Below are 196486 nucleotides of genomic sequence, written 5' to 3'. Positions count from 1 at the left end.
TTATCGTATCGTTGCCATCACCGCCGTCAATCCTATTCTTGCCAAATCCAAATCCGCCAACAAGGCTATCGTCGCCCAATCCGCCGTTAATCGTATTGTTGCCCCTACCCCCGTTTATCGTATCGTTGCCCGCTCCGCCGTCAATGTTGCCACCGCCGTCAATCTGATCGTTGCCCAATCCGCCGTTAATCGTATTGTCGCCACTACCGCCGTTTATCGTATCGTTGCCATCACCGCCGTCAATCCTATTCTTGCCAAATCCAAATCCGCCAACAAGGCTATCGTCGCCCAATCCGCCGTTAATCGTATTGTTGCCCCTACCCCCGTTTATCGTATCGTTGCCATCAAATCCGTTGATGATAATATCACCATCACGAAAATTGAAATTAGAAAAACTAAAACCAAGATTGTCGGGGCCATTAGTACCGTTAATGGTTGCCATAGTGAGTTTCTCCTAAACTTAGAGGGTAAAAAAATTACCTCATCACTTCACCATCAGGAAACGGTATTGCTGATTAAGAGTATGAATTTGGTTTCCCCAAAGGCGCAAAGGAAACAGTTGAAAACATGACATTTTTGAATTTCAAACTTTTATTCAGTAACACCGAGAAAACAAGGTGGAGAAATAATAAGTGGGAAGAGATAACTGAACCACGCCTGATTGGAACAGGTCTTTGCTGTTAAGTCTGAAGATTTGAGAAGATTTGAGAAGCACTGGATATATTGATGATGTTGGCATCAAAATTGTGCCAAGAGTCATGTTATATAGCAGTTTGCAGTTGAGTCCAATACAGACCTAACCCCCAACCCCTTCCCTACGAGGAAAGGGGAGTAAGACTCAAAGCCTCTCTCCTTGTAGGAGAGAGGTCAAAACTGTACTGCACCCAATTCAGAATAATAAGAGTATAATACTACCCTAAAGCGTACTTTTTTTCTATCTATAATAAAAAATAATTAACCCTCTTTTTTACTATCGACAGAACCTATCTGAAACCTTTGTTCAGATAGGGTTGGTTTTGCCTATTGAGATTTGTTTGGTGGTTTCTGTTGTTATGTATAACGAAGTAATTGCCAATAAGTTAAAAGCCTTGTTGATCAGTGCGTAGGCGTAGCCCGCCGTAGGCATCGCTGCACCGTTGCGTTACAATTTATTTAGCTTCATCAAATTCTCCGACATTTTTTTACTTCCGTGGCATCATCGCCAGTGTTGCGATTCTATTATTTGATTTTCTCATGCATAGCCGATGCGATCAAACCTTAGAAAGCATTGGTAATTCTCTATTTGTCAGATGTGCTTCTGTTACTAATTAAAGAGATTAGCAATCTTAATCTTAGAGGATGTTTTAAAAGTCCTATTGTAGGTATCAAAACGTTCTAGATCCTCCTAAATCCCCCGATAAATTGGGGGACTTTGATTCCGGTTCCCCCCAATTTATCGGGGGGTTAGGGGGGATCAATAAGTGCAAAGATACAGCCAAATACTTTTAAAACATCCTCTTAAGGGTGAAGCCAATATGAGCTACTTTTTTAGTACCTTTCTTGGTATTTAACTGTGCTTAATTAGAGCAATACCATCCTAGACAACTTAAAGACGAGTGCATTTTGTCAATTCGCCTAAATATAGAAATCAATTTGCGTAATAACTATAAAAGGAAGAGGCAAGTTAATTACCTCTCCCCGCGACTGTTAAATTATTAGAATTCTGCCTCGTGCCTTATTTTCAAGGCAGGTCTATTAAATTAAACGATAATGTCGCTTGCGACTAGTTGTGGTGCTCCTGCCAGGCGAATCTCAAACTCAGCCGATAGATCCCCATCATTGCTAGCTTGAAGAATACCTCCTGAATAACGAACCTGACCAGCTGCGGTGAATGCGCCAGATCCAATGAAAGTGAAGGCTTGGTTGCCCCCTATAGTGGAGTTGGCGTCGATGTTAGATATATCGATTATGTCACCTAGCAAGTTACCGTTTCCAAAAAAGTCAGTGATAACATCCCGTGAAAGACCAGCAGGACTATCTGAAACTAAGATGAACTGGAAAGTATCGTTACCTGATCCTCCAATGAGAGTATCAGTCCCACTACCGCCAACGAGGCGATCGTTGCCACTACCGCCAACGAGGCGATCGTTGCCATTACCACCGCGAAGGACATCGTTGCCATCACCACCGCCAATGACATCGTTACCATTACCGCCAAGGAGGCTATCGTTGCCACTCTCACCGAGCAGGGTATCGTTGCCATCACCACCGGCAAGGGTATCGTTGCCATTACCACCAATGAGGCGATCTTCGGCACCAGCACCAGTAAGGACATCGTTGCCAGCACCGCCAACGATACTATCCCTACCAGCACCACCGGTAACGACATCGTTGCCAGCACCACCGATAAGGGTATTGTTGCCAGCACCACCGGTAATGACATCGTTGCCAGCACCGCCATCGATGCGATCGCTGCCACTACCACCGAGAAGGACATCAGTGCCACTAGTGCCGTTAATGACTCTGTTACCACTACCGCTGCTGGCTTGGATAGTGTTGTTAGGAAGACCGACGAGAATGTCACTGCCGATAATGTTAGTGATATCGAGAATGGTTGCCATAAATTAGCTTCTCCTGAGTTTAGAGGGTAAAAATTACCTCGTCACTTCACCATCAAAAAACGGTGTTACTGATTAAGAGTATGAATTTCCTTTACCCCAAAGGCGCAAAGGAAACAGTTTCAAACATTAAATTTTTGAATTTCACACTTTTATTTAGCAATGCCGAGAAAAGAAGGTGGAGAAATAACGAGTGGTAAGAGATAAATGAACTACACCTGATTGGAACAGGTCTTTACTGTTAAGTCCAAAGATTTGAAAAGCACTGCATATATTGATGATTTTGGCATCAAAATCGTGCCAAGAATCATTTCTATATCCTTATGCTTTATGTATTCATTGGTTACAGTACTAGGCTGCTAGGGAACAAGCAGATTTTCTAGTACAGAATCGCATAGCTTTTACGATGTTTTTACTGTATTCACAATCACAAGATTATAATATTACCCTGAAGGGTACTTTTTTCTATCTATAAGAAATAATAATTAATCCTCTTTTATTTATTTCGCCATAAAAAAATCTGAAACCTTTGCTCAGACGGGGTTTTTTAATTTATATCGGAATAATAAGGTCATGATAGTGCCCTGGGGCTAGTTTGTTTTATTTATAAAAAAAAGTGGCATTAATTACCACTTTTTTTTATAAATTTCTGATGAATTTTAACGAGGTAAAGGTGACCCTGTAACGGCCACTGCTCCAGCGATCGCACTGGCTGCAAGGGAAGTTAATGCTGTCCCAAATAACCACCACGCAGCGTTTGCAACGGTTTTTTTGGTTTCTTGGGCTTGCTTTTTAGTTTGCTCTTGGATCGCTTTTAGGCGTTTTTTTGTTTCTTGTTGAATGCGTTCGGCTCGTTGTAGTACGCCATCTCGCGCCGCTTCTATTTGGTCGATGATTCTATTAGCATCCTGTTGAGAAATATCTTCACGAGAACTTAATACAGCAATTAAAGTATCACGATCAAATTGACTGAGCCGATCGCGCAATGCTTCAAATCCAGCTTGCGGATCGTCGAACACTTTCGCAAAGTCTTGCTTAATTCCTTCATAGTTAAGTTCGGAACGATCAAGCGAGTTGAGATAGTTGCGAACTCTAGCAAAAACTCCATCAAGCACTGATTGTACCCTTTGCTGGATCTGCTGGAATTGTTCGACAATGGAGGTGCGAACAGACTCAATTTGATCCACAATCCGGTTCGCTTCCTCTTCTGAGATATCTTCCCGTTGGGATAACAGCGCCACAATTGTCGAACGATCAAATTTGGAGGCGCGATCGCTTAAACTCCCAATTCCAGCGCGGGGAGAAGACAACAGCAATTGCAAATCGCGTTTAATTGCTTCTGGGTTGAGTTCTTCTTTGTTAGTGTTACGTAGGTAATCTTCGAGATTGGCTTCAAAATCTAAAGCTTGTTGAGCAGTACGCTTGGCTAAACGTCGTGGCGCTCTCACAATACTAGCGATCGCATCTTGTGCCTGATCAATGATCTGATTAACTTCCTCTTGGCTCAAGTCTCCCCGTTGACTCACGAGTTTAACCAAGGTTTCTCGATCAACATTAGACAAGCGATCGCGCAGTGCTAAGGCTCCTGCTTTGGGATCATCGAGTAATTTTTCTAAATCCCTCCTGATACCTTCGGGATCAAGTTCTTCTAAGTTGGTATTGCGGAGATATTCGGCGATCGCTTTTGTAGTTTTTTCATACTGTTCTTTCGCCTGCTGCGGTACTTGCAAAATATTATCTCGGACTGCTTCAATCTGATCGAGAGTTTGATTTATCTGTTCTTCGCTCAAATCCTGACGCTGACTGAGCAATTGTACTAGTGTATCCCGGTCAAATTGCGATAAGCGCGAAGTCAATTGGCTAATTCCAGCTTGCGGATCGTCTAGTAAAATTTGAAACTCACGTTTGATACTTTCGGGATTGAGTTCGTCTTTATTAGTATTCCGCAGATAATCTTCAACTCTTTGGCGCAGTTCATCGGCTCTGGCTTTTGCTTGTTCTTGCAGAACTCTTGCACGATTTAAGAAATTATCGCGGTTGCTTTCGAGTTGACTAACAATATTATTAGCTTCCTCTTCGCTAATATCTTGACGCTGTTGGAGCAATTGTACAAAAGTGTCGCGGTCAAATTGCCCGAAGCGGCTACTTAAATCTTCAAACCCAGCTTCTGGATCTTCCACCAATTTGGCAAAGTCACGTTCAATACCTTCAGGGTTGAGTTCTTCCTTCCCCGTCGAACCCAGATAATCTTCAATGCGGGTGCGGAAATCTTGCCCTTTTTCTCGCGCTTGGGCCTGTTTTACAGTTTCTAAAACTTCCGAGCGATCGCTTTCCATTTGTTCGGAAATTTCTTTCACCCTAGCTTCACTGATATCACCTCGCTGCTTCAGCAAGTTGGCGAAATATTCAAGATTGAGTTCTTCCAACTCCCGTCTTACAGTTGTCGGATCTGCATTAACATCATAGATGAGTTCTTTAAATTCATCTCTTAGGGTAATGCGGTTAAAATGCCAAGGGAACGAATTCAATATGTAGTCTTCTACATCCGCCTTAATTGTATTTTCGGGTGATATTGGCAACCTTGCAGATACTTGTTCAGTTGCTTCATCTCTGAACTTTTGGAGTTGTTCTGTGATTTGATTGACATCGACATCTTGAACTTTTTCTTTCAGTTTTTGCAACTGATTAGTAATTTTGTTGATATCAATATTGGAAAGGTTGGTCTGATCCAGCACTGCTGGTACAGCCGCACTCAAGCCATATCGAATAGCTTGCTTGATTACACCATTGGTTTGCTTGCCATTCCCACCTCCGACTCTAACCAGTTCTTGAAGGCGTTCACCTAATTGCTCTGAATTCAATTCTTCGGGAGTTGCAGATTTAAGCAAATTAATTACTTGTTCTGTGGGATTGCTACGATTCAAAGCTTGTTGCCAAGCACCTTGAAATTGGTCGGCAATGCGATTGATATCTTCTTGAGATAAATCTGTGCGACTGCTAATTAAATCAACAAATGTTTGACGATTGATATTTTGCAATAGGTCGCTGTTAGCAACAGATTGCAAATCTGTATCTTTCAGAAGCTGGTCAAATTGGTTACGAATTTCTGTGATATCAAGCTTTGGTAATTGCAGAGAACCTAAAGAACTTTGGAGTGTATTTCTAATCTCTTCAGGATTAAAATCTGAAGTTAATTCTCGCCGGACTGCGGCTGTAATATCTTCAGCAGTAGAAACTAACTGTTTTTTCGCAGTATTAGCACTGATGCCAGCAGTTGCTGTACCCATCAGAGTTTGAAAACCAGAAGTGACAGTACTAGCGATAGAACCAATAAAAGAACCTACTGCTGATGAACCGAACCAAATTACCAGTGAGAAATAGGTAGCCCAGATGACTACACCGATGATTGCACCTAGAGATTCACTTTCGATTAAGCTAAGTTTTACCGCCAGAAAAGAAGCAATAAATAATGCAATACTAACGGTTAGTAACGCCCAAGCACCAATTTTAGTCTGAACTGAACGAATTTTACTACCCAAACTTTCTGAATCATCATCAGAATCTGAGTCAATTTCCCAAGATGAAATTCCGACAGCGACTGAAAAATTAGTCAATAATAATTGAAAGGCAAATGCCATTAAGACTCCAGCCAGCAATGCTACCAAGAATTTAGGCCCAGAAAAAAGAACTGATGCTTCTTCTGGAGTTAGTGCTTCCTCAGCTATTATTGGCGCTAATCCAAAAGATAGCCAGTTCGATGCCCAAATAGTTAAAACACCTTGAAACATAGTATTTTCCCACTTGCAGTCAATTAAATTACCATTGATAAAATGGCTTATTTATCAATCTACTTGCCTGTTAGATAAGCTGACACTTTCTTAGGTAAGAAGTTTGCTTGTCAAAAGTCGTATTTTACAAAAAAAAATTTTTTTCTAAATAAAATAATGTAAAATTTGGTGATTTTCTATTAACTTTTTTGATAAATTTCAATCTGCTTGGTATTAGTAAAATTTCCACCGAAAATTTAAACTAATACATATCCATATATTTTTATTATAAATTACATTTAATAGATAGGTTTATAACAGAAATGTAGCTAGTTTCAAAAATAATATTTTAGAGATTGTTTTGATAAATAAAATTATCAACATCTAATTTTTATTAAATATAATTTATTTAATTATGAAAATTTGGTGCTATCTTTAGATAAAGCCACGTATATCTAACGATAGAGAGAAAATTTCTTCCAAGCGATTGATGAAATGTAAACACAAACATGTATTAATAAGGTCATTAGGAGCTATAAATTAGTGAATAATTGATTTTTGCTGAGGAGAAAGAATAATGGTTGTAGGTGTACATAAACGTGGTGTAGGTGTATTTTCTCATCGTCGAGATGTTGAACATGCCCTACATGAATTAAAAAAAGTTGGTTTTGACATGAACAGAGTCTCTGTCATCACCCAGGATGGAGACAAAGATGATATTTCTGGGGCTGAAGTACACGATCGCGTTGGTGATAAATCTGACGAAGGCGCTAAAGTCGGAGCAGTTACAGGCACTGCTTTGGGCGGATTGACTGGTTTATTAGTCGGTCTTGGTACTTTGGCAATTCCTGGAATCGGGCCAATTATGCTGGCTGGAGCCGCAGCAACTACCCTAGCTACCACCCTGACTGGCGCTGGTATTGGTGCAGTAGCTGGTAGTTTGCTTGGTGCATTAGTTGGTTTAGGAATTCCCGAAGAACGAGCCAGAGTTTACGACGAACGCGTGAGACGGGGACACTATTTAGTCATCATAGATGGCACAGATACAGAAATCGTCAGAGCAGAAGCAATTCTACATCAGGGTGGTGTGGAAGAGTTTGGCATTTATGAGAATCCAGATGCTAAAAATGCAACTGCGGATTATGTCGCTCCAACATCTAATGTTGCTGATAGTGGTGTTGCCAAACGCGCGATTGGAGTCTTTTCTCATCGCCGAGATGCAGAGGCAGCAATTACAGAATTAGGAGATGCAGGTTTTCCCTTAAGTAGAGTCTCCATCATAGCCAAGGATACAAACGGTCATGGGATCGCTGGTGTAGATGCAGATAAAAATGTCGGCACAGGTAATAAAGCAGACGAAGGTGTAAAAGCTGGAGCAGCTACAGGCGGAATTGTAGGCGGCTTGACTGGCTTATTAGTTGGTCTTGGAACTTTAGCAATTCCTGGAATCGGGCCTGTAATTGCAGGTGGCGCAGCAGCGACGGCTTTAGCATCAACAGTAGCTGGCGGTGCGATCGGTGCAGCAGCTGGCGGTATTGTTGGCGGACTCGTGGGCTTGGGAATTCCTGAAGACAAGGCGCGAGTATATAGCGATCGCTTCCAAAGAGGCGACTACTTAGTAATTATCGATGGTACCGAAGCTGAAATCCGCGAAGCTGAAGCGATTCTCAGACGTAGAGGCATTGAAGAATTTGCTATTTATGATGGCACTGATTTAGGCGAACATCGCTCAGGTTTAGACCGAGGAACGCATCACGACACAGGAGTTGTGAATAGCGATCGCACCAATTATTCAACAGGTGTTCATGGAGACGAGCCTCCTGTAGTCATTGTTGACCGTCGTGATGAAACACTTTAACCTAAGGTAGTTGTCACTCACACTAATTCTCCAAAATTGCAGGAGCAAGAACATAAAAACTTTGCTCCTAACTTAAGAAACTTGCTCCTCACTTCTGCCGTAAATATCCACAAACTCGACAAGTTTCACTTTCCGATTCCGAATTAAACCTATGCAAAAGCTAACTCCCTTCTTAATTAGTTCACTTTTAATTTTTGGTGTTGCTGCTTGTGATAACGCTTCTAAAACAACTGTGTCTGCACCCGATCCTAATGAAGCACCAACCGCACCAAGTGTAGAAACAACACAAGCTGCTCAACAAGACGCTCAAAGTGAAGTTCGCAGAAGACAACTTAATTCTGATATCCGTGCCCGTGAACAGCGCAATAATACAACTGGTGGCGATACACAAAGAGCTACAGATGATCTAGCAAGTGAAGTTCGCTCCAAGCTGGAGGCAAACATACCCAAGGGTCAACTAACAGTTAAAGCAGCAGAAGATGGAACTGTCACTGTCGCCGGAACTGTGAACAATCAGCAGGAATTGGCTAAAATTGAACGTTTAGCTAAGGAAATTAAAGGTGTCAAAGCTGTAGTTGTTACAGCAACAGTTGCTCCACCAACCAGGTAAGATAGCTAACATTAATCCAAGTGAGTAGGTAGGCATAAATAAATTTAGATGCCCCTGCTCAGTCTTAGGGGTCAGTTATATTTATTACTGACCATTAATAATTGACAACTGACGGTCTTAATAATTATATTTATTGACGCTATGTCAGTTATAGAAACTCTTGTACTTGCCGAAAATAAAAACTATGGAAACTGAACAACAGCAACGTGAATCCATCAATGCCTCCTTATCACAAGGCACGCTAGCGCTTGAAGGTACAGATACTGCAAACTTGCCAAAGTTACCACCAGCACCTGAACCAGAATCTCAATGGCAGCAAATTAGCAGACAATTTTCTCAATTTTTGGAGCAATTGCCCGAATACTTAGGTAGCTTTTTTAATAACTACAAGCAGCCTTTAACAACAGTTGGTTTGATTTTGGCGGCGATTGTTACAGCTAAGATAGTACTAGCAGTACTGGCTGCAATCAATGATATTCCATTACTATCACCGACTTTTGAGTTAATTGGAATTGGTTATGCCACTTGGTTTACTTCCCGTTATCTACTAAAGGCTTCAACCCGGCAAGAATTAGCCGATGAAATTCAATCACTGAAAAACCAATTTGTAGGCGAATAAATTTACTAACCATTAAACTAGTACACTGTGGTGTAAGTTTATCTGCCTTTAACAATTTGCTTAAGCCAACCTTTACTAGCTTTAGCAGACTAGTCTGTATCTTCGCTAATTAAATATATACTATCTAAATGTTCACATTCCCGACTTCTTAGACAAGCCGGGAATTTTGTAACTATCCTTTTTCGGATACAAAACGCAGTAGAGGCACAATAATGTTCATTGCTATCAGTGTCAACTTCAGCTAAAACCCTTGTTTTACACCATGAACGTAAATTACAAGTATTTAGCCGGACTTCAGATTAGTCTTTTGGATACATCAAAAGATAGAGAGCATGGCATTATATTTAAATTTAAATCACTTCTAAAGATAGTAGATCGAAGATGAAAAACAGCCTAATCTAGGCTTTGAAGTTATTTAATAGATTCTTTAACGAGGACATAAATTATGGCTAATGAAGCAGTTAATAAAGGTATAGATTCATCTGATAGAGCTGAAGTAGATACATACGATCGCGGCATTATCCCAGCTGAAACAGCTGCTCGGATGGAAAGAGAGGGAAATCTGTACAAAACACTCCCTACAGAAGAAAGGGAGGCAGATGCACCTACCGATGACCAAACCGATCCAGACAGTATACGCACCACTGACGGATATACCGTGGACAAAGAAGGTTTGTTAAACAACTATGCTGTTGAACCGGAAATATACTACGAAGAACCGGGTGATGCACGCAAAGCAGCAGCAGAAGATACAGCCCAACGTGTTGAAGAACTTGCAGAAGTTAATCAGGACGAGGAAGGCAAGTTGACCGAAAAGGGTGATGCACGCGGTAGAGGCCCAGGAATAGTTTAATTACAACCATCCTTTTTGCTGGGTGCAATTACACGTAAGAAGGCTAAATAAGCACTTTGTAGAGACGCAATCATTGCGTCTCTACTTATATGTATGGGCTAATAGTATCGAGAAGTATGTCAATAGACCTCTAAAGTCCTTAACACCCCAATACTGCTCGCTTAAGCCTCTTTTGGACATTATAGACAACGATATTTCAAGGGTTTGAGCCTACTTTCTTTCCTTAACCGAGCAGTATTGCTTAACACCCCACCCCGCAAGCAGGAGGGGAGCGTTTGCTTTACTCAAATGCGGGGTGGGGTTCTTTATTTTTGATTTATGCAAGAGGTCTAATAGATAATTAGCGGCTCAAGCTTACGATTATGCCATTGCCGCTGATGCCATTCGGCAACCAAGGGACGGACAATGAACTTGGGATGGCGTTTGCCCTTGGCGTTGGCAAAGCCATCGCCTTTAACGTCAATGCGTAAACCTGAGTAAGGTCGTCGCTTTTGAGAACCTTCACCGTTGCGACCAATGAAGAGATGCGATCGCGCCACTAATTTATTTTCATTTCCAAAAGTCTCCATCAAATCTGCTCCCTCAATTCGCTGGCGTCGCAAACTAAACCCGCTACCGCCACAAACAATCCAGTGGATATGAGAATCAGCGTGTCCTGTATCCATTGTCTCCAGGTGTTCCAAACAGTGGGCGTGACCGTTTAATACTAAATCAACCAAAGGACGCCCCTGAGTTAAGGAACCTATTTCTTTAGCTACCGCATCCAGCACACCACGAAGGCGATCGCGAATTATCAGAGTTTGTGCTTGCTGCCACTTTGTCGCTTCAGTTACATAAGGTGGATGATGGAAATAAATCACCCTTCCCCGAACTTCAGAGTTATTCCAAGATTCAATTAATTTTTGCTTAAGCCAGTTTAGTTGTTCAGTGTCAGTCAGCGTTGTTTTATCAGCAGCTAATTGCTTGTCGATATCGACAATAATTTCTTCAATTTGTGACACCTTGGCGTGGTAGTCGTCTAATTGGTCGGCTTCGCTGGGGTTTTCTGGACGAAGCTTGGCTGAGGTTTCAATGATTTGCTGCTTTTCTTGCTCTAAATCTTCACGCCGTTTCTCTAAAATTCTGCGATCGGCATCGCCTTGTTTGGTTTTAGGTAGGGGCGGTGGATCGTTAAATGTATTTGAATCCAAGGCAAAGAAATCAATCCCGCCATAGCGAAAAGTGTAGTAGCGATTGGGAAGGCGAGTAAAGTGCCCAGGTTCATAGCTGAGACAATAACCTGTATCTGTCTTGGCTGTGTAATACTGATTTAAATGATTATTTAACTCTCCTGGAAGCTGAAACGCCTGAAGATAGTCCATAAATGCCCGTGCGTAGGCTTCACCCGTTCCAGAACCATGCAAGCCTACATCTAGGTCTAACCGCGATTGCAACAGGCGGCGAATGGGTAATGTTGTCAGAGAGGCCAAGCTCAATAGAATCGGCAAGTTATAGTAATCGTGATTACCCGGTACAGGTAAAATGGGCAGCTTAAAAATCATCTGGTCATAAGCAATCCGTTGGGGATGCTCTCCCCCCAAGATAAACTCTCGGTAAGGCTGGATGAAGTTCTGCTGATAGTATTCACTCGACCCTACTAAATAGATCACATCCCCGGTATGCAGCATAAAACGGGATTCGCTGTGATGGGGCAACATAAGTTCAGCCACCTTTCGCTGGGGGTTGTGTCCCCGGTGCTTGCCGGAACCACTATCACCTACAACTAAAAATGAGAACTCAGAATTGTCTGTTTGGCCATCCTCCAACACCAGCCGAGTTTGGTCGATGTTCCGTTCCACAATTAACGGATCTTGCCACCGTACCCGTTGATTCATTTTACGAATTTTGTTAGCGATCGCTGGATCAGATACAAGTTTCAATGCAACCTACTCCTGAATTTTCAATTAGGAATCGAAGAAGAGGAAAGGGGGCAGTTCTTGCTGGGGGCAGGGGGCAAGGAACAGAGGGGAGAACCCCATAAATAAATTTAAATTTAGGGCTACTGAAAGGTTGGACGCATTATTTCTTGTGTTACTTGAAGCTCAAAATAAACATAAAACATTGAGCATAAATAAATTTGCTCTGAAACCCAAGGGGGGGAATTCCAACATCTTTCTCTCTTGCTCCCTGCTCCCTGCCCCCTGCCCTCACTCCTCCACTGTGTCTTTCATCTCAATAGTCAGATTAGGAAGTCCCTCTAGTTTTTCGGTAGGCTCAACTTCTTCTACTAATGGCACAAAAATGTTCAAACCTGCTGGTACACACTTAATTTCTACTGGTGTTGTGCCCATTATTTCACCATCTAGAACAACCTTTTGCGGTGGGTTAGTTGTAATTTTAAATTGTTTGGCTCGTAGAAAGCCAATATCATTCCGATCTACGGCGTTACCTGTAGAAGCCGTTTGGAATAGATGAAATGTAGCTGCGATCGCTCCTGCTTTGTTAGCTGGAGCTACAATCGTTAAATCTAGTAACCCATCATCATAAATCAAACCTGCTGGGCCTTGGGCTAAGACTGAAGTGGGAGGCGCGGCATTTGCTACTGTAACTGCACAGGCACTAGTTTTAATTATCCGGTCTTCTGTTTCAATTTCAACATCAAAGTTTTTTAAGTTTCTCAGTTGCTGAATTCCTGCCAAAACGTAGGCCATCATCCCAAAGCGATTCTTGGCGTCTCGGTCTGCCAATTGTACAGTTTCAGCTTCAAAGCCAATACCTGCCAAGAGTACCATTGGCTTATCATTGCAATAGGCTACGTCTACATGGCGGGTTCCTCCCTGCAAAATTGTCTGACAGGCATCTGCGATCGTGTCAGGAATTCCTAAAGCTGTGGCAAAAGCGTTTGCTGTTCCTCTAGAAATGATCCCAAATGGAATATCAGTACCCACTAAAGCCGTTGCCGCCGCCGAGAGAGTGCCATCTCCCCCCGAAGCAATGATTGCATCTACTCCCCTCGCTACAGCTGCTAAAGCCAGTTCGTCAGCGTCGATTTCTTCAGTTGTGAGATAAATATCTAGGTCAATTTCTGGCTCTAATATTCCCCGAATTTCTGCCAGTTCTATATCTGGGTCACCCTGACCCGCAACTGGATTGAAAATGAGGCAGGCGGAACGATTCATAAAATATAAAGGCTAAACTTAGATCACTAAAATACCAAATTCTTTTTAGCATTCTTGTGAGCTTTCGGCTTCCTTCTGGCGGCTGGTTTACCTTTTGTAAGAAGTTTAGAAGTCTTCTGCGTGGAACATACCAATGCTGACGCGTATTTTGGTATCTTTTGTCTATACCTAAACAATAATAATTTTGCCATGCGTCAATTATTACTAGTTTTGGCAAGTATTCTAACTCTCAGTAGTTTAAATACCCCCACCATGACAATAGCAGGCACAACGCCTGATTTACCAATGCGCTTAGTTCAAAAGCTTAACTGCAATAATGCTCAAACTCAAGCAGCAATTAATGAATGCACGAAGTTATCTTATCAAAATGTAGATAAAAAGCTGAATCGAGTTTATCAACAATTGCTATCTACGTTAGAAAGCTCTAGGAAACAGAAATTGATTGCTGCACAAGTAGCATGGATCAAGTTTCGAGATACCAATTGTGAGTTTGAGAGAAGCAGGTATGAGGGAGGAAGTATTGCCCCAACCATTTATTTTGGTTGTCTAGAAAATTCCACCAAATTGCGTACTCAACAATTACAGGAATATCTCAAAGCCGATCCTTAATTCGATAAAAATTGTTAATTTTTTTGATATTTACCAATTTTTCTGCATCCATTATGATGTGAGGTAAAATATGATAAAAAAGTGTTTCTATGACCGTAACTACAGCGAAGTGGACAATAGATGAATATCACCGCATGATCGCGGCAGGTATCCTAGATGATCGGCGTATGGAACTTCTAAAGGGAGAAATAGTAGAAATCTTCGCAGAAGGAGAACCTCATGCCTACTTTAGCAGTGAAGCCGGGGAGTACCTGATTCAACTTTTAGGCAATCGCGCCACGGTTCGCCCCAGTAAACCGATTACGCTTCCTAACAACTCTGAACCTGAGCCTGATATTGCTATTGTGAACTACCTACACTTAAGAGACGGGTAAGTGTAGGCTTCCCAATTCATTGAGAACAGCCATTTATTACTCCATAGCTTTATTGGTCTTACATTCCCTCCTCTTGTCAGGAGTCCTGGTTCCCAAGACCCAAATCAAAATCTTGCAACATATACCTTTTAGCTTGGTTTTCGCTTATGGCATTGATGGTCAAGTTGATTGTATTTTACCATACTTTGCTCGTTTCGTCGTTGTAGTCTTTCCGGTTTTCGCTACGCGAGAAATTTGGTGAGTCAGCGCGGTCTTGGGGGTTTCCCCCATGAGCGACTGACGAACCTCGAAGAGGTCAGACTACACTCCTCACCTCACGCGCAATTCATCTCACTCTTCCGATCAAGCGGTAAGATGTGAGCCTTATTGCTGTTAAAGGTAAAAAGATTGGGACGTGAATATTTAGAACATCATCCCTACCCTGAAAATATCTTCTGGTTGATCGAATATTCTGATTCTAGCTTATATAAGGACTTACAAATAAAAACTAAAGTCTATGCTGAAGTAGATATTCCTGAATATTGGGTAGTTAATCTTAGAAAGCGACAAGTTGTAGTATTTCGAGATCCTCAAGATGGAGAGTATGCCTCAAAAACAACATTAACTACAGGTACAATTTACCCACAAGCATTTCCAGATTTGGCTATATCAGTAAGTTCGATTGTTAACATTTAGAAATAGAAACTAAAAAATCTATTAATCCGATGATTTACAAAGAATTTTAACATGGCTTACTCACTCGGCTTTCATCTTTAACCAGCCAAATACCTGTTCTACTGTCAGTTCTAAATCAATACCATCTAGAACAGCCAACCTATCTGCTTTATGACAAAATTCTGGTTGTTGATGTGGTTGAAAAACAAGAACTGAGCGGTCATCGGTATCAATCAACCATCCAAGCTGACAACCATATTTTAGGCAGTGCAAGATATTGCTTGTAACGCGATTGGAACTCTGATCTGGAGAGAGAATTTCAATTGTCCAGTTGGGAGCAATTAGCACATCATCTACAGGTTCTCCGTTATCGTTAAACTCAATTTGTTGCCAACGAATAACCGCCACATCTGGAACAATTGACCGACCACCAAAAGTACAACGTAACTCTGGAAAAGCATAAGCGATTTGCCTCTCCTCTGTGACTTCATTAATCCCATTAATCAACTTAGCCTGAAGTCGGGAGTGGCGGGTTTTCGGCATTGGTTTCTGGCTAATTTCACCATCAATATAAATACTTGCAGGCTTTGTTTCTGGTAACTTCAGAAACTCCTCTAGGGTTAGGGATGCGGATTTTGCAACACTCATGACTTCTGCTATTTGGAAAGTCCTATATCCAATTTATCAACATTCGTCACTGGCTGGATACAAGAAGGCGATCGCCTGCCTATACATAGCACTAACTCAAAAGCACTCTACCAATAACTTCAAAGTACTTAGGACTTACGCAAGAGTTACGGAATAACGAACCACAGAGGCGCAGAGTACACGGAGAAATCAGAGTTTGAGAGATATTTTGCGTAAGTCCTAGTACTGCTTTTGCAACAACTCCGCAGTAACTTGATCTTGAACACATTGATCTACTGTCTCTAACGATAAATGCAATGACCTGACGATGAAGTTGAGTGATGCCAGTAAGCTTTGAATGCCCTACCAAGATATTGCGACCATCCGCTACATTTGATTTATCGAGTCGCCCTTCATCAAACATCTAAAATTCTCGCTTGATTATTTGAGACAGTAAGAATAGCTCCTCTAACCTTCTGCTGCATTCCAAGTGAATCAACTGACCAAGCCAAACCGTAAATCATATCGCCATTGACCTTTGGAACAGCTATTTGAAAGTGAGGATCACCAATTGTAAATCTGACTCCTTGCCAAATAGGCATAGCTCCAGGTATTGAATAGTTATTAGAATACGAATTTACAATAAATGCCATATCACCTATCTGTAAAGTTTGCTCTGAGTTGAATCTAAAACCACCGCTGTTGATAACTGTAAGCTGTTTATCAAAAAATAAACGCACTATGTAGTACATCGCTGGAGCTATAGATTCATTTGTTATGGCTGCATACAAGGTAATTGGCTTTGAGAATTCTTCATCTTCTTGAAATTCAATATCAACTACATTACTTTCAAAGAAAAATTGAAGTGATAAGTCAGGAGCATCAGCACGATTCCCAATATCTCGAACTTCATACTCCTCCATTGGAGTTGACTATCAGTACGATCGCACCCGTATATGGAAATCTGGGGAAATTCAGTTGATGAACCAACTTGCAACCCAAGTTGCGATCGCCATCCAACAATCAGAACTTTACAAACAGCTACAAACACTCAACGCTGAATTAGAACACCACGTTCAACAGCAAACTCAAGAGTTCGTTTTTAATGTCAGCAGACGCATTGGCATTGTCAGCAGATGCATTGGCATTGTCAGCAGATGCATTGGCATTGTCAGCAGATGCATTGGCATTGTCAGCAGACGCGTTGGCATTGTCAACGGACGCGTTGGCATTGTCAACGGACGCATTGGCATTGTCAGCAGACGCATTGGCATTGGAGGGTATTGCCAAATTTAATTCGCTACAAATTTAACGAAATGCTGTACCAAGTAGTATTGTTCGAGATTCCTCAAACCAGCTTTTGGTAAAGAATTGTAATCCAAAATCCAAAATCCAAAACCCAAAATTAGTATGAGTCCCTGACTACGGTAGTCTAGATGAGAGTGAATTTATCGCCTAGTTTGATATATTGTTTTATGACTTCAGTTGTTTCTAGTCCCCCACGCACTATTCGGATCGGTTCACGCAAAAGCCAACTTGCTCTGGTTCAAACCTACTGGGTACAAGAGCAACTCCAGAAAGCCTTTCCTGATATCACTTTTGAAGTCCACACCATGTCTACCCAAGGCGATAAAATCTTGGATGTAGCATTAGCTAAGATTGGCGATAAAGGACTTTTTACTAAAGAACTTGAACTCGGAATGCTCAATCAGGAGATTGACTTTGCGGTTCATTCTCTCAAGGATCTGCCGACTCACTTACCTGAAGGGTTAACACTGGCAGCAATTACTGAAAGGGAAAATCCAGCAGATGCATTAGTGGTGCATGAAAAGCACAAAGATAAACAAATTGATACATTGCCAGAAGGTGCAGTAATTGGTACATCTTCGCTGCGGCGGTTAGCACAGTTACGCCACCACTTCCCGCACTTTACCTTTAAGGATGTCCGGGGAAATTTGATTACACGGTTGGCAAAACTGGACGCAGGCGAATACGATGCCCTAATTTTGGCAGCAGCAGGGTTAGAGAGATTGGGAATGGGCGATCGCGTTCATCAAATTCTCCCCTCATATATCTCCCTCCACGCTGTTGGACAAGGAGCTTTGGGGATAGAATGCCGTGCTGATGATAGTGAAGTGCTATCTCTACTCAAAGCGATCGAACATCCCGAAACACGCGATCGCTGTCTCGCTGAACGATCATTTTTACGCTCTCTAGAAGGCGGCTGTCAAGTACCTATTGGTGTAAATACAGAAATATCTGGTGATAATTTGACCTTAACTGGGATAGTCGCTAGTGTAGATGGTCAAAAGTTCGTAAAAGATACCGTCACAGGCATTGCCAACAATGCCGAAGCGCTAGGCATAGAACTAGCAGAAAAGTTGCGGCAACAGGGAGCGCAAGAAATTTTGTCAGAAATTTTTGCAGTGATTCAGCGCGGTTCCTAAGCAATTGGGCAAGCCGATGTGATTAGATAAGAATTGATCGCCGTTGCACTCTCATACGTGCCAGACGCGACATATCGCGTTGGTCAGGATCATAGAGTTAATTTGACAATCTCAGGGAAGCAAAAATTACCATGCGGATTCTATTTGTTGCAGCAGAGGCAGCACCCATTGCCAAAGTAGGAGGAATGGGTGATGTTGTTGGGGCATTACCCAAATTTCTGAGAGAAATGGGGCATGATGTGCGGATATTCTTGCCTTACTACGGCTTCCTGCCAGACAAAATGGAAATTCCCTATGAACCCATCTGGTGGGGAGATGCGATGTTCCAGCACTTTGCAGTATACGAAAGTGTTCTGCCTGGTACTGATGTTCCCTTGTACTTATTCGGACATCCCGCCTTCATGCCCCGCCGCATTTATTCTGGAGAAGATGAAGATTGGCGGTTCACTTTGTTTGCTAATGGTGCAGCCGAGTTTGCCTGGAATTACTGGAAGCCAGAAATTATCCATTGCCACGATTGGCATACGGGGATGATTCCTGTGTGGATGCACCAAGATCCTGATATCAGCACAGTGTTTACCATTCATAATCTGGCTTATCAAGGGCCGTGGCGTTGGTATTTAGAAAAAATTACTTGGTGTCCCTGGTATATGCAAGGACACAACACAATGGCAGCGGCGGTGCAATTTGCCAATAAGGTAAATACAGTTTCGCCCACTTATGCCGAGCAAATCAAAACACCGACTTACGGTGAAACATTAGAAGGTTTGCTGTCCTTTATTAGCGGGAAATTATCTGGGATTATCAACGGTATTGATACCGAAGTTTATAACCCAGAAAATGACAAATACATTACTCAAACCTTCACTGCTGATACTTTAGATAAACGCAAGGCCAACAAAATTGCTTTGCAAGAAGAACTAGGGTTAGAAGTCAACTCCAAAGCCTTTTTCATTGGAATTGTGACGCGATTAGTGGAACAAAAAGGCATTGACTTGATATTGCAAATCCTCGATCGCTTCCTTTCTTATACAGATGCACAGTTTGTACTGTTAGGGACAGGCGATCGCTACTATGAAACTCAGATGTGGCAATTAGCATCCCGCTTTCCCGGACGCATGGCAACTTACTTACTGTATAACGATGCCCTGTCTCGCCGCATCTATGCTGGTACTGATGCTTTCTTGATGCCTAGTCGTTTTGAACCATGCGGTATCAGCCAAATGATGTCTTTACGCTACGGTTCTGTGCCCATTGTCCGCCGCACAGGTGGATTAGTTGACACCGTAAGCCATCACGACCCCGAAAATGCAGCAGGCACCGGTTATTGCTTTGACCGCTATGAAGCGCTAGACCTTTTCACCTGTATGATCCGGGCTTGGGAAGGCTTCCGTTTCAAACCGCAATGGCAAGAACTACAAAAGCGGGGCATGAGTCAAGACTTTAGTTGGTATCAATCCGCCAAAGAGTACGTGAAGTTGTACAGGTCAATTTACGGTTTGCCAGAAGAAGAGGAGACACCACAACCAGAGTTAGTTTTAAACGAAGCGATCGCTAATAGCAAGTCATAAACCTCTGTACGGGTGTACAGATGTATGAACCTAATTTTTGGGACTCATGATAGCATTGTTCAGATTAACATGATATCTGAAGATGCTAATCATGAGTTTTTTTTGTTTTTGAAAAAATTTTTTCTTTGTAAGTATCTAACACTGCTTTATTACTGTCACCAGATAAAAATCAGAAACCTTTGTTGTGATTAGTTTTTATACATGTAGGGTAGGGGTAGCTTGACTTCAGCAAAGCGCAACCCAACAAAGCCACGGAAATGTTGGGTTACCCTGCACAAAGCCTCTTTGAGTCTGCGTTCCTCGACCCAACCTACACAGTTTAAGATTTTTGGCGCTAGCTGAACCGTATTGGGTAGCCCGTGAGATTCCTGAGCTTTGCTTAAGGTATCTCATCTTTCTTATTTGAGTTTGATGAAGATCCTATAAACTTTTAAAAAAACTTTTTGTAAACTTGTAAGTATTCATATATAGATAATTGTATATTATTTGTTGTATTGAGCTAACAATTGTCCTTTTTATATTCTCCCTTGTTTTAAAGCTTTAACTAGGGAAATATTTTTCTATATAGCTCAGTTAATAACTCTAGAATATGAATTAATTTTGGCTTCTTTTGATGTCTTTGCACGTCTCTATATATACTTTTACAGTGGCACAGTTCGCCATTATAAGTGAGACATAAGACGTTGCATAATTTTGATTAATGATCCTCTATTATAACAATTTAGTGTTTGTTATATAACCAAAATGCAAGTAGAAAAAACTCAGACGCAGCCTATTTATAATATTTCTTCAATCAGGAATTTTCGATGGTCAATTCATCTTGATTTATTAAGAGGGCTAGCTTCTTTATTAGTTTTTCTTGGTCATATGAGACTTTTATTATTTATAGAATATTCAGAAATTAGTAATCCTAGTTTTTTGATAAAAAGGTTAAATTCATTAACAGTATTGGGTCATCAATCTGTAATGATTTTTTTTGTGCTAAGTGGATTTTTTATTTCATCTAGTGTAATAAGGAGAATTCAGCAAAAGCAATGGTCTTGGGTTAATTATTTAGTCGAGCGTTTAACACGCTTATATATAGTATTAATTCCTGCTTTATTGCTGTCTTCTTTTTGGGATTCTCTGGGTATAAAAATATTTGGTACTGGACAAGACAGCTTTTACGGAGAAAAGTTTCACAACGGTCATTTAGCCACTTATAAAATTTTGGAAAATTTCACATTTCAAAATGCTTTGGGAACTCTAGCTTTTGTGCAAACAATTTTTGTAGATTTATTTGGCTCAAATAAGGCAGTTTGGAGTTTAGCCTATGAATTTTGGTACTATATACTTTTTCCTTCAATCATCCTATTCTTTTGTATTAAATCCTTAAAAGCGCGTGTTTTCCACGCTTTTTTGGCTTCAGGTATATTATTAATGATTGGTTCGGAAATTAGAATTTATTTTCTGGTTTGGCTGATGGGAGCGTTAGTTAGTATATGTCATCCTTCTAAATATCTTAAGAACAAGAATATCCTAAATTTACTCATCATTTTGTCTATCCTAATCCTGTGCATTGCCTTAATAAGTGAACGTTTTATATCTAGCCCAAAGATAGCAGATTTTTTAATAGGAATTTCTACTGCTGTTATGATATATCTTTTAGTTAATAGTCGTAGTCAGATAACACAAGAGGGAGCATACGAAAAATTTTCTAAAGGTTTAGCAGGATGTTCATACACTCTTTATCTTGTCCACATGCCGATACTGTGCTTTATCAGAGCATGTGTAATTGGCGATCACCCTTGGGAGCCAGATATTTTGCACTTATTATTGGCACTTATTATAGTTTTATTTGTATTTTTATATGCGGTTGTAATCGCACATTTTACTGAGGCAAAAACAGACAAGTTTAGAAAACTAATCATGTCTTGGATAAACAATAGACGTTTAAATCAGGCTTAACTGTATTAATCCCAATCCCTGTAGAGATACGATGAATCGCGTCTCTACTCCTATTAATTACTCGTAGCTTTTGCCTTAATTAACCAGTCACCGAAGAGGCAGGGGGGAAGGGAGCAGTTCTTGCTGGGGGAGCAAGCCCTTACCTTGAGCGTGGAGCAAAGCGAAACACAGGTACGTTCGCAAAGCGTCTCGTTGGCGCAGCCTAAGAAGAGAAGCCCCGTCCTTCTTTGTCCGCTTGAACGCAAGCCGCGAGTACAAGCTCTGTCTCAGTTTTTCCCCTAAGCTTTGCGCCCCCTGCTCCCTTGCCTCTTTTGACCATCGTTAACACATTACCGACCAGACTGCTCTTTTAAGCAGTCTAGCGCTACTAATAAACTTGGATGAGCGTCCAGTAATTGCTCTAAGTAAGGTTGAATTTCTATAGAGATAATTTCACCACTGGGGAGGCCAGCATCTAAAAGCATAGGTAATCATCGCAACCGAAACACCAGAGATACAGGACAACGGGCATTTTCTGGGATTGCTTTGTAGTAGCGTGAATGAATCAGGTCTTGAAGCTGACCACTAATCGCTGTAATGTTTAGAATGTTTATATACCAAAAACTTAAAACAAAAGCTCGTAAAACATCATCCGCAGGGGTAATAAGTAGGAGTCAGAAGATTGATAAACGCAATGGACTTTTTTCAGCAAAGTGCTGGTAAGTGGCGATCGCAACGTGCAACTCATCACCTGCCCTTTAAGCGCTCAGAAACAGGAGAATCGGATATACAGGTAGAGACTCTGGATGCCAATCATCCAGAAATCATTGAACTGTGCCAGTATCATCAGATTGACCCCAGCCTGTCAGTAGGTGGGTCACGGGTGCGTTGGCTAGGCACAATGGCTTGGGATAGAGAAAATGACGAGAACCATCAAGGGAAAACCATATTTGCGATCGTGCCTGATGGCGATAACCCCAGAGCTGGTAAATTACTCCGTGAAAGAGGCTACGCCGAAATTATGCCTGTAGTCGGTCTTTTTCACATGGATGATGAAGATGGGCTAGTGTTGACAACTGAATATGAAACAATGAGTTCCATTGAGAGATTCTGGTTTGCCAGCCCAAATATGCGACTGCGAACCAGTACAGTGAAACGGTTTGGCGGCTTCAGCACTGCATCATTTTGTACTGAAACCCGCATTGAAACTTCTGTTGAGGTTTCCAAACCAGAAGAAGCTACAGAAAGACAAGGGCCTGATGTTCTGGAAAAAAGACAGTTTTATTCAGTTTTGGGCTGGTGAATGATTCTTAAGCAGATCGATGCTTTTACTCGTGGCCAAGATTATCTGCATCGGGTACGGGGGTTTGCCCTAGAACCGGGTATGGTGGATGTGTTCGATAACGTGCGCGATCGCATCCCCATTTGTACTTGGATTGGCGATAATATTAACACCGTTAACGCTCAGATCAACACTTATCTAAACCTTTGTCATGAGTGCTTTCATCCTCAAGAGCGTCGCCCCATCCAAATTTTTGCAGTCCCCATAGCTCAATCCTTCGGCATCGACGGGCTATGCAACATTCTCACAAACCCAATCACTATTTTGGTAGATGTTGGTCGAGTTGCACCTAGAGACTGGTTTGGTGTAGTCATCCATGAATACGCCCATGCCCATCTAGGAGACTTTGGTCATAATCAGCAGTTTGCTAGCATCCTATGTCATTTATGTTTAGGACTGGGATTGGAATCTCCCAATTGGGAGGCAGGGATGGAAGCAACTTTGCGTAGCTGGCCTTACTGTAAGTCAACCATAGATCCCCTTGAATTTTGGATAGGTCAAGGGAGTAGGGAGTAGGGAGTAGGGGAGACAAGGTGACAAGGTGACAAGGTGACAACAGGTGAGAACTTGCAACAAGTCTTTCCCCTTGTCCCTAATTCCCCATTCCCCATTAATTTCTTTTGCTACATGTTAAAAAATATTGCTTTATTTCAAAAAGGTGAAACTAAATCTTCTAATCTGAAGTATGTGAACAAAGTTTTTTAGGTAGTTATTAGGCTGAAAGCCGCACTCCCTTTATAGATTAGCTATGGGTTGAGTCCAACAAGCTAATCCTTGTTTTTCGGAATAGTTAAATTCCCCTTAGTTAAGTTTCGTGAAATTTTATCAGAATCTGAAGTTCTGATACAACTACTCCCTTAATATGTGATCTAAAGTTGTTAACTTTAATTAAGAACATGGAGGCTTTAGAGTGACAATTCCTCTGTTAACATACGACCCTTCAAGTCAAAACCAGCGTGTAGCTGCATACGAAGTACCGGGTGATGAACAGCCCAGGATTTTTTCTACAGACAATTTGCTTTCTCCGTCAGATTTAGATGTTCTGATCGAAGCAGCATATCGTCAACTTTTCTTTTATGCCTTTACTGCCGATCGCGAAACATTTTTAGAGTCGCAACTCCGTAATGGACAGATTACAGTGCGGGACTTTATTCGTGGGTTGGTACTTTCCAATACCTTTAAGAAAAGCTTCTACGACCTCAACAATAATTATCGCTTTGTTGAGCAAGTAATCCAGCGCGTTCTAGGACGCGACCCATACAGTGAGCGGGAAAAAATTGCCTGGTCAATTGTAGTCGCAACCAAAGGTATTAGAGGCTTTGTTGATGAAGTCCTCAACACTGAAGAGTACCTGAGCAATTTTGGAGACTCCACAGTGCCTTATCAGCGCCGTCGCATACTGCCATCCCGCGCTGAGGGTGAGTTGCCATTCAACATCAAATCTCCACGATACGAAGCTTACCACCGTGCCAAACTGGGTTTCCCCCAAATCATTTGGCAGGTCGAAGTACGCAGATTCCTTCCACAAGAGCAAAAGCCCAAGGCAGGCGATCCATCTCTATTCTTGTCTATGGCACAAAGTGTCAATGCGACTGGCAATACTCCACAAAGGATCTCGTCATTCAATATCGATATCGAAAAGTCTGTACCTTATCGGCAACTGGCAGGAATTAAATAACGATTTTTGTTCGACGGCTGTCTAGTACATCCATTTGATCATTTTATAGCGTGCATAAGTCTTGGGTTAGTTAGGAGTTTCATTTAGGTATAACTAGTGGAACAGACTCTATCCCATGTCTGATGCACGCTAGTTGTTTAAGGTGGATTGGGAATTGGGCATGGGGGATTGGGCTTAAAGTGCAATTCGTCTTTTTAACATCTCCAAGAGTTTTGTAAAATGGCTGGGAGGGTTTGCTGTCACCTCAATCAACTCTTCAGATATGGGATGCTGCAATTTTAGTCGCCAAGCGTGCAGTGCTTGACCGGGCAGATTTACCCTTACTGAATGACCAGAACTATAAACTGGGTCGCCAACAATAGGATGACCCATTTTGGCGCTGTGGACGCGAATTTGATGGGTGCGTCCAGTTTCCAGTTGGAAGTGGATTAACGTGAAGTTACCGAGGCGTTCTAGTACTTGCCAATGAGTGACGGCGGCTCGTCCGCCTTGTTCAACAGGCATAATAGCCATTTTCTTGCGGTCTTGTGGATGGCGGCCAATGGGTAAGTCAATTGTGCCACTTTCAACTTTTGGCGCACCGTAAACCACGCCCAAGTATTCTCTGCGTGCGGTTTTAGCTTTGAGTTGTGCTTGTAGGTGATGATGGGCAACTTCTGTTTTAGCGATCGCGATCGCCCCCGTTGTATCCTTATCCAATCGATGGACAATTCCCGGACGTTGGACTCCGCCAATTCCTGGTAAATTGGGGCAATGTGCCAATAGAGCATTTACCAAAGTGCCATCTGGATGACCGGGTGCAGGATGGACAACTAAGCCTGCGGGTTTGTTGAGAATGAGTAGCTGGTCGTCTTCGTAGAGGATATCTAAGGGAATATCTTCTGCAAGGAGTTCTAAAGGTTGCGCTTCTGGTATTTTGACAGTGATGCGATCGCCTAACTTGACATTGATCTTCTTAGATGTGCAAACTTTGTTGTTAAGTTGGACGTTACCCTGTTCGATTAACTGTTGGATGCGGGAACGGGATAAGTCTGGTAATTCTTGGGAAAGGTAACGGTCAAGGCGATCATTGCCTTTAGTGTTGACGCAGTGTATCGTATCCCTGAAGGGAAGTAAGCTAGACGCTGCATCCTCTAGCGGAGTTGACAAGCGTTCGCTATTTTCTTGGATTTGTAAATTAAATTCGGTCACAATTGCTCTGGATTATTAATTCCCCTTTCTTTAAGTAAAGCGCGGAATCATTTTAGTTGGGCTTCTGAACTTGCCTAAGTCAATTAATACACCATAATTCAGCAGCAAAATAGGCTTTATATCTTACTTTGGAACCTAGCTTGTGTACTGAACCAAGCTTAAATCTGCTGTAAACTTCACCAGAATATTCGCGCCGTTCGCGTAGCGTTAGCAAATCCTTGAGTGTATGACTCGCTAACAATGCTCTGTCTCTCTTAGGGTCGCTCTTTGGGCGTACCTTTAGAGGGAAGCAAGCTACGTCTAGCGTGGCGGAAAGTATTAATATAGATTTAATGTAGATTTAATGTAGTAAACTAGCAATTCCATTCACAAATCTAAGTTTTTCTTAGTGAAAGTTCTGTAACATTTTGCTCATATCATTTACGGGTATGAGATAGTTTTTCATTAATTGTTTTACACAAAGTAAATTACTCAATATTAGTATGCGGCAAGTATCAAGCTCTAGTGTAGAGTTACCAATTCATCTCTGTGCTAAAACAATTGCTCAACGTTTAATACTCACAGTTATCAGCCTGACCTTCGCAGGCGTTTTAAGTGGCTATTTTTGGCTCTCAGAGTTTCCCTTACCAGCTAGCAAATGGTTTTACGAACTATTTAGCCTTGATAGAGAATTGAATATTCCTGCTTGGTATTCCGCATTTTCTCTATTATTTTGTTCGGGATTACTTAAAGTAATTACTGTTATTAATAGGAAAGACCGTCATTTCTCTTACTGGAAAACCCTATATTTTATATTTGTATATTTGAGTTTGGATGAAGCATTTAGTTTTCACGAGATTTTTATCATTCCATCACTACGACAAGCCCTTAATCTCAATCCTATATTTTTCCAAACCTGGGTTATTCCTGGTGCGATTTTAGTAGCATTTTTTGCATTTAAATATCTAAAATTTTGGCTCGATTTACCTCCAAAAACTCGGTATTTATTTTTGATTGCCGCAGTTGTTTATGTGAGTGGAACATTAGGTATGGAAATGATAGGTGGACTTTTGATAGAATATTTTAATCGCCGCAGTTTCATAACGGTAATTGGTATAGTTATTGAAGAGTTTTTGGAAATGACAGGAATTGTGATTTTTATTTATGCACTGATAACTTACCTTAGCAGCTTGAAAGAAAGTATCAGACTGAAAATCTATATCTCTGATAAATAAATTCATCCTTGGGGGTAAGGCTCAGATGATTTTAATAAGCTCGCAGGTTCGCTAACGCAGTCAAAAAATATGGGTAATCAGAAAAATATTTTTGATTAGGAAAATAGTTATTAGCAACTTTAACTATTTGCGTTAATTTAGAACAGTGAATAAAGCCTTTAGTATCGAGTAAATCAGCGCGATCGCGGTGCAAATCTTTTGCTTATTCCCATTGTGGGCGTTTGGTAATGTGGAGGATAGTATTCATGTTTTTTTATCAAGGTTATTTTATCTCAATAGGTTCATCTGGATGAAATTCAAGACATACATTATTTGGTTTATGACTATTAGGATATATAAATATTTTAATTTCTAATTTGCCTTTCTGCCAACCTTTACCATCAACTTTAAGAACCTGACAATCTTTGACAGCATTTAGTTTAATTTCACTAAAGGGTATGGACTCGTCTCCAGCAGAGATACTGCCAAACAAACTACCAACTGAATCATTATTAATTTGAGTTTTATATGTACAAATTTCCTGACGCCATTTTTTTATAAATTGTCGTATAACTAACTCTCTTAGTTTACTTACTTTATAAGTATCATTCTCAAACAAAATGACATCATCTCCACAGTCTAGAGGAATGAATTTATTTTTCATACCAATATCTATACTGACAATTCAAAGTTGCCAGTCTATACTTACTACTAAATTATATTGGGGTTTTATTAACAGGAATTTAGTATAAATACTGAATAATGAACTGTAAAGAAACAATCTGAGCAGGATCAAGCGATCGCTCAATAACATTATTCTTTAAAATCTCACCCAAAGACGCAGAGTTTTTCTTTGCATTTTTGCACCTTAGCATAAGATTATCATTTTATAAATTCGGCGGAATACATACATCTGGCGCACACAACCCAGTAAATTGCAGTGTTGTCACCTCAAAGGTATCCAAATCTACGCAACGAATAGCATGGTTATTAGTATCAGCAATATATAAATGTGAACTCAAAACACTCAATCCCGAAGGTTCAAAAAACCGAGTGTTTTTACCCTGGCCATCTTGTAAGCCAGTAGTACCATCTCCTAAAACTGTTTGACAATTCCTTGTACTGGTACTCACTAATTTAATTTTGTGATTGTAAGTATCTGCTACCCACAGAAAATTTTCAGCGTATTCCACTCCTAAACAGTGCTGCAAACGAACATCTTCACCTTGTCCATCTACATCGCCAAAACCAAATAAACCCCCACTACCGCAAACAGTTCGCACTTGATACGGTTCTACAATTCCAACACTACGAATTGAACTAACTTCACTGTCAGCAATATATAATTCATTCCCATCTGTGCTAATACCGCTAGGTTGAGCAAAGGCAGATTCAGTAAGTGAACCATCAACGCAAGCTTCTACACCAATACCAGCATAAGTTTTCACAATGCTAGTTTCTAAATCCATTTCCCAAATTTGATGAGGCCCAGCCATTGCAATAAACAAGGTATTTCCCACTTTGACTAAATCCCAAGGAGAATTTAGCGCAGTTTCTAAACCAGCACCACCATGAGGACGGATATTGCGGCTTTGTTCACCAGTTCCTGTGATCGCTTCGACTACTTGGCGCTTCAAATCAACTCGCCGTAGGGTATGATTTTCTGTATCAGCAACATAAAGAATTTGATTTTCGGCATCATAAGCCATTCCCTGTGGTGCAAAAAACTGCGCTTCGTTAAAAGCACCATCAGTTAAGCCAGATTTTCCAGTACCAATCAACTGTAAAATTTCCCCATCAAAGCTACTCATAATTAGGCGATGATGTCCAGAGTCAGCGATGAATAAACCCGTTGGAGTAGCTAAAACTTTACCAGGAAAAGCTAAGGGTGTGATTAATGGTTGGCGCTGTTTTTCTAAAGTCAAGCTGACTTCTTGAAAATTAATTGTGCCTTTGTCTTGATGTTGCTGAATTACCTTTTGAATCAACTCGTCTAAAGTGTCACGATTTCTTTCACCAGAAATCTGGCCAATCACGTAACCTTCTGGATCAATAATTATTAACGTAGGCCAAGCACGCACAGCATACTCTTCCCAAACTCGAAAATTGCTGTCAACTACAACTGGATGTTCAATGTCGTAGCGCAGGATAGCTTGACGAATGTTTTCTGTTTCTTTTTCGTTGTCAAATTTGGCAGAGTGAATACCGATAACAGTAAGGCTATCTTTATATTTCTGTTCTAAATATTTCAGGTTTGGCAGAATATGCAGACAATTGATACAACAGTATGTCCAAAAGTCTAAAATTACTACTCTACCCTTGAGTTGTTTGAGAGACAAAGGTTTCTCGGTGTTGAGCCAAGAGTAATTTTGTGGTAATTCTGGCGCTCTGACACGGGGAATCATAAAGTATACTTTGCTCTTAAGGATGTTTATACCAATTTTCTGAAATAGATCGATGAAAAATAATGATATAACGCGATGTGCAACTTATTCTTAAAAGCCCTCTCCAAACCTCTCCCCGAAGCGCAGAGAGGCTTTAAGTCCAATACAGTTCAGTTAAGCATTTCTTCCTTCTCTCTGTGTTCTCTGCGCCTCTGCGGTTCGTTAAAAAAATTGACTTTCACAAAGAGTTTTAGCCTTAACTGAACCGTATTGGCTTTAAGTCTTGCTCCCCTTCCCTCTTAGGGAAGGGGTTGGGGGTTAGGTTTGAGAGAAAGTTGCACACCGCGCGATATATTCCCGTGTGTTGCTACTAGAGACTTAAACAAAACTAAACCGAAGTTTAATTCCAGGAGAATTAGATATTTAACCAGTAAATATGAAGTCAGAAACACGAAATGTATTATTACAAGCTTACGCACAATTACAAGAAATCATTGATAAATTGTACGAAGCTCATGACAGAGCAATAGCAAACAATGATTTTGATGATGCTAGCTTGCTGGCTAGTAGAGCAGATAGACTTTATGAAGAAGCAGAAAATTTGGAAATTGTGATTTCAGAACAGGAGCAAAGATGAAAACAATTGAAGAATTAAAGACTCGTATTAAGGAACTCAGTAAACAAGCTGTTGAACTCAGGCAAAAAGCATCTGAAGTGTATTTAACTAACCAAGAGCAAGCCAAACAGTTTAGGCAACAGGCAAGAGAAGCTAGCAAGCGCTGCCAAGTATTGATACAAGAGTTAAAACGCCAACAAGTTTAAAGTTAAAAACTGGCACTTTTCAAAGCTAGCCAGTTTTTAACTTTACATATAGAATGTTCTCGCTGATGGGGGTATTTTTGATTTTACCTGTACTTTGATGTTACCAAAAATACTTTTAAAACATCCTCTTAGATAAGAACTTCTCCGAGCGAAGAGGCTATGCGTAGCTTGCTTCCTGGTAGAGGTACGGTAAATACGCAGAGATTTAATAAGTAGTAATATTTTCCCTACAAATTTACGAAATCATCTACCTTAGCTCTGGGCGACTCATCCGGTTTAACTCAAGCAGTATTCTTAAAACCTTGGTTCCCATCGCCACCTCTGATCTGATCTGGCACCGGAACCGATGAATCCAGATAGTTCGCAATCAAAAAGTGCCAATAGCGCACCATTAACTGTGCCAGGATCTCCAGCTACATCAATGCATTTGTTGGATAATTTATTTCTGAGAAATCCTCCACGAATAAATTCCCATTTCTGATCTGTGGTACTACCGGAACCGGTAAATCCAGATAGTTCGCAATCAAAAAGTGCCAATGGCGCACCATTAGCTGTGCCAGGATCTCCAGCTACATCAATGCACTTGTTGGATAGTTCGTTTATTATAAAGAATCCCCCTACTTGTGCAATAGCATTTTGATTTTCTAGAATGCAAGTTGCTCCCCATAACAGCGACCCAACGAATCCAACTGCGATCGCTGTATGCTTTTTTAAATTAAGTTTCACAAATTTTTTCTCCTTGATCTCGTCTTTCTACGGTATTACAAAGCCTTGATCAGGTTCAGAGTATACTGTTAGTTACTATCTAATAAATGTACTTTTAGAAAATTTACACTTTGAAAGGACTTGACAAACTAACTACTACGGATTTATCAACCTGGGTGCAACTAGCTAAAATTAGGGCTAAACAGGGACAAGTTGCCGATCGCATTCCGCAATTAGCTAAAGCTAATCCTGGTTGGTTTGCAGTTCACATCTGCTGTAAATCGGGAAAAACTATCAGCTTCGGGCATACAGCTTGTGTTTTCCCGCTAATGAGCGTTATTAAGACCTTTTCCTTACTTTATCTGCTAGAACACTTTGGTGCAGAAACGGTTTTTGGGTGGGTTGGGGTGGAACCATCCGATGCACCCTTCAATTCTTTAGAGCAGTTGGTTGCCGATCGCGGCCATCCCCGTAACCCGATGATTAATAGTGGAGCAATTACTGTCGCTGATAAATTACCAGGAAAGGATGCTACCCAACGCACTTTTTTATTTTGTCAATGGCTCAACCAATTAGCAGGTTGCCAACTCAGCTTAGATGAGGTAATGCTGGCTTCAGTGCGATTAACCCGCTCAAAAGCCAATGAAGCGATCGCAAACTATCTTGCCGAAACAAGTCATCTAGAAAATTTGGAGACAGCACTTGACACTTATGAGCAAATATGCTGTATATCTGGTCGAGTTGAAGATTTAGCCCTGTTAGGAAAACTCTTAGCTTGTGAAAATGGCTATTTATCATCACAAAATCGCCGGATTGTCAATGCTGTGATGTTAACTTGTGGCTTATATGAAGCTTCTGCCCAGTTTGCAGTCAGAGTTGGTTTACCGATGAAATCAGGGATTGGTGGTGGACTTGTAGCAATAGTACCAGGTGAGGGAGCGATCGCTTGCTACAGTCCCACCTTGGATACGGTAGGAAATCCGGTAGCAGGGCTTGCCTTTGTTGAGGCTTTATCGCAAAAGTTAGAGTTGAGCATTTTCGGGTAAATGCTGCTTTTGAATGGGAAGAGAAATGATGAACTCAGTACCACTACCCACCTCAGATTTACACATTAGTTGTCCTCCGTGTTTCTCGACTACAATCTGATGGCTAATCGAAAGTCCCATACCAGTGCCAACACCTCTGGCTTTAGTAGTGAAGAACGTCTCAAAAATTCTTTCTTGAACATCAGGGGGAATCCCAGAACCATTATCAGCAATGCGAACAACTACCCAGTTTTTATCTTGAAGTTCAGTAGCGATCGCAATTCGTGGCTTGTCTTGAAGATTGTGCTGTTCCTCCAATGCATCAAGCGCATTATTGATAATATTCATGAACACTTGATAAAGCGAACTAGAAAAACCTTCAATGCTAGGAATCTCGCCGTACAAGCGCTCAATCGTAACGCCTTTTTTGATCCGATTATTGAGGATGAGTAGCGTACTATCTAGGCATTCATGTAGATTGACTGGATGTGCATTTACTTCATCCAGGCGAGAGAAGTTTTTCAAGCTTAAGACAATTTGTTGCACGCGAGCGGCACCAAACTTCATCGACTGCAAAAGTTTGGGTAAATCTTCTTCTAGAAATTCTGCATCAATTTCGGTGGCGTAAGCTTGCACCGCTAGAGGTGAATTAGGCACTTCTTGGCGATAGGTTTGTAGCAATGCTAATAAATCGTCTACATATTGAATAGCAGGATCTAAATTCCCATAGATAAAATTCACCGGATTATTAATCTCATGGGCAATACCAGCTACCATTCGTCCTAAGCTAGACATTTTCTCACTTTGAAGCAATTGGGCTTCTTGCATTTGCTGCTGACGAAAAGCTGCTGCTTGCTGTTCTTCCAGGAGACATTTAACTCTATGTAAAACTTGGTTAAATGCAATAGCAAGTATCCCAATTTCATCTGTGGTGATGACAGGTGCTTGCAGGTCAAAGTTAGATTCTTTAGTGACTCGCTGCGCCATATTCGTCAGTACTTCGATCGGATGAGTAATAGTTCGACTTGTTAATAAAGCTAAAAGAGTAGCAACTACCACTGACAACAGTATACTAGCAGCAATAATATAAATCCGTATTTGTGCTGCTGTCTTGAACGCAGTCGTCGCTGCTATTGATTCCTCATAGGAAGCCTTAATGATAGTAACCAATTCATCAGATATCCCGTCAAACTTGAGTGCTAATTCACTGTTGGTAAACTTCAACAGTCGTTTTTGGGCGATCGCAATTTTCTTTTCAGTTAAAGGCGATAGATCAAGTTGCTGAAATAATTTGTCAAGTTGCCGAATATAAGTTTGTGGTAGACCATCATAGGTTCGCAGAAGCAGAGGAATATTCTCAGTGTGGTTTCCGCCCGCATAATCAGCACTTTTTGCATATTTTTGGAGTTCAGACCAGACTTGCTCAATTTCCGGTGCATGTATATTAGTAATATGGGCGTATTCCTCTGTATACAAGTTTGGATATGGCACTAATGGAATGAGTTGCTGTTGGTGCGTCCGTGTCTGGAGAATACCTGTCTGGAGGCGATCAAGCAAATTGAGTTCCTTAAAAGCGTTTTGTTGCTCCTGCAACGCCTTTTCTTGATAGTGGTCTCCGAGGATTAATCCAATCGTGGTTCCTAAAATTCCAACACTGAGGGCAAGAGCATAGCCGCATTTAATTTTGTTACTAACACTTAGACCATTTGTAAGTCGTGAAAACAACCCTTTCGGGTTCGATTGTAGAGCAGCAACATCACCGGAAACTGCCTGAAAATTTGAACCTTGAGTCTGGGAAGCCATAGTAATCCTAAGTAAGCAATAATAAAAGCCAATCCTTACTTAGAATTCCCTAGTTGTTCTGCAAAATTAGAAATTTTACAACTTTATTGCTCCCGACAGTAAACGAGTTATTTAACTTCTACTTTTTCGGGTAACGGCGTTGATTCAGGAGTTGGCGTTACCTCTGGCTGTGGTTCTGGTGTTGGCGTAATTATTTCAGGTGCAGGAGACTCAATAATCTCTGGTAGCGTGGGTGGCAAACTAGGAGATGTCTCAACTGGTGCTTGTGGGGTGGAGAATTTGCCCGTCCGACGGTTGAAAAATCCGCCAAATCTAGGTTTTGTTGGCTGAGGTGCAACTTTTTCGGGTAACGGCGTTGATTCAGGAGTTGGCGTTACCTCTGGCTGTGGTTCTGGTGTTGGCGTAATTATTTCTGATGTAGGAGACTCGATAATCTCTGGTAGTGTAGGTGGCAAACTAGGAGAGGGCACAACTGGTGCTTGTGAGGTGGGGACTTTACCAGCCCGCCGGTTGAAAAATCCACCAAATCTAGGTTTTGTTGTTTGAGGCACAACTTTTTCAGGTAACGCACTTGATTCAGGTGTTGGTGTTACCTCTGGCTGTGGTTCTGGTATCGGGGACAAGGTGGGAGATGGTACAGCCGTTGGAACTTCCAATTTTGGTTGTTCTGGCTTGGTTGGCTCTGTTTCAGATTTTTTGGGAATTTCAGTTTCGGGAATCGGCTGTTTCTCTACCTTCGGTTGTATTTCGGGTGTTTTTTCAACAGAAGGCGTAGGTGTAAGTTTATAATTCGGGTCTACAATAGGGCGCACCTCATCTGCTGTGAGTTCTCCTCTGGTAATTCTCGACAAAGTGTCTTTACCCTTTGGCTGGTAGTCAATTAATCTAACTGTGGTATTAAAGGCATTTTTGAGAGGATTTCCTTGGTTATCGAGAAATTCTAGTTTTACCCAGTTTTTTCCGGGACGGAAGCCTTTAAGATAAACTGCTTGCCAGCGATCAAAAATAAAGCTTTCACCATTAATTGTGGAGCGAATGCGCCAATCACTGAATTCGTCGTTAGGGTTTTCCTTGCCGATGAGGTGCAGAGGAGCGTTAGTTAGGTAAAAGTCCAGTAAGATTGGTTCTGCTCCGTAGCTGCTTTGAGGACGGCTATAAGTTAGCAAAGGTAACTTGGGATCTGGATTGTTGTCGTCGGTTTTGGTGAGGACGTGAAATGTTGTTTGGGCATAAGCGCCTTCATTCTTAAAGCTTTCATGCCAAGGACGCGAGGCAAAGACGCGCAGGGTATGAGTACCTGGAGACAAGTCTGGCAAAACCAAGGGCTGATTCAGGTCGTAAACAGGAATATAAGGTTGGTTATCTAGAATTATGTGTAGATGGGGCCCTAGTTGTAATTGTGAATCCTTAAATATTGGTAGATCCTTAACCTGAAAACTGGCTGTGGCTTTGTTGTCTTGGAGAACTTCATCAGCTCGTGGAGTAACAATTGTCACTTGTGGCTGATAAACTTCCAAAATTGTCCGCAGTTCTTGGATAACAGATGGTGGGGAAACTTCCGAAAATTGCTTTGAAATTTGAGAAATCTGTGGAGGGTTTTCTCTATAGTCAGTAGATACTTTCTGGCTACTCACTTTATCGCCACAACTGGTCAAGCTTAATACCAGCACCAATGTTATTACCCACCTGAAAATCAGGAACCTCTCAGGGAGGAGCTTCTCTAACACCTTTTTCTGCCACGAGTTCATGCGTTGCACCCAGTGATAGTTCTTCGACAATTTACAGATTATTTTGGCTCAAACTGTCCATCTGGAACTATAGCCCAAAAGGTGAAATCTGCCTCAAATCCCATAATTTTTCTTGTGTATCTCCGGAAATTCTAAAATAAGTCATATTCTTTACAGCTTTTTACTTACAACAATGGAAATATGACACAAATGTTCATGAGTAATAGCAGCAAAAGCTGGAACATCGGCTTATACAGCCAAACTATAAAATTTGCAAATTGTTATTCTTTGTAAATTAAATCGATAATCTATTGACTTTTGGACAAAGGCTTTAAAGTTAAAAGGCAGTTAAGGCAGGAATTCCAGCAAGATTTCACCAAGTTTGAATTATTGTTAAAATATCTCCAACTATCTCCAACAAAGTACAAGTGAAGACTCTATAATTCAACGAGAAACAACAATCCACATAGGTCTTCATCGCGGCTTCAGCAAAATGGAATTTGCGGTAATGGTTAACTTTGTGGTATTCATGATTCCTCATTCCTTATCAAGAGAGGAGGTCGAATGACAATAAGTCCTCCGGAGCGAGAGGAAAAAAAGGCAAGAGTAATCGTCGATAATGACCCAGTTCCAACCTCATTCGAGAGATGGGCGCAACCTGGACACTTTGACAGATCCTTAGCCAGAGGTCCCAAAACCACCACATGGATTTGGAACCTGCACGCACTCGCCCATGATTTTGATACACATACAAGCGATTTAGAAGACATCTCCCGCAAGATATTCTCAGCCCACTTCGGCCACTTAGCCGTTGTGACCATTTGGTTGAGCGGGATGATTTTCCACGGCGCGAAGTTTTCTAACTACGAAGCTTGGTTAAGCGACCCGTTGCACGTTAGACCAAGTGCTCAGGTCGTTTGGCCCATTGTGGGACAAGACATTTTAAACGGTGATGTTGGCGGTGGTTTCCACGGTATTCAAATCACCTCCGGTTTGTTCCAAGTATGGCGTGGCTGGGGTATCACAAACTCCTTCCAGCTTTACTGCACAGCGATCGGTGGCTTGGTATTAGCAGGCTTATTCTTATTTGCCGGCTGGTTCCATTACCACAAACGCGCTCCCAAACTGGAATGGTTCCAGAATGTGGAGTCGATGCTGAATCACCACTTGCAAGTATTGCTAGGTTGTGGTTCCTTGGGATGGGCAGGTCACTTAATCCACGTGTCCGCACCGACCAACAAGCTTTTGGATGCAGGCGTTGCTCTCAAAGACATACCCTTGCCCCACGAGTTCATCTTGAACAAAGACTTGTTGACCGAGCTGTATCCCGGCTTTGCTGCTGGTTTAGCACCTTTCTTCACCTTGAACTGGGGTCAGTATGCTGACTTCCTCACCTTCAAGGGCGGTCTGAACCCAGTAACAGGCGGCTTGTGGTTAACTGATATTTCACATCACCACTTAGCGATCGCAGTTCTCTTTATCGTTGCTGGTCACCAGTACCGTACCAACTGGGGTATTGGTCACAGCATTAAAGAGATCCTAGAAAACCATAAAGGTCCTTTCACCGGTGAAGGTCACAAAGGTCTCTACGAAAACCTGACCACATCTTGGCACGCTCAGTTGGCTACTAACCTGGCCTTCTTGGGTTCGCTGACCATCATCATCGCACATCACATGTACGCGATGCCCCCCTATCCATATTTGGCAACTGACTACGCTACCCAGTTGTGCATATTCACTCACCATATTTGGATCGGTGGCTTCTTGATCGTTGGTGGAGCGGCTCACGCTGCGATCTTCATGGTGCGGGATTACGATCCAGTTGTTAACCAAAACAACTTGCTAGATCGGGTGATTCGTCACCGTGACGCGATTATTTCTCACCTGAACTGGGTGTCTATTTTCCTCGGCTTCCACAGCTTTGGACTTTACATCCACAACGACACAATGCGTGCATTGGGTCGTCCTCAAGACTTGTTCTCTGATACGGGGATTCAATTGCAGCCAGTATTTGCCCAGTGGATACAAAATATCCACGCCTTGGCTCCTGGTGGCACTGCTCCCAACGCCCTAGAACCAGTTAGCTATGTCTTTGGCGGGGGTATTTTGGCTGTTGGCGGAAAAGTGGCAGCTGCACCCATTGCTTTGGGCACAGCAGACTTCCTAATTCACCACATTCACGCTTTCACCATTCACGTCACCGTCCTAATTCTGCTCAAAGGTGTGCTGTTTGCCCGTAGCTCTCGTCTGATTCCAGACAAAGCAAACCTGGGCTTCCGCTTCCCCTGCGACGGCCCCGGTCGTGGCGGTACCTGTCAAGTGTCTGGCTGGGATCACGTATTCCTCGGACTTTTCTGGATGTACAACTCTTTGTCTATTGTAATTTTCCACTTCAGTTGGAAGATGCAATCAGATGTCTGGGGAACGGTAGATGCAGATGGTGTTGTGACTCACATCACTGGTGGTAACTTTGCCCAAAGCGCCATTACCATCAACGGTTGGTTGCGTGACTTCTTGTGGGCACAAGCAACACAAGTCATCAATTCCTATGGCAGCGCGCTATCTGCCTATGGTCTACTGTTCTTAGGCGCTCACTTTGTCTGGGCATTCAGCTTGATGTTCCTGTTCAGTGGTCGTGGCTACTGGCAAGAACTGATTGAGTCCATTGTTTGGGCGCATAACAAACTGAAGGTAGCACCAGCAATTCAGCCTCGCGCTCTGAGCATTATTCAGGGTCGGGCTGTAGGGGTAGCTCACTACCTCTTGGGAGGAATTGCCACAACTTGGGCGTTCTTCCATGCACACATCCTTTCAGTAGGGTAGCAATCAGCTTTCTACAAGTTAGGAGTTAAAAGTTAGGAGTTAGGAATGAAGTTAGGAGTTAGAAGTTAGGAGTTAGAAATAAAAATTGAAAACTCATAACTGACAACTCATAATTCTCAACTCATAACTCACAACTCATAACTCCTAACTATCCCAGCTGGTACTTGATGGCTAAAGGTCAGAGGATTTATTAAACCTATGGCGACAAAATTTCCGAAATTTAGCCAGGATCTCGCACAGGACCCGACGACTCGTCGGATATGGTATGCGATCGCTACAGGCAACGATTTTGAAACCCATGATGGCATGACGGAAGAAAATCTTTACCAAAAGATTTTCGCAACTCACTTCGGTCACTTGGCAATCATCTTCCTGTGGGCATCCAGCCTCCTGTTCCACGTAGCCTGGCAAGGTAACTTTGAACAGTGGATTAAAGATCCCCTTCACATCCGTCCCATCGCCCACGCGATTTGGGACCCCCACTTTGGTAAACCAGCGATCGAAGCTTTTACCCAAGCGGGCGCTAGTAATCCGGTAAACATTACCTACTCTGGTCTCTACCATTGGTGGTATACCATCGGTATGCGGAATAACGGCGAACTGTACAACGGTTCAGTGTTCTTGCTATTATTCGCTGCTGTATTACTGTTTGCTGGTTGGCTGCACTTGCAACCCAAGTACCGTCCTAGCTTGGCATGGTTTAAGAGTGCTGAACACCGCCTAAACCACCACTTAGCAGGTTTGTTTGGTGTTAGTTCTTTGGCTTGGGCTGGTCACTTAATTCACGTTGCTGTCCCCGAAGCTCGCGGTCAGCACGTAGGTTGGGATAACTTCCTATCCACCCCACCCCACCCAGCAGGTTTGACACCATTCTTTACAGGCAACTGGGGTGTTTACTCTCAAAACCCTGACACTCCTGGACATATATTCGGGACATCGCAAGGTGCAGGAACTGCAATTCTGAGTTTCTTGGGTGGTTTCCATCCCCAGACAGAAGCTTTGTGGCTGACTGACATAGCTCATCACCACTTGGCGATCGCAGTCCTATTCATCGTCGCTGGTCACATGTACCGGACAAACTTTGGGATTGGTCACAGTCTCAAAGAAGCCTTGAATGCCAAGAACTTCTTTGGTATTCCTGTTGAAGGGCCGTTCAACCTACCTCACCAAGGTATCTACGACACCTACAACAACTCCCTGCACTTCCAATTGGGATGGCACTTAGCAGCGTTAGGTGTTGTCACTTCCTGGGTAGCGCAGCACATGTACTCCATGCCTTCCTACGCATTTATTGCGAAGGACTACACAACCCAGGCAGCGTTGTACACGCATCACCAGTATATTGCTGGATTCCTGATGCTTGGTGCTTTTGCCCACGGAGCAATATTCTGGGTACGTGATTACGACCCAGAACAAAACAAAGGCAACGTCCTTGAGCGCGTGTTGAAGCACAAAGAAGCGATTATCTCCCACCTTAGCTGGGTATCCCTTTTCTTAGGCTTCCACACCCTCAGCTTGTACGTCCACAACGATGTAGTGGTTGCTTTCGGTACTCCTGAAAAGCAAATCCTGATTGAGCCAGTGTTTGCCCAGTTCGTCCAAGCTGCTAACGGTAAAGTACTGTACGGTTTAGATACCTTGCTATCTAACCCAGATAGTATTGCTTACACAGCATGGCCCAACTACGCTAACGTCTGGTTACCAGGCTGGTTAGATGCCATCAATGCTGGTACTAACTCCTTGTTCTTGACAATTGGCCCTGGCGACTTCTTGGTACACCATGCGATCGCTTTGGGTCTGCACACCACTACCTTGATCTTGGTCAAAGGTGCTTTGGATGCCCGTGGTTCTAAGCTGATGCCCGATAAAAAGGACTTCGGCTATGCCTTCCCTTGCGACGGTCCCGGTCGTGGCGGTACTTGCGACATCTCAGCTTGGGATTCCTTCTACCTCGCTACATTCTGGATGCTCAATACCCTTGGTTGGGTTACCTTCTACTGGCATTGGAAGCATCTAGGTATTTGGCAAGGCAACGTAGCTCAGTTCAATGAGAACTCTACATATCTCATGGGCTGGTTCCGCGATTACCTCTGGGCTAACTCTGCTCAGTTGATTAACGGTTACAACCCGTATGGCGTGAATAACCTGTCTGTCTGGGCTTGGATGTTCTTGTTCGGACACCTAGTTTGGGCTACTGGCTTCATGTTCTTAATCTCCTGGAGAGGTTACTGGCAAGAGTTGATTGAAACCCTTGTTTGGGCACACGAACGCACTCCTCTAGCTAACCTAGTTCGCTGGAAAGATAAGCCCGTTGCTCTATCTATTGTTCAAGCTCGTGTAGTTGGTCTAGCTCACTTCACTGTTGGCTATGTCTTGACTTACGCTGCATTCTTGATTGCTTCTACTGCTGGTAAGTTCGGTTAATTCGGCTGCTAGTTTTGTAAGTAAGTAATAAAAATCCTCTGCCGCAAGGTGGGGGATTTTTTTTGGGTTTTGGGTGAGGAGGACGGGAAAAATAAAGAAGGGGGCGGGCAAGATGCCCACCCCACAAGAAAAGTTACAGAAAAATTACAAGTAGTTTTCTATTCTGAATGCAAGAACCAAAGTTGAAAATTTTTCGGAGAAGATTACCTCATTGGGAGTTAGATGGGGCAGTTTATTTCATTACTTTTAATACTTGGGAAAAGTTAGAACTTAGCCTAGAAGCTAGAGAAATAGTTTTTAATTCATGTTTGTTTTTTGATAATCAAAGATATAAAATATTTGTCTTTGTAGTCATGACAAACCATGTGCATCTGCTCATTCAGCCATTACTCAAGTCGGAAAATGAGTTTTGGTCATTGAGTAGCATTATGAAAAGTATTAAAGGTTATAGTGCTAAACAAATTCCCAAGGTGATGAAACATATAGGAACAGTTTGGCAAGATGAAAGATATGACCGTATTGTTAGGAATGACCAAGAGTTTCAACAATATTGGGAATATATCAGACAAAATCCTGTGAAAGCAGGGCTATCATCAAGCCCAGAAGATTACCCCTTCTTTTGGCAACTCCCTGAATAATCTCAATCATCACATTCTCTCTTCTGTTGTGAAGTGACATTCTTGTAGGTTGACACTCTCTCTTGTGGGGTGGGCATCTTGCCCGCCCCTTTCTAGCCTTAAATGCCAGTCTAGAATTAACTATACAATTTAATTCTCTTTATTGCCTCTGAATATTTTTTTGTATCCCCTTGTTTTAAATAAAGGTTAGCAGCTTGCTGCCAATCTTTAATTGCAGCTTGCTTATCTCCTAAATCATAGCGAAGAAAAGCTCGATTATTGTAGGTAGTAGCATTTTTTGCATTTAACTGAATTGCTTTATTATAGTCTTGTAAAGCTCCCTGTTTATCACCTAAATTGGAGCGAACATTACCTCGATTGTTATAACAAACATCAAAATTAGGTGCAAGCTTAATTGCTATGTTGTAGTCTTGTAATGCTCCTTGATTATCGCCTAAGTCACTACGAAGATCAGCTCGCCCTTTATAAATAATGAATGGAGGAGTTAATTGTTTATTACCAATAGCTAACATTGAGTTTGAACGTCTAAGCTGAATTGCTGTATTGTAATCTTGTAAAGCTCCCTGTTTATCACCATATTTACTGCGAAGAAACCCTCTAGTACTATAGGTATCACCATCTTGAGGTGGATAAAGTTTATAATACTGGTTAATGTCTTGTAAAGCACCTTGGTTATCGCCGATCTCATGGCGCAATTCTGCACGTTCAGTCACCATTGAAATATTTTTAGAGTCAATTTTAAGTCTTTGGTCATAGTCTTGCAAAGCACCCTGTTTATCCCCTAATTCACTCCTAAATTTAGCGCGATCGCCGTAAGCCGCTCCATTTTTCGGCTCAAGCTCAATTGCTTTACTATAGTCTTGCAAAGCACCTTGTTTGTCACCTATGTCACGACGAAATCTAGCGCGATAGCTGTAAACGAAGCTATTTTTCGGGTCAAGCTCAATTGCTTTACTATAGTCTTGTAAAGCACCCTGTTTGTTACCCAATTTACTTCGCAATCGGGCGCGATTTGTGTAGTTATTGCGGATTTCATAGCGCAGGTTTGCCCGTTCAAACTGCATTAAAATATTTTTAGAGTCAATTTTAAGTCCTTGGTCATAGTCTTGCAAAGCACCCTGTTTATCCCCTAATTTACTCCGGTATTTAGCACGATCGCTGTAAGCGAAATAATTTTTCGGGTCAACTTCAATTGCTTTATTGTAGTCTTGCAAAGCACCCTGTTTATCACCAAATTCACTTTTAAATTCAGCAGTCCCTGATTGAATCTCTAGTTCAAGTAATATTATCTCTCTCTGATGAGGAGCGATCGCTATTGGAAGAAAAACTATTTTTCGATTCATCAGAGCCTTCAACCCATGACTTAATGCAACTTGCTCAGACTGGTGGAGCCTTTAAATTTCTTGAAAATGAACCAGACATATACTCACTAAAAGATGGAGAATCTATCTAAAAAGAAAGCGATCGCCTAATCATGACAAACTGGCAAGAACGCATTACTCAAAACCCAAATATATGTCACGGGAAACCGTGCATCAAAGGAACACGCATTATGGTATTAGTCATCCTTGATAACCTGGCCGAGGGATTGACATTTGAGGAAATTGTTCAAGATTATCCACCGCTAACTTTAGAAGATATCAGAGCAGCTATTGCTTATGCAGCCCAATTAACCAGGGAAGAGGAATTGTTGCCACTGCGATGAATAAAATGACAGTAAAACTCGACGAGAACATGGCACAAACCCATGTCGAGTTTTTACAGCAAGCTGGTTACAACGCTGACCGTATGACTGATGAAGGATTGTCTGGTGCTGATGATGAAACTGTTTGGGAGCAAGTTTGTGCTGAGGAACGATTTTTCATCACCCTTGATTTAGACTTCTCTGATGTTCGTCGCTTTCCACCAGGCACTCATCCTGGTATTCTACTATTACGTTAGCAAAGCGTGCCGTAGGCATTCGCGTAACCGCAGCCGTCAAACAGTGCTAGAAATTTTGTCTCGTGTTATACGTGAGCAACCTTTAGAAAATCTGAAAGGTTGTCTTGTAGTTGCAGACGAAATCCAAACGCGAATCCGGCGTCCGCAATGATCACTTTTATAGGAAATCAATAATACAGTTAGCTTTTGAATAAATATACATCCTCTGCGTTACTTTGCGCTTCCCTCTGTGTCCCTCTGCGTTAAAAAAATAACTTTTAAAATTAAATACTTAGATAATACAAAAATAAGTTATAACTATAAAAAACGAGATAATCTTATAACTCTTGCAAGAAGAATCAGTAACACCAAATACTGAATCGAATAGTGCTTATTTACGACGCTGTAAAGCAGCAGAAATTAGACCCCATCCAGCACGTTTTCCTCAAGGGTTTGCCGAGTTCTTCATCAAATTCTTAACTGATGAAGGTGATATGGTTTTAGATCCATTTGCAGGTTCTAACACAAGTGGGTTTGTGGCACAGACTCTGCAACGCCGATGGATATCTTTTGAAATTAACGAGGATTATGTAATGGGAAGTCGTTATCGTTTTACTCAATAATCAAATTAAGTAAAGAGTCAGGACTGAGGAGTTAAAATCTATAACTCATAACTCCTTACTCATAACTACTCACTTAAATTTCTCCATTCACCTGCATTTGATGAACTTGATCCGCTAATTCTTGACGACCTTGATCATCTAGTTTGTCAATTGCTAACATCCCCATCAGAATAACTTCTTTCAGGGTCAAACGTGTCGAATGTGCCTGTTTTTGCACAATCTCTTTAATAATGGGACTTACACCAATCGCTGTACTAGCTCTAGCCACGGAATAAAAGGAAAACACTAATGATTAAGCCTAAATCTTAGCACCTCACATGAAGTTATTTTCTATAGTTAAAACTTAATTTAAATGTGTTTCAACTCATACTTCAATAAGTAAACATTAATTTTAAATTAGGTATGTAGAGAATAACCTTCTAGGTGTAGGGCACTGTCCGACAACTGGAAAATTTATATCAAAACCTCAATTATTGCATCAAAGGTAAGAACCTACTTTTGGATGAAAATAAATTTAACTTTTATTATCCCAGAATAACGGGTATAGTGTCTAACAGCGCTATAGATAGATCCCTCTAGAGTTATCCCAAACCTTTTTGATTCAGGCTCTAACCTCTTTTCTTTATCAAATGGTTATTTATTAGATTAGCAACGGCAAAAGCAAAAACCTCTGTCCTGAGATACTCAAAAATCACCTACGAATTGCCGAGTTCGTACACACTTGCAATATTTGTGGCAACTGAGTTATAAAAAGTAGTCGGTTTGTGAAAAGAAGGCTTTCAGTACAACTATCTTCACAAATAAGACTTATATACCACCGGGAAAACCGTAATTTAAAGAGATCGTGAATTGTCAAATATAATCTTGTTAACACGCTTTACAGAACTATACAGTTTAAATAAGAATAATAACTTAACCCAAGTAAAATTTTCCTGAATACAGGCAACTAATGCTGTCATAGGGAAAAGCAGTGAGTAGAGGAGAGACAAAGCGATGAGGGACCCTTATCTGTTGGCAGCAGGCTTGTTAACAGGATTAGCAATACCAGCATCGGCTCTTCCACATTTGTCGATTGTCCTGCCAGAAAATTCTAGATTCCTGTGGGATTTAAAACAAGGTTCGCAGACAATAGTAAGTAGACAAATCATCCCCAGTGTTGATCTTTCCTTACCAGAACTCAGCAGCCAAGCGTTCCAACCCCTAAAAAGTTCGCAGCCAACAGCAGGTGATAGAAATATCAACAGCGTTGATCTCTCCTTAGCAGAAGTCAGTAGTCAGGGATTACCAGCCCCAACAGAGTCATCACTCAACCCCAGCGCCCAACCAACTGGTCTTTCACTGACATCTGGGAATCAACTTTATTACCAAAGATTGGCAGCTCTAAAAACAGGTCAGATTTATACACGCGTAAATAGTGATAATTTGCAATCATTGTGGGAGTCGATCAAGAAGCGTCAATTAACTTATGATGACTGGAAAAGTTTACTAGCTTTAGAAGCTAGAGCGATCGCTCAAGGTCAAGGTGCAAATCATCTAAGTATCTTAGTTGGCGATTCTTTGAGCATGTGGTTTCCTAGAGAAAAACTACCTGCTGGTAAATTATGGCTGAATCAAGGCATATCTGGAGATACTTCTAGTGGCGTTTTAAAAAGATTGGGGGCATTTTCGGCAACGCGGCCGGATGTCATTTACGTCATGGCTGGGATTAACGACTTACGAAAAGGCGATAGCGATCAAACAATTTTGCGTAATTATCGCCGGATTATCCGTCGTTTACGGCAGACTCACCCAAAAGCTCAAATCATTGTCCAATCAATTTTGCCTACTCGCCTAGCAAAACTTTCCAATAGCCGGATTCGTCACATCAACATACAATTAACCCAGATTGCCAAACAAGAAGGCGCTAATTATCTAAATATTTATAGCTGGTTTACCGATATGGAAGGTAATTTGCGCCCAGAGTTGACCACAGATGGGTTGCACCTGTCTCAAGAGGGTTATGATGTGTGGCGATCGGCACTACAGCAGATAGAATACAAGCTGACTCAAGGTGGAAATTGAGCGATCGCTACGCCAACGCCGACGTTTGGGGCGATCGCATCACCATAAGTTAGAAAATTGCGTAGACAGGCTGCCAAATAGTGTCTGTAAATATAAATATTTGTAATTTCAATAGTAAATTTGCGTAAGTTCTTCAGAGGGGAATGAAATTAAACGTGTGCAGATCGCTCACAAAAATCAGCGATGTCTACGACGGGCTATGCCTATGCACTTAGTGTAAAAACAAAGGAGAATATCATGGAAAACCGTCTGGAAGGGCAAGACATTCAAGGCGACGAATTGTTTATGGATCTAACTCCAGAAGAACTACAAGAACTAGAACAGGTGAAAGGAGGATTCAGTTTCCCACGAGGCAATGATCCTCTTCCTAATGGGATTCCCGCCTTTGACATCCCCGATATCAAGGAGCTAGATACCCCTCTAATCCCTGTTAAGCCTTTTCCTAATGGGATTCCCGCCTTCAATCCTAACAGGCTAGATATCTCTAAAGATATCTCTAAGCAGGGTTGAAATTCTAAGACTTCTTCCAGAAGTTTGGGAAGAGCGGTGGCGATGGAATTTTCCTTTTTATCGTTACCCTTTAACACTTCCCTTAAGCATTGCAAAGCTTCATAGAGTTTTAGATCACAAAGAGTAATTGGAGTTAGTAATTAGTAAGCATATGGCACCTACTGGAAATTTTAACCGCATCCTACAAATCCACCCGTCCAGACGGTGCAATCTGCGCTGTCTCCATTGTTACTCTTCTTCTGGCCCAGAGGAGCGTGACCAACTCAGTGTCCCGCTCCTTTTACGAGCAATTACGGATGCAAGTGTACAAGGATATACCATTGCCAGCTTTTCAGGAGGAGAACCTCTTGTCTACAAACCTTTGCCCGAACTGCTAAAACAGGCTCATCAATACCAGATGCATACGACGGTTACTTCCAACGGCATACTCTTGGACGAGCGACACATTGAGCAGCTGACTGGAGCGGTTGATCTACTTGCCATTAGTCTTGATGGAATGCCAGCCTCTCATAACCGTATGCGTTCTTCAGAGCAAGCTTTTGAAAAAATGGCGGCTCGACTCGAAGGGATTCGCCAATCTGGTATCCCATTCGGGTTTATTTTTACACTCACAAAACAAAATTTTCGAGAGTTAGACTGGGTTGCGAACTTCGCCTTAGAGCAAGGAGCGAAATTATTGCAGATTCATCCACTTGCGGAAGTTGGACATGCTACCCAAAGCCTCGTCGGATATAGACCTAATCCCAGCATCTTATCCTATGCTTACCTAAAAGCCACGCGTCTGCGAGAAGCCCTTGGTGACAAGCTGTTTGTTCAAATTGATTTAACTCACCAAGATTTACTGCGTTCAAATCCCGGTAGCTTTTTTGCAGAGGAATCGCTAATAAATCAAGAAGACTACAGCTTTGCTGAACTCATATCGCCCCTAATTATCGAAGCAGATGGGACAGTTGTGCCAATGCAACATGGTTTTGATCGCAATTATGCTCTAGGGAATCTTAATGAGGCATCTCTGGGCGAACTCACTAAGCATTGGCGTCAAGAGCGCTACCGGGCTTTTCGAGAACTCTGCCAACACGTTTATCAAGAGCTAATAGCACCTGCCAATCTGCCGATTACGGATTGGTATGAGACACTGATGCAGTTGGCAAAAACAAGTGAGGTAGGTGAAAACAGCACAACTGTGTCTACAGTCCAGGAAAATGCTATAGTTTAACCCCCAAGGCTTCCCGATTCAAAACCTGATTCAACTTCCCACTGCGATAACCTTCTAAATCTAAGGTTACGTAAAGAAATCCGAAATCCTGAAATGCAGAAACTACTTTGTGTAAATCCGTAGTTAACACAAACTCTTTAATTTGTTCTGGTGGTAATTCAATGCGTGCTGTATCTCCTTGTGATCGCACACGCAAATTCTGCCAACCCAGCTTTCGCAGGAAAATTTCTCCTCTACCAACTCGTTGTAACTTAGCTACAGTAATCTCTTCACCATAAGGAAACCGCGAACTGAGGCAAGGTTGAGCAGGTTTATCCCACCAAGGTAAACCGAGTTGTTGCGAAAGTTGGCGAACTTCAACTTTAGTGACACCCACTTCTGCTAAAGGCGATCGCGCCCCTCTCTCTTTCGCCGCCTGAATTCCTGGGCGATAATCATGCAAATCATCGGCATTTACCCCATCCACTACGTAGGGATAACCCAACTCTAAAGCTAAAGGTTTGAGAGTATCGTGCAATTCACTTTTGCAAAAATAACAGCGATTAACAGGGTTAGAGGTGTAATTGGGATTTTCCATCTCGTGAGTCTGGACGATTTTATGCCCAATCCCAATAGTTGCAGCTTGAATTTTAGCATCTTCCAACTCTTCTGGTAACAGCGAAGGAGAAACAGCTGTTACAGCCAAAGCGCGATCGCCCAACACATCATAAGCAATTTTGGCAACCAAAGTGCTATCAACGCCCCCAGAGTAGGCAATCAACGCCTGCTCCATTTCTGTAAATAAGGCTTTTAATTGCTCAAATTTTTCTGTCAGCATAATTTCCTAATCCTGCCCAAACCTTATAGCACCCTGCAAATTCTATTCTAGTAAAACAGCAGCAGTGACAAGAGAAAAACTCAGCAGAAAGTCAATCAACAGCCGCAAAATCAAGTAACATCGTCTTCTAGGAAAGAAACATCGGCTTTTCAACCAAAAATTTCTGACAGAGATTTACCATTTCTACTCATTAGACATAGGAGTGAAAATAAATGTAGAGACGTAGCACTGCTACGTCTCTACAAGGGTTTCAGACAACGAATATTTAATTTCTACAGATGTCTATTCGGGCAACAACGCCACTCCTCAGAGATTTATTGCTTTTTCAATGTAAATGTATCTCGGTTATTCTCAACATCTATGAAAAACCCAGTAATCGTTTGAGGGTCATTTAGTCTACCGACAAGAGCGGCATTATAAGTAATTGGCGTTCCTGGCTGTGCAGTCTGAACAATAGTGATGACTGGCTTCCCGCGATTAGGGGTCGAATAAACGTCAATCAGAAATAGGGAAGTATTGCCACGGGGTAAAATATATTTACCTGCATTGCCTGTAATCTGGATTGTGCAACCACCTTGTACATAGCAAGAACTTCCTGGAAGGCTGACTGTATAGTCCCATATCCCATCCAAATTGGCAGGTAAAGGAGCAGTAGCAATTGACTCAGATGCATCCTTAGCATAGATGATGCTGGAAGCTAACAAAGTCATTGTGGTAACGGCCAAGAATTTACGTAACAACATAAACACCACCTTCTTGAAAAAAGTAGTTCGTAGCAGATTATTAAATGTATTCCTGCTGGCTGATTGAAAGGATAATATAGTCTGCCTATGTTGTTCTTTAAAAGTAACGATATTATACATACTGTTAGACACTCCGCCGACTGAACAAATTTCGGTTTAGGTTGGCGGTTTGCTGTATTTAGCCACCAGACTGGCTAAAAGTGGTAAATCAATTGGTTTAGAAATATAGTCATTTACTCCAGCTTCTAGACAAGTTTCGCGATCGCCTTTCATTGCCATTGCTGTTTGAACAATTACCGGAATCGTCTGATATTGCCGATTTTCTCGCAGCTGCTGTACCAACTTAAGACCATTTCCATCTGGCAGATGAACATCCATCAAAATCACCACTGGGTCTAACTGTGCTAAAGCTTCCCACATCTCGGCAGCATTCTTAACCCAAGTCACCTGATATCCCAATTTACGTAGATAAATTTGCATCAAATTAGCGTTGGGTAAGTCATTTTCTACCAGCAAAATATCTACAGAAGAACTGGGGGTGAAAGGCAAAGGAGGTGAGGAGGATTGTTCTTCCCCTCCTTCCCCTGCTCCCCCTCCTTCCCCTGCTCCCCCTGCTCCCCCTACTCCCTCTGCTCTCTCTGCTCCTTCTGCTTCCTCATCTCCCCCCACTCCCACTTCTTGCTTAAAGGGAAGTACAAGGGTAAAACGGGAACCGCAATTTACTTCAGATTCCACGTTCACTGAACCACCGTGAATTTGGGCGAGTTTCCGAGTCACTGCTAAACCCAAACCAGTACCTTCACCACCAGCGACAGCCTTGGCAATTTGGAAATAGGGTTCAAACAGTTGAGCCTGGTCTTCTTGGGAAATGCCAGTGCCAGTATCCCAAACTGTAAAATCCACAAATAGACCTTTGGAAGCAACCTCTAAGCCAACACTTCCTTTGCTGGTGAACTTTAGGGCATTGAAGAGTAAATTCAACAGCATTTGCTTGAGTCGCAAGGGGTCAGCTACTAGGGTTGTGATATCGGGGTCAAGTTTTAGACGGAGTTTCAAACCCTTATTAGCGGCTTTCTCTTTCACCAGTGCGAAAACATTGCTACATAGCATTGGCACATCAATTGTTTCCCACTGCACCTCCAGCTGATTTGCTTCAATTTTAGAGAGATCCAAAATATCATTAATCAGACCTAGCAAGTGCTTGCCGCTAGATTGAATGATATTTAAATACTCTTGCTGGCGTTCTTTAGTTGGTTCGTACCCTTGGGCTAAAAGCAGGTGAGTAAACCCAATAATAGAACTAAGCGGTGTGCGAATTTCGTGGCTGGTGTTTGCCAAAAACTGATTTTTCAGTTGATTGGTGCGCTCCAATTCTTGATTAAAGTTACTTAAATGTTGATACTGTTGCTGCCAATATAGGATGTTTCTAAGTTGTACCAAGGCTGTACTACAATGCTTGGCAGACCTTGCCATCAATTGTGATTTGAGTTGAGCAAGTGATTCTATGAGCGACTCACGATCAGAGCTTAGGGGCGCTGTGGCGATAATTAGCCAGCCCATGACATTGCCAAAATCATCAGCTAACCGCCAAGCGCTCGGTGGTTGTTGATTCTCAAGCTGCTGCAAATCTTCGAGTTCTATGACCTCTTGCAATCTCAACAGCAGCTTTTTTTCTGCTGTCAGCAATTCTAGAAATAAAGGTTGTGAGTTTGAAGATAGAGAACACGAAACATAGCAAACTGTGGCAACAGTTTCTTGTGGTTCAAACAAAGCGATGCCTACGGCACAATCTGTAAGCGCCAAATTACTGCTGTTGACAGCACTGTTAATCTCGTTGACCACAGTTTGGAGAATTTCTGCTTCTGCGGCTCCTGCCTGTAGGACAGTTTTACAAGCAGAAAGCAGGCAATCATTAAGGCGACTTTGCAACTGGTTCAAGCTGCTCTCCAGCCACAACTTGGCGCGAAGTTGCTGAATTGTTGTCAAAGGTTTTGGCCTTGCATCTATCTGTGAGTTCTGGTCTGGTAAGCTTGAGTACTGCTGCATGGTCAACTAGACCGCTGAACTAGTTTAGCTACGCATAAAAATCCGCAAAGGATTCTATGTATATTAACGGACAATTCTTTTTTATTTATAAACCATAACTTATGTTGTTATAAACCATAACTTATGATGTCAAATTTAGCTGCTATTCCAAAAAAATTATTATATGAACCATTGACCTAAAATTTTTTAAAGCAACTGAAGGCCTATGGATACACAATTCGCTCAACTAATCGTGAATGGGATTGCGGTGGGGAGCATTATTGCTCTAGCGGCAGTCGGACTCACTCTTACCTACGGAATTTTACGGCTATCTAACTTTGCTCATGGTGATTTTCTAACTCTAGGAGCCTATCTAACCTGGCTGATAAACACTATTGGAGTTAATATTTGGCTGTCGATGATCCTGGCGGCAGGAGGAACAGTAGCAGCAATGCTGTTATCGGAAAAGTTACTGTGGTCAAAGATGCGCTCTATTCGTGCTACTTCCACTACGCTGATTATTATTTCTATCGGACTTGCCTTATTTCTTCGCAACGGCATTATTCTTATCTGGGGTGGCAAGAACCAAAATTATAATTTACCTGTTACGCCAGCTTTAGACATCTTTGGCTTAAAGGTGCCGCAAAATCAATTATTGGTATTGGGGTTGGCGGTGCTAGCAATTTTGGCACTGCATTACCTGCTGCAAAATACCAAAATTGGTAAGGCGATGCGAGCAGTTGCTGACGATCTGGACTTAGCCAGGGTTTCAGGTATCAATGTTGACCGAGTGATTTTATGGACTTGGGTAATTGCTGGCAGTCTTACATCCTTGGGCGGCAGTATGTATGGGTTGATTACAGCCGTGCGACCGAATATGGGATGGTTTTTAATTTTACCATTGTTTGCCTCAGTAATTCTTGGTGGGATTGGCAACCCTTACGGTGCGATCGCAGCAGCTTTTATTATTGGCATCGTCCAAGAAGTCAGCACTCCTTGGTTAGGTTCACAGTACAAACAAGGTGTAGCACTGTTAATCATGATTTTGGTGCTGCTCATTCGTCCCAAAGGTTTATTCAAAGGAACGATTTGAGCAGCACCACTCCACTTCTAACTACTCAATAATGTGGAAATAGTAGGCTGCTACCAGAAAATTGATAGCTAACAAGAACAGTGCCCAGCCTGTGCGAAAGGCGTAGGGAGGTTTAGCTCCACTGTCGGCAACTGGGGAATTGTTCGTTTTAGAAGTCATAATGCGATTCTCCTAATGTCAGGACTTTTTAAGAAATACCAAACTGGTGTACCAAATACTCAAATTCTTCAAGAATATTTGTGTGAAGTTAAGAATTGGGGAATGGGGAATGGGATTAGGGGAGAGGTTACAGGTGACAGGTGATAGGGAATAATCTGTACCCTGTAAGCTGTACCCTATTCCCTTCTTCATTCCCCACTCCCCACTCCCTCCTCACCAGCATGATAGGAACTGCGAACCAGAGGCCCAGAACGAACATGGTTGAATCCCATTTCCCATGCTAATCTGCCGAGTTGATCGAATTCCTCTGGAGTCCAATATTTTTGTACTGGCAGATGTTCTAGAGAAGGACGCATATACTGTCCGATAGTCAAGCGATCGCACCCTACAGCCCTTAGATCAGCCATTGTTTCAACGACTTCATCAAGTGTTTCTCCGTGTCCCAGCATCAAACCTGATTTGGTGGGAATTGTCGGATCGATTTCTTTGACCATAACCAGTACCGAGAGGGAGCGATCGTACTTGGCTCCTCGCCGCACTGGCCCAGTTAACCGTTTCACTGTCTCGATATTGTGATTGAAACAAGCTGGTTTGGCTTTTACAATCATGGCTATTCGCTGGCGTTGACCTTCTTCCCCAACACCAGCACCACCCCAAAAATCAGGGGTCAGCACTTCAATTTGAGTCTCTGGGTTCAATTGGCGGATAGTCGCGATCGTCTCTACAAAGTGCCCTGCGCCCTGATCGGGCAAGTCATCACGGGCTACAGAAGTCAGCACCACATAACGCAATCCCAAAAGCTGCACCGCTTGGGCTACCTTTTGGGGTTCCTCTAAATCAAGAGGCATTGGTGCATGACCTTTATCTACTTGACAGAAAGCACAAGAGCGTGTACAAGTAGGCCCCATTAGTAAGAAAGTTGCAGTTTTTTGGGCGTAGCACTCTCCCCGGTTGGGACAGCGCCCTTCTTCGCAAATCGTGTGAATTTGGCGTTGCTTAATAATGCGTTGTACGGTAGAGATTTCACTGGCTTTGCCAATAGGACGACGTAACCAGTTAGGCATTGCCATAATTTCAGACTTTAGTTCGGCTTGTTGTGACGAAATCATAGACATCTAAGCAAGATACGGATATAGAGTAATTGTCTGTTAATTAACAAATGATAGATAAGAATAGACGCGGGGATGCTCTCACCGATGCACCATGTCTCGGTGTCACCATGTCCCTTATGCCCTAGAACAAAGCTAAAGCCTTAAATATCACCATGACACAAATTGAAAACAGCACAAGCAAAAGTTTTGCAAAACACCTCTAGCAATGTCATTTATACCGAAATATACTATCCCCCAATTGCTAAAAATTTTGTATATAGTGGGGGAATTCTCAATGACAATCGGCAAAGCCGCTATTTACACTTAAAGTTTCTGTTAGAGCAAACAGTCGTGGCAAGCAACAAAATTTTAGTTATCGATGACACTACAGTTGTCAGGGTAAAAGTACGAGAAATGTTGCCTCCGGGCAATTTTGAGGTGCTGGAAGCAAAAGACGGTTTGGAAGGACTAAATTTCATTCTTCAGGAAAAACTCAGCCTGATTATGCTGGATTTCCTGTTGCCTAAAATGAGTGGCTGGGAGGTTTTCCAGAAAGTTCAAGCCGATCCGGAATTAAGGAAAATTCCTTTGGTGATCATGTCTGGTCGCAAGGAAGAGGTGACTGAGAAAATCACAGAACCCTTTGAATACTTTGAATTTCTGGGTAAGCCTTTTGATCAGAAGCAACTAATTAACGCAATTAAGTTAGCTATGACCAAGGCGAAACAGCCACGCCCAGAGCTAGTGCCAGTAGGAGCAGCAGCAAGTGTCAAAAATAGCACATTTGCGACTTCTAGTGTAGCCACTGCTACGGTAGCAACTCCTAGTGCTGCAAGTACTGCGATGCCTACGGCGGCAAGCAACGCAACTCCTAGTGCTGCAAATACTGCGATGCCTACGGCGGCAAGCAACGCAACTCCTAGTGCCGGGGAAGCCTCTAACGCAGAAATTAATGCATTAAATGAGAAAATTGTCAAAATGGAAGCTGAAATCGATGGCTTGAAGAAACAGCTAACTCAGGTTGTGACCTTTATTAAACAAAAAATCAAGTAGCATTTGTACTCATTATTATTATCGCAGCCAAAAATACCCCGTTTCTAATAACGGGTGTCCGATTAAAAGCGGGTAAAAATAGTTAGTACAAAAATACTTATGTTGACAAATCATCGTTGAAAACAAAATTCAAAAGCAGGAAAAAATAACTAGCAATTATCTGCACCTCTATAAATTTTGAATTTTGAATTCCCCGAACGCGAATTTATGTTGAGCGGAGTCGAAACACAGCGTCTTCGTAAAAGAAGAGGTTGACAGTCTAGCAAAGTAGCCCAATACCCACGAAACCTGCCGCAGTTTGCTCTTAATCGAAGGAGAACGGCAGGCTTTTTTCTTAATTATCCTGCGATCGGAAATAGACCATACCAAAATACTGTAGTGATCGCTCCCGTGGTCGCAATACGGTTCGGTTAAGAATATTTGTAGGTTGGGTTGAACATTCGTGTTACCCAACAAACCCTGCAATATGTTGGGTTTCGTTCCTCAACCCAACCTACACATTTTTATTTTTTGGGCTTAACCGAACCGTATTGCCCGTGGTCGCATAGAGCAATTTAGTCTGAGAATGTTGCTGTTCTCAGAGTTTTTGGGAACTATAGGATTGTTAGGCTATAAATTTATCAATCAGCCCGCCAATAAAACAAAGGTGACTTAGCTGCGATCGCAGAACCAATAGTGAATAAGTAGCAAGGAGTTAAATTAATTTAAATAATGAATTACAAGACAGATATAAAAACGCTTAATTTACCAGGAAATAGTTTAATTTTAGTGGTAGATGATACTACTACAAATTTAGAAATTGTCTTTAACATATTAACTAATATAGGTTTTGACGTTATTACAGATAATAATGGAAAAAGTGCAATTAAGCAAGTTGAATCTAGACCACCCGATTTGATTCTATTAGATGTAATGATGCCGGGTATAGATGGGTTTGAAACCTGCAAAAGACTGAAAGATAACTCAGCTACTTGTGATATTCCAGTAATTTTTATGACGGCAGATTCTGATACTGACAGTAAGGTAAAAGGTCTAAATATAGGGGCAGTTGATTACATCACTAAGCCCTTTCATGAAGAAGAATTATTAGCTAGAATTAAAACCCATCTTCAATTACGAAATCTCACAAAAAATTTAGAAAAACGAGTTACAGAAAGGACAGCAGCGTTGTCTAGGGCATTAAAAGACTTACAAGAGTCTCAACTTCAGCTTGTACAGACAGAAAAAATGTCTGCCCTTGGTGAATTAGTAGCAGGAGTTGCTCATGAAATTAATAATCCAGTTGGTTTTATTCATGGTAATCTCCAACATGCTTCAGTATATTTCCAAGACATGATTAATATCATTAACCTCTATCAGCAGTATTATCCTAATCCGGTTCCAGAAATTAAAGAGGAAATTGCAGCGATAGATTTGAAGTATATGCTTGCCGATCTACCTAACTTAATTTCCTCAATGAAAGAGGGTGTTCAGCGCATTCGTGACATTAGTATCAGTCTAAGAACCTTTTCTCGAGCAGATAGCGATCGCAAAGTTTCTTGCAACATTCATGATGGCATTGACAGCACAATCATGATTCTCAAACATCGCTTAAAAGCATCTGAGGATCATCCCGAGATTCAGGTAATTAGAGATTATGATAATTTGCCAGAAATAGAATGCTTTATCGGACAACTAAATCAGGTATTTATGAATTTATTAGCTAATGCTATTGATGCTTTAGAGGAGTCTAATGTAGGGCGCACCTATATTGAAATTGAAGCAAATCCCAATCAAGTTTTGATTCAGACTAGCCTCACTGAAAACAAAAAACATATTTTGGTTCGGATTAAAGATAATGGCGTAGGAATGTCACCTGATGTCGAGCAAAAAATCTTTGACCATTTATTCACCACTAAGCCTGTGGGTCAAGGTACAGGATTAGGGTTATCAATTGCTCGTCAAATTGTTGTCGAGAAACATGGAGGAACTCTGGAAGTAAATTCAGCGCCAGAACAAGGTTCAGAGTTCATAATTAAGCTTCCCGTTTGAAAATCATAGTAAAAATAATTCTCCATATAGATAAATTTATGTTTAAGGCAGTAGTCGGTCACAGTAACGATCCAGATTCTCTATCAGCAGTTGAAGAAGTTATTCAGCAATGTGTCAGTTTTCTTACAGGAGATATACCAAAAGCTGGGATTCTTTTTGCTGCAATTGACTTTGAACAAGGTTAAAAACCATATCTTTCGTAAGGGCTAAGCAATGCTTAGCCCCTACAGCATGGTCTATTTACGATCGCAAGATAATTAAGAAAAGCCTGAAAACTTCCTCAAGATAGGTAATGCACATCACGATGCATTTGTACAGTGCGTAAGTCCTATTTACGTACATTAATCAGAGAATTATCTGGTACTTTGCAGGACGTAGTTGGCTATATTATTTATATATAAAGCCTGTTTTGCTTATGTTAGCGCAGCGGGGCGTAGCCCATTCTGACGCCTCGGCGGAGCATCTCCGGCTCCGCTCCTGAATTCTGAATTCTGCTATAAATTGTAAATTTGATTTTATGTTAAAAAATATCAGAAACGCCTGTCTGCTCATTAGCAAACAGGCGTATCTTTAAGTACAAAATTTGGTTGAGACTCGGTTAAATCTTAGCGGTAGAATCAACTGAGGGTTGAGACTGACTAACCGAATCTAACTTTGGTAAAAGCAGTGGATTTTCTGCTTTTACATTAGTGTTGATTGTTGCTTGCAAAATTGGGGTATTGGAGATGGAATTGTTCGCCAATGTAAACAGTGGATTTGACAAAATCCCTGCTATGGAAGTGGCAATTAATGTTACCACCAACCCGACCTGCAAAGGTCTTAGCCCAGGCAAATCCCAACGCACTTGTGGATAATTCTTCACCGAGTCGGACATTTCATGGGGTTCTTTGACTACCATCATTTTGACTACACGAATGTAGTAGTAGATGGAGACAACGGTGGTAACTAAGCCCAGCAAGACTAACCAATAAAGACCTGCTTGCCAACCAGCCCAGAATAAGTAAATCTTGCCGAAAAACCCAGCCAATGGTGGAATACCACCCAAGGAAAGCAGGGAGATACTCAACCCCAGTGTTAAGAGTGGGTCTTTTTGATATAAACCAGAGTATTCGGCAATCTGGTCAGTTCCCGTCCGCAGTGAGAACAGGATGATGCAGGTAAAGCCGCACAGGTTCATGAACAGGTAAACCAGTAGGTAGAATATCATACTGGCATAGCCCGCTTGTGTACCAGCAATCAAGCCAATCATCACAAACCCAGCTTGGGCAATCGATGAATAAGCTAGCATCCGTTTCATGCTGGTTTGGGCTAGGGCGACTACGTTACCCAAGATCATACTCAGAACGGCCAGAGCAGTGAAGACAAACCTCCACTCTTCAGCAACAAGGGGGAAGGCTGTTGTCAGCAAGCGGATGGCTAGGGCAAACCCAGCTGCTTTGGAACCGACAGATAAAAAGGCGATGACTGGGGTGGGAGCGCCTTCGTAAACGTCTGGTGTCCACTGGTGGAAGGGTGCTGCGGAGATTTTGAAGCCAATACCTGCGATCGCAAAAACCAGCGCAATCACTAAACCTAAAGATTGACCGACTTTAGCTGTGGCAATGCCATTAGCGATCGCACTTAGTTCAGTTTGTCCTCCAGATAGTCCATACAGCAGTGATACACCGTACAAAAATACTGCCGTGCTGGAAGCTCCAATTAACAAGTATTTCAGCGCTGCTTCATTGGAGCGGGGATCGCGCTTGGTATAACCTGTTAACAGATAAGAGGAAATACTCAGGGTTTCTAGGGAGATGAAAATCATCACCAACTCACTAGCCCCGGATAAAAACATCCCTCCCAAAGTAGCACTCAGCAAAATAGCGAGAAATTCTGCTAAAGCGGTGCCGCTCTGCTCAACGTAGCGAATTGACATCAGTATAGTGGCGATCACAGACAAGGCAATAATACCGCGAAAGACTATACTCAGGTCATCACCGTTAAAGCTACCGGTAAAACCGATGGGATTAGGAGTATCCCATTGAAAATATAGGGCGACAATCGAAGCAAATAAACCTGCGATCGCTAGATATCCAATCCAGCGTGCGGATGTACGCCCCAAAATCAAATCAACAATCAAAACCCCCAAGAGGGTGAGAATAACAATCCCCTCTGGCAAAATCGTTCCAGCGTTTAGCTGGGATGCAATATTAGCAAAATCCATGAGATGTATAGGTTTTGGGGATTAGACATTAAGGCTAACTCTGTTCACTCTAGCAAGTTTTCTAATCCCCGGACTAGCTCTTTTAACAAGAGCTTAACAGCTTTGGCATAGATCCGCATAATTCGTAATTCGTAATGACGCTCGTTCCTCGCTACCGCTACGCTAACGTAATTCGTAATTCAAAATAATACAAGTTCTCACTGATTGTAATTAAGAATTATAAATTATCAATTACGAAAATAATTATGCTGCAACCAGTGTGATCGCCAACAGCGTGCCGTAGGCGATCGCCACGTACAAAAAGCTCATAAAATTAATAAGGGCACAGCATTGCTGTGCCCCTACAATATTCATAACTCCTAAATTTATTAAAAACCGACCGATGGCAGCTTGCCTTGTAGCGACTGAAATTTAGACTGAATACAGTTGGCACAATTGCAACCAAGTTGATCAATAATCGGATTCGATGTTTGAATCAAGTGTGGTGTTGCAAAATCAGGAATTTGTTGTGTAGATACTACCGTCATAATTTGGGTAGCATATATAGATTTCAGGCTGGATGCGTGTGCTGGATTGAGTACCAGCAGCATGGATACTAGAAATGCGGGACAGGCAAGTAAAATCAGTTTGATTATGTTCATAATTTACACAAAGATACCTTTGCTGATACAGCATAGCCAAGAAATTGCCGAAGTTCAACTTTAATAATTCCTAATTCGTAATTTTTGGATTTAATTACCCTTCTCCCAAAGGGAGAGCTAACGCCAATATCTATACGTGTCGTCCCTTCATATCTGTGTATAAATACCTTGATGTAACAGTCTTTAATTACGAATTACTGTCTTCGCAGCGTTAGCGAGTCCTCGAGCGTCATTACGAATTACGAATTATTTTAACTACGCCCAAAGCCTTGACCCCGCAAAACCTTTGACCATACAAGTAATTCCCCTTGTTCACCGCCTGCGGCCAGTAACTTGCCTTGGGGATGCCAAGCTAGGGTGGAAAAGCCTCCTGAGACACCTGTGATAATTTGGGATACTTCCTTAGCTTTGTTCCACAAACACAACCAGCCATCAGTAGCAGCAGAAGCGAGAAGGAAGCTTTTAGGTGCAAAGGCGATCGCATTGATCACACCCACATGATTAGTTAATACTCGTGCTTCCCAACCTAATGAATCATCCTCTAGTTTTTCCCAGACCACAATACCTTCAACGCTAGAAGATGCCAGTATTGGCGCACCCATCGTGGTAGCTTCTGACCATGCCAATTGGCGAATTTTACCAGGGAACCCACGCATCACCCAAGGGTCGGGATTGTTCCATTCTAAAACGGTGACACTACGATCCATGTTGCCAGAAGCCAGGAATTTGCCATCGGGCGACCAAGCCATAGCTACACTGACACTAGGCATATCCAAGATGTATGGTTCTTCATCCCAGTTTTGACTATGCCAAATCTTGATACCCTGATAACCGCTAATGGCTAGGTATTGCCCATCAATGCGCCAATCAATGCCCAAGACTGACGAGTTTTTGAAATTCAGCGTTACGACAATTTCACGAGTATCTGCATCCCAAACTTGGACGTAACGCCCCAAACTAAAAGCCAGTTGGTTACTGGTGTAATTCCAAGCTAGCTTGTCAACCCATGCGGGGGCATTTTCCAAGGTGGCGATTAATTCAGTATCGCGCCAAATTTTCACCTGTCCATCTTGTCCACCAACGGCTAAAAATTTTCCATCGGTTGAAAAAGCTAGACAGTCTACTGATTTACCGTTACCAGTTTGTAAGGTTGTGAGTTCGCCATCATTCCACAAAACTACTTCACCGGCGGCGGAAGTTGCTGCTAAAGTTTTACCTTGTGGCGACCAAGCGATCGCAGTTACATAATCTGAAAGTGTTCCCGAATAGTGTTGTTCAAATTCCTTAGATTTGGTTGTGGAGTTCATATTTGTAAAGGGGGAGTGGGGAGTGGGGAATGGGGAATGGGGAATGGGGAATTCCCTACTCCCTACTCCCTACTCCCCACTCCCTAAATTAAGCTAGACAAGCGAGAAAATCTTGCTTGAGTTGGGCTGCATCAAGATTGCGACCGATGAAGACTAGTTCGTTTTTGGGGGTTTCGCTGGGTTTCCAGGGGCGATCAGGTTTGCCATCAAATATCATGTGTACTCCCTGGAATACAAATCGATTATCTTCTCCAGCAATATTTAAAATGCCTTTCATGCGAAAAATATCTGGGCCTTGGGTACGCAGTAACTCCGAAAGCCAAGTGTTTAATTTTTCTCCATCGACTGCACCTGCTTCTACTAAAGCCACAGAAAAAACAGTTTCATCGTGTACGTGGGCATCTTCGCCTAAGAAATCTGGATCAATTTCTAATGCGCGATCTAAATCAAAGGCTTTTACACCTAATAAAGCATCCATTCCTAGTTCAGAATTTTGGGTACGGTAGATTTTTGCGATCGCATTCATCGCCCGAATCCGTTTTTCTAATTCATCCAACTCTTCCGGCGCTACCAAATCTGTTTTATTAAGTAAAATTACATCGGCAAAGGCAATCTGTTCTTGGGCTTCATCTGCGTCCCAGTGCTGCGAGATATGCTTGGCATCTACGACTGTTACCACCGCATCTAGAGAAAGTTGGCTTTGCAAATCTTCATCAACAAAAAATGTCTGAATCACTGGTGCAGGATCGGCTAATCCAGTTGTTTCAATTACTAAATGGTCAAATTTATCGCGCCGCTTCATCAAATTGCCAATGATCCGAATTAAATCGCCGCGCACTGTACAACAGATACAGCCATTGTTCATTTCAAAAATTTCTTCATCTGCATCGATAATCAATTGATTATCAATACCCACTTCCCCAAATTCATTGACAATCACAGCAACTTTTTTGCCATGTTCGTAGGTGAGGATGTGATTGAGTAGAGTCGTTTTACCTGCTCCCAAATAGCCAGTCAGAACAGTAACGGGAACTGAATTGTTGATTACGTCAGCCACCATACTCTAAATTCCTCTTGTCTCACCTTATGGATAATCATTATCACATATCATAAATCTTTTTATATTTTTGTGCGAACTTGCTGTTATTTGGGGTTTCAGAAAAATAATCACATAATTTAATCACCAAACATTTTATTTTTATGCATCTGTAATAAGTAGTAAATATTCACAAGTTGGCGTAGCTGATAGGAACATTGCATATAAGCCGACCTACCCTGTGGGAATTTGCAAGCTAGTACCTTGACATTCCTACGGAACCCATGATAATCATTATCACATAGAAAAATTATACATTGATGGAGAAGTGTGGTGGTTTCAAGAAACACTACCTGCTTGAAAAAGCAAGTAACTCAAACAGGTCAAGCATCTGCGTCTCTTGCAGTCAGCTTTTTAGTCGTTGCACCACTGGTTTTATCTACCACTTTTGCACCCGCACAAGCAGATGATACTCATAATCATTCGGAAGAAACGGGCTTTTACATTGGGTTAGATGGTTTGGAGGCTCTCTCTACAGGGACATACGCAGGATTGGAAAACCCCAACTACAATCGTTTGACCTTTCTCTTTGCACACAGGAATGAAGACACGCCGGAATCAAGCCATTTCCACGGGATTGGTGCTTATAGCTACTCAGGCCCATTAGATAACCCAACCATTAACCCAACCAATACAAATAACCGAATTCCTGAGTCTTACTCAGAACAACCGCCGCTAACATTATTACCTGGCACAGGGTTTTATACTGGTCGCTTGATTAGTACTGCAACAGATAAGGAATATAGCAATCTCACAATAGAACCTATAGCGTCTCTAAAAACTTCAAAAGAATTAGATAACCAGTATTTGTTCAATAGCTCTAATGGTCGTTGGCAGCGATCGCTTGAGGGTGCAAATATTGGTTTACAATTAGCCTCAATTAGTAGTGGATTGAATATTGGTGATTCAGCAGGCGTTGATATTGTCAAGTCGGTCGGTGATATCTACACAATCGGCAATGGTGATAATTTTTCGTTCACCCCTACCTTTTGGACTGATGCTGCTGCACCACTGGGAACTTACTCTGCATCATTCAAACTGGTGGATTTAGGCACTGGTAGTAACCCCATTCCTTTTAAGGAGTCTGGCACTTTCAGTTTTGATTTTGAAGTCAAGACAGTACCTGAGTCATCAACTGTTCTTGGTCTTGGTATAGTCGGTCTACTAGCGCTTTCTCTTTCTCGCTTGCAAAAACTTACTCGCAGTAGCTTGAACTAATCTTAATCTCGCACCAAGGTGCAAAATTATTCTTTGCCTCTTGGTGCGAGAATTTAATTTTTTCGAGAGAACAAAAAATCTTGAACTGCTTCTAAAACAACTGCTGGGTATTCTTCATGTAGTCCCAGAGAACCAGGAATGACAACACTTCTCACTCCTGGTAAGGCTACCAAAGCGTTCATTTCTTCTCGTGATTTAGGGGGGCTGGATTCTCCAATTACTACCATGAGCGGTACAGTTAAAGACTGCACAAGTCCCAGAAAATCAGATTGTTCGTGTACAGCATCAAGATTACCAGTTACAAAGGCAGCAGAAGCAAATCGCGCTCCTGGTTGTTGAGTCGTGTGCCACTTCTTCTCAATGAAACTGGGTGTAATTTTAGCCGCGTCAGTAAAGACATGACGGCGGTACATAAAACTTAAGAAAGATTGGCTAGTGTTAAGTTTGTAGAGAGCTTGACCAAGTATAGGCGATCGCACCAATTCTCTCACCATGCCAGCTATCTGCTGACTTGCCCCCATTGTCGGCAAAGGCCCACGCCAAGTAGGAGCTAACAACAAAATTCGTGAGAAAGTAGCAGGTTGTTTGACAGCTAATTGTAAAACATAACTAGCACCATGACCAGCCGCTACCACAGTAATGGGAGTATTAAAAATAGCTTTGACAAAATCTTCCAGAAATTGCTGATATATTTCTGGTCGGTAATTCAAGCTAGGGCGAGAAGATTCACCAAAACCTGGCCAGTCTACGGCTACAACTTGAAAATTGGGAGCTAGTAACCTGGCAAGTTCGCCTACTTCCAAACGCGTCGAAACACTGCTGAAAGATGGTAGCAGCAATAGCGGTGAACCTTTACCGAGGGTTTCATAAACAACCCGCAATTGCTGATTTTCAAAATTCCAGAGATATTCTTGAACTACTCCACCAAAGTCAATAGCAGCAGAGGTAGATAATAAATTGGTTGACATGAGACTAAATTTTGGTAGTTGTACCTTATTTGTCATTTGTCAGTTGTCCTTTGTCATTAGTCATTTGTCCTTTGCTAATGACCAATGACTAATGACTAATGACCAATTTTAGATTCCAATGCTTTTTTTTGCATGGTTTTAAAAATATTGTAAAACCCATTAGCACGGGAAGGTGTCAGGCTAACATTTAAACCTGTTTCTTGAATAAAATCTGGAGTCAGCTGGACAATCTCAGTTGGCGTTAATCCATGTAATCCTTCAACCAGAAGCCCTACTAATCCTTTGGTTAACTGAGAATCGGAATCGCCCTGAAACACAACCTTACCGTCATCCAAGGCTGCGGTGATATAAACTTGAGACACGCAACCAGGAACTTTATTTTCGGATAATTTATCAGCTTCTGGGAACTCATTGAGCTTCTGAGCATACCAGATTAGCTGTTCGTAGCGTCGCTTCGGTTCGGAAGCGCGTTGAAAGCGCTGGACAATTTTAGCGAGCGCAGGTGGCAAAGAATCTAGAGTTGAGGACATAACAGAAGCTGCAAACGATCGGTATCACCTTGAGTGTAGATTATCTTTAGAGCGATGCCTACGGTGGTCACTGAGCTTTGTCGAAGTGAGGGCTGCGCCTACGCGCCTCCGGTTCACCTTGGCATATCAGCTAGCTATAACCTGTCAAATCTAGACAATTATTGCGATCGCATTCATTTTCAGTCAGGTTTTTGAATGCGCCTAATCACAAAAACTTAATTTTTTTATAAGCAAGCTCTAACAGTAACTCTATGGAAGGTATTGTTGTATCAGTATAGACTTACTATTACGTAAGGATGTGGAATGCGTGAAATTTATGTGTCGCTTGATTTTACTAGGAGTTACGCACTGTACAAATGCATCGTGATGTGCATTACCTAAAATAGGAAGTTTTCAGGCTTTTCTTAATTATTCTGCGATCGTAAATAGACCATGTTGTAGGGGCACAGCAATGCTGTGCCCTTACGAAAGATATAGTTTTTAACGTTGCTCCATATTTAATACTTCTTGTCAATGCGTAAGTCCTATTTACTATGCGATACCTAGGTTAGGCTGCGCCTACCCACTTACCAAATTAGCTGCAATTAGCTTTTAACTAAGCAGCTAGGTAATAATCAACAATTAAAAATTAAAAATCAAAAAAAATTCTGATTTTTAATTTTTAATTTCTCTCCCTTAGGGATTAATTCGTAGTTTGTGCAGCTAACATCTGCTTCAGCTTTTCTAATTCCGAAGCCCAACGAGGATCTGGACGAATAGCATCTGAATCGGTGGTTGTGGTGCTGTTTTCACGAGAACCTCCGCCACCGCCGCCGCCACGACGAGGCTTCTTAGAGCTTTTTTCGCGGCGGCTACCTTCTCTATTAGGGTTAGGAGTGGGGGTACTACTAGCAGCAAGAGTAACTGGTTTTGGAGGTTGCTCCTCACCCTCATCACCTTTTGTCCGAGGTAATGCCTTCTCTAGCTTAATGGGAGTGTCTTTGAACATCTGACCATTATATTTTTCAATAATTTCGTCAGCTTGTTCGTCGTTGTTGACTGTAAGAAAACCGAAACCACGGCATTTGCCAGTTTTACGGTCTTTAATTAATTTAGTAGTTACAGCATCACCTTCTGCTGCAAAAACTGCTTGCAGATCCTGACGATCTATTTCTTCTTTAGGCAAATTACCTATATATAGGCGAATGGACATGAACTATACCTCCAGAGTTGAATGAACATGGCAAGGCAAGAAAACAATCACTTGGCTTTGGCTTTTAAATAGATGCTATTGACCAAGACTGCCATAAACCAATTTTTTTGCTCGAAACTGTCAACCTATACAACAATACAGTTTTTCGTCGGGATCAAGCTTGTTTAATCCAAAAGCCCACACTATGTATGGTGAGCTAATAACACCTTAATTCTAAGAATTGTAAATTTAATAGTCTATTGCCTGCTAAAGTACACGCTTTCTTCCATGCCTTTTTCGCAGAATCAAATACCATTCCTTACATTACCACGGTATTTTCTACGTAGCTAGTTTAGCGCATACATTTCTGACGTTAGTATTACTGCATCGTAACATAAAACACATTTTTTATTCAACCAAGCATATTTTGAAACAAAAACCAGCCAGTGGCTGGTTAATTTCCTGCTGTGTTGGGAGGATAAAAAGTATGGAGCGGGGGAAAAGCATCCGAATTCATAACTAAGCTGTAGTGCTGAGTTATGTCGTTTGCTATTGTTTGTGTAAATAAATGTAACACTTTGAAAAAAAACCTGCAACTTTTGTTTACATTCCGATTTGTCCTTTGTCCTTTGTCCTTTGTCCTTTGTTAATGACCAATGACCAATGACTAATGACTAACCAGTGAGAAAAACGTATGCGCCCCAAGCCTGTGCTGCAACTGCTAAAAAAGTAGACCAAATGGGATGAGGGCTATGAATGGTTTTACCACTTTGAGTTTCCAGGGTTTGGATATCGATCCAAGGTGTTGCTCCTCGGCGGAACCAACCTGTGACAATAATTTGCCTACCAATGAGATCCTGGTGATTGACTGGCTGTCCTAGCCAAGAAACGTGGTGTAATTTCACTAAACCTGCGCTGGATTGAAGGATTAAATCTTGCGCTAGGGAGTTGCTAGTGCCTTGACGACCTAATAATTTACCCACAAGACGCACGCTGATGCTATCAATTGGTAAGGCAGAAGGGTCAGCTAACAGGTTGGGTAGGTAATCGTCATTTTGCACAGTGGCAGGTTTAATATCGGGGAAGAAAGAATTAATCCGCATCACTGTACCGATGCTAAAGCCAATCAGAAGGCAGCCTGTAATGAAAGACCAATCTTCATATATCCACTTTAGATTTAAAAACTTGAGTGCGAATGCTAGTTGCCAGGTTAGCCAGACGAAACCTGCAAACAGAACCCCTAGAGGAATTCCCAACCAGGGAGCGATTTGTAATAAGAAAGACTGACGCTTAACTTTTGATGGAACGCTAGCAAAATGTAATTCGGTGTCTAGATGCCAGTGACGGGCTATTTGGCAGAGGCGTTCGATGCGATCGCCCATCAGGGGATGACTATTATTAATCGTAAACCATCGGCGATAGGGATTGGCAGTATCCCACTTCAAAAATGATTCAAAAGATAGATTGCTGGCAATAGTGCCCAAAGAAAGGCTCTGTTGCTGGCTGACTGGTGTCAAGAGATTTAAGCTTTCTAGTTGCCAACTTGTTTCTTCTTCTTTTTGGATATCAGCTGCAATGCCAATGGCAATTTTGAGTAAAGCGCGAATCAGGGCATTGGGATTACCAGTAATTTCAGAGGCGACGCGATCGCTATAATAAAGCCGCAACCGCGACAACCATAATGCAGTCCCAGTCAGCAAACACCAAACTCCATAAACGATACTAGCTAGAATTGTCACCGGCGATCGCCAAATTTTCCCTGATATTTTGTCTCCCCAGTTCGACACTTGCTGATATAGCTGATGAATTGGTAGTGTCACCAGCAGCAACAAAGACATCACAGCAAAATCCCAGTGAGCAATATGCCCTAGCTGCGTGGCGTAGATAATGGCGATTTCATCATCAGCTAGTTGCTCTAATAGCCCCTGACTTACAACAATCCTGGCATTACGTGGTAAACTACCATAGGTCAGGATAATTGGTGCAGCCATTGGTAAAATCCGCAGTTTGGGTAACGGCCAGTGCCTCTGTTGGCAACAACGTTGTAGCACCCGAACAGCTTCGCGGCTATGGGCATTCAATACATCTTTGGAAAATTCTCGCTGACCATACAAGTTTGCCAGTAGCAGATCCAACAACCAAGGTGATACTCCAATCAAAATCACCAATACTATTAGCAACAATTTAGTAGGGTCGCGGTATAAAAGCTGCAATGGCTCTAGATAAGGTAGTTTGACTAGAGTCTGGTTGATGAATCCCATTGCGAACTTGAGCATTTCTCGGATCACCCAAAACAGAGCAATGAATGTTCCTGCTGTTAGCAACCGTAAAGGGATTAATTTTGGTTTACGTAGGGGTTGCCATGCTCTGGCGCGTTGTGCTTGTCGCCAATAAATAACGCCGAATAATTTAGCTTGGGTGCGGGTAACAGAACCCATGAAGCCGCTTAAGGGTACAGATCCTGCTGCTGGCAATGGTGTCGCTACTGTAGCTTTGAGTTTAGCTAGTGGCACCATCGACGGGGTATCATTGCTCTTGCTTTCTATTACTTGATCTTTTGGTTCCTCTAATGTAGAAGTTTCCGGAGGAGTAACTGGGGTTGAATCTGGCGTTGAATCTGGGGTTGAATTATCAAAAGCAACAAATCCAGTTTCGATATTTTTTGATTCTCGATCGCGTTTTTGACGTTTTGTCAGGTGTTCGAGAGCGCGTGTTGCCCACTCTTGAACTTGCGGATTGTTACTCTCAATGAGATTCTGAGAAATAGCGATCGCTTTGGAGGCTTCTCCAATCCGTGCATAAGCCATCACTAAACCAACCTGGGCTTGTAAGCTAGCAGTACCATTACTTTGGCTGCTAGCAATAGGTTCTAGTTGAGCGATCGCTGTTTGGTAATTTCCCTGCTTGAGGGCAACTAAACCAGCCTCCAAAGACGGTTTGGCATGTGAAGGCATACAAATTCTGGCACTCCAATCTCTTCTAAATGATCCACGTTTGTGCAAAAGCGCGAACCTCGGATGCCGTGGAAATCAACCGCGCTCAAGTTTTGCTTGTCAAATGAAAAATCAAGAAAGAATAAAGGCGTCAGTCGTCAGAATTCAGTTGGCTCTTTTGTAGGACTAATTCTGAATTCTGGATTCTGAATTCTGTATTCTTCTTCATTCCTCCACTGGTTGTTGACTAGAAAAAACTGGGGCAATCGCGCTTAATTTTAACTCTGGATGGTCGCCCAGTAATTGTTGACAATTCCATTCATTGCGGAATAGCAACACTGGTCGTCCCATACTGTCTTTAACTGTAGTGGTATTGAATATTCGTCCCACTTTTTCTAATGCTTCCCAACCACCCTCAACCCAACGGGCGACACTGTAGGGCAATAAGTCTAATATGGTTTCTACACCATACTCATTTTGTAAGCGAAACTGCACCACCTCAAATTGCAACTGACCCACCGCCGCCAAAATTGGATCGCGCTTGGCTTCATCAGTTGAATACATAATTTGCACAGCACCTTCTTCGCGCAATTCCGCAACGCCTTTTTGGAATTGTTTAGACTTCGAGGGGTTGGGATTCCTCAGAGATGCAAACAGTTCCGGCGAGAAATACGGAATCCCCTCATATTCGAGCTTTTGTCCCGTGTAAATTGTATCCCCGATCGCAAAAACACCAGGATTGTTCAAACCGATCACATCGCCAGGATAAGCCACATCAATCGATTCTCGCTCTTGGGCAAAGAGTTTTTGCGGGCGAGACAGACGGATGATTTTACCAATGCGGGCGTGATTCACCATCATATCTTTTTCAAACTTACCAGTGCAGACCCGGATAAATGCGACGCGATCGCGATGTTTCGGGTCCATATTCGCTTGCAGTTTGAAGACAAACCCCGAAAATTCCGGGTATGTAGGGGGAACTTCGCCAACACTGCTGTAGTGAGATCCGGGTTTGAGGGCATAGTCGAGGAAATACTTGAGGAACAACTCTACGCCAAAGTTAGTCATGGCGCTACCAAAAAACACAGGAGTCATTTTGCCTTCGTGTACCAACTGCAAATCTAACTCTGGCCCAACTCCATCTAACAGTTCCAGATCATTTTTCAGTTGGTAGTACAGGCTTTGTTCTAGCTGCTCTTCTATTCTCGGATCGCCTAATTCCACTATCGTATCACGGGCTTCTCGGCTGCCGTGGGCGCTGCGTTCAAACAGGTGAATTTGTTGCTTGTGTCGGTCAAAAACACCTTTAAAGCGATCGCCCATACCAATCGGCCAGTTTACCGCATAGGTTTGCAATCCCAGTTCTTGCTCAATTTCATCCAACAATTCCAGAGGTTCTCTTCCTGGGCGATCGAGCTTGTTGATAAATGTAAAAATTGGGATACCCCGTAACTTACACACTTCAAATAATTTGCGGGTTTGGGGTTCCAAACCTTTTGCCGCATCAATTAACATCACTGCATTATCGGCGGCGGCAAGGGTGCGATACGTATCTTCACTGAAGTCTTGGTGTCCGGGAGTGTCTAATAAATTTATCTGGCAGTCCCGGTATTCAAATTGCAACACCGTGGAAGTAATAGAAATACCCCGTTGTTGTTCCATCGCCATCCAGTCAGAGGTCGCCTTACGCTGTGCCCGTCGCGCCTTAACCGCCCCAGCTTCGTGAATTGCACCTCCGTATAAGAGTAGTTTTTCTGTTAGTGTAGTTTTACCTGCATCAGGGTGAGAAATAATCGCAAAGTTGCGGCGAAGTTCAACTGCTTGAATAAGTTCAGACTGAAGTTCAGTAGACATAAGTGTATTTGTTTGTTAGCTAGCTTAATTTTTTTTTGACTCTAGTAAGTCTTTTAATCTTAAGACAACGATGCTCGTGATAGGGTCGTAATATAACCAACAATCTGACCAAATAGGAGAAAGCAATGTACGACACAGATAAGCGAAAGCTTTTATCCGCCTTGTCTCATGGAGCCATTTTTCTCAGCACGACATTGGTATCTGTAGGTATACCTATTGCCATACTGTTCGTATCTGATGATCCTGTTGTTAAAGAAAACGCCAAAGAATCCATTAATTTCCACTTCAACGTCTGGCTTTATGGAGGAATTCTGGGAGCGCTGTTTTTTCTATTCGGTTGGTTAGTGTTACCTCTATTATTGCTGGGGCCATTAGCCGGTCTGGGATATCTATTACACTGGGGATTAACAATTTGGGCACTTATCGGAGTTTTCAGCAATCCTGATATACCCTTCCGTTATCCCTATATTTTCCGAGTTTTTTAATACAAATTATCATAGGGCATGGGGCATAAGGTCATTGGTAATTGTCATTTATTTGCTACCAAGTACAACATTTCATTAATTCGTAGCGAATTCTCTGCATCCCTTTGCGTTTACCTCTGCGCCACTACCCTGCGGGAAGGCAAAGCGCCTATGCGTTTAAATTTCAACCCTCAATTCCCCACGATTTTGCCAACAGACAGTCTTATCATTTTGAATGCGTGAATTTTGAATTGCTTACTATGTTGTTTTTTTTCCAGCCCGTCGGATAGATGCAACCAAGCTGTAGAATACAAAATTGCCCCACAACTTGATTAAGAGTAGGGCAAAGGACAGTTAAGCACTGTTTGTAGTCTGTCTGACGGCAGGAAAATTTTAGCCTGCTTTTGTGACGGTTTGTTTTGTGTCCATTTGCGTTGTTTTTCTTCATAAAATTTTATGTTTCCTATACATCGCCCCCGTCGTCTGCGTACTCATCCTCAATTGCGCCGGATGGTTCGTGAAACTGTTTTGACAACAAGCGATTTAATTTACCCACTATTTGCTGTACCGGGTGAGGGAATCGCTAACGAAGTAAAATCGATGCCCGGAGTCTACCAACTTTCGGTAGATAAAATTGTCGAAGAGGCAAAAGAAGTTTACGACTTAGGAATTCCTTCTATTATTCTATTTGGGATTCCGGCTGATAAAGATGTGGATGCTACTGGCGCTTGGCATGATTGCGGTATCGTCCAAAAAGCAGCGACGGCGGTAAAAGCAGCAGTGCCAGATTTGATTGTAATTGCCGATACTTGTTTATGTGAGTACACTAGTCACGGTCATTGTGGTTATTTAGAAGTTGGTGATTTAACAGGACGAGTTTTAAATGACCCTACTCTGGAATTGTTGAAAAAAACAGCAGTTTCTCAAGCAAAAGCTGGTGCCGATATCATCGCGCCTTCTGGGATGATGGATGGCTTTGTCCAGGCAATTCGTGTGGGTTTGGATGAAGCCGGATTTCAAGATACACCGATTTTGTCTTATGCTGCTAAGTATGCTTCGGGTTATTATGGCCCGTTTCGGGATGCAGCAGACTCGACACCGCAATTTGGGGACAGAAGAACTTACCAAATGGACCCAGGTAACGCCAAGGAAGCGATTAAAGAGATTGAATTGGATATCGCTGAAGGTGCGGATATGCTCATGGTTAAGCCAGCCTTGGCATACATGGACATTATCTGGCGGGTGAAGGAAGCGAGTAACTTACCAGTTGCGGCTTACAATGTTTCTGGTGAGTATGCGATGGTGAAAGCTGCGGCTCTCAATGGTTGGATTGATGAAGAGCGAGTGGTTTTGGAAACTTTAACTGGGTTTAAACGGGCTGGTGCAGATTTGATTTTGACTTATCATGCCAAAGATGCGGCGCGATGGTTAAAGTAGGCTAGGCATATTGAATACTAATTTAGTGGTAGTGGGAAATCTCACGCAGAAGCGCAAAAACGCAGAGTAGTGTTTTGGTGTTTGGGCGTGAGATTATTTGTATTTTGGGTTTGGCTGGTGCGAAATTCAAACAAAATTTAACTAATCCGCGTTATACTTGTCATACGTGTATTGCAAGTATGATAAAAGTTATGCTCAGTGTCAGGCTGGATGAAGAAACAGAACGGCAGCTAGCCGATATTTTAGCTCACGAGCAAACGGAAAAGAGTGAATTGATCCGACGCTTGATTGCTGAACGCTGGCTAACCTTACAAGCGGGTAAAACTTTGGTAGAGAGGCGGGGTGGACACCCTGAACATCTGCTACAAGATGCACCAACGGATTTATCGGAACGCTCAAACCGTAAAAAAGCGATCGCTCAATATCTGAACAAGCGCCACCCATGACCTACTACCCGCTCATACTCGCGGATAGCGGGTTTTTGTTTGCGTACTACAGCGCCAGAGATCAGTATCACCAACAGGTGCGTCGCTTCTTTGAAAACTGTACTTCCAGGCTGGTAACTACGCCTATTTGTATTGCAGAAGTGGTGTGGTTGCTGAACTTTGATTGGCGCACACAAAACGACTTTCTTCTAGATGTTGCCAAACAACTCTATGAGTGTGAGCAACTATTGCCGCAAGATTTTTCGCGCATTGCTGAGTTGAATACTCAGTACAGAGATTTACCAGGGGATTTTGCAGATTTATCTTTGATTGTCATTTCAGAGCGTTTAGATATTGCTGCGATCGCTACTTTGGACAGTGATTTTGATATTTATCGGCGTTATCGGAAAAAACCTTTTGAGCGGGTGTTTTAGGGATGCGATCGCTACTTCATTATAATTTTTTTAGCGGACACCACTAGCTAAGATCCCTAAAATTTTATTGACATCTTTAAGATAATATTCACTTAAATCAATCTGGATAGATTGACCTTCTAATTTTAAAAATTGCCAAATACTTCCAGTTGTGACAGTTCCATAAATTATCAAATTTTCATTACCTGCTCGTTCGTTAAATATTCTTGCTGCTAACATTTCGGCTACACATTGTCCTAAACCAGCAGTAATGTTTTCTTTTTTAGCTTCTACAATAATAATAACTGGTGCAGTGATAATTAGTCTTTCTAGAGAACGGGTAATTATAAAATCACAGATTCCATTTAAACCTTGTGCCGGATCAACATTGAATTCAACACCAGAAAACAAATTTATCTGGTCATTTAATTGTCGTCTCAAATCTAGTAAAATCGGAGAAATAATCATCTCAGAGCGAGCTTTTTCACTATTGCTAGCAATAGCTATAGGTAAATTATATTGAAGAATTTCTTTTAATAAATCACTGGATTCTATCTCAGATATATTAGCAAAAATATTAGTTTGCTCAATAGTATTTATTTGAAAATTCTGTTTAATTTTCTCTAAAGTAAAATCACTATATGACATATCAGGAGACACCTTCAGACAACAACGCTAAAACTTAATCTAAGAAATAACGACTTAAAAAATCTTGCGGAGTTAAAATTGGAATTCCGTTAAATTCTATCAACACCAATAAATCTAAATCACCAGTAACAATTGCTTCAGCATTTGCCGCAACAGCCGCAGCCAAAACTAAATTATCTTTTGTATCGCGTAATTGAGGAGCATCTACAGAGACAGTTGGACAATCATTTAATAAACCCTTGACTACAGAAATCAAATCCTCAATCGTATAACCTCTTTGTTGTAGTCGTAGTTGAAATTTATCACGTTTTAAAGTTGTTTCTAGTTCTAATAATAAAAATTCAGAAGCAAATATATTAATTTGTTGATTTCTTGCTAAACGCAAGGTTTTACCAGGAACACCTCCCCACAACAAGGCTGAAATCCAAACATTTACATCAAGGATAACTCTCATGGATTAGACCATAACTCCTGTCTGACATCCTTAACAATTTCACTAATTTCTTCTAGCGTGGGTTGATTTGGATCGGGTTCTAATTGTTCAATACTTTGTAAAAAATCATCTAAATCTACATTTTGCTGAGTAATTTTTTCTAAAACAATACAATTTTCCTTTAGAATTACTCTGTATTCATCACCAGGTATCAGTTGAGATTCAATTTCTGCTGGGAGATTTATTTGCTTTTCATCAGTGACTCTGATAATTGGATCTGTCTGCATAAGTTTACTCCTTTATCGCATTATAATGAATACCTAATATATCAGTCCAAAGTTCTTGTCTAACTTATTTAACTATTTGGCTGATTTCTTCAAGCTTTGCTTGATTTATATCTGAACCAGCCTCTTTCACTCGTTTTCTTAATTTTTTTAGTGTTAATCGGTTATAAGTTTTTTTGAAAACTATCTCATCTTCTATAACTGAGACTTCATACTCAGTACAGGGCTGAAGCTGTGCTAACACTTCTGGAGGAATTTCTAGCTTTCCATCAGCCGTTACTTTGGCAATAATAGCTGTGTTCTTAATTTTCATATTTGAGTCTAATTCGATTTTATCCTTTTATTTATGCCATTTAGCTGGGACGTAGACAAGAATTGCTTGTAATTAGGCAATATATACTTTTTCTCCTGACTTATCTTCTGGGAGGAAGCGTGAGAACGATAAAATGAGGGTTTGCCGAGGGAGTTCGTTGCAAAAACAGAAACCAGAACCGTAAACTTTGACCGCACCCATAAAATCAATATAAAGTTTCAGCAATATCCCTGAGGACAATTAAATAATTTACTAATATGCGGGATTGGTTCCGGCAGGAATAAGGCTGTCAATAATCACTGATTGAGGCTAAAAATGATGAGGAGTGCAAAGTCTCAGAGGATTTTCTGGTGCTTGCTACCAAGATTTACCCGCTACAGTTTAACTTTATTGCTGAGTGCGGTAATGCTTGCTGATGCTGTGGGGGCGACACCGAGAAACCGAGGGTTGCAGATAGCACAGCAACCAGGAACCACTCAACAAAATGCCACTCGCGCTGCTGCAGAACGGGTTTTTCAAGAGGGGAGGCGATCGCTCATAAAGCTCATAAAACCTCTAAAATCTAAATAAAGTAGCTGTTGATATAGTTATGGCAATTACTCGCTCTATGCTTGGGGCGGTTCGTTTAAAAAACCCAATCTCTAACTAGTGCGATCGCTCACCGTATTTGCGACAGCAGCACGATAAAATTCTAAAACTATAATCGTACTAAAAGGTCTAAATGGCAGAAACATTATTCTTCAACGCCTTACGGGAAGCCATTGATGAAGAAATGGCGCGTGATTCCAGTGTATTTGTTCTCGGTGAAGATGTCGGACACTACGGCGGTTCCTATAAAGTTACCAAAGACCTGTACCAGAAATATGGTGAACTCCGCATTCTAGACACCCCCATTGCCGAAAATAGCTTTACTGGGATGGCAGTGGGAGCAGCGATGACAGGGTTGCGTCCCATAATTGAAGGCATGAATATGGGCTTTTTACTGCTCGCCTTCAACCAAATATCCAACAACGCTGGGATGCTGCGCTATACTTCTGGCGGTAACTTTAAAATTCCGATGGTAATTCGCGGCCCTGGCGGTGTGGGACGGCAGCTAGGCGCAGAACATTCCCAGCGACTAGAAACTTACTTCCAAGCTGTGCCAGGGTTGAAAATTGTTGCCTGCTCCACACCAAGAAACGCTAAAGGACTACTGAAATCCGCTATCCGCGATGATAACCCCGTGTTGTTCTTTGAACACGTTCTGCTTTACAACTTGAAAGAAGATTTACCAGAAGAAGAATACTTGCTACCTCTGGATAAAGCAGAAATGGTGCGTGAGGGGAAAGATGTCACAATTATTACTTATTCAAGGATGCGGCATCATGTGCTACAAGCAGTAAAAACTCTTGAAAAACAAGGATATGATCCAGAAGTTATCGATTTAATATCTCTCAAGCCATTAGATTTTGATACTATTGGTGCATCAGTACGTAAAACCCATAAAGTCATTGTTGTAGAAGAATCGATGCGAACTGCGGGTATTGGAGCAGAAGTTATTGCCTCAATAAACGATCGCTTATTTGATGAATTGGATGCACCAGTACTGCGCCTTTCTTCCCAAGATATCCCCACGCCTTACAACGGCAACCTGGAGCGATTAACAATCATCCAACCAGAGCAAATAGTGGAAGCTGTGGAAAAAATGGTAGCTTTGCGAGTTTAAAAGTTAGGAGTTAAAAGTTAGGAGTGAGGAGTTAAGAATTTAATCTTGAATTTACAACTCCTAACTCCTAATTCACAAAACTCCTAACTCTCAACAAATTAGCAACCAAAGCCCAAACATTTACATTTTTGTTCACAACTCCTAATTCACAACTCCTAACTCATAACTCCTAACTCATAACTCCTCAAAAGAGCGCTATTATAGCCTTTGTCAGTTGCGAGTTATGGTATGCAAAGACAGCGATCGCTATTAATTTTGATTTTAGTCCTGATAATCGCCGCTATTACGGTGATTGCTACAATTCCGATACCTCTTGGGCTGGACTTGCGCGGAGGCTCACAGCTCACAATTCAGGTGAAACCATCAGCGGATATTCCCCAAATCACCGAACGAGAATTGGAAGGTGTAAAGAAAGTTGTCGAAGGTCGGATTAATGGTCTGGGTGTTTCTGAGCCATTGATCCAAACAGTGGGCGCAGATAAAATATTGGTGCAACTACCAGGAGTTAATGACCCAGAGCAAGCCGAACGGGTGCTAGGCGGTACGGCGCAGTTAGAATTTCGCACCCAAAAGCCGAATACAGAAACCCAACTGTTTGCTTTTCAAACATCTAGAGCCGAATTGAAAGTCAAACAAGAAGAGTTGAGAAAGAGTACTGACAAAACAGCAATTGTCAAGAATCAAGAAGATTTGCTTTCAAATAATCAAGTGATCGCAGAATTGTTTGAAAGCACCAATCCACCGCTAATTGGCAAATACCTCAAGGATGCCTATGGTGAACCCAGTCAAGGTGACAACTGGCATGTTGCCATTCGCTTCGACCAACAGGGTGGTCAACTGTTTGCCAATTTGACAAAAAATCTTGCTGGTACTGGGCGTAGCATTGGTGTTTTTCTAGACAATGAACTGATCAGCGCTCCTACCGTGGGCATAGAATTTGCCACCGCAGGTATTAGTGGTGGCTCTGCCATAATTACAGGACGGTTTACCGCACAACAAGCCAATGATTTAGGCGTGCAGCTACGTGGTGGTGCATTACCCGTACCAGTAGAAATTGCAGAAAGGCGGACAGTAGGGGCAACTTTGGGTAAAGATAGTATTCAAAGCAGTATTTATGCTGGGGTCGGTGGTTTAACTTTAGTATTAATATTCATGGTGTTTTATTATCGATTACCAGGACTGATTGCGGATGTGTCACTAGTGATCTACTCCCTCTTAACTTGGTCAACCTTTGCTTTATTGGGTGTCACCCTAACTTTGCCGGGAATTGCCGGTTTTATCCTCAGTATTGGGATGGCGGTTGATGCCAACGTGCTAATTTTTGAACGGACGCGGGAAGAATTGCGGGCTGGTAAATCTTTGTATCGTTCTGTGGAATCTGGTTTTTACCGAGCATTTTCTAGTATTTTAGATAGCAATGTCACTACATGGATTGCTTGTGCTGCCCTGTTTTGGCTGGGGTCTGGTTTAGTCAAAGGCTTTGCACTGACCTTAGCTTTGGGAGTGGGTGTGAGTATGTTTAGCGCAATTACCTGTAGTCGGACATTGCTGTTTTTGGCAATTTCAATTCCTTCTTTGCGGAAGACAGAACTTTTCTGTCCAAACCTGCCAGTGTCGAAGAAGGCAGAGGTGGCTCAATGAAACTGAGTATAAACAAATCGCGATCGCTTTGGTGGGCTATTTCTGCTGCTATTATTCTTGCCGGTATCATCTCAATGGTGATTTCTTGGCAACAACCCAATATTCGCTCCCCCCTACGTCCCGGTTTAGACTTTATCGGTGGTACACGGTTGCAGTTTGTCCGAGATTGCACCAAACCCGGTAACTGCGACAAACCAATTGATATCAACGCTGTTCGGGAAGTCGCAAAAGCACAGGGACTTGGTGATAGCAGCATCCAACTTGTCTCGGAAAATGGGGCAGAAAATGGTGTATTAATTCGGTCAAAAGATTTAAGTGTCGATCAGCGCACCAACTTGCAAAATGCTTTAAGCGAACAAATTGGTGTTTTTGATCCGCAAAAAAACCAAATTGACTCCGTTGGCCCCACCTTGGGAAAAGAACTGTTTAGATCCGGGGTATTGGCTCTGATAGTTTCCTTCATCGGTATTACTATCTATATGACCTTCCGCTTCCAGTTGGATTATGCGGTGTTTGCGATCGTTGCCCTATTGCACGATATCTTGATCACGGTAGGGGCTTTTTCAATTTTGGGTTTGGTGGCGGGTATCGAAGTAGATAGCCTTTTTATCGTCGCCTTACTTACCATCACAGGTTTCTCAGTCAACGACACAGTGGTGATTTACGATCGCATTCGGGAAACCATTAAAATCAATCCTGAACAGCCAATTGCCGAAATTGTAGATGATGCGGTTAACCAAACCCTGACAAGATCAATCAATACGACCTTAACCGTGTTGCTAACATTATCTGCGATCTTTCTATTTGGCGGAGAAACACTGAGAAACTTTTCTTTAGCTTTGATTATTGGTTTCACGATGGGAGCTTATTCAAGTATTTTCATCGCCAGTACTCTCCTTACTTGGTGGCGAGAAAGGGGTCAATCTCAAGTGGTAGACAGCTTAGAGCCGATTGATACATCTACCAGTTCCCAGGATAGTTAAACTTGTGTGCATTTCACAATTGGTTTACTGATTTTGAATTGCTCACCTATGCTTTGGAATTTTATTCCCCTATGGATCAACCGGAAGAACCATTGATTACTGGCCCAGACTTGGAAAAATCTGACCCATCGTTTGCTCAACAAGTACAAAGGCTACACCAGCTGACAATATATGGCAGGTGGCTGTTTGTCGGCTTTTTGTGGCTCACCATTGCGCCTGTTAGCTTGTGGGGTCTACGTGCAGAAATTTCTCTGTGGCAACAATATTTTACCTGGGTAGCGGTGCGATATGGACTCTTCTACCATCCACTGTCTACCTTCGGTTTAGCCTTTTGTATTGGAATGACTGCTGCTGTTTTAGTTTGGCAAAGTCGAAATATCTTACTCGGACTACCACAGCAGGAAAAACAACGTTTAGAAACACAAGTTTATCGGATACGTCAGCAGGGGCCAACTCATCCTCTATGGAAGTGGGTTTGTCATTAAACTTCAATACGGTTCAGTTAAGGCTAAAACCTTTTGGCAAAGTCAAGTTTTTTAACGAACCTTATTAGGCGCAGAGAAGCCAGTGCGCCCTTGCGGTTAAGAGACTTGAAGCAACTGGCGCGGCACTGAGAGAAGAAATAAATGCTTAACTGAACTGTATTGCATTAAACTTTCTTTCTCGTTGAATATATTTTCTTGCAAAATATGACTTAACCATACAAAGGTATTGCCAAAACTGGATGCCATACATGAACGAGTCTCAGATTCAATTTAGCGAACGCAAGTCTGAAATTGACCTTTACCAACTCCAAGAACTGTTAAACGTTTCAGCTTTCTGGGCAAAAGGTCGCAGTATTGAAGATTTAGGTATAGCCATTGCCAACAGTGAGCCAGTGATTTCCGTTTGCCTTCGCGATCGACTCATTGGCTTTGCTAGAGCAACATCTGATGGCATCTATCGCGCCACAATTTGGGATGTTGTGATTCATCCAGAGTATCAAAGTAGTGGGCTGGGAAGTAAATTAGTAGAAACCGTTTTGAGTCATCCCCGCATGAAGTGGGTTGAGCGCGTTTACCTGATGACTACTCACCAGCAGGGTTTCTACGAAAAGATTGGTTTTCAACCCAACACCACGACTACGATGGTGTTATGCAACCAACCTAACCTTGCTTTCGTTCCTCCTACAAAAGTTCAGCTTCAGGAATCACTAGGGGGATAGAGATTTGTAATCTGCTAATCTCTTGATGTGATTCCTTCGCAATCGTCGAGGGCAGGATTTCTAACTTTCCTCCCATAACTTCCACCAGAGTCTGATTGATTAATAGCTTCATTCCTGGGGAAAGAGCAGCGTTTCCTTGGTCAATCTGGATCGGCTGATCTTCAGATTTAATCAAATCAATCGCTTCGCTCCAAGGTATGGCATGGGTTGGTACATCCAACCAAATGTGTACACAATTACTTGTAGGTACTGTGCTGCTAGAAATACAGATGCTGCCTTCCTCCATTTGAGTAATGGCAGTATCTATTAAACTTATCAATATTTGGCGGAGCCAGAGGTAATCTGTCAAAACATAAATTTCTGGGTCGGCGGGTAACAATTCCAAGGGAAAATTGCGATTGGCCGCCAGCATATAAGTTAATTTATGAACATCTTCCAAAACTTGTGCTAACGGTCTGGGCTGAATATCTAATTTATTAGTACCGTGTTCAGTTCTGGCAACGCTGAGAATTTCATCCATCAGCTTGAGTAGCTTCAGGGTTCGCTCGTAAGCTTGGGCAATAAATTCTCGCTCTTCAGCCGGATCTTCACACAGATCCGACAAAATTAACTGATGCAAGCCTATCAGACCACTGAGGGGCGATCGCAATTCATGGGTAGTCCGCGCCAAAAAACCAGCTTTAAACTGGCTCATTTCCCTTGCCATAAGGTATGCCAGCTGCGTTTGCTGTAGCTGTTGCGATATTGGTAGCATATCTTCTTGATCTAATGGCGCTACTGGAGATGAGCTAGATGAAACATTAGGCGATGCCTGCTCTGGGCGTAGCCATCGCGCAAATAACTGACGGAAAATCATACCTAGTGCTATTCCTGCTCCTAGATATATCCAGTTGCTCCAATTCATAATTTGGCAATTATTAACTTGTTAATTGACCACAACAGCGCAAACTAAAGTTCCAGATTTCTCTGTTGCTAAAACCAGGAAGACAACATTATAGCGACCTATATTTGGTTATCACTCGAAATATCTAACTTTATCGCACCTTGCCGCAAAATCTGCCAATTTATTCCTGTCCATTTAGCAACGGTGGAAGGTACACCCACCCCTGATATTTCACTCTGGTAATCTAAAGTCAGAACCTTGGGAAACTGAACCTCAATTTCTGCCATCGTTTGCAAAGGCGGCTGACCAGAAAAATTGGCGCTAGTAGTAGCAAGTGGGCCTGTTTGCGCCAAAATAGTTTGGGCGATCGCACTGTTTGGGACTCGAATCCCAATTGTCGTATGATCAATAGGGTTCATAACTTTTGGTAGGCGATCGCTCGCTGGCAACACTAATGTCAGCCCTCCTGGCCAATATCTGTCTGCTACTTCTTGCCAAACTTTATACTCGTCCTCACTACCTTTGATATACAGCCACAAATCTTTAGCACTAGCAGCCATCAAAATCAAAGGTTTGTCTTGACTGCGTTGCTTCACCGCAAAAATTAATCCTGCTTTTTCTGGTATCGCTGCAAGTGCAGGAACAGTATCGGTGGGAAAGCTCACCAACAAGCCAGCGCGTGCGCCAGCTATTAGATTTGTTAAAGAAACTTGTGTCATGTTTACAAATTTAAGAGTAGAGACGCGATTAATCGCGTCTGTACAGAAGTTACGAGTGAGGAATTGTCATAACTCATAACTCATAACTCATCACTCCTAACTTTTATAAGCTACGGCAAAGCGTTCAATTCCAGCTAAATCAGCGTGAATTTGAATTTTACAATAGCTACCTTGATTTTGTAAAAGTTCTCGCACTGCATCCGCCTGTCCTGCCATCATCTCAATTAACCACACGCCACCAGGTTGCAAATAGCTGGAAGAAATTTCTATCAAATGGCGAATGCAATTTAAGCCATCAGTGCCACCATCCAAAGCTAGATGTGGTTCATGGTTAACTACTTCTGGTTGCAGGGTAGGTAAGGTACTGGTGGGTATATAAGGGGGGTTCGACACCATACCACTGAACTGACCTTTTAAGAATGTCAGTGGCTCCCACCAGGAACCTTGATAAAATTTAATCCGGTCAGCAAAACCTAAATTACGAGCGTTGGTTTGGGCGATCGCCAGAGCTTCTAAACTGTAATCAACAGCATGAATTGTTGCTGGCAAGACATCTGCTAATCCCAGTGCGATCGCTCCACTCCCAGTGCCTAAATCAGCCCAGTGTCCTGAGCCATTACTAGCAGATGCTAAAGCTAAATCAATTAAGCATTCTGTCTCTGGTCTGGGAATCAAAACCGCACTTGACACTGCAATTTGAAAGTTACGCCAAGGTGTAACTCCGGCAATATACTGCACTGGTAAGCGGTCATTTAATCGCCTTTGCCACAAACGATCTAACTCTTCTAGAGGCAATTGCAGGTGAATTTGGGGCCAGTTTTTAAAAGACTCCAAACGCAGTGCCAAGCGGTCTAACCCAGCAACTTCTAGGAGCAGCCAATCTACCTCGGCTGGTGGGACATCAGTGGCGATCGCTGCTTGGTGAGCAGTATTGCGCCACTGCCATAGTTGTAAACCAGAAACTACCCTTGGCTGTTTATCCGCCATGTGGTAATGCTAGGGATGCTTATTTTTTGGGTGCGGCCGGAGGACGTGAATTGTTGCGATTGGTTGCGGGGGTCTTGGGTGCGTTATTAGGTTGCGTCCTGATGATATACTCTCTTGACTCTTGGGAAGGCACTAGAACCACTTGTTTGAGCCATTCATCGTTTTTCTTTTGTAAAGCATCGATAACTCCATCTACTTCTAGTACCTGAATGTCAGCCTTGGGATTTTTTTGCTTAACTTGGCTCAATAAACCTTGTGCGTCTTGCTTACTCAAAAATAGAGGAATAAGCCGCTGATTATTAGCTGTCAGGTTAACTGATACATATCCTTTATCTGGTGCAAATCGGACAGCAAAAACAGGTACGCTCTTAAACTGCTCTACCTTCTGACCGCTTTGGCGCAGCAAGTCCATTGCCCCCCGAATGTCTTGATCTCCAGGTTTAAAGGCAAATACAAGACGGTTGGGCTGATTTTTTGTTTGTTGCAGTTGCTGATAAATGACTCCTAAAGGCAGTGCTGTCACCTGTACGCTTTTCACCAATTCTTCCATCTTTGGATCTTTGCCTTTAACATTCCGCAACTCGGTAATAAAGGCTTGAGCCTCTTGGTGACTTAGATAAACATCTGTTACCGAAGCACCCCCTTTTTGACCATTTTGACCTTCTGACAGGGTACGACTCAGTGGTATACCTTTATCATTTGTAATCAAATATACTGGTACAGCATCCAATTTTTCTTTTATTTGTTGTTCTGGCAATGCCAGCACTGGAACATTTCCCAGAAAAACAGTCCCCAGCAGGGTACTCCCTACTAAACCCAATGTTGCGCCCAAGCGAATAAATGATTTCATGACTGCTCCTCGCATTAATAGTCCAATTAAATTAAACAAATGGTTGGATGTTGCACAGCACCAACTAGCTTTAGTTATATAGCAATCTATTTAAATTGTGAAAAATTCATTGTGCGCGTTGAGGTTGGGTGTTAACCGTCAACGGTCAAAATCCAATATTCCGCAACTATTTAGGGTTGCTATAGTAGCATTTTGAAAAATCGACTGTGCTAAATTTGTGTTTTTATCGATTTCGTTTTGTTATTCACTACGAAATCCTGTAGATGCCTATTATTATGTCTTTTCAAACCGTCAAAAGTCTCTCTGTCTCTTGACATTGGAGATGATAAATGCCATTTTATCGGCTTTCTCTAATATCGGGTGACGCTATTACTTAATCAATCGTTCCATCGCGCTTGCTTTAATATTTTCTCAAATCTACACAAAGCTTAGTGTCAGGAATATCTTACTGCATAAAGACGAAATTTGCCTGTTAGGCTTCAACAGCCAAATTAACACTATAACAGGCAATTTGTTATTATCCGTAAAAATGTACAAATTAATTGCACATCTTAGCAACAGAGCCTTAGCCAATCGGCCTTAGCTGTTAAGCATATTAATTATTTAAAAAATCGGGATGACAGGATTTGAACCTGCGGCATCCTGCTCCCAAAGCAGGCGCGCTACCAAGCTGCGCTACATCCCGTTTCGACTTATCTGCTTTTTGTGGTTTGGTTTTATCCCATCAAAGCGATCGCGCCTTACCAAAAGCATTAAGGTAACTATATCACATTAGACCGTTTATGCTAATCTTTTTTATCCTTTGCCAAAGACAAGATAGATTACATTGTTTCACTGATAGGACTTACGCATGAGTTACGGAATAACGTAGACGCAAAGCGGTGAAGCAGCGCGGTCTTCTCACATTGGGAGAGGCTAACGCCAACGCGTAGCGTCTCGTAGAGAAGGGGGTTTCCCCCATGAGCGACTGCTGTTAGGGCAGCGAAAGCGTTCGCGAGTGCGTCTCGTAGAGAGGTACGAGCGTCACCCGGAGGGCTTGCCCTCCGGCTACCGCTCCAGGCACAGAGGGCACGGAGAAATCAGAGTTTGAGAAATATTTTGCGTAAGTCTTAACTGATAAAGGTTTTTTGCCGACTTAGTTTTACAAAATAGATACTTGCGCCTTCATCGGCAGAAAAAAAGCAAAACCACATCAAAATCATAGATTTTCACTATTTAACCTGATTTTATTGCGTAAATCGGGTTTTATTTTGATTAAGCGCTAGTGAGGATACCAGAACATGCCTTTAATGCCTTCCGGATCAGCCATAAACCCCATAGTTCGGTAGAAATCTACAACATGGGGGTCGGCGAAGAGAGTGACATTACTAATTTCTTCACTCCTAAGTTTTTTGAGAACGTATTTCATCAGTGCCTTGCCCAGTCCTTGACTTTGAAAGTCTGGGTGAACCACCACATCCCAAATAGTGGCATTAAACGCGTGATCTGAGGTAGCACGGGCAAAACCAATGAGCCGCTTTTGGTTTCCTCTTACCTGCCACATTGAGGCGACAAGAAAACTATGCTCAATAGCTTTTTTCACTTTTCTTAGAGGACGACGCGACCAACCAACTGCATCACAGAGTTCTTCTAGCTCATACAGGTCAATGTCTCGTTCCGTACTGAAGACGATGCGAGTCTCCTTTGAAGAAGCTTCGCTCAGACTGCTGGAGTTGGAGTTGCCCGCAGCATCGGCTCTATATTCTTCAAAGGGGTTTGTCCTACTAGGCGCTACAGATTCAGGAGTACTAAACCAAGTTTTCCAAAAACCCATGCCAACGTGGTTCGGGTAGTATAACTGAATTGGTTTCCACTCTCAGGAGTGTTGATTCACGTCTAACATAGCTACCCCCATCTACTACCCTTTTACACTCAAATTTTTTCGGTTGTTTTCGGGATTTGCAATGGTAACAGCTAGTTAGGGCGTGTTTCACACCAATCATTTTCAACTTTAGCATTTTGTTGTAGAGGCTAGGAGAAATTCACCAAAAGGGTAAGGATATAAATACAGCAGTTTTCTTTTGCATGAAGTAGAAAGCTGCGGGTTTTGAGGCAGTCTGAATATCTGAGGCGTGAGTCTTGCATTTTGTACCTCGCTTAAAAAGCAAACTGCTGTAATTCAAAATTCAAAATGGAAAAACCTAATCCTGGCAATTGCTCGTATAGAGCTAAATGCACGTTAGCTTAGGAGTGAATTGTATACAAGACATTGAGTATTTGAGAAAATTCTCCCCAGTCTCTAGTCCCCAAGTGATGAAAGCAAGCGAGTCTTACCCTTAACAATGGCTTCTGGTTTAAAATCTTCGACACTGGAACTCCTAAAACGCTTTAACCGAGCGTTTCCCCAGTTTTATGAGCAATTCGTCAGCAGTGAGATTCAACTGCAAAATTTGCGGCTAGCCTACCGTCTCTATAAAACTAGACGTGCTGTTATTGAGTTAAAACCTGAAGGTAGCAAAAGTGCCCTGCATTTTGCTTACCGCAACCAGTCTTTTCTTCTCAGCGATATTTTTGGTGTACTAGCAGCTTATGGGTTGACTATTCACGGTCTGAGTCTATACGGTCAGATCCGTCCGCCAATGTTAGTTTTTATTAAACTGTTGGTATCTCGTGGTAGTAAAGCCTTGACCGAGAAAACCGCAGAAAATGTCTGTCGTGCTATTCGCGAAGCTTTAGGAGGTCGGTTTGAGGTAGAAGAGATGCTGGCAGTAGAATTCAATCTTGATACTGGCTTAGAGCAGGTACAAACTGAGTTCTATGTAGATCCGGTCTTTCATCTCCCTGCCCTAATGATTGAAGCCGATAATCAACCAGGATTATTTTACAAAGTGATGTACGCCATCTGGCAGGAAGACCTGCTGGTAGTCAATGCAAATTTACTGGTTTGGCGCGGACGTACACGGCTAATTCTCTACTTGTTGGGGCCCAATGAAAGTCTTATTCCTGAATATCTGGGTCACAAAATTGCTGATGGGGTGCGACAGAGGTTGCTGGATAAATGAAAAAAGTTAGGAGTTAGGAGTTATGAGTTAAAAATTAACAACTCCTGTACAGACGCGATTAATCGCGTCTGTACTCCTAACTCTTCGCACTCCGTATTTAGTCGCACCCGCCCTTAGGGGTACGATATAAGTATGGCAACTATCGAAATCTTGGGCGTTCCACACGCATACGAGCTAACGGCTCCCACTTCCTGCCCCCATGCTTTAGTATTTATCCACGGTTGGCTTAATAGCCGTGGATATTGGCAACCTGTGATTTCCCGTCTATCAGATGATTTGCAGTGCCTTTCTTATGATTTGCGGGGTTTTGGTGAATCCCAGTCTCAGGTAAAAACCGATTTTAGTCGGGCAGAAACGTCTTTGAGCCTGACGCCCATTTCCAGTAGTGCGCTTGGCTCAACAATCGATTCTCTTTATACTCCTGCTGCGTATGCTCAGGATTTAGCAATTCTCCTGAAACAGCTGAATATTAACAGTGCTTGGCTCATTGGTCACTCCTTGGGTGGGACGATCGCTCTTTGGGGAGCAGATCAAATACCTGAGTGTGTTAAGGGAGTCATCTGTATCAACGCTGGCGGTGGCATTTACCTCAAAGAAGCCTTTGAGCAGTTTCGCTCGGCGGGTCAGAAATTTTTGCAAGTCCGCCCGCGCTGGCTATCCCAAGTACCTTTGATTGATTTGCTGTTTACCAGAGCCAGTGTCGCTCGTCCTTTGGGACGCTATTGGGCACGTCAACGGGTAATAGATTTTGTTGTGGCTGACCCAGAAGCGGCTCTGGGAAGTCTGTTAGACTCCACAACTGAAGAAGAAATCAATCGTTTACCTGAACTAGTATCCCAATTGAAGCAACCAGTTTATTTTTTGGCTGGTGTCGAAGATAAGGTTATGGAACCCAAGTATGTGCGCCATTTAGCTAGCTTTCACAGACTGTTCCAATATTGTGGTGACAATGTTCTGGAAATTCCTAATTGCGGACACCTGGCTATGTTAGAACAGCCGGATGCAGTGGCTGATCACATTCGGTCAATAGTTATAGGGCATAGGGCATAGGGCATAGGGCATTGGGCATTGGGCATTGGGCATTGGAGCAAACAGAAAGTTTTTCTCTCCTGACAAATGACAAATGACAAATGACAAATGACCAATGACAAATGACTAATGACAAATGACTACTCAACAGGTTGATACAACTTCATCACCTGGGTAAGGGCTAACCTAGACTCAACGCTTAGTGTGAGGGGGGATGTATGACCACGAGATAGATGTTCGGCGGCGGCACAGCCGATCATGGCGGCATTATCGGTACAGAATTTTAGAGGTGGGAATAGGACGCGTAGGTTATGTTCAACGGCGGCGGCTTGGAGGTTTTTTCTCAAGCCGCTATTCGCTGCTACACCGCCACCAATTGCAATTGTGTCTAGACCATAGTCTAGGGCACAGGCGATCGCTCTTTTTGTTAGCGATCGCGCGACGGTTTCCTGAAAGCTAGCTGCTATATCTGCCACTGGTACTTGTCCACCATCTTTCTCTAACTGCTGCACTAAACGCAATACAGCCGTTTTTAATCCACTAAAACTTGCATCATAACGATGGAACCCCCCACCAGGTAAAGAAACTTTTCCTTCTGGTAAAGCAAAGGCTTGGGGATTTCCCTGTTGTGCTAACTTGTCAATTATTGGGCCACCCGGATAACCCAGCTTTAATAATCGTGCCACTTTATCAAAGGCTTCACCCGCAGCATCATCACGAGTTTGTCCTAGCGTTTCGTAATTACCACAATCTTTGACATAAATCAAGCTTGTATGTCCGCCAGAAACTAATAAACTCAAGAAAGGGGGATTTAAACTTGGTTCGCTCAAATAAGTTGCGTAAATGTGACCTTCAAGGTGATGAACTCCCAAAAATGGTTTGTTGTGTACCATTGCCAGGGTTTTGGCAGCAGTTAACCCCACCAACAGCGCTCCTACAAGTCCAGGAGCAGAAGTGGCGGCAATTGCGTCAATTTTCTCCCAGTCTAGTTGGGCTTGCTCTAAGGCTTGAGCGATCGCAACATTTATCGTTTCCAAGTGTTCACGAGAGGCGACTTCTGGCACTACCCCGCCATACTGCTGATGGACTGGAATTTGCGAGGCTACAATACTGCTACAAACTTTACGATTGTTAACAATTGCGACTGCTGTTTCATCACAACTGGTTTCTATTGCTAAAACGGTTGTCATTGGGAGTGGGGAGTGGGGAGTAGGAGAGACGCGATTAATCGCGTCTGTACTGGGGAGTAGGGAGTTCCGAGTTATGAGTCCTGAGTTTTGAGTAGCACAAACAAAATCTTGCTTGTTTACTACCGGACAATGAAAATTCTTATACTCAGCACTCCATAACTACCCTACTACAACAATTATTATCCTCAGCACTGCCCATTTTCCATTCCCCACTCCCCACTCATCTTAGTTGAGAAGCTTTAACTTTTATTTACTTAAACTTTACTCGGTTCCCACCCAAGAGTATGATGACTTCCTAGTTATGCAAATAAACATTGTACAAGCCGCTTCGTTTTGTACATAAAACTTTTTGTTTTGTAGTAAAAGGAAACAACTCTATGCGACGATTGTTTGCTTTGATTTTAGCGATTTGTCTTTGGTTCAATTTTGCCTCCCCAGCAAAAGCTTTAGGGGCTAATTTGACACCGTGCAAGGATAATCCCGCTTTTCAACAGCTAGCTGCTAATGCCCGTAATACCACCGCTGATCCTGAATCTGGGAGAAAGCGGTTTGAGCGTTATTCTCAAGAGCTATGCGGCCCTGAGGGTTACCCTCACTTGATTGTTGATGGCCGTCTAGATCATGCTGGTGACTTTTTGATCCCCAGCATTCTGTTTCTATATATTGCTGGTTGGATTGGCTGGGTAGGTCGTGCCTATCTGCAAGCGGTCAAAAAAGATCCGAACACTGAACAAAAAGAAATCCAAATCGATCTTGGTTTGGCATTACCCATAATAGCGTCAGGCTTTACTTGGCCAGTAGCAGCACTCCAAGAGTTGTTGTCTGGAAAATTAACAGCCAAGGATACAGAAATTCCCATTTCCCCACGCTAAATCAGCTTAACTAATTGTTTTGGAGACTAAATTCATGGCAGACAAAGAGAACCAATCATCCTATTTGGTTAAGTTTATTACTACAGCGCCAGTGGCAACTACGATATGGCTGTTCATCACAGCCGGTATCTTGATTGAGTTCAATCGCTTTTTCCCCGATCTACTTTTCCACCCACTGCCATAAGTGGAAAATGGGATTTAGGACAGTTGAATGAATGTCTTGTTTTTTGCCTAATATTGTGTAGTTGATATATTCAGCTTATTTAGGCAGAATTATCACTAAAATACGCAGCAAAAATAGTTTTTTGAAACTCGTGATACTGTTTACAGATCGCGAGTTTCACTGTTTTTAAAGTAGCTAAATTAATTTTTCTAAACTTATTAAGCAAAAGCCATCTTTAGCTACAATTATTATTAATATAAAAATGCCACCATTTTAATTTAGAGGCGAACATAAAATATGGCACAAGCAGTAGATGCATCAAAGAATCTTCCCAGCGATCCCAGAAATCGGGAAGTTGTTTTTCCCGCATTTCGCGATCCGCAGAAGGGTAATCTAGAAACCCCGATTAATGCTTCTCCTTTGAGCAAGTGGTTCATTAATAACTTGCCAGCTTATCGTCCTGGTATAACTCCTGCCAGACGCGGGCTAGAAGTTGGTATGGCTCATGGTTACTGGATATTTGGCCCCTTTGCCAAATTGGGGCCACTGCGGGATACAGATAATGCAAACTTAGCTGGGTTATTGGCAGCCATTGGCTTGGTTGTTGTTCTTACGGCGGGACTATCTCTGTATGCCAGTAGCAATCCACCCAAAGCACTTCCTAGCGTTACCGTACCCAACCCTCCGGTAGATGCTTTTAACTCTAAAGAAAGCTGGAACAACTTTGCCAGTTCTTTCTTAATTGGTGGTATTGGTGGTGCAGTAGTTGCTTACTTTTTGACTAGTAACCTGGGAGTAATTCAGGGTTTATTTGGTTAATTTAGAAATGAGGAGTAGCAGTACAGACGCGATTAATCGCGTCTGTACAGGAGTTAGGAGTTTAAATTCATAACTTCTAACTCTTAACTCCTAACTTATTTAAACAAAACCGTTTCAATGTCATTTAAAGCAGTTTCAAAATCGTCATTAACGATTTGAATATCAAATTCATTTGCGGCTTTAATTTCTTCTTGGGCGCGGAGTAGACGACGGGCGATCGCTTCTTCAGAGTCTTGGGCGCGATCGCGTATCCGTTTCTCTAATTCATCAAAAGAAGGCGGTAAAATAAAAATGCTGAAGGCACTGGGGAAGGAAGCACGAATTTGTCTTGCTCCTTCTAACTCAATTTCTAGCACTACCAACTTGCCAAAATGAATTTGGTTAATTACAGCTTCACGGGGAGTGCCATAATAGTTCCCAGCAAATTCTGCCCATTCTAAAAATTCACCTTCAGCAAGTAATTGTTCAAACTTACTGCGGCTGATAAAGTAATAATCTTTGCCATCGATTTCTCCCGGACGGGGAGAACGAGTCGTCACGGATACGGAATAATACAGTTCTGGATGACGTTTTAGGAGCGATCGCATTAAAGTGCCTTTACCGACCCCACTGGGGCCAGTTAAGACAATCAACCTGCCTAAATGTAAGCGTTCTTCGGTAGTAGCAATACTCTGGATGGGTAAAACTGGCATCATCCCCTCAATCTGTGAATCAATCAATAGATATTATTCATTAGTCTTGTGTTCCTGGCCAAGTCCACTAGTACCGCTTTGCGTAATTCGTAATTCGTAATTCGTAATTCGTAATTCGTAATTACTGTTCCGTAAGGGTTTTAGACATTTCAAATGGGTGGCTTATTTACGCCGCGCTGTACTAGTGACTAAAGAATTTGTAGCAAGGGTGACAGAAAACTTGTCTAATTCACATAGTACTGCTGATGTGGTGCAAATAGAAGTGAAATTGTTAATCCACTCTTAATCAATTATCTACAGTTTGATGATCGCGGGAAATCACAAAGCGATTCGCTACCGTTTCCGGCTGAATCGCTGACAGAATTACGTGGCTGGAATCGGTGATAATTACGGCCCTAGTCCGCCGACCGTAAGTTGCATCAATCAGTTGACCCCTGTCCCGTGCATCGGTAATAATCCGCTTAATCGGGGCAGACTCTGGACTGACAATGGCAACTACTCGATTGGCAGACACAATGTTACCAAAACCGATATTGATTAACTGAATCTCCATAAAAAAATGACGCCAAACGCGGTTTGAGAAGCTTGAAGTAAACTTATTTACATGTTATCGCCAAAAAACGGGAGTCACAACGATTAAATTCAAGCCAGCCTTCGTTTTTAAATAATGTCTGCTTTTTTTTCGCTATTTATCAGCTATTTATCCTCAAAATCTTCCCATAGATATAGGCGCAATTACACTGATACAAGCTAGTACCGCAAGGCAGAAGTTAAAAATCACGCATTCACACATTCACGCATTCACGCATAATTGTATTCCGAGCTTCTTGCGCCATTTAAAATGGTATGTTTATTTCCGCGCCCGTTGTACTAGTCCACTGTGCTGGAAGTTTGCCTACCTTTAAGGGCTATACCGCGCAAGAGGATTTCAAAGTAATAAATAGCTCTTAAATAATTCGTAATTCGTAATTCGTAATTCGTAATTCGTAATTCATAATTCGTAATGGGCTTCGCCCCGCAACGCTTTCGTAAATTTTGTTTTGTAATGGGGATTTAACCCCAACACAAAACAAAATTTTTATTGAACCGGGGGACTTAAACCCACGGAACTAGTTAAAGCTCTTATCAATAGAGTTTTTGAGTTTATTCATCAAAAATTTTTTTACTTATCGAACAGAATTCAGGAGTCAGGAGTCAGAATTCAGTTGGGTATTCTGTATGACTGGCGGATGAATAATCGGCGTTTTTGCACCCCCACCAAATTGAAAATTTGGTGGTGCAACAATTCAGTCGCGGGTCTGAATCCCCGACTGATAGCGCAGCGTTAGCGAGTCCGCGAGCGTCTTGATTCTGACTCCTGAATTCTGACTTCTGAATTCTTCTTCAATTTTCTTACTTATACACCTTATCAATAAATAAATGGTGGTAAATAATCCACATCTAAAATTTGCTCAATGCTATAAGGGCAAGTTTGTGGAAAACAATTCAATCCACTTTTCTTTTTTGCTTGTCGTAGCGCATCAATGTAGACTTCTTCAAGTACCGTGAGCAGATAGTTGTAGAGGTTTTTAGATTTGGTTAATTTCCTAAATTCCACCCGAAAATTATCAATTTCCACTTCCCAATGATTTTTACATTCAGGAAGACTCCAATGTTGATACAAAAGCAAATGTTTGAGAAGTTGCAGTAGATAACTTTCAAGCTTGTGTTTCTGTTCATTACCCAATCTTTCAATCTCCTCAATCAAATGATCCCAATCAAGATGCTCTAAATCTCGTTCTTGCAACTGTTTCAACGTAGTTTCTAGCCACAAGTGATAATCCTGTTCATAAATAATTTGAGTAAGTATTTTAGACATTATTTAATATTCTCCTAATTTACGAAGATTTAGAATTAGGTTTTATTGACCGAATAATTCGTAATTCGTAGTTCGTAATTCGTAATTAATAAATTCACTTGTTTCAAGCCCTCCGAAGTTTGGAGCCGAGGAAACCTGCTATCCAACTTCTCTCCGACTTTAGTTATGTGGTAATTACGAATTACGAATTATTAATTACGAATTATTATGACGTACACTTCCAGCTTGACAATCGCGTAACCAGGTTTTAACTCCTTGGGCAACAGTGCCGTTACTACTATCGCGTGGCGGAGATACTGGCTGCTGTCCTGAATAAGAACCAATTTGAGAAAACATCATCACTAAACGCCAACCAGTTTTAGTTTTAGTCAACAATATCCAGTGGAATTCCTGCAATTCTACCGCTTTCTTTCCTATGTATTGCCGCTCCAAGGTAGTAAAGAAAACTTGCTCAACTCCCAATGCAGAACTTTTAGACGCGTCTGCACTATATTCTTCAAGGTTAAGGGGCAAAGGAGTAAACTCAGGTCTTCCTGCCATTAGCATATAACTGTAAACATCACTGCTTCTTCTGAGGCGGCGGGCGCGTTGACTAGCGCGATTAGTATAACTAGGCAAATCTTGCAGTAGCTGTATAGTTAATGTTTCTAAATTTTGCTCAGAACACAAAGACTTCACCCCACCGTTGACATTCTCTTTTTCTGCTAGCGCAGAGAGGTTACGGGTGAGGTTTATCGAGAACGCTGGGTAAGCAAGGCTATTTGATACTAAAACCCAGAAGCCACAAGCTAAAAGCCAACTATAATTTTTCTTTTTGAGCGAAGAGGTAAGATTGTTCTCCCCTACACCCTGCATCCTATCCCCCAGCTTCTTACTGACTTTTAGCTTCATGCCACCGTGGTTAACTCCTCAGAAATCCTTTTCCAGGCTAACTCCGGCTCAGTAGCAGTAGTAATGGGACGCCCAATCACGAGATAATCTGCACCAGCAATAATTGCTTGTGCTGGAGTGAGCGATCGCTGTTGATCGCCTTTGTCTGCCCAAGTTGGTCTAACCCCTGGACAAACAAGCAAAAAGTCATCTCCACAAGTTTGTCGCAACTGTGCTACCTCTTGAGGTGAACAAACTACCCCATCCATACCAGATTCTTGAGCCAGCAGGGCCATTTCTAGAGCATATTCTGGCAATTCCAGAGGTATTTTTAAATCAAATGCCAACTGCCTAGCAGAAATGCTCGTTAGCAAAGTAATCGCAATTAACTTTGGTGGTTGTACACCTGCTTTTGCAGCCCCTTCCTGTGCCGCCTCAGTTGCGGCTTTCAGGGCATCTCTACCAGCAGTAGCATGAATTGTCAGTAAGTCCACCCCGTATCTAGCTGCACTCCGGCAAGCACCAGCAACGGTATTGGGGATATCATCAAACTTTAAATCCAAGAAAATGCGCTTTTGCCGGGACTTTAGTTCTTCTAGGATTTTCGGGCCAGTGCTGGTAAACAACTCTAAACCGACTTTCCAGAAATTAACTTGCGGAAGTTGATCTATAAGAGCGATCGCACTTTGTTCATCTGGCACATCCAATGCCACAATAACTCGTTGTTCTGCCTGTTCACTATTCCCCATTCCCTACTCCCCATTCCCCATTTAAGGCACTAAACGGACAAACTTATTTTTCCCAACTTGTAAAACCTTACCTTGTAACTGGGCAAGATCAGCAAAAGTAGTATCAACATCAGTAATGCGATCGCCATCTAAGCGCACTCCACCTTCTTGAATTTTCCGCTTTCCTTCCCCTGTACTTTTGCACAAGCCAGTGGCATTGAGAATATACGCTAACTTAACCGGAAACTGCGATACCTCAGCTAGAGAGAATTCTGGAACTGCACCTTCCTTACCGCCACTTTGCGCTGCTTCTTTCCCCTCTTGGGCTGCTGTTTCGCCGTGGTACTGTTTGACAACTTCCCATGCTAAAAGTGTCTGGCGATCGCGGGGATTTTCTGGCAGATTATCCAAAGGTAAATCCGTTAGCAGTTCAAAATACTCCTCCAGCAGATTATCTGGAACACCTTGTAACTTCTGATATTTTTGCCCCGGATGTTCCGACAACCCAATATAATTACCTAAAGACTTGGACATTTTTTGCACCCCATCCGTGCCAATCAAAATTGGCAGCAGCATCCCAAACTGTGGCTTTTGACCAAAATGGCGCTGCAAATCTCTGCCCACAGCAATGTTAAATTTTTGATCAGTCCCTCCCAATTCCACATCTGCTTCAACGGCAACGGAATCAAAACCTTGCATTAACGGGTACAGGAACTCATGGATAAAAATTGGATTCTCTTTTCTATAGCGATCGGCAAATCCTTCTTTCGCTAACATCTGCCCCACCGTCATCGTGGAGAGTAACTCCAAAATTTTCTCTAAGTTTAGCCCAGAGAGCCATTCGGAGTTATAACGCACTTCTAACCTTCCTGCTGTGTCAAAATCCAAGATAGGACGTACTTGGTCAAGATAAGTCTGAGCATTTTGGGCTACATCTGCTTCTGTAAGCTGACGACGCACCTCAGATTTACCTGTTGGATCGCCAATGCGTGCTGTAAAATCGCCAATAATCAGAACTGCTATATGGCCTGCATCTTGAAACGCTCGCAGTTTCCGTACTGGTATGCTATGACCAAGATGAATATCAGTACCTGTAGGATCAATGCCCAATTTGATCCTCAAAGGTTGGTTTGTAGTTAACAAGCGCTTTTCTAGACTTTCACTGTTAACATCAGTTGGTTGTGGGAAAACTTCTACCACACCACGACGCAGCCAAGCAAAATCTTGCGTCATACTAGAAAATCCACTGTTAGCTATGTTTTGCACACTAGAAGTTAAGTTGGTTATAAACACTTGCAATTTATCCGCTTTCTCATCTGCCAAACTACTATAATTGCAAAAAATTAACCGCCTTGCTTCACCCAATCAATTACAGTTAAATTTACAAGTGAGGAAGTGAAATAGCCGTGTCGTCGTCTAGGACTTTTGAAGATAAACAGCCACAGCGTCGGGCTTCATCAGGTTTTGAGTTTTTGAAAGGAGTCGGTCAGGTAACTGGCGGTACTCTCCTCTCAATCACCATGCTGGCAAGTTCCATTGTAGCCGGAGGACTGGTTGGTTTAGCCATCAGTTTCCGTAATTTGCCAGATGTAAGACAGCTACGTAACTTCTTTCCCTCAGAAACGACTTACATTTATGACGTTAAGGGCAAACTCTTAACCAGTATTCACGGGGAAGCCAACCGGGAAGTCGTACCCCTAGATAGAATTTCCCCGAATTTAAAACGGGCGGTATTAGCAAGTGAAGATAGCCACTTCTACGATCACCACGGTATTAACCCCACTGGTGTTGGCCGTGCTGTAGTAGTTAACGCTGTAGCAGGTGGAGTCAAAGAGGGTGGCTCTACTGTTACTATGCAATTGGTAAAAAACCTATTTTTGTCTCGCAAGCGTGCCTTTACCCGCAAGTTAGCGGAGGGCGTGCTGGCAATTCGGTTAGAACAAATTCTCACTAAAGACCAAATTTTAGAAATGTACCTCAATCAAGTTTATTGGGGTCATAACAATTATGGTGTACAAACGGCAGCCCGCAGTTACTTTAATAAGTCAGCAGAATATTTAAGCTTAGGTGAGTCAGCAATGATGGCGGGTTTGATCCAAGCACCAGAAGAATTCAGCCCGTTTGCGAGTATGAAGCTGGCAAAACAGACACAAAAAGAAGTATTGGGACGGATGCTGAAATTGAACTGGATTAACCAGTCAGAGTACGACAATGCCCTCAAGCAAGAAATCAAACTTGGTAGAATCAAATCCTTTCAAGGTAGTGCCCTACCTTATATAACCAATACTGTAGCGCAGGAGTTGGCTAAAAAGTTTGGGCGTGAGACACTACTCAAAGGCGGGATGCGGGTGCAAACTACAGTTGATGCCAAGTTCCAAATCATGGCAGAGGAAACTGTCGTTAAGTGGCATAAATCACTCCTTGGGCAAGGATTATCTAAGAATCAAATCGCCTTGGTAGCAATTGATCCGCGCACGCATTTTATTAAAGCCCTCGTGGGCGGTGTAGATCCTAAGACCAGTGAATTCAATCGTGCAACTCAATCTCAACGTCAGCCTGGATCTTCTTTTAAACCGTTTGTATATTATACTGCTTTTGCTACTGGTAAGTATGGGCCAGACTCAACAGTGGTAGATTCCCCAGTCAGCTATCGAGATGGTGACGGTTGGTACTTTCCCAGAAATTATGATGGGGGTTTTAGCGGAGCTATGCCAATCCGCACAGCTTTAGCCCAGTCACGTAACATTCCTGTGATCAAGATTGGTAAGGCTGTGGGGATGAATAGAGTCATAGAAACCTGCCGCACCTTGGGCATTATGAGTCCGATGGAACCTGTTACCTCCCTGCCTCTGGGTGCAATTGGTGTTACTCCCTTGGAAATGGCTAGTGCCTATGCTACCTTTGCTAATTATGGCTGGCAATCTCCACCCACTGTAATTGCCCGTGTCACCGATAGTAGTGGTAACGTGTTATTAGATAACACTCCTAAACCCCAGCGAGTTCTCGATCCTTGGGCATCGGCAGCAATTATCGATGTGATGCGAACGGTAGTTACTAGTGGTACTGGTAAAGGTGCTGCAATAGCTCGTCCAAGTGCTGGTAAGACAGGTACAACTTCCTCAGAAAAGGATATTTGGTATGTTGGCACTGTGCCACAGCTAACGACTGCTGTTTGGGTAGGGAGGGACGACAACAGACAATTAGCTAGCCGTGCTACGGGTGGCGGTATGGTTGCTCCCATCTGGAAAGATTTTATGGAGAAGGCACTTAAGAACGTACCAGTAGAAAACTTCAAGCCACCTTCTCAGTTTTCTCGGCCCAAGTCAAATTAAAGTTAGGAGTGATAAGTTATGAGTTATGAGTTTATTGAGAACTCCTAACTCCTAACTCCTAACTTTTGTTAGGCTTGTTTTTCTAGCTCGGCTTTCATCCGTTCTAAAGTGAGGTGCATTTGGTCAAACATTTGTTGCGGGGTGACACCGAACTGACCTAATTGTGTTTTCAGTTGTTCTACTGTCATTTGTGCCATGAAGTCTTCTGATAGCTCGAAGCGCTTCATAAAGATGCGATACCGATCCATCATGGCTTCCATTTTATCAATAAATAGCTTTTTGCCATCGCGGTCAAATTTGCCGTAGTTATTACCAAGCTTGATTAGTGCTTGATAATCCTCAAACAGCTGTTTTGCTTCTTGCTGAATTATCTCAGAATCGAAGAATCCCATATTGCTTATATTAAACTGAGTGTCCAGACTCAGTAGCTTAATAGTTTTACTTCTATTATTATTTTAGTCTAGGAGAGTAATCTAGTGACGAAGCTTCGGTTTTAGTACGGTTTGTTACCGAAATTTCACCACTTGACTTGAGAACCTTTCCCCTGAGTAAACCGACTTAATAAAGCCGCAATACTCATAGCTTTAGCCATTGATTTAGGATTGGTATTTTCACCAGATTGAATTTTCACTTCGGGAGCGTATTTCAAAGCTAGTGAATTTTGCGGGTTCAGTTTTAATGCTTGACGCATGTAAACCCTGGCCATCCCGATAAATTTCTGTCGGAGATGTACCAAACCTAATAAGGCATAATAGTCGCTGTTATTTGGCTCTAATTTGATGGCATCGCGCAATTCTTGCACGGCTAGGGGCCACTTGGCTAGCCTGACATACTCAATAGCTCGTTGGTAGTGACGTTGAGCGTAGTTTGTCAAAACTGGTTTGACATCAATTTTTTCATCTGATGTCAATTCACCTGGCTTAACTTCTACCTCCGGGAGGATGCTAACAGCTTTTTGCGTTAATAGGAGGTCTGGTTTATGCAACCGTAAGTATACTAAATTCAGTGTACTAATTTGTTGCGTCACCTGATAAAACTGCTCTAATGATTTGTATTGATCTTCTGCATAGCAGGCGATCGTTTCTTCGTAAAACAATTCTGCTTGGGGTGTAGACATTTCCATAATTTTCTGAGCTATGGCACTTTGAGAAGACAAAGGCTTCTGCTCCAAAGCAAATGCAAGCGATCGCAGCATAGCGATGGCAATCAAGCGCTTCTGTTGATGTTTCAGTTGTTCATAAGCTGGATTGATTAAATGGCTAAATATTGCCGTTGCTAATTCTGGGTTTGGATTGCAGCTTTTGGCATGGCGATCGGGATGTAGCAGCTTCGCTAAAGTGTGATAGCGTTTTAAAATCTGGCGATCGTCAGCAATTACAGAAATTCCTAGCACAGCGTAAGGATCACAAAGCTGTTGAAGCCATTTTGGCGGTAGGAAGGTCTGTGACATAGTAGTAATAAAGCTGTTAAAAACTTAAAATTAGCATCAAAGCTCAATGCACAGTCATGTGAAACTTACTCAAATTTCTTCAAATACTAAATTGTGTGTGGCAATTCCCATCTAAAAGTCCTAAGGGCAAGGCAGGGTAGTTGACTGTCTGATTGTAGAAACTATGTATTGGTATATTTATTAGAAATATGTTGACTAAACGCAAAAGCCGAAGTGTTGCCGCTATTTTAGCTTTTTCTGGCACGCTGACAATTTCAGGATTACATAAATTCTATCTGGGACAGCCGTTGTGGGGTGTTTTGTATGTGTTGCTTTCCTGGACGCCGATCCCCAAAGTAGCTAGTGCCATCGAGGGAGTTTGGTATTTAGCCCAAGACGAAGAAGCTTTTGATCGTAATTTTAATCTGGGCAAGTCAGCAACAAGGAATTCCCAAAGGGTGAGTAATCAGGTAGGAGCGATCGCTGAGTCTTTGCGTGAATTGGATGCTTTGCGCCAGGATGGGCTAATTTCAGAGTATGAATTTGAGCAAAAGCGCCGCCAATTGCTAGACCAGATTTCTTGAGGTAAGCGACAACATGAATAACTGGCTACCTTTGAACCCCAGGCTGCAAAAACTCCGGGACAAGCTCCTCAACGATCCTTACTATCGCCTACAATCTGGAGAAGAAATTCAGATAGCCGCTAAATTAGGTATTCGCATTGATGCTAATCAAGCGACTGTAGATGATTGGTTACGCTTACCAGGTTTGTCAATTCACCAAGCGCGATCGCTTGTAGAACTTTCGCATTCGGGTGTTAAATTTTACTGTATTGAAGATATCGCTGCGGCTTTGGCTATACCAGCACCGCGCCTGGAACCATTAAAGCCTCTGCTGAATTTTATTTACTATGATCACGAATCTCTAGAAAGTCCGATCCATTTAGTCAATCCAAATACAGCAACAGTTGAAAATTTAGCACAAATTCCATTTATAAATTTGTCTCTAGCGCAAGCAGTGGTGCAAAATCGGCAATCAGCCGGGCCTTACCGTAACCTGGCTGATTTCCAACGGCGGTTGGAGTTAACTGGTGATGCGATCGCTCAACTGATGTATTATTTAAGGTTTTAAGTTAAAAGTTTTAAAATATAGGGTTTTTCGTTTGTATGCAATATATTTTCACCTCTGTCCAACGCTAGTAGGGAAGGGGTTGGGGTTAGGTCTATATAACTCCAAACTCCAAACTCCAAACTCCTAACTATTTAAATAAACCCAATACGATCAAGAGGCCAAAAGCGAAACGCTGCTCGACCAATGACATTTTCTTTGGGTAAAAAGCCCCAATAACGAGAGTCATTACTATCGTTGCGGTTATCTCCCATGACAAAAAACTCATCTTCTGGAACTTTCACTGGTCGATATGGCTGATTTGGGGGTTCAGCGATGTAGTCTTCTGCCAAGGGTTGACCGTTGAGGTAGACTTTGCCAGAAGCAACACTAATTACCTCACCAGGCTGGCCAATAACCCGCTTGATGAAAGCTTGGTCTTTGGGATATCCTCGACGTTGTAGTTCTGCGGGTGGCTGAAAAACAATAATATCCCCAGTTATGGGAGGGTGAAAATGGTAAGAGATTTTTTCAACTACCAAGCGATCGCCAGTATATAAGGTGGGCAACATCGAATCAGAAGGTATATAGCGGGGTTCGGCGATAAAAGTCCGGATCAAGAATGCCAAACACAATGCGATCGCAATTAAAATCAGATTTTCTTGCCAACCACGCCATATTTTTAACGACGCACGCTCTTCTTTTGCATCACTTTCGTGAGGAACCATAAAAGTTTCTAGCCAGTTTAAGAAGTGGGACAAATACCTTGATTATTTTGACTCAAAAGGTATACTTATAAACAATATGGGTTCTGCATAAACCCACACAGATATTAAATAATACAGTTATTGCATCTACCAGAGATAAGCAAAAGTGCTGTAAATAAACTATGACCTGTCTAAGGCAATATAAGCTAATGATTAGGATTTTTAGATAGATAATTAAAAATCTTAATTCTAATTGCTGCAATTATAAGGCAAGTTATGAGATGATTTTCACTTTTGCTTCTTACTGCTAAAAAAGCAGTTACCGATTGGTAGAGCGATACAGCCAGTCGGTTTTTTCTTTGAGCATAAAATTGGTCGTTAAGTGGCAAATATGTAAGATCCATTACGAACATTAGTCCTAACGTACCAAAACTTTCGTACAGTGCCCTATACCATTTCAGTTTAATAAGGGACTTCCAAATAAAAAAATATCCCAAAACTGACGCAAAAATCTTCTCTATTTCTCCCCTCTCTGTGTTCTCTGCGTCTCTGTGGTTCGTTCATTTGGATAATTTATTTCTTGGAAGTCCCTAATAATGATACAAAGATACAAATAAGGCAGTCTAGACAAAGCTTTAAAAGATTGTCTTGTCAAGAGCCTCTGGCTGGAAACGAGTTTTTAAAGCATGAAACCCAACACCCTGGTGAATCTTGGGTTTTACGTAGCTCAACCCAAGCTACGCTTAATGCATCATTTTAGCTGTGCCACGCCACTACGTGTATTTCAAAAATTACCCATATTCTTAATTTTACGTCAACTAGTTTTACTGGACTGATACTTTTGTATACATAGATACTATATAACTGCACTTTTAACAGTTTGGCTATGAAGATGTGAATAAGTTGCGTAATTATACTGTGACAGTAGAGACTAGATTGTATTATTAATAATAATATATAAATCTCTTTTACTATCAAGAAGAAGATTAACAGACAGAAACCTACTAGTAATTTAGGCTTAAGTATCAGCATCAAAAACACAGTTAAGCTGCTGATAAAATCATTTTTACTGAATGATTTAAAAGTATCTAGATTAACGAATAAATGCCCCTTGGCAATGAGAAACTATATTTAATCAATTTTCGTCTGTCTATTTCATAGAAAATTCGAGGCAAGCTTCTGTCAGTTAAAAATTTAACTTTTTCTTAAAAAGGAAGCAATGGCAGCAGGCAGTAAGATATATCTTATCAAGAATAGAGCTAATAGTTGATTAGACTCTTTTTTGAAAGATACCCCACCCCTTGTAAGTAGTTTTGTATGTTAATCAAATAATTTACTCAGCTACAAATTATACAGCTTTCCTGCCAGAAAGTCTTGTTATAAAAACTTCGGCCCGCAAAAAATGCAAATTGTAGGCCCGACAGTTGAGCTACATCTTAATTTACAAAGCTATAAAACTTGAAACGATAATGCTGCCTTAGTGATGAAGTGAAAGACAGAAACTAATTCAGAACTCCGATAAAGAGGATTTTGGGGTGTCATTAATTATCCGATTGCGCTCCTTCTTAGAGCGAGCGGTAAGAATGTGGAAATTCAGACCTTGCCTTTTATAAATGGATTGACATTAAACAGTACCAAGTATTGTATAAACGTTCATCCAAATCTAGAGCATCTAGATTTCAGTTAAAGCTCTATAGTCTGTTTTCTCGATTGTGAATTTCCGTTATTCCCAATTCCAATTTTCAGGATTACCAGAAAGCAGCTGGTATCTAAGATATCTAAAAAAATGTGCTATAACGTACCGTCATAACGTGGTGGATGGTTCGATCTTTGAAGGAGCTATGAGGTGGAAAACAATAAGTCGTTTCTGTGGCCAGAAGGAATATTAATTGCACTGCTTGCCTTATGTGGTGTTTTTAGCCTTGCTTTCATGATGCTTCTAAGGCCAAATTCTTCGGAGGCTCAGAGTAGACAGAGTATAAATGTAAAGGATGTAGCTGCAAACGTAGGAACTCAGCAGCGGATTGAGAAATTAAAGGCGGCGATGCTTACAAGTTGGCAGCAAGAAGCACAAACAAAAGGACTATCCTACGCTATACCATCACGTTTTCAAGGGGCAATAGTTAAAGCGGCAAAACTGACCAAGGAGGAAAAAGTAATTGCTCTCACCTTTGATGATGGCCCTTGGCCTCAGACTACAGGACAAGTACTAGATATTCTTAAATCAAATAATATTAAAGGGACGTTTTTTATCGTCGGGCAGAACCTAAAAAATTATCCAGAGTTAGGAAAGCAAATTGTCTATCAAGGTCACGTCATTGCCAACCATACTTGGCATCACTGGTATCACTCTTTTAATCCACAAGCAGCTGCTTTTGAAATTGACCGCACAACAGACTTAATTTATCAAATTACAGGTGCTAAAACAAATCTATTTAGGCCGCCTGGTGGTATGCTCCACAATGGATTAGCTGCTTATGCTAAAGGCCAAAAATATACTGTGGTGATGTGGTCTGCTGACTCCACAGACTACAAGTTACCAACTGTACCAAAGTTGATCAATAACGTGATTAGAGATTCAAAACCTGGTGGTATTGTCCTAATGCATGATGGTGGTGGGAACCGTTCCAGAACTGTGCAAGCTTTACCAGAAATTATTAGCAACTTTAAAAAGCAAGGCTATCGCTTTGTTACTATTCCAGAACTTTTAGAAATGGAAGATGCAGACCAAAAGCTGCTTGCTAACAAAAAGTAATTATTAATTATGGGCAATTAGTCAATAGTGATTGGCTAAAAACTAAAATTATATTTTTTGCTTAGAATGCCTTATTTCTGACTGAAGTTTAGACTAGTACAACATGGCGGAAAAAAACATACCATTTCAAATGGCGCAAGAGCTTGAAATACAATTATTTTGACTTTTGACACTTCGACTTCTGCTTTGCGGTACTAGTCAGGAGTGCAAAACTAAAGAACAAATCAACTTAAAACTTGACGAATAATCTTGGCTATTCAAATGACGGTTTAACCCAGTCATGGAGAGGCAATAACTGTCCAAGTTGCCATATATGTTCCAGCGTACTTATTGGAATAGTTAGTAGTGCTATCGGGAACAAACCAGTCAGGAGTTTTCTTCTGCTGTCTAACTTTTTTGTCCAAGCCAATTTGTAGGGAAATATTCTCGTAAACAATTTTTGCGTTTACAACTTTCAGCAATTTTTCTAGCAACTTTTGTAGCCATTCTGCCCGAGCATAAAGATTATGGGATGGATGGTCACCATAAGCAAAAGGTACAATAAGCACCAAATATCCTTTCTCGCTTATTAGTTTGTCCAAACAGAATTGAACGAGTTCTTGATCGTCCTTTTGTTCTAGTGTTTCCTTATCGACATTGTGAAATAGCAAGCCGGCTAGGACGACGGCATCAAATTTTTGATTTTCTGAAGCCAATTCTGGCAGTGCTACCGATAAATCTTGAGCAGCAAACTTATTGTTGGGGTATAGCTTTGAACAGTACTGAATCGCAGCTTCACTGTGATCTATCCCAAGGTAGTCACATCGCTCAGGTAGATATTTGTTCAAAGCCGCATTGCCACATCCTAAATCTAATAAAGAGAATGAACGTTGCTTAAAAGCTTCATTGAGATACCAAACTGATGGTGTGTATCGAGTAGCATTTTCAGGAGATTCAAAGTATGAATAATAATCATCTTGAAAACGTTCTTCTTCAGAAGTTTTGCGATCGGGAGCTTGCTCTTCTATAAGCATTTTTATAGACAAATCCTACTTGTTAGTAAACATTTATATGGAAGTTTATCAGCATTTAGGTAATGCCTTCTATACCCAATTAGGTAGATTTCAGGACAGTGCTGATCTCGACTTTATTACCTGGACTTTCACAGGATCTGATTGCTCAGTCACTTTTGTTGCCTTAGTCTAAAGTCCAGTTGTGAATCATTTAGTGATATTCCCCCTTAAAAAGGGGGAATATATTTTCTCTTTACAGTCTTTTTAAGGGGTAAATTCAGGCAACTGCTTTAGGTATCCAAAGGGGTTTTCGCAGAGTACCTGTTTGTGCAGCTTCTCCGACGGGAGAATGGCTTAAGGCTTAGTATGAGAATGGTTACAGTTACTAATGACTGCTTACTAAACTGAACTCAGTTGTTTTTTCAGGATCAGCTTCGAGACTATCAGCTTCAGAAGGTGGAACCAACTGCCAGAATTTCGGCAAAAATTCTTCCCAGTTTTGCAGAATTTTATTCGCCTTTAGTGAACCAGTGCGTTCCGCATGAGTTTTGATTAACTCTTGCAGTTGTTTTGTACCTGCTTCTGTAATCACCCTCTGGATTTTGACAATTTCCGGGTTGACTAACTCACGAAATGAGTCGTTTTCATCTAAGAAGTAGGCCAGTCCACCAGTCATTCCAGCTGCTACGTTACGTCCTACTTTACCGAGGACGACAATCACACCACCAGTCATGTATTCGCAGCAGTGATCCCCAGCGCCTTCAATCACTGCTATGGCTTTGGAGTTTCTTACAGCAAAGCGCTCTCCTGCTAAACCGTTTGCAAATAACATGCCACCAGTAGCACCATAGAGGCACGTATTACCAACTATCACGTTTTGTGATCCGTCATAAGTAGCATCAGTTGGAGGCTTGATGATGATTTCACCACCATGCATCCCTTTACCTACGTAGTCGTTTGCCTCTCCTTGCAGGGTCAAAATTATACCAGGGAGGTTGAACGCACCAAAGCTTTGCCCAACACTGCCTGTAAAGTTGAGATTAATTTGTCCTTCAAAGTCGCTGTCACCGTATTTAGAAGCGATCGCTCCCGCTAATCTTGTGCCTACTGTTCTGTCAGTATTGACAATAGGGTAAGTCTTGGTGACAGTGGACTGATCCCTAATGGCAGTCTGAATGTCGGGATCGGCAAGCATCTTGTCATCTAAAACCACGCCGTTGCTGTGGACTTCTTCATGCAGCAACCAACTACGATTGTCTTTGGTATCTGGTAGCTTCAGTAAACAGTCCAGGTTGAGCGATCGCGTTTTCGTGAGTTTTGCCTCTGGGCGCAGTTTCAACAAATCTGCACGTCCAATGATTTCTGACAAAGAACGGTAGCCAAGTCGTGCCAACAAACTACGCACTTCTTCGGCGATGAAGTAGAAGAAGTTAACAACCTGTTCCGGCATTCCCGTAAACCGCTTGCGGAGTTCTTCTTTTTGAGTAGCAACACCCACAGGGCAGGTATTCATGTGGCAAACTCGCGCCATGATACAGCCTTCAGCAATCATGGCGATGGAACCGAAACCGAATTCTTCACCGCCCATCAATGCACCTATTACCACATCCCAGCCACTCTTGAGTCCGCCATCTACGCGCAAAATCACGCGATCGCGCAGGCTATTTTCCATCAAAACGCGATGCACTTCACTTAAACCCAGTTCCCACGGTGAACCAGCATGTTTAATCGAACTGAGTGGCGATGCACCTGTACCACCATCATGTCCAGAAATCTGGATAATATCAGCGTTTGCCTTGGCTACACCAGCTGCGATCGTGCCAATGCCAACTTCTGCAACTAGTTTCACCGATACCTTGGCTTTGGGATTAATTTGGTGCAGGTCAAAAATCAGTTGCGCTAAGTCTTCAATGGAATAGATATCGTGGTGCGGTGGTGGTGAAATCAGCGTCACACCTGGCTTCGAGCGCCTTAACATCGCAATGTATTGGCTTACCTTGGGCCCTGGTAGTTGTCCACCTTCCCCAGGCTTGGCACCTTGGGCAATTTTGATTTCAATTTGTTTGGCGTTGACTAGGTACTCTGGTGTGACACCAAAGCGTCCCGATGCAACTTGCTTGATGGCACTATAGGCTTTATCACCATTTTGCAATCCTTTTAAATGAGGTAGGGTTGGCGAATGACCAGACTCGTCTACATCATCTAAAACTGTATAGCGCACTGGGTCTTCGCCGCCTTCTCCAGAGTTAGATTTACCGCCAATGCGGTTCATGGCGATCGCTAAAGTTTCGTGAGCTTCTCTTGACAAAGCGCCTAAAGACATGCCACCCGTGCAGAAGCGCTTGACAATTTCAGTTACCGACTCAACTTCTTCTATAGGAATTGGGGTGTGTAGCTTGCCGCCTTCGGCATCGCCTTGGAAGTCCAACAAGTCCCGCAAGGCTGTTACTGGCCTGCCTTGGAGATGCTTTTTGTAAACTTCGTAGTGGTCGTAGTTTTTGCCATCTAAAGCCTTATGCAGCGCCTTGACCATTTCTGGGCTATTCATGTGGTACTCGCCGCCAGGACGGTACTGCACAAAGCCCAGGTTTTGTAACTTATTGGCCGTCACTTCTGGGAAAGCTTTGCAGTGGAAGGAAAGCACTTCATCAGCTAGTTCGCTAACACTCAAACCTCCGATACGGGAAGTCGTACCACGGAATCCCAGTTCGATTAAATCTCCACCGATGCCAATAGCTTCAAAGATTTGAGCTGCTTGATAGCTAGGGAGCAGAGAAATTCCCATCTTGGAGAGAATTTTTAGCAAACCTGACTCTACTGCTTTGCGATAGTTTCCTAAAGCTTGTTCTAGGGTGAGGGTGGGAATTTTTTGTACACCCATTAACTTTTGAGTTTTGGGATCAGACCACCAATCACGCACCGTGTCCAAAGCCATATACGGGCAAACTGCACCAGCACCGTAGCCAATGAGACAAGCAAAGTGATGAGTACTCCAGCATTGGGCAGTATTGACAATTAGGGATGTTTTCATTCGCAACCCTTCCCTAATCAGGTGATGATGTACAGCACCCACTGCTAACAGGGGAGGAATGTATGTATTTTCTGGGCTGATACCGTCATTTCCCTTATCGCTTAAGATTAAAATTTTTGCACCTGCGCGGACTGATTCAGCTGCTTGTGCTTGTAAAGATTGGACTGCGGCCTTTAATCCTTCAGGGCCGCTGGCGATCGCAAATCGGGTTGATAACTCAGCTGTGGCAAATCCCGACAGCTTAATTGCCTCTAATTCAACATCCGTTAACACTGGCGATTCAAGTTTCAATCTCCGAGCATATTCTGGCTTGGGTTCTAATAAGTTACCCCGTTCACCCAGTTCTACTTTCAGAGACATCACTAGCTTTTCCCGCAGGGGATCAATCGCTGGGTTGGTCACCTGAGCAAAACGCTGTTTGAAATAGTCATACAGCAGGTGGGGTTTTGTTGACAGCACTGCTAAAGGAATATCATCCCCCATGCAGAAAGTCGGCTCTGAACCTGCGATCGCCATTGGATGAATCACCATTTCCACATCTTCTGTGGTGTAGCCAAAAGCAGTTTGCAGCTGAAGCAATGTTTGCTTGTCAATTGTCACTTGTCCTTGATCATTTGTCATTTGTCCTTTGCCATTGCCATTTGCTAATGACGGATGACCAATACTTCGGCTTCTCTGCGAGACGCTACGCGAACGCTCAGTACAAGTGACCAATGACTTTAATTCTTGACGGTACTGTTGCAGCCATTCACCATAAGGGTGCTGCTTGGCAATGCGCTGCTTAATCTCCCAATTCTTCAGCACTTCATGGTTTACTAAATCCACGGCAATCATTTGCCCTGGCCCAAGTCTACCTTTCTCGACAATATCGGCTTCTGGAAAGCCCACTACACCAGCTTCGGAAGCTACAACAATGTAGTCATCTTTGGTGATCACGTAGCGAGCTGGTCTTAAGCCATTACGATCTAGTGTTGCACCAACTTTTTTGCCATCACTAAATACTAAAAGTGCTGGCCCGTCCCATGCTTCTTGCAGTCCACTGTAATATTCGTAGAAATCAACAATTTCTGGATAGTTACCTAAAGAGGGCTGATTTTGGTAGGCCTCTGGAACCATAATCATTAAAGCTTCCAAGGGGCTGCGTCCAGAACACACGAGCAATTCCAGCACATTGTCTAGGGTAGCTGAGTCGCTGTTATCAATATGAACTAATGGCTTGAGTTCCTTGATGCGATCATCCCATACAGGATGATTCAGGCTAGCTTCTCGTGCCATCATCCAGTTGATGTTACCCAACAAAGTATTGATTTCGCCGTTGTGACCCAAAAGCCGCATTGGTTGAGCTAGGGGCCACTTGGGCATTGTATTAGTACTAAAGCGGCGGTGATAGACAGCAAAGACGCTTTTGTAAGCTGGATTCTTTAAATCGTCATAAAAGCTGCCCAATACGGCAGAACGCACCATGCCTTTGTAAACAATTGTGCGGCTTGACAACGAGCAGATATAAAATTCTTCTGAGATGTTGGTAGCAGCTTTACTAATTCGGCGGCGGGTAATGTACAACTGCCGTTCTAATTCATCGCCGCTTTTGTCAACAGAAGCTAACAAAACTTGTTCAATCTGGGGTTGATTTTCTCTTGCTTGTACCCCAAGTAAATCAGGTTGCACTGGCACAACTCGCCAACCAAGTACAGTGAATTTTTCTTCCTCCGCTACTTGCTCAACTGCCGCCCTAGCTTTTTGTGCTGCTTCCTGGTCTTGTGGTAGAAATATCATCCCAATAGCTATATTATTGGTGGATGGAAATTCCTTCTCTATTTGGGCAAACTCTTGTTGGAACAACTCCCAAGGGATAGCTGTCAATACTCCAGCACCATCACCAGAATCTTGATCGGCGCTACAACCTCCCCGGTGTTCTAAGCAGGTTAAAGCAGCTAAGGCTTTTTCGACAATTTCGTGGCTGGTATGATTTTTGCGATGAGCAATAAAACCTACACCACAGGCATCTCGTTCCTCTACTAACCACTTTTGCCCCTGATAGGTATCTCTTGAGTTGATATTCGGTGTGATTTGTTGGTCTTGATTCATCGGTTTATTATTCATACCCTGTTCCTGAAGTATTGAGTTACCAATTTTGCCACTACGTTATGGGAAAAAATTTCTAAATTCAGCGATGGAAAAATATACAAGCACCGAAATTTAGGGAAAAAAAATTTTAACTTCGGTTTTACTTTATTAGTTCACCCGTGTTAAAATATTTGCGTATTTTTTATGTATTTATGCGGTGTTAGACAACTTACCTCCGCCAAGACATCATTTTTGCCCTGACAGTTTCTTTTTTATATTGTGAAGCTAAGTATTTTCTCAATTCCTTTTTTCCAGATGCACGCTAGCTACTCATAGAGCCATTTCGGCTCACCTGAAACAAAACTAAAACTGAACGCTGTACTCTTTTTTAAAGCCAAAGTCAAAATAATTCGTAATTGATCGTGACGATCAAGGACTCGCTCTAAGCGTTGGCGTAGCGTCTCCCCGAATCCCTTTGGGAGAGGCTAGCGCCAAGGGAGAAGAGAAGGCTTTAAGTTACGCTACCTTAATTCGTAGTTGCAATCACTGGGGGGTTGTACCCTCCATTGTCTTGTTAACCACTAAATCTTTAATTTAGTGTGGGCTGCTGTACCCTTTTAATTACGAATTACGAATTACGAATTAGTAATTATTTAGTTATCCTGATCCAGGAATAAAATCAGCGTATTACAATATATACCCATTTGACAATTCCCAAATATCTTTGTTGTCTAGAGTTTTGCCGCTTACCAGTTGGCACATGTATTACTATTAACTAGACCTTACTGAATTAGCAACGTTCAGTCAGGATTAAATATCTTAATCCAGTTTTGATAATCAAAACTACCGTGTATAGTGTGGTTAGAATTAGTGCCACTTAAAACACTTGATTGCAGGGACTTTAGCGTCTAAATAAATTGATTGGCTTTTAAAAGAGATGGCTAGCCAATATATAGAATAGCATATTTTTTCAAAAATAAACTCATGGGTTTTTTATATTTCCAAATAATTAGTTAGTTTATACCTTGGCTGATAGTTTTCAAAAAACCTAGTAAATTATGGTAAAAATGCCGAATTATTGCCAATCAGGGAATGGCGATCGCAAAGCCCGCCGTACTCCTTTGGAGAAGCAAGCTACGCGTAGCGTCTCCAAGAGTTGGCATCGCAGATTTTTCCGGGCTACTATGTCACCAATATTTTTAATAACACTATGCTTAACTACTACCTATGCTATCAACGCCCAGGAGTCTCCAAAAAACGCCCAATCAATACCAAGGCTTATCTCCCAGTCACCTGCACCTGCTTTAACAGGCGTAGTATCCTCTGGTAATCAAATTTCCCTCAATGGTCGTACTCTACCAGGAACTTGGTTACAGCGACCTGGAAAAGCTGGTCGGATTACAACTCATCTGAGTGATGGGGCATTTAGGCAGTTAATTGGAGTAAATTTCTTAAACAGTAGTAACTCAGCAAGGCAACCAATACAGTGGTTTTCATCGGTGGCAAAGCCACTGGTTTTATCCACCAAGCTACTAGGAGCATATCGCTATTTGGATATTAGCAATTTTGCTCAAACATCTGGATGGGAAATCCGAACCAATGGCAACATTTTGGTGATTGCTACCCCAAAAGCACAAATTACAAATATTGTTCAGAGCCAGGAACCTCCAGAGGCGAGTGCCCCTTTGCAACAGGCTCGGATTCTTGTTGATTTAGATCGTCCAACTCCGTGGCAAGTTGCACAAGGGTCAGCGATCGCAAAACCCCAAATTCCATCTTCTGATCCAGACACACCAACTGCCAAACCCACTGCACCACCAAATCGAGAGTGGACAATTACCCTCGATGGAATAGCTGATCCTGTTTTGATAGAACGTTATACCCCCCAGCCACCAGCAGCACCACCAATATTGCTGCCAAACTTGCTTAAACAATTATTACCAGTTACACCAACACAACCAATACCACCAGCCCCAGCCCCTGAACCACTGATTCAACAAGTGAAAGTGGTGAAAAACCAAACCATTATTAGTCTGAGCGTTCCCTTCGGTCTATCGCCTCAAGTTAGTACTATAGATAACCCCAATCGCCTGATTATCGATATTCGACCCGATCCTCTAGAAGAAAGAGATATTACTTGGGCCCCAGGATTGCGCTGGCGACAGCATTATGTCAACTTAGGCACAGAACGCTTCCCGGTGGTCTGGTTAGAAGTTAATCCCCGTAAATTTGGGCTAACGCTAAAACCTATGTGGGCTAGTCCTGATGGGCTTGCGGGTACTGCTCCCTTAATTCAAACAGCACAACGTTACCTAGCAGTAGCTGGAATTAACGGTGGTTATTTTAACCGCAATAACAGATTGCCATTGGGTGCAATTCGTCGGGATGGTCAGTGGTTATCAGGCCCCATTCTCAACCGAGGTGCGATCGCTTGGAATGATTCTGGCCAATTTTACTTCGGTCGTCTCACCTTAGAAGAAACTTTAATTACGGCAAATGACCAGCGCCAACCAATTCTGTTTCTCAATAGCGGCTACGTCCAGAGTGGAATTGCTCGTTACACCCCAGCTTGGGGATCAACTTACACGTCCTTGACGGATAACGAAATTATTCTAGTGGTACAGAAAGACCAAATTACTCAACAGTTACCAGGCGGCAAAGTTGGTGAGACGGCCGTTCCCATTCCCCAGGATGGCTACCTACTAACCTTACGCGCCAACGCTGCTAGTGCTGCCTCACAGCTACCTATTGGAACCGCAGTAAGTATTTCCAGCGCCACTACTCCGGCTGATTTTAGTCGTTATCCCCACATTATCGGAGCCGGGCCGCTATTAGTCCAAAATCGCCAAATTGTCCTCGATGCCAAAGGCGAAAAATTCAGCAATGCCTTTATTGCCGAAAAGGCTATTCGTAGCGGTATTTGCACAACAGCAACAGGCACATTGATGATTACTGCTGTGCATAATCGTGCCGGCGGTTATGGCCCTAATTTGGCAGAACATGCCCAATTGCTGCAACAGATGGGCTGTGTGGATGCCTTAAATTTGGACGGTGGTAGTTCTACCAGCCTTTACTTAGGAGGACAACTACTCGATCGCTCGCCTAGTACAGCTGCTCGTGTTCATAATGGAATTGGTATTTTCTTGCAACCACGAAAATCAGGGAGTAGGGAGTAGGGAGTAGGGAGTAGGGAATAGGGAATAGGGAAAAAACTCAATTACCAACGAACGCCCCACTCCCCACTCCCTCTTTTTTTAAAGATTAGAACAAGCTGTAATTTTGCTTGATGAAGACTTGGTGTAGATGCAAGAGTTTTAGTAGTGATGATTTACACCGTCACGTTTGATTTTGCTATCTTTATCAAGGTGCGACAAAATTAATGATTTTCAACGTTGCAAGATAGCGCCAGATTTTTTATCAATAGTAAGAGTACCAACGGTTTGTTATGTCTTCAAATGAGGTGACTATGGCTCGATATCAAGAAACTATACAGACTGACACTCTACACCTACCTTCAACTATCACATCCAGAGGCGTTGCTGCAACTGAGTTACGTCCTTGGGGTGCTTTTACAGTTTTAGAAGAAGGGCGTGGATATAAAATCAAGCGCATTGAAGTTAAGCCAGGACACCGCCTCAGTCTACAAATGCACCACCACCGCAGTGAACATTGGATTGTCGTATCTGGTACAGCTAGGGTAACTTGTGGCGAGAGAGAAGTACTACTGAGTAATAATGAGTCAACCTATGTACCCCAATGTACATCTCATCGTTTAGAGAATCCTGGTGTGATCCCCTTGGTGTTGATTGAAGTGCAAAATGGCGAATACTTGGGAGAAGATGATATTATTCGCTACCAAGATGACTATGCCCGTACCAAAGATTAAAGCTCTAATCTAAAAACTGAATACATTTTTGTGCAAACCGTCTTTGGGAACCACTGCACCCCAGAAGTCCCCACCTTAATAACTAGGTAGGGACTGAAGCATGTTGTGCTATAAATGTAGTAATAGCGATCGCGCTCATAGCTTCGATGATTTGGAATTTTCAAGAAGCTAGGATTAACCCATTTGTCTGTAAAATGAAGATGGGGTCTTCAATTGCAAAAAACGAGTTCCATGATTCATCTGAGTCAAGCAGCCGCGAGTGAGATTAGGCGAATCAAGTCCAAGCAGCAGCCAAATGTCTTATTTCGATTGGCAGTAAAACCAGGTGGTTGTTCCGGGTTATTTTATGAAATGTCCTTCGATGAAGCAATAAAAGTTGGCGACCAGGTTTTAAACTTGGATGAGATTCAAGTAGTCATAGATGCCGCCAGCTTAAATTACCTCAACGGGTTGAGGGTGGATTATTCAGAAGACTTAATGGGTGGTGGTTTTCGCTTCCAAAACCCTCAGGCAATCGCAACCTGTGGCTGTGGTAATTCATTCTCCACAACTAGTCAATAGTCCAAAATTTAGCGATCGTTTGCCAATAACAAAGGAAAAATGACCAAGTAATTAAGGGAAAATTACAATTGACATAAACCCGCAAAAAACGATATAATTAGGATTTGTTAAAACTTAGACATATAAGCAGCTTTACGCGCTGTAACTCATGCCAACAATACAGCAGCTAATACGTAACGAGCGCGAACAAGCGCGTCAGAAAACCAAGTCCCCGGCTCTGAAACAATGCCCCCAACGTCGGGGAGTTTGTACCAGAGTATACACGACCACACCAAAAAAGCCTAACTCAGCTCTACGTAAAGTAGCAAGAGTGAGACTTACCTCTGGATTTGAAGTCACAGCTTATATTCCAGGTATTGGTCACAACTTACAAGAACACTCAGTTGTGATGATTCGTGGCGGTCGGGTTAAGGATCTACCAGGCGTGAGATACCACATTATCCGTGGCACCCTAGATACAGCCGGAGTCAAAGACCGCAAACAAGGCCGTTCCAAGTATGGAACCAAGCGTCCGAAAGAAGCGAAAAAATAGGATTAGGCGATTAATCGCATCCAACACGATTAATCGTCTACCTGAGAAGCGCTCAAGGACAAAATAACTATCAGGGTCTGTGTTCTAAGAGCAGTTACGAAAGCTGCTCAAGTCTGTTTAAAAAAATCAAGCAAGCTACATCTACACTAAGCGAGCAAGTGTAGAAGTTCAGAGGAGAACGCTGTAACCCACAGCAGAACTATAATCTGGACATTAAGGTTTAGAATGTTATAGCCTTGAGTATTTAGTTGCAGCTAGCAAGTCAATGAATTTTAGATTTTAGACTTCGGCGTGAGCGCTCAGTCGAGCGATTTGCGGTTTTGGATTGGTCGAACCCACAAGGGGATGAGGCTTACAGACTTTTGATTTTTTCCAATCCTTGTGGTCGGAACATCTACCAAAAACTCTAATCCAAAATTGGCAGTCAATAAGTCAGCCTTGCTGCAACAGTCGAAAACAAAATTGAGAAAGTCTGAGGGTTGAGTTCCACAGCTTTTAGTTTCCGGTGTCTGATAGCATATAATTTCGTTGCCAATTCCGAATTAAAGGTGAAGTATGTCTCGTCGTGGTGTTATTCAAAGGCGCCCAGTTCCGTCTGACTCCGTATATAACAGTCGCCTTGTGAGCATGATTATCAGGCGGATCATGCGTCATGGCAAGAAATCACTTGCCGCCCGGATTGTTTATGATGCATTAAAAACTATTGAAGAACGCACTGGTGCTGGTGCCTTGGAAACCTTTGAAAGAGCAGTGCGAAATGCCACGCCTTTAGTAGAAGTAAAGGCTCGGCGAGTTGGTGGAGCAACCTACCAAGTACCAATGGAAGTGCGTACAGAACGCGGTACAACCCTAGCACTGCGTTGGTTAGTGCAATATTCCCGCTCCAGACCAGGCCGGACAATGGCAAGCAAACTGGCAAATGAATTAATGGATGCAGCCAACGAAACTGGCAATGCGATTCGGAAACGTGAAGAAACGCACCGGATGGCGGAAGCTAACAAAGCATTCGCACACTATCGTTACTAAGTAGAAAAGCTATATATCGCCCTCCAGAAGCGGTATATCGTAGATTTACAAAAAGAAGACGGTTTTCCGTAAAAGTATAGAATCTTAACAAAGAGTAATATACAAGATATCATGAGGCAAAAACTATAGGAGGTAGCTGTGGCACGCACGATCCCGCTAGAGAAAGTACGCAACATTGGTATTGCGGCGCATATAGATGCGGGCAAAACAACAACAACAGAGAGAATATTATTTTACTCTGGAATAATTCATAAAATTGGCGAAGTTCATGAAGGAACTGCCGTCACAGACTGGATGGAGCAGGAGCGGGAGCGGGGAATTACCATTACTGCTGCTGCTATCAGTACCAGTTGGAAAGATCATCAAATTAACATTATCGATACTCCGGGTCACGTAGACTTCACAATTGAAGTTGAGCGCTCGATGCGCGTGTTGGATGGTGTAATCGCAGTATTTTGTTCTGTGGGCGGCGTGCAACCGCAGTCTGAGACAGTGTGGCGGCAAGCAGAACGCTACAAAGTTCCTCGGATAGCCTTTATCAACAAGATGGATCGCACCGGAGCGAACTTTTATAAAGTTCACGAGCAAATCCGCGATCGCCTGCGGGCGAATGCGATCGCCATTCAACTACCAATTGGTAGCGAAAACGACTTCCAAGGGATCGTTGACCTAGTAAGGCAACGTGCGTATATTTACGCAAATGACCAAGGAACCGATATCCAGGAAACCGATATCCCGGAAGCATTGCAAGCGCAGGTAGACGAATTCCGCACCAAGCTAATAGAAGCCGCAGCAGAAACCGATGATGCTCTGATGACTAAGTACTTCGAGGGCGAAGAACTTACAGAGCAGGAAATTCGGACTGCCCTGCGTAAAGGCACAATTGCGGGGACGATTGTACCAGTACTTTGTGGTTCAGCATTCAAAAACAAAGGCGTGCAGTTAATGCTGGATGCCGTTGTAGATTACCTGCCAGCGCCAAGTGAAGTACCACCAATTCAAGGCTTACTGCCCAATGGCGATACTGTTGAGCGGCAAGCTGATGACAACGAACCCCTAGCGGCTCTGGCATTCAAGATTATGGCTGACCCTTACGGTCGCCTAACATTTGTTCGCGTTTATTCTGGTGTCCTGAAAAAGGGTAGCTACGTTCTCAACGCTAGTAAGAATAAAAAAGAACGGATTTCCCGCTTAGTTCTAATGAAGGCAGATGATCGGCAAGATGTCGATGAACTGCGAGCGGGTGATTTGGGAGCAGCTCTGGGATTGAAAGACACCTTGACAGGTGACACGCTCTGTGATGATGGATCGCCAGTAATTCTGGAATCCCTATTCATTCCTGAGCCTGTGATCTCGGTGGCGGTTGAACCCAAAACCAAGAACGATATGGACAAGCTGTCCAAGGCTCTGCAATCTCTCTCAGAAGAAGACCCCACCTTCCGTGTCCGCGTCGATCCGGAAACAAACCAGACCGTGATCGCGGGAATGGGAGAACTACACCTAGAAATTCTAGTAGACCGGATGTTACGAGAATTCAAGGTGGAAGCGAATGTAGGTGCGCCACAAGTAGCTTACCGAGAAACAATTCGGAAAGCTGTGAACAAAGTTGAGGGCAAATTCATCCGCCAAAGTGGTGGTAAAGGTCAATACGGTCACGTTGTGATTAATTTGGAGCCTGGAGAACCCGGTACTGGCTTTGAATTCGTTTCCAAAATTGCTGGCGGTACAGTACCTAAAGAGTACGTTGGCCCCGCAGAACAAGGAATGAAAGAAAGCTGCGAATCCGGTGTTCTAGCTGGATATCCGTTGATTGACGTTAAAGCAACGCTAATTGATGGGTCATACCACGATGTAGACTCTTCAGAAATGGCTTTCAAAATCGCTGGCTCAATGGCGATGAAAGAGGCTGTGCTGAAAGCTTCACCTGTCATCTTAGAGCCTATGATGAAAGTTGAAGTTGAAGTTCCTGAAGACTATATGGGGAACGTCATTGGCGACCTCAACACCCGCCGAGGGCAGATTGAAAGCCAAAGCACCGAAAAGGGACTCGCTAAGGTAACATCCAAAGTTCCACTGGCGAGCATGTTTGGCTACGCCACTGATATCCGGTCAAAAACGCAAGGTCGGGGTACCTTCACGATGGAGTTCAGCCACTACGAAGAGGTGCCTCGCAGCGTAGCTGAAACTATCATTGCAAAAAGCAAAGGGAACGCTTAGTTAAAATAAGGAAATGAGCATTCATGGCACGCGCAAAGTTTGAAAGGAATAAACCCCACATTAATATCGGTACAGTTGGCCACGTTGACCACGGTAAAACTACCTTGACAGCAGCCATCACTATGACCTTGGCAGCTATGGGTCAGGCTGTAGCTAAGGGCTACGACCAAATTGATAATGCCCCAGAAGAAAAGGCACGGGGTATTACCATCAATACCGCTCACGTAGAGTATGAAACTGCAAGTCGGCACTATGCTCACGTAGACTGTCCAGGACACGCTGACTATGTGAAGAACATGATCACCGGTGCTGCCCAGATGGACGGAGGTATCCTCGTAGTTGCTGCTACCGATGGCCCTATGCCCCAAACCCGCGAACACATCCTGTTGGCAAAACAGGTAGGCGTTCCCAGTCTGGTTGTCTTCTTGAACAAAGAAGATTTGATGGATGACCCAGAACTCTTGGAACTGGTAGAACTAGAACTGAGAGAACTGTTAAGCAGCTACGATTTCCCTGGCGATGATATCCCCATCGTCAAAGGCTCTGGTCTGCAAGCTCTGGAAGCAATGACCAAGAATCCCAAGACCCAACGCGGTGAAAATCCTTGGGTAGACAAAATCTACGAATTGATGGATGCTGTAGATTCTTACATCCCCACTCCTGAGCGGGATGTTGATAAACCCTTCCTGATGGCTGTAGAAGACGTGTTCTCAATTACAGGTCGTGGTACTGTCGCCACCGGTCGGATTGAGCGGGGTGTAGTCAAAGTTGGCGATAACGTTGAACTAGTGGGTATCAGAGATACTCGCGCCACTACCGTAACTGGTATTGAGATGTTCAAGAAGAGTCTCGACCAAGGTATGGCTGGGGATAACGCTGGCGTACTACTCCGGGGTATCCAGAAGGCTGATATTGAACGGGGTATGGTCATCGCCAAACCTGGTTCGATTAAACCTCACAATGAATTTGAAGGTGAGGTTTATGTCCTAACAGAAAAAGAAGGTGGTCGTAAGACTCCATTTTTCGCTGGCTACCGTCCCCAGTTCTACGTGCGGACAACTGATGTAACTGGTACCATCAAAGCCTACACCTCCGATGAAGGCAAAGAAGTAGAAATGGTAATGCCAGGCGATCGCATCAAGATGACAGTAGAATTGATCAACGCGATCGCTATTGAACAAGGAATGCGCTTCGCTATCCGCGAAGGTGGCCGCACCATCGGTGCTGGTGTCGTCTCCAAAATTATCAAGTAGCACCTTTTCGCCCATAACAAAGGAGCAGAGATGGTCTTTATTGTGCCTCTCTGCTCCTTTCTCTTCCTTTTTAATTAAAGGGAGTAGGGAATAGGAAGAAGCCAAACAATTTTGTCTCCCTTAACGCCCACTCCCCATTTTTGTACAGACGCGATTAATCGCGTCTCTCCTTTATCCCCCATTCCCCTAATTACGCAGAACCTGGAAAATTAAAGATGGCAACTCTACAGCAGCAGAAAATTAGAATTCGGTTACAAGCTTTTGACCGACGCTTATTAGACACATCTTGCGAGAAGATTGTAGACACAGCTAACCGCACCAATGCTACAGCCGTAGGCCCAATTCCTTTACCAACAAAACGCCGGATCTATTGTGTGCTGCGATCGCCTCACGTAGATAAAGATTCACGGGAACACTTTGAAACCCGTACTCATCGCCGGATTATTGATATTTACCAGCCCTCTTCTAAGACTATTGATGCCCTGATGAAATTGGATCTACCATCGGGTGTAGATATCGAAGTCAAACTTTAATTTAGTCATGAGTCATTGGTCATTAGTACTCAGACAAACGACAAAAGACAAATGACATTAGTATGAATTTTTACATTGCCCTGAAGAAATATATCTCAGGGCTTTTATTTAGCTAGGAAACAAATGATAGAATGTAGATAAAGTACGGGAAAAGCACAGAAAAATTATTTTTAAGATTAAGTTTATACCAAAGTAACAATGACATCATCTTCTAAAATTGCAGTTCGTGAACTACCTCTGTTCCCGTTACCTGAACTAGTTCTGTTTCCTACCAGACCATTGCCTCTGCACATCTTTGAATTTCGCTACCGAATCATGATGAACACGATTTTGGAGAGCGATCGCAGGTTCGGTGTTTTGATGGTCGATCCTGTTAAAGGTACAATTGCAAACACTGGTTGCTGTGCAGAAATCGTTCATCACCAACGGCTGCCAGATGATCGGATCAAGATGTTGACTTTAGGGCAGCAAAGATTTCGGGTATTAGAGTATGTTCGTGAAAAGCCATATATAGTTGGCTTAGTTGAGTGGATTGAAGACCAACCACCGGCTAAAGATTTGCGACCTTTATCAACTGAGGTAGAACAACTACTGCGAGATGTTGTGCGTCTATCAGCCAAATTAACCGAACAAAATATCGAACTGCCAGAAGATTTGCCTGACCTACCAACAGAGTTATCTTATTGGGTAGCGAGTAATCTTCATGGTGTCGCCGCAGAGCAGCAGTTATTGCTAGAAATGCAAGATACTGCAACTCGTCTAGAGCGGGAAGCAGAAATTTTAACCTCTACTCGAAATCACTTGGCAGCTCGCGCTGTTCTCAAAGACACATTTAATGAAAAGTGAGGAGTTAGGAGTAGAGACGCGATTAATCGCGTCTGTACAGGAGTATTGAGTAGAGACGCGATTAATCGCGTCTGTACAGGAGTGAGGAGTTAGGAATAAATAACAAAAAATAAAAGATTGGCAACTTATAATTTATATTCCCTACCTGATAACTAATAACTGATAATTCTTAACTCCTAACTCCTAACTAATAACTCCTGTACAGACGCGATTAATCGCGTCTCTACTCCTGACTCCTAACTTTTTAAGTAACAGCGCTGATCGGCAAAACATTGTAAGCGCCAAGAATTTTTAAAATTTCTGTGTGCATAGTTAATTCTGCTAAAGCAGATTGCATTTGTGCTTCCTTGGTATCCGCTTCTAAATCCATGAAAAACAAGTATTCGCCTAGCGATCGCTTCGTCGGACGAGATTCAATCCGGCTGAGGTTAATTCCTCGTTGAGCAAATATTTGCAAAGGATTGAGTAATGCTCCAGGTGTGTTGGAAGGCATACTAAAAGCCAGCGATGTATGACTGGCGCTTGTTGTTGATGCCTGATATCCAGCTTCCGCTTCATCCTGACTTACTACCCAAAAACGAGTAAAGTTTTCTGGATAGTCGTTGATACCACTAGCAAGGATCGGCAGGTTGTAGAGTTGAGCTGCTCTACTAGAAGCGATCGCTGCTGTTGTTGTCTCTTGCTCCAATCGCTGTAATGCTTCGGTTGTAGAATTGCTGGGAATAATCTGTACAGTCGGGAGAAACCGCTCTAACCATCCCTGACATTGTGCCAAAGCTTGCGGGTGAGAGTAAACAGTTTTAATTTTATCTAAGCTAGACGCGCAGGAAATTAACATATGGGCAATGGGTAATACCAAAGCCAACTGAATTCGCAAACTGTCTAACTGCCATAGTGTATCCAGTGTTGTGGTAACACTCCCTTCAATAGAATTTTCCACTGGCACAACAGCCAAGTGAGCTTGACCATCAGCAACGGCGTGCAGTGACTGGGAAATGGTGGGATAGGGAGATAACCTAGCTTCAACTCCTGTACTTTTAGTTAGCCAGTTGACATAAAAAACAGCTGCTTGTTCTGCATAAGTGCCGGGAGGCCCTAAATGTGCGATCAATAAAGTCATACCTTTAGCCTTGAGTTGCGAGTTTAATACGTAAACAGAGATTATGATATTTTGGTTTTGGCAAATGTATCCAACATCTACTCTTACAAAACACTCTTATCTCTCAAATTTAGGGACTAAACAAATAGACCGAAATATGTATCCAGGAAAAGTTTTGTTGCTAAATTCCTCTGAAAATTTAAGGACAATTATATTCGTTTCTCACCTAATTACAATGCATATTATAGATTTTATGTCAAGAATGAAATTTTAATTTATATTTATTGAACTAAAGATAGTAATAAGCGTACCAACTTTCTGCTAATAATGTATAGCTGATAAGCAACAATCATTTTTATGGTCAATAAATTTTCAACTTTTCAATAATCAGATTTAATTTATTAAAAAATATTAAAATTAAGAAACAGATATTTTTATCCGCTCATGGCTACCCGGTTTACTGCCTCCCAATCGGTTGAAATCGCTGTTCCAGAGCAGCCTATTCCCATTCAGCACTACTTGCGCCAGCCTCAACGTCTAGTTAAGGCTTTGGCTGACAACAGTAGAATTGAGCAGCTTTCTGAGGAAGTATTTCGCTTGAAAATGCGTCCGTTAACTTTTATGTCATTGAGTATTCAACCTACTGTAGACATGAGAGTTTGGGCAGAATCAAATGGAATAATTTATTTGCGATCGCTAGGCTGTGAAATCCTGGGCTTCGAGTATATTAACCAGCGTTTTGCTCTCAATTTAAAAGGACATTTGTCTCCCAAAGAGTTAAGCACTGGCACTCGCCTACAAGGAAGGGCTGATTTAGAAGTGCTGGTGGATTTGCCACCGCCATTTTCCTTCACTCCTAAGCCGATTTTAGAAACTACTGGCAATGCTTTGCTCAAAAGCGTACTGTTATCGGTCAAGCAACGGTTATTAAATCAACTTTTGGCGGATTATCGCTACTGGGTGATATCACAAACCAAAGATAGAGGACTTAGCGGTAACAGTACTGAATTGCCAATCCTGAATGCTGAGTAATTATTTAACTAATTCGTAATTCGTAGTTCGTAATTCGTAATTTTCGGGTTGAATTTCCCTTTCTTGGGGATGCGGAAGCTACCTTTATAGTTGGCTAAGTTTTCATCGGGGGTCTAAATCCGCTTATGTAACTGTTTCTAATTACGAATTACGAATTACGAATTATTTTGATTTGGCAAGGACGAAAAGACTGACGATGTAGGGGCGAGGGCCCGTATTGTTGCAGAGCCAGCAAATGCTGCTGGCTACCATAACCCTTGTTACACTCCAGGCTGTACATAGGGTATTTTAATGCTAAACGCAGTACCAGTTCGTCACGCCAAACCTTGGCAACAATACTAGCAGAGGCAATAGCGAGCGATCGCTCGTCGCCCTTAATTATTGTTTGTTGCGGCAGTAGCAAGTCTTTGATTAACTGATTACCATCAACCAGGCAGAGTGCAGGCTGTACCTTTAACTTCAGCACAGCCCGCTTCATTGCTAATAACGTCGCTTGCAAAATATTTATCTTGTCAATTTCGGCAGTAGAAGCAAACCCAATTTTCCAGTCTATAGCCAGCCCACAAATCTGCTGCGCTAGCTGAGTTCTACGAGAACTAGATAACTTTTTACTATCTTTGATTTTAGCTGCCATCAGTATTGGCAAGGCATGATCTGGTAGGATCACTGCTGCCGCCACCACAGGGCCAAATAGAGCGCCTCGCCCTACTTCATCCACACCTGCAACCAACCCTGGAATCCCTGACAAGGTAGAAAACTCCAGCCAATTGGATTGTTCCAAGGGCGTTGGCGACGTTTCTACCATAAAGCAAATTAATTATCCTCGATCGCTGAGGAACGACGGCGGCGGCGACGGCTGGCAGTGGCGGCGCTGTTCGCATCACTTTCATCTTCGTTGGCGGAAGCTTTCGCAGACAAGCTACCCGTTGGGCTAGCAGTCAACTCAGATGGTTCAGTTGTCTCTTCTATCAAAGGTTTTGGTTCTGGCTCAATAACTTTTGGTATTGGTATCTTGCTTGGGATTATTTCAGGTGTTGCTTTTTGGACAATAGTTGATTCTGAAGTTGATTCAGTTGGAGTCCTTGGCTGTTGACCAGGCTGAATCACGTTAATAATCACAGACTTGGTATTTTTAACCTCTTGCTCTAACTTCACCAAGGGAGATATTCCCATCAAGGCAAAGATATCCTGTTCCTGGAGGCTCATTTCTACAGTTCTAATCTCCGGTGGTTCTACCACTGGTTTGACTGGCTCTGCCTTGATAATTTTAGCGCGTTCTACAGTCCGATCTATAGTGCGATCTACTACAGTGCGCTCTACTCTTTCACTCCAACCTGGTTTACCAAGGGTGGGTGAGGGAATCTCTGGTGCAACTCCTAGTTCTGGTTCAACATCAAGGTCTAAGTCTGGCTCGTTAACAAAAGCCAGTGGATTGGCTACAACCCTAGCTTCATCTTTCCCGTTTAACCCATTGATAGCAATTCGACTGCGGCGAGTCCGGGTACGACGCTTATTATCATTAAGGTCTTGATAACTAGGATGATTGATCAGATTTAGATTAGCCGATTCTAGGTCGCCGTCAAATGCTTCTGAAAATCCATCATAGGTTTCTCGTGGTTCTGGGATGCGGGCAGATGGCTGACGTGGTTCTCGGTGAGGCAGGGATATAAAACGCTCACGTTCACGCTCTGGTGTTTCTGCTGGTATTGGTAATCGGTTTTCGATTTCTCCAGGCAGACGCACAGTATGTCCTAAACCGCCACAGGTGGGACAAGTTTCACCAAACAATTCGTAAATGTTTTGACCTTGGCGTTTGCGGGTCAGTTCTACTAAACCCAGTTCGGTAAGTTGGGCAATCTGCGGACGAGCTTTGTCTGCTTTGAGTGCTTTATTAAAGTGTTCAAGAACTTGCAGTTGATCGCGTCGTGATTCCATATCAATAAAATCAACAACGATCACCCCGGCGATATTCCGCAGACGCAACTGGCGAGCAATTTCTGTTGCAGCTTCGCAGTTTGTCCACAAAACTGTTTCTCTAGCTGTTGCCGATCGCGTGAAGGAACCTGAGTTAACATCAATTACGGTTAATGCCTCTGTCGGCTCAATGATGATGTAGCCTCCAGAAGGTAAGTCTACTCTCGGTTTTAGGGCTTCTCTAATGGCGGCAGTGATGCGGAAGTACTCTAAAATTGGAGAGCGATCGCGATGATGATCAATCAACAATCCCTGCGGTGTTTGACCTCCGCTCCAGTTCTGCAAGTACTGCTTCACGCGCTTCAAACCAGTACTGGAATCTACGACAATCCGATTTACATCCGCGCCGTACATATCCCGCAATACGCGCTGAATGAAGTCATCGTCCCGGTTGAGTAGTGCTGGGGCACGGGTGGAATGCGCTTCCTGCTGGATGGCTTCCCATTGCTTTTGCAGCAATTCCAAATCTTCCATAATCGCTTCTTCGGGTTTGCCTTCTGCTTCTGTACGCACAAGCAAACCCATTCCCGCCGGTTTGACTAAAATCGCCAGTGCCCGCAAGCGGTTGCGCTCACTTTCACTTTTAATCCGTCGGGATAAATTTACGCCTCTACCATAAGGCATCAGTACTACGTAGCGTCCGGGTAAAGTTATATTACCCGTAAGCCGGGGCCCTTTTGTCCCCGTTGGCTCTTTCATTACTTGCACCAAAACTTTCTGCTGTGGTGCTAATAGTTCTGTAATTGCTGCTGCGGTACGCTTTAGCTTCAGTGGCCCTAAGTCGGTGACGTGAATAAAACCGTTGCGCTCTGGGTCGCCAATATTGACAAAAGCCGCATCTATCCCAGGCAATACGTTTTCTACTACTCCTAAGTAGATATCACCTATTTGGTGATGACCCGTAGCAACAACTAGTTCCTGTATTTGATCTTCAGAAAAGACAGCAGCAATTTGGTGCTGCTCCGCGATGATAATTTGTTTTGGCATTCAATTTCCTCAAAATTGGCAGCACCAATAGGTCTGGAGGTTTGTTATACCTTTGTTGCCCCTGCAACCCTCAAAAGGCGCTACTGATAATAAAAATCGCAAACCTGAGCTTCTAAATTAAATAGCTATTGGCGCTCTTAAGAGCATTTTTACGGCGGATTATTCCAGAACGGCTGCATGTTTAAGCAATTAAATCAACCACGGATGGTTGATTTGTGATGCAATACCCTCAATAAAGAGAGTTCTGAGTTAAAAGTTCTGAATCCTGAGTGAGTTTTTAACTCAGGAAGCTTCATTTGAGAGTAACCTACTGATGTCGTTAAGAAAAAGAAACTATTTCTATTTTCCATTCCCCGGATTTATCCTTAGGGTTATACTCAGCAACGCCAGCTGCTACCCTACTTTAAGCCGCGCTTTGCGCGTCTCGTCAACGTCTGCAAATTCGGCCTAACCGACGGCAGTTGTTTAACCTACGACAACGCCAAAGGCGAACAACTCTAGAAAAGTAGCTCACTAGCTCTTTGGCACTACTGTGGATTAAAGATTCAGCAGTTGTTTAAAAAGCATGGATTTAGAGAAGCTAACCGAGCCTGCTGTTAGTTACTGATTCACAAGGTAGCTATAGAGAGAGTGTGTGTTCTTTAATCTGCCTCAGTTTGTCTGGGATAAAATCCTAGAAGTTGCACTCTAATATCTTTGCTTTCGCCCCCTGAACACCAGGGTAGTGAACCAGCTAATTCAATGCAGCGCCAGAAAATTTCTCTTCACCCCATTCTAACGCAACCTTGCTAAAAATCAATTCCAACGATATAGCCATGTTACGACAACTACTAGCAAGCTGCCCTACAGGGATTATACCCCTAAAATTAGCCGATTGCGGTGGATGTGCAGGAGTTGGAATTCTCGACTAGCCACCATCCCTAGCATAAACAGGATTTGTTCAGGACGCAATAGAAAACCATCTTGGCGATAGCTACCTACATAACGGATAACAGATATAGATTCTGCAATACTTTTGTAGTTTTCTACTAATTCCAGTTCAAACAAGCGATCGCGCAGATTTATTAACTGGCTCTTGCCTGACTTTGTTGTATGCTCGTACCACAGTTCGTCTTTTGCTTTGATGGTATCAATCCATTCTTGCCATTGTATAGGTGTTACTTCTTCAAGTGCTGCTACGGTAATTAAATATTCTGCGGTTTCTAGCAGTTGAGTCGCTGCCGGAGTTTTTAAATCTATCTGCTCCACATTATATATAGGTATGTCTGTGGGCATTTCCCGAACCAACTGTTCTCGAAAAGCATTGACTGACACTGGTACAGTTAACTCAAAATCCGCAATTTCACCACTACTAGTAGCTCCTAGAGCCAAAGCAGTTGCTACAGAAATTCGCGGCATTGGATGAAATCCACCAGTGAAAGCGATTGGTAAGCCTGCTCGCCGCACAACTCGGTCAAACAGACGGATTAAATCTAGGTGGCTTACCAAAGCCATATTACCCTGTTTCCCAAACCAAACTCGCAGTCTTTGTACCTTAGTTGTGTTGGGGACAAACTCGCCAGCGAACTTCGGAATAGCTGGTGATTCAATCACAATGTTATGGCCAAAGTCGGTTCCACATACGCCACAGTGAGAACAACCTTCAAAAGAGCAATCGGGTACAATTGCAGCTTCTAAGGCGCGTTGCAAGTCTTCTTTGAGCCACTTTTTGTCAATCCCGGTATCAATATGATCCCAAGGGAGGGGAGTATCGAGGGAGTGAGGAGAGACGCGATTAATCGCGTCTGTACTAGGGTGAGACGCGATTAATCGCGTCTGTGGGGTATTTACCGCATCTTTAGATATCGTCTGATCTTGTGCGTGAAACAAATTCCATTCGCCATTTTCTACTTGGCGGTATTTCCAGTCTAGATCGGCTTGAGCGATCGCAGACCCCCAAGCGCTAAAAGCCTGATCTAAATTTTCATACCAGGAATCCATACCTGCACCCAATTCCCAGGCACGGCGGACTACTTTGCTCAAATTGCGATCACCTCGTCCTACAAAATCCTCCATTGCCGAAATGCGAACATCGGTAAAATTTACCTTCACTCCCTTTACCCGCCGGAATTCTTGCCGTAGCAGGTTTTGTTTGCGCTTAAATTCAGTGGTAGAAACTGAGTGCCATTGGAATGGCGTATGGGGCTTCGGCGTAAAGTTAGAAATCGTCAGATTAAAGTTTAGGGGTTTTCTGCCCTTGCCCCGACATTCTCGCTGTAGCCAGCTTACTGTTTCGGCAATGCCCAAAACATCAGCATCTGTCTCACCCGGCAAGCCAATCATAAAATACAACTTGATTTTATCCCAGCCTTGCTCCCAAGCGGTTTTCACTCCCCGCAACAATTCTTCATTCGTCAAACCCTTATTCACGATGTCTCGCATCCGCTGAGTTCCAGCTTCTGGAGCAAAAGTCAGTCCACCTTGCCGCGTACCTCCAAGGATATTGGCAATATTTTCATCAAATCTGTCTACCCGTTGGCTTGGTAGAGTCAGAGAAATATTTTCATTTTTTAAACGATTTTTGATTTCCATCCCCACTGCTGGTAGGGACAAATAATCAGAACAACTCAGAGATAATAGGGAAAACTCATTGTAACCAGTTGCCCGCATCCCTTGTTCAATTGCATCTACAACCTTATCGGGTTCTACATCCCGTGCTGGTCGAGTTAGCATTCCTGGTTGACAGAAGCGACAGCCACGAGTGCAACCACGCCTAATCTCAATGGTCAAGCGGTCATGCACCGTTTCCACGTAGGGAACTAACCCAATGGAATACGCGGGTATGGGAGTTGCCACCCGTCGCAAAATTCGTTTTGGTACGTCTAGGCGACGAGGATGAACTGAGCCATTCTCTGCCATGTCGTAAAACTGAGGGACATATACACCTGGTATCTGTGCCAAATCCAGTAACAAATGTTCCCGACTCAATCCTGCTTGTTTGCCTTCTTCCAACACCAAACCAATTTCTGGCAACAGTTCTTCTCCATCTCCAAGGGCGATAAAGTCGAAGAAGTCGGCATAAGGCTCAGGATTAGATGTTGCTGTTTGCCCACCAGCAAAAATCAATGGAAACTGGGACTGGAGATTCGTCAATTCTCCCCCTGCAACGCCAGCTTTTTGCCGTTCTCGCCACGTCTTGGGAATTCCAGCCAAATCCAACATTTCTAAGATATTAGTTGCACCCAGTTCGTAACTGAGGCTAAAACCTAAAATGTCGAATTCTGTGAGCGATCGCTTTGACTCTACAGCAAACAATGGCGTATTAGTTTCGCGTAGTTTGGCTGCCAGGTCTTTTCCTGGGAGGTAGGCGCGATCGCACAATTGACGCGGTTGGGCATTCAGGATGTTATAGAGAATGATGTGCCCTAAATTGGATGCACCGACTTCATATACTTCTGGATAAGTTAATACCCAGCGTATTTCTGCCGTATCCCAAGCTTTGTGTACTGCTAAACGCTCATTACCCAGGTAACGTCCTGGTTTTAAAATATCCGATGTTATTAATTTTTCAACTGCAACAGCCACTGTGCTATCTTCTAGCTACCTTAATTACAGCTACTCAAACCCAACCTTAGCATTGAATTAGGTCTTCTAACATAGTTTATCGTTCCAATTTATAACTCCTTTACATAAAGTCCACTTCCTACCAGAACCTTTGGGCTTTTACATAAAGTTATGTTGCAGCCAACTCAACTTCACCATCCAATATTTCAAACACCCTATCGAGTTGCGTTAGTTCAAAAATAATTCTAATTGACGGAGCAACAGCGCAAAGTTGGAAACCCCTTTCTAAACTAAGAGCCAGCTTGTGTATAGATAACAATGCCATCAACCCCGCGCTGTCTAACGATTCTACTGCTGCGAGGTCTACTACCAAGATAGAAATACCATTTTGTGCTAACGCTGTGGTCATATCTCGTTCAAATTCCAAGGCGTTTGTAGCATTCAAAAAGCCTTGGGGGCGAATAACTGCAATCTTCGGATAGTTAAGCACTGCCTGCATAGTTACATCCTATTGAGAATTATTAAAGCGTCAAGCTAAGAATTATTTGAACATAAACTCTATTTTGTTGCATCGACCATATGTCTTAGTTCTCTTTGCTGAATCTTTATTGCTTTAGTATCTCTGTTTAAAGATTGTCATAATTTCGGGTAAAAATGTGCTTATATATACTTTTTTTTTATGCTAGTTCAAAAACAATCAACTATAGACAGCCGTAGAAACGACAAATCATCAGTAAGTATGCTGAGAAAACTTGCTTAGTCTATAACTAAAGCTAATTTAGCCAAGTCTTAACGGTAAGTTAAATTCCTCACTTTAGCGTTGCTGATCGCATACGACATCCTGATAGCGAATTACTTCTTTAACTAATTAAAATGTGATCTATGTGACTATTAGATCACTATTTGTGCTTAGAGAAATCGGGAATAATTAGTATCATATAAATTTAGGTTATTACTTATGAGAACCAAGTACGCTATTCGTAAATTAGTAGAAAAGGCTCTTGACATTAAAAAATTAACTCCTGAGATAGAAAATGAAATCAACTCAGAATTGACGGAACGGGGTTACATTTCTGACGTTGACTACGAAGCTCTGGAATTATTAATGGCAGAGATGGATGCTGGTAGAATTCAGTTGGTTCCTAACTTGGGATATTAGAATAATTCGTAATTCGTAATTCGTAATTCGTAATTCGTAATTCATAATTCGTAATTTAGTTTTGTAACGAAATTTTATAAAAAGCTACAAAACTTGCTGATAATCTTAGCTTTCTTGACTTAGAACCGCCAGAATTAGTTAATGTTAATTGCTTTTGGCCATAAGGGAGCAGGAAAAGCAGGGGGAGAATAATAATTTCTAACTCCTGACTAATGACTAATGACTATTGGTATGCTTGCCAAAGTTGGTGAATAAACTGATTGAGTTGCTGCTTGGCGGCTGAGTCAGGTTCAGTTTTTGGTTCTTTTACTAAAACTTGGCTCAAGAAGGTAATTACTTCTGTGTCTAATGCTGGGCGAAATAAATTGGCAGGCCAAAGCAAGTCAGACGCATCTCGCAAATCGGTAATTAGCGGCGATTCTTGAATGAAAGTAACCATTAATAAAGGACGCACCCAGCACAACTGGCGGGAAACTACAAATTGAATGACTTCTGCATACAGATTCCTGTCGGCATGCTCTAAAGACACAATTTGTCCTGGTTGAAGAAAATCTAGGCTAATGTCCATCATTATGCAGTTTGGGCGGGGGCAAGGATTATTTTGTAACTTCCTTAATTTTAAAAGTGAGAATGCGCTACTTTTAAAGGAAGCTTCTGTAACATTAGGGTAGCACTCTCACGGCAACGATGTCTTAAGAGATATGCCTCACAAGTGGCTACGCCAAACTAATACGACCAATCCTTGGCAGCAAAGGGTTTTCCTAGCATAGTATCTGAACAGAAATACTATAGAATAGGTAAATAACTGTTAAGCGATCGCTGGACAGAAACTTTGTTGTAGTGAATTAACGAGAAAAGAGCAAAGAGCCGTGTCAGTTGAAACTATTGAAAAGCCCTCCACAACCCGTAAGCTCGCGCCTCGGTATCGCGTCTTGCTCCATAACGACGACTACAACTCGATGGAGCATGTTGTACAGTCATTAATAGCCACTGTACCTAGCCTTACCCAACCCCAAGCTGTGAGCATCATGATGGAAGCCCATACTAACGGGCTAGCTTTAGTTATTACTTGCGCTCTGGAACACGCTGAGTTCTATTGCGAAACATTGAAAAGTCACGGTTTAAGTAGCACGATTGAACCTGATGAATAGTCAAATAATTCGTAATTCGTAATTCGTAATTCGTAATTCGTAATTCGTAATTCGTAATTCGTAATGAAAAAGGGTACAGAGCCGACACTGGATTTTTAATTCAGTGAACAGTAAGACAGTGGGAAGTTCAGAGCTAACACTGATTGTAATTACGAATTACGTTAGCGCAGCTCTCTTCGAGTCAGACGCTCCTATGTCGCTAACGCTTTGCTATCGAGCGTCATTATCAATTACGAATTATTTTGACCTATTTAGTATGAAAAAAAATCTTGTCCGTCTAGCCGAACGCCCTGCCCCTATCAGGCTGGGTGCTTTTATTTTGACTTTATTGCTGCTATGGTTGCCCTTCGCTGCACCAATATACTTACTAGTGCATGATTCAAACTTAGAAAGTATATTGACATTGGTATTGTTATATGGAGTATTTATTTTTCTCCTGAGACTATGGGGTAAATATGTCTATCAGCAGCCCCAAATTCTGCAGCATTATGGCTTAGAATTCACGCGGCAAAACGGTGTGGATTTCCTGCGTGGCTTGGCTATGGGGATAATTAACATTTTGATACTTTTTGGGGTACAAGGTTTGTTAGGTTGGTTGGTGTGGCAACAACCGAAAGTTGTCTTGCTAAGAGTGATTATAGAGGGTTTACTTGTTGGCTTAGGTATTGGATTTGCGGAAGAATTACTATTTCGAGGTTGGTTGCTAGATGAATTACAGCGGAATTACAGTCCGCGTGTGGCACTGTGGACAGATGCAACTGCCTTTGCTACATTGCACTTTATTAAACCATTGGAGGCAATTATTCATACACTGCCGCAATTTCCAGCTTTAGTACTGCTGGGGTTAACGCAGGTATGGGGAAAGCGTTGGCGGAGGGGACGCTTGGGTTTTCCAATTGGTTTGCATGGTGGTTTAGTATGGGGCTACTACATTATTAATGTGGGTAAATTAGTAAAATATTCTGGTCAAGTTCCTGATTGGGTAACTGGTATGAATAATAATCCCCTGCAAGGAGTGATGGGGGTGTTGTTAATGAGTGTACTAGCTTTGTGGATACGAGGAAGGACTGAGCGATCGCCTCTCTGATAAGATCAGCACTGGCTTACATAGACACTTACCATTTGTGGAACCCACTCCAAGAGCAATACTTAGTAAAAAATGCCCTAGAAGCTCTAAATTTACTTGTTTGGAGATTATATGATGAAGACACAGGGTATTGGCACATTCAAACTCCTAGCACTGTTTTACCCTTGGCAACGATATTACAAAACGGCGAAGTAGTGACCTTCGGATAGGAATAAAACGATGACGCAATCTAACACCATTAAACAGCAGCAAGCGCAAAGAATATTAGAATTATTTGCGATCGCACGTCAGCGATATTTAGATGCAGGAGGAAATCATCGACGTACCCCAAGGGGACTCAAGGGAGATGATTATATGACAGATGAGGAAAGGCAAGAAGCGTTGGTATTAGGAAGGCAAATTTTCTCACAAGAATATATTGATAATACAGCACGCAGCATCAAATATCCTCCCGTGGAAAGCTAGCCCATTCTTCACTACGGGCTAGATCAATTTCCTCTGTGGAAGGTGCGTTTCCTAAATCAGCACATAGTCCCCATAAGGATTGGCGGGGAAGGGTAGAGACTTTATCTATTAACTCGCGTTCTATATCAGGAGCAATTTGCTGGATCAAACGTACTTTGTCCACAGTTGAAAGCTGCTTTGCTAGTTTGATAATTTCTTGTAAACTCACAAATTTTCACCTGCTTCATCTGCAAAAATTTTAACAATAGCTAAGAATACTGGAAAACGGCGAAGCAGTGACCTTCGGATTGGAATAAAAACGATCGCCATAATTCACCTTGCGCGATCGCACCCTACGCCACATTTTTGACTGAAATAATTCCTTCACCACACCACTGAATCAGTAGCCATCTGTCAGAATCTTTATCCAGTGCTGGCTTGAGACGGAAATTAAAAACCTCTTGCCATACCTCTACTCCATACTGGGATACAAAATTTGCCTCCAGTTCTTTGAACTGTTCCCATTGCCGATTTGCGATCGCGGTCAACATGGGAATAATTGCAGTAATTGAGACTTGTGCGGCGACGGGTGTCATTCTGGGTAGTCCTCAAAAATACAAATAATCGGCATAGGTGGTTTTTTGGTATTGATGATTTTAACCAAGCGTTTACCCTTGCTTCTGGCAAGCGCAAAACAAGCTAACTCTGTTTCTGCTGCCGACCAATCCCTTGAATCTGTTACCGGGTCAAACTCTTTTTCATCTGAGTTGTTTGATTGGCTTTCGTCGCTCATACTTTGATTCGTTAATACGGACTGCGACTAGGTACAGTTCAGCTCACAAATTTTCACCTGCTTAAACTGCAAGCACTAACAGATAGTAAAATCTTAAGTAATTGACATGATATTGTAAAGCAACACACTGCGGCGAAATAATTATAATTTTAAGGAGATTGCTTGATGCCAAACTCATGCCATGTTTACCTCTTACGGGATGGGCAACATCAAGTCCTAACCATTCCTGATGAATTTGCTCTATCTAGCACAGAAGTTTTGTTACGCAAAGAAGGTAATCGATTAATTATCGAACCCATTTCTTCCGATTCTCTACTTTCATTGCTTGCCACTTTAGAAGATATTACAGAAAATTTTCCTAACATAGATGAAGGGTTACTGTCACTCGATGAAATTGTGCTTTAATCCTGCCCAATGACCAATCAATACCTGCTAGACACCAACATCATTTCAGATTTGGTAAGGCATCCTCAAGGTTTGGTGTTTCAGCGACTCGCAGCCGTAGAGGAAAACTGCATTTGTACCAACATTATTGTGGTGTGCGAACTGCGATTTGGTGCAGCTAAAAGCGGCTCTCTCCGTCTTCTTCAGCAACTAGAAAGCATTCTTGAAGTGTTACCTATTTTGTCGCTATCGCCTGTAGATCAGCACTATGGGGTAATTCGTACACACCTAGAGCAAACAAGAAGACCCATCGGCCCCAATGATATCATGTCCGCTTGATTACTTATTAAACCCGAAGAACCCCACCCCTTAATCCCCTCCCCGCTTGCGGGGAGGGGATTAAGGGGTGGGGTGCAATGACTGTGGAAATCATAACTAATTATACGGACATGATATGACTTACTGATTGCTGCCCATACCCTAGCCCTTAACCTGACGCTTGTTACAGCAAATGTCCGCGAATTTGAGCGCGTACCTGGTCTAAGTGTAGAAAATTGGCTACTTTGAGGGCATACATTGGGGTGGTCTAGTATATTATTCATCGCAGTTTGTATAAATTAACCACTATTCAAAACGCAGCCTCCACAACTGTACCCACCACACAGGCTTTATCCAAATTAACGCCGCTCAAATTTGCACCTTCTAACTCTGCACAGAGTAAATTCGCTCCCGTCAAATTTGCCCCCGCCAAATTTGCGCCCCGCAAGTCGGCTTCTTCCAGATTTGCTTCACTCAACAACGTCCCTTGCAAATCGGTGCGACTCAAGTCTGCACCTTTGAGATTTGCCCCTGTCAGGTTTGCACCGCGCAAGTCAGCACCCCGCAAGTCAACGCCTTGCAAGTTCACATTCATCAAATTGGCACCACTCAAGAAAGCACCCACTAATGACACATCACTGAGTCTGGCTCCCATCAAGTTAGTGCCACGCAAATTACTACCCCGCAAGTCAGCACCCGTTAAATCTGCTTGCATCAGGTTTGCTCCCATCAGGTTCGCCCGCAAGTCAGTTTCTTGGAGGTTTGCTCCCATCAAATTTGCCCCCTCCAAATGCCCACCTTCGAGTTTAGAACCAGCAAAATTAGTGCCGACAAGGGTAGCACCAGCAAGATTAATTCGGCTTAAATCCAGTCGGGAGAGTTCCTCGTCTTCTAAATTTGCCCCTGGAAGTTGTTTGAGTTTTCCTAATTTAATGGCTTCAATATTCATGTAAAGTAACTACCAATCTGCTCACTTATCTTGCTTTGGCTATCCCATTGGGAATCAAGTATCCAGATACCGGCGCTAACTTTGGGTGTCATCACGGGTAAGTCAAGTCCCTGTTGTAAACCCATAACTAACAAAGCTAAGGTATCTACAAGTTTAGGGTCAAAGCGGGTAGATTGTTGCTGTCTGCACTTATCTAAAGCTTGAGTAAATATCTGTTCTCGACTTTGATTTGAGGATTTTTGCTGATTGACTCGCCACTGAAAGTCTGCCAATAATGCTAAAATTCTCGACTCTAGGGGAATTTCATCTCCAGCTAAACCTGCTGGTTCCCCTGCGCCATTCCACCACTCGGTTTGGTGAGTGATAATTTGGGCAACGGCTCGCAGTCGTGGCATTGTTCGCAATACTTGCGCCCCTGGTATTAAAGGACAACTGGGTGCATCTTCTTGGTAGCGTGTCGGTATACTACCAGAATTCAGGACACTTTCTGTATTTTGTAATGGATCTATGCGATGTAACAAAGCCGCCAAGCGCAATCTCTTAATCTGCCATGCGGGAAGATCCAAAAGCTGGCCGATCGCTTCAGCAAGAACTACGACTTCCGCAGCTGCCATTGGATTGTTGACATCTGCCATATCCATCAGTTGCGCCATTCGCAAAAAGGCTTGGATTTCGTTAGAAACCAAGTTGCGATCTAGGGTTTGTTGACCAAGCGCTGTGGGGATGGATAAATTATCTTGCCCAGTCTGGAGGTAATCTACTACACGGGAAACAACTGCACCTAAATTTTGGGATCTGTCCATTGACGGTACAATTTGCTGTTTATCGGCTGTGAGCTTTTGTGCCAGTTCTGGGTTGTATTTTCTGATGTGAGCGATCGCTATTTCTGCTGTATCTTGCACTAACTCTGGCTCAAATGTCCACAAGCCATAGAATTTACGCTCTAAGTCTGATGTCGGTACTCCAATGCTGCCATAATCAGCCTCTGATAACTCTTGACAAATTACCATTGCTGTGTATTTAGGCGATAAAATAATTAAGTGCCACTCCTGAGCTACTGGATCGACTGAATCTAATGCCACTAAGTCTACATTGGATAGCTGGCTGGTAGGATGTTCAGCAAAGCCAGATTCAGCAGCAGCCATAATGGCAATTTGGCGACTGCGCTGGGCGATATCTGCATATCGTTGAGCTTCTTGTAGATACCATTTCCCCTGTTGGAAGGCTGTGATTACTAGGGGTGTACCGTCGTCGGTTAAGATATGGTCTTCAAGAGCATGGCACAGGGCAACTAAGGTATTTTTGTAGTAAACACCAAATCGAATTGGCCTGGTGGTGTGGCGATGGGCTGATTCTAGCTTTTGTAGGATTGAACCTTCTAACATGGGATTGGGTGAAAATAACCGCAGAGGGGGAGTAGGTAGGGTAGCAGGCGAGAGACAAGGAAATGAAATTTGCTCTTGTCTGATTCTGGGAATTTTATCAAACAGCTGCTAACTGTTTGTCTTTTCTTTCTATTGGTGCAGAAAGTGCTGCTTCTAAGTCGGCACAACCCAGCTTTTCTTCTAAAATTTTCATGACTTCGCGTCCGAAATCGTTAGGGTTTTGTTGCCAAGCTTGCAAGCAGACTTCTCCAAAGAATGAACCAAGAGGTTCGGGATTCCAGAGAAGCTTTTTGGCTGTCCACGGCATCAAGCTCATTGGATCATACCCTGGTTTGAGGATGCCTTCTTTGAACGCGTATTCTTCTAAATGGGTATGGGGTTGCAGCCCAATAAAGAAAATGGCAGGTTCGACTTTATCAGCACCAAAAATCCGTTCTAGTTCCCGGTGGTAGGCGATGGTTTGGCGGATGGTTTCGGGACGTTCGTCAATAACGTTAAAGGAGTAGTTGACGGAAACTAAATCGTTGAAACCAGCTGCTTTTAAATCGCGGCAGTTTTGCAAAACGGTTCGCAGGTTGTACCCCATCCGCATTTTCCGCACGAGTTCTTGAGAACCACTGGTAATCCCGATTTCAAAATAGTTCATCCCGGTTTTCGCCATCAACTCGCACAACTCTGGTGTCAAATTGTCGGCTCTGATATATGCTGCCCAGTGGATATCTGTCATACCAGAATCGACGATTTTTTGCAAGAGTTCTATGGCATCGTCGATAAATTTTCTAGCTGGGATGAATTGGGCATCGGTAAACCAGAAGTTGCGAATGCCGCGATTATATAATTGGCGCATCTCAGCAACTACTTCATCTGCTGGGTTAATGCGGACTTGTTTCCCTTCGACGACAGTATAGACGCAATAGCAGCAGTTGTGAGGACAACCACGTTTAGTTTGTACACCTATATAAAAATCTTGCTCTTGCAGGTAATAGTTAAATTCCGGCCAAATGCTTTCGATATAGTCGTAGTTACAAGCTGTTTTTTCTAGTGGAGTGGGTTGTTCGTGAATCAGCCGTTTCCGTGGTTGAGTTTCTCTTGCAACGTAACAGCGTTCATCTCGAAAATCTCTGCCACTTAAAAGTTTTTCCAGCAGGGTTTCCCCTTCACCCACAGAAATAATTGTCCCTTGAGGTAAGCTTTTACCTAACTGTTCGTAAAAGACACTAACTGCACCACCACCTACAACTACACGGGCATTAGAATTATATTTTTGGGCACGCTTTAAACCGCGTTTGATTAAGCCCTGATTTTGCCACAACTCTACATAGTAAGCGATGAAGATTCGCAAACCGCCCAATCCGCCGCGTAGTTTCAATAGAGGATTTTTGGCGTAGTAAAATTCAAAAGCGTTTTGCAGTGGGTTACCACCACGCCCGCCAACTGGGGCATAGATTTGAATATCCCGCCAAGAAAATACTAGCAGTGTCGGTTTAAATTCATCGATACAGCGATCCAGAGCAGAACTGTAGTCTAAAGGTGGTACTGTTCCCAAATCAAAAATGCGCTGTTCAATATTAGGGAACTGTTTGTGGACGTGATCGCTCAGGTAGACAACCCCAATGGGAAAGATAGGGTTACAAGGAAGGCGAACGTAAAGAATTCGATTTTCCATCATGGGTGTTTTGACTTCCATCTTGCCAATCTTTGGGGAAAGCGAGATAAATTCCAGTTTTAAAGCGTGTTTTTGTTTTGGTTCTTAATTTTTGACAATATTGCTTGACATGGAAGCAAATTATTGATATGTGTGAAACTTTTGTTCACAGATGTAGGAATCAATAAAATTGCTTTCCATAGCAAACGCATGGCATCAAGAGAGGCTTTATGAAGACATTTTTCATATAGCTTTACGATAACATCGAGTTCATTGATTAAGCGATGATCCCAGGATTAAAAGCTTGGGATAGATGAAACACAAAAATACATTCTGGAACTAGGCTCAAGCTAAGGGGATCTTCGCTATACCTACCCTAGAGTTATCTGCCCTAAAGAAGTTAAAGCTTTTTTGCCAGAGATTAAAAACTCAACGATGTTCTTATAGTGTAAAATTTCAGACAAAGCATAAATATTTACAAAATTTTTATAACCTGCGATATATCTTAAGGTAAAAATAATCTATAAAAGTTCAGTTGGTAGTCGGAGCTACAGCAACTGGGGATCAGGCAATGCTAGGCTTGGCTAGTGTAATGTAAAATTGTGGCGTAAAGCTCCTCAGCAGTTATGGCTCAAATATTAGATCCTCTACCACCTGAGCAATCGGGAAAAATTCTCTGCTGCTACATTAATGCCACGAGCAAAATACAGGTAGCTCGCATCTCCAATATTCCCAACTGGTACTTTGAAAGGGTTATTTTTCCTGGACAACGTTTAGTGTTTGAAGCTCCGCGAAAAGGTCAATTGGAGATTCATACAGGGATGATGGCAAGTGCAATTTTATCCGATAAAATTCCGTGCGATCGCCTGATGCTCGAAGAACCCAGCACTGATGAGTTTGATACAGACTCATCAGATGGAAAAGACCCTTTTAATATCAAACCAATGGTGCAGCAAATTAATACAAAGATCGGAGATACTACAAAACCCTTACAAATCGTTGGTTTAGCATCGGTTGATTAAAAAAAAATTTACTAAATTTAAGGGTTGCTAATTTAGCAGCCTTTTTTGTTTATTATTTATTGGGCATTGGGCACTTGTATTGAGCGACTCGTGCCGAGCGAAGCCGAGGTAAACCGAAGTATTGGGCATGGGGCATAGGGCAAAACAGTTCCTCTTTTGGGAGTAAATAAGTGAGATTCCCCACTCAGTACTGGGCACGGGCTAAACGCCCCACTACCGCTAACAGTACTGGGCACTCCTGAAGGGCATGGGGCATGGGGCATTGGTCAATAATTAATAGTTATTCTTCTCTTACTTCCCCTGCTCAAGAACTGCTCCCTCTGCTTCCCCTGCTCCCCCATCTCATTTACAATCAATCTTATGAATCTGCCTTCATTTCTTTGGTTGTGGAAAATAGCCGCCTGGTCAATGGGGTTGTCCCTGCTGGCATATCTGATGTTAGCAGTCACCGGCGTTTGGATGTTTCGGGCGAGAACTTCGCAGCAATTCCCTTTTATTACCCCATTTCTGGGCGGAAATAAAAGTGTGCGATCGCTCCACTATACAATGGGCATCAGCATGGTAAGTTTAGTGCTACTACTGCTAGCGATCGGCATTGTTGGCACTTTAGGACACTTTGGTTCTTTAGGACACTCATCACATTTGGTTGTTGGATTGATAGTGGTAGCATTGGTTTTACTATCAGCTTTCAGTGCCAGACAAATTAGTGTTAGAAGACCTTGGGCTAGAACTTTACACATCGGCGTAAATATTATTTTATTTATAGGATTTGCCTGGGTATCCCTTACTGGTTGGATTGTAGTGCAAAAATATTTACCTTGAACCTATGTGAAATTTGAGATTTTGTTTTGGGAGTACCTCAAATGAGTATTACACGTAGCTTTAAGGGTACAGCTTGGTATTATGCACGATATCGACCCGGATACCCTGAGTTTTTTTTTGCTGACGTAATAGAAAAGTTTCAATTGGATGGTGCAGGACGCTTACTTGACTTGGGATGTGGTACAGGACAGTTGATGTTTCCACTCGCCAGGCACTTTCAAGAAGTTGTTGCTATAGATCAAGAACCGGAAATGCTTGCAGAGGCTCAAATTCAAGCCAAAATAGCCAACGTGAATAATGTAATTTGGTTTGAAATCAGTTCCGAGAAGTTAAACGACCTAAAAGCCGAGTTAGGCGAATTCAAATTAGTAACAATGGGTAGATCATTCCACTGGATGGATCGAGATCCTACTCTGCAAACTTTGGATGAGATAATTACTCCAACTGGAGGAATTGTTATTGTTGGCGATGGCAGCATTTGGACTAGGTTGAGTGATGTCAGCTCAAATAAAGTGGATTGGCATAAGCAGGTGAAAGCTGTTGTGCAGCGATGGCTAGGCGAAGCACGTCGGGCCGGTGACTCAATCTACGTAGAACCTCAAGAGAAGCACGAAATTGTTCTTGCGCGTTCTCCTTTCTCAAGAGTAGAGGTGTACAACTACGAATTTGAGCGGCAATGGAATATTGAAACAATCAAAGGACATCTTTATTCCACCTCATTTTGTTCATTACCATTGTTGGGAGAACGAGTAGCTGCCTTTGAGAAAGATTTGGAAAACACTCTACTTGCAATCGAACCATCTGGGAAATTTCAAGAAAGTATTCTTCTCGAAGCTTTAATAGCATGGAGAAAATGAAAGCATCAATAGGTCTTCGTCGTTTTTTGCCCGAATGCTGTCCAAATTCCCAGTTAGTATGAACTTAAAGCCAATAATTTATGATTGAGCCGTGACAGCAAACTCAGCCAATACCTCAGCTTCTATATTTCGCCTATCTCCGTTAATTCGGATTACCCTGTTGAGTCTTTACATAGCACTCACAGTTCCATTACCTTTCTTAGCGCAGGTGACAGCTGCACCCGTATCACCAGTATTATTGTGGATAGGGATTAGCATCGGCTTAGTCGCCCTATATGCAGTGTTGACTGAACGAGTAACAGTAGATGACCAGGGAATTCAAGTTACTTACCCCGGTTGGGTGCCTAGCTTTTTTCGTAAAGGCTGGTTTTTACCTTGGTCAGAGGTGAAAGAGTTAAAACCCCGCACCACTGGTCAAGGAGGGCTAGTTTATTACTTTCTCAGCCAGGATGGGAAGGCTTATTTACTACCAATGCGTGTAGCTGGATTTGCCCGTTTCGTGCAAATTGTCCAAGCAAAGACGGGCATTGATACCACAGATGTTCGCCCTTTAGCGCAGCCGTGGATGTACTTGATTTTACTAGTATTCACACTGCTGTTACTATTGGTGGATGGCTGGGCGATCGCTACAGCCTTAACTACCAGACAATTAACTTAAAATTGGCATGGGGCACTGGTTATTTCTTCCCCATCTCCCCACTCCCACTCCCCACTCCCTTGAATACAGCAAAAGCCACACTCAGGCTAGAGCAAATTAATCTGTTTACAAAGCTGAAAACCCAACTTCCAGGCAATCAGCAAGGATACCCCATATTGCAAGATATTTCCTTGGAAGTATTCCAAGGCGATGGCTCCGCCAACGCCTGCGGCGAACGTATTGCCATTGTAGGGCCAGTAGGTGCTGGGAAAACTTCGTTATTACGCCTCCTCAACCGCCTCATTGAACCCAGTAGTGGCAAAATCTATCTAGAAAACCAAGAATATCGCCAAATTCCCGTCATCCAGCTACGCCAGATGCTTGTACTTGTATTGCAAGAATCAAAACTGTTGGGGATGACAGTTGGGCAAGCGTTGGCTTATCCTTTAGTTTTGCGTGGTTTGTCCAAACAGACAATTGAGCAACGAGTCAGTCACTGGACAGAACAACTGCATATTCCCAGTGAATGGTTGGGGCGCACAGAGGTACAACTTTCTGCAGGACAACGACAGCTAGTAGCGATCGCTCGTGCCTTAGTCATCCAGCCTAAAATATTATTATTAGACGAGCCAACCTCTGCCCTTGATGCTGGTACCGCTTCTCATCTAATGCAAGTTTTAACCCAGTTAAGTCAAACTCATCAAACCACGATTTTGATGGTAAACCACCAACTGGAACTAGCCCAGATGTTTTGTACCCAGTTATTACACCTACACCAAGGTCATTTATTGGCAAATCAAAGAGTCTCTGAAATAAACTGGGTTGAATTACGAGAAAGCTTAATTCAAGCAGAAGCTCAAGACGATTTTGGATTTTAAATTTGGATTAGTCAATCGTCATTGGGCATTAAGAGTGCTGAGTTCTCAGTTAGGAGTTAAGAGTTAAGAATTATCCCCTTGTCCCCTTGTCCTCTACTCTCCCTACTCCCTACTCCCTACTCCCCACTCCCCATTCCCATTCCCATTACACACTACTACTAAGCGTTGAACGTTGATTATTAAATCTCTCTCTAGCTAACTTTGTTGTTTGTGATTGTGAAATATTGGTATTCAAAATTTCCATGTTAAAACGGTATCCTACATTGCGGATAGTTTGAATCAAATTGGGTTGGCGAGGATCAAGTTCAACCTTTTTCCGCAACGATAAAACATGAGTATCAATGGTACGAGGGTTATCGATAGCATCAGGCCAAGCACGGCGCAGCAATTCTGACCTACTCAGAGGCACTCCCCCAGCTTGTGCCAAAACGTACAGCAAACTGAATTCTTGGGGCGTTAAGTCGATGAACTCCCCCTGGAAACGGACACGGCGCTGAACTAAATCGATTTGCAAAGTGCCATAATCCAAGTAAGCTGGTGCAGTAGGTGTGCGCTTCCGGCGAATTAGTGCCTCTACCCGTGCCAAAAACTCTTGCATTCCAAAAGGTTTGCTTAGATAATCATCTGCACCCGCCTTTAAACCTGCGACGATATCACTTTCACTATTACGGGCAGATAGCATTAAGATTAGAGGCTGCTGCTGACGATGCAACCAACGACAAAACTCAATGCCATCACCATCAGGCAGGTCTGCATCTAAAACTACCAGTGTTGGTTGATGGCTTAAAAATACTTCCCTTGCTTGATAAATGCTGGCAGCTTGATGCACACGGTATTCCAGTTGTTGCAAGTGCCAACCCAGCAACGACCTCAGATGGGGATTCCCCTCAATGATTTCTATACAAACCGAACCCACAGTGGCAAGACCCCTTAGCGTCGATGACTTTCAAAGTAACAAGCCCATCTCTAAGGTTTTGTAGCCTTTGTTACTTCAATAGCTATTAACTTTACATTTCCTCATAAAAATAGTGGCAATATCTTTGAATTTATGCCTTGCCGAAGGCGATTAGAAATATTATTAAATTTTTATTAAATTTATCGAAAATGTTGGTAGACTTATGAAAAGTTCTTCTAGCTTAACATTCTGCTTTTAGATGGATATCATTTGCCAAAAACTATAGCCTAAGCAGCTAGCTTTTACCACAACAGTTTTTTATCCTGATAATAAAAGTGGATTCTATCTTGCAGAAATTAGCTTCTACACCCACGAATATATCACCAATACAATTGGGCTGTTGAGTATGAAAATCATAAAAATAACTTAGCAGATAACTAAAATCGATGTTTTCTGGAATAGGATTAAAGTAGCTTGTAGCTGTTAGGAGGGTACTGCCCAAAGTAGATGTGTTGACTTTGAGTTAATGCCAAAGTGAAATTACAGTTCACATTTGAGCGTAAATCATTTACAATTCTCATTCCAAAGAGTTTAATACAGCAGTTATGCTCCAAGACACACAAAGTATCCGCTATTACCAAAGACTCACCGACGCCTTCGTCGAGTTATGGAATCGCGGTTATCGCACGGATGATATGCGGATGTATTTGGATGGATATCTAGCCGCACTAAGACATGGCAACATTCTTGAACCTTTTTTGATTCATCGCTTAGAAGAGGAAGCCAGCCGCTACTTGTACGATGGATCAAATTTTGCAGTGCCGCAACCACAGCCACTACGCGATTACTACTAAGTACTATTTACCTAGTCGTTGATAGTAACCGTTAATTACCGCAGATGATCATAGCATATTATCTGTATTGGTCAACTGGTGCTGTGGTCTGAGATTTTGGAGTATTGTATTGATAAAACGCATCCCCTCAGCCCTATATTGGTCTTGCCAATGCGACTGAGGGGATTGTTGGCTAGCCCTGAAATCAAAGCGCAACGCGGAACGCGAGAGTCATTAGTCATTAGTCATTTGTCATTAGTCCAAGATAAACCACGCCCACTCTTTGACGTGGTTTGAAGTAGTCCTAATCATTAGTTTTTTTCGCCCAGAAGGGGCGAGGTATGTACCAAAAACTCTTTACTTATATCTTGCACTACTCCCAGAAACCGCCATAGGTTAGAAACCTATGGCTAACAGCTAAAGTCCTCTCAAGAGGACTAAACCCTATTAGTGGCATGGATATTAGTCCACTTGAGTGGACTTGGACAAAAAGCCTGTGAAATTTATTTCTTGGCAGGAGATTGGGCAAGTGCAAGATATAAATTTATCAATTCCAACACAGGTATTTTTTTCACAAACCCATTAAAAAAAACCCTTGAAAGGGGAGATACTATTTCTCTGACCTTTCAAGGATATTAAAAATGGCAAATTGCCTTGATTGCAAAGCGCAAATTTAGCAGAATACCCTCTGGTTTGCGTAAAAAAATATTACGACGAGGCTAGTGCTACTTCTACCTTTTCCTGCAATTCACCTTTTTGGTACAGTTCAATCAAAATGTCAGAACCGCCAACGAATTCACCATCGATATACACTTGGGGAATTGTCGGCCAGTTAGAGTATTCTTTAATTCCCTGACGGATTTCAGAGTCTGATAGAACGTCAATTGTCTCGAAGGGAACTCCCAAGGTATTGAGAATCTGCACAACGTTGTTGGAGAAACCACATTGGGGCATTAACTTATTTCCCTTCATGAAAACCAAAATCTTGTTCTGTTGTAGCAAGTTATCAATTTTCTCTTTGAGTTCTGGCGTCATGGTATTTGTGTTTCCTATGTTACATTCAACAATGACGAGTAAGAAGTTAAAAATTTATAACTCCTAACTCCTAATTCCTAACTCTATGTTTACGATGCTGGTGTTGCTTGCCAAGATTCAGGAGTATATGTTTTTACTGCCAAGGCATGAATCGCTTCAGTTGACATAGCTTGCCCCAAAGCACCATAAACTAACTGGTGCTGTTGCACTAGTCCCTTACCTGCAAAGTGCGATGAAACTACTGTTACCTGATAGTGGTCACCGCCACCAGTCAAGTCTTGCACCTGAACCTGGGCGTCTGGCAGTTCCGCCTTGATCATTGCCTCAACCTGCTGCGGACTAATCATCGCTATTCCTGAAAAAACTTACTTTTCTATTATTAACAGATATGGAACAATGCCTGTGCCAAGTTCAGGTTTTGGCAAGGCTAGAAATAAAAGCACCTCTAAGGTGGATTTTTGAGGATGCTGGCTCAAAGGTACGGCAGATAATCCTATCCTAGCACTGGGACGTTCTAAAGCTGCTGCTCAGAGAAAGTGGGAGCAGGGGAAAAACAGACAAGAAAAATTTAATTTATTTTTTTGGGGATGAGGAAGATGAACTACCACCTTCTCTAGGATAGGCAGAATCAACAAAACCCAATTCAAACAACTGTTTATAGGCTTTCTTGCCTAAATCCCGCGTCGGATTTTGACTCTTAATTATTTGAATCAACAACGGTACAGCTAATTCTGGCTGATTTTGTGCCCGATGTACCAATGCTAGCTGAAAGGTGGCTTCATCTCGCTTTTGGGCTGTTAATAGAGCTTTTTGACGCTGAGAATCAGAAACTCTGTTGTCAATTCCCGAAAAGCTAGAGTTTAACTCTTGATAAAAATTAGATAGCTGATTATAAACTTGACGTGCTTCTTGCAGTTTCTTGGCAGCTAAGGGGTAGTTTTGAGCAGAAACGGCTTGTTCTGCCTCTTTGACGAGGCGATCGCCACCTTCAATGCTCAAAAGGCTGTTACTTTGGGTTATGGGGCGCAGGTTATTAGGATCGTTGGGGTCAATGGGTTGTGGGCTAGTAGTGCCTGGTGACTGTGATACCTGAGCATTCACAGGTGATAGCAGGCTGAGGACTGCTATGACTGATAAAAAAGTACGGCGCATCAAGGTAACAGCTACAGCAGTGTTCATGGGATCAAGTAGTGCAACGACTATACAGAAAAGTTATGGAAACTTCGGGTATCTTAACTCTGTTTTGGTCTTCGACAAAGCAAAGCTACATCCTAAGTATCTCTGATTTAGACTAAAAATCGGTTTAATAGAGTTCCCAACTGTCCTTCCTTACGCCTACCGACTTTCTTTCCTAATAATTATCTCAGGTTAGGTTTGATATTTGACAGTGCAGTTTTCTCAAAGCAAGATTAAAACTCTAGCAAGCCACATGACAAATATCACGCTTCCTAGTCTCAACTAGCATAGACGCAAAGAGAATTCAGAAGCTTCAGCCTTCCTTAAATCAGAACTTCTGCTTCCCTGCCATCGACTTTTATTTTTGACATGTGAGTATACGGCAGTTATTTTTTTAGTTTTTGAACTTTAATATAGCTTGATTTTTTGTGAAAAATCTGGATATATCTCAATAAATATTCTGATTAAGCCAGTATAGATTGATGTTAAATTACTGATGCTTGCAAAAGTTGAACTAGTGCAGGAGCTTAGAAGTAAAAAATGTCTAATAATCTTTCTCGTCGTCAAATTGCCGGACTCACTGGTGGTTTCGTTTTCGCAAATATAATTACTAGCTTAATTGCAAATGGACGGGCACAAGCACAGCCATCTGGGACTTTTTTCAATAATCTTTTTGTGTCGGGAAGTGTTGGTATTGGAACAACAAGTCCGGGAACTCCTTTCTGGCCTTTGGCGATTCGAGCAAGAGGTGTCGGGGAAGAATTGATCAGTTTCGAGGACCCAAACGGAGCACTAAGGTGGCACATCAATCAAAACGTGGGTGGAAATAATCCCGGATTAAATTTTGTTGAGACAGGTGTAGCTGATGGGAGGTTGTTTATCCGACCTGGTGGCAACATTGGCATCGGGACAGTAAAGCCATCGGAGAAGTTGGAGGTTGTCGGTAACGTTAAGGCTTATTATTTTATAACGGCTTCATCGAGAGAATTAAAAGAGAATGTTGCCGAGCTTTCCAGTTCAGAAGCTTTTGAGACATTAGAAAACCTCAACCCCCTTAAGTTCAATTACAAAGCAGATAGCGACAAAAATCTGCATCTGGGATTTATCGCGGAAGATGTGCCTTCTTTGGTGGCAACGTCTGGCAGAAAAGGAGTGAGTTCAATGGATATTGTAACTCTACTAACTAAAGTAGTGAAAGAGCAGCAGAAGATCATAGCAACATTAGTTGAGAAAGTACAGATGCTAGAAGCTCGAAGCAGTTAAAAGGGTAAAACTAGAGGTTACGTTTAATGAGATCAAGAATTAGTAATTTCTGCAAATGCGCGATTAGTAATTTTTGTTTCTTGATGGCTTAACTGTTGCAGTGCCTTTGCTAAATCAACTGTGATGCTTTTGGCATCTTGTTTTATACAGCCACTCATGTAATCCTTTACTCTGATTGGGGAGCCAATGTCAATACTCACATCTGTACCCCAATTTGGATAAGGTTGGCTGTAATTGATGCCTATGGGTATAATTTTCACTCCCAGCCCGGAATAACTAGATTCAGCACTCAAAGCAAGACGAGCAATTCCTGGCTTCAACTGGTGAACTTGGCCATCACGAAAAATGTTACCTTCTGGAAAAATGACCAGGGTTTTTTGCTGCTGAAGTAGCTCAACTCCATGTCGCAGCGTGCGGATTGACGGATGCTTAGAATTTACAGCAAACCCCCCCAAACGTCGGACAAACCAGCCTTGTAAACCTTGGCATTCGTCAATAGTCACCATAAACCGCAAGTCTTGTTCTCTCCGACAATCAGCCGTAGCGTAGGGTACGACCAATGCATCCCAACGTGCCCGATGAGTAGGCGCGAAGATCACAGGCCCAGTTCTAGGGATATTTTTTTGTCCGGTTATTCTAATTTGCCCAAAGAATAATGGTAATAGGCAGTGACGCCCTAATAAATATGCCAGAGGACTTAACCAAGGAGAAACCCTTGAGGTAGTATCAGCCACCTGATGATTTGCTGGTGTCTGCTGGCAGGTATCGGATGAAGAGTAAAATTCCATGATGACGGATGCAGCTGATTGACGGGTAAAATTTAACGAAAAGTCTGATTAGTTACACCGTAGATTCTCTTGCGTAACTTGTATGGTACTAGATGGACAGTTTTACCTCTGTCCGTTAGTTTACCTTACGCCGCCTAGTAGCAAACCAAGCCTGTAATTGTTCACGACAAGCTGACTCTAGAACGCCTCCGATTACCTGTAAGCGGTGATTAGAAGCAGCGCTATCGGGTATGTTAATAACTGTACGAATTGCGCCAGTTTTTGTATCGTCTACTCCATATACAAGTAGTCCTAGACGCGCTTGGACGATAGCACCTGCACACATTGGGCAAGGTTCGAGATTTACGTAGAGGGTGCATTCATTAAGATGCCAGTTTTGTAAAGTTGTTCCAGCTCTTTTGAGAGCGAGAATTTCTGCATGAGCGGTGGGGTCTTTGTCGCGCTCTTTTCTGTTTTCTCCTTGTGCTAGCAATTTGCCTGTTGAATCAATGATAACAGCACCTACAGGGACTTCACCTGCATCACCTGCTGCTTTTGCTAATTCTAGGGCATAACTCATCCATTGTTGATGTATAACATAATCTGTGTATTTAGTTAGCATATTCTTATCATAAAAATTTTAAAATTATGCTTGCCTTTGGACGTGCAAGACACCGATCCTACGAGAAACAAAAAGTATATAGCCCGAAGACTAGAAGTCTTGTCATTATTTACATTTGACAATATCCGCTTCGTTGTTATCCCGCCTTGGAATAAATTCCAAGGCTAATAGCTAAAGTCCTCTTAAGAGGACTAAACAAGAATTTCAGTCCACTTGAGTGGACTTTAGCTATTAGCCTAGAACTTAAGTTCTAGGCGGGATGTGTGTCACTGCAATACTTTAACTGTTACAAAAATGGGGGTAATCACAAGGACTAGAAATCTGAAGCTAAATAGCGGCTTGGGCTAAAAGAGGATCGAGTTGATTTTGTGTGTCTAGTTGATAAAGATCATCGCAGCCGCCAATGTGCTGGTTATTGATAAAAATTTGCGGTACAGTACGACGGCCGTTAGCGCGTTCTGCCATTTTAGCTCTGGCTGCTTCGTCGCCGTCGATTTTATATTCGGTAAAATTTACACCTTTCCACCACAGGAGTATTTTGGCACGAATGCAGTAAGGACAAGTTTGCCATGTGTAAAGTTCGACGTTGGCTTTGACTCGCTCTGGATGGCGATTTAAAAGGGGATTAAGAAAGTCCAGCATATTTTCTTAAGCAAGGTTTTAACTGTGTCTCTAGCCTAGATCATTAGACCTCTTGCATAAATCAAAAATAAAGAACCCCACCCCGCATTTGCTCACGCAAACGCTCCCCTCCCCGCTTGCGGGGCTACCGTGTACACACAAGTCGAATTTCTTCTTAAATCCCAAAGATTACCTACTTAATCGCAGTGATGGTTAGGGTGGGGTAAAACTAAAGCTAAAACCTTAGTAAATCAGGTTTCAAGTGAGGTTTTGAGAATTTATGCAATAAATATATTGAATTCGGGTGGTCGTTTATTGAATTCGGGTGGTCGTTTATTGATTTCGGGTGGTCGTTTATTGATTTCGGGTGGTCGTTTATTGATTTCGGGTGGTCATTTATTGATTTCGGGTGGTCGTTTATTGAATTGGAGGTATCGTTCATTGAATTCAAGCAGTGGTTAGGGTGGGGTAAAACCCAGATTCAAAGAACAACTTCAGACTTGTGTGTACACCGTAGGCTTGCGGGGAGGGGTTAGAGGTGGGGTGTATTAGGGACTTTTGCAAGAGGTCTATTGCTTACCGCATCGGCGCTGGAACCCACTTTTGGAAACCCTCTAAATGACTCCAGTAAGCCAAATATCCAGTCAATGCCCAAATTAGAGCGGCTACTATCAGCACTGCTACACCAATTAGCCGCCAAGTTCGATTGGTTTTCCAATAGAGGGTTGGCGCTGCAAAAATACCACCTAATCCAGTTAAAATAAAGCCGATTCCTGACAAAAGCGGTTGTTTTGTCATATTCAAGTTGATGATGCGGATACCTACTACGATCGCAACTACACCAGCGAAGAAGCCATAAATTGCTATTGTCAATAAATCCCAACCTTGAGCAAGAGAAACCGCAGCCGCAACAAACAAGATTCCAAATAAGACACTTGTCTCACCAAAGGCAATGTTAAAGCTACCCATTACTGGCCAGGTAAAGCTCATGTGTAAACCAGTTGTGAGTGCGATCGCACCCGTAATTCCAAAACCAGGAATCCACTGTCTTTGATTAGAACTATCTATACCACGATACACATAGTCAGCCAGAAGAAATAGCCCAGCTACCATATTGATCAACATGAGTGTGATGTAGTCGATAAACACGATTAACCTCTTAATTTGACAAGCTTTTTACTCTGCGCCTCGTTTTTCAGTTTTTAGTAAATTCACCAGCTTTTTTTCTTTATTATCTTATACCTAAAGATAAACACTGAATAAAAGCAAACTTCTAGATATACACTGCTACCTATTTGTGCTAGTTCTTAACTAGTAGTCAACCATAGTAACAATGCTTAGTAAAGCTAGTTTTAGAATCTTTCTCTCCTTCTCTCTGTGTCGCGCCAGTTGCTTCTCCCAAGGGGAGACGCTGCGCGAACAAGTCGGGGAACCGCAAGGGCGCACTGGCTTCTCTGTGCCTCTGCGGTTCGTTATTTAACCCCGCATAGTTGTTTTGGCAGGCTACTACTTGCTTTTGAACACGCTTTATACTGGAGTAGTTAGGAGTAAAAAATGAGGATGTGTTAACTGGCACTTTTTCAACGAGTTAGCAGTAAAACTTAACTTTCTTCCAGGTGTATCCGCCCTTTGGTAGACTTGAAAACTGAAATAGGCAGATGAAACGACGCAAATTCAAGCAGCTGAGAGGGCAAACTCTGTGGAAAATACACTTGGGCTAGAGATTATTGAAGTAGTAGAGCAAGCCGCGATCGCATCCGCAAAGTGGATGGGTAAAGGCGAAAAAAATATCGCTGACCAGGTAGCTGTGGAAGCTATGCGGGAGCGGATGAATAAAATCTATATGCGCGGTCGCATTGTGATCGGGGAAGGCGAACGCGACGACGCGCCTATGTTATACATCGGGGAAGAAGTTGGTATATGTACCCAACCAAATGCCGAAGCTCTCTGTAACCCTGATGAATTAATTGAAATTGACATCGCCGTTGACCCCTGTGAAGGTACGAACTTAGTAGCTTATGGACAACCTGGTTCGATGGCTGTCTTGGCAATTTCTGAAAAGGGTGGATTATTTGCTGCTCCTGACTTTTACATGAAGAAGTTAGCAGCACCTCCCGCAGCTAAGGGCAAGGTAGACATCAACAAGTCAGCCACGGAAAACCTGAAGATTCTCTCTGAGGTTTTAGACCGGGGTATTGATGAACTTGTAGTAGTAGTCATGAAGCGCGAACGCCATAACGATTTAATTAAAGAAATCCGTGAGGCTGGAGCGAGAGTCGCCCTAATTTCAGATGGTGATGTGGGTGCAGCTATAAGCTGTGGTTTTGCTGGAACTAATATCCACGCACTGATGGGTATCGGTGCGGCTCCTGAAGGTGTAATCTCGGCAGCAGCAATGCGTGCTTTGGGTGGACATTTCCAAGGTCAACTGATCTACGACCCCGCAGTAGTAAAAACAGGTCTGATTGGAGAAAGCAGAGAAGCCAATATCGATCGCTTAAAGTCTATGAATATCAATGACCCCGATAAGGTCTATGATGCTCATGAACTAGCATCTGGTAAAACTATTCTGTTTGCTGCTAGCGGCATTACCAGTGGTAATCTCATGCAAGGTGTACGTTTCTTCAAAGACGGGGCAAGAACTCAAAGCTTGGTTATTTCCAACCAGTCGAAAACTGCTCGATTTGTTGACACAATTCACTTGTTTGGTGAACCAAAAGTTCTCCAACTGAACTAATTTTTAGGGAATGGGGAATGGTAAAAGTAGGGGCGAAGCATTTGGAAATAAATCTTTCTCTAAAACGGAAAAATAATCATCAAAATGCTTTACCCTTACAGTAGTTAGTAGTTAGTAGTTAGTGATTAATAGTTGTTTATTGCTGGGGATAACTACCAACCAATAAACAAAAATTCCCCATTCCCTATTCTCACTCAATGCCCTATTTTCAACTACCAACTAGTAACTACGATTTAGCAAATGAATATAGCAGTGGTGGGGTTAAGCCATAAAACAGCCCCTGTAGAAGTCCGGGAAAAACTGAGCATTCCAGAACCACAAATTGAAAGTGCGATCGCTCAACTGGCCAGCTATCCCCATATTGACGAAGTTGCAATTCTTAGCACTTGTAACCGCCTGGAAATTTACATTGTTACCAGTGAAACAGACCAAGGTATCCGGGAAGTAACGCAGTTTCTTGCGGAATACAGTAAATTACCCGTGCTTTCTCTGCGACAGCATTTGTTTATGCTGCTACATGATGATGCAGTAATGCACGTTATGCGGGTAGCAGGTGGTTTAGATAGTCTGGTACTCGGGGAAGGTCAAATTTTGGCTCAGGTGAAAACTACTCACAAACTGGGACAGCAATATAACGGTATAAAAACCATTTTGAATCGATTATTTAAACAAGCGCTGACAGCTGGGAAGCGGGTTCGCACTGAAACTAGTATTGGTACTGGCGCTGTCTCTATCAGTTCGGCAGCTGTAGAGTTAGCGCAGATAAAAGTGGCAAATTTAGCTGCTTGTCGAGTGGTAATTCTAGGCGCTGGGAAAATGTCGCGCCTGCTGGTGCAACACCTACTTTCTAAAGGTGCTGTGCAAATTAGTATTGTAAATCGCTCTCGTGAACGTGCCCAAGAATTAGCGAAGCAGTTCCCTCAACAGCCGATCGAAATTCATCCGCTATCGGAAATGATGAGCCTAATTGCCAATAGCGATTTAGTGTTTACAAGCACTTCTGCAACAGAGCCAATACTTGACCGTGCCAAGTTGGAAATGGTTTTAGAAGTTCAGCGCTCTTTAATGTTATTTGATATTTCTGTGCCGCGTAATGTTCATGCGGATGTAAATGAATTGGAAAATGTGCAAGCGTTTAATGTGGATGATTTGAAGGCTGTAGTGGCGCAAAACTACGAAAGCCGTCGGAAGATTGCACAAGAAGCAGAAAGACTTTTAGAGGAAGAAGTGGAAGCCTTTGATATTTGGTGGCGCTCTCTTGAAACTGTAACTACTATTAGCTGTCTGCGAAATAAAGTCGAAACCATCCGCGAACAAGAGTTAGAAAAAGCTTTGTCGAGATTGGGTTCGGAATTCGCTGAAAAACATCAAGAGGTGATTGAAGCATTAACACGGGGAATTGTCAATAAAATTTTACATGACCCAATGGTGCAATTGCGATCGCAGCAAGATGTGGAAGCTAGACGGCGCTGTATGCAAACTCTGCAAATGTTATTTAACCTCGATGCAGAGGAACAGTTTAGTTAAATTGAACAACAAGTAAGATCCCCTACTCGGTGATCTGAGCTTTTCAATTAGATATACTTCTAATTAGATACATGTCTAATTAGAAGTTAGTTATGCAACCAGGGAAATTTAACATCTTACTGCGCTTTTTCAAGGCATTAGCGGATGATAGCCGATTGAAGATTGTAGGTATTCTGGCGAATCAGGAGTGCAGCGTCGAAGAATTGGCGGCGCTACTGCAACTCAAGGAACCGACGGTATCTCATCATTTAGCGAAACTTAAAGAGCTAAATTTGGTGACAATGCGTCCTGAAGGTAACAGCCGTCTATATCAATTGGATAGCGAGGCTTTGCAAAGCATTAGCAAGGAAATTTTTACACCTGAGAAAATAGCATCCTTGATTGAGGATGTGGATACTGAGGCTTGGGAAAGCAAAGTGTTGAAAAACTATTTCGAGGGTGATACTCAACGCCTCAAAGAAATTCCTGCTAGCCGGAAAAAGCGTCTAGTAATTCTCAAGTGGTTAGCAAACCAATTTGATATAGGAGTCAACTATCCTGAACGCCTGGTAAATGACATTCTCAAACGCTACCATCTTGACTGCGCCACCCTGCGACGGGAGTTGATTGCTTGCCAGTTAATGCAGCGAGAGAATGGGGTTTATTGGCGTATAACATAGATATGAAAGATGAAGAAGCAACCGCACAATCATAGGTCGTATATTTATGCAGTTAGAAACACAAAAATTCTATTACACACCTGAAGAGTATTTAGAAATTGAAGAAAAAGCAGAATATAAAAGCGAATACCGTGATGGAGAAATTGTACCGATGACGGGTGGCACTACAAATCATAATAAAATTGCTTTGAATTTAGCTGCATCCTTAAAAATTGCTTTAAGGCGTAAAAATTATGATGTTTATATTGGTGATGTGCGTTTGTGGATACCCCGTTATCGGCAGCATACGTATCCTGATGTGATGGTAATTCAGGGACAACCTATTTATACAGGAACCAGCACAACAACGGTTATGAACCCGATGTTAATTGCTGAAGTTTTATCTAAATCGACTAAAAATTATGACCAAGGCGATAAGTTTCTTTATTATCGCTCTATTCCAGAATTCAAGGAATATATTTTAATTGACCAATATCAGTATCATGTGATGCAGTATGTAAAAACTGCGGAAAGTCAATGGTTATTTACTGAATTTGAACATGAATCTGCAATTTTATCACTGCAAACGGTTGATTTTGAAATTGAATTGCGCGACCTTTATGAGCAAGTCAATTTTGCAGAAAATAATGAAGATTAAAATAATTCGTAATGATGTTTGTGGATTCGCCAATTTAATTGGTAATAGTGATAATGCGGTTCAGTAGCTACCAAAGTCCTTCACTAAATTAAATTTGTGTTTCTTCCTCGGTAAAGATAGGAGGCCACAATTCAGTAACGGGCAATTCCCAACCGGGAAAAAGTTCTGGGATAGTTAAAATCTCGCCATTTTCTAAAACTATAGGTTCGCCTGTAGAGCGATAAATTGTAACTGTCTCTTCATCAGGATCAATCAGAATGCCGACGATCGCTCCTAGTTCTATAAATTTCAGAATTTTGGCTACTATAAGTTTAATTTTATCACTCTGAGATTTAACTTCTACCACCAAGTCAGGGACAAGTTCTCCAAAGTAACGAGGACTTTGGAGAAGTCGGGAAGCGCGAACAAAGGAAACATCGGGTGCTTTGAGGTTTGTATCTGGCATGATGAAACCGCCGGCAGAATCAAATACTCTTCCCCAGCGACGAGGATTTATCCAAGCAAAGAGAAAGGCGATGAGACGACTACTGATTTCGCTGGATACAATATCTGACGGGCCCATAATTGAAATTTTCCCATTTTCGAGTTCCAGCTGGTAATCTAAACCTGCTTCGGTAAAAGCGGTTTGAACTTGCTCTAAATCTCTGACTGTCATCATTGACATAAAAAGCTTTTTCCACTAAGATATTGGATTCGATTTTAAGACGAGCCAAATTTCCCAAGATTTGACGCCGTATGCAACTTTCTTTCAAACCGATTTAAAGGTAATATCTATTACCCAATATATGGTCAGTCGAAACTTCAAACCACATTATTTCCCTAGATACGCCTCTAAAACTTTGGGATTAGTTTGAATTTCCTCTGGTGTACCGTCTGCCAAATTCTGTCCTTCGGCAAGTACCCAAACACGTAGGCGTAGCCCGTCGTAGACATCGCACAAGGACATAATGACATCCATAATATAGAAATGTCATATCTTTTTGGCAGTTAAAGGTGACAATTAAGCCACTTTTAAAGACTTACCTAATGTTTGTGGATCTGGTAAAGGCTGACCATCTTTTAAGTACGATTCGATTAACATTTCTAAAACTTCCTGAGCATTTTTTAAAGCCTCCTCATAAGTGTCTCCATGAGTACAAGGCTGTATAATCTCTGGAAAATCAGGTAATGAAACTACATAACATTCATCTTCATTTGACCATTGAATTAATATGGTATATTTCATGCTTCTGGTTCCTCCTTTTCCTCTGCTTCTATCTTATTTAATTCTTCAAGTGCTTCATTAACTTGCTTTTCTAAATATAGTTTAGCGTCACTACCATCCAATACGGTTCGGTTAGTATATTTGGCTCTCGGAGATCCCCCCAACCCCCCTTAAAAAAGGGGGGCTTTTCCTCCTATTTACCCCCTTTTTAAGGGGGTCGCCGTAGGCGGGGGGATCTTAACCGAACCGTATTGCACTACCATCTTTACCAGCAAGGATAATAGCTTTAGATAATTTTGGATGTATCCATTTGCTATGATTTCCCTTCGCCGATTTATAGGTAAACCCCGATCGCAGTAATAAACTTTTCAGTTCTCTAATTTTCTTGGGCATATACTAATTTGTCTTTTACCCAAGATTAGTTGGGCATTTCATATAAGTTTATTTTCCCAAATAAGCCTCTAAAACTTTTGGATTAGTTTGAATCTCTGCTGGTGTACCGTCGGCCAAATTCTGTCCTTCAGCAAGTACCCAAACACGATCGCACAATGACATAATCACATCCATATTGTGTTCAATAATCAGAAAGGTCATGCCGTCTTGGCGGTTCCAAGTGAGAATGCGATGGCAAATATCATCAATCAGTTTCGGATTCACACCAGCAGCCGGTTCATCCAACAAAATTAACTTGGGATTAGTCATCAACGCTCGCCCCATTTCCAGCAGTTTGCGTTGTCCACCAGACAAGCCACCAGCATAATCGTGTGCTTTTTTTGCCAAGCCCACTGTTTCTAACAGGAACATTGCCCGTTCTTGCAGTTGCTTTTCCTCCTTAGCGACAACGTGCGGTTGCAACTGCACCTGCCAAAAATTTTCACCCGTTTGTTTTTGCGCCGCCAGCAGCATATTTTCTAACACCGACAACCGCGAGAGAGTCCGTGCAACCTGAAAAGTACGGATTACTCCCTGCTGGGCGATTTGATATGGTTGCAAATTGTGAATTGGTTCGCCGTCAAAAATCACTCGTCCCCTATCTGGGCGAATGAAGTTTGAGAGTAAGTTAAATAAAGTCGTTTTACCAGCACCATTGGGGCCAATCAAGCCCGTAATGCTGCCTTTAGCAACTTCGATTTTCGCCTCATTAACTGCTTTGATACCACCAAAGCTTTTAGAAAGTCCAGTGGCTACCAAAAGGGGAAGTGGCGGTGACTGGTTATTTACCAAGAGTGAGTTCCTCCTTTTTCCCTAGAATGCCTTGAGGACGCCAAATCATCAGTACCATCAAAATTAGTCCGATTACCATGATCCGAAATGCACCCAAACGGGCTTCATCAAGGGGGACGATTCTGGGTAAGACTTCCCGCGTCAGTGCATCGTAAGCAAAGAAAATTACCGCACCTAAGATTGTGCCAACATTATTACCAGAACCGCCTAAAATCACCATAATCCAAGTGTCAAAGGTAATCTGCGGTTGGAAATTATCAGGGTAAATAGCGCCCAGTTGCCAAGCAAAGAAAGCAGCAGCGATACCTGCGATCGCACCCCCTAACATGAGAGATTGTAATTTATACCAAAAGACATTTTTTCCCAGCGCCTTGGGAATTTCTTCATCTTCACGGATGGCTTTGAGAATTCTACCCCAAGGCGATCGCACCAAAATTTCTAAGCGCCAGTATACAAATGCTAAAACCAACAGCAACACCAGCATTAAACCCGCTTTTGGGTTGTAATTATACAGTCCGATTACCCCAGAAATATAAATCGCTGCTGCCAAAACTGCTAAAACAATTCCCACACTCAAGCGTGATATAAATTCTTGTTTGCTAGTTGTCCTTTTACCTAAATCAGTAGTCCGAGATATTTGAGTGGTGCGAATCCATTGCCACAACGTAAAGAAAGTTATAGCAGCTAACAGTGTCAAAAGCCCAATCATCACAAATCTGACAAACAAATTCGGCTCTGTAGATAGGGGTATAGGATAACTTTGCACACCAAACGCCCCAGAAATCCAGGTGTCACCCACAGGTAATTCCTGATTATTTACCACCAAACGAATTAATTCACCCGTACCAATGGTGACAATTCCTAGATAATCTTCCCGTAAGCGTAGAGTTACAAAACCAATTATCAAACCCAACAAGGCGGCGACAATTGCTCCAGCTACTGCTGATATCAGTAGGGGTACACCCTTTAAGCTTAACAATACCGTTGTATATGCTCCAAGGGTCATGAAAGCAATATGACCAAAGTTAATTAACCCGGTAAAGCCCCACTGTAAATTGAGTCCTAGTGCGAATAGGGCAAAAAGTGCTGTAGAAATTGCTAAGAAAATGAGATAGTCAACCATGTTTAGGAGTTAGGAGAGACGCGATTAATCGCGTCTGTACAGGAGTTAGAGAGACGCGATTAATCGCGTCTGTACAGGAGTTAGGAATTTCTAACAAATAAATTATCCAATCTTGTAGGGTGGGCATCTTGCACCTGCTCAATCTCCCGCCAAGAAATAAATTTCACAGGCTTTTAGCCTAAGTCCACTTAAGTGGACTGTCATGGATACCAGCTATTAATCGAGTTTAGTCCTCTTGAGAGGACTTAAGCTATTAGCCATAGGTTTCTAACCTATGGCGGTTTTTGCGACTGGTGCAATATCTCACACTTAGGAGTTATATAAAATCCCTTTGTATCGGAATTATTGCTCTTTCCTCTTTTTTAGCGCCCTCAGCGTCTTTGCGGTTTTTTAATCATTCAGATGCTACAGGATTTGATATTAAAAGTCGAGAATCAGGAGACAAGAGTTAGATTTCAGAGGCTCAACCTTCGAGTTCAGAGGCTCAACCTTCGAGTTCAGAGGCTCAACATTCGAGTTCAGAGGATGTTTTAAAAGTCCCCTTGTCGGTATAAAAAGTTCTAGATCCCTCTAAATCCCCCTTAAAAAGGGGGACTTTGATTCCAGTTCCCCCCTTTTTAAGGGGGGTTAGGGGGGATCAATAAGTACCTAAAATTACAGCCAAACACTTTTAAAACAACCTCTCAGAGGCTCAACATTCGAGTTCCCAGACGCTTCTCTGCCCTTTGCGAATAAATTTTAGCGTAGCTTGAGCGGAGCTAATTTTTGGGAATACTATTTATTGTTGGTGTTTCCACTAAGGAATAATTGACGTATGAATTTGCTGCGACTGAGAATGCATCACTTAATCGAGCAGTTAGCCGATGACGATTTGCAAAACATTTGGGACGTTCTCGAAGCTTTACATTGTGACTTTTATATGCTCAAAGCGATACAACAAGTCAAGCGATCGCAGCAACCGTGGGATATCTTAACCCATGAAGAAGCGGTACGACTGTTGATGTTTTTCTGATTCAGCAGCGCTTTCTTTTCTAGTGCCAGTGGCCCCTCAAGTTTTGGTTAAGGTAACGCCTAGTGAGTCTGGAAATGCGCTATGCAAGGTCTTTTTTGCTAGACCTGAAAAATTTAGAACCTGCCGCCTACGAGCGGGTGTATGATTTTGTGTTTACTGAGTTAGCCCAAAAGTGGCAGTTGAGCGATTTAAAAGAACTGCGACAGCTTGATAGTGAAGGCATTTTTCACCGCTTTACCCTCGATAATTACCTGATTGGTATAGAAATTCGGGGTGAAATTGTGAAATTTCTGCGTGTCATCCCTATGCCAGATGTTTAAAGTGAAGAGTCAAGGGAACACTTAAAACTGTAAACTGTATAAGGCTAGGCAGGGATCGCTATAACCTTACATTAAACTGGTTTTGAAAAACACTTTATTTGAGATTTCCCTATGGATGCTAGGGCACTTTGGCAACGATACCAAAACTGGTTATATTTCCACGAGGGATTGGGACTGTACTTAGACATAAGTCGAATCCGGTTCGATGATGCCTTCGTGGATTCGTTGCAGCCGAAGTTTGACAAGGCGTTTGCGGATATGGCTCAACTGGAGAAGGGTGCGATCGCAAATCCTGACGAGAATCGCATGGTTGGACACTACTGGCTGCGAAATCCTGATTTAGCGCCAACTCCAGAACTTACACAAGAAATTGTCCAAACCCTAGAACAAATCGAAGCCTTTGCGGAAAAAGTCCAAACAGGTGCTATTCATCCTCCCAGAGCAAGCCGCTTCACGGATATTATCTCCATTGGCATTGGTGGTTCCGCCCTCGGCCCCCAATTCGTCGCTGAAGCCCTTGCTCCTGATTTCCCGCCCCTGAAACTTCACTTTATCGATAACAACGATCCAGCAGGTATTGATCGCGTTATCAATCATCTGCGAAATAGCCTCGCCAGCACTTTGGTATTGGTAATCTCCAAATCTGGAGGAACACCGGAACCTCGCAACGGCATGATTGAAGTTAAAAAAGCCTACGCCGGACACAATTTGGAGTTTGCTCAATATGCGGTAGCAATTACCAGCGTTGATAGCAACCTCGATAAACTTGCCAAAGACGAAGGTTGGCTGGCCAGATTTCCCATGTATGACTGGGTAGGAGGACGCACCTCAGAAATGTCTGCTGTGGGGCTAGTACCAGCCGCATTACAAGGCATTGATGTTCGTGCCATGCTAGATGGTGCAAAAGAAATAGATGACGCTACCCGCGTCCCAGATGTGAAAAATAACCCAGCAGCTTTGCTTGCTTTGTCTTGGTACTTTGCAGGTAATGGAAAGGGCGAAAAAGATATGGTTGTCCTACCTTACAAGGACAGCTTATTTTTATTCAGTCGCTATTTGCAACAGCTGGTGATGGAATCCTTGGGTAAGGAAAAAGACTTAGACGGCAACGTTGTCCATCAAGGCATCGCCGTTTATGGCAACAAAGGCTCAACAGATCAACACGCTTACGTCCAGCAGTTGCGTGAGGGTGTAGCGAATTTCTTTGCTACCTTCATCGAAGTGTTGGAAGATCGTCAAGGCCCATCTACTGAAATAGATCCAGGAGTTACATCAGGCGATTATCTTTCCGGTTTTCTCCAAGGAACCCGACAAGCGCTTTATGAAAATCACCGCGATTCGATTACAGTCACGATTCCCCAAGTTAACCCCCGAACTGTAGGGGCATTAATTGCTTTGTATGAGCGTGCTGTTGGTTTATACGCTAGCTTAGTCAACGTCAACGCCTACCATCAGCCAGGGGTAGAAGCTGGCAAAAAAGCAGCCGCCTCCATTCTCGATTTGCAAACACGAGTGTTAGCAGTGCTGCAAAAAGAAAAAGCTCCCATTTCTCTTGACGAACTCGCAAAGAAAGCAGGCGCATCAGAGCAAGTTGAGGCAATTTACAAGATTTTGCGTCATATCCATGCCAATCAGCGAGGTGTGGTTTTGCAAGGTGATCTTCAGAAACCCGACAGTTTAACCGTTTCTGCTAGCTGATAGCTCTAGTCTAAATATCACATTTTGTCCCTAATTGTTGTATCAGCAACAATTTTTTATTGTGAAGCATCCTAGATAGAAGATATATCTTCAGTCTAGGATGCTTCACTGTATAATTCGTAATACTTCGGCTCCTTTCGACTTCGCTCAAGGCAAGACGCTCAGTACAAGTTCGTAATTCGTAATTAAAAGGACTCTTAAAACACAATACAGTTCAGTTAAGCATTTTTTGTAAGAAAAGAGATATATTTTGCTATCTTTAGTTAACAGGTAAATCGCCAATAAAGTAAAAGCGATCGCCTTTATCTTCCTGTAAAATAAAGTTAAGGCAGCATTAACAAATAGGGCTAATTACTATGACTGAATCAACTGGAAAACAACCTGCACGTAGAGGTAGAATTTTTCCAGAACGCACTTTATCCCCAGAAGAACTTGCTAGACGCAAAGCTGAAGATGAATTATTTTATCGGCGTTGTCGGGCAATTTTTGAGCGTGTGCGTCCCGATTTGATTAAGGAACACTATGGGTGGTATATTGCAGTAGAGCCAGATAGTGGTGATTATTTGATTGATGCGGATAAAATGCAAGCTCATAAAAAATCCCTCGAAAAATACCCAAATAGTAGACATTGTGTATTCTGTCTAAATGAAACAGGAACAACTGGCACAATATGATTCAGGGTAACTTTGGGGATAATGGGCAACTATTCTTTGAAATTGATTTGATTACATCTGATGGATTAGATTTGCCTGTAGATGCCATGTTGGATACTGGTTTTACAGGCTTTCTGGCTATTAACAAACAAGATTTAGAGTGTCTTGATTGGGCTTATATCGGTGAGGAATCTCTACGAACTGCTGAAGGAGAATCAAGATTTGATATTTATTTAGGCAAGGTGCTGTTAAACGAACAAGAGTATGAAATTAATGTTTATGTGGGCGATGAAATTACGGAAGTATTGTTAGGCTCAGAATGGCTAAAAATTATGCCATTGGTGGTTAACTATCAGGTTGGTATATTAACTTTGGGATAACTGCGATGCCTACGCCTACGCAGTTCAGTTATTTTTAAACGAACCGCATACTCCTACGGAGAAGCAAGCTACGCGTAGCGTCTCCAAGAGTTGGACGCGAAGAGCGCGAAGGTAAGAAAAGAGATATATTATATTATTTTTAGTTAATAGGTAAATCGCCAAGAAAGTAAAAGCGATCGCCTTTGTCTTCCTGTAAAATAAAGTTAAGGCAGCATTAACAAATAAGGCTAATTACTATGACTGAATCAACTGCAAAGCAACCTGCACGTAGAGGCAGAATTTTTCCAGAGCATACTTTACCACCAGAAGAACTTGCTAGACGCAAAGCTGAAGATGAGGTATTTTATCGCCGTTGTCGGGAAATTTTTGAGCGTGTAAGTCCCGATTTTATTCAGGAACACTATGGCTGGTATATTGCAGTAGAGCCAAATAGTGGTGATTACTTGATTGATGCAGATAAAATGCAAGCTCATAAAAAAGCCCTTGAAAAATACCCAAATACTGACCACTGTGTTTTTTGTTTTAATGAAACGGGAACCACTGGCACAATATGATTCAGGGTAAATTTGGGGAAAAGGGTCAACTATTTTTTGAAATTGATTTAATAACTGATGATGGATTAAATTTGCCTGTGGATGCCATGTTAGATACTGGTTTCACAGGTTTACTGGCTATTAACAAACAAGATTTAGATAGTCTAGACTGGTTTTATATTGGTAAGGAAATTTTGCGAACTGCACAGGGTGAAACCTTGTTTAAAATATATTTAGGCAAGTTGATATTAAACGAACAAGAGTATGAAATCCCTGTTTATGCAGGGGATGAAATTACAGAATTTTTGTTAGGTTCAGAGTGGTTAAAAATTCTGCCGTTGGTGGTTAATTATCAGGCTGGTATATTAACTTTAGGATAACTGCGATCGCAGTTATTTTTAAATGGACAGCAGATACATAGATAAAGCATAGGTAAAAAATAAACTTATTTCACTATCTTTAGTTAACAGGTAAATCCCGGAGAAAGTAAAAGCGATCGCTATTCCAATCACTGCCTTTTATTCGTCCTAAATAGCCTGTTAAGGGTGAGGAAAGTTCTATCAGAATTTCGTGCATTTCTGCTGTTCTTATTGGCTGTGGCGGATGTGAGCCGAAATACACACCATGTAGAGCTTCAACACCAGCAGATTTTATACTTGAGTTTTCTAAATAGTTTTTGACAAGCTGGATAATGTGCGATCGCAACTTTATAGATTGTCTCACTTTATCGATATAAGTATTAATTTTATCTTCAGCTAGACCAAAAGGAGCTTGTTGCAAATATTCTTTTAGTTCTAATAAGTTGATAGAATTTTTGTAGTATGCTTGCAGTTCAACTAGTTTTTGCAGTGTTTCAGGGCTAATAACATTCATTTGATTTTCGGTAGCTGTTCTTAAGGCGTAAAAATTTAGTTCTCCGGCGGCTACAATTAACTTAATAGAATTGTCATACTGAAATTTACCAAGATGGTTCATACCTATTTTGAGTAACTGTGCAGGTGTACCATCAGTAACTTTCTCAGTTTTAGTTGCTTTGCACTCTCCTACTATTGGATAAGGTTGTTCAGCGTAAAAATCCATACCTCCTGCGCCACCAGTTGCATCTGGATTTAAGCCTGAACCTGTAAAGCCTAATTTTAGTAATCCTCTACGAACCAATTTTTCAAATGTATGTCCGTCGCTAGAGTTGCCAACTTCAGCAATTTTATGAATCCAAGGTAAGTCTAAATCTAATGAATTAGTTGGTTTATCGCTACTCCAACCTAAAAATATTTTGATATCGTCGTCTAATTGTTTGGCTGCTGGTTGGCTAATGGTTAGGGATGCGATCGCACTCTGCAATTCTTCTAATTCAGGATGCAGAGGGGGTTCTAGCTTTTCTAACTGGTGTTTGCGTTGGGCGAAGGTGCGATCGTTTAATACTGGCTTGGCTTCAGAAACACTAATATTAGGTAAACCCACAAATTTACCTAATTTTTCTTGAATGTTCGCATTAGCTGCAACTTCACATAATTGAGGTAAATGATAAACTCGCAAGTAAGCCAAAAAAATATGCGGTTGGTTCTGTAATATTGCTTCAAATGCTTCTGGTTTCCATATTGTTAGCTGAGACAAAATATCTAAATTGTTAGTTCTATCAACTATTTGGCAACGCTCACATTTAGCCCAAGCTTTAATTGAAACTGTCTCATGAGATAAGAGGGGTAATTGTAACCGTCCCTCGTTTTTAAGTAAGCTAATTTGCTTAGGTTGTAACAAAATACCCTGAGTAGCTAATTGTGCCAATGCACTTTGAGCAATGGATAAAAAATTTGAGCGGTAGTATTGCTCAATTGAAAGCTGATTTGCTGAATGTTCAACTGGATAAAGTGCGAATTTCTGCCCAGTATTAAGCAATTTACGAGGCATGACTGTAATCATTCGCCCTTGTATTAAAGCTTCAATATCGGGAGCAGGTAGACACAGAGCGTTATAAATCAAAATTGATTCATTCATGTTTAATTACAACTCGCTGAATTCGTCGTCTGAGTCGTCTGTTTCACTTGTACTAGACGGATCTGTTAATTCACTTATTCCGTCAGGATCGTAGTCTTCATCATCAGGCATAGGAATATTACCAGATGGATTACTTAAAATTTCTCGGAGTAAAAGATTATCAAACGTAATCTTATTTTTGGAAAGGATATCAAAAATATCTTTTTCTGTTAACTGATAATTCAGGCGCTTTTGATAAACAGCTAAAATTACTATAAGTGGGCGAATTTGCTCCTCTATCAAATCGACGTGTTCTCCACCTCTTTTTAATACAAGCTCATCAAGTAATTTATATGCAGATGAATTATTATTCATCTGTTTTATCTTGGATTTTGAACGAACTAAACAGCCACGAGTAATGTCATACTTTTCGTAGTCAATTAACCATTTTAATCCTGCGGTTAATGTAACTTGAGAAGACTGGATTACAGCCACACCTATTTTTACTTTTTTGCCGTTTTCATTTGCGATAACTTTGAAGTTTATATACTTTGTATAGTATGTCTTGGGTTGGATATCATTTGTAACTTCTTCAATCATTATTCCTTCTAAAGTCTGACCTTTCAACGTTTCAAAGCCAAAATAGATAGCATCAGCAATTAGGTCACTATTCTCTAGATAATCTCCAATATCTGTTTTACTTTCCCTTTTCAATGCCAGTTCAAATCTATCAAATGGATCAGATGGAAGCGGCTCCTCATAAATCTTAAAATTATCTGCACACCATCGTAGAGCTTCCCTGACACTTGGCTTACTTACTTTGCCGTATTCCGTCAGCTTACTTTCTTCAAATGGGTAGAGTGGATCAGGAGGAACTAAACTTTTCGCGCTATAAAATTCTTTCAACCAAACAGTGATTAATTCAACCATTGAGTCGCCACTAACGTGTTGTAACTCTACTGGTTTTCGCTGTGTATATTTTGAAATTCTATCAGGCGTACCACCTGGCATTGAATTGACTTTATGTATCCATGTTTCAGGTAACATCACTGTGAGAATAACAACACCTTGACTAAGTTCAGAATTTTCGAGAGTGTCATGGAGAATTTTAACCAAATTAGCAATTACGATTGCTGTTGGTACTCCATCATCAGTAGAATGATTAATAACATCTATTTCGTCAAAACAAATGATAACTGGGTTATAGTAACTAACCAAATTTAAAATTTGCTGAATATTCTTGAGAGCTTCAGCTTCTCTATCTTGATTTGTTTTGCTAGGATTAGGTAGTCCCAACTGATCAGCATTAACTTGAGCTAACTCTTCACCAGATAACCATTTGATTGCAAAAGGTGCTTGAGTTTCTGAAAGCGTCCACAAAATAGCCCGAAGAATATAAGGATCTGCATTAGTTTTAGCTTTGAGAACTTCTTTTTGCAGAGCATTAATTAAGTTTTTATTTTTAGCCAACCTATTTGCATACACTCGGTCAAATTTTTTGACTAACTCTGCTGGAGTGGAGGAATTATCAGTTTTAACTTCGTTTACCATCGCTGCGGCTACTTCCTGCCACTGCATTACTTCTTGGCTACCAGTTTTGCTTAGACTATCTGCCAAGGTTTGCTGAAATTGGTATTTAACCAGATTTAAATCTGTATAGTTATTACCGCCCGCATAGACGAATAAAGCGCCACCTTGTTTTTCGAGATGATGACGAATGCGACTAAGGAGGTGGGTTTTACCAACTCCCTGCTGTGCAGTTATAGCAATTGAAGTCACCTTGTCTTGACTAGATTGACTTGTTCGCACTAATTCAATTGCTCGAAAAACTGCATCAGAAGCATGGGCATTTAAGGTAGATACATCTGGCGATTTTTTTTTCCAAATATCCTGTTCTTTGACAATCCCAGCGTTGATAAATGGATTGTGGCTTTGAATGGCAGCATTGACAGCTTCTATGGGAGACGTAGGGTTATTCGTCATACTGATTCTGAAAGTTGTGAGTTAATATACGGGGAATGGTTTAGTAAGAATCTGATTAATTCAAGCGCTTGGCGTAAGAGCGCAATCCTACTCCAGGTATGGTGATTGAGTCGTCACGTTTATCAGAATTAAAGTCTTGTATCTCTCCAGTCATCAGCTGAAAAATATCATCAGCTTGCATTTCCAGTAGCCACTCACTGAACTCTGTACGACTAACCCGATCGCCAATTTCTCTCCTGATACGATAAATTGGCACGAGATCATCTAAGTTGTAGTTTTGGTTCAACTTGTCGTAAACTTCCAACGCCACAGATTTAAACTCGTTGTAAGATGCGATTCCTTTGGAAAGCTCCGCTAACGCACTCTTCCCATTAACTGGTACATTTGCACCAACGACCGCAACATCAATCTGACTAATCCACCGCAACAACGCATTCGCCGCCCAAGTACCGACAATCGTCCCTTCAAATTTAAAATCAGAACTTCTCAAACCTTCACCCAACACCTCTAAACCCTTGCTAGATGTCAGAGAGTATCCTTTTTTGGAGATTGCGATCGCACCCTGATTCTGTAATTCCTCGAATATGCCCTGATAATCTGCTACCTTCTGGCTTTTGGATACAATTCGGTCGTGAAGTTGACGTTTGTTCACTTCCTGCTGCGTTCCTCCCAAATTCCACAAAGCCAAAAGGAGACGAGTTCTAGTTTGGGCTGTATTTTTTGATGTCATATTGAATATACTTTTTGGCAAAGATCATCATAGTAACTGTATCTTTCTAAATTATTTATCCCGAAAACATAACCGAGAAATTGCTGAATATTTCCGCGTTTGGGCTAAATTGATTAATAAAAAATCAACAATATATTTCCTTCGGATGAATGCAGTTTCTCTCGAAGGCAGGATGGAATATTTGAAAAAATCGATCATCATAACAGTGAAACGCTGTAGCTGTGCAGTTGTAAATTGAGTGGTAGATGTTCTTTCAATTCCAGGTGAAATAACAGGAATTCCAACTTTGTATTTGCAACAGCAAGGCTTTTAGTAAATACAGGTGATGACGAAATCCGATGAACACAGTATATAAAGAACGTAAAATAGTTTCGCGTCTATTAGCAGTGCTGCTTTCCGCATTGCTAACCGTACCCTTGCTGAGTAGCTGCGGCGGAGGTTCCAAAACTGCTGCGCCACCACCTGTTGATGATACCGTTGGTAGAACAGTGAGCGATCGCAACGCTACAAACCAACCCGAAGCTAAGAAAGGATTAGGTACGGGGCAAAAAGTGGCACTTTTGGCGGGAGCTGCGGCACTTTACTACATGTACAACCAACATAAGAATGCTCCAAAAGAAGGAGCGCAAGGTAAGTACTATCTTTCCAAGAACGGGCGTGTATACTACCGCGATGCTGAAAATCGCGCTCACTGGGTAACTCCACCATCAGAAGGAATTCGAGTACCAGAATCTGAAGCACAACAATATCGCCAATTCCAAGGCTATAACAGGAGTTCTACAGGTCGCGATCTAACTGGCATAACTTCATCCGCAGCTCCAGCCCTCTAGATAGCAAAGCGTGTGTAAATAAGAAAGCGGGTTTCCCGGAGGATAACGCCGATCGCGCACGTCGGAAACACGAACTTAAATCAGGAGACAGATTATGGTAGATGAATTTTTCCGAAAGGCGAAGGATTTACTTTTGGGATCAAACAGCGATCAAGCTGAAAAAGATGCCGAATTGCGCGATCGCAATGTCCGCCCAGCTAGCGAAGACCCCTACGGCGACCCCGCAGATATAGCGTCTTACGGTGATGTACGTCCAGCCAGTGAAGATCCCTACGGCGACCCCGCAGATATATCCTCTTACGGCAACCTTATTCCAGCCAGCCAAGACCCCTATGGCGACCCCGGAGATATCGCGTCTTACGGTAACGTCCGTCCAGCCAGTGAAGACCCCTACGGCGACCCCGCAGACCAAGGGGAATTTGGTAACGTCCGCCCAGCCAGCGAAGATCCCTACGGCGACCCCGCAGATGACGATTACCGCCGTTAACGCGAAACGTAACCCCCTTAAAAAAGGGGTAACTGAGTCAAAGTCCCCTTTTTTTAAGGGGGATTTCCGAGGATCTACTCAGCCAAAATTTCCTGCGATCGCTCAATACTTTTACGCACAGATCCCACCCCCAACCCCTCTCGAAGAGCGGGGAGGGGAGACAAAGCATAGCTTTGGCGGGGTGGGGTTCTTATTTTTAATTATTTAAACTCTTCAAGCTGATCCACACGTAACCAAACATTTGGCGTTGGCACTTTCCCGAACTTAATCAGGGCGTAATCACCTTTGATATCTACAATTTCGCCCTTACTGTCAAACAAATAGGCAGGAAAGCGAGTATCACTGGCTTTTGCTTCCAGACTGTTTTCCAACTTCTCGCGGATAGCGCGAACCATATTTCCTTTTTTGACTGCCATGAATTTCCCTCTCAAATTTCTAGATTAGACTTATCCGCATTTTAAGAGACTTCCGAGGTAAAAACTTCTAACTCTTGTACAGACGCGATTAATCGCGTCTCTCCTAACTCCTAACTCCCCGTACCGTTTGACACTGTGGGCAAAAGTGACTAGATCGCCCAGCTAACCTAATCCGCATAATTGGAGTGTCACAAACTCGACAGGGATCTCCAGCGCGGTTATAAACCCAGGCAACACCACCATAATTGCCGTTGACACCCTTAACACTTAAAAAATTACTAAAAGTCGTACCGCCAGCCTCAATGCTGGTTTCTAAAACTTGAATTATGGCTGTTCGCAAACGCTCAATTTGCTTTAGCTGCAAATCTATACACAAAGTTTCAGGTAAAATTCCACTCTTAAACAGGGCTTCATCAGCATAAATGTTACCTAATCCCGCCACTACCGATTGATCAAGTAGTGCAGTCTTAATCGGACGGCGGCGATTTTGGAGTTTGAGAGCTAGATATTCGACAGTGAATTCGGGTGAAAATGGGTCTGCTGCCAGTGTTGCCAAACCAGTCATAATACTTTCTACAGCAACACCAGGCGGAACCCACCACATTTTCCCGAAGGTACGCTGATCAACAAAGCGTAATTCCTGCTGTTCCCCAAAGAATAATCTAACCCGCGTGTGCTTATGTAATGGTTCATCTCGATGCAGCCATAGTAGTTGACCGGTCATTCGCAGATGAACCCCTAGCCAACCTGTGGAAGAGGGGGAAGAAAGTTCGGCAAGGAGATATTTACCGCGACGATGCCAAGTGGCAATGGCATTCTTTTTAATTCCATCAACAAACTCACCAACAGAAAACGGGTAGGCGATGGTGCGATCGAGCAACACATCTCCACCCGTAATTTCTTGGTTAAGGGTCAATTGATTTAGGCCCCTTCGGACTGTTTCAACTTCAGGCAGTTCAGGCATTCAAACTGAGTTAAGCAGGCAATTTTGATGTACTTGGGCGTTCGATAAAGAAGAGATAGAGTAGTAACTTACACAGCCTTAGATGGCTCGGATTACTACCCTAGAGAAACCGTAAATACCCGCAGGGTAGCTTCTCATAGATTAGGGTAGGCTTGGGTGAAAGATGAATGAACTGAAATTTTCAGACTTCATACTTCAGACTTAAGACTACCCTTCATCATCGCATCAAACAAGCCCCTTGTAGCTTTGCTGCTATTTTTTAGGTGCTTTAGCCTTTGGTGCTTCAACCTCGACTAATTCATCCTGGGCAAAGTTGTTGGTATTGATACCAGCGTAATTGACCTTTTCAAAGCGGACAATTACAGGGTATTTGATGCCGCTTTGGTCAATGGAAGCCACAGTTCCTAGATCCTGAAACCAGTAGGATTCAGGGCGGAGAATACGTACTTTAGAACCACGTTGAACCATGATTATTTTCCCTTTTAGTTATCAATCGCCAATCTAGAGGGCTAATTGATTTCACTCTACAACCTGAAGGTAGCAGCAAGAGTCTTTGTTAAGTTATTTGTCTGAATTGGGAGTAGGGAGTAGGGAGTGGGGAGTGGGGAGTGGGAATTGGGAATTGGGAATTGGGAATTGGGAATTGGGAATTGAATATTAATTATTCTTTCTCCCTCATCTCCCTCACCTCCCTTATCTCCCCCACTCCCTACTCCCCATTCCTCACTCCCTACCCAAAATTGAAAATTTTATTAGACACCACTTGACAAGGCACACGTTATAGCGTACCTTCGTTCGCAAGCGTTTATTTTGTAGAAGCTTATGTTTTAGTTAAGACAAACACACTTCCCTCGTTACCTCTGCCAATCCGCAGATCGTTATCTATATAGGTGATATCTAACCAGCCTTGCTGCTTATCACTCTTGATTGCAAAATCAATTGCGGGAAATTTTTTACCTGCTTCAATTTGTTGGATAAAAGTTACCGGAGAATTGTATTCTATTAAACGTTGTAAGCCGATAATAGACCGCTCAAATTTCACTTGGACACGCCGACCTGAAACTGGCTCAAATTTAGCAGCAACGCTGATTAATCCTTCCAAATAAGGTAAGCCATAAATCTCAGCTATGTTGTAAACACTGGCAGTATCTACCCGGATACACTGATAGATTTGACCCAGTTTGCACAAAGGTAGACCATCTAAGTTTAAAAGAGCCTTGCTGGTGGTGTATAGTAATCGCCAATTGCCATCTAGCAAATTACTAGCTTCTACCGGACGGGGTGTAGGATTAAAATCTTCTAAATTGGCGATCGCTGCTAAGATAACCTGTTTCTGTAGCTCAGTCGCCAGTAGACCGCGATTAGTAAGTGCGATCGCATCCATTAGAGCCGCTTTTGTGATCATCGCCTGTCACCTCAAAAATCAGTCCTTTCCATCAGCATAAACAAGATATTCATGACCTATGTGTAGAGCCATAAAAATTACTACTAAATCGCTTGACCTAAGCCTTATGCCTATTAAATAAAAAATTTCTATCTGAATGCGGATTTATCAACGAAAGGGTTGAAAAGATAACTAAATAAATCCGTGCCAAGTGATAGACTCTAAATGTCAACTTACGTATACCTTTTCTTGTCCTCCTCGATATGTTGAACTCTCCATTACGTGAAGTACCCCGTAATCAGCGAGCCGATGTTATCCCCTTAAAGCAAGAGTCCTCTTTGTTGGACTGGTTGCAAACCAACGGTCGGATCATCGCGCGTGACGTTCACGAACCGGATTTTCAAGATGACGAAGTAGAAATAGACTCCCTAATGGGTGTAGAAGATGGGATTGGCTACGACCTTGATGATGATAACGATATAGGAATCGCTGAGGATTAGCCTTTTCAGGCTAGCGACTTGGTAGTATCCCTAGTTGCTGATATTGAATTTTATATGTGTGGAGTGAAGGGAAACTTCTGTGGACGCTAAATTATCTCCTGAGCAAGGTTTAAATATTTCTGGAATCGCTCTAGCCTCTTTATTAACCGTAGGGCTAGCTACAACAGCATTTTTATTGGATTCGATGGCCAATAGGCTACCCTGGCAAAGTATGTCGTTAACCCTGCCACTACTATTGTGTGCTATAGGTTCAGGTGCCGTGGGCTATTGGGTAATACCCCTACTCCAAGCACTCAAAACTGGACAAATAATTCGTGAAGATGGCCCCCAAGCCCATCTAAAGAAGGCAGGCACGCCAACAATGGGAGGTATATTTTTTATCCCTGTAGGTGTGATCATTGCCTGCATATTGTCTAACTTTGCTACAGACGTGCTTGCAGTTTCGGCATTGACAATCAGCTACGGATTGATTGGCTGGCTCGATGATTGGCAAATTCTGCGCCGTAAATCAAATAAAGGTATATCTCCGGGAACGAAACTGGCTTTGCAGGTAGGTTTTGCGGCTGTATTTTGTCTATGGCTGATGTTTAATCAACCTTCTAATATAACAAATATTGCTTTGCCTTGGGTTAGCTTTACACTTCCCTTGGGGTTCCTATTTTGGCCTTTAGCAGGTTTTGTGCTAGTTGCAGAAAGTAATGCGACTAATTTAACAGATGGCATTGATGGCTTGGCAGCAGGAACAGTAGCGATCGCACTTTTGGCATTAGGTGCTTTAGTCGCACCTACAGCACCTGGGTTGATGGTTTTCTGTGCTGCATTAAGTGGTGGTTGCTTAGGTTTCTTAGCCCATAATCGTAACCCAGCCCGCGTTTTCATGGGAGATACCGGTTCTTTAGCACTAGGCGGCGCTTTAGCGGCTGTAGCGCTATTGACAAACACTCTAGTAGCTCTGTTCATTCTCAGTGGTATCTTCTTCGTAGAAACCCTTTCGGTAATGGCACAGGTAACTTATTACAAAGCCACCAAAGGCCCTGATGGCAAAGGCAAGCGCCTCTTCAAAATGGCACCCTTACACCATCATTTAGAACTCACTGGCTGGTCAGAATTGCAAGTGGTTGGAGTATTTTATGTCATCGCTGCTATTTTGGCTGCCATCTGCTTGGCGTAGGCGCAGCCCGCCGCAGGCATCGCTCCATTCTGAATCATGTTTTGAGAAAATAGTCGAATACAAAATGACAACTTCCACTTCTCCAGGGAGTTGTTTTTTATATAGGAAATTCATGAGTTTCTGATTTCATTAGGACTCAATACAGTTCAGTTAACGCTAAAAACCTTAAACTGTGTAGGTTGGGTTGAGGAAGGAAACCCAACATTTCCGGGGCTTTGTTGGGTTGTGCTTTGCTTAACCCAACAAAGCAATTTTTCACAAAGCCAAGCGTATTGCATTAGGACTTACGCAAAAAACCTCTCAAACTCTTATTCCTCCGTGTCGCGCCAGTTGCTACCCTTCGGGAACGCTAAGAGCGAACAAGTCGGGCTTTGCCCGCCCAACGCACTGGCTTCTCTGCGTCGCGCCAGTTGCTTCAAGTCTCTTAACCGCAAGGGCGCACTGGCTTCTCTGTGGTAGCCTGCGGCAAGCCCTTCGGGTGACGCTCGTACCGACGCTCGATGACTCGCTAACGCTGCGCTATCGCTAACGCTGCGCTAACAGCAGTCGCTCATGGGGGAAACCCCCAAGACCGCGCTGCTTCACCGCTTTGCGTCTACGATTTTCCGTTCCTTGTGCGTAAGTCCTGTTCATGCTGGAAAGTCTGATACTCAATGCCAATTGAAGGGCTGCTCATTTCACTGCTTGAGGTTTTTTGAATTATGAATTATAAATTAATAATAGTTATTTACATACTCTATAACCCGATTCTTCCCTGTTCGCTTTGCCTCAAGCATCGCTTGATTTGCCCGATTCAGAAAATCCTTAACTGTAATCCCTGGTTCTGATACAGCTATTCCAAAAGAAGCGGTAATGCCTTCAAGAATTTGATCGCCGTCCTTCAATTGCATTTGTTCAACATCTACCCTTAATTGTTCTACTCGCTTCCTGAGGTTTTCTAGTGTCATATTAGGCATCACAATCACAAATTCTTCACCACCCCATCTGCAAGCAATGTCAAAAGAGCGAATAGATTTTAACAGCAGTTTTGCTAATCCCTGGAGAACAATGTTGGCAGTCAAATGCCCATAGCGCGAGTTGTAAGATTTGAAGTTATCGATATCAAGGAAAATAACACTAAGAGGTTCTCCCGACCGTTCAGCCTCCGCTAGTCTCTGTTCCGTTATGGTTTGCATATAGTTTTGATTGAATAGTTGGGTCATCCCATCCCGCAAATTATCATAGGTTAGACGTTGTTTTATCGAGAGGTTATTTAGTGCAATGCCTAAGGTTCTAGCAATAATCTCAGTAATTTGTTGATCTTCTGGACTGATTTCTTCAAGCGCATTGATGTGTAAGATCCCAACTACTTCGCCTTGTCCAAACAATGGGGCACATAAATGTGTGCCGCTAACAGGCTGTATTAAGTGATTGCACATTAGTCCTGAAGTATGAGGCGATAAAAGGTTTAATTTTCCTCTCCGTAATGCCCAACAATCAGATAGTGAAAATATTTCTTTACTGGTTATTTCATCTCCCCAAAAACTATTCATCTGAACATAATTCTTGGAATTAGCAATTATATAGATACAACCACTCATATTAGGAAACAGCTTAGAACAGGTTAAAGCGACCACTTGATACACCTCATCTTCAGATTCGCAGCAATAAAGCATATCCGCCATATCTGAGAGATATATAAGTTCCTGTTTTTTTGCTTCTAATTTCAGTGTTTTTTCTTCTAGCTGCCGATTTAGGTCAGTGAGCGATCGCTGTGCTTCTATAGATTCTGTAATATCGATACTAATGCCACCGATGCGGCAAGCGCCCGTTGCGCCATCGCTAAAGGGAAACTTAAACGATAGCCAGTAGCACGGCTGATCGTTACCAGGTATCTTTACCTCTTCAATCAGCTTTAAGGGGCGTAGAGTCTTCAAAACGACTTGATCGTTTTCGATAACCCGCCGCCCTTGTTCTCGATCTGGCAAAAATTCACTATCGGTTTTCCCCAACCATTCTTGTGAATCTACCGAAAATCTAGACTGTAGCTCCTGGTTGTAATAAAGCACTCTAGATTGCTCATCTTTGATATAGGCTCCAAACGGCCCTTGATCTAGGAATAGCCGTTGTATCTGCTGACTGCGTTGAAGTTCGCGGGTGTCTTCTTGATGTCTGGCGATCATCTCTAGAATTTGATAAGCGGTTGGCATCAGGTAGAATAAGGCACACAAGGAAACAAGCGCCATTACATCAAGTACGCCTAAGTGCAGCAGGGACACTCCTATATGTGGCTCAAAGATCGCCAGAAAGTGATGAAAGCCGCAAAATAATACGAATCCACCTGATAATAAAAAAGCTAACCAAAACTTATTCGGGATAATTGCTTTAGTTTTGGCAAAGAAAACCCCTATTACTATGGGGATGCCAAAGTATGAAAATGCAGTTATGCCGTGAGCAATTATGCAATTCCAGTAAATACGCTCCATTACTGACCTGATATTAACACTTTATCCGTTTCACTATAGTTCTGGATACCCTAAAAATGTAAGTAGAGAAGGGATGATTTCAATGCCTCATGCCTTAATTTTACAAAAGTTTTTATAGTAACTTTCTCAAAGGCTGCTTATTTTACCAAAGTCCTTGCGCCGTCGAGAGCCAATGGCTTTAGACATGAGTGGAAATCGAAGTCATTAGTCATTAATAGTTTTTCAGAATTTTTCCTGCTTTTTCATATTAATGACTATTGACTAATGACTAATGACTAATTACAAACCTGACTCACCAAGTGAGTGAGTTCGGGTAAAATCAATTTTTCCATCGCCAGTCGCACAGCATTACTAGAACCAGGAAGCGAGAAGATTAATTTATTTTGATAAACACCAGCAACAGCGCGAGAAGCGATCGCCCGCGAACCAATTTCTTGATAACTTAAAAAACGGAATAACTCACCAAATCCCGGTAAGGTTTTTTCCAGTAACTTCTCAATGGCATCATAAGTAGTATCTCTTGGTGCAATGCCTGTACCACCACTGAAAATTACAGCATTCAAATTTGAGCTTTTACCTAAATTTTCTATCTGCTCTTGAATTTGTATTGGTTCATCTTTGATAATTGTGTAGGCTCCTACAGCATGGTTAGCACCAAGGAGTAACTGCTGAATTAGCTGGCCACTTTTGTCTGTTTCAAAAGTGCGTGTATCGCTGACAGTAACCACAGCACAAGTTACCGCAATTCTACTAGGCGAGTCTGGGTGGGGTTGTGGCATTATAGGTCAGTTATTAACTTTTGATCGTGAATAATTGGGCATGGCGAATGGCACATGGCCATGACAATAATTACCTGTGCCCATGCCCTATGTCCTATGACGCCAGTTGCTTCAACGGATAGCGCACCGTAAAGCCTTCTCTACGAGAGGCTGCGCCAACGGCATGGCTTCGCTTAGAGCGAGTACTCGAGCGTCGCGAACCTCCCTTCGGGTTCACCAGTCGCCTACGGCGGGAAACCCGCCTACAGCGCTGGATTCACTGTAACGCACTGGCTCCCCTATGCCTCATTTTTGCTTAGTCCCAGATCGTTTTCTTCAGCATACCGTTCCATGAAGCGCATAAAGCGATCCCATTCTTGGGGAGATTTCATCACGTAAAGTGCTTCTAATGCTTCCGGTTTCCCGTTAATAAATTTAGCTTTAACTTCACGGGTAATTATCTCTCCTTCTTGGTCAATCAGGTACATCCCGGTAATATCTTCGGTGCTACCTTGATCTAAAATCTTCGGATTGGTAAAAATAAACGTCGCTGTTCCACTGTCACCAGTGCGCGATCGCGTCAAGCGCACCTCTGGAATTACTTCTTCGTCAAGACCTCTAGAAAACTGAATTTTCGCCATGATGACTGAATTTAAACTTTTGTGATGGTTAATTTAATATTCTCTCATCAATTAGAACACCACGGTCTAGAGGCTACTGTTATTCATCTTTTTAGTGTATATACTTAAATTGCTTCTTTTTCAAGTAACAAAGTTACTGGGCCATCATTCTCAATTGTAACATGCATCATTGCACCAAATTGACCTGTTTCCACCTGCAAACCGCTAGCTTTTAACTTCGTAACAAAATGATTATACAAATCTGCTGCTGATTGGGGAGCGGCTGAACGGTCAAAAGAAGGACGGCGACCTTTGCGACAGTCACCGTAAAGGGTAAACTGACTGACTACTAACAAATCGCCGCCGATTTCTTGTACAGAGTTTTGCCAACGGTCGTCTCCTTCCTCGTCAGGAAACAACCGTAATTCCAAGCACTTACGCACCATCCAGTCGATTTCAACATTAGTGTCGGTATTGGCTATGCCTACGAGCAAATTTAGCCCCCGCCCAATTTTGCCGACAATTTCACCATTAACTACAACTTGAGATGATTTGACTCGCTGGATAACAACGCGCATTTTGAGTATCTATTCGTAATTCGTAATGACGCTCCTACGGACGCTCGTTCCTCGCTACCGCTTCGCTAACGCTAATGCTGCGCTAACGTAATTCGTAATTATTTGCGAAACACTCGCGCGTAAACGCAGAGGAGTGAGGAAGCGATGTCTACGACGGGCTATTCGGCGTCGCTATTCTCTCTAGGACTTACGCAAATTATCTCTCAAACTCTGATTTCTCCGTGCCGCGCCAGTTGCTTCAAGTCTCTTAACCGCAAGGGCGCACTGGCTTCTCTGTGCCTCTGTGGTTCGTTATTCCGTAACTCGTGCGTAAGTCCTACTCTCATTTTCATTGTTCAAAATTGATGGCAGAGCCATTGGGAATGCATTCCCAGGTGGAACCTGGGAACGTAGAGACGCGATTAATCGCGTCTCTGCTAACTTTTACTTGCCAAATCCTTTACCGCGAGAGGTTGAAGGTAGACAAATGCAGTTTTCGAGTTGACTAATTAAAGTCTCACGATCCAAATTTTGACCAATTAGCACGATTTGGTTTTTTAGTTGACCTTTCCATTCATCATCATCCAAGGTAAAGCGTTTACCGCAAAGGTGGAAAATATGACGCTTCGGACTTTCATCAAACCACATAATCCCCTTCGCTCGGAAGATATTTGAGGGTAGCTGGTTATCTAAGAAATGCTGAAACTTCCTGATAGAAAAAGGCTTATTACTTTGGAAAGAGATGGAAGTAAAACCATCATTTTCTAAATGGTCAGAATGATGGTGAGCGTGGTCATGGTCGTGATGATCGTGACCACATGTTGAGTGATCATGATCATCATGATGATCGTGATGTTCATGATCGTGATGGCCGTGTTCATCCACCACTGTGTCAAAATATTTATCAGACTCAAACAGACCAACACTGAGAATTAACGGAAGTGGCACTTGCGATCGCGTGGTGCGGAGAATTCTTGCTCCTTCCTTAACTTCGTTAATTTTTGTTTCTAACTCATTCAAAGTGGCTTCATCAACCAAATCAGTCTTGTTCAGTACAATTACATCACCATAGGCAATCTGGCTGTATGCTGCCTGAGAGTTAAATAAATCTAGGCTGTAATTAGCCGCGTCTACTACGGTAATAATCGAATCTAAGCGAGTTAAATCTCGCAATTCTGTACCCAGAAATGTTAAAGCTACTGGTAGGGGATCTGCCAATCCAGTTGTTTCCACAACTAGATAATCTAGATTTTCTTGCCGTTCTAAAACTTTGTAAACTGCATCTACCAAATCATTATTAATAGTGCAGCAAATACAACCATTATTTAGCTCCACCATGTTCTCACCAGTGGAAACAATTAGCTCGTTGTCGATGCCAATTTCGCCAAATTCATTCACGAGAACGGCGGTCTTCAAACCCTGCTGGTTGTTGAGGATATGATTGAGTAAAGTCGTCTTGCCACTGCCGAGAAAACCCGTAATAATTGTTACTGGCATTCCTTGTTTGGGCGTATCCATTGCGGAAGATTCGGGTGTAACTGCTGATTGCATAGCGCTGTTATCAAATAGTCAAAAAATAGTAATGTAGCGCAGATAGTTCAGAAAACACTAGCACCGCTACGCAAAAGTCAATCTTGAGCCAGTGCGTTGCGCGGGTTAAGAGCGTTGTACCCCTCCGGGGAAGCAAGCTACGCGCAGCGTCTCCCCTTCTCCCGAAGGGAGAGGCTAGCGCCAAGGGAGAAGCAACTGGCTCTCAAAAGTCAAAAACCCTTGATTTCTAGGCTTTCGAGATTTTGTCCAATAGTATGTTGATTTCCGCCGTGACGTACTAGCATAGGGATGCTGGACTGTCATCCCAGCTGCTTTACCCTATTATTACGTATCTTCTTATTTCAGCATTACTCTGTTATGACCCTAACCCTTTACAATACCCTCACCCGTCGTCAAGAACCGTTTGAAACTCTCGTTGCAGGCAAGGTTAAGATGTATTACTGCGGCGTGACGGTGTACGACTACTGCCATTTGGGTCATGCGAGAGCTTGCATCGTTTGGGATGTAATCCGCCGATACCTCCAGTTTATCGGCTATGAAGTGCGATATATCCAAAATTTTACCGATATTGATGACAAGATTCTCAATCGAGCCTGTGTTGAACATTCATCAATGGAAGCTGTAGCCGATCGCTTTATCAAAGCATATTTTGAGGATATGGCGCGATTGGGAATCAAAGAAGCTGATGAATATCCCCGTGCTACCCACACGATGAATGGCATTCAACGGTTAATTCATGAGTTGGAAAATAAAGGGTTTGCTTACCCTGCTGACGGCGATGTGTATTATGCAGTCCGACAGTTTGCTGAGTATGGCAAGCTTTCTGGACGCAAATTAGAAGATATGCAAGCCGGGAAAAGCGATGCCTACGGCGGGCTACGCCTACGCGTCAATGTAGAAGATCCAGAATATCAGAAAAAGAAAGACCCCTTTGATTTTGCTTTGTGGAAGGCAGCAAAACCGGGAGAACCAGCTTGGGAATCACCTTGGGGCGCAGGTCGTCCGGGGTGGCATATAGAATGCTCGGCAATGGTGCGCGATCGCTTGGGTGATACCATCGATATTCATGCTGGTGGTGCTGACTTAATTTTTCCCCACCACGAAAACGAAATTGCCCAATCTGAGGCTGTTACAGGAAAACCCCTAGCGCGTTACTGGTTACATAACGGCATGGTGAAGGTAGATGGTGAAAAAATGTCCAAATCTTTGGGCAACTTTACCACTATTAGAGACTTACTGGATCGAGGAGTTGACCCGATGGCAGTGCGGTTGTTCGTACTGACCGCACAATATCGCACACCCATAGATTTTACCGACGAAGCGATCGCCGCAGCAACCAACGGTTGGCACACCATTAAAGAAGGTTTACTCTTCGGCTACCAATACGGTAAAAAAATAGGATGGGGAGTGGGGAGTGGGGAGTGGGGAGTAGGAACTGCCTCGCTACTTCCTGAAACTATTGAACGCTTTCAAGAAGTTGTAAATAACGACTTTAATTTTCCTGGTGGGTTAACAGTGCTGTTTGAATTAGCCAAAGAACTGCGCCGTGAGGGAAATATTATTGTGCATGAAGGGAAAACGGAAACTTCCCCTGATGAGTTAAAGCATCAATGGCAAACTCTTGTCACATTGGCTGGAGTTTTGGGTTTAGAAGCCGAGATAGAAGCGGAACCTGACAAGAGTAATGGTTTAAGCGATGCGGAAATTGAAGCAAAAATTCAGCAAAGGCAAGAAGCACGTAAAGCCAAGAATTTTGCCGAAAGCGATCGCATTCGTGACGAACTCCAAGCAGAAGGTATTACGCTAATTGATAGCCGTGATGGCACGCGCTGGCATCGGAATTAGGGAGAGTGGGGAGTGGGGAGTGGGGAGTAGGGGGAAAATTCCTCTCCTCTGTACCATTCCCCATTCCCCATTCCCCATTCCCCATTCCCCATTCCCCACTCCCGATTCCCCATTCCTTTAAATTATGTGGTCTGAACTTAAAAAAGCGATCGCTAGTTTTGATATTCCTGCTGATTGGATTGGTATTAGAGCCGTAAAGGAGACTTCTACAACCCGTTCAGTCCGTGACGGCTTACCCCAGGTAAATGGCAAATCCTTCACTGTAGGAGCCATGCTGGAAGTTTTGGCAAATGGCTGTCTGGGTTATGCAGCAACTAACTCTCTGGAAGTGTCTTCCCTAAAAGCTGCTGCCGAAACAGCCTATAAACAGGCACTAGCAGCCAGTGAATGGTGGATACATCCCTTCGGTGAAAGTGAGCGCCCTAAAGTCGTTGGTGAATATAACTCTCCATATCTTGAGCCATTGGATGCTCTGAGTCCGGGAGAAATCAACGATTTACTGGTTCGGATTTGCCAAACGTTGAAAGTTGACGACAAGATTGTGCAAACCATAGCCAGTGCTAGCACCATTGAGAGGGAGTCTTGGTTTATTAGCAGTAACGGCTCGGAAGTCTATCAAAAAATTCTATCTATAGGCACTCATTATGGAGCCACCGCCCAAGATGGTGCGGTTGTACAGCAGCGCAGTAACAATGGTTCTCACGCAAACTATTACCAAGGCGGACTAGAACTTTTAAAACAAGAAAACTTATGGCATCGGGTGCGGCAAATTGGCGAACAAGCAGTAGAACTCTTGACAGCAGAAGAATGCCCTACCACTCGTACCAATTTAGTTTTAGCCTCAGATCAAATGATGCTGCAAATCCATGAAAGTGTCGGGCATCCCCTAGAAATTGACCGAATTTTGGGAGATGAGCGTAACTATGCTGGGGGCAGCTTCGTTAATAAAAGTGATTTTGGCAATCTAGTATATGGTTCGCCACTGATGAATATTACCTTTGATCCCACCGTGCCTGGTGAATTTTCTAGTTATGGCTTTGATGATACGGGTGCTGTAGCAACGCGAGAGTATTTGGTTAAAGAAGGTGTACTTCAACGGGGTTTAGGTAGTCTAGAGAGTCAAGCCAGAGCAGGTATACCAGGAGTTGCCTGTGCCCGCGCTTGCTCATGGAATCGACCAGCGATCGATCGCATGGCAAACTTAAATTTAGAGCCTCTAAACGCTAGCTTTGAAGACATTATTGGCGGGATAGAACACGGCGTTTACATGGAATCTAACCGATCTTGGTCAATTGACGATCGCCGCTACAAATTCCAATTTGGTTGTGAGTACGCTAAATTAATTGAAAACGGTAAACTCACCAAAACCCTCCGCAATCCCAACTATCGCGCCACAACACCAGAGTTTTGGCATAGCTTAATCCAAGTAGGAAATGCTGACAACTGGCAAATGTATGGTACTCCTTATTGTGGTAAAGGAGAACCAAATCAGGCTATTTGGGTAGGACATGGTTCACCTGTTTGTGTATTTGCTAATGTCGAAGTTTTTGGTGGAGGAACTTGAAAAATACAATAGTTAGGAGTACAGACGCGATTAATCGCGTCTGTACAGGAGTTAGGAGTTTTGAATTAAGTAGGTAGGCATAATTAAACATAAAATAAAATCCTAGCTCGTAGTGAGCGATTCATCGCTCAAAAAAAGGATTATCAGGACTAAAGTCCTTACTACAAACTTTAATTTATTTACGCCTAGCTACTTACAAAAATTCTTTTAACTCCTGTACAGACGCGATTAATCGCGTCTCTACTCCTAACTCCTAACTCCTAACTTTCTCCCCACTCCCCACTCCCTACTAATATTTAATATCTATGAAAATTGAGGAATTATCTGCGTTAGAAGTCAGCTTTAATCAACTGATTGAAACTCTGCTGATTAAAAAATCTGAAAGTGAACAATTCACTGTGAAACTCAGCAGTGAAAGAAGTCAATTTACTCGTTTCAATCATGCCAAAGTGCGACAAACTGGTTGTGTTGCCGATGGTTGGCTCGAACTGACTTTGATGGCAGATCAGCGCAGCAGTGTTCGGCAGTTTCCCTTTACTGGAAATTGGGATGTAGATTGGCAGTTAGCATATACTGCTTTGCAGGAACTACGTAACGAACTTATTCTACTACCCATCGATCCGTATCTAGTTTTGCCATCAGGAAATAATACCAGTCGAGAAATACATTCTGGGAATTTATTGGCAGATGAGGCAGTAGTACCAACTGTGCTAGAACTAGTTGCTGAATTAGATTTTACAGGTATATATGCTGGAGGAATAGTAATTAAAGCGTATGGTGATTCCAACGGTCAAAAACACTGGTTTGCTACTGATTCTTTTACCTTAGATTATTCTCTATTTTCCACCTCTGGACAAGCAGTTAAGGGTACATTTGCTGGGAGTAATTGGGATATATCTGCATATATAGCCAAAATTAGCGAAGCCAAAAAGCAACTCAAATTGCTTTCTCGCCCAGCTAAAGAATTGCCACGGGGACAATACAAAACTTATTTTGCACCTGCTGCTGTTGGAGATTTATTAGCAATGCTTTCTTGGGGAGCAGTCGGCGAAGCTGATATCCAACAAGGAAACAGTGCTTTAGCTGCTTTATCGCGTCAAGAAAAACAACTTTCTCCAAGATTTAGTTTGAAAGAAAATTTTCAACGAGGATTAGTGCCGCGATTTAATGAATTGGGAGAAATAGCAGCACCGGAGTTACCTGTAATAGAAAAAGGACATTTGGTAAATACTTTGGTGAATTCTCGGACTGCTAAGGAATATCAGAAAATTGCCAACGGTGCTAATGGTTCAGAGACTTTACGAGCGCCAGAAGTAACTACTGGAAATTTAGTATTTGAGCAGATTCTTCAGAGTTTAGATACCGGATTATATGTATCTAATTTGCATTACTTGAATTGGAGCGATCGCCACACTGGTAGAATCACAGGTATGACCCGTTATGCTTGTTTTTGGGTAGAAAACGGAGAAATTCTTGCCCCCATTGAAAACTTACGTTTTGACGAAAGTCTCTATCGTTTTTGGGGAGATAAGTTAGTAGATTTGACCAATTTTCAGGAGTTTATTCCCGAAGTCGGAACTTATGAAAGTCGTCAACTTGGAGGTAGTTTAGTTCCTGGTATGCTGGTAAAAGATTTTACATATACTTTGTAATCATCTGTTGACAAAGAATCAAATCTAGAAATCTACTCTAAGAGGATGTCTGAGAAGTATCAAATATTTGTTGATCCCCCCTAAACCCCCTTAAAAAAGGGGGAATAAGAGTCTTAAAGTCCCCCTATTTATCGGGGAGCCACTGCGGTCTTGGGGTTTCCCCAAGTGAAGCAAGTGGCGTGGATTTAGGGGGATCTCCAAAGGTTAGGTGTATACAAAAAAACTTTTCAGACATCCTCTAACGGGGAGGTGACATTGGAGCCAATGACAAACAAACTATTACTTATGAGAAGTGTCATCCTATTAACCTAAAGAGACGAAGACATTATCATTTCCAAAACCGACAATATCATCGCGACCATCACCGTTGACATCACCAAGCTGACGTGGATATTTGTCAAAGCTAGTCCATGCGCCATCAGTGAAAGTAAAATCATTGTCCAGACCTACAAACACCGAACCGAAAGTACCATTGCTTTGACCTAAAGAGACGAAGACATTATCATTTCCAAAACTGACAATATCATCGCGACCATTGTCAGTGACATCACCAAGCTGACGTGGATATTTGTCAAAGCTACTCCATGCGCCATCATTGACAGTAAAAGTATTGTCCAGACCTACAAACACCGAACCGAAAGTACCATTGCTTTGACCTAAAGAGACGAAGACATTATCATTTCCAAAACCGACAATATCATCGCGACCATCACCGTTGACATCACCAAGCTGACGTGGATATTTGTCAAAGCTAGTCCATCCGCCATCATTGACAGTAAAATTATTGTCCAGACCTACAAACACCGAACCGAAAGTACCATTGCTTTGACCTAAAGAGACGAAGACATTATCATTTCCAAAACCGACAATATCATCGCGACCATCACCGTTGACATCACCAAGCTGACGTGGATATTTGTCAAAGCTAGTCCATGCGCCATCATTGACAGTAAAATTATTGTCCAGACCTACAAACACCGAACCGAAAGTACCATTGCTTTGACCTAAAGAGACGAAGACATTATCATTTCCAAAACCGACAATATCATCACGACCATCACCGTTGACATCACCAAGCTGACGTGGATATTGGTTAAAGCTAGTCCATCCGCCATCATTGACAGTAAAAGTATTGTCCAGACCTACAAACACCGAACCGAAAGTACTCATGATAATGCTCCTTTAATGAATAATTTTGCGCGTAGTAAAACCACGTACCTCTTTAGTGTCCAGTTTTAGTTCCGGGAAGTAGGCAAATCATTTACAAATCTTTAAACAGTGACATTTCCATAACAGATTCTAACTACCAAGCGATGCAAAAGCGAATTAACCAATCGCGATCGCAGTGAAGGATACTGGGGACTGGGGATTAAGTAATTTTTCCAGTACCCAGTACCCATTTTTCTGAGTTTTAAACACAAATTTTATTCATGAGATTCTCTCAATGCTAAAATTATCTATCTCTGTAAACTGCATTAATTACAATATCTTTGATACTTAAGTAAAGAATTAATAGCAACAATAAAAATTGCTCAAATTGAAGAATTGGATCTAAACGCCAACCTTGATAAAACAATATTGCTCCACTTAACAACATTATAATTGGCGTAAATATAAGTTGAATAATGTAAAGGGCTAAAGCCCAACCTCTAAGTCTGGTTCCGCGTTGGGATAGCCAAGCTACTGTTAAAATAAAGTAAATAATTGCCCAAAGTAAATAAATAATTCCAATTAAACCAGCTAGATTTACTCCAAAATTAACTTGAGCGAAGGTAAGCATTTATTAAAAATCCTGCTTAATTACAAGCCAAAACTTTAAATATATTACCAGGTAGCTTCCTCAAAATTATTCCTTTATAAAAATTGTTGGGTTAAGCAATAGCGAAACCCAACCGATAATTTTTTCTCATCTCTGGTTATAACCTCTATTTTTTCTTACCAGGAGGTGAATTGCGCTGAGTGAGGTTATCAATTTGCAATTGTTGCCGTCCGTTGGTGATAATTCGCAACATCTGCTTGAGATCCTGCTCAATATTTTCCAGGATGCCATCAGCATAAGCATCAGCACCATCTTCAATTTCTTGAGCCTGAGCGATCGCAGTTTGCCTCATTTGCTCTAACTCTTGTTGACAAGCATACCGCTTACGCTCAATCTCGGCGAGGGTTTCTTGCATTATTCCCTCACACTCTTGTTGCACTTGTCGCCGCAGTTGTTCAGCTTCTTGTTCTGCCTGGTGAATAATATCGCTTTCAGCTAAAATTTGCGCTCTTTTAGCTTGCGCGGCCTCAACAACCTGCTGTCCATACTCTTCCGCTTCCAGCAGAATTTCGTCCTTTTGGTTGAGGATAGCTGCTGCTTCTTGAAAAAGCGATGGTAAAGCAAGCCGGATGTAATCAAGCTGATCTAGTAGCTTTTCTTCATCTATGAGAGTGCGTCCCGTCAAAGGAATCCTGAGACTAGAGAGAACCATTTCCTCTAGACGGTTGAGTTCCTGCTGAATATCTATGCTTCCCTCTCCACCGAGATGCTCTTGAGGGGGGGGATTGCTTCCGGTGAGATTGGGTTCAACATTGGAGAGTTCTGATTGTAGCATTGGTATATATCTAGGGCAATGTGTGGGGGAACGAGATGATCGATAGAGCCACCAAACCTTGCAATCTCTTTTACCACACTACTACTTAAAAAACTATACTCATTTGAGGTTGCGAGAAAAACTGTTTCTATTTGGGTAGAAAGAGTTTTATTGGTGTGAGCCATTTGCAGTTCCACTTCAAAATCTGACACAGCCCGTAAACCCCGCAGCAAAACTTGTGCTTGTCGCATTTGGGCATAGTTGACGGTAAGACCATCAAAGCTGTCTACTTCTATATTAGGTAGATGTTGTGTAGAAAGACTGATCTGATCTAGCCGTTGCTCCACGCTAAAAAGTGGCATTTTGTTAGGGTTCCGCAGTACAGCGACAATTACCCGCTCAAACAGCCGACTACCGCGCCCGATGAGGTCAAGGTGTCCCAAGGTGATGGGGTCGAAGCTACCAGGATAAATAGCAATCACAATTTTAGATATATCAAAGTTGTTTAGGTGATTATATCGAAGCTCTTTTGTGTAACCTACTCAAATTTACCATCTTGCGCTCTGAGTAAGGATGCTTTACTCAATTGTTTTGCTGGTACAAGTTATGCTCAACTAGGCGTTAGGAACTATAACGGTGCAATATAGCCTGAACCTCACCCCGCATTCGAGTAAAGCAAACGCTCCCCTCTCCTTAGCAAGAAGAGGGGTTGGGGGTGAGGTTAAACAAAACCGCTATAAACTCCTAAATATGGATGCTGGATTTCTATTTGTGTCCCCACGAAATTGTGGAGTATTTAAGTACAGTTCCAGCATTCGACACCCAAAAAACTCCGTACTTAGCAAAGTGCGCGGGTAGTTAACGAACTATTCTAGGTAATTTTTCATGGCACTGGATTTTTCCACCTTGCCCTTGGCGTTTCAATTTACTTCTCCAGGACCGATTCTGGTGAAATTAGGGCCACTCAGTATCCGTTGGTATGGCTTATTGATTGCCACAGCAGTGTTAATTGGCGTTATTCTTTCACAGGAATTGGCAAAGCGCCGTAATGTTAATCCTGAGTTGCTAGGCGATTTATTCTTTTGGTTGTTGATTGGGGCAATTCCTGGCGCACGGCTATATTACGTTTTTTTTGAGTGGTCAAAATATGCCCCAACTCCAGGAAAAATCTTTGCTATCTGGGAAGGAGGTATTGCCATTCATGGAGCAATTCTTGGTGGCGTTTTGGCTGCGTTAATCTTTGCCAAAATCAAGCAGGTTTCTTTTTGGCAACTGGCAGATTTAGTAGCGCCTTCGCTGATTTTAGGGCAAGCGATCGGACGTTGGGGCAATTTCTTTAATTCTGAAGCTTTTGGTGATCCTACAAATTTACCCTGGAAGCTGTATATTCCCCCAGATCATCGTCCTCTAGAGTATGCAAGTTTCGATTACTTCCATCCCACCTTCCTCTATGAATCTCTGTGGGATTTAACGGTGTTTGCGCTGCTCATAACGTTGTTTTTCCGGTCTTTGTCCGGTAAGCCACGTTTGAAGGTAGGCACGCTGTTTCTAATTTACTGGCCAGCCTACAGCTTAGGACGCTTGTGGATAGAAGGTTTTCGCACTGATAGCTTGATGCTGGGGCCGTTACGGATAGCACAAGTAGTCAGTAGTCTAGGAATTTTATTTGGATTACTTGGATTAGCTTGGCTTTACTTACTTAAACGCCCTTTACCCGATGTAGTTCCTACTCCGAAGGGAGATGGGGAGATGAGGGGATGAGGGGCAGGGGGCAGGGGGCAGGGGGCAGGGGGCAGGGGGAGAAGAATAACTAATGCCGAATTCCCAATGCCCAAAAAATAAAAAATGCCCCAGAGTATTCTCTAGGGCTTAACCAGGGTGCATCTACCATTACTCTCTACTAGGGAAAGAGGGTAAATCCGGAAAGATACTGAGAAAATATCAAAAAAGTTTTTTGAGGGATTGCCGTGTCTTCTTCTAAAAGTGAAAATCTGAGTTATAAAAAAACACTATATGCCATAGAACCATCTGTGTACATTGTGGGAGCAGGCCCTGGAGATCCTGATTTATTGACGGTGAAGGCGCAGAAATTACTGGCTGTTGCTGATGTGATTTTATTTGCTGATTCTTTAGTACCCGAACAGATTTTAGAACTTTGCCGAAAAGATGCGGAGATCATTAGAACTGCGAATCAGACTTTAGAAGAGATTTTGCCGATTATGATAGATCGGGTGCGATCGCAACACAAATCTCTAGTCCGTCTCCATTCTGGCGATCCTAGTCTCTACAGCGCCATCCATGAGCAAATGCACCTCCTCGCAGAGGCAAATATCCCTTTTGAAGTCATACCAGGTATCAGCGCCTTTCAAGCCGCAGCTGCCAAACTCAAAGTAGAACTCACTGTCCCTGGTTTAGTCCAAACCATCATTTTGACCCGGATCAGTGGACGTACAGAAGTCCCCGCCACTGAAGAATTAGCCACTCTGGCGGCACATCAGGCTAGCCTCTGCTTATATCTAAGTGCGCGTCACGTCGAAAATGCCCAAGCCAAACTACTCGAACATTACCCAGCCGAAACCCCCATTGCAATTTGCTTTCGCATCGGATGGCCCGATGAAAAAATCAAGGTTGTCCCCCTGAATGAAATGGCAGACTGCACTCATAAAGAAAAACTAATTCGCACTACACTTTATATAATCAGTCCAGCCCTCTCGGCAAATAAAGGGCGATCGCGTTTATATCATCCCGAACATAGTCATCTATTTCGCTCATCTCATAACTAAATGCTGGGCATTGGGCATTGGGCATTTTGAGCTAGATGAATGAGTCTTTGAACTCCGTTAATGAGTCTTTGAGGTGGATGAATGAGTCTCTGAGGTGGATGAACGGAGTTCTGAGGTGGATGAACGGAGTTCTGAGGTGGATGAACGGAGTTCTGAGGTGGATGAACGGAGTTCTGAGGTGGATGAACGAGTATCTGAGGTGGATGAACAGAGTTCTGAGGTGGATGAACGAGTATCTGAGGTGGATGAACGGAGTTCTGAGGTGGATGAACGGAGTTCTGAGGTGGATGAACGAGTATCTGAGGTGGATGAACGGAGTTCTGAGGTGGATGAATGAGTCTTTAAGCCAATGCTTGAACTTCTAACTCCCCCTGCCCCCTGCCCCTGCCCTACCTAACGATAAACTTAACAATGTGAATAAAATCCCAAATCCTAATTCGGTATTATGCCATTAATTAAAGTGCAAACTTCTGCAACTGCTCCTGAAAAAGCTGAAATTGAATCAATGCTTTTAAACTTATCAGCCAAGCTAGCAAAACATTTGGGAAAACCAGAATCCTATGTAATGACTGCTTTTGAGTCAGAAATTCCCATGACCTTTGCAGGGAATACAGACCCGGTTTGCTATATTGAAATTAAGAGTGTTGGCACAATGAAACCAGATCAAACCGCAGCAATGAGTCAGGATTTTTGCCAGCAGATTAACCAAACTCTAGGTGTGCCGAAAAATCGAATTTATATAGAGTTTGCAGACGCTAAGGGGGCAATGTGGGGCTGGAACGGCACAACCTTTGGGTAATTCTCCGTCTTCTTTAGTCAAGACTAAGTTAATCTGGCAGGTGTAGGATAGAGATCCTACATCAACTCTTGATTTTTTATGTCTGCTACGCCTCTTGTATCTCAAGTTGAGTTACACAACCCAGTAAAATCAGAATTAATTCCTCCCCTTCTCGGTGCTTCTCTTGCAGAGTTAAGCACTTGGGTGCAGCAACAGGGACAACCTGCTTACAGAGGAAAGCAGCTGCATGAATGGATCTATGACAAGGGAGTGCGATCGCTAGCTGATATTTCTGTCTTCTCCAAGCAATGGCGGAAAGAAGTAGCAGAAATCCCCATTGGGCGCTCAACTTTACATTACCGCTCTGTGGCTGCCGATGGCACAGTCAAATATCTTTTACGATTAGCAGACGATCAAATTATTGAAACTGTTGGCATCCCCACCTTCGCAGAAGCGGGAGATGGCCCAAAATCCCGTTTGACAGTTTGCGTTTCTACTCAGGTGGGTTGCCCAATGGCGTGTGATTTCTGCGCTACTGGTAAGGGAGGCTTTAAGCGGAACCTAGCACGGCATGAAATTGTCGATCAGGTGTTAACTGTACAAGAAGATTTTCAGCAACGGGTTAGCAATGTGGTGTTTATGGGACTGGGTGAACCGTTATTGAATACTGAGAATGTCCTAGCAGCGCTAAAATCCCTGAATCAAGATGTCGGTATTGGGCAGCGATCGCTTACAGTTTCTACAGTTGGGATTCGCGATCGCATCCGTCAGTTCGCGCAAAACAATTTGCAAATCACCCTCGCTGTTAGTCTCCACGCACCCAACCAAGCACTACGGGAAAAACTCATCCCCAGCGCCCGCGCCTATCCTCTAGAAGATTTGCTGACTGAATGTCGAGAATATGTGGAAATCACTGGACGCCGCGTTACCTTTGAATATGTTCTCCTCGCTGGTGTCAACGATTTGCCAGAACAAGCATTGGAACTGTCAAAATGCCTGCGAGGATTTCAAAGTCATGTGAATTTGATTCCTTATAATCCCATCCAAGAAGTAGACTACAAACGCCCCAACCGCGATCGCATTCAAGCATTTGTCAACGTCCTTAAGCAGCAAAATACTGCTGTTAGTGTGCGTTATTCCCGTGGTTTAGAAGCTGATGCTGCTTGTGGACAACTCAGAGCAAGTAAGAATTAAACCTCTTGCAGTCAATTTTAGAAATAAACATGTAACCGCAGATAAACCCAAATGTATCCTGAGAATTATCTCTGTTTATCTATGGTGTAAAACCGCCTGAAATCCCTTCTTTAACCTACTCGCCGGAGATACATGGATTACGGAAATCCGACAACCCATCTAAAAAATATGAATGTATAATTTAATTAAGATGAATATCTAAAAAATGAGATTTTTATGCATCAAAATAATGCACTGAATATAACCTTGATTTAAGAGGATGTTTTAAAAGTATTTGGCTGTGATTTTAGGCACTTATTGATCCCCCCTAACCCCCCTTAAAAAGGGGGGAACCGGAATCAAAGTCCCCCTTTGTAAGGGGGATTTAGGAGGATCTAGAACGTTTTGATACCTACAATAGGACTTTTAAAACATCCTCTAAGAAGCTATTCTCAACGCACTGAATATTTAGAGAACTTATGGGCTAAAGAATACAAATGTATTCTAGCTTTTCCTAATCAAATGAGTTAGATCAGAGCAAGCTCATCGCTTGCGGGGAGGGGGTTGGGGGTGGGGTTCTGTACCTACTCAACCCAGAAGCGCTATATGTATAGGGCAATTATAAATAATGTTGACATTTTAATGGTTTAGCGATCGCTCAATCCAACCTATAATAATTGAGGAAATAACTGCATGTTGAATCGCTTATTAATGGTTAAAGCATGGCTACTATTGATTATGCTTGCAAAAGCTTTATCGATTAATTTTCCTGCCTATGCACAAATAATTCAGCCGAATCCTCAGATACCTGAGTCTTCTCAAGAAAGAATGAGACGACAACAAGAGGAACAAACTCAGCGAACACAAGAGCAATTTAAGGAAACATTGCTTCAGCAACAGTTTCAGCAACCACAACTACAACAACAACTGAGACTACAACAGCAACAATTTACACAACAACGGCAAGAACTGATACGCCAGCAACAACTGAGACTACAACAGCAAGAATTTACACGACAATGGCAAGACTTTACACGACAGCAACAACAAAGAGTAAAACAGCAACAACTCAGACAAGATCAACAAATTAGACAACAGCAAGAATTGAGGTTACAAGAACAGGTACGACAGCAACAATTTAAACAACAGAAAGACAACCTGTGAAATGTTCAAAATTCTTGATAAGTAACTTTATTATTAGAAATTAGAGAACATGTTCTCTAATTTTTAATTTTTAACTAGTTCCGTGGGTTTAAGTCCCCCGGTTCAATAAAAAAGCAAGTTTTGTGTTGGGGTTAAATCCCCATTACAAAACAAAATTTACGTTAGCGCAGCGTTAGCGAGTCCGCGAGCGTCATTACGAATTACGAATTACGAATTATTTAATTACTAGCGCTGTGCATAAATACCTGGTGCGTAAGCCTCAATCACTTTGCCAGTGCGAGTGCAACTAATCATCAAATAGTCACAACTAGGGCATTGTGTTCGAGTTAATTGACTATCATAAATGTAATAGCGTTCTGCTTGGCAGCCGCAATTTGGGCAGTAAATTTTTTGTACTGTCTGCATTTTAAAACCCCTGGTTGTAAATATTTTTTATTTGAGAAAACTGCCAGTGAAACTAGCAAAAATTTTGGTTTGACCTAAGTTAACAAACGGTCTTAATATTGGCTGATTATTTTAAACAAAATTTCAGATTTGAAAAGTTTTTGATATCTTTGGATATTATCCTAAAATTTAGGTGATTTTACCCTCCTACTTTAGATACATAAATTGTTTTTTAATTAAATGCTGCTTAGAGATTTACTGATCCCTATGAATAATACCTTGAGAGAGCCTTATTTATAGTCCTTTCAGACAAATACAAAATAAGCCGTTCTTGTATTCAAAAATTAAACACCGAAAAATACTGTATATTTAGTCACAAAATATCTATCTTAAGATTTAGTTAATATTTGCTGGCAAGATTTATGAGATTAAATTGTGGTGAGCTAATTTCATTAAAACTAGTCAACTAGGACTTACGCACTGTACAAATGCATCGTGATGTGCATTACCTATTTTGAGGAAGTTTTCAGGCTTTTCTTAATTATCCTGCGATCGTAAATAGACCATACTGTAGGGGCACAGAAAAAGCTCATACGTGTCAACTTAACGTAAAAGTTATGTCCCGCAAGGAACTTAAGTTCCTTGCTAATAGCAAAAGTAATCTTTTGATTACTAAATATCCGCAAAAATCTTTAGTCTACTTCAGTAGACTTTAGCTAAAAGCCAAAGAACTTTAGTTCCAGGCGGTTGAGTCAGCCCAGCAGTTAAGCTATTTTTAGCTTAAGTTGACACTTAACCGCAAGGGCGCACTGGCTTCTCTGTGGTAGCCGGACGGCTTGCCGATGCAGCGTCTACGTTTTCCGTTACCCGTGCGTAAGTCCTAAGGATGAAAATAATCGTAAATTTCTTGAGCCAAACGCGGGCCAATTCCCGGAACCTCAGCAAGTTGTGTGGGTGCAGCTTGCCGAATATAATCAACTGAGCGAAAATGCCCTAGTAGCTGCTTTTGTCGATGATGTCCTAAGCCAGGAATTTCATCTAAACGCGATCGCTTCAATTTATCACTGCGTTGCTGACGATGAAAAGTCACTGCAAATCGGTGCGCTTCATCCCGCAACCGCCGCAACAACTGCACCCCTGATTGTTCTGAATCAGTTGTTAAGGGTTTAGATTCTCCCGGTAAAAAAATCTCTTCTCGCTGCTTCGCCAGACTCACAACTCGCAAGTCTTCTAATAAATTCATCTCTTGCAAAACGGCGACAACTGATGATAATTGACCTTTACCACCATCGATCATGATTAAATCAGGCCAATCTGGATTACCCAAACGTGCTAACTGTGGATCGTCGCCATACTTACGGAACCGTCGCCCAATAACTTCAGCAAGACTAGCAAAATCATCTGAATGTCCCGCCGTCACCGTGGGATTTTTAATTTTGTAGTGGCGATAGTGCTGTTTAGCGGGTAAACCGTCGATAAACA

The 196486-nt window shown here is 42.4% G+C and carries 193 protein-coding genes, 1 tRNA gene and 2 pseudogenes (1 of these 196 running past the window's edge); 97 read left to right on the top strand and 99 right to left on the bottom strand.

The genetic code is table 11. The annotated features are described in order from the left end of the window. The 3 genes from LC653_RS47185 to LC653_RS03325 all read right to left on the bottom strand — a co-directional run. Positions 1–442, bottom strand: a 442-nt coding sequence (locus LC653_RS47185; protein WP_372478097.1) for a calcium-binding protein, incomplete at its 3' end; no start/stop codon positions are given. Positions 443–1739: 1297 nt separating this feature from the next. Next, positions 1740–2600, bottom strand: coding sequence for a calcium-binding protein (locus tag LC653_RS46100; protein ID WP_308189022.1), 861 nt, complete (start codon positions 2598–2600; stop codon positions 1740–1742). Positions 2601–3256: 656 nt separating this feature from the next. Further along, complete coding sequence (locus tag LC653_RS03325; protein ID WP_229492567.1) at positions 3257–6385, bottom strand: MFS transporter; 3129 nt, start codon at positions 6383–6385, stop codon at positions 3257–3259. Positions 6386–6941: 556 nt separating this feature from the next. Here LC653_RS03325 and LC653_RS03320 point away from each other — a divergent pair. The 4 genes from LC653_RS03320 (at position 6942) to LC653_RS03305 (ending at position 10304) form a co-directional block, all read left to right on the top strand. After that, the gene (locus LC653_RS03320; protein ID WP_229492566.1) at positions 6942–8222 is read left to right on the top strand and encodes a histidine kinase; all 1281 of its coding nucleotides are present in this window, start codon (positions 6942–6944) and stop codon (positions 8220–8222) included. Between the two features lie 151 nt (positions 8223–8373). Continuing rightward, positions 8374–8832, top strand: coding sequence for a BON domain-containing protein (locus LC653_RS03315; protein WP_229492565.1), 459 nt, complete (start codon positions 8374–8376; stop codon positions 8830–8832). Positions 8833–9016: 184 nt separating this feature from the next. Further along, positions 9017–9451 (top strand): CAAD domain-containing protein, encoded by a 435-nt coding sequence (locus LC653_RS03310; protein WP_229492564.1) that lies wholly within the window; start codon positions 9017–9019, stop codon positions 9449–9451. A gap of 445 nt (positions 9452–9896) precedes the next feature. Then, the gene (locus LC653_RS03305; RefSeq protein ID WP_229492563.1) at positions 9897–10304 is read left to right on the top strand and encodes a hypothetical protein; all 408 of its coding nucleotides are present in this window, start codon (positions 9897–9899) and stop codon (positions 10302–10304) included. 329 nt (positions 10305–10633) lie between these two features. Here the strand turns inward: LC653_RS03305 and LC653_RS03300 are convergent, their stop codons facing one another. Together LC653_RS03300 and LC653_RS03295 are read right to left on the bottom strand one after the other, a co-directional pair. Continuing rightward, a complete protein-coding gene (locus LC653_RS03300; RefSeq protein WP_229492562.1) occupies positions 10634–12223 on the bottom strand; it encodes a metallophosphoesterase in 1590 nt (529 codons plus the stop codon). A 267-nt stretch (positions 12224–12490) separates the two neighbouring features. Further along, positions 12491–13462, bottom strand: coding sequence for a YegS/Rv2252/BmrU family lipid kinase (locus LC653_RS03295; protein ID WP_229492561.1), 972 nt, complete (start codon positions 13460–13462; stop codon positions 12491–12493). Between the two features lie 189 nt (positions 13463–13651). On the opposite strand from LC653_RS03295, the gene LC653_RS03290 reads away from it, so the two are divergent. The 3 genes from LC653_RS03290 to LC653_RS03280 all read left to right on the top strand — a co-directional run bounded on the left by LC653_RS03290 (position 13652) and on the right by LC653_RS03280 (position 15120). After that, positions 13652–14071, top strand: a complete 420-nt coding sequence (locus LC653_RS03290; protein WP_229492560.1) for a lysozyme inhibitor LprI family protein — start codon at positions 13652–13654, stop codon at positions 14069–14071. Positions 14072–14160: 89 nt separating this feature from the next. Continuing rightward, complete coding sequence (locus tag LC653_RS03285) at positions 14161–14445, top strand: Uma2 family endonuclease (RefSeq protein ID WP_372478096.1); 285 nt, start codon at positions 14161–14163, stop codon at positions 14443–14445. A 387-nt stretch (positions 14446–14832) separates the two neighbouring features. Further along, a complete protein-coding gene (locus LC653_RS03280; RefSeq protein ID WP_504828422.1) occupies positions 14833–15120 on the top strand; it encodes a Uma2 family endonuclease in 288 nt (95 codons plus the stop codon). Between the two features lie 60 nt (positions 15121–15180). Here the strand turns inward: LC653_RS03280 and LC653_RS03275 are convergent, their stop codons facing one another. From LC653_RS03275 to LC653_RS47180, 3 genes are all read right to left on the bottom strand, one after another. Next, complete coding sequence (locus LC653_RS03275; protein WP_229492559.1) at positions 15181–15747, bottom strand: Uma2 family endonuclease; 567 nt, start codon at positions 15745–15747, stop codon at positions 15181–15183. A gap of 395 nt (positions 15748–16142) precedes the next feature. Beyond that, a complete protein-coding gene (locus tag LC653_RS03270; RefSeq protein ID WP_229492558.1) occupies positions 16143–16649 on the bottom strand; it encodes a hypothetical protein in 507 nt (168 codons plus the stop codon). A gap of 139 nt (positions 16650–16788) precedes the next feature. After that, on the bottom strand, positions 16789–17016 hold the full coding sequence (locus LC653_RS47180) for an alanine-zipper protein (RefSeq protein ID WP_372478095.1): 228 nt from the start codon (positions 17014–17016) through the stop codon (positions 16789–16791). Between the two features lie 185 nt (positions 17017–17201). On the opposite strand from LC653_RS47180, the gene hemC reads away from it, so the two are divergent. The 6 genes from hemC to LC653_RS03235 all read left to right on the top strand — a co-directional run bounded on the left by hemC (position 17202) and on the right by LC653_RS03235 (position 24690). After that, positions 17202–18173 carry a hydroxymethylbilane synthase gene (hemC, locus tag LC653_RS03260; protein WP_229492556.1) on the top strand — a complete coding sequence of 324 codons (972 nt, stop codon included), beginning with the start codon at positions 17202–17204 and terminating at the stop codon, positions 18171–18173. Between the two features lie 131 nt (positions 18174–18304). Continuing rightward, positions 18305–19744 (top strand): glycogen synthase GlgA, encoded by a 1440-nt coding sequence (gene glgA, locus LC653_RS03255; RefSeq protein WP_229492555.1) that lies wholly within the window; start codon positions 18305–18307, stop codon positions 19742–19744. Between the two features lie 744 nt (positions 19745–20488). Next, positions 20489–21691: an acyltransferase family protein gene (locus tag LC653_RS03250; protein ID WP_229492554.1), complete on the top strand. Its 1203-nt coding sequence runs from the start codon at positions 20489–20491 to the stop codon at positions 21689–21691. A gap of 664 nt (positions 21692–22355) precedes the next feature. Then, complete coding sequence (locus tag LC653_RS03245; protein WP_229492587.1) at positions 22356–22973, top strand: phycobiliprotein lyase; 618 nt, start codon at positions 22356–22358, stop codon at positions 22971–22973. Beyond that, positions 22974–23528: a hypothetical protein gene (locus LC653_RS03240; protein ID WP_229492553.1), complete on the top strand. Its 555-nt coding sequence runs from the start codon at positions 22974–22976 to the stop codon at positions 23526–23528. Positions 23529–23922: 394 nt separating this feature from the next. Next, positions 23923–24690, top strand: a complete 768-nt coding sequence (locus LC653_RS03235) for a phycobilisome rod-core linker polypeptide (protein WP_229492552.1) — start codon at positions 23923–23925, stop codon at positions 24688–24690. Between the two features lie 174 nt (positions 24691–24864). On the opposite strand, the gene LC653_RS03230 is transcribed toward LC653_RS03235, so the two are convergent. Then, the gene (locus LC653_RS03230) at positions 24865–25881 is read right to left on the bottom strand and encodes an RluA family pseudouridine synthase (protein ID WP_372478094.1); all 1017 of its coding nucleotides are present in this window, start codon (positions 25879–25881) and stop codon (positions 24865–24867) included. 482 nt (positions 25882–26363) lie between these two features. Between LC653_RS03230 and LC653_RS03225 the strand changes: the two genes are divergently transcribed. After that, positions 26364–27095, top strand: coding sequence for a DUF8692 domain-containing protein (locus LC653_RS03225; protein ID WP_229492551.1), 732 nt, complete (start codon positions 26364–26366; stop codon positions 27093–27095). A gap of 31 nt (positions 27096–27126) precedes the next feature. Here LC653_RS03225 and LC653_RS03220 read toward each other — a convergent pair whose 3' ends face one another. The 3 genes from LC653_RS03220 to LC653_RS03210 form a co-directional block, all read right to left on the bottom strand. Beyond that, complete coding sequence (locus LC653_RS03220) at positions 27127–27288, bottom strand: DUF952 domain-containing protein (protein ID WP_229492550.1); 162 nt, start codon at positions 27286–27288, stop codon at positions 27127–27129. Positions 27289–27357: 69 nt separating this feature from the next. Then, positions 27358–27738, bottom strand: a complete 381-nt coding sequence (locus tag LC653_RS03215; RefSeq protein ID WP_229492549.1) for a KGK domain-containing protein — start codon at positions 27736–27738, stop codon at positions 27358–27360. Positions 27739–27961: 223 nt separating this feature from the next. Then, on the bottom strand, positions 27962–29479 hold the full coding sequence (locus tag LC653_RS03210) for a thioredoxin-like domain-containing protein (RefSeq protein WP_229492548.1): 1518 nt from the start codon (positions 29477–29479) through the stop codon (positions 27962–27964). Positions 29480–29894: 415 nt separating this feature from the next. Between LC653_RS03210 and LC653_RS03205 the strand changes: the two genes are divergently transcribed. Further along, positions 29895–30095, top strand: coding sequence for a hypothetical protein (locus tag LC653_RS03205; RefSeq protein WP_229484543.1), 201 nt, complete (start codon positions 29895–29897; stop codon positions 30093–30095). After that, the gene (locus LC653_RS03200; protein WP_229484542.1) at positions 30092–30280 is read left to right on the top strand and encodes a hypothetical protein; all 189 of its coding nucleotides are present in this window, start codon (positions 30092–30094) and stop codon (positions 30278–30280) included. The genes LC653_RS03205 and LC653_RS03200 overlap by 4 nt, the downstream gene beginning before the upstream one ends. Positions 30281–30574: 294 nt before the next feature. On the opposite strand, the gene LC653_RS03195 is transcribed toward LC653_RS03200, so the two are convergent. Beyond that, entirely contained in the window at positions 30575–31006 is a 432-nt protein-coding gene (locus tag LC653_RS03195; protein ID WP_229492547.1) for an RICIN domain-containing protein, read from the bottom strand. Positions 31007–31116: 110 nt separating this feature from the next. On the opposite strand from LC653_RS03195, the gene glsA reads away from it, so the two are divergent. Continuing rightward, positions 31117–32031, top strand: coding sequence for a glutaminase A (gene glsA, locus LC653_RS03190; RefSeq protein ID WP_229492546.1), 915 nt, complete (start codon positions 31117–31119; stop codon positions 32029–32031). Here the strand turns inward: glsA and LC653_RS03185 are convergent. Both LC653_RS03185 and LC653_RS03180 read right to left on the bottom strand, forming a co-directional pair. After that, positions 32008–33813, bottom strand: a complete 1806-nt coding sequence (locus LC653_RS03185; protein ID WP_229492545.1) for an ATP-binding protein — start codon at positions 33811–33813, stop codon at positions 32008–32010. The two genes, glsA and LC653_RS03185, sit on opposite strands and share 24 nt — an antisense overlap. 107 nt (positions 33814–33920) lie before the next feature. After that, positions 33921–35561, bottom strand: a complete 1641-nt coding sequence (locus LC653_RS03180; RefSeq protein WP_229492544.1) for a hypothetical protein — start codon at positions 35559–35561, stop codon at positions 33921–33923. 543 nt (positions 35562–36104) lie between these two features. Between LC653_RS03180 and psaA the strand changes: the two genes are divergently transcribed. From psaA to LC653_RS03165, 3 genes are all read left to right on the top strand, one after another. Continuing rightward, positions 36105–38363, top strand: a complete 2259-nt coding sequence (gene psaA / locus LC653_RS03175; RefSeq protein WP_229492543.1) for a photosystem I core protein PsaA — start codon at positions 36105–36107, stop codon at positions 38361–38363. A gap of 198 nt (positions 38364–38561) precedes the next feature. Then, positions 38562–40787, top strand: a complete 2226-nt coding sequence (gene psaB / locus LC653_RS03170; protein ID WP_229492542.1) for a photosystem I core protein PsaB — start codon at positions 38562–38564, stop codon at positions 40785–40787. 167 nt (positions 40788–40954) lie between these two features. After that, a complete protein-coding gene (locus LC653_RS03165) occupies positions 40955–41425 on the top strand; it encodes an REP-associated tyrosine transposase (RefSeq protein WP_229492541.1) in 471 nt (156 codons plus the stop codon). 116 nt (positions 41426–41541) lie between these two features. On the opposite strand, the gene LC653_RS03160 is transcribed toward LC653_RS03165, so the two are convergent. Next, a complete protein-coding gene (locus LC653_RS03160) occupies positions 41542–42768 on the bottom strand; it encodes a tetratricopeptide repeat protein (protein WP_229492540.1) in 1227 nt (408 codons plus the stop codon). 131 nt (positions 42769–42899) lie between these two features. On the opposite strand from LC653_RS03160, the gene LC653_RS03155 reads away from it, so the two are divergent. The 3 genes and pseudogenes from LC653_RS03155 to LC653_RS03145 form a co-directional block, all read left to right on the top strand. After that, positions 42900–43130, top strand: coding sequence for a DUF433 domain-containing protein (locus tag LC653_RS03155; protein ID WP_229492539.1), 231 nt, complete (start codon positions 42900–42902; stop codon positions 43128–43130). Positions 43131–43135: 5 nt separating this feature from the next. After that, positions 43136–43366, top strand: coding sequence for a DUF5615 family PIN-like protein (locus LC653_RS03150; RefSeq protein WP_229492538.1), 231 nt, complete (start codon positions 43136–43138; stop codon positions 43364–43366). Between the two features lie 350 nt (positions 43367–43716). Next, positions 43717–43968 (top strand): annotated as a pseudogene (locus LC653_RS03145) (DNA methyltransferase); the annotation flags it as partial. Positions 43969–44041: 73 nt separating this feature from the next. Here the strand turns inward: LC653_RS03145 and LC653_RS03140 are convergent. Continuing rightward, positions 44042–44254: a hypothetical protein gene (locus LC653_RS03140; RefSeq protein ID WP_100899890.1), complete on the bottom strand. Its 213-nt coding sequence runs from the start codon at positions 44252–44254 to the stop codon at positions 44042–44044. A 707-nt stretch (positions 44255–44961) separates the two neighbouring features. Between LC653_RS03140 and LC653_RS03135 the strand changes: the two genes are divergently transcribed. From LC653_RS03135 to LC653_RS03125, 3 genes are all read left to right on the top strand, one after another. Further along, entirely contained in the window at positions 44962–46029 is a 1068-nt protein-coding gene (locus tag LC653_RS03135) for an SGNH/GDSL hydrolase family protein (RefSeq protein ID WP_229492537.1), read from the top strand. 237 nt (positions 46030–46266) lie between these two features. Continuing rightward, positions 46267–46539 carry a hypothetical protein gene (locus LC653_RS03130; RefSeq protein ID WP_229492536.1) on the top strand — a complete coding sequence of 91 codons (273 nt, stop codon included), beginning with the start codon at positions 46267–46269 and terminating at the stop codon, positions 46537–46539. Between the two features lie 151 nt (positions 46540–46690). Then, positions 46691–47755 (top strand): radical SAM/SPASM domain-containing protein, encoded by a 1065-nt coding sequence (locus tag LC653_RS03125; RefSeq protein WP_229492535.1) that lies wholly within the window; start codon positions 46691–46693, stop codon positions 47753–47755. On the opposite strand, the gene larE is transcribed toward LC653_RS03125, so the two are convergent. From larE to hrmK, 3 genes are all read right to left on the bottom strand, one after another. Next, entirely contained in the window at positions 47745–48572 is an 828-nt protein-coding gene (gene larE / locus LC653_RS03120; RefSeq protein ID WP_229492534.1) for an ATP-dependent sacrificial sulfur transferase LarE, read from the bottom strand. The genes LC653_RS03125 and larE overlap by 11 nt on opposite strands. 314 nt (positions 48573–48886) lie before the next feature. Next, the gene (locus LC653_RS03115; protein ID WP_229492533.1) at positions 48887–49315 is read right to left on the bottom strand and encodes a hypothetical protein; all 429 of its coding nucleotides are present in this window, start codon (positions 49313–49315) and stop codon (positions 48887–48889) included. Positions 49316–49471: 156 nt separating this feature from the next. Beyond that, positions 49472–51361, bottom strand: a complete 1890-nt coding sequence (gene hrmK, locus LC653_RS03110; RefSeq protein ID WP_229492532.1) for a hybrid histidine kinase/response regulator HrmK — start codon at positions 51359–51361, stop codon at positions 49472–49474. 205 nt (positions 51362–51566) lie between these two features. On the opposite strand from hrmK, the gene LC653_RS03105 reads away from it, so the two are divergent. After that, a complete protein-coding gene (locus LC653_RS03105; protein WP_229492531.1) occupies positions 51567–52433 on the top strand; it encodes a branched-chain amino acid ABC transporter permease in 867 nt (288 codons plus the stop codon). 21 nt (positions 52434–52454) lie between these two features. Here the strand turns inward: LC653_RS03105 and LC653_RS03100 are convergent, their stop codons facing one another. Then, positions 52455–52592 (bottom strand): photosystem I protein PsaX, encoded by a 138-nt coding sequence (locus LC653_RS03100; RefSeq protein WP_229492530.1) that lies wholly within the window; start codon positions 52590–52592, stop codon positions 52455–52457. A gap of 188 nt (positions 52593–52780) precedes the next feature. Continuing rightward, positions 52781–53701, bottom strand: coding sequence for a lipoyl synthase (gene lipA, locus LC653_RS03095; RefSeq protein WP_229492529.1), 921 nt, complete (start codon positions 53699–53701; stop codon positions 52781–52783). A gap of 333 nt (positions 53702–54034) precedes the next feature. Between lipA and LC653_RS03090 the strand changes: the two genes are divergently transcribed. From LC653_RS03090 to LC653_RS03080, 3 genes are all read left to right on the top strand, one after another. Continuing rightward, positions 54035–54736, top strand: a complete 702-nt coding sequence (locus LC653_RS03090; protein ID WP_229492585.1) for a response regulator — start codon at positions 54035–54037, stop codon at positions 54734–54736. 711 nt (positions 54737–55447) lie between these two features. Next, on the top strand, positions 55448–56767 hold the full coding sequence (locus tag LC653_RS03085; RefSeq protein ID WP_229492528.1) for a hybrid sensor histidine kinase/response regulator: 1320 nt from the start codon (positions 55448–55450) through the stop codon (positions 56765–56767). Between the two features lie 38 nt (positions 56768–56805). Continuing rightward, positions 56806–56952: a hypothetical protein gene (locus LC653_RS03080; protein ID WP_229492588.1), complete on the top strand. Its 147-nt coding sequence runs from the start codon at positions 56806–56808 to the stop codon at positions 56950–56952. Positions 56953–57365: 413 nt separating this feature from the next. On the opposite strand, the gene LC653_RS03075 is transcribed toward LC653_RS03080, so the two are convergent. The 4 genes from LC653_RS03075 to LC653_RS03060 form a co-directional block, all read right to left on the bottom strand. Next, positions 57366–58970: an NAD(P)H-quinone oxidoreductase subunit N gene (locus LC653_RS03075; RefSeq protein WP_229492527.1), complete on the bottom strand. Its 1605-nt coding sequence runs from the start codon at positions 58968–58970 to the stop codon at positions 57366–57368. A gap of 368 nt (positions 58971–59338) precedes the next feature. Next, on the bottom strand, positions 59339–59611 hold the full coding sequence (locus tag LC653_RS03070; RefSeq protein ID WP_229492526.1) for a hypothetical protein: 273 nt from the start codon (positions 59609–59611) through the stop codon (positions 59339–59341). Between the two features lie 251 nt (positions 59612–59862). Further along, on the bottom strand, positions 59863–60918 hold the full coding sequence (locus tag LC653_RS03065; protein WP_229492525.1) for a WD40 repeat domain-containing protein: 1056 nt from the start codon (positions 60916–60918) through the stop codon (positions 59863–59865). Positions 60919–61006: 88 nt separating this feature from the next. Continuing rightward, entirely contained in the window at positions 61007–61978 is a 972-nt protein-coding gene (locus LC653_RS03060) for a CobW family GTP-binding protein (protein WP_229492524.1), read from the bottom strand. A 309-nt stretch (positions 61979–62287) separates the two neighbouring features. On the opposite strand from LC653_RS03060, the gene LC653_RS03055 reads away from it, so the two are divergent. Then, positions 62288–63232: an all3515 family Zur-repressed PEP-CTERM protein gene (locus LC653_RS03055; protein WP_229492523.1), complete on the top strand. Its 945-nt coding sequence runs from the start codon at positions 62288–62290 to the stop codon at positions 63230–63232. 53 nt (positions 63233–63285) lie between these two features. On the opposite strand, the gene LC653_RS03050 is transcribed toward LC653_RS03055, so the two are convergent. The 5 genes from LC653_RS03050 to prfC form a co-directional block, all read right to left on the bottom strand. Continuing rightward, a complete protein-coding gene (locus tag LC653_RS03050; protein ID WP_229492584.1) occupies positions 63286–64200 on the bottom strand; it encodes an alpha/beta fold hydrolase in 915 nt (304 codons plus the stop codon). A gap of 95 nt (positions 64201–64295) precedes the next feature. Further along, complete coding sequence (locus LC653_RS03045) at positions 64296–64730, bottom strand: SufE family protein (protein WP_229492522.1); 435 nt, start codon at positions 64728–64730, stop codon at positions 64296–64298. A 682-nt stretch (positions 64731–65412) separates the two neighbouring features. Continuing rightward, a complete protein-coding gene (locus LC653_RS03040) occupies positions 65413–65922 on the bottom strand; it encodes an RNA recognition motif domain-containing protein (protein ID WP_229492521.1) in 510 nt (169 codons plus the stop codon). A 653-nt stretch (positions 65923–66575) separates the two neighbouring features. Next, positions 66576–68855, bottom strand: a complete 2280-nt coding sequence (locus tag LC653_RS03035) for a M48 family metalloprotease (RefSeq protein WP_229492520.1) — start codon at positions 68853–68855, stop codon at positions 66576–66578. Between the two features lie 204 nt (positions 68856–69059). Then, the gene (gene prfC / locus LC653_RS03030; RefSeq protein WP_229484512.1) at positions 69060–70688 is read right to left on the bottom strand and encodes a peptide chain release factor 3; all 1629 of its coding nucleotides are present in this window, start codon (positions 70686–70688) and stop codon (positions 69060–69062) included. Positions 70689–70813: 125 nt separating this feature from the next. Here prfC and LC653_RS03025 point away from each other — a divergent pair, with 125 nt between their 5' ends. From LC653_RS03025 to LC653_RS03010, 4 genes are all read left to right on the top strand, one after another. After that, positions 70814–71173, top strand: coding sequence for a DUF4870 domain-containing protein (locus LC653_RS03025; protein WP_118169069.1), 360 nt, complete (start codon positions 70814–70816; stop codon positions 71171–71173). 435 nt (positions 71174–71608) lie between these two features. Further along, entirely contained in the window at positions 71609–72589 is a 981-nt protein-coding gene (hemB, locus tag LC653_RS03020; RefSeq protein ID WP_229492519.1) for a porphobilinogen synthase, read from the top strand. Positions 72590–72780: 191 nt separating this feature from the next. Further along, positions 72781–73035, top strand: coding sequence for a ribbon-helix-helix domain-containing protein (locus tag LC653_RS03015; protein WP_229492518.1), 255 nt, complete (start codon positions 72781–72783; stop codon positions 73033–73035). After that, positions 73032–73448, top strand: coding sequence for a type II toxin-antitoxin system VapC family toxin (locus LC653_RS03010; RefSeq protein WP_229492517.1), 417 nt, complete (start codon positions 73032–73034; stop codon positions 73446–73448). Before LC653_RS03015 ends, LC653_RS03010 begins: the two co-directional genes overlap by 4 nt. Before the next feature lie 30 nt (positions 73449–73478). Here the strand turns inward: LC653_RS03010 and LC653_RS03005 are convergent, their stop codons facing one another. From LC653_RS03005 to LC653_RS02990, 4 genes are all read right to left on the bottom strand, one after another. Next, positions 73479–74075 (bottom strand): hypothetical protein, encoded by a 597-nt coding sequence (locus LC653_RS03005; RefSeq protein WP_229492516.1) that lies wholly within the window; start codon positions 74073–74075, stop codon positions 73479–73481. 34 nt (positions 74076–74109) lie between these two features. Further along, positions 74110–74529, bottom strand: a complete 420-nt coding sequence (locus LC653_RS03000; RefSeq protein ID WP_229492515.1) for a putative toxin-antitoxin system toxin component, PIN family — start codon at positions 74527–74529, stop codon at positions 74110–74112. Then, positions 74526–74795, bottom strand: coding sequence for a hypothetical protein (locus LC653_RS02995; protein WP_229492514.1), 270 nt, complete (start codon positions 74793–74795; stop codon positions 74526–74528). Before LC653_RS02995 ends, LC653_RS03000 begins: the two co-directional genes overlap by 4 nt. Positions 74796–74859: 64 nt before the next feature. Then, the gene (locus tag LC653_RS02990) at positions 74860–75105 is read right to left on the bottom strand and encodes a hypothetical protein (RefSeq protein WP_229492513.1); all 246 of its coding nucleotides are present in this window, start codon (positions 75103–75105) and stop codon (positions 74860–74862) included. A gap of 315 nt (positions 75106–75420) precedes the next feature. Here LC653_RS02990 and LC653_RS02985 point away from each other — a divergent pair, with 315 nt between their 5' ends. From LC653_RS02985 to LC653_RS02960, 6 genes are all read left to right on the top strand, one after another. Then, complete coding sequence (locus LC653_RS02985) at positions 75421–75675, top strand: hypothetical protein (RefSeq protein WP_229492512.1); 255 nt, start codon at positions 75421–75423, stop codon at positions 75673–75675. 151 nt (positions 75676–75826) lie between these two features. Beyond that, the gene (locus tag LC653_RS02980; protein ID WP_190892814.1) at positions 75827–76810 is read left to right on the top strand and encodes an alpha-ketoacid dehydrogenase subunit beta; all 984 of its coding nucleotides are present in this window, start codon (positions 75827–75829) and stop codon (positions 76808–76810) included. A gap of 228 nt (positions 76811–77038) precedes the next feature. Then, positions 77039–78451 (top strand): protein translocase subunit SecD, encoded by a 1413-nt coding sequence (secD, locus tag LC653_RS02975; protein ID WP_229492583.1) that lies wholly within the window; start codon positions 77039–77041, stop codon positions 78449–78451. Then, on the top strand, positions 78448–79434 hold the full coding sequence (secF, locus tag LC653_RS02970; protein ID WP_229492511.1) for a protein translocase subunit SecF: 987 nt from the start codon (positions 78448–78450) through the stop codon (positions 79432–79434). Before secD ends, secF begins: the two co-directional genes overlap by 4 nt. Positions 79435–79505: 71 nt before the next feature. Further along, entirely contained in the window at positions 79506–79919 is a 414-nt protein-coding gene (locus LC653_RS02965) for a hypothetical protein (RefSeq protein WP_229484500.1), read from the top strand. 248 nt (positions 79920–80167) lie between these two features. Beyond that, entirely contained in the window at positions 80168–80638 is a 471-nt protein-coding gene (locus LC653_RS02960) for a GNAT family N-acetyltransferase (RefSeq protein WP_229492510.1), read from the top strand. On the opposite strand, the gene LC653_RS02955 is transcribed toward LC653_RS02960, so the two are convergent. From LC653_RS02955 to LC653_RS02930, 6 genes are all read right to left on the bottom strand, one after another. Further along, on the bottom strand, positions 80601–81542 hold the full coding sequence (locus LC653_RS02955; RefSeq protein ID WP_229492509.1) for a sensor histidine kinase: 942 nt from the start codon (positions 81540–81542) through the stop codon (positions 80601–80603). The two genes, LC653_RS02960 and LC653_RS02955, sit on opposite strands and share 38 nt — an antisense overlap. Before the next feature lie 98 nt (positions 81543–81640). Continuing rightward, positions 81641–82240, bottom strand: coding sequence for an L-threonylcarbamoyladenylate synthase (locus tag LC653_RS02950; protein ID WP_229492508.1), 600 nt, complete (start codon positions 82238–82240; stop codon positions 81641–81643). A gap of 96 nt (positions 82241–82336) precedes the next feature. Next, complete coding sequence (prmC, locus tag LC653_RS02945; RefSeq protein ID WP_229492507.1) at positions 82337–83227, bottom strand: peptide chain release factor N(5)-glutamine methyltransferase; 891 nt, start codon at positions 83225–83227, stop codon at positions 82337–82339. A gap of 19 nt (positions 83228–83246) precedes the next feature. Further along, entirely contained in the window at positions 83247–84077 is an 831-nt protein-coding gene (locus tag LC653_RS02940; protein WP_229492506.1) for a Tic22 family protein, read from the bottom strand. A 611-nt stretch (positions 84078–84688) separates the two neighbouring features. Continuing rightward, positions 84689–84762 (bottom strand) — tRNA-Pro (locus LC653_RS02935). Positions 84763–85338: 576 nt separating this feature from the next. After that, on the bottom strand, positions 85339–85890 hold the full coding sequence (locus LC653_RS02930) for a GNAT family N-acetyltransferase (protein WP_100899858.1): 552 nt from the start codon (positions 85888–85890) through the stop codon (positions 85339–85341). 508 nt (positions 85891–86398) lie between these two features. On the opposite strand from LC653_RS02930, the gene LC653_RS02925 reads away from it, so the two are divergent. After that, positions 86399–87118: a hypothetical protein gene (locus LC653_RS02925; RefSeq protein WP_229492505.1), complete on the top strand. Its 720-nt coding sequence runs from the start codon at positions 86399–86401 to the stop codon at positions 87116–87118. A gap of 132 nt (positions 87119–87250) precedes the next feature. Then, positions 87251–88168 carry an alpha/beta fold hydrolase gene (locus tag LC653_RS02920; RefSeq protein ID WP_229492504.1) on the top strand — a complete coding sequence of 306 codons (918 nt, stop codon included), beginning with the start codon at positions 87251–87253 and terminating at the stop codon, positions 88166–88168. A 119-nt stretch (positions 88169–88287) separates the two neighbouring features. Here LC653_RS02920 and tsaD read toward each other — a convergent pair whose 3' ends face one another. After that, the gene (gene tsaD, locus LC653_RS02915) at positions 88288–89337 is read right to left on the bottom strand and encodes a tRNA (adenosine(37)-N6)-threonylcarbamoyltransferase complex transferase subunit TsaD (protein WP_229492503.1); all 1050 of its coding nucleotides are present in this window, start codon (positions 89335–89337) and stop codon (positions 88288–88290) included. Between the two features lie 377 nt (positions 89338–89714). On the opposite strand from tsaD, the gene LC653_RS02910 reads away from it, so the two are divergent. The 3 genes from LC653_RS02910 (at position 89715) to LC653_RS02900 (ending at position 91191) form a co-directional block, all read left to right on the top strand. Beyond that, positions 89715–90209, top strand: coding sequence for a Photosystem I reaction center subunit III (locus LC653_RS02910; protein WP_229492502.1), 495 nt, complete (start codon positions 89715–89717; stop codon positions 90207–90209). Between the two features lie 34 nt (positions 90210–90243). Then, a complete protein-coding gene (gene psaJ / locus LC653_RS02905; protein WP_229492501.1) occupies positions 90244–90393 on the top strand; it encodes a photosystem I reaction center subunit IX in 150 nt (49 codons plus the stop codon). 276 nt (positions 90394–90669) lie between these two features. Next, the gene (locus tag LC653_RS02900; RefSeq protein ID WP_229492500.1) at positions 90670–91191 is read left to right on the top strand and encodes a photosystem I reaction center protein subunit XI; all 522 of its coding nucleotides are present in this window, start codon (positions 90670–90672) and stop codon (positions 91189–91191) included. A 95-nt stretch (positions 91192–91286) separates the two neighbouring features. Here the strand turns inward: LC653_RS02900 and gmk are convergent, their stop codons facing one another. From gmk to tyrS, 6 genes are all read right to left on the bottom strand, one after another. Continuing rightward, on the bottom strand, positions 91287–91886 hold the full coding sequence (gene gmk / locus LC653_RS02895; protein WP_229492582.1) for a guanylate kinase: 600 nt from the start codon (positions 91884–91886) through the stop codon (positions 91287–91289). Positions 91887–92169: 283 nt separating this feature from the next. Beyond that, positions 92170–92436, bottom strand: coding sequence for an extracellular matrix/biofilm regulator RemA (gene remA / locus LC653_RS02890; protein WP_012410221.1), 267 nt, complete (start codon positions 92434–92436; stop codon positions 92170–92172). An 855-nt stretch (positions 92437–93291) separates the two neighbouring features. Next, positions 93292–93741 carry a DUF29 domain-containing protein gene (locus LC653_RS02885; protein ID WP_229492499.1) on the bottom strand — a complete coding sequence of 150 codons (450 nt, stop codon included), beginning with the start codon at positions 93739–93741 and terminating at the stop codon, positions 93292–93294. 195 nt (positions 93742–93936) lie between these two features. After that, positions 93937–94632 (bottom strand): hypothetical protein, encoded by a 696-nt coding sequence (locus LC653_RS02880; RefSeq protein ID WP_308189014.1) that lies wholly within the window; start codon positions 94630–94632, stop codon positions 93937–93939. Then, positions 94629–95360 carry an orotidine-5'-phosphate decarboxylase gene (gene pyrF, locus LC653_RS02875; RefSeq protein WP_229492498.1) on the bottom strand — a complete coding sequence of 244 codons (732 nt, stop codon included), beginning with the start codon at positions 95358–95360 and terminating at the stop codon, positions 94629–94631. The genes LC653_RS02880 and pyrF overlap by 4 nt, the downstream gene beginning before the upstream one ends. 21 nt (positions 95361–95381) lie before the next feature. Next, positions 95382–96572 carry a tyrosine--tRNA ligase gene (gene tyrS / locus LC653_RS02870; RefSeq protein ID WP_229492580.1) on the bottom strand — a complete coding sequence of 397 codons (1191 nt, stop codon included), beginning with the start codon at positions 96570–96572 and terminating at the stop codon, positions 95382–95384. 173 nt (positions 96573–96745) lie between these two features. Here tyrS and LC653_RS02865 point away from each other — a divergent pair, with 173 nt between their 5' ends. Beyond that, positions 96746–98671 carry a transglycosylase domain-containing protein gene (locus LC653_RS02865; protein WP_229492497.1) on the top strand — a complete coding sequence of 642 codons (1926 nt, stop codon included), beginning with the start codon at positions 96746–96748 and terminating at the stop codon, positions 98669–98671. Positions 98672–98739: 68 nt separating this feature from the next. Here the strand turns inward: LC653_RS02865 and LC653_RS02860 are convergent, their stop codons facing one another. Continuing rightward, complete coding sequence (locus LC653_RS02860; protein WP_229492496.1) at positions 98740–99063, bottom strand: DUF1825 family protein; 324 nt, start codon at positions 99061–99063, stop codon at positions 98740–98742. Positions 99064–99188: 125 nt separating this feature from the next. Next, the gene (locus tag LC653_RS02855) at positions 99189–100121 is read right to left on the bottom strand and encodes a J domain-containing protein (protein ID WP_229492495.1); all 933 of its coding nucleotides are present in this window, start codon (positions 100119–100121) and stop codon (positions 99189–99191) included. 188 nt (positions 100122–100309) lie between these two features. Between LC653_RS02855 and LC653_RS02850 the strand changes: the two genes are divergently transcribed. Further along, positions 100310–100684, top strand: a complete 375-nt coding sequence (locus LC653_RS02850; protein ID WP_229492494.1) for an NINE protein — start codon at positions 100310–100312, stop codon at positions 100682–100684. A gap of 13 nt (positions 100685–100697) precedes the next feature. Beyond that, on the top strand, positions 100698–101231 hold the full coding sequence (locus LC653_RS02845; RefSeq protein ID WP_229492493.1) for a ComEA family DNA-binding protein: 534 nt from the start codon (positions 100698–100700) through the stop codon (positions 101229–101231). Positions 101232–101362: 131 nt separating this feature from the next. Here LC653_RS02845 and lepB read toward each other — a convergent pair whose 3' ends face one another. Continuing rightward, positions 101363–101935: a signal peptidase I gene (gene lepB, locus LC653_RS02840; RefSeq protein WP_229492492.1), complete on the bottom strand. Its 573-nt coding sequence runs from the start codon at positions 101933–101935 to the stop codon at positions 101363–101365. A gap of 1825 nt (positions 101936–103760) precedes the next feature. Here lepB and LC653_RS02835 point away from each other — a divergent pair. Next, a complete protein-coding gene (locus LC653_RS02835; protein ID WP_229492491.1) occupies positions 103761–104669 on the top strand; it encodes a polysaccharide deacetylase family protein in 909 nt (302 codons plus the stop codon). Positions 104670–104947: 278 nt separating this feature from the next. Here LC653_RS02835 and LC653_RS02830 read toward each other — a convergent pair whose 3' ends face one another. Beyond that, the gene (locus LC653_RS02830; protein ID WP_229492490.1) at positions 104948–105682 is read right to left on the bottom strand and encodes a class I SAM-dependent methyltransferase; all 735 of its coding nucleotides are present in this window, start codon (positions 105680–105682) and stop codon (positions 104948–104950) included. 364 nt (positions 105683–106046) lie between these two features. Beyond that, positions 106047–110795 carry a glutamate synthase large subunit gene (gltB, locus tag LC653_RS02825; protein WP_229492489.1) on the bottom strand — a complete coding sequence of 1583 codons (4749 nt, stop codon included), beginning with the start codon at positions 110793–110795 and terminating at the stop codon, positions 106047–106049. 1022 nt (positions 110796–111817) lie between these two features. Here gltB and LC653_RS02820 point away from each other — a divergent pair. The 9 genes from LC653_RS02820 to LC653_RS02780 all read left to right on the top strand — a co-directional run bounded on the left by LC653_RS02820 (position 111818) and on the right by LC653_RS02780 (position 121613). Beyond that, positions 111818–113935, top strand: coding sequence for a phosphodiester glycosidase family protein (locus LC653_RS02820; protein WP_372478092.1), 2118 nt, complete (start codon positions 111818–111820; stop codon positions 113933–113935). 290 nt (positions 113936–114225) lie between these two features. Beyond that, on the top strand, positions 114226–114645 hold the full coding sequence (locus LC653_RS02815; protein WP_229492578.1) for a cupin domain-containing protein: 420 nt from the start codon (positions 114226–114228) through the stop codon (positions 114643–114645). A 231-nt stretch (positions 114646–114876) separates the two neighbouring features. Continuing rightward, a complete protein-coding gene (locus LC653_RS02810) occupies positions 114877–115206 on the top strand; it encodes a HesB/IscA family protein (protein WP_229492577.1) in 330 nt (109 codons plus the stop codon). 148 nt (positions 115207–115354) lie between these two features. After that, positions 115355–115738 (top strand): 30S ribosomal protein S12, encoded by a 384-nt coding sequence (rpsL, locus tag LC653_RS02805; RefSeq protein WP_012410236.1) that lies wholly within the window; start codon positions 115355–115357, stop codon positions 115736–115738. A 555-nt stretch (positions 115739–116293) separates the two neighbouring features. Next, a complete protein-coding gene (gene rpsG, locus LC653_RS02800; protein WP_069070112.1) occupies positions 116294–116764 on the top strand; it encodes a 30S ribosomal protein S7 in 471 nt (156 codons plus the stop codon). A 138-nt stretch (positions 116765–116902) separates the two neighbouring features. Beyond that, positions 116903–118981: an elongation factor G gene (gene fusA, locus LC653_RS02795; protein ID WP_229492488.1), complete on the top strand. Its 2079-nt coding sequence runs from the start codon at positions 116903–116905 to the stop codon at positions 118979–118981. A gap of 23 nt (positions 118982–119004) precedes the next feature. Next, positions 119005–120234: an elongation factor Tu gene (gene tuf, locus LC653_RS02790; RefSeq protein ID WP_229492487.1), complete on the top strand. Its 1230-nt coding sequence runs from the start codon at positions 119005–119007 to the stop codon at positions 120232–120234. A gap of 215 nt (positions 120235–120449) precedes the next feature. Continuing rightward, the gene (gene rpsJ, locus LC653_RS02785) at positions 120450–120767 is read left to right on the top strand and encodes a 30S ribosomal protein S10 (protein WP_017320518.1); all 318 of its coding nucleotides are present in this window, start codon (positions 120450–120452) and stop codon (positions 120765–120767) included. A 198-nt stretch (positions 120768–120965) separates the two neighbouring features. Beyond that, positions 120966–121613, top strand: a complete 648-nt coding sequence (locus tag LC653_RS02780) for an LON peptidase substrate-binding domain-containing protein (RefSeq protein ID WP_229492486.1) — start codon at positions 120966–120968, stop codon at positions 121611–121613. 244 nt (positions 121614–121857) lie between these two features. On the opposite strand, the gene pheA is transcribed toward LC653_RS02780, so the two are convergent. Then, positions 121858–122733, bottom strand: a complete 876-nt coding sequence (gene pheA, locus LC653_RS02775; RefSeq protein WP_229492485.1) for a prephenate dehydratase — start codon at positions 122731–122733, stop codon at positions 121858–121860. Between the two features lie 423 nt (positions 122734–123156). On the opposite strand from pheA, the gene LC653_RS02770 reads away from it, so the two are divergent. After that, positions 123157–123744 (top strand): DUF1997 domain-containing protein, encoded by a 588-nt coding sequence (locus LC653_RS02770; protein WP_229492484.1) that lies wholly within the window; start codon positions 123157–123159, stop codon positions 123742–123744. Between the two features lie 148 nt (positions 123745–123892). Here LC653_RS02770 and LC653_RS02765 read toward each other — a convergent pair whose 3' ends face one another. The 4 genes from LC653_RS02765 to LC653_RS02750 form a co-directional block, all read right to left on the bottom strand. Further along, on the bottom strand, positions 123893–124549 hold the full coding sequence (locus LC653_RS02765) for a ribonuclease HII (protein WP_229492483.1): 657 nt from the start codon (positions 124547–124549) through the stop codon (positions 123893–123895). 8 nt (positions 124550–124557) lie between these two features. Continuing rightward, entirely contained in the window at positions 124558–126705 is a 2148-nt protein-coding gene (rne, locus tag LC653_RS02760) for a ribonuclease E (protein ID WP_229492482.1), read from the bottom strand. Positions 126706–127557: 852 nt separating this feature from the next. After that, positions 127558–130269: a TIGR03960 family B12-binding radical SAM protein gene (locus LC653_RS02755; RefSeq protein ID WP_229492481.1), complete on the bottom strand. Its 2712-nt coding sequence runs from the start codon at positions 130267–130269 to the stop codon at positions 127558–127560. Positions 130270–130417: 148 nt separating this feature from the next. Next, complete coding sequence (locus LC653_RS02750) at positions 130418–130747, bottom strand: STAS domain-containing protein (RefSeq protein WP_229492480.1); 330 nt, start codon at positions 130745–130747, stop codon at positions 130418–130420. A 459-nt stretch (positions 130748–131206) separates the two neighbouring features. Here LC653_RS02750 and LC653_RS02745 point away from each other — a divergent pair, with 459 nt between their 5' ends. Next, positions 131207–131407 carry a hypothetical protein gene (locus tag LC653_RS02745; protein WP_229492479.1) on the top strand — a complete coding sequence of 67 codons (201 nt, stop codon included), beginning with the start codon at positions 131207–131209 and terminating at the stop codon, positions 131405–131407. A gap of 223 nt (positions 131408–131630) precedes the next feature. Here the strand turns inward: LC653_RS02745 and LC653_RS02740 are convergent, their stop codons facing one another. Next, positions 131631–131975: a hypothetical protein gene (locus tag LC653_RS02740; RefSeq protein WP_229492576.1), complete on the bottom strand. Its 345-nt coding sequence runs from the start codon at positions 131973–131975 to the stop codon at positions 131631–131633. 301 nt (positions 131976–132276) lie between these two features. Between LC653_RS02740 and clpS the strand changes: the two genes are divergently transcribed. The 3 genes from clpS (at position 132277) to LC653_RS02725 (ending at position 134110) form a co-directional block, all read left to right on the top strand. Then, entirely contained in the window at positions 132277–132558 is a 282-nt protein-coding gene (clpS, locus tag LC653_RS02735) for an ATP-dependent Clp protease adapter ClpS (RefSeq protein WP_100899825.1), read from the top strand. Between the two features lie 256 nt (positions 132559–132814). After that, on the top strand, positions 132815–133645 hold the full coding sequence (locus LC653_RS02730) for a CPBP family intramembrane glutamic endopeptidase (RefSeq protein ID WP_229492478.1): 831 nt from the start codon (positions 132815–132817) through the stop codon (positions 133643–133645). Positions 133646–133864: 219 nt separating this feature from the next. After that, a complete protein-coding gene (locus LC653_RS02725; RefSeq protein ID WP_229492477.1) occupies positions 133865–134110 on the top strand; it encodes a hypothetical protein in 246 nt (81 codons plus the stop codon). Here the strand turns inward: LC653_RS02725 and LC653_RS02720 are convergent. From LC653_RS02720 to LC653_RS02710, 3 genes are all read right to left on the bottom strand, one after another. Beyond that, positions 134085–134318, bottom strand: a complete 234-nt coding sequence (locus LC653_RS02720) for a hypothetical protein (RefSeq protein WP_229492476.1) — start codon at positions 134316–134318, stop codon at positions 134085–134087. The two genes, LC653_RS02725 and LC653_RS02720, sit on opposite strands and share 26 nt — an antisense overlap. 124 nt (positions 134319–134442) lie before the next feature. Further along, a complete protein-coding gene (locus LC653_RS02715; protein ID WP_229492475.1) occupies positions 134443–134685 on the bottom strand; it encodes a hypothetical protein in 243 nt (80 codons plus the stop codon). Then, positions 134682–134882: a hypothetical protein gene (locus LC653_RS02710; RefSeq protein ID WP_229492474.1), complete on the bottom strand. Its 201-nt coding sequence runs from the start codon at positions 134880–134882 to the stop codon at positions 134682–134684. The genes LC653_RS02715 and LC653_RS02710 overlap by 4 nt, the downstream gene beginning before the upstream one ends. 165 nt (positions 134883–135047) lie before the next feature. On the opposite strand from LC653_RS02710, the gene LC653_RS02705 reads away from it, so the two are divergent. Next, on the top strand, positions 135048–135287 hold the full coding sequence (locus LC653_RS02705) for an antitoxin (RefSeq protein ID WP_229492473.1): 240 nt from the start codon (positions 135048–135050) through the stop codon (positions 135285–135287). Between the two features lie 9 nt (positions 135288–135296). Continuing rightward, the gene (locus LC653_RS02700; RefSeq protein ID WP_229492472.1) at positions 135297–135605 is read left to right on the top strand and encodes a PIN domain-containing protein; all 309 of its coding nucleotides are present in this window, start codon (positions 135297–135299) and stop codon (positions 135603–135605) included. Positions 135606–135894: 289 nt separating this feature from the next. Here LC653_RS02700 and LC653_RS02690 read toward each other — a convergent pair whose 3' ends face one another. From LC653_RS02690 to LC653_RS02680, 3 genes are all read right to left on the bottom strand, one after another. Then, positions 135895–136533, bottom strand: coding sequence for a pentapeptide repeat-containing protein (locus LC653_RS02690; protein ID WP_229492471.1), 639 nt, complete (start codon positions 136531–136533; stop codon positions 135895–135897). Continuing rightward, positions 136530–137918: a DICT sensory domain-containing protein gene (locus LC653_RS02685; protein WP_229492470.1), complete on the bottom strand. Its 1389-nt coding sequence runs from the start codon at positions 137916–137918 to the stop codon at positions 136530–136532. Before LC653_RS02685 ends, LC653_RS02690 begins: the two co-directional genes overlap by 4 nt. A gap of 97 nt (positions 137919–138015) precedes the next feature. Further along, positions 138016–139605, bottom strand: a complete 1590-nt coding sequence (locus tag LC653_RS02680; protein WP_229492469.1) for a photosystem II high light acclimation radical SAM protein — start codon at positions 139603–139605, stop codon at positions 138016–138018. A gap of 584 nt (positions 139606–140189) precedes the next feature. On the opposite strand from LC653_RS02680, the gene LC653_RS02675 reads away from it, so the two are divergent. From LC653_RS02675 to LC653_RS02655, 5 genes are all read left to right on the top strand, one after another. Then, positions 140190–140585: a DUF1830 domain-containing protein gene (locus tag LC653_RS02675; protein ID WP_229492468.1), complete on the top strand. Its 396-nt coding sequence runs from the start codon at positions 140190–140192 to the stop codon at positions 140583–140585. A gap of 360 nt (positions 140586–140945) precedes the next feature. Next, on the top strand, positions 140946–141407 hold the full coding sequence (locus LC653_RS02670) for a DUF4079 domain-containing protein (RefSeq protein ID WP_229492467.1): 462 nt from the start codon (positions 140946–140948) through the stop codon (positions 141405–141407). A 41-nt stretch (positions 141408–141448) separates the two neighbouring features. Next, a complete protein-coding gene (locus LC653_RS02665; protein WP_229492466.1) occupies positions 141449–142264 on the top strand; it encodes a class I SAM-dependent methyltransferase in 816 nt (271 codons plus the stop codon). A 91-nt stretch (positions 142265–142355) separates the two neighbouring features. After that, the gene (locus tag LC653_RS02660; RefSeq protein WP_229492465.1) at positions 142356–142922 is read left to right on the top strand and encodes a hypothetical protein; all 567 of its coding nucleotides are present in this window, start codon (positions 142356–142358) and stop codon (positions 142920–142922) included. A 59-nt stretch (positions 142923–142981) separates the two neighbouring features. Beyond that, entirely contained in the window at positions 142982–143779 is a 798-nt protein-coding gene (locus LC653_RS02655; protein ID WP_229492575.1) for an ABC transporter ATP-binding protein, read from the top strand. 145 nt (positions 143780–143924) lie between these two features. On the opposite strand, the gene LC653_RS02650 is transcribed toward LC653_RS02655, so the two are convergent. Continuing rightward, a complete protein-coding gene (locus LC653_RS02650; protein ID WP_229484459.1) occupies positions 143925–144695 on the bottom strand; it encodes a response regulator transcription factor in 771 nt (256 codons plus the stop codon). Positions 144696–145279: 584 nt separating this feature from the next. Here LC653_RS02650 and LC653_RS02645 point away from each other — a divergent pair. After that, positions 145280–145528, top strand: coding sequence for a DUF6761 family protein (locus LC653_RS02645; RefSeq protein ID WP_229492464.1), 249 nt, complete (start codon positions 145280–145282; stop codon positions 145526–145528). Positions 145529–146215: 687 nt separating this feature from the next. Here LC653_RS02645 and grxD read toward each other — a convergent pair. The 3 genes from grxD to LC653_RS02630 form a co-directional block, all read right to left on the bottom strand. Further along, a complete protein-coding gene (gene grxD / locus LC653_RS02640) occupies positions 146216–146542 on the bottom strand; it encodes a Grx4 family monothiol glutaredoxin (RefSeq protein WP_229484457.1) in 327 nt (108 codons plus the stop codon). Positions 146543–146631: 89 nt separating this feature from the next. Beyond that, entirely contained in the window at positions 146632–146889 is a 258-nt protein-coding gene (locus tag LC653_RS02635) for a BolA family protein (RefSeq protein WP_100899811.1), read from the bottom strand. A 226-nt stretch (positions 146890–147115) separates the two neighbouring features. Then, positions 147116–147721 (bottom strand): hypothetical protein, encoded by a 606-nt coding sequence (locus LC653_RS02630; RefSeq protein ID WP_229492463.1) that lies wholly within the window; start codon positions 147719–147721, stop codon positions 147116–147118. Positions 147722–148258: 537 nt separating this feature from the next. Here LC653_RS02630 and LC653_RS02625 point away from each other — a divergent pair. After that, the gene (locus LC653_RS02625; protein WP_229492462.1) at positions 148259–148981 is read left to right on the top strand and encodes a tail fiber domain-containing protein; all 723 of its coding nucleotides are present in this window, start codon (positions 148259–148261) and stop codon (positions 148979–148981) included. Between the two features lie 32 nt (positions 148982–149013). Here LC653_RS02625 and LC653_RS02620 read toward each other — a convergent pair whose 3' ends face one another. The 5 genes from LC653_RS02620 to LC653_RS02600 form a co-directional block, all read right to left on the bottom strand. Then, complete coding sequence (locus LC653_RS02620; RefSeq protein WP_229492461.1) at positions 149014–149769, bottom strand: lysophospholipid acyltransferase family protein; 756 nt, start codon at positions 149767–149769, stop codon at positions 149014–149016. Positions 149770–149884: 115 nt separating this feature from the next. After that, the gene (gene tadA, locus LC653_RS02615; RefSeq protein WP_229484453.1) at positions 149885–150370 is read right to left on the bottom strand and encodes a tRNA adenosine(34) deaminase TadA; all 486 of its coding nucleotides are present in this window, start codon (positions 150368–150370) and stop codon (positions 149885–149887) included. A gap of 327 nt (positions 150371–150697) precedes the next feature. Continuing rightward, on the bottom strand, positions 150698–151012 hold the full coding sequence (gene grxC, locus LC653_RS02610; RefSeq protein WP_229492460.1) for a glutaredoxin 3: 315 nt from the start codon (positions 151010–151012) through the stop codon (positions 150698–150700). Between the two features lie 555 nt (positions 151013–151567). Beyond that, the gene (locus tag LC653_RS02605; RefSeq protein ID WP_229492459.1) at positions 151568–152140 is read right to left on the bottom strand and encodes a DUF981 family protein; all 573 of its coding nucleotides are present in this window, start codon (positions 152138–152140) and stop codon (positions 151568–151570) included. Between the two features lie 169 nt (positions 152141–152309). Beyond that, on the bottom strand, positions 152310–152567 hold the full coding sequence (locus LC653_RS02600) for a hypothetical protein (RefSeq protein ID WP_229492458.1): 258 nt from the start codon (positions 152565–152567) through the stop codon (positions 152310–152312). Positions 152568–152690: 123 nt separating this feature from the next. Between LC653_RS02600 and glpX the strand changes: the two genes are divergently transcribed. From glpX to LC653_RS02580, 4 genes are all read left to right on the top strand, one after another. Further along, the gene (glpX, locus tag LC653_RS02595) at positions 152691–153728 is read left to right on the top strand and encodes a class II fructose-bisphosphatase (protein WP_229492457.1); all 1038 of its coding nucleotides are present in this window, start codon (positions 152691–152693) and stop codon (positions 153726–153728) included. A gap of 240 nt (positions 153729–153968) precedes the next feature. Further along, entirely contained in the window at positions 153969–155255 is a 1287-nt protein-coding gene (locus LC653_RS02590; protein WP_229492456.1) for a glutamyl-tRNA reductase, read from the top strand. Positions 155256–155347: 92 nt separating this feature from the next. Continuing rightward, entirely contained in the window at positions 155348–155914 is a 567-nt protein-coding gene (locus tag LC653_RS02585; RefSeq protein ID WP_229492455.1) for a DUF2087 domain-containing protein, read from the top strand. 46 nt (positions 155915–155960) lie between these two features. Continuing rightward, complete coding sequence (locus LC653_RS02580) at positions 155961–156551, top strand: Uma2 family endonuclease (protein WP_229492454.1); 591 nt, start codon at positions 155961–155963, stop codon at positions 156549–156551. An 88-nt stretch (positions 156552–156639) separates the two neighbouring features. On the opposite strand, the gene LC653_RS02575 is transcribed toward LC653_RS02580, so the two are convergent. The 7 genes and pseudogenes from LC653_RS02575 to LC653_RS46095 form a co-directional block, all read right to left on the bottom strand. Beyond that, positions 156640–157215 carry a Uma2 family endonuclease gene (locus LC653_RS02575; protein ID WP_229492453.1) on the bottom strand — a complete coding sequence of 192 codons (576 nt, stop codon included), beginning with the start codon at positions 157213–157215 and terminating at the stop codon, positions 156640–156642. A gap of 147 nt (positions 157216–157362) precedes the next feature. Further along, positions 157363–157509, bottom strand: a pseudogene (locus LC653_RS02570) (ABC transporter ATP-binding protein C-terminal domain-containing protein); the annotation flags it as partial. Positions 157510–157551: 42 nt separating this feature from the next. Beyond that, positions 157552–157776: a type II toxin-antitoxin system HicB family antitoxin gene (locus tag LC653_RS02565; protein WP_229492452.1), complete on the bottom strand. Its 225-nt coding sequence runs from the start codon at positions 157774–157776 to the stop codon at positions 157552–157554. Positions 157777–157992: 216 nt separating this feature from the next. Then, the gene (locus LC653_RS02560) at positions 157993–158148 is read right to left on the bottom strand and encodes a type II toxin-antitoxin system HicA family toxin (RefSeq protein ID WP_229492451.1); all 156 of its coding nucleotides are present in this window, start codon (positions 158146–158148) and stop codon (positions 157993–157995) included. A 48-nt stretch (positions 158149–158196) separates the two neighbouring features. Then, positions 158197–158979 (bottom strand): ABC transporter ATP-binding protein, encoded by a 783-nt coding sequence (locus tag LC653_RS02555; protein WP_229492450.1) that lies wholly within the window; start codon positions 158977–158979, stop codon positions 158197–158199. Beyond that, a complete protein-coding gene (locus LC653_RS02550) occupies positions 158969–160102 on the bottom strand; it encodes a branched-chain amino acid ABC transporter permease (RefSeq protein WP_229492449.1) in 1134 nt (377 codons plus the stop codon). The genes LC653_RS02555 and LC653_RS02550 overlap by 11 nt, the downstream gene beginning before the upstream one ends. Continuing rightward, entirely contained in the window at positions 160095–160229 is a 135-nt protein-coding gene (locus tag LC653_RS46095) for a hypothetical protein (protein ID WP_267922942.1), read from the bottom strand. The genes LC653_RS02550 and LC653_RS46095 overlap by 8 nt, the downstream gene beginning before the upstream one ends. A 687-nt stretch (positions 160230–160916) precedes the next feature. Between LC653_RS46095 and LC653_RS02545 the strand changes: the two genes are divergently transcribed. From LC653_RS02545 to LC653_RS02515, 7 genes are all read left to right on the top strand, one after another. Continuing rightward, the gene (locus LC653_RS02545) at positions 160917–161114 is read left to right on the top strand and encodes a hypothetical protein (protein ID WP_229473409.1); all 198 of its coding nucleotides are present in this window, start codon (positions 160917–160919) and stop codon (positions 161112–161114) included. A gap of 62 nt (positions 161115–161176) precedes the next feature. Further along, positions 161177–161434 carry a cytotoxic translational repressor of toxin-antitoxin stability system gene (locus tag LC653_RS02540; protein WP_229451202.1) on the top strand — a complete coding sequence of 86 codons (258 nt, stop codon included), beginning with the start codon at positions 161177–161179 and terminating at the stop codon, positions 161432–161434. Positions 161435–161545: 111 nt separating this feature from the next. Further along, the gene (locus LC653_RS02535) at positions 161546–163132 is read left to right on the top strand and encodes a glucose-6-phosphate isomerase (protein WP_229492448.1); all 1587 of its coding nucleotides are present in this window, start codon (positions 161546–161548) and stop codon (positions 163130–163132) included. A 356-nt stretch (positions 163133–163488) separates the two neighbouring features. Then, entirely contained in the window at positions 163489–163806 is a 318-nt protein-coding gene (locus LC653_RS02530) for a hypothetical protein (protein ID WP_229492447.1), read from the top strand. Further along, complete coding sequence (locus tag LC653_RS02525; protein ID WP_229492446.1) at positions 163803–164165, top strand: aspartyl protease; 363 nt, start codon at positions 163803–163805, stop codon at positions 164163–164165. Before LC653_RS02530 ends, LC653_RS02525 begins: the two co-directional genes overlap by 4 nt. Positions 164166–164401: 236 nt before the next feature. Next, positions 164402–164719, top strand: a complete 318-nt coding sequence (locus tag LC653_RS02520) for a hypothetical protein (RefSeq protein ID WP_229492445.1) — start codon at positions 164402–164404, stop codon at positions 164717–164719. After that, positions 164716–165078, top strand: coding sequence for an aspartyl protease (locus LC653_RS02515; RefSeq protein ID WP_229492444.1), 363 nt, complete (start codon positions 164716–164718; stop codon positions 165076–165078). The genes LC653_RS02520 and LC653_RS02515 overlap by 4 nt, the downstream gene beginning before the upstream one ends. Positions 165079–165157: 79 nt before the next feature. On the opposite strand, the gene LC653_RS02510 is transcribed toward LC653_RS02515, so the two are convergent. Genes LC653_RS02510 through LC653_RS02500 form a run of 3 tightly spaced genes read right to left on the bottom strand, consistent with a single transcriptional unit; the run spans position 165158 to position 169385 of the window. After that, on the bottom strand, positions 165158–166693 hold the full coding sequence (locus LC653_RS02510; protein ID WP_229492443.1) for a DUF1802 family protein: 1536 nt from the start codon (positions 166691–166693) through the stop codon (positions 165158–165160). Between the two features lie 6 nt (positions 166694–166699). Further along, entirely contained in the window at positions 166700–168655 is a 1956-nt protein-coding gene (locus tag LC653_RS02505) for a P-loop NTPase fold protein (RefSeq protein WP_229492442.1), read from the bottom strand. 55 nt (positions 168656–168710) lie between these two features. Continuing rightward, positions 168711–169385 carry a hypothetical protein gene (locus tag LC653_RS02500; RefSeq protein WP_229492441.1) on the bottom strand — a complete coding sequence of 225 codons (675 nt, stop codon included), beginning with the start codon at positions 169383–169385 and terminating at the stop codon, positions 168711–168713. Between the two features lie 338 nt (positions 169386–169723). Between LC653_RS02500 and LC653_RS02495 the strand changes: the two genes are divergently transcribed. Both LC653_RS02495 and LC653_RS02490 read left to right on the top strand, forming a co-directional pair. Continuing rightward, positions 169724–170215 carry a hypothetical protein gene (locus LC653_RS02495; protein WP_229492440.1) on the top strand — a complete coding sequence of 164 codons (492 nt, stop codon included), beginning with the start codon at positions 169724–169726 and terminating at the stop codon, positions 170213–170215. Between the two features lie 94 nt (positions 170216–170309). Beyond that, on the top strand, positions 170310–170702 hold the full coding sequence (locus tag LC653_RS02490) for a translation initiation factor (RefSeq protein WP_229492439.1): 393 nt from the start codon (positions 170310–170312) through the stop codon (positions 170700–170702). A gap of 200 nt (positions 170703–170902) precedes the next feature. Here the strand turns inward: LC653_RS02490 and LC653_RS02485 are convergent, their stop codons facing one another. The 4 genes from LC653_RS02485 to LC653_RS02470 all read right to left on the bottom strand — a co-directional run bounded on the left by LC653_RS02485 (position 170903) and on the right by LC653_RS02470 (position 173487). After that, positions 170903–171118: an NAD(P)H-quinone oxidoreductase subunit O gene (locus LC653_RS02485; RefSeq protein ID WP_229492438.1), complete on the bottom strand. Its 216-nt coding sequence runs from the start codon at positions 171116–171118 to the stop codon at positions 170903–170905. Between the two features lie 103 nt (positions 171119–171221). After that, positions 171222–172082, bottom strand: a complete 861-nt coding sequence (locus LC653_RS02480) for a DNA-formamidopyrimidine glycosylase (RefSeq protein ID WP_229492437.1) — start codon at positions 172080–172082, stop codon at positions 171222–171224. A gap of 252 nt (positions 172083–172334) precedes the next feature. Further along, positions 172335–172550: a photosystem I reaction center subunit IV gene (locus tag LC653_RS02475; protein WP_109011287.1), complete on the bottom strand. Its 216-nt coding sequence runs from the start codon at positions 172548–172550 to the stop codon at positions 172335–172337. A 352-nt stretch (positions 172551–172902) separates the two neighbouring features. Then, positions 172903–173487 carry a PAP/fibrillin family protein gene (locus LC653_RS02470; RefSeq protein WP_229492436.1) on the bottom strand — a complete coding sequence of 195 codons (585 nt, stop codon included), beginning with the start codon at positions 173485–173487 and terminating at the stop codon, positions 172903–172905. 242 nt (positions 173488–173729) lie between these two features. On the opposite strand from LC653_RS02470, the gene LC653_RS02465 reads away from it, so the two are divergent. Together LC653_RS02465 and mraY are read left to right on the top strand one after the other, a co-directional pair. Continuing rightward, entirely contained in the window at positions 173730–173966 is a 237-nt protein-coding gene (locus tag LC653_RS02465; RefSeq protein ID WP_229492435.1) for a DUF3134 domain-containing protein, read from the top strand. A gap of 79 nt (positions 173967–174045) precedes the next feature. Continuing rightward, the gene (gene mraY, locus LC653_RS02460) at positions 174046–175137 is read left to right on the top strand and encodes a phospho-N-acetylmuramoyl-pentapeptide-transferase (RefSeq protein WP_229492434.1); all 1092 of its coding nucleotides are present in this window, start codon (positions 174046–174048) and stop codon (positions 175135–175137) included. 713 nt (positions 175138–175850) lie between these two features. Here mraY and LC653_RS02455 read toward each other — a convergent pair. The 5 genes from LC653_RS02455 to LC653_RS02435 all read right to left on the bottom strand — a co-directional run bounded on the left by LC653_RS02455 (position 175851) and on the right by LC653_RS02435 (position 181088). Further along, positions 175851–177602 carry a diguanylate cyclase domain-containing protein gene (locus LC653_RS02455; RefSeq protein ID WP_229492433.1) on the bottom strand — a complete coding sequence of 584 codons (1752 nt, stop codon included), beginning with the start codon at positions 177600–177602 and terminating at the stop codon, positions 175851–175853. 275 nt (positions 177603–177877) lie between these two features. Then, on the bottom strand, positions 177878–178384 hold the full coding sequence (locus tag LC653_RS02450; RefSeq protein ID WP_229492574.1) for a MogA/MoaB family molybdenum cofactor biosynthesis protein: 507 nt from the start codon (positions 178382–178384) through the stop codon (positions 177878–177880). A gap of 275 nt (positions 178385–178659) precedes the next feature. Further along, positions 178660–179001, bottom strand: a complete 342-nt coding sequence (gene psb28, locus LC653_RS02445; protein ID WP_229492432.1) for a photosystem II reaction center protein Psb28 — start codon at positions 178999–179001, stop codon at positions 178660–178662. A 104-nt stretch (positions 179002–179105) separates the two neighbouring features. After that, a complete protein-coding gene (gene dtd, locus LC653_RS02440; RefSeq protein WP_229492431.1) occupies positions 179106–179558 on the bottom strand; it encodes a D-aminoacyl-tRNA deacylase in 453 nt (150 codons plus the stop codon). Between the two features lie 423 nt (positions 179559–179981). After that, entirely contained in the window at positions 179982–181088 is a 1107-nt protein-coding gene (locus LC653_RS02435; RefSeq protein WP_229492430.1) for a CobW family GTP-binding protein, read from the bottom strand. Between the two features lie 357 nt (positions 181089–181445). Between LC653_RS02435 and cysS the strand changes: the two genes are divergently transcribed. The 3 genes from cysS (at position 181446) to LC653_RS02420 (ending at position 186149) form a co-directional block, all read left to right on the top strand. Continuing rightward, positions 181446–182933 (top strand): cysteine--tRNA ligase, encoded by a 1488-nt coding sequence (cysS, locus tag LC653_RS02430; protein ID WP_229492429.1) that lies wholly within the window; start codon positions 181446–181448, stop codon positions 182931–182933. Between the two features lie 124 nt (positions 182934–183057). Beyond that, positions 183058–184497 carry a TldD/PmbA family protein gene (locus LC653_RS02425; protein WP_229492428.1) on the top strand — a complete coding sequence of 480 codons (1440 nt, stop codon included), beginning with the start codon at positions 183058–183060 and terminating at the stop codon, positions 184495–184497. 305 nt (positions 184498–184802) lie between these two features. Beyond that, complete coding sequence (locus LC653_RS02420) at positions 184803–186149, top strand: TldD/PmbA family protein (protein ID WP_229492427.1); 1347 nt, start codon at positions 184803–184805, stop codon at positions 186147–186149. A gap of 303 nt (positions 186150–186452) precedes the next feature. Here LC653_RS02420 and LC653_RS02415 read toward each other — a convergent pair whose 3' ends face one another. From LC653_RS02415 to coaD, 4 genes are all read right to left on the bottom strand, one after another. After that, entirely contained in the window at positions 186453–187319 is an 867-nt protein-coding gene (locus LC653_RS02415; protein WP_229492426.1) for an FG-GAP repeat domain-containing protein, read from the bottom strand. 283 nt (positions 187320–187602) lie between these two features. Further along, a complete protein-coding gene (locus tag LC653_RS02410) occupies positions 187603–187929 on the bottom strand; it encodes a Ycf66 family protein (RefSeq protein ID WP_229492425.1) in 327 nt (108 codons plus the stop codon). 145 nt (positions 187930–188074) lie between these two features. After that, positions 188075–188743, bottom strand: coding sequence for a cell envelope integrity TolA family protein (locus LC653_RS02405; protein WP_229492424.1), 669 nt, complete (start codon positions 188741–188743; stop codon positions 188075–188077). Then, positions 188653–189204, bottom strand: a complete 552-nt coding sequence (coaD, locus tag LC653_RS02400; protein ID WP_229492423.1) for a pantetheine-phosphate adenylyltransferase — start codon at positions 189202–189204, stop codon at positions 188653–188655. Before coaD ends, LC653_RS02405 begins: the two co-directional genes overlap by 91 nt. Positions 189205–189607: 403 nt before the next feature. Between coaD and lgt the strand changes: the two genes are divergently transcribed. From lgt to LC653_RS02370, 6 genes are all read left to right on the top strand, one after another. Beyond that, on the top strand, positions 189608–190483 hold the full coding sequence (gene lgt / locus LC653_RS02395; protein ID WP_229492422.1) for a prolipoprotein diacylglyceryl transferase: 876 nt from the start codon (positions 189608–189610) through the stop codon (positions 190481–190483). Positions 190484–190689: 206 nt separating this feature from the next. Next, on the top strand, positions 190690–191505 hold the full coding sequence (gene cobM / locus LC653_RS02390; RefSeq protein ID WP_229492421.1) for a precorrin-4 C(11)-methyltransferase: 816 nt from the start codon (positions 190690–190692) through the stop codon (positions 191503–191505). 94 nt (positions 191506–191599) lie between these two features. Continuing rightward, positions 191600–191842 (top strand): hypothetical protein, encoded by a 243-nt coding sequence (locus LC653_RS02385; RefSeq protein ID WP_229492420.1) that lies wholly within the window; start codon positions 191600–191602, stop codon positions 191840–191842. A gap of 108 nt (positions 191843–191950) precedes the next feature. Beyond that, positions 191951–192304, top strand: a complete 354-nt coding sequence (locus LC653_RS02380) for a phenylpyruvate tautomerase MIF-related protein (RefSeq protein ID WP_229492419.1) — start codon at positions 191951–191953, stop codon at positions 192302–192304. A gap of 78 nt (positions 192305–192382) precedes the next feature. Then, a complete protein-coding gene (gene rlmN, locus LC653_RS02375) occupies positions 192383–193477 on the top strand; it encodes a dual-specificity RNA methyltransferase RlmN (RefSeq protein ID WP_229492418.1) in 1095 nt (364 codons plus the stop codon). Positions 193478–194149: 672 nt separating this feature from the next. Beyond that, positions 194150–194620 carry a hypothetical protein gene (locus LC653_RS02370; protein ID WP_229492417.1) on the top strand — a complete coding sequence of 157 codons (471 nt, stop codon included), beginning with the start codon at positions 194150–194152 and terminating at the stop codon, positions 194618–194620. A 225-nt stretch (positions 194621–194845) separates the two neighbouring features. Here LC653_RS02370 and LC653_RS02365 read toward each other — a convergent pair whose 3' ends face one another. Beyond that, on the bottom strand, positions 194846–195025 hold the full coding sequence (locus LC653_RS02365) for a replication restart DNA helicase PriA (RefSeq protein WP_229492416.1): 180 nt from the start codon (positions 195023–195025) through the stop codon (positions 194846–194848). Positions 195026–195884: 859 nt separating this feature from the next. Then, positions 195885–196486, bottom strand: the 3' portion of a protein-coding gene (uvrC, locus tag LC653_RS02360; protein WP_229492415.1) for an excinuclease ABC subunit UvrC. Its footprint extends 1273 nt past the window's final position; the window shows 602 of its 1875 coding nt (coding positions 1274–1875); its start codon lies off the right edge, out of view; its stop codon occupies positions 195885–195887.

The organism is Nostoc mirabile CHAB5784 (assembly GCF_020829645.1).
In the GTDB taxonomy this organism is placed as follows: Bacteria; Cyanobacteriota; Cyanobacteriia; order Cyanobacteriales; family Nostocaceae; genus Nostoc; species Nostoc mirabile.
The sequence above is the reverse complement of the archived record's forward strand: the minus strand, read 5'-3'. Positions and strand labels throughout refer to the sequence as shown.

What these genes read in the sequence shown, in the direction of transcription:
- LC653_RS02715 (WP_229492475.1), bottom strand. Translation starts at nt 134,685, where the DNA reads ATGACACCCGTCGCCGCACAAGTCTCAATTACTGCAATTATTCCCATG.
- LC653_RS02680 (WP_229492469.1), bottom strand. Translation starts at nt 139,605, where the DNA reads ATGGAAGTCAAAACACCCATGATGGAAAATCGAATTCTTTACGTTCGC.
- LC653_RS03250 (WP_229492554.1), top strand. Translation starts at nt 20,489, where the DNA reads ATGCAAGTAGAAAAAACTCAGACGCAGCCTATTTATAATATTTCTTCA.
- LC653_RS03200 (WP_229484542.1), top strand. Translation starts at nt 30,092, where the DNA reads ATGAAAACAATTGAAGAATTAAAGACTCGTATTAAGGAACTCAGTAAA.
- psaJ (WP_229492501.1), top strand. Translation starts at nt 90,244, where the DNA reads ATGGCAGACAAAGAGAACCAATCATCCTATTTGGTTAAGTTTATTACT.
- remA (WP_012410221.1), bottom strand. Translation starts at nt 92,436, where the DNA reads ATGGAGATTCAGTTAATCAATATCGGTTTTGGTAACATTGTGTCTGCC.
- LC653_RS03305 (WP_229492563.1), top strand. Translation starts at nt 9,897, where the DNA reads ATGGCTAATGAAGCAGTTAATAAAGGTATAGATTCATCTGATAGAGCT.
- LC653_RS02765 (WP_229492483.1), bottom strand. Translation starts at nt 124,549, where the DNA reads ATGGTAGAAACGTCGCCAACGCCCTTGGAACAATCCAATTGGCTGGAG.
- LC653_RS02985 (WP_229492512.1), top strand. Translation starts at nt 75,421, where the DNA reads ATGATGAGGAGTGCAAAGTCTCAGAGGATTTTCTGGTGCTTGCTACCA.
- LC653_RS03085 (WP_229492528.1), top strand. Translation starts at nt 55,448, where the DNA reads ATGAATTACAAGACAGATATAAAAACGCTTAATTTACCAGGAAATAGT.
- rlmN (WP_229492418.1), top strand. Translation starts at nt 192,383, where the DNA reads ATGTCTGCTACGCCTCTTGTATCTCAAGTTGAGTTACACAACCCAGTA.
- LC653_RS03115 (WP_229492533.1), bottom strand. Translation starts at nt 49,315, where the DNA reads ATGTTGTTACGTAAATTCTTGGCCGTTACCACAATGACTTTGTTAGCT.
- lgt (WP_229492422.1), top strand. Translation starts at nt 189,608, where the DNA reads ATGGCACTGGATTTTTCCACCTTGCCCTTGGCGTTTCAATTTACTTCT.
- LC653_RS02725 (WP_229492477.1), top strand. Translation starts at nt 133,865, where the DNA reads ATGACGCAATCTAACACCATTAAACAGCAGCAAGCGCAAAGAATATTA.
- rne (WP_229492482.1), bottom strand. Translation starts at nt 126,705, where the DNA reads ATGCCAAAACAAATTATCATCGCGGAGCAGCACCAAATTGCTGCTGTC.
- psaA (WP_229492543.1), top strand. Translation starts at nt 36,105, where the DNA reads ATGACAATAAGTCCTCCGGAGCGAGAGGAAAAAAAGGCAAGAGTAATC.
- LC653_RS03000 (WP_229492515.1), bottom strand. Translation starts at nt 74,529, where the DNA reads ATGAGAGTTATCCTTGATGTAAATGTTTGGATTTCAGCCTTGTTGTGG.
- hemC (WP_229492556.1), top strand. Translation starts at nt 17,202, where the DNA reads ATGACTTCAGTTGTTTCTAGTCCCCCACGCACTATTCGGATCGGTTCA.
- LC653_RS02590 (WP_229492456.1), top strand. Translation starts at nt 153,969, where the DNA reads ATGAATATAGCAGTGGTGGGGTTAAGCCATAAAACAGCCCCTGTAGAA.
- LC653_RS02845 (WP_229492493.1), top strand. Translation starts at nt 100,698, where the DNA reads ATGAATAACTGGCTACCTTTGAACCCCAGGCTGCAAAAACTCCGGGAC.
- tsaD (WP_229492503.1), bottom strand. Translation starts at nt 89,337, where the DNA reads ATGACAACCGTTTTAGCAATAGAAACCAGTTGTGATGAAACAGCAGTC.
- LC653_RS02860 (WP_229492496.1), bottom strand. Translation starts at nt 99,063, where the DNA reads ATGGGATTCTTCGATTCTGAGATAATTCAGCAAGAAGCAAAACAGCTG.
- LC653_RS03320 (WP_229492566.1), top strand. Translation starts at nt 6,942, where the DNA reads ATGGTTGTAGGTGTACATAAACGTGGTGTAGGTGTATTTTCTCATCGT.
- LC653_RS03130 (WP_229492536.1), top strand. Translation starts at nt 46,267, where the DNA reads ATGGAAAACCGTCTGGAAGGGCAAGACATTCAAGGCGACGAATTGTTT.
- hrmK (WP_229492532.1), bottom strand. Translation starts at nt 51,361, where the DNA reads ATGCAGCAGTACTCAAGCTTACCAGACCAGAACTCACAGATAGATGCA.
- LC653_RS03010 (WP_229492517.1), top strand. Translation starts at nt 73,032, where the DNA reads ATGACCTACTACCCGCTCATACTCGCGGATAGCGGGTTTTTGTTTGCG.
- LC653_RS02495 (WP_229492440.1), top strand. Translation starts at nt 169,724, where the DNA reads ATGAACACAGTATATAAAGAACGTAAAATAGTTTCGCGTCTATTAGCA.
- LC653_RS02990 (WP_229492513.1), bottom strand. Translation starts at nt 75,105, where the DNA reads ATGAAAATTAAGAACACAGCTATTATTGCCAAAGTAACGGCTGATGGA.
- dtd (WP_229492431.1), bottom strand. Translation starts at nt 179,558, where the DNA reads ATGCGCGTTGTTATCCAGCGAGTCAAATCATCTCAAGTTGTAGTTAAT.
- LC653_RS03065 (WP_229492525.1), bottom strand. Translation starts at nt 60,918, where the DNA reads ATGAACTCCACAACCAAATCTAAGGAATTTGAACAACACTATTCGGGA.
- LC653_RS02410 (WP_229492425.1), bottom strand. Translation starts at nt 187,929, where the DNA reads ATGCTTACCTTCGCTCAAGTTAATTTTGGAGTAAATCTAGCTGGTTTA.
- LC653_RS02515 (WP_229492444.1), top strand. Translation starts at nt 164,716, where the DNA reads ATGATTCAGGGTAAATTTGGGGAAAAGGGTCAACTATTTTTTGAAATT.
- LC653_RS02910 (WP_229492502.1), top strand. Translation starts at nt 89,715, where the DNA reads ATGCGACGATTGTTTGCTTTGATTTTAGCGATTTGTCTTTGGTTCAAT.
- LC653_RS02455 (WP_229492433.1), bottom strand. Translation starts at nt 177,602, where the DNA reads ATGGAGCGTATTTACTGGAATTGCATAATTGCTCACGGCATAACTGCA.
- gmk (WP_229492582.1), bottom strand. Translation starts at nt 91,886, where the DNA reads ATGATGCCAGTTTTACCCATCCAGAGTATTGCTACTACCGAAGAACGC.
- LC653_RS03155 (WP_229492539.1), top strand. Translation starts at nt 42,900, where the DNA reads ATGACAAACTGGCAAGAACGCATTACTCAAAACCCAAATATATGTCAC.
- LC653_RS02965 (WP_229484500.1), top strand. Translation starts at nt 79,506, where the DNA reads ATGGATCAACCGGAAGAACCATTGATTACTGGCCCAGACTTGGAAAAA.
- LC653_RS03100 (WP_229492530.1), bottom strand. Translation starts at nt 52,592, where the DNA reads ATGACTTCTAAAACGAACAATTCCCCAGTTGCCGACAGTGGAGCTAAA.
- LC653_RS03285 (WP_372478096.1), top strand. Translation starts at nt 14,161, where the DNA reads ATGACCGTAACTACAGCGAAGTGGACAATAGATGAATATCACCGCATG.
- LC653_RS03310 (WP_229492564.1), top strand. Translation starts at nt 9,017, where the DNA reads ATGGAAACTGAACAACAGCAACGTGAATCCATCAATGCCTCCTTATCA.
- LC653_RS02740 (WP_229492576.1), bottom strand. Translation starts at nt 131,975, where the DNA reads ATGGACATTAGCCTAGATTTTCTTCAACCAGGACAAATTGTGTCTTTA.
- LC653_RS02535 (WP_229492448.1), top strand. Translation starts at nt 161,546, where the DNA reads ATGGATGCTAGGGCACTTTGGCAACGATACCAAAACTGGTTATATTTC.
- LC653_RS02470 (WP_229492436.1), bottom strand. Translation starts at nt 173,487, where the DNA reads ATGATCACAAAAGCGGCTCTAATGGATGCGATCGCACTTACTAATCGC.
- LC653_RS03150 (WP_229492538.1), top strand. Translation starts at nt 43,136, where the DNA reads ATGACAGTAAAACTCGACGAGAACATGGCACAAACCCATGTCGAGTTT.
- LC653_RS02510 (WP_229492443.1), bottom strand. Translation starts at nt 166,693, where the DNA reads ATGAATGAATCAATTTTGATTTATAACGCTCTGTGTCTACCTGCTCCC.
- LC653_RS02950 (WP_229492508.1), bottom strand. Translation starts at nt 82,240, where the DNA reads ATGACACAAGTTTCTTTAACAAATCTAATAGCTGGCGCACGCGCTGGC.
- LC653_RS02420 (WP_229492427.1), top strand. Translation starts at nt 184,803, where the DNA reads ATGAAAATTGAGGAATTATCTGCGTTAGAAGTCAGCTTTAATCAACTG.
- LC653_RS03215 (WP_229492549.1), bottom strand. Translation starts at nt 27,738, where the DNA reads ATGAAAAATAAATTCATTCCTCTAGACTGTGGAGATGATGTCATTTTG.
- LC653_RS03025 (WP_118169069.1), top strand. Translation starts at nt 70,814, where the DNA reads ATGTACGACACAGATAAGCGAAAGCTTTTATCCGCCTTGTCTCATGGA.
- LC653_RS02955 (WP_229492509.1), bottom strand. Translation starts at nt 81,542, where the DNA reads ATGAATTGGAGCAACTGGATATATCTAGGAGCAGGAATAGCACTAGGT.
- LC653_RS02525 (WP_229492446.1), top strand. Translation starts at nt 163,803, where the DNA reads ATGATTCAGGGTAACTTTGGGGATAATGGGCAACTATTCTTTGAAATT.
- LC653_RS03135 (WP_229492537.1), top strand. Translation starts at nt 44,962, where the DNA reads ATGAGGGACCCTTATCTGTTGGCAGCAGGCTTGTTAACAGGATTAGCA.
- LC653_RS02880 (WP_308189014.1), bottom strand. Translation starts at nt 94,632, where the DNA reads ATGAAGCTAAAAGTCAGTAAGAAGCTGGGGGATAGGATGCAGGGTGTA.
- LC653_RS02370 (WP_229492417.1), top strand. Translation starts at nt 194,150, where the DNA reads ATGTTGAATCGCTTATTAATGGTTAAAGCATGGCTACTATTGATTATG.
- rpsL (WP_012410236.1), top strand. Translation starts at nt 115,355, where the DNA reads ATGCCAACAATACAGCAGCTAATACGTAACGAGCGCGAACAAGCGCGT.
- secF (WP_229492511.1), top strand. Translation starts at nt 78,448, where the DNA reads ATGAAACTGAGTATAAACAAATCGCGATCGCTTTGGTGGGCTATTTCT.
- hemB (WP_229492519.1), top strand. Translation starts at nt 71,609, where the DNA reads ATGTTTCCTATACATCGCCCCCGTCGTCTGCGTACTCATCCTCAATTG.
- LC653_RS03075 (WP_229492527.1), bottom strand. Translation starts at nt 58,970, where the DNA reads ATGGATTTTGCTAATATTGCATCCCAGCTAAACGCTGGAACGATTTTG.
- LC653_RS02940 (WP_229492506.1), bottom strand. Translation starts at nt 84,077, where the DNA reads ATGAAATCATTTATTCGCTTGGGCGCAACATTGGGTTTAGTAGGGAGT.
- LC653_RS03180 (WP_229492544.1), bottom strand. Translation starts at nt 35,561, where the DNA reads ATGAACTCGTGGCAGAAAAAGGTGTTAGAGAAGCTCCTCCCTGAGAGG.
- LC653_RS02415 (WP_229492426.1), bottom strand. Translation starts at nt 187,319, where the DNA reads ATGAGTACTTTCGGTTCGGTGTTTGTAGGTCTGGACAATACTTTTACT.
- grxD (WP_229484457.1), bottom strand. Translation starts at nt 146,542, where the DNA reads ATGACGCCAGAACTCAAAGAGAAAATTGATAACTTGCTACAACAGAAC.
- LC653_RS02465 (WP_229492435.1), top strand. Translation starts at nt 173,730, where the DNA reads ATGTTGAACTCTCCATTACGTGAAGTACCCCGTAATCAGCGAGCCGAT.
- LC653_RS02575 (WP_229492453.1), bottom strand. Translation starts at nt 157,215, where the DNA reads ATGTCAATGATGACAGTCAGAGATTTAGAGCAAGTTCAAACCGCTTTT.
- LC653_RS02980 (WP_190892814.1), top strand. Translation starts at nt 75,827, where the DNA reads ATGGCAGAAACATTATTCTTCAACGCCTTACGGGAAGCCATTGATGAA.
- LC653_RS03070 (WP_229492526.1), bottom strand. Translation starts at nt 59,611, where the DNA reads ATGAACATAATCAAACTGATTTTACTTGCCTGTCCCGCATTTCTAGTA.
- secD (WP_229492583.1), top strand. Translation starts at nt 77,039, where the DNA reads ATGCAAAGACAGCGATCGCTATTAATTTTGATTTTAGTCCTGATAATC.
- LC653_RS03015 (WP_229492518.1), top strand. Translation starts at nt 72,781, where the DNA reads ATGCTCAGTGTCAGGCTGGATGAAGAAACAGAACGGCAGCTAGCCGAT.
- LC653_RS02500 (WP_229492441.1), bottom strand. Translation starts at nt 169,385, where the DNA reads ATGACATCAAAAAATACAGCCCAAACTAGAACTCGTCTCCTTTTGGCT.
- LC653_RS02745 (WP_229492479.1), top strand. Translation starts at nt 131,207, where the DNA reads ATGAGAACCAAGTACGCTATTCGTAAATTAGTAGAAAAGGCTCTTGAC.
- LC653_RS02625 (WP_229492462.1), top strand. Translation starts at nt 148,259, where the DNA reads ATGTCTAATAATCTTTCTCGTCGTCAAATTGCCGGACTCACTGGTGGT.
- LC653_RS02995 (WP_229492514.1), bottom strand. Translation starts at nt 74,795, where the DNA reads ATGCAGACAGATCCAATTATCAGAGTCACTGATGAAAAGCAAATAAAT.
- LC653_RS03035 (WP_229492520.1), bottom strand. Translation starts at nt 68,855, where the DNA reads ATGCCTTCACATGCCAAACCGTCTTTGGAGGCTGGTTTAGTTGCCCTC.
- LC653_RS02645 (WP_229492464.1), top strand. Translation starts at nt 145,280, where the DNA reads ATGCTCCAAGACACACAAAGTATCCGCTATTACCAAAGACTCACCGAC.
- LC653_RS02545 (WP_229473409.1), top strand. Translation starts at nt 160,917, where the DNA reads ATGAATTTGCTGCGACTGAGAATGCATCACTTAATCGAGCAGTTAGCC.
- LC653_RS03225 (WP_229492551.1), top strand. Translation starts at nt 26,364, where the DNA reads ATGCGGCAAGTATCAAGCTCTAGTGTAGAGTTACCAATTCATCTCTGT.
- LC653_RS03275 (WP_229492559.1), bottom strand. Translation starts at nt 15,747, where the DNA reads ATGAGTGTTGCAAAATCCGCATCCCTAACCCTAGAGGAGTTTCTGAAG.
- glgA (WP_229492555.1), top strand. Translation starts at nt 18,305, where the DNA reads ATGCGGATTCTATTTGTTGCAGCAGAGGCAGCACCCATTGCCAAAGTA.
- LC653_RS02365 (WP_229492416.1), bottom strand. Translation starts at nt 195,025, where the DNA reads ATGCAGACAGTACAAAAAATTTACTGCCCAAATTGCGGCTGCCAAGCA.
- LC653_RS03210 (WP_229492548.1), bottom strand. Translation starts at nt 29,479, where the DNA reads ATGATTCCCCGTGTCAGAGCGCCAGAATTACCACAAAATTACTCTTGG.
- LC653_RS02475 (WP_109011287.1), bottom strand. Translation starts at nt 172,550, where the DNA reads ATGGTTCAACGTGGTTCTAAAGTACGTATTCTCCGCCCTGAATCCTAC.
- LC653_RS03325 (WP_229492567.1), bottom strand. Translation starts at nt 6,385, where the DNA reads ATGTTTCAAGGTGTTTTAACTATTTGGGCATCGAACTGGCTATCTTTT.
- LC653_RS02435 (WP_229492430.1), bottom strand. Translation starts at nt 181,088, where the DNA reads ATGCAATCAGCAGTTACACCCGAATCTTCCGCAATGGATACGCCCAAA.
- LC653_RS03005 (WP_229492516.1), bottom strand. Translation starts at nt 74,075, where the DNA reads ATGTCATATAGTGATTTTACTTTAGAGAAAATTAAACAGAATTTTCAA.
- LC653_RS02750 (WP_229492480.1), bottom strand. Translation starts at nt 130,747, where the DNA reads ATGCAGGCAGTGCTTAACTATCCGAAGATTGCAGTTATTCGCCCCCAA.
- LC653_RS03315 (WP_229492565.1), top strand. Translation starts at nt 8,374, where the DNA reads ATGCAAAAGCTAACTCCCTTCTTAATTAGTTCACTTTTAATTTTTGGT.
- LC653_RS02405 (WP_229492424.1), bottom strand. Translation starts at nt 188,743, where the DNA reads ATGCTACAATCAGAACTCTCCAATGTTGAACCCAATCTCACCGGAAGC.
- LC653_RS02705 (WP_229492473.1), top strand. Translation starts at nt 135,048, where the DNA reads ATGCCAAACTCATGCCATGTTTACCTCTTACGGGATGGGCAACATCAA.
- LC653_RS02550 (WP_229492449.1), bottom strand. Translation starts at nt 160,102, where the DNA reads ATGGTTGACTATCTCATTTTCTTAGCAATTTCTACAGCACTTTTTGCC.
- LC653_RS02900 (WP_229492500.1), top strand. Translation starts at nt 90,670, where the DNA reads ATGGCACAAGCAGTAGATGCATCAAAGAATCTTCCCAGCGATCCCAGA.
- LC653_RS46100 (WP_308189022.1), bottom strand. Translation starts at nt 2,600, where the DNA reads ATGGCAACCATTCTCGATATCACTAACATTATCGGCAGTGACATTCTC.
- LC653_RS02820 (WP_372478092.1), top strand. Translation starts at nt 111,818, where the DNA reads ATGGTAAAAATGCCGAATTATTGCCAATCAGGGAATGGCGATCGCAAA.
- LC653_RS02665 (WP_229492466.1), top strand. Translation starts at nt 141,449, where the DNA reads ATGAGTATTACACGTAGCTTTAAGGGTACAGCTTGGTATTATGCACGA.
- LC653_RS02530 (WP_229492447.1), top strand. Translation starts at nt 163,489, where the DNA reads ATGACTGAATCAACTGGAAAACAACCTGCACGTAGAGGTAGAATTTTT.
- LC653_RS02670 (WP_229492467.1), top strand. Translation starts at nt 140,946, where the DNA reads ATGAATCTGCCTTCATTTCTTTGGTTGTGGAAAATAGCCGCCTGGTCA.
- LC653_RS03185 (WP_229492545.1), bottom strand. Translation starts at nt 33,813, where the DNA reads ATGGCTTCCCAGACTCAAGGTTCAAATTTTCAGGCAGTTTCCGGTGAT.
- lepB (WP_229492492.1), bottom strand. Translation starts at nt 101,935, where the DNA reads ATGGTTCCTCACGAAAGTGATGCAAAAGAAGAGCGTGCGTCGTTAAAA.
- LC653_RS03080 (WP_229492588.1), top strand. Translation starts at nt 56,806, where the DNA reads ATGTTTAAGGCAGTAGTCGGTCACAGTAACGATCCAGATTCTCTATCA.
- LC653_RS02675 (WP_229492468.1), top strand. Translation starts at nt 140,190, where the DNA reads ATGGCTCAAATATTAGATCCTCTACCACCTGAGCAATCGGGAAAAATT.
- LC653_RS02690 (WP_229492471.1), bottom strand. Translation starts at nt 136,533, where the DNA reads ATGAATATTGAAGCCATTAAATTAGGAAAACTCAAACAACTTCCAGGG.
- tyrS (WP_229492580.1), bottom strand. Translation starts at nt 96,572, where the DNA reads ATGACGCAAGATTTTGCTTGGCTGCGTCGTGGTGTGGTAGAAGTTTTC.
- LC653_RS02580 (WP_229492454.1), top strand. Translation starts at nt 155,961, where the DNA reads ATGCAGTTAGAAACACAAAAATTCTATTACACACCTGAAGAGTATTTA.
- LC653_RS02925 (WP_229492505.1), top strand. Translation starts at nt 86,399, where the DNA reads ATGGCTTCTGGTTTAAAATCTTCGACACTGGAACTCCTAAAACGCTTT.
- LC653_RS03105 (WP_229492531.1), top strand. Translation starts at nt 51,567, where the DNA reads ATGGATACACAATTCGCTCAACTAATCGTGAATGGGATTGCGGTGGGG.
- tuf (WP_229492487.1), top strand. Translation starts at nt 119,005, where the DNA reads ATGGCACGCGCAAAGTTTGAAAGGAATAAACCCCACATTAATATCGGT.
- LC653_RS03165 (WP_229492541.1), top strand. Translation starts at nt 40,955, where the DNA reads ATGCAAGAACCAAAGTTGAAAATTTTTCGGAGAAGATTACCTCATTGG.
- LC653_RS02885 (WP_229492499.1), bottom strand. Translation starts at nt 93,741, where the DNA reads ATGTCTAAAATACTTACTCAAATTATTTATGAACAGGATTATCACTTG.
- LC653_RS03040 (WP_229492521.1), bottom strand. Translation starts at nt 65,922, where the DNA reads ATGTCCATTCGCCTATATATAGGTAATTTGCCTAAAGAAGAAATAGAT.
- prmC (WP_229492507.1), bottom strand. Translation starts at nt 83,227, where the DNA reads ATGGCGGATAAACAGCCAAGGGTAGTTTCTGGTTTACAACTATGGCAG.
- pyrF (WP_229492498.1), bottom strand. Translation starts at nt 95,360, where the DNA reads ATGGGGAATAGTGAACAGGCAGAACAACGAGTTATTGTGGCATTGGAT.
- LC653_RS02425 (WP_229492428.1), top strand. Translation starts at nt 183,058, where the DNA reads ATGTGGTCTGAACTTAAAAAAGCGATCGCTAGTTTTGATATTCCTGCT.
- rpsG (WP_069070112.1), top strand. Translation starts at nt 116,294, where the DNA reads ATGTCTCGTCGTGGTGTTATTCAAAGGCGCCCAGTTCCGTCTGACTCC.
- lipA (WP_229492529.1), bottom strand. Translation starts at nt 53,701, where the DNA reads ATGATTTCGTCACAACAAGCCGAACTAAAGTCTGAAATTATGGCAATG.
- LC653_RS03295 (WP_229492561.1), bottom strand. Translation starts at nt 13,462, where the DNA reads ATGAATCGTTCCGCCTGCCTCATTTTCAATCCAGTTGCGGGTCAGGGT.
- pheA (WP_229492485.1), bottom strand. Translation starts at nt 122,733, where the DNA reads ATGACTTTATTGATCGCACATTTAGGGCCTCCCGGCACTTATGCAGAA.
- gltB (WP_229492489.1), bottom strand. Translation starts at nt 110,795, where the DNA reads ATGAATAATAAACCGATGAATCAAGACCAACAAATCACACCGAATATC.
- psaB (WP_229492542.1), top strand. Translation starts at nt 38,562, where the DNA reads ATGGCGACAAAATTTCCGAAATTTAGCCAGGATCTCGCACAGGACCCG.
- LC653_RS02560 (WP_229492451.1), bottom strand. Translation starts at nt 158,148, where the DNA reads ATGCCCAAGAAAATTAGAGAACTGAAAAGTTTATTACTGCGATCGGGG.
- LC653_RS02490 (WP_229492439.1), top strand. Translation starts at nt 170,310, where the DNA reads ATGGTAGATGAATTTTTCCGAAAGGCGAAGGATTTACTTTTGGGATCA.
- LC653_RS02700 (WP_229492472.1), top strand. Translation starts at nt 135,297, where the DNA reads ATGACCAATCAATACCTGCTAGACACCAACATCATTTCAGATTTGGTA.
- cysS (WP_229492429.1), top strand. Translation starts at nt 181,446, where the DNA reads ATGACCCTAACCCTTTACAATACCCTCACCCGTCGTCAAGAACCGTTT.
- LC653_RS02960 (WP_229492510.1), top strand. Translation starts at nt 80,168, where the DNA reads ATGAACGAGTCTCAGATTCAATTTAGCGAACGCAAGTCTGAAATTGAC.
- LC653_RS02620 (WP_229492461.1), bottom strand. Translation starts at nt 149,769, where the DNA reads ATGGAATTTTACTCTTCATCCGATACCTGCCAGCAGACACCAGCAAAT.
- LC653_RS03125 (WP_229492535.1), top strand. Translation starts at nt 46,691, where the DNA reads ATGGCACCTACTGGAAATTTTAACCGCATCCTACAAATCCACCCGTCC.
- LC653_RS03050 (WP_229492584.1), bottom strand. Translation starts at nt 64,200, where the DNA reads ATGTCAACCAATTTATTATCTACCTCTGCTGCTATTGACTTTGGTGGA.
- LC653_RS02630 (WP_229492463.1), bottom strand. Translation starts at nt 147,721, where the DNA reads ATGAACACTGCTGTAGCTGTTACCTTGATGCGCCGTACTTTTTTATCA.
- LC653_RS03045 (WP_229492522.1), bottom strand. Translation starts at nt 64,730, where the DNA reads ATGTCCTCAACTCTAGATTCTTTGCCACCTGCGCTCGCTAAAATTGTC.
- LC653_RS03270 (WP_229492558.1), bottom strand. Translation starts at nt 16,649, where the DNA reads ATGGAGGAGTATGAAGTTCGAGATATTGGGAATCGTGCTGATGCTCCT.
- grxC (WP_229492460.1), bottom strand. Translation starts at nt 151,012, where the DNA reads ATGCTGGACTTTCTTAATCCCCTTTTAAATCGCCATCCAGAGCGAGTC.
- LC653_RS02485 (WP_229492438.1), bottom strand. Translation starts at nt 171,118, where the DNA reads ATGGCAGTCAAAAAAGGAAATATGGTTCGCGCTATCCGCGAGAAGTTG.
- psb28 (WP_229492432.1), bottom strand. Translation starts at nt 179,001, where the DNA reads ATGGCGAAAATTCAGTTTTCTAGAGGTCTTGACGAAGAAGTAATTCCA.
- LC653_RS02380 (WP_229492419.1), top strand. Translation starts at nt 191,951, where the DNA reads ATGCCATTAATTAAAGTGCAAACTTCTGCAACTGCTCCTGAAAAAGCT.
- rpsJ (WP_017320518.1), top strand. Translation starts at nt 120,450, where the DNA reads ATGGCAACTCTACAGCAGCAGAAAATTAGAATTCGGTTACAAGCTTTT.
- LC653_RS02920 (WP_229492504.1), top strand. Translation starts at nt 87,251, where the DNA reads ATGGCAACTATCGAAATCTTGGGCGTTCCACACGCATACGAGCTAACG.
- LC653_RS03240 (WP_229492553.1), top strand. Translation starts at nt 22,974, where the DNA reads ATGATTCTTAAGCAGATCGATGCTTTTACTCGTGGCCAAGATTATCTG.
- LC653_RS02520 (WP_229492445.1), top strand. Translation starts at nt 164,402, where the DNA reads ATGACTGAATCAACTGCAAAGCAACCTGCACGTAGAGGCAGAATTTTT.
- LC653_RS02815 (WP_229492578.1), top strand. Translation starts at nt 114,226, where the DNA reads ATGGCTCGATATCAAGAAACTATACAGACTGACACTCTACACCTACCT.
- larE (WP_229492534.1), bottom strand. Translation starts at nt 48,572, where the DNA reads ATGCTGACAGAAAAATTTGAGCAATTAAAAGCCTTATTTACAGAAATG.
- LC653_RS03160 (WP_229492540.1), bottom strand. Translation starts at nt 42,768, where the DNA reads ATGAATCGAAAAATAGTTTTTCTTCCAATAGCGATCGCTCCTCATCAG.
- LC653_RS02505 (WP_229492442.1), bottom strand. Translation starts at nt 168,655, where the DNA reads ATGACGAATAACCCTACGTCTCCCATAGAAGCTGTCAATGCTGCCATT.
- LC653_RS02770 (WP_229492484.1), top strand. Translation starts at nt 123,157, where the DNA reads ATGGCTACCCGGTTTACTGCCTCCCAATCGGTTGAAATCGCTGTTCCA.
- LC653_RS02855 (WP_229492495.1), bottom strand. Translation starts at nt 100,121, where the DNA reads ATGTCACAGACCTTCCTACCGCCAAAATGGCTTCAACAGCTTTGTGAT.
- LC653_RS02685 (WP_229492470.1), bottom strand. Translation starts at nt 137,918, where the DNA reads ATGTTAGAAGGTTCAATCCTACAAAAGCTAGAATCAGCCCATCGCCAC.
- LC653_RS02850 (WP_229492494.1), top strand. Translation starts at nt 100,310, where the DNA reads ATGTTGACTAAACGCAAAAGCCGAAGTGTTGCCGCTATTTTAGCTTTT.
- LC653_RS02480 (WP_229492437.1), bottom strand. Translation starts at nt 172,082, where the DNA reads ATGCCTGAACTGCCTGAAGTTGAAACAGTCCGAAGGGGCCTAAATCAA.
- LC653_RS02730 (WP_229492478.1), top strand. Translation starts at nt 132,815, where the DNA reads ATGAAAAAAAATCTTGTCCGTCTAGCCGAACGCCCTGCCCCTATCAGG.
- LC653_RS02585 (WP_229492455.1), top strand. Translation starts at nt 155,348, where the DNA reads ATGCAACCAGGGAAATTTAACATCTTACTGCGCTTTTTCAAGGCATTA.
- LC653_RS02710 (WP_229492474.1), bottom strand. Translation starts at nt 134,882, where the DNA reads ATGAGCGACGAAAGCCAATCAAACAACTCAGATGAAAAAGAGTTTGAC.
- LC653_RS02810 (WP_229492577.1), top strand. Translation starts at nt 114,877, where the DNA reads ATGATTCATCTGAGTCAAGCAGCCGCGAGTGAGATTAGGCGAATCAAG.
- LC653_RS46095 (WP_267922942.1), bottom strand. Translation starts at nt 160,229, where the DNA reads ATGCCCACCCTACAAGATTGGATAATTTATTTGTTAGAAATTCCTAAC.
- LC653_RS02635 (WP_100899811.1), bottom strand. Translation starts at nt 146,889, where the DNA reads ATGATTAGTCCGCAGCAGGTTGAGGCAATGATCAAGGCGGAACTGCCA.
- LC653_RS02565 (WP_229492452.1), bottom strand. Translation starts at nt 157,776, where the DNA reads ATGAAATATACCATATTAATTCAATGGTCAAATGAAGATGAATGTTAT.
- LC653_RS02780 (WP_229492486.1), top strand. Translation starts at nt 120,966, where the DNA reads ATGACATCATCTTCTAAAATTGCAGTTCGTGAACTACCTCTGTTCCCG.
- LC653_RS02830 (WP_229492490.1), bottom strand. Translation starts at nt 105,682, where the DNA reads ATGCTTATAGAAGAGCAAGCTCCCGATCGCAAAACTTCTGAAGAAGAA.
- LC653_RS02930 (WP_100899858.1), bottom strand. Translation starts at nt 85,890, where the DNA reads ATGGGTTTTTGGAAAACTTGGTTTAGTACTCCTGAATCTGTAGCGCCT.
- LC653_RS03290 (WP_229492560.1), top strand. Translation starts at nt 13,652, where the DNA reads ATGCGTCAATTATTACTAGTTTTGGCAAGTATTCTAACTCTCAGTAGT.
- LC653_RS03205 (WP_229484543.1), top strand. Translation starts at nt 29,895, where the DNA reads ATGAAGTCAGAAACACGAAATGTATTATTACAAGCTTACGCACAATTA.
- tadA (WP_229484453.1), bottom strand. Translation starts at nt 150,370, where the DNA reads ATGCTAACTAAATACACAGATTATGTTATACATCAACAATGGATGAGT.
- LC653_RS03060 (WP_229492524.1), bottom strand. Translation starts at nt 61,978, where the DNA reads ATGGTGGCTGACGTAATCAACAATTCAGTTCCCGTTACTGTTCTGACT.
- prfC (WP_229484512.1), bottom strand. Translation starts at nt 70,688, where the DNA reads ATGTCTACTGAACTTCAGTCTGAACTTATTCAAGCAGTTGAACTTCGC.